The 226,408-nt window shown below is 62.8% G+C and carries 217 protein-coding genes and 2 tRNA genes (2 of these 219 running past the window's edge); 85 read left to right on the top strand and 134 right to left on the bottom strand.

The window, feature by feature from the left end:
• The 14 genes from pal to CKW37_RS03295 all read right to left on the bottom strand — a co-directional run.
• A protein-coding gene (gene pal, locus CKW37_RS03230) for a peptidoglycan-associated lipoprotein Pal (RefSeq protein ID WP_042121796.1) crosses the window boundary here: on the bottom strand, window positions 1-290 show its 5' portion. 208 nt of this gene lie to the left of the window's left edge; 290 of the gene's 498 nt are visible here — the first part of the coding sequence; it begins with the start codon at window positions 288-290; the stop codon falls past the left edge of the window.
• A 52-nt stretch (window positions 291-342) separates the two neighbouring features.
• Window positions 343-1,593 carry a Tol-Pal system beta propeller repeat protein TolB gene (gene tolB, locus CKW37_RS03235; protein WP_225422431.1) on the bottom strand — a complete coding sequence of 417 codons (1,251 nt, stop codon included), beginning with the start codon at window positions 1,591-1,593 and terminating at the stop codon, window positions 343-345.
• 47 nt (window positions 1,594-1,640) lie between these two features.
• A complete protein-coding gene (tolA, locus tag CKW37_RS03240; protein WP_095154004.1) occupies window positions 1,641-2,732 on the bottom strand; it encodes a cell envelope integrity protein TolA in 1,092 nt (363 codons plus the stop codon).
• Window positions 2,729-3,181, bottom strand: a complete 453-nt coding sequence (tolR, locus tag CKW37_RS03245) for a protein TolR (RefSeq protein WP_095154005.1) — start codon at window positions 3,179-3,181, stop codon at window positions 2,729-2,731. Before tolR ends, tolA begins: the two co-directional genes overlap by 4 nt.
• 14 nt (window positions 3,182-3,195) lie before the next feature.
• Window positions 3,196-3,891, bottom strand: coding sequence for a protein TolQ (gene tolQ / locus CKW37_RS03250; RefSeq protein WP_095154006.1), 696 nt, complete (start codon window positions 3,889-3,891; stop codon window positions 3,196-3,198).
• A 2-nt stretch (window positions 3,892-3,893) separates the two neighbouring features.
• Window positions 3,894-4,349 carry a tol-pal system-associated acyl-CoA thioesterase gene (ybgC, locus tag CKW37_RS03255; RefSeq protein ID WP_110968380.1) on the bottom strand — a complete coding sequence of 152 codons (456 nt, stop codon included), beginning with the start codon at window positions 4,347-4,349 and terminating at the stop codon, window positions 3,894-3,896.
• Window positions 4,350-4,474: 125 nt separating this feature from the next.
• A complete protein-coding gene (gene ruvB / locus CKW37_RS03260) occupies window positions 4,475-5,530 on the bottom strand; it encodes a Holliday junction branch migration DNA helicase RuvB (RefSeq protein ID WP_095154007.1) in 1,056 nt (351 codons plus the stop codon).
• Window positions 5,531-6,139 carry a Holliday junction branch migration protein RuvA gene (ruvA, locus tag CKW37_RS03265; RefSeq protein WP_095154008.1) on the bottom strand — a complete coding sequence of 203 codons (609 nt, stop codon included), beginning with the start codon at window positions 6,137-6,139 and terminating at the stop codon, window positions 5,531-5,533.
• Window positions 6,140-6,257: 118 nt separating this feature from the next.
• Window positions 6,258-6,782 (bottom strand): crossover junction endodeoxyribonuclease RuvC, encoded by a 525-nt coding sequence (ruvC, locus tag CKW37_RS03270; protein WP_095154009.1) that lies wholly within the window; start codon window positions 6,780-6,782, stop codon window positions 6,258-6,260.
• A gap of 119 nt (window positions 6,783-6,901) precedes the next feature.
• Window positions 6,902-7,648 carry a YebC/PmpR family DNA-binding transcriptional regulator gene (locus CKW37_RS03275; protein WP_095154010.1) on the bottom strand — a complete coding sequence of 249 codons (747 nt, stop codon included), beginning with the start codon at window positions 7,646-7,648 and terminating at the stop codon, window positions 6,902-6,904.
• Window positions 7,649-7,768: 120 nt separating this feature from the next.
• A complete protein-coding gene (gene aspS / locus CKW37_RS03280; protein ID WP_095154346.1) occupies window positions 7,769-9,544 on the bottom strand; it encodes an aspartate--tRNA ligase in 1,776 nt (591 codons plus the stop codon).
• 94 nt (window positions 9,545-9,638) lie between these two features.
• The gene (locus CKW37_RS03285; RefSeq protein ID WP_095154011.1) at window positions 9,639-9,854 is read right to left on the bottom strand and encodes an FmdB family zinc ribbon protein; all 216 of its coding nucleotides are present in this window, start codon (window positions 9,852-9,854) and stop codon (window positions 9,639-9,641) included.
• 144 nt (window positions 9,855-9,998) lie between these two features.
• Window positions 9,999-10,355: a ribbon-helix-helix domain-containing protein gene (locus CKW37_RS03290; protein ID WP_095154012.1), complete on the bottom strand. Its 357-nt coding sequence runs from the start codon at window positions 10,353-10,355 to the stop codon at window positions 9,999-10,001.
• Window positions 10,356-10,624: 269 nt separating this feature from the next.
• Window positions 10,625-11,098 (bottom strand): Dps family protein, encoded by a 474-nt coding sequence (locus CKW37_RS03295; RefSeq protein ID WP_095154013.1) that lies wholly within the window; start codon window positions 11,096-11,098, stop codon window positions 10,625-10,627.
• Window positions 11,099-11,398: 300 nt separating this feature from the next.
• Between CKW37_RS03295 and CKW37_RS33430 the strand changes: the two genes are divergently transcribed.
• Window positions 11,399-11,992 carry a cold-shock protein gene (locus CKW37_RS33430; protein ID WP_095154014.1) on the top strand — a complete coding sequence of 198 codons (594 nt, stop codon included), beginning with the start codon at window positions 11,399-11,401 and terminating at the stop codon, window positions 11,990-11,992.
• A gap of 64 nt (window positions 11,993-12,056) precedes the next feature.
• On the opposite strand, the gene CKW37_RS03305 is transcribed toward CKW37_RS33430, so the two are convergent.
• Both CKW37_RS03305 and CKW37_RS03310 read right to left on the bottom strand, forming a co-directional pair.
• Complete coding sequence (locus tag CKW37_RS03305; RefSeq protein ID WP_095154015.1) at window positions 12,057-12,263, bottom strand: SlyX family protein; 207 nt, start codon at window positions 12,261-12,263, stop codon at window positions 12,057-12,059.
• 3 nt (window positions 12,264-12,266) lie between these two features.
• Entirely contained in the window at window positions 12,267-12,692 is a 426-nt protein-coding gene (locus CKW37_RS03310) for an HIT domain-containing protein (protein WP_095154348.1), read from the bottom strand.
• Window positions 12,693-13,473: 781 nt separating this feature from the next.
• Here CKW37_RS03310 and CKW37_RS03315 point away from each other — a divergent pair.
• The 3 genes from CKW37_RS03315 to CKW37_RS03325 all read left to right on the top strand — a co-directional run bounded on the left by CKW37_RS03315 (window position 13,474) and on the right by CKW37_RS03325 (window position 17,638).
• Window positions 13,474-14,784 (top strand): OprD family porin, encoded by a 1,311-nt coding sequence (locus CKW37_RS03315; protein WP_095154016.1) that lies wholly within the window; start codon window positions 13,474-13,476, stop codon window positions 14,782-14,784.
• Between the two features lie 164 nt (window positions 14,785-14,948).
• Entirely contained in the window at window positions 14,949-16,664 is a 1,716-nt protein-coding gene (locus tag CKW37_RS03320) for a proline--tRNA ligase (protein ID WP_095154017.1), read from the top strand.
• 20 nt (window positions 16,665-16,684) lie between these two features.
• Window positions 16,685-17,638 carry a hypothetical protein gene (locus tag CKW37_RS03325; RefSeq protein WP_095154018.1) on the top strand — a complete coding sequence of 318 codons (954 nt, stop codon included), beginning with the start codon at window positions 16,685-16,687 and terminating at the stop codon, window positions 17,636-17,638.
• Between the two features lie 181 nt (window positions 17,639-17,819).
• Here CKW37_RS03325 and dinB read toward each other — a convergent pair whose 3' ends face one another.
• The gene (gene dinB / locus CKW37_RS03330) at window positions 17,820-18,884 is read right to left on the bottom strand and encodes a DNA polymerase IV (RefSeq protein ID WP_095154019.1); all 1,065 of its coding nucleotides are present in this window, start codon (window positions 18,882-18,884) and stop codon (window positions 17,820-17,822) included.
• A 216-nt stretch (window positions 18,885-19,100) separates the two neighbouring features.
• Here dinB and CKW37_RS03335 point away from each other — a divergent pair.
• The 4 genes from CKW37_RS03335 (at window position 19,101) to CKW37_RS03350 (ending at window position 23,541) form a co-directional block, all read left to right on the top strand.
• Window positions 19,101-19,177, top strand: a tRNA-Met gene (locus tag CKW37_RS03335).
• A 133-nt stretch (window positions 19,178-19,310) separates the two neighbouring features.
• A tRNA-Met gene (locus CKW37_RS03340) sits at window positions 19,311-19,387 on the top strand.
• Between the two features lie 219 nt (window positions 19,388-19,606).
• Window positions 19,607-22,246, top strand: coding sequence for a bifunctional lysylphosphatidylglycerol flippase/synthetase MprF (gene mprF / locus CKW37_RS03345; RefSeq protein WP_095154020.1), 2,640 nt, complete (start codon window positions 19,607-19,609; stop codon window positions 22,244-22,246).
• The gene (locus CKW37_RS03350) at window positions 22,246-23,541 is read left to right on the top strand and encodes a virulence factor family protein (RefSeq protein WP_095154021.1); all 1,296 of its coding nucleotides are present in this window, start codon (window positions 22,246-22,248) and stop codon (window positions 23,539-23,541) included. Before mprF ends, CKW37_RS03350 begins: the two co-directional genes overlap by 1 nt.
• Window positions 23,542-23,580: 39 nt before the next feature.
• On the opposite strand, the gene CKW37_RS03355 is transcribed toward CKW37_RS03350, so the two are convergent.
• Window positions 23,581-25,479 carry a potassium transporter Kup gene (locus CKW37_RS03355; RefSeq protein WP_095154022.1) on the bottom strand — a complete coding sequence of 633 codons (1,899 nt, stop codon included), beginning with the start codon at window positions 25,477-25,479 and terminating at the stop codon, window positions 23,581-23,583.
• A 267-nt stretch (window positions 25,480-25,746) separates the two neighbouring features.
• Between CKW37_RS03355 and rimO the strand changes: the two genes are divergently transcribed.
• The 4 genes from rimO (at window position 25,747) to tsaA (ending at window position 29,128) form a co-directional block, all read left to right on the top strand.
• Entirely contained in the window at window positions 25,747-27,084 is a 1,338-nt protein-coding gene (rimO, locus tag CKW37_RS03360) for a 30S ribosomal protein S12 methylthiotransferase RimO (protein WP_095154023.1), read from the top strand.
• Between the two features lie 133 nt (window positions 27,085-27,217).
• Window positions 27,218-27,928: an rRNA pseudouridine synthase gene (locus CKW37_RS03365; protein ID WP_095154024.1), complete on the top strand. Its 711-nt coding sequence runs from the start codon at window positions 27,218-27,220 to the stop codon at window positions 27,926-27,928.
• 41 nt (window positions 27,929-27,969) lie between these two features.
• Window positions 27,970-28,431, top strand: coding sequence for a DUF1456 family protein (locus tag CKW37_RS03370; protein ID WP_095154025.1), 462 nt, complete (start codon window positions 27,970-27,972; stop codon window positions 28,429-28,431).
• A 4-nt stretch (window positions 28,432-28,435) separates the two neighbouring features.
• Window positions 28,436-29,128: a tRNA (N6-threonylcarbamoyladenosine(37)-N6)-methyltransferase TrmO gene (tsaA, locus tag CKW37_RS03375; protein ID WP_095154026.1), complete on the top strand. Its 693-nt coding sequence runs from the start codon at window positions 28,436-28,438 to the stop codon at window positions 29,126-29,128.
• A 68-nt stretch (window positions 29,129-29,196) separates the two neighbouring features.
• On the opposite strand, the gene fpr is transcribed toward tsaA, so the two are convergent.
• Window positions 29,197-29,976, bottom strand: coding sequence for a ferredoxin-NADP reductase (gene fpr / locus CKW37_RS03380; RefSeq protein WP_095154027.1), 780 nt, complete (start codon window positions 29,974-29,976; stop codon window positions 29,197-29,199).
• A 120-nt stretch (window positions 29,977-30,096) separates the two neighbouring features.
• On the opposite strand from fpr, the gene CKW37_RS03385 reads away from it, so the two are divergent.
• On the top strand, window positions 30,097-31,023 hold the full coding sequence (locus CKW37_RS03385; protein ID WP_095154028.1) for a LysR family transcriptional regulator: 927 nt from the start codon (window positions 30,097-30,099) through the stop codon (window positions 31,021-31,023).
• On the opposite strand, the gene CKW37_RS03390 is transcribed toward CKW37_RS03385, so the two are convergent.
• The 3 genes from CKW37_RS03390 to CKW37_RS03400 all read right to left on the bottom strand — a co-directional run bounded on the left by CKW37_RS03390 (window position 31,020) and on the right by CKW37_RS03400 (window position 33,070).
• Window positions 31,020-31,382 (bottom strand): diacylglycerol kinase, encoded by a 363-nt coding sequence (locus tag CKW37_RS03390; RefSeq protein WP_095154029.1) that lies wholly within the window; start codon window positions 31,380-31,382, stop codon window positions 31,020-31,022. The genes CKW37_RS03385 and CKW37_RS03390 overlap by 4 nt on opposite strands.
• Window positions 31,383-31,458: 76 nt before the next feature.
• Window positions 31,459-32,109 (bottom strand): response regulator transcription factor ErdR, encoded by a 651-nt coding sequence (erdR, locus tag CKW37_RS03395; protein ID WP_095154030.1) that lies wholly within the window; start codon window positions 32,107-32,109, stop codon window positions 31,459-31,461.
• Window positions 32,110-32,359: 250 nt separating this feature from the next.
• Entirely contained in the window at window positions 32,360-33,070 is a 711-nt protein-coding gene (locus CKW37_RS03400) for a tRNA-uridine aminocarboxypropyltransferase (RefSeq protein WP_095154031.1), read from the bottom strand.
• A 216-nt stretch (window positions 33,071-33,286) separates the two neighbouring features.
• Between CKW37_RS03400 and CKW37_RS03405 the strand changes: the two genes are divergently transcribed.
• Entirely contained in the window at window positions 33,287-33,709 is a 423-nt protein-coding gene (locus CKW37_RS03405) for a quorum-sensing-regulated virulence factor family protein (protein WP_095154032.1), read from the top strand.
• An 86-nt stretch (window positions 33,710-33,795) separates the two neighbouring features.
• On the opposite strand, the gene CKW37_RS03410 is transcribed toward CKW37_RS03405, so the two are convergent.
• Window positions 33,796-34,005, bottom strand: coding sequence for a hypothetical protein (locus tag CKW37_RS03410; protein ID WP_095154033.1), 210 nt, complete (start codon window positions 34,003-34,005; stop codon window positions 33,796-33,798).
• Between the two features lie 417 nt (window positions 34,006-34,422).
• Here CKW37_RS03410 and CKW37_RS03415 point away from each other — a divergent pair, with 417 nt between their 5' ends.
• A complete protein-coding gene (locus CKW37_RS03415) occupies window positions 34,423-35,544 on the top strand; it encodes an LOG family protein (protein ID WP_095154034.1) in 1,122 nt (373 codons plus the stop codon).
• 6 nt (window positions 35,545-35,550) lie between these two features.
• On the opposite strand, the gene recX is transcribed toward CKW37_RS03415, so the two are convergent.
• From recX to CKW37_RS03520, 21 genes are all read right to left on the bottom strand, one after another.
• Window positions 35,551-36,018 carry a recombination regulator RecX gene (gene recX / locus CKW37_RS03420; protein ID WP_095154035.1) on the bottom strand — a complete coding sequence of 156 codons (468 nt, stop codon included), beginning with the start codon at window positions 36,016-36,018 and terminating at the stop codon, window positions 35,551-35,553.
• 10 nt (window positions 36,019-36,028) lie between these two features.
• Complete coding sequence (gene recA, locus CKW37_RS03425) at window positions 36,029-37,096, bottom strand: recombinase RecA (protein ID WP_095154036.1); 1,068 nt, start codon at window positions 37,094-37,096, stop codon at window positions 36,029-36,031.
• A gap of 104 nt (window positions 37,097-37,200) precedes the next feature.
• Entirely contained in the window at window positions 37,201-37,683 is a 483-nt protein-coding gene (locus CKW37_RS03430; protein ID WP_095154037.1) for a CinA family protein, read from the bottom strand.
• 40 nt (window positions 37,684-37,723) lie between these two features.
• Window positions 37,724-38,218, bottom strand: coding sequence for a lysis system i-spanin subunit Rz (locus tag CKW37_RS03435; RefSeq protein ID WP_371864262.1), 495 nt, complete (start codon window positions 38,216-38,218; stop codon window positions 37,724-37,726).
• Entirely contained in the window at window positions 38,215-38,766 is a 552-nt protein-coding gene (locus tag CKW37_RS03440) for a glycoside hydrolase family 19 protein (RefSeq protein ID WP_095154039.1), read from the bottom strand. The genes CKW37_RS03435 and CKW37_RS03440 overlap by 4 nt, the downstream gene beginning before the upstream one ends.
• The gene (locus CKW37_RS03445; protein WP_095154040.1) at window positions 38,763-39,818 is read right to left on the bottom strand and encodes a phage late control D family protein; all 1,056 of its coding nucleotides are present in this window, start codon (window positions 39,816-39,818) and stop codon (window positions 38,763-38,765) included. Before CKW37_RS03445 ends, CKW37_RS03440 begins: the two co-directional genes overlap by 4 nt.
• Window positions 39,819-39,880: 62 nt before the next feature.
• Entirely contained in the window at window positions 39,881-40,087 is a 207-nt protein-coding gene (locus CKW37_RS03450) for a tail protein X (RefSeq protein WP_095154041.1), read from the bottom strand.
• Window positions 40,062-40,907, bottom strand: coding sequence for a phage tail protein (locus CKW37_RS03455; protein ID WP_095154042.1), 846 nt, complete (start codon window positions 40,905-40,907; stop codon window positions 40,062-40,064). Before CKW37_RS03455 ends, CKW37_RS03450 begins: the two co-directional genes overlap by 26 nt.
• Window positions 40,908-40,916: 9 nt before the next feature.
• Window positions 40,917-43,415: a hypothetical protein gene (locus CKW37_RS03460; protein WP_095154043.1), complete on the bottom strand. Its 2,499-nt coding sequence runs from the start codon at window positions 43,413-43,415 to the stop codon at window positions 40,917-40,919.
• Between the two features lie 139 nt (window positions 43,416-43,554).
• Window positions 43,555-43,854: a phage tail assembly protein gene (locus CKW37_RS03465; RefSeq protein WP_095154044.1), complete on the bottom strand. Its 300-nt coding sequence runs from the start codon at window positions 43,852-43,854 to the stop codon at window positions 43,555-43,557.
• A gap of 17 nt (window positions 43,855-43,871) precedes the next feature.
• A complete protein-coding gene (locus tag CKW37_RS03470; RefSeq protein ID WP_095154045.1) occupies window positions 43,872-44,381 on the bottom strand; it encodes a phage major tail tube protein in 510 nt (169 codons plus the stop codon).
• Window positions 44,382-44,393: 12 nt separating this feature from the next.
• Complete coding sequence (locus CKW37_RS03475; protein WP_095154046.1) at window positions 44,394-45,560, bottom strand: phage tail sheath family protein; 1,167 nt, start codon at window positions 45,558-45,560, stop codon at window positions 44,394-44,396.
• 89 nt (window positions 45,561-45,649) lie between these two features.
• Window positions 45,650-46,078 carry a phage tail assembly chaperone gene (locus tag CKW37_RS32305; protein WP_143501871.1) on the bottom strand — a complete coding sequence of 143 codons (429 nt, stop codon included), beginning with the start codon at window positions 46,076-46,078 and terminating at the stop codon, window positions 45,650-45,652.
• Window positions 46,079-46,081: 3 nt separating this feature from the next.
• Window positions 46,082-47,842 (bottom strand): phage tail protein, encoded by a 1,761-nt coding sequence (locus CKW37_RS33125; RefSeq protein WP_256587677.1) that lies wholly within the window; start codon window positions 47,840-47,842, stop codon window positions 46,082-46,084.
• Window positions 47,839-48,444: a phage tail protein I gene (locus CKW37_RS03490; RefSeq protein WP_095154047.1), complete on the bottom strand. Its 606-nt coding sequence runs from the start codon at window positions 48,442-48,444 to the stop codon at window positions 47,839-47,841. The genes CKW37_RS33125 and CKW37_RS03490 overlap by 4 nt, the downstream gene beginning before the upstream one ends.
• Before the next feature lies 1 nt (window position 48,445).
• Window positions 48,446-49,327 (bottom strand): baseplate J/gp47 family protein, encoded by an 882-nt coding sequence (locus tag CKW37_RS03495; protein ID WP_095154048.1) that lies wholly within the window; start codon window positions 49,325-49,327, stop codon window positions 48,446-48,448.
• Entirely contained in the window at window positions 49,324-49,650 is a 327-nt protein-coding gene (locus CKW37_RS03500) for a GPW/gp25 family protein (RefSeq protein WP_095154049.1), read from the bottom strand. The genes CKW37_RS03495 and CKW37_RS03500 overlap by 4 nt, the downstream gene beginning before the upstream one ends.
• 132 nt (window positions 49,651-49,782) lie before the next feature.
• Window positions 49,783-50,343 (bottom strand): phage baseplate assembly protein V, encoded by a 561-nt coding sequence (locus CKW37_RS03505; RefSeq protein ID WP_095154050.1) that lies wholly within the window; start codon window positions 50,341-50,343, stop codon window positions 49,783-49,785.
• Window positions 50,340-50,852 (bottom strand): hypothetical protein, encoded by a 513-nt coding sequence (locus CKW37_RS03510; protein WP_095154051.1) that lies wholly within the window; start codon window positions 50,850-50,852, stop codon window positions 50,340-50,342. Before CKW37_RS03510 ends, CKW37_RS03505 begins: the two co-directional genes overlap by 4 nt.
• On the bottom strand, window positions 50,849-51,205 hold the full coding sequence (locus tag CKW37_RS03515; RefSeq protein WP_095154052.1) for a phage holin family protein: 357 nt from the start codon (window positions 51,203-51,205) through the stop codon (window positions 50,849-50,851). The genes CKW37_RS03510 and CKW37_RS03515 overlap by 4 nt, the downstream gene beginning before the upstream one ends.
• 470 nt (window positions 51,206-51,675) lie before the next feature.
• Window positions 51,676-52,419 (bottom strand): XRE family transcriptional regulator, encoded by a 744-nt coding sequence (locus tag CKW37_RS03520; protein ID WP_095154352.1) that lies wholly within the window; start codon window positions 52,417-52,419, stop codon window positions 51,676-51,678.
• Window positions 52,420-52,599: 180 nt separating this feature from the next.
• Here CKW37_RS03520 and mutS point away from each other — a divergent pair, with 180 nt between their 5' ends.
• Both mutS and fdxA read left to right on the top strand, forming a co-directional pair.
• A complete protein-coding gene (gene mutS, locus CKW37_RS03525) occupies window positions 52,600-55,173 on the top strand; it encodes a DNA mismatch repair protein MutS (protein WP_095154053.1) in 2,574 nt (857 codons plus the stop codon).
• A 140-nt stretch (window positions 55,174-55,313) separates the two neighbouring features.
• Window positions 55,314-55,637 (top strand): ferredoxin FdxA, encoded by a 324-nt coding sequence (fdxA, locus tag CKW37_RS03530; RefSeq protein ID WP_095154054.1) that lies wholly within the window; start codon window positions 55,314-55,316, stop codon window positions 55,635-55,637.
• Between the two features lie 489 nt (window positions 55,638-56,126).
• Here fdxA and rpoS read toward each other — a convergent pair whose 3' ends face one another.
• From rpoS to CKW37_RS03570, 8 genes are all read right to left on the bottom strand, one after another.
• Window positions 56,127-57,134, bottom strand: a complete 1,008-nt coding sequence (gene rpoS / locus CKW37_RS03535) for an RNA polymerase sigma factor RpoS (protein WP_095154055.1) — start codon at window positions 57,132-57,134, stop codon at window positions 56,127-56,129.
• Between the two features lie 107 nt (window positions 57,135-57,241).
• Window positions 57,242-58,102 carry a peptidoglycan DD-metalloendopeptidase family protein gene (locus CKW37_RS03540; protein WP_095154056.1) on the bottom strand — a complete coding sequence of 287 codons (861 nt, stop codon included), beginning with the start codon at window positions 58,100-58,102 and terminating at the stop codon, window positions 57,242-57,244.
• Window positions 58,103-58,288: 186 nt separating this feature from the next.
• A complete protein-coding gene (locus CKW37_RS03545; protein WP_175651925.1) occupies window positions 58,289-58,927 on the bottom strand; it encodes a protein-L-isoaspartate(D-aspartate) O-methyltransferase in 639 nt (212 codons plus the stop codon).
• A gap of 38 nt (window positions 58,928-58,965) precedes the next feature.
• Window positions 58,966-59,715 carry a 5'/3'-nucleotidase SurE gene (gene surE / locus CKW37_RS03550; RefSeq protein ID WP_095154058.1) on the bottom strand — a complete coding sequence of 250 codons (750 nt, stop codon included), beginning with the start codon at window positions 59,713-59,715 and terminating at the stop codon, window positions 58,966-58,968.
• Complete coding sequence (truD, locus tag CKW37_RS03555; protein ID WP_095154059.1) at window positions 59,703-60,761, bottom strand: tRNA pseudouridine(13) synthase TruD; 1,059 nt, start codon at window positions 60,759-60,761, stop codon at window positions 59,703-59,705. Before truD ends, surE begins: the two co-directional genes overlap by 13 nt.
• Window positions 60,758-61,231: a 2-C-methyl-D-erythritol 2,4-cyclodiphosphate synthase gene (gene ispF, locus CKW37_RS03560; protein ID WP_095154060.1), complete on the bottom strand. Its 474-nt coding sequence runs from the start codon at window positions 61,229-61,231 to the stop codon at window positions 60,758-60,760. The genes truD and ispF overlap by 4 nt, the downstream gene beginning before the upstream one ends.
• Before the next feature lie 72 nt (window positions 61,232-61,303).
• A complete protein-coding gene (gene fghA, locus CKW37_RS03565) occupies window positions 61,304-62,158 on the bottom strand; it encodes an S-formylglutathione hydrolase (protein ID WP_095154061.1) in 855 nt (284 codons plus the stop codon).
• Window positions 62,159-62,165: 7 nt separating this feature from the next.
• A complete protein-coding gene (locus tag CKW37_RS03570) occupies window positions 62,166-63,278 on the bottom strand; it encodes an S-(hydroxymethyl)glutathione dehydrogenase/class III alcohol dehydrogenase (protein ID WP_095154062.1) in 1,113 nt (370 codons plus the stop codon).
• A 106-nt stretch (window positions 63,279-63,384) separates the two neighbouring features.
• Between CKW37_RS03570 and CKW37_RS03575 the strand changes: the two genes are divergently transcribed.
• Entirely contained in the window at window positions 63,385-64,281 is an 897-nt protein-coding gene (locus tag CKW37_RS03575; RefSeq protein ID WP_095154063.1) for a LysR substrate-binding domain-containing protein, read from the top strand.
• A gap of 4 nt (window positions 64,282-64,285) precedes the next feature.
• Here the strand turns inward: CKW37_RS03575 and ispD are convergent, their stop codons facing one another.
• The 23 genes from ispD to rpsB all read right to left on the bottom strand — a co-directional run bounded on the left by ispD (window position 64,286) and on the right by rpsB (window position 90,253).
• Window positions 64,286-64,993: a 2-C-methyl-D-erythritol 4-phosphate cytidylyltransferase gene (ispD, locus tag CKW37_RS03580; RefSeq protein ID WP_095154064.1), complete on the bottom strand. Its 708-nt coding sequence runs from the start codon at window positions 64,991-64,993 to the stop codon at window positions 64,286-64,288.
• On the bottom strand, window positions 64,990-65,268 hold the full coding sequence (ftsB, locus tag CKW37_RS03585; RefSeq protein ID WP_095154065.1) for a cell division protein FtsB: 279 nt from the start codon (window positions 65,266-65,268) through the stop codon (window positions 64,990-64,992). The genes ispD and ftsB overlap by 4 nt, the downstream gene beginning before the upstream one ends.
• Window positions 65,269-65,425: 157 nt before the next feature.
• Window positions 65,426-66,715 carry a phosphopyruvate hydratase gene (gene eno / locus CKW37_RS03590; RefSeq protein WP_095154066.1) on the bottom strand — a complete coding sequence of 430 codons (1,290 nt, stop codon included), beginning with the start codon at window positions 66,713-66,715 and terminating at the stop codon, window positions 65,426-65,428.
• Between the two features lie 151 nt (window positions 66,716-66,866).
• Complete coding sequence (gene kdsA / locus CKW37_RS03595; protein WP_095154067.1) at window positions 66,867-67,712, bottom strand: 3-deoxy-8-phosphooctulonate synthase; 846 nt, start codon at window positions 67,710-67,712, stop codon at window positions 66,867-66,869.
• 3 nt (window positions 67,713-67,715) lie between these two features.
• Window positions 67,716-69,344: a CTP synthase gene (locus CKW37_RS03600; RefSeq protein WP_095154068.1), complete on the bottom strand. Its 1,629-nt coding sequence runs from the start codon at window positions 69,342-69,344 to the stop codon at window positions 67,716-67,718.
• 272 nt (window positions 69,345-69,616) lie between these two features.
• The gene (gene tilS / locus CKW37_RS03605; RefSeq protein WP_095154069.1) at window positions 69,617-70,924 is read right to left on the bottom strand and encodes a tRNA lysidine(34) synthetase TilS; all 1,308 of its coding nucleotides are present in this window, start codon (window positions 70,922-70,924) and stop codon (window positions 69,617-69,619) included.
• Between the two features lie 93 nt (window positions 70,925-71,017).
• Complete coding sequence (locus CKW37_RS03610; protein WP_095154070.1) at window positions 71,018-71,965, bottom strand: acetyl-CoA carboxylase carboxyltransferase subunit alpha; 948 nt, start codon at window positions 71,963-71,965, stop codon at window positions 71,018-71,020.
• Between the two features lie 98 nt (window positions 71,966-72,063).
• On the bottom strand, window positions 72,064-75,585 hold the full coding sequence (gene dnaE, locus CKW37_RS03615) for a DNA polymerase III subunit alpha (protein WP_095154071.1): 3,522 nt from the start codon (window positions 75,583-75,585) through the stop codon (window positions 72,064-72,066).
• Between the two features lie 105 nt (window positions 75,586-75,690).
• Window positions 75,691-76,320 carry a ribonuclease HII gene (gene rnhB, locus CKW37_RS03620; protein WP_095154072.1) on the bottom strand — a complete coding sequence of 210 codons (630 nt, stop codon included), beginning with the start codon at window positions 76,318-76,320 and terminating at the stop codon, window positions 75,691-75,693.
• Window positions 76,321-77,448 carry a lipid-A-disaccharide synthase gene (gene lpxB / locus CKW37_RS03625; protein ID WP_095154073.1) on the bottom strand — a complete coding sequence of 376 codons (1,128 nt, stop codon included), beginning with the start codon at window positions 77,446-77,448 and terminating at the stop codon, window positions 76,321-76,323. It lies immediately after the preceding gene.
• 1 nt (window position 77,449) lies between these two features.
• Entirely contained in the window at window positions 77,450-78,226 is a 777-nt protein-coding gene (gene lpxA, locus CKW37_RS03630) for an acyl-ACP--UDP-N-acetylglucosamine O-acyltransferase (protein ID WP_095154074.1), read from the bottom strand.
• Window positions 78,223-78,663 carry a 3-hydroxyacyl-ACP dehydratase FabZ gene (gene fabZ, locus CKW37_RS03635; protein ID WP_095154075.1) on the bottom strand — a complete coding sequence of 147 codons (441 nt, stop codon included), beginning with the start codon at window positions 78,661-78,663 and terminating at the stop codon, window positions 78,223-78,225. Before fabZ ends, lpxA begins: the two co-directional genes overlap by 4 nt.
• Before the next feature lie 110 nt (window positions 78,664-78,773).
• Window positions 78,774-79,829, bottom strand: coding sequence for a UDP-3-O-(3-hydroxymyristoyl)glucosamine N-acyltransferase (lpxD, locus tag CKW37_RS03640; RefSeq protein ID WP_095154076.1), 1,056 nt, complete (start codon window positions 79,827-79,829; stop codon window positions 78,774-78,776).
• 1 nt (window position 79,830) lies between these two features.
• Window positions 79,831-80,334: an OmpH family outer membrane protein gene (locus CKW37_RS03645; RefSeq protein ID WP_095154077.1), complete on the bottom strand. Its 504-nt coding sequence runs from the start codon at window positions 80,332-80,334 to the stop codon at window positions 79,831-79,833.
• 45 nt (window positions 80,335-80,379) lie between these two features.
• A complete protein-coding gene (gene bamA / locus CKW37_RS03650; RefSeq protein ID WP_095154078.1) occupies window positions 80,380-82,731 on the bottom strand; it encodes an outer membrane protein assembly factor BamA in 2,352 nt (783 codons plus the stop codon).
• Between the two features lie 74 nt (window positions 82,732-82,805).
• Entirely contained in the window at window positions 82,806-84,158 is a 1,353-nt protein-coding gene (gene rseP, locus CKW37_RS03655; RefSeq protein ID WP_095154079.1) for an RIP metalloprotease RseP, read from the bottom strand.
• 57 nt (window positions 84,159-84,215) lie between these two features.
• Window positions 84,216-85,406, bottom strand: a complete 1,191-nt coding sequence (ispC, locus tag CKW37_RS03660) for a 1-deoxy-D-xylulose-5-phosphate reductoisomerase (protein ID WP_095154080.1) — start codon at window positions 85,404-85,406, stop codon at window positions 84,216-84,218.
• Entirely contained in the window at window positions 85,403-86,218 is an 816-nt protein-coding gene (locus tag CKW37_RS03665) for a phosphatidate cytidylyltransferase (protein WP_095154081.1), read from the bottom strand. Before CKW37_RS03665 ends, ispC begins: the two co-directional genes overlap by 4 nt.
• Window positions 86,218-86,973, bottom strand: a complete 756-nt coding sequence (gene uppS, locus CKW37_RS03670; protein ID WP_095154082.1) for a polyprenyl diphosphate synthase — start codon at window positions 86,971-86,973, stop codon at window positions 86,218-86,220. Before uppS ends, CKW37_RS03665 begins: the two co-directional genes overlap by 1 nt.
• A gap of 17 nt (window positions 86,974-86,990) precedes the next feature.
• The gene (gene frr / locus CKW37_RS03675; protein WP_095154083.1) at window positions 86,991-87,548 is read right to left on the bottom strand and encodes a ribosome recycling factor; all 558 of its coding nucleotides are present in this window, start codon (window positions 87,546-87,548) and stop codon (window positions 86,991-86,993) included.
• Entirely contained in the window at window positions 87,545-88,288 is a 744-nt protein-coding gene (gene pyrH, locus CKW37_RS03680) for a UMP kinase (RefSeq protein WP_095154084.1), read from the bottom strand. Before pyrH ends, frr begins: the two co-directional genes overlap by 4 nt.
• A 182-nt stretch (window positions 88,289-88,470) precedes the next feature.
• Window positions 88,471-89,337 carry a translation elongation factor Ts gene (tsf, locus tag CKW37_RS03685; RefSeq protein ID WP_095154085.1) on the bottom strand — a complete coding sequence of 289 codons (867 nt, stop codon included), beginning with the start codon at window positions 89,335-89,337 and terminating at the stop codon, window positions 88,471-88,473.
• A 184-nt stretch (window positions 89,338-89,521) separates the two neighbouring features.
• Window positions 89,522-90,253, bottom strand: coding sequence for a 30S ribosomal protein S2 (gene rpsB / locus CKW37_RS03690; RefSeq protein WP_095154086.1), 732 nt, complete (start codon window positions 90,251-90,253; stop codon window positions 89,522-89,524).
• A 340-nt stretch (window positions 90,254-90,593) separates the two neighbouring features.
• On the opposite strand from rpsB, the gene map reads away from it, so the two are divergent.
• Genes map through dapC form a run of 3 tightly spaced genes read left to right on the top strand, consistent with a single transcriptional unit; the run spans window position 90,594 to window position 95,318 of the window.
• Window positions 90,594-91,376, top strand: coding sequence for a type I methionyl aminopeptidase (gene map, locus CKW37_RS03695; protein WP_095154087.1), 783 nt, complete (start codon window positions 90,594-90,596; stop codon window positions 91,374-91,376).
• A 19-nt stretch (window positions 91,377-91,395) separates the two neighbouring features.
• Window positions 91,396-94,098, top strand: coding sequence for a [protein-PII] uridylyltransferase (locus CKW37_RS03700; RefSeq protein WP_095154088.1), 2,703 nt, complete (start codon window positions 91,396-91,398; stop codon window positions 94,096-94,098).
• 23 nt (window positions 94,099-94,121) lie between these two features.
• Complete coding sequence (dapC, locus tag CKW37_RS03705; protein ID WP_095154089.1) at window positions 94,122-95,318, top strand: succinyldiaminopimelate transaminase; 1,197 nt, start codon at window positions 94,122-94,124, stop codon at window positions 95,316-95,318.
• A 91-nt stretch (window positions 95,319-95,409) separates the two neighbouring features.
• Here the strand turns inward: dapC and gspF are convergent, their stop codons facing one another.
• The 7 genes from gspF to gspG are packed head-to-tail and all read right to left on the bottom strand — an operon-like array spanning window position 95,410 to window position 103,526.
• Window positions 95,410-96,621, bottom strand: a complete 1,212-nt coding sequence (gene gspF, locus CKW37_RS03710) for a type II secretion system inner membrane protein GspF (protein WP_095154090.1) — start codon at window positions 96,619-96,621, stop codon at window positions 95,410-95,412.
• Complete coding sequence (gspE, locus tag CKW37_RS03715) at window positions 96,621-98,027, bottom strand: type II secretion system ATPase GspE (RefSeq protein WP_095154091.1); 1,407 nt, start codon at window positions 98,025-98,027, stop codon at window positions 96,621-96,623. Before gspE ends, gspF begins: the two co-directional genes overlap by 1 nt.
• A complete protein-coding gene (gspD, locus tag CKW37_RS03720) occupies window positions 98,024-100,375 on the bottom strand; it encodes a type II secretion system secretin GspD (protein ID WP_095154092.1) in 2,352 nt (783 codons plus the stop codon). Before gspD ends, gspE begins: the two co-directional genes overlap by 4 nt.
• Window positions 100,372-100,920 carry a type II secretion system protein GspM gene (gene gspM / locus CKW37_RS03725; protein ID WP_095154093.1) on the bottom strand — a complete coding sequence of 183 codons (549 nt, stop codon included), beginning with the start codon at window positions 100,918-100,920 and terminating at the stop codon, window positions 100,372-100,374. Before gspM ends, gspD begins: the two co-directional genes overlap by 4 nt.
• Window positions 100,913-102,085 carry a type II secretion system protein GspL gene (gene gspL / locus CKW37_RS03730; protein ID WP_095154094.1) on the bottom strand — a complete coding sequence of 391 codons (1,173 nt, stop codon included), beginning with the start codon at window positions 102,083-102,085 and terminating at the stop codon, window positions 100,913-100,915. Before gspL ends, gspM begins: the two co-directional genes overlap by 8 nt.
• Window positions 102,082-103,068 (bottom strand): type II secretion system minor pseudopilin GspK, encoded by a 987-nt coding sequence (gene gspK / locus CKW37_RS03735; RefSeq protein WP_095154095.1) that lies wholly within the window; start codon window positions 103,066-103,068, stop codon window positions 102,082-102,084. The genes gspL and gspK overlap by 4 nt, the downstream gene beginning before the upstream one ends.
• 8 nt (window positions 103,069-103,076) lie before the next feature.
• A complete protein-coding gene (gene gspG, locus CKW37_RS03740; protein ID WP_095154096.1) occupies window positions 103,077-103,526 on the bottom strand; it encodes a type II secretion system major pseudopilin GspG in 450 nt (149 codons plus the stop codon).
• A 146-nt stretch (window positions 103,527-103,672) separates the two neighbouring features.
• On the opposite strand from gspG, the gene gspI reads away from it, so the two are divergent.
• Window positions 103,673-104,050, top strand: a complete 378-nt coding sequence (gene gspI, locus CKW37_RS03745; RefSeq protein ID WP_095154097.1) for a type II secretion system minor pseudopilin GspI — start codon at window positions 103,673-103,675, stop codon at window positions 104,048-104,050.
• A 14-nt stretch (window positions 104,051-104,064) separates the two neighbouring features.
• Here the strand turns inward: gspI and CKW37_RS03750 are convergent, their stop codons facing one another.
• Complete coding sequence (locus CKW37_RS03750) at window positions 104,065-104,496, bottom strand: general secretion pathway protein GspC (RefSeq protein WP_095154098.1); 432 nt, start codon at window positions 104,494-104,496, stop codon at window positions 104,065-104,067.
• A 67-nt stretch (window positions 104,497-104,563) separates the two neighbouring features.
• On the opposite strand from CKW37_RS03750, the gene gspH reads away from it, so the two are divergent.
• Together gspH and CKW37_RS03760 are read left to right on the top strand one after the other, a co-directional pair.
• The gene (gene gspH, locus CKW37_RS03755) at window positions 104,564-105,025 is read left to right on the top strand and encodes a type II secretion system minor pseudopilin GspH (RefSeq protein ID WP_095154099.1); all 462 of its coding nucleotides are present in this window, start codon (window positions 104,564-104,566) and stop codon (window positions 105,023-105,025) included.
• Window positions 105,022-105,639, top strand: coding sequence for a type II secretion system protein GspJ (locus CKW37_RS03760; RefSeq protein WP_095154100.1), 618 nt, complete (start codon window positions 105,022-105,024; stop codon window positions 105,637-105,639). Before gspH ends, CKW37_RS03760 begins: the two co-directional genes overlap by 4 nt.
• A 58-nt stretch (window positions 105,640-105,697) precedes the next feature.
• On the opposite strand, the gene CKW37_RS03765 is transcribed toward CKW37_RS03760, so the two are convergent.
• On the bottom strand, window positions 105,698-107,344 hold the full coding sequence (locus CKW37_RS03765; RefSeq protein ID WP_095154101.1) for a Na+/H+ antiporter: 1,647 nt from the start codon (window positions 107,342-107,344) through the stop codon (window positions 105,698-105,700).
• A gap of 213 nt (window positions 107,345-107,557) precedes the next feature.
• On the opposite strand from CKW37_RS03765, the gene pncA reads away from it, so the two are divergent.
• The 5 genes from pncA to CKW37_RS03790 all read left to right on the top strand — a co-directional run bounded on the left by pncA (window position 107,558) and on the right by CKW37_RS03790 (window position 111,426).
• A complete protein-coding gene (gene pncA, locus CKW37_RS03770) occupies window positions 107,558-108,208 on the top strand; it encodes a bifunctional nicotinamidase/pyrazinamidase (protein ID WP_095154102.1) in 651 nt (216 codons plus the stop codon).
• Window positions 108,209-108,337: 129 nt separating this feature from the next.
• Window positions 108,338-108,685 carry an ArsC family reductase gene (locus CKW37_RS03775; protein ID WP_095154103.1) on the top strand — a complete coding sequence of 116 codons (348 nt, stop codon included), beginning with the start codon at window positions 108,338-108,340 and terminating at the stop codon, window positions 108,683-108,685.
• A 39-nt stretch (window positions 108,686-108,724) separates the two neighbouring features.
• Complete coding sequence (gene dapD, locus CKW37_RS03780; RefSeq protein WP_095154104.1) at window positions 108,725-109,759, top strand: 2,3,4,5-tetrahydropyridine-2,6-dicarboxylate N-succinyltransferase; 1,035 nt, start codon at window positions 108,725-108,727, stop codon at window positions 109,757-109,759.
• Window positions 109,760-109,813: 54 nt separating this feature from the next.
• Window positions 109,814-111,019: an aminotransferase class V-fold PLP-dependent enzyme gene (locus CKW37_RS03785; RefSeq protein ID WP_095154105.1), complete on the top strand. Its 1,206-nt coding sequence runs from the start codon at window positions 109,814-109,816 to the stop codon at window positions 111,017-111,019.
• Window positions 111,016-111,426, top strand: coding sequence for a SufE family protein (locus CKW37_RS03790; RefSeq protein ID WP_095154106.1), 411 nt, complete (start codon window positions 111,016-111,018; stop codon window positions 111,424-111,426). Before CKW37_RS03785 ends, CKW37_RS03790 begins: the two co-directional genes overlap by 4 nt.
• On the opposite strand, the gene tcdA is transcribed toward CKW37_RS03790, so the two are convergent.
• Complete coding sequence (gene tcdA / locus CKW37_RS03795; protein ID WP_095154107.1) at window positions 111,405-112,229, bottom strand: tRNA cyclic N6-threonylcarbamoyladenosine(37) synthase TcdA; 825 nt, start codon at window positions 112,227-112,229, stop codon at window positions 111,405-111,407. The two genes, CKW37_RS03790 and tcdA, sit on opposite strands and share 22 nt — an antisense overlap.
• 301 nt (window positions 112,230-112,530) lie before the next feature.
• Between tcdA and CKW37_RS03800 the strand changes: the two genes are divergently transcribed.
• The 4 genes from CKW37_RS03800 to CKW37_RS03815 all read left to right on the top strand — a co-directional run bounded on the left by CKW37_RS03800 (window position 112,531) and on the right by CKW37_RS03815 (window position 117,611).
• On the top strand, window positions 112,531-115,116 hold the full coding sequence (locus CKW37_RS03800) for a glycosyltransferase (protein ID WP_095154108.1): 2,586 nt from the start codon (window positions 112,531-112,533) through the stop codon (window positions 115,114-115,116).
• A gap of 135 nt (window positions 115,117-115,251) precedes the next feature.
• Window positions 115,252-116,403, top strand: a complete 1,152-nt coding sequence (gene dapE, locus CKW37_RS03805; RefSeq protein ID WP_095154109.1) for a succinyl-diaminopimelate desuccinylase — start codon at window positions 115,252-115,254, stop codon at window positions 116,401-116,403.
• Window positions 116,403-117,215, top strand: a complete 813-nt coding sequence (locus CKW37_RS03810) for a putative RNA methyltransferase (RefSeq protein ID WP_095154110.1) — start codon at window positions 116,403-116,405, stop codon at window positions 117,213-117,215. Before dapE ends, CKW37_RS03810 begins: the two co-directional genes overlap by 1 nt.
• Before the next feature lie 18 nt (window positions 117,216-117,233).
• Window positions 117,234-117,611, top strand: coding sequence for a hypothetical protein (locus tag CKW37_RS03815; RefSeq protein ID WP_095154111.1), 378 nt, complete (start codon window positions 117,234-117,236; stop codon window positions 117,609-117,611).
• Window positions 117,612-117,686: 75 nt separating this feature from the next.
• On the opposite strand, the gene CKW37_RS03820 is transcribed toward CKW37_RS03815, so the two are convergent.
• Window positions 117,687-117,896 (bottom strand): cold-shock protein, encoded by a 210-nt coding sequence (locus tag CKW37_RS03820; RefSeq protein WP_038996759.1) that lies wholly within the window; start codon window positions 117,894-117,896, stop codon window positions 117,687-117,689.
• A gap of 221 nt (window positions 117,897-118,117) precedes the next feature.
• Between CKW37_RS03820 and plsB the strand changes: the two genes are divergently transcribed.
• From plsB to CKW37_RS03835, 3 genes are all read left to right on the top strand, one after another.
• On the top strand, window positions 118,118-120,604 hold the full coding sequence (plsB, locus tag CKW37_RS03825; protein ID WP_095154112.1) for a glycerol-3-phosphate 1-O-acyltransferase PlsB: 2,487 nt from the start codon (window positions 118,118-118,120) through the stop codon (window positions 120,602-120,604).
• Between the two features lie 111 nt (window positions 120,605-120,715).
• Complete coding sequence (locus CKW37_RS03830; RefSeq protein WP_095154113.1) at window positions 120,716-121,114, top strand: YbaY family lipoprotein; 399 nt, start codon at window positions 120,716-120,718, stop codon at window positions 121,112-121,114.
• 38 nt (window positions 121,115-121,152) lie between these two features.
• Complete coding sequence (locus CKW37_RS03835) at window positions 121,153-121,842, top strand: DUF4197 domain-containing protein (protein WP_095154114.1); 690 nt, start codon at window positions 121,153-121,155, stop codon at window positions 121,840-121,842.
• A 64-nt stretch (window positions 121,843-121,906) separates the two neighbouring features.
• Here CKW37_RS03835 and CKW37_RS03840 read toward each other — a convergent pair whose 3' ends face one another.
• The 3 genes from CKW37_RS03840 to CKW37_RS03850 form a co-directional block, all read right to left on the bottom strand.
• Window positions 121,907-124,975, bottom strand: a complete 3,069-nt coding sequence (locus CKW37_RS03840) for an efflux RND transporter permease subunit (protein ID WP_095154115.1) — start codon at window positions 124,973-124,975, stop codon at window positions 121,907-121,909.
• Window positions 124,976-124,981: 6 nt separating this feature from the next.
• Window positions 124,982-126,082, bottom strand: coding sequence for an efflux RND transporter periplasmic adaptor subunit (locus tag CKW37_RS03845; protein WP_095154116.1), 1,101 nt, complete (start codon window positions 126,080-126,082; stop codon window positions 124,982-124,984).
• Window positions 126,083-126,195: 113 nt separating this feature from the next.
• Window positions 126,196-127,104, bottom strand: coding sequence for a LysR family transcriptional regulator (locus tag CKW37_RS03850; protein WP_095154353.1), 909 nt, complete (start codon window positions 127,102-127,104; stop codon window positions 126,196-126,198).
• A 97-nt stretch (window positions 127,105-127,201) separates the two neighbouring features.
• On the opposite strand from CKW37_RS03850, the gene CKW37_RS03855 reads away from it, so the two are divergent.
• From CKW37_RS03855 to CKW37_RS03865, 3 genes are all read left to right on the top strand, one after another.
• Window positions 127,202-127,507, top strand: a complete 306-nt coding sequence (locus CKW37_RS03855; RefSeq protein WP_095154117.1) for a putative quinol monooxygenase — start codon at window positions 127,202-127,204, stop codon at window positions 127,505-127,507.
• Window positions 127,508-127,520: 13 nt separating this feature from the next.
• The gene (locus CKW37_RS03860; RefSeq protein WP_095154118.1) at window positions 127,521-128,369 is read left to right on the top strand and encodes a type 1 glutamine amidotransferase domain-containing protein; all 849 of its coding nucleotides are present in this window, start codon (window positions 127,521-127,523) and stop codon (window positions 128,367-128,369) included.
• A 134-nt stretch (window positions 128,370-128,503) separates the two neighbouring features.
• Window positions 128,504-129,139, top strand: coding sequence for a TetR/AcrR family transcriptional regulator (locus CKW37_RS03865; protein WP_095154119.1), 636 nt, complete (start codon window positions 128,504-128,506; stop codon window positions 129,137-129,139).
• A gap of 60 nt (window positions 129,140-129,199) precedes the next feature.
• Here the strand turns inward: CKW37_RS03865 and CKW37_RS03870 are convergent, their stop codons facing one another.
• Complete coding sequence (locus CKW37_RS03870; RefSeq protein ID WP_095154120.1) at window positions 129,200-129,979, bottom strand: class I SAM-dependent methyltransferase; 780 nt, start codon at window positions 129,977-129,979, stop codon at window positions 129,200-129,202.
• Between the two features lie 90 nt (window positions 129,980-130,069).
• Between CKW37_RS03870 and CKW37_RS03875 the strand changes: the two genes are divergently transcribed.
• The gene (locus CKW37_RS03875; protein WP_095154121.1) at window positions 130,070-130,690 is read left to right on the top strand and encodes an energy transducer TonB; all 621 of its coding nucleotides are present in this window, start codon (window positions 130,070-130,072) and stop codon (window positions 130,688-130,690) included.
• Here the strand turns inward: CKW37_RS03875 and CKW37_RS03880 are convergent.
• The 7 genes from CKW37_RS03880 to ppc all read right to left on the bottom strand — a co-directional run bounded on the left by CKW37_RS03880 (window position 130,687) and on the right by ppc (window position 137,849).
• The gene (locus tag CKW37_RS03880) at window positions 130,687-131,379 is read right to left on the bottom strand and encodes an extensin family protein (RefSeq protein ID WP_256587678.1); all 693 of its coding nucleotides are present in this window, start codon (window positions 131,377-131,379) and stop codon (window positions 130,687-130,689) included. The genes CKW37_RS03875 and CKW37_RS03880 overlap by 4 nt on opposite strands.
• Window positions 131,380-131,384: 5 nt before the next feature.
• A complete protein-coding gene (locus tag CKW37_RS03885) occupies window positions 131,385-132,215 on the bottom strand; it encodes an isocitrate lyase/phosphoenolpyruvate mutase family protein (RefSeq protein WP_095154123.1) in 831 nt (276 codons plus the stop codon).
• A gap of 30 nt (window positions 132,216-132,245) precedes the next feature.
• Complete coding sequence (locus tag CKW37_RS03890; protein WP_095154124.1) at window positions 132,246-133,115, bottom strand: DUF72 domain-containing protein; 870 nt, start codon at window positions 133,113-133,115, stop codon at window positions 132,246-132,248.
• 4 nt (window positions 133,116-133,119) lie between these two features.
• Window positions 133,120-133,416: a hypothetical protein gene (locus CKW37_RS03895; RefSeq protein ID WP_095154125.1), complete on the bottom strand. Its 297-nt coding sequence runs from the start codon at window positions 133,414-133,416 to the stop codon at window positions 133,120-133,122.
• A gap of 129 nt (window positions 133,417-133,545) precedes the next feature.
• Window positions 133,546-134,220 (bottom strand): tRNA (adenosine(37)-N6)-threonylcarbamoyltransferase complex dimerization subunit type 1 TsaB, encoded by a 675-nt coding sequence (gene tsaB, locus CKW37_RS03900; RefSeq protein ID WP_095154126.1) that lies wholly within the window; start codon window positions 134,218-134,220, stop codon window positions 133,546-133,548.
• An 87-nt stretch (window positions 134,221-134,307) separates the two neighbouring features.
• Window positions 134,308-134,955, bottom strand: a complete 648-nt coding sequence (gene adk / locus CKW37_RS03905; protein WP_095154127.1) for an adenylate kinase — start codon at window positions 134,953-134,955, stop codon at window positions 134,308-134,310.
• A gap of 266 nt (window positions 134,956-135,221) precedes the next feature.
• A complete protein-coding gene (ppc, locus tag CKW37_RS03910) occupies window positions 135,222-137,849 on the bottom strand; it encodes a phosphoenolpyruvate carboxylase (protein WP_095154128.1) in 2,628 nt (875 codons plus the stop codon).
• 130 nt (window positions 137,850-137,979) lie between these two features.
• On the opposite strand from ppc, the gene CKW37_RS03915 reads away from it, so the two are divergent.
• The 5 genes from CKW37_RS03915 (at window position 137,980) to CKW37_RS03935 (ending at window position 140,672) form a co-directional block, all read left to right on the top strand.
• Window positions 137,980-138,324: a pilin assembly protein gene (locus CKW37_RS03915; protein ID WP_095154129.1), complete on the top strand. Its 345-nt coding sequence runs from the start codon at window positions 137,980-137,982 to the stop codon at window positions 138,322-138,324.
• A 304-nt stretch (window positions 138,325-138,628) separates the two neighbouring features.
• Window positions 138,629-139,054, top strand: a complete 426-nt coding sequence (locus CKW37_RS03920) for a DUF4398 domain-containing protein (protein WP_095154130.1) — start codon at window positions 138,629-138,631, stop codon at window positions 139,052-139,054.
• Window positions 139,055-139,101: 47 nt separating this feature from the next.
• On the top strand, window positions 139,102-139,890 hold the full coding sequence (locus tag CKW37_RS03925) for an OmpA family protein (protein WP_095154131.1): 789 nt from the start codon (window positions 139,102-139,104) through the stop codon (window positions 139,888-139,890).
• 220 nt (window positions 139,891-140,110) lie between these two features.
• Window positions 140,111-140,386: a type II toxin-antitoxin system Phd/YefM family antitoxin gene (locus CKW37_RS03930; protein WP_095154355.1), complete on the top strand. Its 276-nt coding sequence runs from the start codon at window positions 140,111-140,113 to the stop codon at window positions 140,384-140,386.
• A complete protein-coding gene (locus tag CKW37_RS03935; protein ID WP_095154132.1) occupies window positions 140,349-140,672 on the top strand; it encodes a type II toxin-antitoxin system RelE/ParE family toxin in 324 nt (107 codons plus the stop codon). The genes CKW37_RS03930 and CKW37_RS03935 overlap by 38 nt, the downstream gene beginning before the upstream one ends.
• Before the next feature lie 77 nt (window positions 140,673-140,749).
• On the opposite strand, the gene CKW37_RS03940 is transcribed toward CKW37_RS03935, so the two are convergent.
• The 15 genes from CKW37_RS03940 to CKW37_RS04010 all read right to left on the bottom strand — a co-directional run bounded on the left by CKW37_RS03940 (window position 140,750) and on the right by CKW37_RS04010 (window position 156,766).
• Window positions 140,750-141,076 (bottom strand): hypothetical protein, encoded by a 327-nt coding sequence (locus CKW37_RS03940; protein ID WP_095154133.1) that lies wholly within the window; start codon window positions 141,074-141,076, stop codon window positions 140,750-140,752.
• Complete coding sequence (locus tag CKW37_RS03945; RefSeq protein ID WP_095154134.1) at window positions 141,073-141,996, bottom strand: alpha/beta hydrolase; 924 nt, start codon at window positions 141,994-141,996, stop codon at window positions 141,073-141,075. The genes CKW37_RS03940 and CKW37_RS03945 overlap by 4 nt, the downstream gene beginning before the upstream one ends.
• Complete coding sequence (locus CKW37_RS03950; RefSeq protein WP_095154135.1) at window positions 141,968-143,245, bottom strand: flavohemoglobin expression-modulating QEGLA motif protein; 1,278 nt, start codon at window positions 143,243-143,245, stop codon at window positions 141,968-141,970. The genes CKW37_RS03945 and CKW37_RS03950 overlap by 29 nt, the downstream gene beginning before the upstream one ends.
• Window positions 143,246-143,264: 19 nt before the next feature.
• Window positions 143,265-143,810, bottom strand: coding sequence for a hypothetical protein (locus CKW37_RS03955; protein WP_095154136.1), 546 nt, complete (start codon window positions 143,808-143,810; stop codon window positions 143,265-143,267).
• 26 nt (window positions 143,811-143,836) lie between these two features.
• Window positions 143,837-144,541 (bottom strand): TetR/AcrR family transcriptional regulator, encoded by a 705-nt coding sequence (locus tag CKW37_RS03960; protein ID WP_095154137.1) that lies wholly within the window; start codon window positions 144,539-144,541, stop codon window positions 143,837-143,839.
• 152 nt (window positions 144,542-144,693) lie between these two features.
• Window positions 144,694-146,196: a lysine--tRNA ligase gene (gene lysS / locus CKW37_RS03965; RefSeq protein WP_095154138.1), complete on the bottom strand. Its 1,503-nt coding sequence runs from the start codon at window positions 146,194-146,196 to the stop codon at window positions 144,694-144,696.
• A 102-nt stretch (window positions 146,197-146,298) separates the two neighbouring features.
• Window positions 146,299-147,394 (bottom strand): peptide chain release factor 2 gene (gene prfB, locus CKW37_RS03970; RefSeq protein ID WP_143501873.1). Its coding sequence is split into 2 segments (ribosomal slippage): window positions 146,299-147,321 and window positions 147,323-147,394, totalling 1,095 coding nucleotides; the frame shifts between segments, so codons are not numbered across the junction.
• Window positions 147,395-147,506: 112 nt separating this feature from the next.
• Window positions 147,507-148,511 (bottom strand): PleD family two-component system response regulator, encoded by a 1,005-nt coding sequence (locus tag CKW37_RS03975; protein WP_095154139.1) that lies wholly within the window; start codon window positions 148,509-148,511, stop codon window positions 147,507-147,509.
• 51 nt (window positions 148,512-148,562) lie between these two features.
• Entirely contained in the window at window positions 148,563-149,576 is a 1,014-nt protein-coding gene (locus tag CKW37_RS03980; RefSeq protein ID WP_095154140.1) for a chemotaxis response regulator protein-glutamate methylesterase, read from the bottom strand.
• The gene (locus CKW37_RS03985; RefSeq protein WP_095154141.1) at window positions 149,573-151,861 is read right to left on the bottom strand and encodes a hybrid sensor histidine kinase/response regulator; all 2,289 of its coding nucleotides are present in this window, start codon (window positions 151,859-151,861) and stop codon (window positions 149,573-149,575) included. Before CKW37_RS03985 ends, CKW37_RS03980 begins: the two co-directional genes overlap by 4 nt.
• Window positions 151,858-152,520 carry a chemotaxis protein CheW gene (locus CKW37_RS03990; protein WP_095154142.1) on the bottom strand — a complete coding sequence of 221 codons (663 nt, stop codon included), beginning with the start codon at window positions 152,518-152,520 and terminating at the stop codon, window positions 151,858-151,860. Before CKW37_RS03990 ends, CKW37_RS03985 begins: the two co-directional genes overlap by 4 nt.
• Window positions 152,517-153,788, bottom strand: a complete 1,272-nt coding sequence (locus tag CKW37_RS03995) for a protein-glutamate O-methyltransferase CheR (protein WP_095154143.1) — start codon at window positions 153,786-153,788, stop codon at window positions 152,517-152,519. The genes CKW37_RS03990 and CKW37_RS03995 overlap by 4 nt, the downstream gene beginning before the upstream one ends.
• A complete protein-coding gene (locus CKW37_RS04000) occupies window positions 153,785-154,312 on the bottom strand; it encodes a chemotaxis protein CheW (RefSeq protein WP_095154144.1) in 528 nt (175 codons plus the stop codon). The genes CKW37_RS03995 and CKW37_RS04000 overlap by 4 nt, the downstream gene beginning before the upstream one ends.
• Before the next feature lie 7 nt (window positions 154,313-154,319).
• Window positions 154,320-155,942 (bottom strand): methyl-accepting chemotaxis protein, encoded by a 1,623-nt coding sequence (locus CKW37_RS04005; protein ID WP_095154145.1) that lies wholly within the window; start codon window positions 155,940-155,942, stop codon window positions 154,320-154,322.
• Window positions 155,943-156,079: 137 nt separating this feature from the next.
• Entirely contained in the window at window positions 156,080-156,766 is a 687-nt protein-coding gene (locus CKW37_RS04010) for a tellurite resistance TerB family protein (protein WP_095154146.1), read from the bottom strand.
• Window positions 156,767-157,119: 353 nt separating this feature from the next.
• Between CKW37_RS04010 and CKW37_RS04015 the strand changes: the two genes are divergently transcribed.
• The gene (locus CKW37_RS04015) at window positions 157,120-157,881 is read left to right on the top strand and encodes a DUF2092 domain-containing protein (protein ID WP_095154147.1); all 762 of its coding nucleotides are present in this window, start codon (window positions 157,120-157,122) and stop codon (window positions 157,879-157,881) included.
• A 585-nt stretch (window positions 157,882-158,466) separates the two neighbouring features.
• On the opposite strand, the gene CKW37_RS04025 is transcribed toward CKW37_RS04015, so the two are convergent.
• A complete protein-coding gene (locus CKW37_RS04025) occupies window positions 158,467-159,249 on the bottom strand; it encodes an AraC family transcriptional regulator (protein WP_095154149.1) in 783 nt (260 codons plus the stop codon).
• 486 nt (window positions 159,250-159,735) lie between these two features.
• Between CKW37_RS04025 and CKW37_RS04030 the strand changes: the two genes are divergently transcribed.
• The 6 genes from CKW37_RS04030 (at window position 159,736) to CKW37_RS04055 (ending at window position 167,328) form a co-directional block, all read left to right on the top strand.
• A complete protein-coding gene (locus CKW37_RS04030; protein WP_095154150.1) occupies window positions 159,736-161,364 on the top strand; it encodes an APC family permease in 1,629 nt (542 codons plus the stop codon).
• A gap of 17 nt (window positions 161,365-161,381) precedes the next feature.
• On the top strand, window positions 161,382-162,395 hold the full coding sequence (locus CKW37_RS04035) for an Ldh family oxidoreductase (RefSeq protein ID WP_095154151.1): 1,014 nt from the start codon (window positions 161,382-161,384) through the stop codon (window positions 162,393-162,395).
• Between the two features lie 33 nt (window positions 162,396-162,428).
• Window positions 162,429-163,355, top strand: coding sequence for a 4-hydroxyproline epimerase (locus tag CKW37_RS04040; RefSeq protein WP_095154152.1), 927 nt, complete (start codon window positions 162,429-162,431; stop codon window positions 163,353-163,355).
• Window positions 163,356-163,449: 94 nt separating this feature from the next.
• Window positions 163,450-164,397: a dihydrodipicolinate synthase family protein gene (locus tag CKW37_RS04045; protein WP_095154153.1), complete on the top strand. Its 948-nt coding sequence runs from the start codon at window positions 163,450-163,452 to the stop codon at window positions 164,395-164,397.
• Between the two features lie 84 nt (window positions 164,398-164,481).
• Window positions 164,482-166,059: an aldehyde dehydrogenase (NADP(+)) gene (locus tag CKW37_RS04050; RefSeq protein ID WP_095154154.1), complete on the top strand. Its 1,578-nt coding sequence runs from the start codon at window positions 164,482-164,484 to the stop codon at window positions 166,057-166,059.
• 3 nt (window positions 166,060-166,062) lie between these two features.
• Window positions 166,063-167,328, top strand: a complete 1,266-nt coding sequence (locus tag CKW37_RS04055; protein ID WP_095154155.1) for an FAD-binding oxidoreductase — start codon at window positions 166,063-166,065, stop codon at window positions 167,326-167,328.
• Here the strand turns inward: CKW37_RS04055 and aphA are convergent.
• Window positions 167,325-167,966 carry an acid phosphatase AphA gene (gene aphA, locus CKW37_RS04060; protein WP_256587680.1) on the bottom strand — a complete coding sequence of 214 codons (642 nt, stop codon included), beginning with the start codon at window positions 167,964-167,966 and terminating at the stop codon, window positions 167,325-167,327. The two genes, CKW37_RS04055 and aphA, sit on opposite strands and share 4 nt — an antisense overlap.
• Window positions 167,967-168,380: 414 nt before the next feature.
• On the opposite strand from aphA, the gene CKW37_RS04065 reads away from it, so the two are divergent.
• The 23 genes from CKW37_RS04065 to CKW37_RS04175 all read left to right on the top strand — a co-directional run bounded on the left by CKW37_RS04065 (window position 168,381) and on the right by CKW37_RS04175 (window position 193,278).
• Entirely contained in the window at window positions 168,381-168,788 is a 408-nt protein-coding gene (locus CKW37_RS04065; protein WP_095154157.1) for a biopolymer transporter ExbD, read from the top strand.
• A 3-nt stretch (window positions 168,789-168,791) separates the two neighbouring features.
• Window positions 168,792-169,550 carry an energy transducer TonB gene (locus CKW37_RS04070; protein WP_095154158.1) on the top strand — a complete coding sequence of 253 codons (759 nt, stop codon included), beginning with the start codon at window positions 168,792-168,794 and terminating at the stop codon, window positions 169,548-169,550.
• Window positions 169,551-169,665: 115 nt separating this feature from the next.
• On the top strand, window positions 169,666-171,966 hold the full coding sequence (locus CKW37_RS04075) for a TonB-dependent receptor (RefSeq protein ID WP_218241208.1): 2,301 nt from the start codon (window positions 169,666-169,668) through the stop codon (window positions 171,964-171,966).
• A gap of 79 nt (window positions 171,967-172,045) precedes the next feature.
• Window positions 172,046-172,690, top strand: a complete 645-nt coding sequence (locus tag CKW37_RS04080; RefSeq protein WP_095154159.1) for a MotA/TolQ/ExbB proton channel family protein — start codon at window positions 172,046-172,048, stop codon at window positions 172,688-172,690.
• A 16-nt stretch (window positions 172,691-172,706) separates the two neighbouring features.
• Entirely contained in the window at window positions 172,707-174,407 is a 1,701-nt protein-coding gene (locus tag CKW37_RS04085) for a bifunctional UDP-sugar hydrolase/5'-nucleotidase (protein WP_095154160.1), read from the top strand.
• Window positions 174,397-174,813: a cytidine deaminase gene (locus tag CKW37_RS04090; RefSeq protein ID WP_095154161.1), complete on the top strand. Its 417-nt coding sequence runs from the start codon at window positions 174,397-174,399 to the stop codon at window positions 174,811-174,813. Before CKW37_RS04085 ends, CKW37_RS04090 begins: the two co-directional genes overlap by 11 nt.
• Before the next feature lie 65 nt (window positions 174,814-174,878).
• On the top strand, window positions 174,879-176,138 hold the full coding sequence (locus CKW37_RS04095; RefSeq protein ID WP_095154162.1) for a NupC/NupG family nucleoside CNT transporter: 1,260 nt from the start codon (window positions 174,879-174,881) through the stop codon (window positions 176,136-176,138).
• A gap of 30 nt (window positions 176,139-176,168) precedes the next feature.
• Window positions 176,169-176,945: a deoxyribose-phosphate aldolase gene (gene deoC / locus CKW37_RS04100; protein WP_095154163.1), complete on the top strand. Its 777-nt coding sequence runs from the start codon at window positions 176,169-176,171 to the stop codon at window positions 176,943-176,945.
• Window positions 176,945-178,267, top strand: coding sequence for a thymidine phosphorylase (deoA, locus tag CKW37_RS04105; RefSeq protein WP_095154164.1), 1,323 nt, complete (start codon window positions 176,945-176,947; stop codon window positions 178,265-178,267). The genes deoC and deoA overlap by 1 nt, the downstream gene beginning before the upstream one ends.
• Window positions 178,264-179,544 (top strand): phosphopentomutase, encoded by a 1,281-nt coding sequence (locus CKW37_RS04110; RefSeq protein ID WP_095154165.1) that lies wholly within the window; start codon window positions 178,264-178,266, stop codon window positions 179,542-179,544. The genes deoA and CKW37_RS04110 overlap by 4 nt, the downstream gene beginning before the upstream one ends.
• Window positions 179,541-180,512, top strand: coding sequence for a S1/P1 nuclease (locus tag CKW37_RS04115; protein WP_095154166.1), 972 nt, complete (start codon window positions 179,541-179,543; stop codon window positions 180,510-180,512). Before CKW37_RS04110 ends, CKW37_RS04115 begins: the two co-directional genes overlap by 4 nt.
• A gap of 61 nt (window positions 180,513-180,573) precedes the next feature.
• On the top strand, window positions 180,574-181,656 hold the full coding sequence (locus CKW37_RS04120) for an endonuclease/exonuclease/phosphatase family protein (RefSeq protein ID WP_095154167.1): 1,083 nt from the start codon (window positions 180,574-180,576) through the stop codon (window positions 181,654-181,656).
• Between the two features lie 116 nt (window positions 181,657-181,772).
• Window positions 181,773-182,393 carry a TetR/AcrR family transcriptional regulator gene (locus CKW37_RS04125; protein ID WP_095154168.1) on the top strand — a complete coding sequence of 207 codons (621 nt, stop codon included), beginning with the start codon at window positions 181,773-181,775 and terminating at the stop codon, window positions 182,391-182,393.
• 126 nt (window positions 182,394-182,519) lie between these two features.
• Window positions 182,520-183,431, top strand: coding sequence for a LysR family transcriptional regulator (locus CKW37_RS04130; protein ID WP_095154169.1), 912 nt, complete (start codon window positions 182,520-182,522; stop codon window positions 183,429-183,431).
• A gap of 117 nt (window positions 183,432-183,548) precedes the next feature.
• On the top strand, window positions 183,549-185,012 hold the full coding sequence (locus tag CKW37_RS04135) for a gamma-aminobutyraldehyde dehydrogenase (RefSeq protein ID WP_095154170.1): 1,464 nt from the start codon (window positions 183,549-183,551) through the stop codon (window positions 185,010-185,012).
• 83 nt (window positions 185,013-185,095) lie between these two features.
• Complete coding sequence (gene ydcS / locus CKW37_RS04140; protein ID WP_095154171.1) at window positions 185,096-186,247, top strand: putative ABC transporter substrate-binding protein YdcS; 1,152 nt, start codon at window positions 185,096-185,098, stop codon at window positions 186,245-186,247.
• A 151-nt stretch (window positions 186,248-186,398) separates the two neighbouring features.
• Window positions 186,399-187,436, top strand: a complete 1,038-nt coding sequence (locus tag CKW37_RS04145; RefSeq protein WP_095154172.1) for an ABC transporter ATP-binding protein — start codon at window positions 186,399-186,401, stop codon at window positions 187,434-187,436.
• Window position 187,437: 1 nt separating this feature from the next.
• Window positions 187,438-188,388, top strand: a complete 951-nt coding sequence (locus tag CKW37_RS04150; RefSeq protein ID WP_095154173.1) for an ABC transporter permease — start codon at window positions 187,438-187,440, stop codon at window positions 188,386-188,388.
• Window positions 188,378-189,184: an ABC transporter permease gene (locus CKW37_RS04155; RefSeq protein WP_095154174.1), complete on the top strand. Its 807-nt coding sequence runs from the start codon at window positions 188,378-188,380 to the stop codon at window positions 189,182-189,184. Before CKW37_RS04150 ends, CKW37_RS04155 begins: the two co-directional genes overlap by 11 nt.
• A 27-nt stretch (window positions 189,185-189,211) precedes the next feature.
• Window positions 189,212-190,636, top strand: a complete 1,425-nt coding sequence (locus tag CKW37_RS04160; RefSeq protein ID WP_095154175.1) for a gamma-aminobutyraldehyde dehydrogenase — start codon at window positions 189,212-189,214, stop codon at window positions 190,634-190,636.
• Between the two features lie 16 nt (window positions 190,637-190,652).
• On the top strand, window positions 190,653-192,515 hold the full coding sequence (locus CKW37_RS04165) for an NAD(P)/FAD-dependent oxidoreductase (protein WP_095154176.1): 1,863 nt from the start codon (window positions 190,653-190,655) through the stop codon (window positions 192,513-192,515).
• A gap of 179 nt (window positions 192,516-192,694) precedes the next feature.
• Complete coding sequence (locus tag CKW37_RS04170; protein WP_095154177.1) at window positions 192,695-192,949, top strand: type II toxin-antitoxin system HicA family toxin; 255 nt, start codon at window positions 192,695-192,697, stop codon at window positions 192,947-192,949.
• Window positions 192,946-193,278 (top strand): type II toxin-antitoxin system HicB family antitoxin, encoded by a 333-nt coding sequence (locus CKW37_RS04175; protein WP_095154178.1) that lies wholly within the window; start codon window positions 192,946-192,948, stop codon window positions 193,276-193,278. Before CKW37_RS04170 ends, CKW37_RS04175 begins: the two co-directional genes overlap by 4 nt.
• A 36-nt stretch (window positions 193,279-193,314) precedes the next feature.
• Here the strand turns inward: CKW37_RS04175 and CKW37_RS04180 are convergent, their stop codons facing one another.
• From CKW37_RS04180 to CKW37_RS04190, 3 genes are all read right to left on the bottom strand, one after another.
• The gene (locus CKW37_RS04180; RefSeq protein WP_095154179.1) at window positions 193,315-194,421 is read right to left on the bottom strand and encodes an NADH:flavin oxidoreductase/NADH oxidase; all 1,107 of its coding nucleotides are present in this window, start codon (window positions 194,419-194,421) and stop codon (window positions 193,315-193,317) included.
• Window positions 194,422-194,540: 119 nt separating this feature from the next.
• The gene (gene recJ, locus CKW37_RS04185) at window positions 194,541-196,250 is read right to left on the bottom strand and encodes a single-stranded-DNA-specific exonuclease RecJ (RefSeq protein WP_095154180.1); all 1,710 of its coding nucleotides are present in this window, start codon (window positions 196,248-196,250) and stop codon (window positions 194,541-194,543) included.
• A 45-nt stretch (window positions 196,251-196,295) separates the two neighbouring features.
• Entirely contained in the window at window positions 196,296-196,838 is a 543-nt protein-coding gene (locus tag CKW37_RS04190) for a YaeQ family protein (RefSeq protein ID WP_095154181.1), read from the bottom strand.
• Between the two features lie 151 nt (window positions 196,839-196,989).
• Here CKW37_RS04190 and CKW37_RS04195 point away from each other — a divergent pair, with 151 nt between their 5' ends.
• Window positions 196,990-198,189, top strand: coding sequence for a CaiB/BaiF CoA-transferase family protein (locus CKW37_RS04195; protein WP_095154182.1), 1,200 nt, complete (start codon window positions 196,990-196,992; stop codon window positions 198,187-198,189).
• Between the two features lie 23 nt (window positions 198,190-198,212).
• The gene (locus CKW37_RS04200) at window positions 198,213-199,061 is read left to right on the top strand and encodes a TIGR02285 family protein (RefSeq protein ID WP_256587684.1); all 849 of its coding nucleotides are present in this window, start codon (window positions 198,213-198,215) and stop codon (window positions 199,059-199,061) included.
• Window positions 199,062-199,210: 149 nt separating this feature from the next.
• Here the strand turns inward: CKW37_RS04200 and CKW37_RS04205 are convergent, their stop codons facing one another.
• The 6 genes from CKW37_RS04205 to xerD all read right to left on the bottom strand — a co-directional run bounded on the left by CKW37_RS04205 (window position 199,211) and on the right by xerD (window position 205,837).
• Entirely contained in the window at window positions 199,211-199,495 is a 285-nt protein-coding gene (locus tag CKW37_RS04205) for a DUF3509 domain-containing protein (protein WP_095154359.1), read from the bottom strand.
• Window positions 199,496-199,659: 164 nt separating this feature from the next.
• Window positions 199,660-200,871, bottom strand: coding sequence for an EAL domain-containing protein (locus tag CKW37_RS04210; protein ID WP_095154184.1), 1,212 nt, complete (start codon window positions 200,869-200,871; stop codon window positions 199,660-199,662).
• A gap of 275 nt (window positions 200,872-201,146) precedes the next feature.
• The gene (gene thrC, locus CKW37_RS04215; RefSeq protein ID WP_095154185.1) at window positions 201,147-202,556 is read right to left on the bottom strand and encodes a threonine synthase; all 1,410 of its coding nucleotides are present in this window, start codon (window positions 202,554-202,556) and stop codon (window positions 201,147-201,149) included.
• 95 nt (window positions 202,557-202,651) lie between these two features.
• The gene (locus CKW37_RS04220) at window positions 202,652-203,956 is read right to left on the bottom strand and encodes a homoserine dehydrogenase (protein WP_095154186.1); all 1,305 of its coding nucleotides are present in this window, start codon (window positions 203,954-203,956) and stop codon (window positions 202,652-202,654) included.
• 82 nt (window positions 203,957-204,038) lie between these two features.
• Window positions 204,039-204,764, bottom strand: coding sequence for a bifunctional protein-disulfide isomerase/oxidoreductase DsbC (dsbC, locus tag CKW37_RS04225; protein WP_095154187.1), 726 nt, complete (start codon window positions 204,762-204,764; stop codon window positions 204,039-204,041).
• Between the two features lie 176 nt (window positions 204,765-204,940).
• Window positions 204,941-205,837: a site-specific tyrosine recombinase XerD gene (gene xerD / locus CKW37_RS04230; protein WP_095154188.1), complete on the bottom strand. Its 897-nt coding sequence runs from the start codon at window positions 205,835-205,837 to the stop codon at window positions 204,941-204,943.
• 77 nt (window positions 205,838-205,914) lie between these two features.
• Here xerD and CKW37_RS04235 point away from each other — a divergent pair, with 77 nt between their 5' ends.
• The gene (locus CKW37_RS04235) at window positions 205,915-207,720 is read left to right on the top strand and encodes a sodium:proton antiporter (protein ID WP_095154189.1); all 1,806 of its coding nucleotides are present in this window, start codon (window positions 205,915-205,917) and stop codon (window positions 207,718-207,720) included.
• A 9-nt stretch (window positions 207,721-207,729) separates the two neighbouring features.
• Here the strand turns inward: CKW37_RS04235 and CKW37_RS04240 are convergent, their stop codons facing one another.
• From CKW37_RS04240 to ffh, 6 genes are all read right to left on the bottom strand, one after another.
• The gene (locus CKW37_RS04240) at window positions 207,730-208,137 is read right to left on the bottom strand and encodes an acyl-CoA thioesterase (RefSeq protein WP_095154190.1); all 408 of its coding nucleotides are present in this window, start codon (window positions 208,135-208,137) and stop codon (window positions 207,730-207,732) included.
• Window positions 208,138-208,331: 194 nt separating this feature from the next.
• On the bottom strand, window positions 208,332-208,682 hold the full coding sequence (rplS, locus tag CKW37_RS04245) for a 50S ribosomal protein L19 (protein WP_095154191.1): 351 nt from the start codon (window positions 208,680-208,682) through the stop codon (window positions 208,332-208,334).
• Between the two features lie 42 nt (window positions 208,683-208,724).
• A complete protein-coding gene (gene trmD, locus CKW37_RS04250) occupies window positions 208,725-209,477 on the bottom strand; it encodes a tRNA (guanosine(37)-N1)-methyltransferase TrmD (protein ID WP_095154192.1) in 753 nt (250 codons plus the stop codon).
• 3 nt (window positions 209,478-209,480) lie between these two features.
• Window positions 209,481-210,017, bottom strand: coding sequence for a ribosome maturation factor RimM (gene rimM, locus CKW37_RS04255; protein ID WP_095154193.1), 537 nt, complete (start codon window positions 210,015-210,017; stop codon window positions 209,481-209,483).
• 5 nt (window positions 210,018-210,022) lie between these two features.
• The gene (gene rpsP / locus CKW37_RS04260) at window positions 210,023-210,274 is read right to left on the bottom strand and encodes a 30S ribosomal protein S16 (RefSeq protein WP_095154194.1); all 252 of its coding nucleotides are present in this window, start codon (window positions 210,272-210,274) and stop codon (window positions 210,023-210,025) included.
• Window positions 210,275-210,512: 238 nt separating this feature from the next.
• On the bottom strand, window positions 210,513-211,889 hold the full coding sequence (gene ffh, locus CKW37_RS04265) for a signal recognition particle protein (RefSeq protein WP_095154195.1): 1,377 nt from the start codon (window positions 211,887-211,889) through the stop codon (window positions 210,513-210,515).
• A gap of 197 nt (window positions 211,890-212,086) precedes the next feature.
• On the opposite strand from ffh, the gene CKW37_RS04270 reads away from it, so the two are divergent.
• The 3 genes from CKW37_RS04270 (at window position 212,087) to CKW37_RS04280 (ending at window position 215,750) form a co-directional block, all read left to right on the top strand.
• Entirely contained in the window at window positions 212,087-212,899 is an 813-nt protein-coding gene (locus CKW37_RS04270) for a cytochrome c biogenesis protein CcsA (protein ID WP_095154196.1), read from the top strand.
• Window positions 212,900-212,909: 10 nt separating this feature from the next.
• Entirely contained in the window at window positions 212,910-214,139 is a 1,230-nt protein-coding gene (locus tag CKW37_RS04275; protein ID WP_095154197.1) for a transporter associated domain-containing protein, read from the top strand.
• A 303-nt stretch (window positions 214,140-214,442) separates the two neighbouring features.
• Window positions 214,443-215,750 carry an MFS transporter gene (locus tag CKW37_RS04280; protein WP_095154198.1) on the top strand — a complete coding sequence of 436 codons (1,308 nt, stop codon included), beginning with the start codon at window positions 214,443-214,445 and terminating at the stop codon, window positions 215,748-215,750.
• A gap of 45 nt (window positions 215,751-215,795) precedes the next feature.
• On the opposite strand, the gene purT is transcribed toward CKW37_RS04280, so the two are convergent.
• The 5 genes from purT to CKW37_RS04305 form a co-directional block, all read right to left on the bottom strand.
• Window positions 215,796-216,977 carry a formate-dependent phosphoribosylglycinamide formyltransferase gene (gene purT, locus CKW37_RS04285; RefSeq protein ID WP_095154199.1) on the bottom strand — a complete coding sequence of 394 codons (1,182 nt, stop codon included), beginning with the start codon at window positions 216,975-216,977 and terminating at the stop codon, window positions 215,796-215,798.
• A 94-nt stretch (window positions 216,978-217,071) separates the two neighbouring features.
• A complete protein-coding gene (locus CKW37_RS04290) occupies window positions 217,072-217,539 on the bottom strand; it encodes a VUT family protein (protein ID WP_095154200.1) in 468 nt (155 codons plus the stop codon).
• Window positions 217,540-217,603: 64 nt separating this feature from the next.
• Complete coding sequence (locus CKW37_RS04295) at window positions 217,604-217,816, bottom strand: DUF1289 domain-containing protein (protein ID WP_095154201.1); 213 nt, start codon at window positions 217,814-217,816, stop codon at window positions 217,604-217,606.
• Window positions 217,816-218,340, bottom strand: coding sequence for a gamma carbonic anhydrase family protein (locus CKW37_RS04300; protein ID WP_095154202.1), 525 nt, complete (start codon window positions 218,338-218,340; stop codon window positions 217,816-217,818). Before CKW37_RS04300 ends, CKW37_RS04295 begins: the two co-directional genes overlap by 1 nt.
• Window positions 218,341-218,381: 41 nt before the next feature.
• Window positions 218,382-218,981: a CoA pyrophosphatase gene (locus CKW37_RS04305; RefSeq protein WP_095154203.1), complete on the bottom strand. Its 600-nt coding sequence runs from the start codon at window positions 218,979-218,981 to the stop codon at window positions 218,382-218,384.
• A gap of 130 nt (window positions 218,982-219,111) precedes the next feature.
• Here CKW37_RS04305 and CKW37_RS04310 point away from each other — a divergent pair, with 130 nt between their 5' ends.
• From CKW37_RS04310 to CKW37_RS04325, 4 genes are all read left to right on the top strand, one after another.
• A complete protein-coding gene (locus CKW37_RS04310; RefSeq protein ID WP_095154204.1) occupies window positions 219,112-219,672 on the top strand; it encodes an NUDIX hydrolase in 561 nt (186 codons plus the stop codon).
• 27 nt (window positions 219,673-219,699) lie between these two features.
• A complete protein-coding gene (locus tag CKW37_RS04315; protein ID WP_095154205.1) occupies window positions 219,700-220,266 on the top strand; it encodes a murein L,D-transpeptidase family protein in 567 nt (188 codons plus the stop codon).
• Window positions 220,267-220,464: 198 nt separating this feature from the next.
• Entirely contained in the window at window positions 220,465-222,180 is a 1,716-nt protein-coding gene (locus tag CKW37_RS04320) for a ShlB/FhaC/HecB family hemolysin secretion/activation protein (protein ID WP_095154206.1), read from the top strand.
• 24 nt (window positions 222,181-222,204) lie between these two features.
• Window positions 222,205-226,408: the 5' portion of a hemagglutinin repeat-containing protein gene (locus CKW37_RS04325; protein ID WP_095154207.1), read on the top strand. The gene runs 329 nt beyond the window's last position; only the first 4,204 of its 4,533 coding nucleotides appear in the window; it begins with the start codon at window positions 222,205-222,207; the stop codon falls past the right edge of the window.

The following is a 226,408-nucleotide window of genomic DNA, read 5'->3' on the forward strand; positions in this document are numbered from 1 at the left end:
AGAACGACGCGAGCGCCGTTGCCTTTCAGGTCCTTGGCATGAACGTCCAGAGCGCGCATGGCTTCTGGCTTCAGGTCCGAGCTGTCGTATTCGAAGTAGAAGGTGGTGATTGCGCGCAGAGCAGCTTCTTCGCTCAGGCTGCCGTCAACGGCACCAGTGTTAGCGCCGTAACCAGCGTTTGGATCAACAGCGCCTTCGCCAGCGTTGTCGCCGCCTTTCGAGGAGCAACCTACAGCTACGGCCATGGCCAGAGCCAGCGCAGCAAACTTACCAAACTTCAGCATTTCCATCGTGAAACTCCTAATGAACCCCAGTGTGTTAAGTAAAACGTGTAGCGCCGCATCAGTTCAGGTAAGGGGACCAGGACGGTTCTCTGACTTCGCCTTGAGCGGTAGGAAGCGGGAGCCTCACGCGTCCGTTGAGAGAGACGAGCATCAAGACTCCCCGGCCCTGCTGGCGGGTGGCGTAGATTAGCATGGTGCCGTTGGGCGCAACAGTGGGTGACTCATCAAGACTGGTCTCTGTGAGAATTTTTACACTGCCACGCTGCAAATCCTGCGCCGCCACTTTGAAGTTGGTGAAACCGTCCTGACGATGAATCATGACCAGGGTCTTTTCATCGGCGGAAAGTTTCGGGTTGGCGTTGTAGTTGCCCACGAACGTCACACGCTCGGCACTGCCGCTGCCAATGGTGGTTTTGTAGATCTGTGGCTTGCCGCCACGGTCCGACGTGAAGTACAGCGTCGAGCCATCCTTGCCGAAGAACGGCTCGGTATCGATGGCCGGGCTGTTGGTGACGCGGGTCATCTGACGCGAACCCATGTCCATCACGTAGATCTCGGGGTTGCCGTCGCGCGACAGCACGAAGGCCAGGCGGTTGCCATCCGGCGACCAGGCTGGCGCGCCATTGAGACCTTCGAAGTTGGTGATCTGCTCACGACGACCCGTATCGATGTGCTGGACGAAGATACGCGGGCGACGCTGCTCGAAGGACACATACGCGATGCGCTTGCCATCCGGTGCAAAACGCGGCGACAGGATCGGCTCGCGCGATTGCAGCAAGGTCACGGCGCGCGCGCCGTCATAGTCAGATCGTTGCAAAGTGTAACGAGTGCTGTTGGTGGAGAAGCGCTCGGCCGTCACATAGAGCATGCGGGTGGAGAATGCGCCCTTGATGCCGGTGAGTTTTTCGAACGACTGGTCGGCGATGTAGTGGGACATATCGCGCAGTTGGTCGACGCTGCCGGAAACGCTGCCGGTCAGCACCTGTTGCTCGGTAGCAACGTTGAACAGCGCATATTGCACCTGCAGGCGACCGCCCGATGGCACGATGCTGCCGACCATCACGTACTGGGCACCCAGCGCTTTCCAGTCACGGAAGATCACTTCGCTGGCCTGACTCGGCTGGCTGATCATGTTCTGGCGCGGGATCGGCGAGTAATAACCTGAGTTGCGCAGGTCGTTACTGATGATGTCAGCCATGTCCTCAGGCAACACGCTACCGCCCTGCAGACCGAAAGGCACCACGGCAATCGGCGTGGCTCGATCGCTGCCACTGGTTACCAGGATGTTCTTTTCTTCTGCATTGGCCATCCCTGCTGCGCAGCAGAGAACGACCAGCAGTCCTCTAAGAAGGTTAATCACAAGGCTAGGTCCTCAGGTGTGAATGTCATCTTGAATGAACGATAAGGATTGAATTCGCTCGGTTTCAAACCCTGCATCTCGGTCAAACGACCAATGTTCTTGACTGCCGCAACCGCGGAAGCGTCGAACGGCCCATCGCCGCTGGAGCGGGCAACGGTGACCGTCGTAACGGTGCCATCCGGCAACATGCCAATCTGCAGGACTACCGTCATGTTCTTGCGCGCCGACGGGGGTCGAGCCCAGCCTTCGGCTGCACGGGCGCGAATCAGGTCGTCGAAGTCGCCGGCCACCTGGTCACCCTGCTCGTCCGCCAGAGCCTGCTGACGCTCGGTAGTGTCGGACAACAGCTCGGCCAGTGCCTGTGCTTTCTTGTCTTCCGCCGCCTTGCGCGCTGCTTCTGTAGCCTTTTTCTTGGCTGCATCGGCGGCTGCTTTCTTCTTGGCGTCCTCCGCTGCTTTTTTCTTCGCTTCTTCAGCGACAGCGGCTTTCTTCTTCGCGTCCTCGGCAGCCTTCTTCTTGGCATCCTCGGCCGCTTGTTTCTTGGCTTCTTCTGCCGCCGCCTTCTTGGCCTCTTCTTCAGCCTTTTTCTTGGCTTCGTCTTCGGCTTTCTTCTTGGCGATATCAGCCAGTTGCTTCTCTTCAGCCTTCTTCGCTTCTTCGGCCTTTTTCGCAGACTCGGCTTTCTTCGCCTCGTCAGCCTTCTTGGCCTCATCGGCTTTCTTGGCTTCCGCGGCCTCGCGCGCCTCTTCGGCTTTTTGAGCAGCCTCTTCTTTCTTTTGTTCCGCAGCTTTCACAGCTTCCTGCTTCAGTTGCTCGACCTTCTTCTGCTCCATCTGCTCTTCTTCGGTCTGGCGCGAAGCCGTTTTCTTCGCTTCCCCGGCAATCTTCTGATTGGTCTGGGTGGTGGCCTGACTCTTGGATTTCAGCTGGTACAGGGTTGCCTGAACGATAGGCTTGGACGGCGGCAACTCAGGCGTGAACGCAAAACTGACGAACAGCATGCCGAACACCAGAACGTGCAGCGCGACGGCCCAGACGCTGGGCCAGAAGTAACTTTCCGAGGCGGATGGCTCTCGCTGTTGCATCAGGGCGCCTCGGTAATCAGGCCAACGTTACCGACACCGGCCTTCTGCAACCCGCCCATGGCGCCCATGACCGCGCCGTAGTCGACGGACTTGTCGCCACGGATGAAGACCTGGGTCTGTTTGCCCTGATCGCGCCCGGCAGCGATGATCTTGGTCACCGCGTCGGTCATTTGCGGCAAGGTCATGGCCTTGTCCATTTGCTTTTCGGTGTCGACTTCGCTGCCAAGGTTCCAGAAGTAGGTCTTGTCAGCCTTGATCGAAATGGTCAGAACCTGAACGTTGTTGTCCTGCGGCAAGGCTTCGCTGGAAACCTTGGGCAGGTCGACCTTCACGCCCTGGTTAAGCATCGGTGCGGTCACCATGAAGATGACCAGCAGTACCAACATCACATCGATGTAGGGCACCACGTTCATCTCGGCGACCGGCTTGCGTTTTTGACGAACTCGAGCCATGGGGTTTTACCTGATCACTCTTCGCTGGTGTGCACTTTACGGTGCAGGATGGCCTGGAACTCGTCGGCGAACGTGTAGTAGCGGCCGATCAGCACTTCACTGCGTGCAGCGAAACGGTTGTAGGCGATAACCGCAGGAATTGCCGCGAACAGGCCGATGGCGGTGGCGATCAGCGCTTCGGCGATACCCGGTGCAACCGTGGCCAGGGTGGCCTGTTGCGCGGTCGCCAGACCGCGGAAGGAGTTCATGATCCCCCAGACGGTACCGAACAGGCCGATGTAGGGGCTGGTCGAACCGACAGTGGCGAGGAATGGCAGGCTCTGCTCGAGCTTCTCTTCCTCACGGGAGATCGCTACGCGCATGGCACGACCGACACCTTCCATTACCGCGTCAGGGTCGACACCAGGCTGCTGACGCAGACGGGAAAACTCCTTGAAGCCGGCACGGAACACCTGCTCGACGCCCGAATCCGGGTCAGGGTTGCTGCCCGCTTGACGATACAGTTTGGACAGGTCGATACCCGACCAGAAGCGCTCTTCGAAGCTTTCCAGGGCACGACGACCGGCGCGCAGCATGGTGCTGCGCTGAAAAATCATGATCCATGAAGTCACCGATGCGGCAACCAGTACCAGCATGACCAGCTGCACCACAATGCTGGCATTGCTGACCAGGCTCCACATGGAGGTATGGTCGACGACGTTAGCTTCCACGCTTAATCTCCTGCATTTGAATGTATACCCGGGGCACCCGCCTCGATGAAAGCTGCGCGCAGCTCGGAGGGAATGGCTCGGGGTTTGAAAGTATCGGCGCGCACACAGGCCACCAGGAACTGCCCTTCGCAGAGCAGCGTTGCGTCACTTTCGCGCCAGACCTGCTGCACGAAGCGCAGGCTGGCACGATTCAATTCAAGCACTTGCGCGGTGACCCGCAACTCGTCGTCCAGACGGGCCGGCGCGTGATAGCGAGCCTCGGCGGAATGGACCACGAACAGCGTGTTCTGCTGCGCCAGCGACGACTGGGCAAAACCCAGATCGCGCAGCCGTTCGGTGCGGGCCCGTTCCATGAATTTCAGATAATTGACGTAATACACCACGCCACCCGCATCGGTGTCTTCGTAATAGACGCGATAACGATGTGCGAACGGCTCAACCCCATTTTGCGCGCGCATACTCTAGTGCTAACTCCTCAGCTTGCCAATCCGCCCCACCAACTGTTTTTGACGGATTATGTCGTATTGCCAGCGCGCCCGGACCCTGTCCGCGGATAGGACCACAAAAGCAGCCGATAAATCTGTCATTCATCGCTCGGATCAGAAAAATCAGTGCTACCGGATGATTCTGTCATTCGCGTAGGAATATTCAGCCCAAAGTGCAGGTATGCATGTCGAGTAACCACCCTGCCCCGAGGCGTGCGCATGATGTAGCCCTGCTGGATCAGATAAGGCTCAAGCACGTCCTCAATGGTGTGTCGCTCCTCGCTGATCGCCGCCGCCAGGCTGTCCACGCCTACCGGACCACCGTCGAATTTCTCGATCATGGTCAGCAACAGACGTCGGTCCTGATGATCGAAGCCACGTTCGTCGACATCCAGCAGGTTCAACGCCATGTCCGCGATGGATTTGGTGATATCGCCCTTCGCGCGCACCTCGGCGTAGTCACGCACACGGCGCAACAAACGGTTGGCGATACGCGGCGTGCCACGAGCCCGGCGAGCGATCTCGAAAGCACCTTCGTCTTCGATCTCCAGGCCGAGAATCCCGCCCGAGCGACTGACGATAGTTGCCAGATCCGCGTTGTTGTAGAACTCCAGACGTTGGACGATACCGAAGCGGTCACGTAGCGGGTTGGTAAGCATGCCGGCCCGGGTGGTAGCGCCAACCAGGGTGAACGGCGGCAGGTCCAGCTTGATCGACCGCGCCGCCGGTCCTTCGCCGATCATGATGTCCAGTTGAAAGTCCTCCATCGCTGGGTACAGGACTTCTTCGACGATCGGCGATAACCGGTGGATCTCGTCGATAAACAACACATCATGGGGCTCAAGGTTGGTGAGCAACGCCGCCAGATCGCCGGGGCGCTCGAGAATGGGGCCAGAGGTACTTTTGATCGAGACGCCCATTTCCTGGGCAATGATGTTGGCAAGGGTGGTCTTGCCCAGCCCCGGAGGACCGAAGATCAGGGTGTGATCCAGGGACTCGTTGCGGCCACGGGCGGCCTGGATGAACAGGGCCATCTGCTCGCGAACCACCGGCTGACCAATGTACTCGGCCAGCCGCAGCGGACGAATCGCCCGGTCCTGGACCTCTTCGCGGTCGCGGCCGGTAGCAGTTATCAAACGGTCGGCTTCGATCACTTAAATCATCCCCTTGAGACTGCGCCGGATCAGTTCTTCGCTGCTCAGGCCCTTGGCATCCACAGCCGCCACTGCGCGACTGGCCTCTTGAGGTTTATAGCCCAAGGAAATCAGGGCGCTGACCGCGTCGGCCTCGGCGGTGGACGCCACAGGAACAGGCGCAGGCCCATTCGGCACCAGCTGGAACATGCTCGGCACGGTTTCCCAGGCCTTGAAGCGGTCCTTGAGTTCGACCAGCAGACGCTCGGCGGTCTTCTTGCCAACCCCTGGCACCTTGACCAATGCCGAAGTGTCCTGGGCTTGAACGCATCGAATCAGGTCGTCCACTTCCAGACCCGACATCAAGGCCAGCGCCAGCTTGGGCCCTACACCATTGAGACGGATCAGCTCACGGAACAGCTCGCGCTCACGTTTTTCATGGAAGCCATACAGCAGGTGGGCATCCTCGCGCACTATCAGATGGGTGTGCAAGGTCACCGTTTCGCCGACCTTGGGCAGCCGGTAGAGCGTTGTCATCGGCACTTCCAGCTCATAGCCAAGGCCGTTGATGTCGATAATCAGGTGCGGCGGCTGCTTTTCAGCGAGGGTGCCGCGTAAACGTCCAATCACGTTCAGGTCCTTTCTCATGGGTGCCGGCAGGGCCGGTCCGGCCTTGCGGCGAATCCGCCAGCCAGCTCGCCATCAGGCGGCCGACGGCGGACGGATCACTTTAAAAGCGTGGATGCTATCAGAGACGCAGGCGTCCGTTGCGGCTGCGCGCGACACCCAGCCCATGAGGAATCAGGCTGGAGCGCGTATGGGCATGACACAAGGCGATCGCCAGGGCATCGGAGGCGTCGATTTGCGGCTTCTGCGTCAGTTTGAGCAGGTGCATGACCATCATCTGCACCTGCTCCTTGTTGGCCCCGCCGGTGCCGGCAACGGCCTGCTTGACCTGGCTGGCGCTGTATTCAGCGATTTCCAGCCCCTCCTCCACCGCAGCCACGATGGCCGCACCGCGCGCCTGACCCAGCTTGAGCGCCGAGTCGGCGTTGCGGGCCATGAACACCCGCTCGATACCCATGGTTACCGGGCCATGCTGGCGAATGATTTCGCGCACGCCGCGGAAAACCACCTGCAAGCGCTCAGGCAACTCGCCACTGCCGGTGCGGATGCAGCCCGACGCCACGTATTCGCAACCGCGCCCGGAATGACGAATCACTCCATAGCCGGTAATCCGCGATCCGGGGTCGATACCAAGAATCAGAGTCATAACGCCTGCGTGATCAATGGCGCATCAACGCGCCGTGTCCAAAAAACAGAAGCCGGCCCCCTCACAAGCGCTACGCGCCTGATAACGGGGCCGGCCTCCAATAAAGCCAGGCGCAAACCTCAGCCGAGCTTTTCCATGACCTCGTCAGGAATCTCAGCATTGGAGTAGACGTTCTGCACGTCGTCCAGGTCTTCCAGCATATCGATCAGTTTCAACACTTTCTGCGCACCGTCCAGATCCAGCTCGGCGCTGGTGGTCGGCTGCATGACGATTTCCGCGTCATCCGCCTTGAAGCCTGCGGCCTCCAGCGCACTGCGCACGGCGTAGAAGCTGGCGAACGAGGTGAACACGTCGAAAGAGCCATCGTCATTGCTGACCACGTCATCGGCATCCGCTTCCATCGCCGCTTCCATCAGCGCATCTTCATCGACGCCAGGAGCAAAGCTGATCTGCCCCTTGCGCTCGAACAGATAGGCCACGGAACCATCGGTACCGAGGTTGCCGCCGCATTTGCTGAACGCATGACGAACAGCGGCGGCGGTACGGTTGCGGTTGTCGGTCATGGCTTCAACCATGACTGCCACGCCACCCGGACCATAACCTTCATAGCTGAGTTCTTCGACGTTGTCGGCTTCGGCAGTCCCGGCACCGCGGGCAACTGCCCGATCGATGATGTCGCGACTCATGTTTGCACTCAGCGCCTTGTCCAGGGCCAGGCGCAGACGCGGGTTGGAGGACGGATCGCCACCGCCTTGTTTGGCGGCGACGGTCAGTTCACGAATCCACTTGGTGAAGATCTTGCCTCTCTTGGCATCCTGGCGCTCTTTGCGGTGCTTGATATTCGCCCACTTGGAATGACCCGCCATAACTGACTCCAGAAATCCTTGAAACACCATCACTTCTTTCCACGCGAAGGCAGAAAGAAACCACTAAATCATGTGCCGTAACGCAAAGGCGCATCCAATCGGATGCGCCTCGGTGTCCGCTTACTCAGCCTTCGGCTGTTCGCGCAGACGGATATGCAACTCGCGCAGGGCCTTGGCATCGACCAGGCCAGGTGCCTGGGTCATGACGCACGCAGCGCTCTGGGTTTTCGGGAAGGCGATCACTTCACGGATCGACTGAGCGCCGGTCATCAGCATCACCAGGCGATCAAGGCCGAAGGCCAGGCCGCCGTGAGGCGGAGCACCGAACTTCAGAGCGTCGAGCAGGAAGCCAAATTTCTCTTCCTGTTCTGCCGCCTCGATACCCAACAGACGGAAGACCGCCTGCTGCATTTCCTTGCGGTGGATACGGATCGAACCGCCGCCCAGCTCGGTACCGTTGAGGACCATGTCGTAAGCGCGGGACAGAGCGCCGGCCGGGTTGGCTTCCAGCTCTTCTGGAGTGCACTTCGGCGCGGTGAACGGGTGGTGCAGCGCGGTGAAGCTGCCATCGTCGTTCTCTTCGAACATCGGGAAGTCGACGACCCACATTGGCGCCCACTGGGTGGTGTACAGGTTGAAGTCGCCACCCAGCTTGATACGCAGCGCGCCCAGCGCTTCGCTGACGACCTTGGCCTTGTCGGCACCGAAGAAGACGATGTCGCCGTCGACTGCGCCTACGCGATCAAGAATCACGTTCAGGTTGGCTTCAGGGATGTTCTTGACGATCGGCGACTGCAGACCTTCAACACCCTTGGCGCGCTCGTTGACCTTGATGTACGCCAGGCCACGGGCACCGTAGATGCCGACGAACTTGGTGTACTCGTCGATCTTGCTGCGCGGCATGCTGGCGCCGCCTGGCAGACGCAGGGCGGTAACGCGGCATTTCGGATCGTTTGCAGGGCCGGCGAAGACCTTGAAATCGACATCCTTGAGCTGGTCGGCAACGTCTACCAGTTCCAGCGGGATACGCAGGTCCGGCTTGTCGGAACCGTAGCGGCGCATGGCTTCTTCGTAAGTCATGTGCGGGAACTCGCCGAACTCCAGGTCCAGGACTTCCTTGAACAGCTTGCGGATCATGCTTTCGGTCAGGCCGATGATCTCGGACTCGTCGAGGAAGCTGGTCTCGATGTCGATCTGAGTGAATTCAGGCTGACGGTCGGCACGCAGGTCTTCGTCGCGGAAGCACTTGGCGATCTGGTAGTACCGGTCGAAGCCGGCAACCATCAGCAATTGCTTGAACAACTGCGGCGACTGCGGCAGCGCGAAGAAGCTGCCGGCGTGGGTGCGGCTCGGCACCAGGTAGTCACGCGCGCCTTCAGGCGTGGCACGGGTCAGGATCGGGGTTTCGACGTCGAGGAAACCGTTCTCGTCGAGGAAACGACGGATGCTGGAGGTGATGCGCGAACGCAGACGCAGCTTGTCGGCCATTTCCGGGCGACGCAGGTCGATGAAGCGGTAGCGCAGGCGGGTTTCTTCGCCCACGTCAGAGAATTCGTTCAACGGGAACGGCGGGGTTTCGGCTTCGTTCAGGACTTCCAGCTCGTAGCCGAGCACTTCGATCTGGCCAGAGGCCATGTTCGGGTTGACCGCACCGGCCGGACGCAGGCGCACCTTGCCGGTGATTTTCACCACATATTCGCTGCGCACACGGTCGGCGGCGGCGAAGCTGTCTGCGCGATCCGGATCGAAAACAACCTGAGCCAGGCCTTCGCGGTCACGGATATCGAGGAAAATCACCCCGCCGTGGTCGCGACGACGATGGACCCAGCCGCAAAGGGTAATTTCCTGACCTTCCAGGCTCTCGTTCAGTTGGCCGCAATAGTGGCTGCGCATCATGATGGTGGTTTCGCTTCTCGTCATTCGTGAATTCGTAAAGGCCTTGACGACCCGAAAGGGTCAATAGTGCAAGACCCGGGCAGTTCAGTTCAACTCAGTCGCCACTGCCAGCGAGGTTCTTTTTCGCGCCGGTCTTGAAATCGGTTTCGTACCAGCCGTTGCCGCCCAGGCGAAAACCGGGAGCGGACAACACCTTCTTGAGTTCAGGTTTCTGGCAGGCCGGGCAGTCGGTCAGCGGCGCGGCGCTGATCTTCTGGAGAACTTCCATCTGGTGGCTGCAGGACGCACATTGATAGTCGTAAAGAGGCATGAGGCGTTTCTCGTTGATCCCTGCGCGGGCCGCGCCGCACAGTAAAAGGCGGGATTATATATGGTTAGCCGGGGCTGTGCAGCCCGACGCAAGCCCTGCTTTCACCAACGGTCAGAAGTCCGCATCGCGCCCCCGCCCATTCATCTACAACCTCGCAGGCACGCCCTCCTCTTGCGAAACGCCTTCCCCGTCGAGCAGGAACACCACGCAGATCACCCGCACAAGGCCGCTGAAATTTTTCACACCGCCGTGACGCAGGTGCACCTCCCGGTCGACATGGGACAGCACGGAATTGACGGTGCAGTGGTTGGCCCGGGCAATACGCTCAAGCACTAACCAGTAAATCGTCTCGAGACGCAAACAGGTGGCAAAGCCGTTCAACCGCACCGAACGCGATAACGGTTGAGCAAGTTTCATATTGAAGTCCGACTCGAAAGGGTCGATACCGATACGCTGGAGTTCGCCCGCCTGGCGCACTCCATGATTCAAGCGTCGAGACATTGCAATACCACGCTTCAAGGCAGGAAAATGAATACATGCACTACAGTTCTGCATGCCCCCGACATGAAGCGCCGATGAATTATTCAGCACCAGCAGACGCCCGCACTATTGCCGTAGGATTACTCGGCAATAACACGCCATTTGAATAACCAGAGACAATACTTCCCTGCCCGGAAAGTTGAAGATCAACACCATGAAAAAGCCCGGCCTCTTTCAGAAAGAGGCCGGGCTCAGTGCGCCGCCGAGCAAGGCCGGCGACGGCGTGAGGCTTACTGGTTTTCCAGCAGCGAACGCAGCATCCACGCGGTTTTCTCGTGAACCTGCATGCGCTGGGTCAGCAGGTCGGCGGTAGGTTCGTCACTGACTTTGTCGAGCAGCGGGAACAGACCACGAGCAGTACGCACCACGGCTTCCTGACCTTCGACCAATTGCTTGATCATATCGTCCGCCGAAGGAACACCTTCCGGCTCCTTGATCGAAGAAAGTCGGGCATAAGTCGAATAGGTACCCGGCGCCGGGAAGCCCAGTGCACGAATACGTTCGGCAATGGAATCCACCGCCAATGCCAGTTCGTTATATTGCTCTTCGAACATCAGGTGCAATGTACGGAAGCTCGGACCGGTGACGTTCCAGTGGAAGTTGTGCGTCTTGAGATAAAGCACATAAGTGTCCGAGAGCAGGTGCGACAGGCCGTCGACAATAGACTTGCGATCTTCTTGACTGATTCCGATATCGATTGCCATATAAAAAATTCCTTCCTCTGATTATCGATTCAACAAGCAACCGCCCCACTGTATCAAGAGTTTTCCCCACGCGCAGCCTTCCGCCCGCGACACAGTGTTGCAGCCCGCGATGGCTGGGCATCCCGCTGATTTGAGAAGCCCGGGGCTTTGCTGTTAAATAGACGGCGTGCCGCCATGGCTGACTGTGAACGCCATGGCGCATAGGCTGGTTCCCCCACGCTTTTGCGCCTATTCATGCACCACGCACCGTGGGCCCAGCTCTTCCTGTGATCCGCCTAATAAGATGCGAGCCAAACCACCATGTTCAAGATCGTCCACCTCTTGACGGGCGCAGCTGCTTTGCTGCTGTCCTTCATTCCAAGCCTCAGGGCCGATATCACGCCCTACCTGCAACAACCCGATGCCATTTACCTGGGCCTGTTCGGCCTGCTCAACCTGATCCTCGCCCCGGTCGTGCCGCAGTACTACACGGGTGCACGCCATTATCTGCAGATCGCTGCCAGTCTTCTGTTGGTACTGGCCGTGGCCCTGCAAGCCCTGGCACTCCTGGCGCTTCCGGAACTGGGCAACCTCGCCGGTCTCGCCAGCGCCCTGCTCGCGGTGGTCCTGCACCTGACCGCCGGCCTCATGAAACAGGCCAGGGCACGCAGCAGCGCCGCCCCTGCCAACTACGACATGAGCAACCGCGATACCGGCACTGTGAAGTGGTTCAACACCTCCAAGGGCTTCGGCTTCATCTCCCGCGACTCGGGTGACGATATCTTCGTGCATTTCCGGGCAATCCGCGGTGAAGGCCACCGCGTCCTGGTCGAAGGCCAGCGCGTCGAGTTCTCGGTGATGAATCGCGACAAAGGCCTGCAGGCTGAAGATGTAATCGCAGCACCTCGCCGCTGACCGCGCACAAAAAAGCCGCGACAACCCGCCAAGGGCTGTCGCGGCTTTTTTATGTCCGATGGCTTCAGTAGTGGGGCGGAGGCGCTTCCTCTTCGCTGACTTCGTACTGCCCCATGACATCTTCATAACGCTTGAGCAAAGCGGCCATCTGCAGTTGCAACCGCTCGACCACCCGCTGCTGGTCTACCAGCACATCATTCAGGGCCAACAAGGTGTCGTCCTGAAAGGCCACACGGCTTTCCAGCTCCATTACCCGCGCTTCAAGGCTCATGGCTCATGCCTCCACAAAACGGAAATCATCGCCCAATACTGCGCCGAGGCGCTGACGCACCTCACTCAGTTGATCAGACGAATATTCAATTGCAGGTTTATTCCCCCAGACCGGCGCAGGCCACGCCACATCATTACGCCGACGAACAATCACATGCATATGCAACTGGCTGACGACATTTCCTAACGCAGCAACATTCATTTTATCGGCAGCAAAACAATTCTTGAGTGTTTCACTCAGGAAATTGGTTTCTCTCCAGAGTTGCTCGCGCTCATTGCCATCCAATTGAAATATTTCGCTGATGTCGGCTCGACGCGGAACAAGGATAAACCACGGATAGTTAGCATCCTTACTAAGTAAAAGCCGGCAAAGAGGAAAGTCTCCCAGCACAAAAGTGTCTTGTTCAAGGCGGGGGTCCAAAGCAAACACAGGGGCAATCTCCTCATCGATCATCGCGATCCGCCCAGGCGGACAATGAGAGCAGGATACTCCTGATGGCGGTGACGGGCACGAACCGGCCAGCAAAGCACCGAAAAAGCACGGGGTATCTACGTTTGAGAGTGCACGGAAGCCCCTGGTTCCAAGGGCCGGTAACAGAGCGCTACTTTTCGCACCAAAATGGCGCCTACCGAACCGTATCAGAGCGCCGCTTATCCCCAAACTACCCACTCAGAGCGCCGCGACGGTAACGTCCTGACTTCGAGGTCGATTTTTCATTTATATCGAAAAACTATCTGGCCAAGAGCCAAGGGATCTTTCGGCCCCGGTTTTTCGGACGTTTCGTAGCCCTCACGAGAAAAAAGTGAAAATTTCGTCAAAGCCCGGCTAATCTGAGCACGCTTGTTGCATTCACCTTGAGCATGGTCGGCACGCCGCCTGCATAGGCAAGTGGACTGCGACAAATAACAACAGCTGCACGGGCGACCAAGGAGTTTGGGCATCAAGGACTTAGCGCTTGAAGCGCAGTCCCTGGTTAATCCGAAACAGCGCTGGAGTTGTACGACCCGTCTGACTCGGGAAGTAATTTGCGACACGGATATAACTATTTGCGACACGACCATAAAGTTCCCGCAAGGTTCGTTTCGCAAGTATCGCCAACGTCAGTCAGCGTGATATACATTCCGCCGACTCAAACAAGAAAGAGCCGCCTCAATAAAAAAACCAGGTGGGGCAGCAGTAATCTTCCAAAAAACCAAAGGAGCAAATCACGATGCGCGTGATGAAGTGGAGCATGATCGCCCTGGCCGTAGCCGCCGGGACCTCGCAAATGGCTGTAGCGTCCTCGCAGGACGAGTCCAAGGGTTTCGTTGAAGACAGCAAGCTGAATGTGCTGATCCGTACTTTCTACATGAACCGCGACGCACGTCACGGCGCGTCCATCGCCAACTCCAAGGCCGGCCTGGATAACTCTTACTTCGAAGAGACGTCTATCGGTCCACGCGTCCTGTTCTCCTCGGGCTTCACCCAGGGCACCATCGGCGTCGGTATCGACGCCCATACACTGAGCCAGGTCAAGCTGGACAGCGGCCGCGGTCGCACTCGTGGCGCCGACTCATTCGCAACCGACAGCGAAGGTCGCCCGCAAGACACCCAGTCCGAAGCAGGCGCAGCCATCAAGTTCCGCCTCTCCGACACCGTTCTGAAGTACGGTAACCAGTTTGTCTCCAGCCCGGTTTTCGCCACTGACGACAGCCGTCTGCTGCCAGAAGTTGCTACCGGTACCTTGATCACCAGCAACGAGATCAAAGGCCTTGAACTGACTGCCGGCCGCTTCACCGGACTGAACAGTCAAGTGCAGACTGGCCATGACAGCGCCAAGCAGGGATCGTCCATTTACACCCTGCGCTCTGCCAACATTGTAGGCGCCAGCTACAAGTTCACGGAAAACTTCAGCGGCGCGATTCACGCGTCGGACGTTGAAGATTTCTGGAAGAAACAGTACGTCAACCTGAACCTGGTAATACCGGTGTCGGATGACCAGTCGTTCACGACGGACTTCAACGCCTACCGCAGCAAAGACGATGGCCGGAAACTGGCAGGCGACCTCGACAACAAGGTCTGGAGCTTGTCCGGAGCCTACAGCATCGGCGCTCACACCTTCACCGTGGCCCACCAGCGCTCCAGCGGCCCCACCGGCTACAACTACGGCGTCGATGGCGGCGGTACTGTTTTCCTCGCCAACTCGGTGCAAATCTCGGACTTCGTAGGCCCGAACGAACGCTCCTGGCAGGCCCGCTACGACCTGAACATGGCTTCGTACGGTGTTCCCGGTCTGAGCTTCATGACTCGCTACATCACCGGTGACAACATCCAGCTGACTGACGGCACCAGCAACGTTGAAGGCAAGGAGCACGAGTGGAACTTCGAGACCAAGTACGTGATCCAGGAAGGCCCGGCTAAAGACCTGTCGTTCCGCCTTCGCCACTCGATCAACCGCGCCAACTCGGTTGAGAACGATGCGAACTACAACGACTTCAACGACACTCGCCTGATCATCGACTACCCGCTGTCAATCCTGTAACACCCCGAGGCTACCCACACCTCCGAAAAAGCCCGGCCTCGCCGGGCTTTTTCCTTTCCGGTGATCCACTTACAGCAGTTTCAGTTTCCTGCGTCCTATACGTCTCGGATTCCCCCCCGTACAATGCGGGGTCATTTCAGTTAAGCAACCGACAACGGCCTATCATGCGCACCAGTCAATATTTGCTCGCCACACAAAAAGAAACCCCTTCCGACGCGGTCGTCATCAGCCACCAGCTCATGCTGCGTGCCGGGATGATCCGCAAGCTCGCCTCCGGCCTGTACACCTGGCTGCCGATGGGCCTGCGAGTCATGCGCAAGGTCGAAGCGGTGGTTCGCGAGGAAATGAATGCCGCTGGCGCCCTGGAAGTGCTGATGCCCGCCATCCAGCCAGCCGAGCTGTGGCAGGAATCCGGTCGCTGGGAGCAGTACGGCCCTGAGCTGCTGCGCCTGAAAGACCGTCACAACCGTGAGTTCTGCGTAGGCCCGACCCACGAAGAAGTCATCACCGATCTGGCCCGCAACGAGCTGAGCAGCTATAAACAGTTGCCGCTGAGCATGTACCAGATCCAGACCAAATTCCGCGACGAAATCCGCCCACGCTTCGGCCTGATGCGCGGCCGCGAATTCATCATGAAGGACGCCTACTCCTTCCATGCCGACCAGGCTTCCCTGCAGGAAACCTACGACCGCATGCACCAGGCGTATTGCAACGTGTTCACCCGTCTGGGCCTGAACTTCCGCCCGGTGCAGGCCGACACCGGCTCGATCGGTGGCAGCTACTCCCACGAGTTCCACGTGCTGGCCGAGTCCGGTGAAGACGATGTGATCTTCAGCGACAGCTCCGACTACGCCGCCAACATCGAGAAAGCCGAGGCTGTCCCACGGGAAACCGTGCGCCCGGCGCCAACCGAAGCGCTGCGTCTGACCGACACCCCTGACACCAAGACCATCGCCGCACTGGTCGAAGGCTTTGGCGTTCCGATCGAGCGCACCATCAAGACCCTGATCGTCCACGCAGCGGAAGAAGGCAAGCTGATCGCGCTGGTCGTTCGTGGCGACCACGAACTCAACGAAATCAAGGCAACCAAACTGCCTCAGGTGGCCGATCCCCTGGTCATGGCCAACGAAGCCGAACTGCGCGACGCCATCGGCGCTGGCGCCGGCTCGCTCGGCCCGCTGAACCTGCCGCTGCCTTGCGTCATCGACCGGTCGGTCGCCCTGATGAGCGACTTCGCCATCGGCGCCAACATCGACGACAAGCACTACTTCGGCGTCAACTGGGAACGCGACCTGCCGGTTCCTGAAGTGGCAGACCTGCGCAATGTGGTCGAAGGCGACCCAAGCCCGGACGGCCAGGGCACCCTGCAGATCAAGCGCGGCATCGAAGTCGGCCATATCTTCCAGCTCGGCACCAAATACAGCGAAGCGCTGAAGTGCCAGGTACTGGGCGAGAACGGCAAGCCGGTCACCCTGACCATGGGTTGCTACGGCATCGGCGTTTCCCGCGTGGTCGCTGCGGCAATCGAGCAGAACTATGACGACAAAGGCATCATCTGGAGCGACGCCCTGGCGCCGTTCCAGATCGCCCTGGTGCCTTTGCGCTATGAGACCGAGGAAGTCCGTGCGGCTACCGACAAGCTCTATGCAGAACTGACCGCCGCCGGTTTCGAAGTGTTGCTGGATGACCGCGACAAGAAGACCAGCCCCGGCATCAAGTTCGCCGACATGGAGCTGATCGGCATCCCGCACCGCATCGTCGTCAGCGATCGCGGCCTGGCTGAAGGCAAACTGGAGTACAAGCATCGCACTGAAAGCGAGGCTCAATCCCTGCCTGTAGCCGAGGCCGTATCGTTCCTGCAAGCCCGCATTCGTCGCTGATAGCCAACGCAAGAGTAGCCATGTTCAGACGAAGTACCTTAACCCTCGGGGGCGCCGCCTTGTGCGGCGCCGTGCTCCTGAGCGGCTGCGCCAACCAGATGTCCCAGCGCAGCGAGCACGAGGAACGCATCGAGCGCAAGTTGCTCGAGCACAGCCTGCAGATCGATGTGGGGGAACCCGAGGTACTCGAGTTGCCGCAACGCCGTGTGCGCATCCACGAACAGAAGAACTTCGAAGTGACTGAATTCGAAGTGACCCGACGTTACGATCGCTACACGCCGTACCAACCCTGGCGCGAAATCTACGAGATTCCGCTGGGCGCGGTGGCGGTGGTCGCCGGTGTCGGTGCCAACGTGGTGAACGTCTTTGCCCTCGGCAGCCTGCCCGACAGCATCACCCATGACTGGCTCAGCTACGGTTTTGCCGGGCTTAACCCGTTCATGAACACGCAGTCCAACGGCCGCGCCCAGCAAAACCTGGCCGGTATCGACGAAGTGCAGAAGGAAAAGCGCCAGGAATACACCAGCCTGCCTTGGGGCGAACGCCCGGTGGAGGTCAAGGCCGGCAAGATGGTTCATGAGCTGACCACCGACCGTAACGGTGTCCTGCGCCTGAACCTGCTGGACAGCCCGTTCAGCGAGCAGAACCTCACCCATATCGGCACGCTGCATCTGTCGGTGTCCGATGAAGACAATCCGGTTCGCGCCGATGCCAGCTTGCTGGTCAGCAGTACGCTGCGTAGCAAACTGACGGAAGCCCATGACCTGATCTTCGATGACCTCGAAGATGACGACGTCAACCAGTGGGTACACCGCGTCAAGCGGCTCTCCGAGCTGGGGCTGGAAGAAGAAGCCAGCGAACTGGAGCAGAGCCTGATCGAGCTGACCCGCAACGATCCGGAACTGCAACAGGAGTTTCTGCAAGCGCTGACCAAGAACGCCGGCCGCCTGGTTGCGGATCCTGGGGCACATTGATCAGCTCGCCACCTGCAAAAAAGCACCGCAAGTCGGTTATCTCAGTCAGTTAAACCTGTTGAGACCCTTCGCGAGCAAGCTCGCTCCTACACTGTAGGAGCGAGCTTGCTCGCGAAGGGCTGCAAAGCAGCCCCAGTAGGGTTAACTGAATGGCCTTGCCGCAAGTCGGTGCTTTTTTCATTCAGGGCGCCGGAAACAATTCCAACTGCTCGTGCGCACCGCGCAAATCCTGAAGCCGCACACCAATGCCCAGCAACCTGACAGGCCGCCCGCCCCGGGCAAACGCCTGACTGAGCAACTGCTGGTAACTTTCCAGGTCCCGCCCTGCCCCGGCCTGTTCAAGTGTGGTCTGGCTGAAATCATGGAATTTGACCTTCACGAACGGTTTGCCAGGCCGATAGCTGCTATCGATGCGCGCCATCCGGCCGTTCAGCGACTCGAGCAACTCCGGTAATTTCTCCAGGCAACTGGCCAGATCAGGCAGATCATGGTCGTAGGTGTTTTCCACACTGACAGACTGACGCCGGCTGTCGTTCTGCACCGGCCGCTCATCGAGCCCACGCGCCAGGTTATAAAGCCGCTCGCCAAAACCGCCGAACTCCCGCACCAGCGCCAGGCGCTCCCACTGCCGAAGCTCCTCGCAGGTGACGATGCCCAGGCGGTGCAACTTGTCAGCAGTCACCTTGCCGACGCCATGCAGCTTGTTCACCGGCAGCACGGAAACGAAATCCTCCACCTCTGCCGGCGTAATGACGAATAGCCCGTTGGGCTTGCGCCAGTCGCTGGCGATCTTGGCGAGGAACTTGTTCGGCGCGACCCCCGCCGAGACGGTGATATGCAGGCGCTGCGAAATCTTGCGGCGGATATCCTGGGCGATCAGCGTGCCCGAACCGGAACAGCGCTGGCTTTCGGTGACATCGAGGTAAGCCTCGTCCAGGGACAAGGGCTCGATCAGGTCGGTGTATTCGCGAAAGACGTTATGGATTTCCCGCGATGCTTCTTTATAAGCATCCATCCGCGGCTTGACGATCAACAGGTCGGGGCAAAGGCTCAAGGCGTGTCGCGACGACATCGCCGAGCGCACCCCGAAAGCGCGCGCCTCATAGTTGCAGGTCGCAATGACGCCACGGCGGTCCGCCGATCCGCCCACCGCCAGCGGCCGCCCGGCCAGACGCGGGTCGTCACGCATCTCGATAGCCGCGTAGAAGCAATCGCAGTCGATATGGATGATCTTGCGCTGAAGCATGGACGACCGTTGGTAAGGAAAATTCGTACGCGCAGTATCTCACTCGACCTTGCCCTTCGCATCTAAACCTCCGCACAGCCCCTGAATAGCGCGGTCTGCTCGCTGCAAATGACCGTCAAGTCACTTGCCAGGAATGCTAACCATTTGAAGAAAAAAGGATTTCTTCAAATTATTGATTGACAGGGAATCGTATCCCTGTAGAATCCGCCCCACAGACGCGGGATGGAGCAGTCTGGTAGCTCGTCGGGCTCATAACCCGAAGGTCGTCGGTTCAAATCCGGCTCCCGCAACCAAGTTAAAGAAAAAGGCCACTCGCAAGAGTGGCCTTTTTCTTTGCCTGATTTTTAGGCTTTAGCAGGAATTTCTTGAAAATCAATAATTAAGCATTGACAGTAAACCGCCACACTGTAGAATGCGCCCCACAGACGCGGGATGGAGCAGTCTGGTAGCTCGTCGGGCTCATAACCCGAAGGTCGTCGGTTCAAATCCGGCTCCCGCAACCAAACATAGAAAGGCCACTTGAAAGAGTGGCCTTTTTTGTATGCGCGGAAAAAACTGCCCGCCCTTCTTCCCTGCCCGGCGGCAATGTGAAACTTCTTTAACTATCATGACCCGCACGGATTCGCCTGAACGCTAGTAATATTCAGGCACTATTTTTCCATAGGGATTGGTAACTTGACCGGATACTCCCATCCTGTCGCGCACAATCCCCGAGGTGATTGATGCGCCCAACCGCTGAAGCTGAACCCCACGTGACTGCCGCCCAACCCATCGCACCCAATCGGCTGCGCTGGCTGGAGCTGTTGAGCAAGTATCGCCAGCCCATCGGCCTAGGGGTAACGCTGCTTTTATTTGGCGTTGCGCTGATCGCCTGTCGGCATCTGCTCAGTGAGCTGGATATCTACGCACTGCACGATTCGCTGCTGAGCATTCCCGCACCCGCACTGGGCGGGGCCTTCCTGGCCACCGTCGCGGGCTTCGTGATTTTGCTCGGCTACGAGTGGTCCGCCAGCCGCTTTGCCGGCGTCAAGCTACCCCCATCAAGCCTGGCCATGGGCGGCTTCTGCGCGTTCGCCATTGGTAATGCCATCGGGCTGTCGCTGTTGTCCGGTGGCTCGGTGCGCTATCGCTTGTACGCTCGTCAGGGTATCGGTGCCGCCGAGGTGGCGCGCATGACCCTGTTCGCCAGCCTGTCGCTGGGTTGTGCATTGCCCCCACTGGCTGCACTGGCAACCCTGAGCGACCTGGCCTCCGCCTCATCGGCCCTGCGCTTGCCGCAAGCCCTGCTGGGCGGTATCGCCATTGCCGTCCTCGTCCTTAGCGCGGCCTTGGCCTACGGCCTGTATCGACGCCGCCTGCCAGAACAGCCCTACACCGACGTCCTGCTGACTCGCATCGGTCGCCGCACCCTGCGCCTGCCCGGCGCCCGCCTGACCCTGCTGCAACTGTTCATCACCGCACTCGACGTCGCCGCGGCAGCTACCGTGCTTTACCTGCTGTTGCCAGAAGCGCCGCCCTTTGGTGCATTCCTGCTGGTGTACCTGCTGGCGCTGGCCGCCGGCGTGCTGAGCCACGTCCCAGGTGGTGTCGGGGTATTCGAAGCGATTCTGCTGGCAGCCTTCGCCAATCAACTGGGTGCCGCGCCCCTTGCCGCCGCCTTGCTCCTGTACCGCCTGATCTACGTGTTGCTGCCAATGCTGGTGGCCTGCGTGGTGCTGCTTGTCAGCGAGGCCCGCCGGTTCATCTTTGCCCAGCAGGCCATCAAGGTCGCCTCGGGGCTGGCTGCTCCGGTGCTCGCGGTGCTGGTGTTCCTGTCTGGCGTCGTGCTGCTGTTTTCCGGCGCCACTCCGGAGATCGACACCCGCCTGGAACACCTCGGCTTCCTGATTCCTCATCGTTTGATCGACGCGTCCCACTTCATCGCCAGCCTGGTCGGCGTGCTCTGCCTGCTGCTCGCTCAAGGTCTGCGCCGGCGCCTGTCTGCGGCCTGGATTCTGACCACTGTTCTGTTGCTGGTGGGCGCCCTGTTGTCCCTGCTCAAAGGCTTCGACTGGGAAGAGGCCAGCCTGCTGACCCTCACCGCCTGCCTGCTGGCGGTGTTCCGTCGCTCGTTCTACCGCCCCAGCCGCTTGCTGGAACTGCCGTTCTCGCCGGTCTATCTGGTTGCCAGTGCCTGCGTGGTCGGTGCTTCGATCTGGCTGTTGCTGTTCGCCTACCAGGATGTGCCTTACAGCAATCAACTCTGGTGGCAATTCACCCTCGATGCGGACGCCCCGCGCGGCCTGCGCTCGGCGCTAGGCAGCGCGGTACTGCTCGTGGTGGTCGCCCTGACCTGGCTGCTGCGCACCGCGCGGCCGGTGATCCATCTGCCCAACGAGGAAGAACTGCAACGTGCCAACCGCATCCTGCTGGCATCGGATCAGCCCGACGGCGGCCTGGCCCTGACCGGCGACAAGGCGCTGCTGTTCCACCCTGACGATGACGCCTTCCTGATGTACGCTCGCCGCGGCCGCAGCCTGGTTGCGCTGTACGATCCGATCGGGCCGGCCCAGCGCCGTGCCGAAATGATCTGGCAGTTCCGCGACCTCTGCGATATTCACCATGCCCGTCCGGTGTTCTATCAGGTCCGCGCCGAGAACCTGCCCTTCTATATGGACATCGGCCTGAGCGCGATCAAGCTGGGTGAGGAAGCCAGGGTCAACCTGCTGCGCTTCGACCTGGACGCCAAGGGCAAGGAAATGAAGGACCTGCGCTACACCTGGAACCGCGGCGGACGGGACGGCCTGAGCCTGGAAATCCATGAGCCCGGTCAGGCACCGCTGGAAGAACTGAAGCTCATTTCCGACGCCTGGCTGACCGGCAAGAACGTGCGCGAAAAAGGTTTCTCCCTCGGTCGCTTCAGCGAAGACTATCTGCAACACTTCCGCATCGCCCTGATCCGCTTCGAAGGCAAGCCGGTGGCATTCGCCAACCTGCTGGAGACACACAGCCGCGAACTGGCCAGCCTCGACCTTATGCGCGCCCATCCCGACGCGCCGAAACTGACCATGGAATTCATGATGGTCGGTCTGATCCAGCACTATAAACAGCATGGATATGCGCGCTTCAGCCTCGGCATGGTGCCCTTGTCGGGCCTGCAGCCACGACGCGGCGCACCACTGACCCAGCGCCTGGGTTCGATGGTGTTCCATCGCGGCGAGCAGCTCTACAACTTCCAGGGCCTGCGCCGCTTCAAAGACAAATTCCAGCCCGACTGGGAACCCCGTTACATGGCCGTCCCCGCCGGACTTGATCCGCTGGTGGCACTGGCCGACACTGCCGCCCTGATCGCGGGCGGTCTTACTGGATTGGTGAAACGCTGATGATTCGACGCTACTGGTTTTACCTGCTCGGTGCCCTGATGGTGGCGCTGCTCGCAGCCGCTGTTGGCTTCTGGTTGTGGACCCGCCCGGCTCCAGAGGCTCATGTAGAACACCTGACCCTTAGCGATGGCAGCAGCCTGGTTCGCGCCACGCCCGGCGCCCAGGCCAAGGCCCGCGTGGTCATCGCTTCGCCGCAAGACCAACTGTTGAGCGACAAGCAACTGCTGGACCTGAGCCAGAGTGGCGAAGCCCAACTGGTGCAAGTCACCCTGCCGCCCGCCGACTGCAACCTTCAACAGCAGGCACTGCAACTGGCCCAGCAACAACTCAACGGCGCACCGACCCTGGTCGCCGGTATCGGCCCGGGGGCGAACCTCGCCTGGGACTGGCTGGCCGGACAGAAGGATGACAAGGCCCAGGCCATTTCCGTGGACTTCACCCTGGAACGCGCGGGCTGCAAGCTTCAATCAGCCACGTCCGCACCGCACGGCCACTGGAACGTGGCGTGGAACGACAACCCGGATGATGCCAGTGCCGCCTTCGTGCGCAACCAGGCCAACGCCGAAACCAGCATCAGCGACTACGACATCCATCTCCCGCAGGTGCTCAAGGCACAGTTGACCCAGGCGCTGGTGGGCGAAGACGGCAATGCCATGAGCATTCCCGTTGTTGAAGTCCCGGCGGGCCAAACCACCGACACCGTGACCCTGTTCCTGTCCGGTGACGGCGGCTGGCGTGACCTGGACCGCGATGTCGCCGGCGAGATGGCCAAGCTGGGCTATCCGGTGGTCGGCATCGACACCCTGCGTTACTACTGGCAGCACAAGACGCCTGAGCAAAGCGCTGTCGACCTGTCGGAACTGATGCAGCACTACCGTCAGAAATGGGGCACCAAACGCTTCGTATTGACCGGTTACTCGTTCGGCGCCGATGTCCTGCCGGCGATCTACAACCGCCTGCCGGTCGAGGACCAGAAGCGTATCGACGCCGTCATCCTGCTGGCATTCGCCCGTAGCGGCAGTTTCGAGATCGAAGTTGAAGGCTGGCTCGGCAACGCCGGCAAAGAGGCCCCGACCGGGCCGGAAATGGCGAAGATGCCTGCCGGGAAAGTGCTCTGCGTTTACGGTGTGGAAGAAACCGACGAAAGCGGCTGCACCGACACCACCGCAGTGGGCGAGAAACTCAAGCTGCCGGGCGGCCATCACTTCGATGAAAACTACCCAGCGCTGGCACGCAAGCTGATTGGTGAAATCGAGAGCCGCCAGGGGAAGACCAGCGTGGCGGAGCAGAACTGAGATAAGTATTGGCGGGGCCGGCTTACGGCCCCGCCTGGATCAAATCTCGACCTGTGTCCCCAATTCGATCACCCGGTTCAGCGGCAAGTTGAAGAATCGCAGGTTACCGTTGGCATTCTTCAGCAGGAACGCGAACAGGTTCCCGCGCCAACGCGCCATGCCTTCCAGGCGCGAGGCGATCACCGTCTCCCGGCTGAGGAAGTAGGTGGTGCGCATCGGACTGAAATCCAGCTCTTCAAGGTGGCACAACCTCAAGGCCGCCGGCACGTCCGGCTCGTCCATGAAGCCGAAGTGCAACAGCACCCGGAAGAACCCGTCACCGTAAGCCTCGACTTCAAAGCGCTCCTGCTCCGGCACCCGCGGCCGATCCTCACTGACCACCGTCAACAACACCACCTGGCTATGCAGCACCTGGTTGTGCAGCAGGTTGTGCAACAGCGCGTGAGGCACGGCATCCGCCCGTGCAGTGAGGAACACTGCGGTGCCCTCGACCCGATGCGGCGGCTGCACGCGAATACTGCTGATGAAGATCGGCAGCGGCAGCCCGCCTTCGTCGATGCGCTCGACAAGAATCTGCTTGCCGCGCTTCCAGGTGCTCATCAACAGCAGCAACACGCTTCCCGCCAATACCGGGAAGGCACCGCCTTGCAGGACCTTGGGCAGGTTGGCGGCGAAAAACAGCCCGTCCACGAACAGGAAGCCCAACAGGATCGGTACCGCCAGCAAAGGTGGCCATTTCCACAGCAGCAGCATCACCGTCGAAACCAGCAGCGTAGTCATCAGCATGGTGCCAGTCACCGCCACGCCATAGGCCGCGGCCAGCGCACCGGAGGATTCGAAACCGATCACCAGCAACACCACGGCAACCATCAGCGTCCAGTTCACCGCGCCGATGTAGATCTGGCCCTGCTCGTCGCTGGAGGTGTGCTGAATCTGCATCCGCGGGATATAGCCGAGCTGGATGGCCTGCCGAGTCAAGGAGAAGGCCCCGGAAATGACCGCCTGGGAGGCGATCACCGTGGCCAGGGTGGACAACGCAATCAACGGCAGCAACGCCCAGCCCGGCGCCAGCAGATAGAACGGGTTACGCGCCGCGTCGGGGTTCTGCAGCAGCAATCCGCCCTGACCGAAGTAATTGAGCACCAACGCCGGCAGTACCAGGGCAAACCAGGCGCGGGCAATCGGTTTACGGCCGAAGTGGCCCATGTCCGCATACAGCGCCTCGGCGCCCGTCAGCGCCAGCACCACCGCCCCAAGGATCGCTACGCCCATGCCCGGATGGACAATGAAGAAGCGCACGGCCCAGACCGGGTTGAACGCCTTGAGCACTTCCGGGCTTTGCGAAATGCCATGCAGGCCAAGGGCCGCGAGCACCAGAAACCAGGCCACCATGACCGGCCCGAAGAGGATGCCGATCTTCGCCGTACCGTGTTTCTGCACCAGAAACAACGCCACCAGTACGACCAGGGCGATTGGCACCACCCAGTGATCGATGCCGTCGAAGGCCAGCTCCATCCCCTCCACCGCCGACAGTACCGATACCGCCGGCGTGATCATGCTGTCACCGTAGAACAGCGCGGCGCCGATCAGGCCACAGACCACCATCATCGCCCGCAACTTCGGGTACGGCGCCGACGCCCTCGCGGCCAGCGCCGTAAGCGCCATGATGCCGCCCTCGCCCTGGTTGTCGGCGCGCAGGATGAACGTCACGTACTTGATCGAAACCACCCAGATCAGCGACCAGGCGATCAGCGAGAGAATCCCCAACACACCATCATGGTTGACCGGCACCCCGTAACCGCCGGTAAAGACTTCCTTGAGGGTATAGAGCGGGCTGGTACCGATATCGCCGTAGACCACCCCGACAGCAGCTACCAGCAGGCCCAGCGATTTTGTTGCGCCATGCCCCGCCCCGGCTTCACTGTTAGCCTGAACCATCAACCACTCCCGCATGCAAGAACCGCAGACCGGTAAATTTCGCGCCAGACGCTATTATTTTTGCTGCTGGCTGAACCTTGGCGCCGGTGTCTGACATTGACACCGACGCAATGCCGCGAAGCATAGCGCAGCGTTCGTCGCTTTTCTGCTGGTCAAGCGCGTTGTCGCTCGCTAGAATTGCGCACTTTTTGACCAGAGGCGCCCCAGAGCGCCCAGCAGGGTTGCCCACCCTATCCCCGCGGCAACCCCTCTACACCGAGGTTAACCATGTCCACGACCGCTACTCCTTCCGTGCCAAAGGTAGGATTTGTCTCACTCGGGTGCCCGAAGGCTCTCGTTGATTCCGAGCGCATCCTGACCCAATTGCGCATGGAAGGTTACGAAGTCGTGCCCACCTATCAGGATGCTGATGTGGTGGTGGTCAACACCTGTGGCTTCATCGACTCGGCCAAGGCCGAGTCCCTGGAAGTGATCGGCGAAGCCATCAAGGAAAACGGCAAGGTCATCGTCACCGGCTGCATGGGTGTCGAGGAAGGCAACATCCGTGACGTGCACCCGAGCGTGCTGGCCGTTACCGGCCCGCAGCAGTACGAGCAGGTGGTCAACGCCGTGCACGAAGTCGTGCCGCCCCGCCAGGACCACAACCCGCTGATCGACCTGGTGCCGCCGCAAGGCGTCAAGCTGACCCCCCGCCACTACGCCTACCTGAAGATTTCCGAAGGCTGCAACCACAGTTGCAGCTTCTGCATCATCCCGTCGATGCGCGGCAAGCTGGTCAGCCGTCCGGTCGGCGAAGTGCTGAGCGAAGCCGAGCGCCTGGTCAAGGCCGGCGTCAAGGAGATCCTGGTGATTTCCCAGGACACCAGCGCCTACGGCGTCGACGTCAAGTACAAGACCGACTTCTGGAACGGCCGCCCGGTCAAGACCCGCATGCTGGAACTGTGTGAAGCCCTCAGCAGCCTGGGCGCCTGGGTCCGTCTGCACTATGTCTACCCGTACCCGAACGTCGATGACGTGATCCCGTTGATGGCCGCCGGCAAGATCCTGCCGTACCTCGACATTCCGTTCCAGCACGCCAGCCCGAAAGTGCTGAAGTCGATGAAACGCCCCGCGTTCGAAGACAAGACCCTGGCGCGGATCAAGAAATGGCGCGAGCAGTGCCCGGAACTGATCATCCGCTCCACCTTCATCGTCGGCTTCCCCGGCGAGACCGAAGAAGACTTCCAGTACCTGCTGGACTGGCTCACCGAAGCACAGCTTGACCGCGTCGGCTGCTTCCAGTATTCGCCGGTGGAAGGCGCGCCCGCCAACGACCTGGGCCTGGACGAAGTCCCGGACGAGATCAAGCAGGCACGCTGGGACCGCTTCATGGAGCACCAGCAGGCGATCAGTACCGCTCGTCTGCAACTGCGCATCGGCCGGGAGATCGAAGTGCTGATCGACGAAGTCGAGGAGCAAGGTTCGGTCGGTCGCAGCTTCTTCGACGCACCGGAAATCGACGGTAACGTGTTCATCGATGGTGACCACGGCTTCAAGCCGGGCGACAAAGTCCGTTGCCGCGTGGTCGATGCCGACGAATACGACCTGTGGGCTGAGCCTGTCTAAGGCACCCCGCGACGGTCAGCGCCCTCACAGGAACCCAAAGCCCCTCCACGGGGCTTTGTTTTTTCCGGACCGGTCGCATCTCCTCACGGGCGGTTACAATGACCGCCATTCCCTCGCACCACGGCCTCTGCTCATGTCTGAAACCACTCGTCTTTCCAAATGCCTCATCGCCCTCATCGGCTGTTCCCGCCGCGAGGCCGAGCTTTATATCGGCGGAGGCTGGGTCACAGTGGATGGCCAGGTCATCGATGAACCCCAATTCCAGGTCGACGGACAGACCGTCGCCCTGCTCCCCGGCGCCACCACCGAACCGCTGGAAGCCGTCACCCTGCTGCTGCACCAGGAGGCCGGACAGGATTCGCAGAGTGGCTGCCTGAGCATGACCGCCGAGACCCTTTCCGAAGCCCACTCCGCAGGCCGCCGCGCACTGCGCGGACATTTCGCCCGCCTGACCTGCCTCGCCGAGCTGCAACCAGGCGCCAGCGGACTCCAGGTGTACAGCCAGGACTGGCGGACCGTACGCAAGGTCACGGTGGACCTCAATCGCCTGGAACAGGAATACGTGGTGGAAGTCAGCGGCCAGATCATCCAGCACGGCCTCGAGCGACTGAACCGCGGTTTCAACTGGAAAGGCCACGAACTGCCGAAGATCAAGGCGAGCTGGCAGAACGAGACCCGCCTGCGCATGGTGTTGAAGAACCCCGCCTCCGGCCTGATCGACCTGCTCTGCCGCAGTGTCGGCCTGCAGGTGGTCAGCATGCGCCGCATCCGTGTGGGCGGCGTGTCCATGAGCAAACTGCCAGCCGGGCAGTGGCGCTATCTGGACAGCAAAGAAAAATTCTAAGCCTCGCCACGCTGGCGAAGCTCCCGATCAGGACACTTCACATGATTCACAACGATGTACTGCGCAGCCTGCGCTACCTGCTGGACATTTCCGACACGAAAGTGGCCCAGATCACTCGCAGCAACGGCTTCAAGGTCAGCGACGCAGAGATTTCCAGCTACCTGAAAAAGGACGAGGACGAAGGCTTCGTCCACTGCCCGGACGAAGCGATGGCGCACTTCCTCGACGGCCTGGTGGTGTTCCGCCGCGGTCGCGATGAAAGCCGCCCGCCGCTGCCGATCGAGCTGCCGGTGAGCAACAACGTCATCCTGAAAAAACTGCGGGTGGCGTTCGAACTCAAGGAAGACGATATGCACGCCATCCTCAAGGCCGCTGACTTCCCGGTGTCCAAGCCGGAGCTGAGCGCCCTGTTCCGCAAGGTCGGGCACAACAACTACCGCCCTTGCGGCGACCAGTTGCTGCGCAACTTCCTCAAGGGCCTGACCCTGCGGATCCGTGGCTGAGCCCATGCACTACAGCGTCTCGCCCGTCGGCTTCGTCCGCTCCTGCTTCAAGGAGAAGTTCGCCATTCCGCGTCAGCCTCAACTGGCGCCCGCGGCGCGGGGCGTGCTGGAACTGGTGCCGCCGTTCGATACCGGTGACGCCGTGGCGGGCCTGGAGCAGAGCAGCCATGTGTGGCTGCTGTTCCTGTTCCACCAGGCGCTGGAAGACAAACCACGCCTGAAGGTGCGTCCACCGCGACTGGGCGGCAACACCTCGATGGGCGTTTTCGCCACCCGGGCCACTCACCGGCCCAATGGGATTGGCCAGTCGGTGGTCAGGCTGGAGAAAGTCGAGCCGGGTCGGCTTCTGCTTTCGGGAATCGACCTGCTGGACGGCACGCCAGTGCTGGATATCAAGCCCTACGTGCCGTACGCCGACAGCGTCGCCGAGGCCAGCAACACCATGGCCAGCGCCCCGCCTACTGCGATCGACGTGGAATGGAGCGAAAGCGCCCTGCCCCAGGCTCACAGCCATGCCCAACGTCTCGGCGAGCCGCTGGTTGAGCTGATTGAGCAGTGCCTGGCCCAGGATCCGCGCCCGGCCTATCAGGTGCCGCCCGCAGAACGGGTGTATGGCGTGAAGTTCTGGGATGTGCAGGTGCGCTGGCACTACCCGCAGCCGGAGCGTATCCGGGTGCTGGAAGTGGTGGCCGACTAGCTCCCGCTTTTCGACAGGCAAAAAAAAACGCAGGCCGCAAGGCCTGCGTTTTTCATGGTGCGTAACGCTTACTTCTCGACGAAGGCGCGCTCGATCAGGTAGTCGCCCGGCTCACGCATACGCGCGGAGATCTTCAGGCCGAAGCTGTCCAGCACTTCGCTGGTTTCGTCGAGCATGCTCGGGCTACCGCAGATCATCGCACGGTCGTCCTGCGGGTTGATCGGTGGCAGACCGATGTCGCTGAACAGCTTGCCGCTGCGCATCAGGTCGGTCAGACGGCCCTGGTTCTCGAACGGCTCGCGGGTAACGGTTGGGTAGTAGATCAGTTTTTCGCGCAGCGCCTCGCCGAAGAACTCGTTCTGTGGCAGGTGCTCGGTGATGAACTCGCGGTAGGCGACTTCGTTCACGTAACGCACGCCGTGAACCAGGATCACTTTCTCGAAGCGCTCGTAGGTTTCAGGGTCCTGGATGACGCTCATGAACGGCGCCAGGCCAGTACCGGTGCTGAGCAGGTACAGGTGCTTGCCAGGATTCAGGTCGTCGAGCACCAGCGTGCCGGTAGGCTTTTTGCTGATGATGACCTCATCGCCTTCCTTCAGGTGCTGCAACTGCGAAGTCAGCGGGCCATCCGGCACCTTGATGCTGAAGAACTCCAGATGCTCTTCCCAGTTCGGGCTGGCGATGGAGTAAGCGCGCATGAGCGGGCGGCCATTAGGCTGCTGCAGGCCGATCATCACGAACTGACCGTTCTCGAAGCGCAGGCCCGGGTCGCGGGTGCACTTGAAGCTGAACAGGGTGTCGTTCCAGTGGTGCACACTGAGGACACGTTCGTGGTTCATGTTGCTCATGTAGGGGGCTCCTGAAAAAAACGCAGCGCTAAACCGTGAGCGCGATTGCGCGATAGTTTAGTGCGGAGGACAATATCTGTTAACTGAATTATCAAGATATGTCTTATCGGTTATATAGATATGCGATTTACACTTCGTCAGCTTCAGGTCTTCGTGGCCGTTGCACAGCATCAAAGCGTGTCTCGCGCGGCCAATATCCTGGCCCTTTCGCAGTCGGCCGCCAGTACATCCATTACCGAACTCGAGCGGCAATCCAGTTGCCAATTGTTCGACCGCGCCGGCAAGCGTCTGAGCCTCAACGCCTTGGGCCATCAGTTGTTGCCCCAGGCGGTGGCGCTGCTCGACCAGGCCAAGGAAATCGAAGACCTGCTCAACGGCAAGTCCGGTTTCGGCTCGCTGGCGGTGGGCGCGACGCTGACCATCGGCAACTACCTGGCGACGCTGCTGATCGGCAGCTTCATGCAGGTCCACCCGGAAAGCCAGGTCAAGCTGCATGTGCAGAACACTGCACATATCGTGCATCAGGTCGCTCATTACGAAATTGATCTGGGTCTAATCGAGGGTGACTGCAATCACCCTGACCTGGAAGTCCAGCCGTGGGTGGCGGACGAACTGGTGGTGTTCTGCGCCCCGCAGCATCCGCTGGCCCAGCGCGGCCAGGCCAGCCTCGAGGAACTGACCCGGGAAGCCTGGATTCTCCGCGAGGAAGGCTCCGGCACGCGCCTGACCTTCGACCAGGCCATGCGTCATCACCGCTCGATTCTCAATATCCGCCTGGAGCTGGAACACACCGAAGCCATCAAGCGCGCGGTGGAGTCCGGGCTGGGCATCGGCTGCATTTCCCGCCTCGCGCTGCGTGATGCCTTCCGCCGCGGCAGCCTGGTGGCGGTCGAAACGCCGGACCTGGACTTGGCGCGGCAGTTCTACTTCATCTGGCACAAGCAGAAGTATCAGACTTCAGCCATGCGAGAGTTCCTGGAACTGTGCCGGACCTTTACCGCCGGGGTAAAACGCAGCGACGAGATCGTGCTGCCGAGTATTGCCTAGAGAAGAATGACGCCCCAGGTCACTGCGACCATGGTCAGCGCTACCAGTTGCGCGGCGCTGCCCATGTCCTTGGCGTTTTTCGACAGCGGGTGGCGATCCAGGGAAATGCGATCAATTGCAGCCTCTACCGCCGAATTGAGCAGTTCGACAATCAGCCCCAACAAGCAGACCGCGATCAGGATCGCCCGCTCGGCGCGGCTGACATCCAGCCAGAACGCCAGCGGCACGAGGATCACGTTCAGCAGCACCAGCTGACGAAACGCCGCTTCGCCGGAAAATGCCGCACGCAACCCGTCCAGGGAATAACCCGCAGCATTGAAGATACGTTTGAGGCCGGTCTGGCCCTTGAAAGGAGACATAGAGTGCCGTTCGAACTGTTGGGAAGCGGTGCAGGCTAGTACACCGCGGGTCAAAAAACCGTGAAGGCCAATGGCCTCATCCGGCGGAAACGGATTCAAGTTGTTGCAGAAGCAACGCCGCCTGGGTCCGCGTGCGGACGCCGAGCTTGCGGAAAATAGCGGTGACGTGCGCCTTGATGGTCGCCTCCGACACGCTCAGTTCATACGCGATCTGCTTGTTCAGCAGCCCTTCACAGACCATGGTCAGCACCCGGAACTGCTGTGGCGTGAGGCTGGCCAGACCTTCGCTGGCGGCCTTGGCCTCAGCGGAAACATCGACCTTCTCGAACGCCTGCGGCGGCCACCAGACCTCGCCGTCGAGCACCTTGCGCACCGCGTCCTGGATGGACTCCAGCGGGCTGGACTTGGGAATGAAGCCGCTGGCACCGAACTCGCGCGACTTGACCACGACGGAGGCTTCCTCCTGGGCCGAGACCATGACAACCGGGATCTGCGGGTACTGCCCACGCAGCAGCACAAGGCCCGAGAAGCCATAGGCACCGGGCATGTTCAGGTCGAGCAACACCAGGTCCCAGTCGGATTTTTCAGTGAGGCGGGTTTCCAGTTCGGCGATGCTGGCGGCTTCCACCAGACGGATATCGGGCCCTAGCCCCAGGGTCACGGCCTGGCGCAAGGCGCTGCGAAAAAGAGGGTGGTCATCGGCAATCAGGATTTCGTATGTGGCCATCGATCTAATGATCCTGTTCTGTGCAGGTGCCGGGAAGGGCCGGAACCTGTCGGAGCAACTCAAGGCGACAGCGGCAATGCCGTACGCCAAAAAGGCACAGCGGGGCCAGTGAATACAGCATTCAAGCCCTCGACGTGCCCGAATCGGCGCCAAGGATGACGAGGCGGGACGGGGTGGTCAAGTTCGCCCCCGGCTCATTCTGGTGCCGACTCCATCATTATGAAGCAAAGCGTAACACTTGCCCCTTGGACTATAGGAAGGGCTTGAGACGCTGATGGACGGCGTCGTCCAGATCCAGCGGCAATTGGAACTTGGCCCCCAGGTAGTGAGCGCTGAACACGTCCAGGTAGGCGTCCAGCGCTTGCGCCGCAGCCTGATCGCCTGCCAGCTCAAGGCACATCGCCGCCACTTCGGCGGTGCAGAAGTGGTCGTCACGCTTGGAGCGGCGCAGCCGATAGCGGGAAATCTGCTCCGGTTGCAGGCTCAGCACCGGGAAACGGTCCAGATACGGGCTCTTGCGAAACATCTTGCGCGCTTCCGTCCAGGTCGCATCCAGCAGGATGAACAGCGGACGCTTGCCCTCCCCCGGCTCGACACCGGTCACCACCCGTTGCGACTCGACAAACTCTCCCGGGAAGACGATGTAAGGCTGCCATTGCGGGTGGTCAAGCAGCGCCAGCAGGTCCTGTTCGACGACAGTGCGTTGCCAGCCGAACGCCGTGGTATCGGCGATCACATCGGCGATCAGCCAACCGGTATTGGTCGGTTTGAGGGGCTCGGTGTCGTGCATCAGCAGGCACACGGCCGACTCGGCGGCGGTCCGAGGACGCCAGGCGCACAGGCAGTAATCGGCGATTACCCGGCAATCCGCACAGCGCGGCGCCCGCGCCCCACGAGCAACAAAGGGTTTGATACTGCGGGACAGGCGCTCAGTACGCAGGCGCGATACGGCGTGGCTCATGACGGGATACGGCGAGAACAGATGAGGGAAAGCACAGCACAGACTCGGCGGGGCGAAAGGCGCGAAGTTTACGGCACAACGGCTTTGCCGTGCAGGGAATTGTCCTACTCCACTATAATCCCGCACCTATTGATGGCTGCCACTGCCTGCACCCGGTGAGGGAACACGGCGTGCGGATGCAGGTCAAAGCGCCAGTTACCGAATCTGGAGAAATGAATGCTGCGTTTTATCGCCCCTACCCTGGGCTTGCTGCTGGTCCTGCCTCTTGCCGCCAATGCCGCGTCCAAGCAGGAATATGAATTGACCCAAATGCTGGAGAAGGTTGCCCAAGACAGCAGCGTCGGTACCCCACGGGCCATCAACGAAGACATTCTTGACCAGGGCTACACCGTCCACGGGCCGCAACTGATCAACCACCTCAGTGTGCGGGCAAGCCACGCTCAGCAGATGCGCGCCAACCCTGACAAAGTGCGTGATCAGTTGGGTTCCAGTGTTTGCAGCAATACCGGTTATCGCCAATTGCTGGCACGCGGCGCTGTGCTGACTTATCAGTTCACCGAGTACAAGACCAATCGCCCGGTAGCGACCGAGAACTTCAATGCGCAGAGCTGTGGGCTCAATGGCAAGAAGAAAAAGTGATGGTGCCGCGCCAGGCTCTGTGTGAGATGTATTCGAGCCTGTTTTCAACGCAGCATGACCGAGTTCGGATGCATATCGCACAGAGCCTACATCAACTGACTGCTTTCGCGCCTTTGTTCCTCGTCGGCGCGCAACTCTGCTACCAGCGCCTGCAGGTAGCGAGAGCGCCGCTCTCCTCCTGAAAGCCTGCGCAGGCATTCCTCTTCAAGGCTCAGGTTGTTTGCCTGGGCCGACCCTTGCAGAAGTCGAAACAACTGGCTGTCGATTTCAAGAATGACGCGTTGGACTCTTTGCATTAGCAGCCTCCCTGCGATGCACTCGTCGCTATTGATCAGTTAACCAGACAAGTCGGAAGATTGGATCCCATCTGACGAGCGGTCCCGCACTGATTGCGAAAGCGAATAAAACGATTATCTGTCATGACCTTATGCGCACATGTTGATCCAAGCGCAAACACACCGCAGGGTCTAGATTGATTACAAATACCTTTCATCTTTCGGACAGGTAAAGGGTCGTCCGAGACGGTTGTGTTGCACTTGCCAGGATGACAAGCAAAGGGATCGAAATCATCACTGCGACGAGACCTTTCAAGGTCCACTGCAACGCCGGGGCCATCCAGCCCCGGCCTGCGCAGCCAGCGACTCAAGTAGTGTCGCGGCCAGGTCCCGATCCTGATCTGGTCTGAGGTTTTGCTGCAGAAAGGAGACGTTTGAATGCCTTACAAACCTAACGAGCTGCTCGCCAGCCACTTCAAGAATGAGGGAATCGACCTCGAACATATCGACCAGCAATTGAATCTGGTCGCTGCCAACAGCCCGAACCTGCCGCTGTACCGGGACATGATGCTCACCGTGTTGCGCATGGCCCACGACGATAGTAATCGCTGGAACGCCAAGATCACGCTTCAGGCCCTGCGCGAACTCGACCATGCCTTCCGCGTGCTGGAACAGTACAAAGGGCGACGCAAGGTAACGGTATTCGGCTCGGCACGAACGCCGGTCGAACATCCAATCTATGCGCTGGCCCGAGAACTGGGCGCGACACTGGCCCGTTCCGATCTGATGGTCATTACCGGTGCCGGTGGCGGCATCATGGCGGCAGCGCATGAGGGCGCCGGCGTAGAACACAGCCTCGGCTTCAACATCACCCTGCCCTTCGAGCAACATGCCAACGCGACGGTCGACGGCACCGACAAACTGCTGCCGTTCCACTTTTTCTTCATTCGCAAGCTGTTTTTCGTCAAGGAGGCCGATGCTCTGGTGCTCTGCCCTGGTGGCTTCGGCACGCTGGACGAAGCACTGGAAGTCCTGACGCTGATCCAGACCGGCAAGAGCCCGCTGGTTCCGGTGGTGTTGCTGGATGCACCAGGAGGCACCTTCTGGCAAGACGCGCTGAACTTCATTACCCGACAACTGGAAGAGAACCGCTACATCCTGCCAAGCGACCTGAAACTGGTGCGTCTGGTGCACAGCGCCGATCAGGCTGTCGAGGAAATCAACCAGTTCTACCGCAACTACCACTCCAGCCGCTGGCTGAAAAACCAGTTCGTCCTGCGCATGCAGCATCCGTTGAGTGAGGCCGCTGTAGAGGATATCGAGAACGGTTTTGCCGATCTGCGACTGAGCGGTAACTTCGTCCAGCACGCCTACACAGGCGAGGACCAGGACGATGTCCAGTTCAGCCATCTGCACCGACTTGTGTTTGCATTCAATGGCCGCGACCAGGGTCGGCTACGAGAGCTGGTGGACTTCATCAACCTGCCGGAAAACTGGGCCAACGCCCAACCCTCCTCACAAGTGACTCAACGCGCACGGGAACCGCTCAAGGTCACTTGAAACAGATCAATCGTCCAGGCTTCGGCCGCTCAACAAGCGGCCGACCATCTCCATCGAAAAACCGCGATAGACCAAAAAACGGGTTTGTTTCGCGCGTTCCCGCGGGTCGGCCGGCAATTGCCCGGCAAACTTGCGCCGCCAGACATCGCTCAACTGCGACTGCCAGTCGATACCCGCCTCACGTAGCGCCTGCTCCACATCAGCCCGTGGCAGACCACGCTGGGTCAGTTCTTCGCGGATACGCGCCGGGCCATAACCCGAACGACCACGGGAACTGATGAAACTTTCCAGATAGCGGGATTCGCTTAGCAGCCCCTCATCCGCCAGGCGGTTGAGTTCGTGCTCGATCATTTCAGGAGAAGCACCGCGCTGGCGCAGCTTGCGCGCCAGCTCGGCACGACCGTGCTCGCGGCGTGCGAGCAGGTCCATAGCAGTCCGCCTTACGGCGACGGGGGTATCGAGTACGACGGACATAAGCGCGAGATCAGAAGTCGGCGTCAGCGTCGGCCAGGTCTTCAGCGGAAGCTTGCGCAGCAGCAGTTTTACCTGCAGCGTCAACAGCACTGGTGTTCAGCAACTTGTCACGAATCTGCTTCTCGAGGGCCGCACCGATTTCCGGGTTGTCCTGCAGGAACTTGGCGGAGTTGGCCTTGCCCTGACCGATCTTGCTGCCTTGGTAGCTGTACCAGGCACCGGATTTCTCCAGGAAGCCATGCAGCACACCCAGGTCGATGATTTCGCCGTTAAGGTAAATACCCTTGCCGTAGAGGATCTGGAATTCAGCCTGACGGAACGGAGGGGCAACCTTGTTCTTGACGATCTTGACGCGGGTTTCGCTACCAACCACTTCGTCGCCTTCCTTCACCGCGCCGGTACGGCGGATGTCGAGACGGACCGAAGCGTAGAACTTCAAGGCGTTACCACCGGTGGTGGTTTCCGGGCTGCCGAACATTACGCCGATCTTCATGCGGATCTGGTTGATGAAGATGACCAGGCAGTTGGCGTTCTTGATGTTACCGGTGATCTTGCGCAGCGCCTGGGACATCAGGCGAGCTTGCAGGCCGACGTGCATGTCGCCCATTTCGCCTTCGATCTCGGCCTTTGGCACCAGGGCTGCCACGGAGTCGACGATGATGACGTCAACGGCATTGGAGCGCACCAGCATGTCGGTGATTTCCAGGGCCTGCTCACCGGTGTCCGGTTGCGAGACCAGCAGGTCGTCGACATTGACGCCCAGCTTGCCAGCGTATTCAGGGTCCAGCGCGTGCTCGGCGTCGACGAAGGCGCAGGTGGCGCCCATTTTTTGCGCCTGGGCAATCACCGACAGGGTCAGCGTGGTTTTACCGGACGATTCCGGACCATAGATTTCAACGATACGGCCTCGTGGCAGGCCGCCGATGCCAAGGGCAATGTCCAGGCCCAGCGAGCCAGTGGAGATGGCTGGGATCGCCTGGCGCTCGTGATCGCCCATGCGCATGACCGCGCCTTTACCGAATTGACGTTCGATCTGACCCAGGGCCGCAGCCAAGGCACGCTTCTTGTTGTCGTCCATTGAAGTCCTCACGTAATCGATAGGGCCTGACGGCCAGAAACAACTGTATAAGTAGCCAGTATTATTCCACAGGGATTTATTTCCGCCTACCCCCGACTCGCGATTTACTCGGCGCCAAGATGTAACAAGCCCTCTAGCGCGGCGATTACCGTTTGTCGGCGCACCTGTTCGCGGTCTCCGTCGAAGTGCCGGCGCTCGCTGAAAACGCGTCCCGCGTCTCCCCAGGCCAGCCAGACGGTGCCCACCGGTTTCGCCGCCGAACCGCCATCAGGCCCGGCCACGCCACTCACCGCCACGGCAAAACGCGCCCCGCTCGCCGCCTGGGCGCCACGGACCATCGCCTCGACCACTTCCTGGCTCACTGCGCCGACCTGACCGAACAGCACCTCCGGCACCTGCAACTGCCGGGTCTTCTGGGCATTGGAATAGGTCACGTAACCGGCCTCGAACCAGGCCGAACTGCCGGGGATGCGGGTGATTGCCTCGGCGATGCCGCCTCCGGTGCAGGATTCGGCGGTGGTCACTTGGGCATTGAAACGACGCAGATGTTCCCCCAGCCGGGCGGAAAGAGCTGTGATCGGGTCCATGGCGGGCTCCTTGGAAAAACTGGCGCCTACCCTACACCAGTCAGAACGCCAGCGCCCGCACGTACGCCTGACAGGCGCGTAAGGCGATCAGTCCTTCGTCACCGTCGGCGACGACGGCGACAATTCGTTGAGCATGCGCCGGGTCAAGTCGGGCTCGCGGGGGGTCATGAACCACGCCGCCGGCACCGGAGGCGGCTGGCACAGAGGGGGCGGCGTCACTGGCGATGAGGACTGACAGCCGCAGATCAGCAGTAGCCAGCCGGTCACGCAGGCGTGCCTGAGCCTGTTGGGCATCGGTAAGCTCCTTGGAATGGGTCTGCTCGAGAGAGTGCAAACGTTGCTCCAGCGCCAGACGCTGTAGGCGCTCGTCCTGCAAACGTGCGTTGGCGGCCTCCGCCCGTTGCTGGCGTTCACGGGCATAGTCGCCCTCCTGCACCGCCAGGCGTTGACCGTAGCGCCAGGCCTGGGCCTGCCAGGTCAGCGCCGCGACCGTCAGAAGCAGCAGCCACAACCCGATGGAACGCCCCGCGCTCAACACAGCACCTCACGGGCGCGGGCCCAGAGTTTCAGACGGTCCTCCAGGCCATTGAGGCCGCCGTTGATATGTCGGGTAATGCGATTAAATTCGCCACGGTCCGCCAGTTGATTGAGCCCCCGCGAGTGCCAGAACCAGGCCGCCGACTCAGCAGCCCACTGTGGTTCTTCGAGCATCTGCGGCTTCGCCAGCAGGCGCTCGTCTTCGAACAGCGCCATGCTGCATGCGCGATAGTTGTTGCGCCCGGTGATCTGGATCAGACCGCGGCCGCAGTAACGCTGGCCATCGCCGTCCGGCTCGGGGGTGTTGCCCAGACGCAGCGCCAGGTTGCCGGTGTCGTAGCGGGCCAGGTACTGGTCGCTGCCCAGTTCTTTCACGTAGCGCAGTTGGCCGGACTCATGGCCGATCTGGGCGAGAAAGGCGGCCATGCGGCGTGGGGTATCGATGCCCCAATGCGCCATCGCGGCGTTCAGGGCAGGAACGAAAACGCCCGCTGTCGGGCGGGCGTTTGGATAAATGCGGAAGAGTTCGGTTTCATTCAGATTCATTTCTGGCCCTCGCGCTGCTCGACCTTGAGCGATTTGGTTTGACTGGACTTCTGGCTCTTCGCCTTGGCCTTGCCTTGTTTGCCGCCGTTGCATTGCACGGAGGTATCCCAGCCAGTGGCGGTGAAGAGCTGGGTCACGGTGTCGATCAAGTACTCGCCATCGAGCCCATCCTTGAAACCCTCCACCCGAATCGTTCTTTCCGCGAACACATCGGTACGCCCGCTCATCTCCAGATTCACGGTCGCAGTACTACGGTTGAACTCTGCCAACCGGGCCTTGGCGGCCTGCTCGGCAGCAGATTTGTTCGGATAGACATGCCTGTCGACAAAAACCGCGTTGTTGTCCACGGACTTGTCGTCGTTCCTCTGCTCAACCACCTTCTGCTCCCCCGTCTTGCTGTCCTGGTGCCGGGTCTGCACCGTTCCGTGGGAGCCGCGATCCTTAAGATGAAACTTCCAGCGCCGAACGTCCCGCGGCATAACCGTGACAACACCCAACGCCTTGCCAGTGCCGCTCACTCCGCCCTGACGGGGCAGAACCAATAAGCCGCCATCGCCAATCTTCGCGGTGCAGTCGTATTGCCGCGCCAGACGGGTAATGAAGTTGATATCCGACTCATTGAACTGATCGACCCGCGGAACAACGGTGGTCACCGGACACTGAGGTTGCCAGCCGTTGCGCGCGGCGATATCCCTGACAATTCGCTGCAAGGGCACATTCTCCCAACTACCACTGCGGATACTCTTGCCCGTTCCGCGCATATCACAGGCTTTACCGCGAAGCTCCATAACTGCAGGCGGACCGTTCAGGTCGATTTCATCGATGATGTATCGCCCCAACCGTGTCAGTTCCTGACCGGCGTAACCCAGGTAGACTTCCAATTCCGCGCCGCGCGCAGGCAAGGCCAGGGCGCTGTCACGGTCGTCGATTTTCAGTTCGAAGTCATCGGATTCCATGCCCGCTTTGTCGGTCGTGCGCATCAGCAACAGGCGATCGTTGATCAACGCGGTGATGTCCTTGCCATCGGCAACGATACGAAACACAGGTTGCATGATTCAGCCTCCAGAAAAGACAAGCCCCGCACATGGCGGGGCCTGATGGTGCAAACGAGGGTTCAGTCCCACAGCAACACCGTCGTGGAGGTGGCCGTGAGCAACTCGGGCAGCCTGATCAGCACACCGGCACGAAGCGGCTGCTCCTCGCCGGAAAGTCCCGGATTGGCATCCAGCACCGCCTCGAGGCTGCCATTCAAATGACCGTAATAGTGATGACAGAGGGTATCGAGCTGATCCCCTTCAGACGTTCTGCATATCGTCGCCATAACTCACGAGCTCCAATGTGAAAGCCTGTTTTCCCGGAATGCCACCCGCCAACAGGTTGTTCTGAGTTTCAGCCACGCTGGTCAGGCACCATGTCCCGAGAATTTCCCCATAGCCGGTACTCAGGCTCAGCGGTTTCAACTGCTGACCGATGCTGCGTAACCGCTCTATTTGACCGATCCCCCCTTTCAAGGTCGGGAACACCACCCCGTCAATCGTGATCTTGTCATCCCCTTGGCCGACCGCCTGCTGCGCCTTACTGCGCGAAAGGCGCTCTTGTCCCGCCCAGGTGAAGACCTTGGTCCGTTTCAATTGATGAAACGCAGCGGTATCGAGGTTGAAGTAGAAGGCTTCGGACTCTGCCTGCAACGGTTGCAGAATCAGGAGATGAGGATAGGGTTTGACCGCTTCCTCGGGTGGTGTCGTCTGTGGCGCAAAACCGCCGGTAGGCAGGATTGCGCCCAGGGACGGGCTGATTTTCCCGGCTACCCGGTTAATTGCGGTGGCGGCCTTGGAGGCCTGGTCCGAAAAGGTTTCCAGGCGCCCTTGCACCTCGCTGATGACTGTCAACGCCTGGCTGTACTTGGCGGCGACCTCACCGACTGCCGAATGCGCCACCTCGATGGCGCGCATGGTGCGTTGAAGTTTCTTGCCAATGATTTCACCCACAAAGGGCAGATTTTCCAGCTCGGTGGCTGCACCGGTGATATCGCTGACGGCGCCATTCAAAGGCCCCAGCATTTCATCGGCGCTACGCCGTCCGGCCTCACCCGCGGCTACCAGCGAGCGCAGGCTGGATTGCATTGATTCCATGTAGGCCATGGGTTTTCCTCAGGCATAGCCATAGAGATCGTCAGTGCGGTCATACATCTGGCCGCCCGCGTTCGCCTGGGCTGCAAATCCATTGAACATCCGCTGGATTTCCGGCTGCAAAACGCGGACGAGTTCGGCAGGATCGGTAACGCTACCCTGGACATTGATGGCGATACTGGGCGAGACAGCGAAATGCTGTGGCGTGGTGGTTGTGACCGACAAAGGTGTGGACGAGCCAGGCTCCGGCAAGGCAAGTACCGCAGGAGCAGTGCCCGCCAAGGACCGGGCGACATCACCGCTTTCCAAGGGCGCTACTCGTTGAGCCTGAAGGGCATGCTCGCCGCCATACTGCCCCAACGATGCGAGAGAGCTATCGCTTACAGCGCTACGAATAGGGATGACCGGCGCAAGAGTCCCCTGACCTGAACGGGAAGTCGCACCACCCGTTTCGCCAGCATCTTTCAGCGACGGGGTTCCGGAAAGGGATTCCGTTTTGACCGTGAGCAACTTGCCAGCATCAGCCCCAGGTCCCGCAAGAGGTGGCAGAAGAACAGGCGTGCTTCCGTATTGACCCAACGTCGCGCGAGAACTATCGATCGCAGCGCTACGAAGAGGGATGACCGGCGCCAGATCACGAGCCCCCTGACCTGAGCGAGAGGTCGCGTCACCCGCTTCGCCGGAATGCTTCAGCAACAGGGCTCCGGGGATGGGTGCCTTGGTCACCGTGAGCAGCTTTCCTGCATCGGCTCCAGGCAGTTCCGCAAGGGGTGGCGTGACGAGCACGTCTTTCTTGCTGTCCTCTCCCCAAGTCTCATAGATCTTGCGACCGGCGCGCTTGCCAATCTCGCCGCCAATGTAACCTCCGACCATCGCGCCCACCGGCCCCAACATCGCGCCTAGCAGGCCACCCGCAAGCGCACCGGCGGCTTCGCCATATACCTCGCTTTTTTCTTTGCCAGATTGAGCGCTATCGGAGGCATTTATAGCATTAAGCGCACTGCCTACCACCGCCACAACAACACCACCCGCCTTCGCACCTTTGGAGACTTTCGACGGACGCAACGCATCCGGCACGAGCGTCCCGACCTTGGCTGCCGCTTGCTTCGTACGCGCCCCGATACTTGGCTTGCGACCCGAAGCATCGGCAGGCGGATCGAAGATCATCCTGGTAGCCTCACGGAGAACTTTGTTTTGCGGACCAAAGACCGTTTTCGCAGCGCCAAGCAAGATTTTGCCTTTGGCAATGGCTGCGAGCGCGGTCAGCAGGGCGGCGCCCCCAACAACAACCCCTGCCAGGACCGTTACAACGGCACTAAACTTCTCGACGGCGGCGCCAAGAGTATTGGCACCTTTAGTCATGAAGCTCGTCCAGTGCGAGTAAATCGGCGCGAGCGCGTCGCCTACTGCAATCGACACACCCTCATAGGATGACTCACGCTCTTTCTGCTTCCACTCCAGGGTTTGTCGACGGCCCTCCAGCTTGTCTTCAATGTAGTTAGGACCAGGACCACCAGTTTTCCCGGGCATAAATTCTTGGCCATACCGGCCAAGATCGACCGCACTGCTCCCGCCCTCGCGCTTGTACTCGAGAAAGAGCGCCTTGGATGCACTGAGCACATCATTGTAGTTGCCGGTCTTCTTCGACACCTGCTGAATAATCGCGGCTAAACGGACAGCATCTGCAGGAGCGCCTCCAACTTGAGGAAGCAACCGTGTGATTGCTTCCGCAGTATTGGTGAGACCGAACGTTCCTCCGCCAGCCTGACCAATGATCTGGTTCAGCAAACGCTCAAGCTCATCAGCCCCCTGGCCATTGGACAGGGTGCGGAAAAGGCCTGCGGTAACACCTTCGTCCACCTGTTGACTGTCGGTGAAGCGGGCTGCAAGTCGCCCTTCCGGTACCAGCTCGTCCAGATCCATGCCTGCGTTGAACATGCTCAAGAGCTGGCTGGATGCCTCGGTTTTGCTCAGGCTTGTCCCATAGGTCATCCTGGCAATTTGCGTCTCGACCTTCTCCCGCTGCGCCGCCCATCTCTTCGGGTCTTTCTCCCCTTGGAGCACCAGCTTGCTGATGATCCCTTCATAGTTCGCGAACCGATCGACCGAACTACTCGCAGACTTCAGTACAGTCCGCGAAGTATCGGAAATCTTTCCGCGAGCCGAATTCTCCGTTGGCTGACCAGAAGCAGGTAATCGAGCAGCCCCCATCGCCTTGCCAAGGTCATCATATGCCTTGGTCAACATGGGCAATATGTCTTTCTGCTCGGACAATTTCTTACCAATGTCACCCAGCGCCGTCTGCCATTTCCCGGCTGACTCCGCAGCAGTATCGTTGGCCGTCTTGAATGCCGTCGCCAAAGGCAAGGCACTCTGGGTGGTCAACCTCAACGCCTCGCCAATTCGAGCAGCAAACGATTCGAGCTGACCTATCTGCTGCTCGATCTGGCTGAAAACCTGCCCCAAGGCAGGATCAACGGCTCCTCCGATCCTTACCTCAACTATCAGTTCGCCCGCCATAAGTTCCTCCCTGCGCGCAAACCCGACTCACTCTGTGAGCCACCAGACCATGTCGCTGTACGACATGGTCATGATTTCGGCGGCAGAGAAGTTCAGCTCTTTCGCGAGCCGCTTCGCTGCCGCCTTGTGCCTTGAGGGATCAAAGCTCGTCGTCTTGCACCAAGCGAAAATAGCCGGCCTGCAAACGGCTGTAGTCCTTCAGCGTCAGCCCCTCCAGGTCCTTGGTGCCAACTTCTGCAAGGGAGGCGAACAGGTTCAGCTCCCGGGTTTCGTCGTCAGCGCCACCCGACTGCGCGGCACGCAGGTCACGCACGGTGGGAGCGCGCAGCGACAGGCTGTCGACCTGCACGCCATTGGCTTCGGTTGGACGGCTGAGTTTGACCACGACACGGTCAGCACTCACGGTCAGCCAGGCAGGAATTTTCGTTGCTTGCGTCATACGAGCTTGTCCTTATCTCAGAGGCCCAGGGCCGAACGTTGGGCGGCGAGTTGGTCGACGCCGTTGATGACGCGCTTCATGCCCAGCGGGTCGATTTCGTACATCGCCCGGCCATCGATTTCGAGCTTGTAGTACGTCAGGGATACGACGTGAGTGGTCTCGGGCTTCTCGGACGCTTTCCAGTCGCCCATTTCCACTTCCTTGAGCATGCCGCGCAGGGTAACCACCACAGGGGTGATGGCGCCCTTCAGGCCTTTGAAGGCACCGCGGAAGGTGCCGTTGAAACCGGAGCTATCGGCCAGGCCGAAGAACTTCAGCGCTTCGCGGCGAATACCGGTGGTTTTGAAGGTGGCACTCAGTGCCTCCATGCCCTGGTCGATCTCGATGGCGGTGTCCATGCCACCGAGGCGTTGGGTTTCGACCTTGATGGCGAGCTTGGGCAGGGTCAGGCTGGTGACGTCGCCCTGGAAGCTTACGCCGTCGACGAACAGGTTCAGGTTGGCGAGGGTTTGCGGAATCATTGCCATGGGTAGTGCTCCTTAAGCGGCTTGGTCGAGGACTTCGGTCAACCACTGGTTGGTGACCTCGACACGGAAGTTGGGGTTTTCTGCAGGCGGGACGTCGGTGAAGCGGATGTTCCAGTACACCTTGCCCTGCTCCAACTGGCTGGCAGTGTTGAGTTCAGGGTCGGCGTAGACCTCGAAGTTGATGATCGCGCCCTGGGCTTTCAGGTCGCGCATGAAGTTCTCCAGGCCCTCGGTCACGTCCTTGACGTAGGTCGCGGTGATCGAGCGGTCCACCGCCCATTTGTGGCCGTAGAGGATCGCGTCCATGACGATGTCCATGGTCCGCACACGGGTAACGAAGGCCCATTTCGGATCGCTGGACAGGGTGCGGTTGCCCCACAGGCGGAAGCCGTCATCACGGATGATGGTGGTGATGTTGGCGTTGTTCAGCAGGTTGGCGCGGCAGGTCTCGTCGCCGTCGAGGAATTCCACTGGGCGGGTGGTGCCGGTGATGCCGACGAATTCCTTGTTCGACGGCGAGGCCCAGAAGCCGTACTCGCTGTCGGTCCAGGCGAACAGGCCGGCAACCCAGGCCGACGCGGGTGCATCGACAGTGGCGTCAGCACCGGTGTCCCAGTACTTCACGCCCGGATCGACCAGGAAGGCACGCTTGGCGCCGAAGTTTTCGGCGTAGGCCAGGGCGGCTTCGTCGGTGCTGTTCGGACCGTCGATGATGGCCAGGCCGCGCAGTTTGTCGGCCAGGGCGACCAGAGCGGTGCCCACGGCCTGGGTGGCGCTGTGTTTCGGGGTCACCAGCAAACGTGGTTGGGCGTTGAAACGGCTCTTGCCGTCGAGCAGCGCCTGCAGGCCGGTGCGCTTGCCGTCGGCGAGCACGCCACCGATGATCGCCGAAGTCTGTTCGGCGGCGTCGGTCAGCTTGGCCACGCCGCAAGCGACGATAACCGCCTTGGCCCGGGCATAGATCGCCTGGCACGCCTTGGTGATGGCCGCATCGGCGCCAAACGCCGCGATGGCTTCGCGCTCGCTGGTGATCAGCACCAGGTCATTGGCCTTGGCAGTGGCGGTCGGACCTTCGGTGAAGGTGTCCACCAGGCCGATGATGGAAGAGGAAGGCAGCGCAATGCTGCGCGAACCGGTGTCAACGTTGGTTACGGTAACGCCGTGGAAGAATCCACTCATTGGTATTTCTCCAGATATGAGAAGGCCCCGTCAGTGCGGGGCCGTTCGGGGGTGTTGCGGGTAAGAAAAAGCCCCGGGTTAGCGGGGCTTCAGTTGGTTTGATCGGTAATCCAGGAGGGAGCGATCGGGCGCTGCTCGCTGTCGGGGAACAGTTCGGATTGGGGCCAGTCGCGCAGTTGCTGGAGGTAGGTCAGCAATTCATTGAATCGCTCATCACTCAAGGTGGTTGCTATTTGCAACTCCTGCTGGTCGCGATGGCGTTCGCGGAGCCATTTGATGCGCTCCAGTTCGCTGTTCCGCCAGGCACGCTCTACAGCAGGTAGGTCAACGATCACGGCGTGCGGGTGCTTGGCGATGTTGCCTTCATCGTCGACCCGCCAGACGCCATCGACTTCCTGGATAGTTTGATTCCACAAGTCCTCCGAAACCGCAACGGCGTCCTCGGGGATCGTGTGAAGATTTTCGATCAGGCGTGCCTTCAACACCCCTTGATCGTCGAACGTGATGAATCTTGTCATGTGTTAACTCCCAATCGCGAACCAGCGAGCAGCTACGGACTGATCCGATCTGGCGTTCTCGAACGAGACCAAAAGACCAGAGGCGTCATAAACGTTTGATGCAACACCGCTGCTGCGCGGTTCGGATGTTCCTACGTTGCTGGTGGTGACGAACAATGCGCCAGAGGGGAACTGAATGGGGTAGGCGAAATAAGCGGTCGTTGTTCCAATGGTATTGACGAGTTGCGCCGAAGTGGCGCCCCATTGCAGGATCAATCCGCCCAGCCACTTCGGTAGAACCACATAACCGTTACCGCCAACAAGCATGCGAAAACCCCAGCGCATTTTGCTCGGTGTCACAGCGACGTCATCACTAAGCCCGGCGTTCACTTGTTCCAACGTCGCAACTTTGAAAACACCAGCAGCACTTTCTGTTGCCTGCCTGACAATCTTGGCAACGGCTTGAAAGACTCGCAGAGAACTCATTGGCTTCGTCGCGTCCGTCCCAGTCTCGGCTTCCACTTGCGTCGCCATTGGCAGACTGTGAAGCCCGGAGCCATTCCCGGAAATTACGCCATTGAATCTGGTGGCACCGGTTATCTCCACACCATCATTGTCCACCCGAATGCCAAGACCGTTTGCCCAAGGTGTAGGACCAAGCCCCAAATAAGCCTTGATAAAACCTGCTGCCTGGCTCCCCCAAAACCCTATGCCAGCCTGAGTGACATCGGTATCGGACAATGCTGTAAGCCCTGATGCGAACGATTGCGTCTGGCCAGCACGCATATAAAGGTTATGCGCGGAGAGAAAAGTAAGATTGCCATTAACCTCTCCCCCTCGATTGGACAGCGCATCAGTAATACCGTAGCCCACAAGGGTCTTTGCCTTGTCAGCCTTGCTGTCGGGGTTAAAGTTCTTCTCAGTCCAAAGCCTACGATATGTTTCAGTTCCCCATTTTGTGTAATGACGAACGTAAAAGTTCTCCTCGCCCTCCAGGCTTCCAATAAAGTCGATGCCTTGCTCGCCTGCACCCCACGCCACATGCATACCAACGCCATAGGTAAGACCAGCAGGCCGATCTGTGGTCGCGTCAGTAAGAGTGACGAAACGAGTATCGGCCACCTCCCTGAGTTTGCCCTGGACTGCATCGGGCCGAGTCAGAAGGCCCCCGGCAAATTTAGGCATCGCATCGGTAATGCCATAGCCCGCCAGCGTTGTTGGATTATCACCTGCAATCAACACACCGCGATTGTTGACCTGAACTTTGGTGTACGTTCCCGCTGGTCGCGTCGGCGGCAGCACGGTCATGATCACCGTCTCGATGTAATCCCGTGTTGCCAATACCACTGAAGGATCAATCTTCAACTGCACATTGGCCGTACTGGTCACGATCAGGTTCAACCGCACCACCTGCGTCTTGCCAGTCCCCTGGCTCAGCAGCGGTTTGAAGCTCGGCGCACAGTTGGCCACCGCGACCAGGTCGCCAGCGGCATCGTAGAGACCAATTTCGCGAATCCACCAACCACCCTCATCCGGCGGAATCACCTGCTCGGCAATGATGATGCTGGCGTTTTTCGGATCGACCGTGAGCTGGTTCAGCGGCGCACGACGCCGCTCATTGATCAGCTTGGTCTGAGTGCGCGACGGCACCGGGTCGGTATTGTTGGCATCGCCCACGCCCATCTGGGCGAAGGTCCAGGGCACGCCCAAAGCATTCGCGTTGGCCTGTTTGGCCTCCCCCACCGCGGTGAGGATCGCGAAGAACTGGCTGTTCTGGTCAGTCATGAGTAAACGTCCAGGGTTTCGATTTGATGGTCACGGCCGATGAAGCCGTGGTTGCCGCGCACCTCGATGTCTCGAAGGATGGGCGGGTAAATGTCGATGTCGTCGCCTTCGCTCAGGCCCAGGGCAACGCGCAGGTAGCCCTTGGTGTCGAGAGCAATGGCCAGCCCGATGAGGTGCCGGCTGACAGGCCGGGCATCGTCGATCAGGGCGGTGAGTTCCTCGTAGGTCTCTTCGCTGATGCCACTTTCGGACACGCCGATCTTCAGCGAGAACGTCCCCGGCACGCCTTGCGGCACGGTGTTGAACCACTCGGCCACTTCAATCAGGTAACCGAAGGGCTCGACCACCCGGCGCAACGCACTGAGGGTGCCCTTGCGGGCATGCACGTCGAACGAGGAACGGATCACCGCGCGCTTGACCGGATCGGACCAACTGTCATTCCAGCGGTCCACCGACCAGGCCCAGGCCAGTTGGTGCAACAGGTGCGGCGGGCAGGTGTCGGGGTTGTACAGCACACGCAACGGGATCTCGGGAGCGTCGGTCGATGCTGCCTCGATGGCCCGCTCCAGCAACGTGCTGTTGATAGGCAGGAGGCTAGTCATGTCAGCCTCCCAGCTTTAGATCGAAGCCGGTACACCATGCCGCTTGCGCCTTGCTCGGGCGGATATCGGTCCAGCCCGTCAGCTCGACCCGGGCCACACCGCTGATGTGCAGTTGCGCATCGATAGCCGAACGCGGCACCTCAACACCCAAACGCCGCCGCGGATTGATCCAGGTCTGCAAGCGGCGCCGGCATTCGGCCAGAGTCGCCTCGTTTTCCGGACCGTTGCCGACCATATGCAACACGGCGTCGATTCGGTACGGCAGAATTTCGGCGCTGCGGACATTCAGGCGATCGGCCACCGGCCGGACATCGTCGGCATTCAAGTACGCCATCACGTCCGCCAGCAACTCCGGACTGGCTACACCATTGCCATCCAGGCTCAACACCGTGACGTCAACCACTGCAGGAGAAGAACTCTCCGCCGTGGCATCGGCCACCAGCCCCGAGGCGTTGCGGGCATGCAGGATGTAGCTGTTGCGCGGCCCGGCGGTGGTCAGTCCTTCGTAGACGAGCTGAATACGCTCACGCAGGGCGTCGTCTTCCTCGAGGATCTGTTCGGTGGGCGGAATGTTGTCCGGCTTCGCCTCCTGCACGATCAAGCGTTGCAGGCGAACGTTGGCCGCCAACTGATCCAGGTCGCTGCCTTGGGCATAAGCCAGCAGCAGCGCCTTGGCCGCGTCGTTGACCCGAGCCCGGTTGAGCAGGGTCCGATAGGCGCCGACTTCCAACAGCTTGGTCACCGGGTCGCTTTCCAACTGCGCGTTCCAGCTCTCGCCCATGTGCGCCTTGAAGGCCGCCAGGTCGCCTTGGAAGATGTCCTCGAAATCCAGATCTTCCAACACCTGCGGCGCGGGCAGCGCCGAGAGTTCGATACCACTCATGCCGTCACCTCCAGGATCTGGCTGTCGCCCAGGTATTGTCCGGTGAGTTGCAGGCTCACTTGCCCGTTCACCACTGACAGCACCCGGACCCGCTCCAGTTTCAGGCGTGGTTCCCAGCGCACCAGGGCACGGGCTACTTCGGCCTGTACCGCGCTTTTCCAGCCCTCGTTGACCGGCAGGTCGACGAAGCGCCGCAGCTTGCTGCCGTAGTCCGGACGCATGCGCCGACTACCCAGCGGCGTGCCGAGGATGTCTTCGATGGACTGCCGCAAATGTGCGATGCCGGATAACGGCTGGCCGGTCCGGCGATCCATTCCGATCATCGCGTCACTCCCGTGAGTCAGCACTCGACAGGCAGCGGACATACGAACGGCCGGTGTCGGATGCGATGTTGTGATTCAAGTTCGCCATGGCGTTCTCCTTGGCATAAAAAAGCCCGCGGCGGCGGGCAGGTTTCAGTGCTTGTGGTTCGGGGTGTTGCCGGCGGTGTCGATGATCGCGCCGCCGCCGTGGATGTCCCCTGTTACCTGCAGCGCTCCGTTGATCCGCACCGGGCCATTCAAGGTCATGTTGGCGGCGGTCAGTTCGATCGCATCAGGCGTGGCCACCAGCGTGCTGCCGCCGACCTTGAGGGTGAGGGTTCCGCGCGGCAGGTCGACGGTGTAGCTGCTCGCCTGCCAGTCATAAATCAGCGAGCCGCCGTCGTCGAAGCGCCAGACTTCGACATGCTCGCGGTTGTCCGGTTGATCGCCGGCGTTGCCATAAAGGCCGGGAACGAAGGTGCCTTGCGCCGGCTCGCCGCTGGGGCTGATAAGCACGCCCTGCTCGTTGATGCTCGGCGCACGCCAGTGACGCGCCTTGCCGGCGGCCTGGCTGTGCCAGCGAACCCAGGCGCTGGTCCAGCCGGCGCCATCGGAAACTCGTACTCGGGCCGCGGCCAGGTCCACCGCCACCACCCGGCAAGGAATCAACAATGCGGAAATCATCCGGTCATGCATGGCACTTGCGTAGCTCATGCGAAATCCTCCGGCGCCTTGTAGTCCACTTCCTTGCCCGGACCACTGTCCGGGTCGAAGGCAAATACCAAAGACCCTGGCGGTTGATTCGGCCAGAGCCATTGGGCTTCACCCAAGTGCAGCACCTGCTGCCATTGCAGCACCCAGATTGCCGTCGGCAAATCCGTCGCTTGCGGCAAGGCCTGGATGGCACTGGCCTCTTCGACGAAGTCGATGCCCCAATATTGTTTGCGCAGCAGCACCATCAGTTGCGCAGCCAGCGCGGTGCTTTCCAGCGCCGCATCCGGGCGATGTACATTGACGGCGATGCGCGCCTCGAATGTCGCGACGATGCACGAGTGGCCATCGCCCGGATCAGTGCTCGGCCTCAAGGCGGTGATGGTGTGGAACAGCGCGGGCAGTGTCGTGTCCTGCTGCACTGTGGAGTAGCTGCCGACAGTCTCGAGCTGCGGCATGGCAGCCTTGATGGTCGCGGTGATGGCCTCATGTAGCCTGCTCAGTTCGCTCACGGTCTCTCCTTACTGTCGTTGCCTGCTTGTCCGTTCGGCTGCTCCAGGCCCAGTCGCTTCGCAGCCCAGCGTTCGTATAGGCCAATGGCCACGTCCGCACCGCCGACCGCGGTCAGGCAACCGAAGGCGCTGGCCGCCCAGATCGAAAGGCCACTGGCATAAAGCAACATCACCGTCGATACACCGCAGACCATGCAGGCTCCCGACCGCAGCGCCAACCGCCTGAACAGCGCTCCGCCGCGGGCACCGGCCCTGTCTGCTCGCCACATCTCACCGGAGACTCCGCCCAGCAACGCCAGGACAATCACCAGCCAGATCGGCATTTCCAGCAACGTCTGTTGCTCGCTTGTCACGGTCCTGCCTCCTTTGTTCTTCCCGCACAGCGACGGGCCGGACGGGGATGGGACCGAGTTGTCACTCGGCATTCCAAAAAGCCCGGTGCATCCAGGCTTTTCAGTAATGCGTTGTCGAAACGCCTGCCACGACTGGTGTGCAGGGCGTCTCCGCTTCAGATTGTTCCTCCGACCGCGGCCACCTGCCCGCCGGATAACTGCTTACGGTGCTTTACGCTGCACACCCGGGTCAGTTGCCAACCCTCTGAACAGTTGAGGCCTGTTCATCGCTGCCTGTCTCACCACCGGTGTCTGGCCGGCTTGAGACAAACTTTATGCATGGATGCATATACAGTCAATGCATTTTTGGAAATATTTGCACTGATGGATTTGCACTACTGCATCAAATCCCCGCCCGCATTGGTCGCGAAGGGTTTTCGACAGGCGAAAAAAACCCGCCGAAGCGGGTTTTGGGTGATGCCGGATAGGATTCAGCGGGCGTACATGCCCCACCAGAACACATGACCGAGGATGGCGATCTGCTCTTCCTGCATCTGCTGGAAGCTGTAGTCCTCGTCAGGATGCTCGTCGCGGTTGAAGCTGCGCAGGCGAATACCGGTGGGCAAGCGGTAGAGCTGCTTCACCCGCAACTGCCCATTGTGATTGATCGCATAAAGGTCGCCGTCGACGATGTCGCCGATGGAGCTCTTACCAGTGTTGACCCCCACCGTGGCGCCATCGCGCAATACCGGCAGCATGCTGTTGCCACGCACCGTCACGCACTTGGCATGATCGAACTGCACGCCGTTGTGACGCAGGCTGCGCTTACCGAAACGCAAACGCGCGCGCTCGCTTTCTTCGATGACGAATCTTCCTGATCCTGCTGCCAACTCGACCTCACGAAGAAAAGGAACGGAAACCTCGTCGTCCTCGACGGGGGTTTCATCGTCCCACAGGCTGATATCGCGCAATTCGGCATGATCGACAGACAGGCCCGGCTCGCGGCTGTCGCCCAGGTCGACACGACCGCGTAGCTGGTCAGTGCTCACGCCGAAATACTCGGCGATTTTCGACACATGCTTGTCCGAAGGATCGACGATCTTCTCGCCGAGAATCCGCGACAGCGTGGATTGGGGCACGCCGGTTCGCCGGTGCAACTCCGTGGCGGAGATCCCGTGGCGGTCCAGCAGTGATTTAAGGACGGTGGCTACATTGCGCTTTTGCATGGAACGCATACTGCCGAGGGTCAACAGGAAAAGCAATGCGAATATGCATTGGTCGTTCAACCTGAAAGACACGCACGCCCTTGTGCCTGCGAGAATTTGACATACCCCCGTCTCAGCGTCGCAGGAGAAATCCCTGTAGTATTAGCGCCCTTCACTACCTTCCAAAAGACACCCGCTGTAAGGCCTTGAATGTCTGATCTCTCCGCACACACCCCGATGATGCAGCAATACTGGAAGCTGAAAAATCAGCATCCCGAACAGCTGATGTTCTACCGCATGGGCGACTTCTACGAGATCTTCTACGAAGACGCGAAGAAAGCCGCAAAACTCCTGGATATCACCCTGACCGCCCGCGGTCAGTCGGCCGGGCAGTCGATTCCCATGTGTGGCATCCCCTTCCACTCGCTCGAAGGCTATCTGGCCAAGCTGGTGAAGCTGGGCGAGTCGGTAGTGATCTGTGAGCAGATCGGCGACCCGGCCACCAGCAAGGGCCCGGTGGAACGCCAGGTGGTGCGGATCATCACGCCCGGAACGATCAGTGATGAAGCCCTGCTGGACGAGCGTCGCGACAACCTGATCGCCGCTGTTCTCGGCGATGAGCGACTGTTTGGCCTGGCGGTGCTGGATATCACCAGCGGTAACTTCACGGTGCAAGAGCTCAAAGGCTGGGAAAACCTGCTGGCCGAGCTGGAGCGGATCAACCCGGTGGAGCTGCTGATCCCGGACGACTGGCCGCAAGGTCTGCCCGCCGAGAAACGCCGTGGCTCACGCCGCCGCGCTCCGTGGGACTTCGACCGTGATTCAGCCCGCAAAAGCCTTTGCCAGCAGTTCTCGACCCAGGACCTCAAAGGCTTCGGTTGCGACAAGCTGACCCTGGCGATCGGCGCCGCCGGCTGTCTGCTGGGCTACGCCAAGGAAACCCAGCGCACCGCCCTGCCCCACCTGCGCAGCCTCAAGCATGAGCGCCTGGATGACACCGTTATCCTCGATGGCGCCAGCCGGCGCAACCTGGAGCTGGACGTCAACCTCGCCGGTGGACGCGACAACACCCTGCAATCGGTGATCGATCGCTGCCAGACCGCCATGGGTAGCCGTCTGCTGACCCGTTGGCTGAACCGACCGCTGCGCGACCTTAAAGTCCTGCAAGCACGCCAAGGTTCGATTCGCTGCCTGCTCGACAGCTATCGCTTCGAACGGCTGCAACCTCAGTTGAAAGACATCGGCGATATCGAGCGGATTCTCGCCCGTATCGGCCTGCGCAACGCTCGACCGCGCGACCTGGCACGCCTGCGTGATGCACTCGGCGCCCTGCCCGAGCTGCAGAACGCCATGGCTGAGCTGGAAGCACCGCATCTGGCCCGCCTGGCAGCCATCGCTGGGACTTATCCGGAACTGGCCGACCTGCTGGAAAAAGCCATCATCGACAATCCGCCGGCCGTCATCCGCGACGGCGGCGTGCTGAAGACCGGCTACGACAGCGAACTGGACGAACTGCTGTCGATCAGCGAGAACGCCGGCCAGTTCCTGATCGACCTGGAAGCCCGGGAAAAGGCCCGCACCGGCCTTGCCAACCTCAAGGTCGGCTATAACCGCGTTCACGGCTATTTCATCGAACTGCCCAGCAAACAGGCCGAGCAAGCGCCGGCGGACTATATCCGTCGCCAGACCCTCAAGGGCGCCGAGCGCTTTATCACGCCTGAGTTGAAGGTATTCGAAGACAAGGCGCTGTCGGCGAAGAGCCGCGCCCTGGCCCGCGAGAAGATGCTCTATGACGCGCTGCTGGAAACGCTGATCAGCCATCTCGCACCACTGCAGGACACCGCTGCGGCCTTGGCCGAGCTGGACGTGCTGAGCAACATGGCCGAGCGCGCCCTGACCCTGGACCTGAACTGTCCGACCTTCGTGGACGAGCCGTGCATGAAGATCGACCAGGGACGCCACCCGGTGGTCGAACAGGTGCTGACCAGCCCCTTCGTGGCCAACGACCTGTCCCTGGATGACAGCACCCGCATGCTGATCATCACCGGTCCGAACATGGGCGGTAAGTCCACCTACATGCGTCAGACCGCACTGATCGTGCTGCTGGCCCATATTGGCAGCTACGTGCCCGCGGCCGGCTGCCAGCTTTCGCTGGTGGACCGGATTTTCACCCGGATCGGTTCCAGCGATGACCTGGCCGGCGGCCGCTCCACCTTCATGGTGGAAATGAGCGAAACCGCCAACATCCTGCACAACGCCACCGAACGCAGCCTGGTGCTGATGGACGAAGTGGGTCGTGGCACCAGCACCTTCGACGGTCTGTCGCTGGCGTGGGCCGCTGCCGAGCGACTGGCTCAACTGCGCGCTTACACGTTGTTCGCCACGCACTATTTCGAGCTGACCGTGTTGCCGGAAAGCGAGCCGCTGGTGGCCAACGTGCATCTGAACGCCACCGAGCACAACGAGCGCATCGTCTTCCTGCATCACGTGCTCCCAGGCCCAGCCAGCCAGAGCTATGGCCTGGCGGTAGCGCAACTGGCGGGCGTACCGTCCGTGGTGATTCAACGGGCCCGCGAGCACCTCGGCCGACTGGAGACCTCCAGCCTGCCTCATGACGTGCCCAAGGCGGTCTCCAGCCCAAGCGCGCCACAAGTCCCGCACCAGAGCGACATGTTCGCCAGCCTGCCGCACCCGGCGATTGAAAGGATCGGCAAACTCGACATGGACAACATGACGCCGCGCCAAGCTATCGAAATGCTCTATGAACTGAAGACTCTGTTATAACGCGCGGCCTTACAAGCTGTTAGAATCCCGCGCGGTTTGGCGGAGCGGCGAGTTATTAGCCTGGCTCGCCGCCAACCTACCAAACCGAGCGGCCCTGACTGGAAGGGCACCGCTGCCGTCGCCTGAGGAGAGAATTAGAAATGACCTTCGTCGTCACCGACAACTGCATCAAGTGCAAGTACACCGACTGCGTAGAAGTCTGTCCGGTGGACTGCTTCTACGAAGGCCCGAACTTCCTGGTCATTCACCCGGATGAGTGCATCGATTGTGCGCTGTGCGAGCCTGAATGCCCCGCCCAAGCCATCTTCTCGGAAGATGAAGTTCCTGATGACATGCAGGAGTTCATCGAGCTGAACGCCGAGCTGGCGGAAATCTGGCCGAACATCACCGAAAAGAAAGACGCTCTGGCGGAAGCCGAAGAGTTCGACGGCGTCAAAGGCAAGATCAAGGATCTGGAGCGCTGAGTCCCAGACTTGCGCCACGATCAACAAAAAAGGCCCTGACGGGCCTTTTTTCATTTTTCGCAGACAAAAAAAGGGGCGGTTTGACCCGCCCACATTTTTTTCCGTAGTCCCTGTATTCCCTATCATCATCCTGATGAATCGCGTCTTGCGATGTCCTTGGTCTTCATCCGTTGAAAACCTGTGTCAGTCCGTAGACACAGGTCAAATATTAACGTTTGCCGCCGCCGCCGCAACTGGCAATGGCTCTCAAAAAAAGACACATGGGTTGTCGACGCACTCTTATAAATGCTTATTTTTCAATGATTTATAAAAAATTCAGACCATATTAAACGTAAAATTTACCCCTATTTACTGCAAATGCTTACATGCGATGTAAGTGATGACTTACACAAAAACACTCAGCTCTGACGGAACTCACTCAGGCAGCCGCATAAACAAGAACGCCCCGATCAGGTCGGGGCGTTCTGTGGGCAAGGCGGATCGTTTTAATTATTGAAACAGCGACTCGCTGGACAGGCCATTCTTCTCCAGGATCTCACGCAAGCGCTTGAGCCCTTCGACCTGAATCTGACGCACCCGCTCACGGGTCAGGCCAATCTCCAGCCCTACATCTTCCAGGGTGCTGCTCTCATGACCGCGCAGACCGAAGCGACGAATCACCACCTCACGCTGCTTGTCAGTCAGCTCGCTTAGCCACTGATCGATGCTCTGGGACAAATCATCGTCCTGCAACAGCTCGCAAGGATCCGTTGGGCGATCATCTGTCAGGGTGTCGAGCAGTGTCTTGTCCGAATCCGGACCCAGCGATACATCCACCGAGGAAACCCGCTCGTTGAGCCCAAGCATCCGCTTGACCTCGGCAACCGGCTTCTCGAGTAGATTGGCGATCTCTTCCGGGGAAGGCTCGTGGTCGAGTTTCTGGGTCAGCTCGCGCGCGGCGCGCAGATAGACGTTCAGTTCCTTGACCACATGGATGGGCAGGCGAATGGTCCGCGTCTGGTTCATGATCGCGCGTTCGATGGTCTGCCGGATCCACCAGGTGGCATAGGTGGAGAAACGGAAGCCGCGCTCAGGATCGAACTTCTCGACCGCACGGATCAGACCGAGGTTGCCCTCTTCGATCAGGTCGAGCAGGGAAAGCCCCCTGTTGACGTAGCGCCGGGCGATCTTCACCACCAGCCGCAGGTTGCTCTCGATCATCCGCTTGCGTCCCGCCGGGTCGCCGCTTTGCGACAGGCGCGCAAAATGGACTTCCTCTTCGGGCGTAAGCAGAGGGGAGAAACCGATTTCATTCAGATATAACTGAGTCGCATCAAGTGCTCGGGTGTAATCGATGTACTTGTGCTGTTTGAGCGAAGAGCCTTGTTTGGCCCTTGTCCGAACCGAAGATACAGCAGGTTCGTCTGACACCACGTCCGTTTCCAAAACGATGCCGGTCTCCATGAGGAGAACCTCATCGTCGATGTCAAACTCCGGCACTTCTTTACTGAGAGCCATTGTTATAGTCCTTTGCTGAGTTCGAACTCAGACTCGAGCGTACCTTATCCATGGCATCGCTAGAGCCTGTCCCCATTACGCTAAGGAACAGGCCGGGTACCAACCAATCAGCGGTTTGGCAGGAACTGCAAGGGGTCTACCGGTTTGCCCAATCGGCGAATCTCAAAGTGAAGTTTCACCCGATCTGTGCCAGTGGACCCCATTTCGGCAATTGTCTGCCCGACCTTGACCTGCTGTCCCTCCCGAACCAAAAGCCTGCGGTTATGACCGTAGGCACTAACGTAGGTTTCATTGTGCTTGATGATTACGAGTTCACCGTAGCCCCGCAAGCCACTACCGGCGTACACCACCGAACCATCAGACGCTGCAAAAACAGGCTGTCCCAAATCCCCGGCGATATCAATGCCTTTATTCAAACTACCGTTTGAAGCAAATTTTCCAATCAACACGCCGTTTGCCGGCCACGCCCAACCGCCACTGGAACGCTCTGCGGCGGGCACCTGCGTGGGCGCTGTGGAAGGTGTGATGATCGGGGCCGTCGTGGCCGTACCTGTCGATTTCACCGGCGGTGGGGTGCCGGCGGGACGCCGTGTCACCGTGGTTTTGCTCGACGGCGACGTTGACGAAACGACCCGTGAAGAGGTGGAACCGGGCTCGTCGAAACGGATCGTTTGGCCAGGGCGGATGGTGTAGGGCTGCGCGATGCTGTTGCGGGCGGCCAGGGCCTTGTAGTCCCAGCCGTAGCGGAAGGCAATGGAGAACAACGTGTCCCCGGGACGTACGACATATTGCCCGGAAGTGACCGCAGGACGTTTGGCGGCTGCACTGTTGCGATCAACCACGCGTGCGCTGCTGGAAGAAGAAGAGGTGCTGGAGCAACCTGTCACCAGCGTGCCAAAGGCAAGTGCAACCACCAGAAGCCTGATGCTTGAAAGACCCATACGCTGCCCAATGACTGTTTGACTCACCCGCCGCTCCCTTAAATGGTGTCGGTTTTGAAAATGCAATAACGTTGCAATTATAACCAGGCATGAGCGTCTTGCGCGCTCTGAACAGGTGCAAAACGTGAACCGTTGCAGACTCAGGTTTACAGTGCCCGCCTCATAGACCCGGCGTCGACCCGAGAATTCGCCGATTCTGAAAATAAAGACCGGTCAGGACAGGGTTCCGTTGAGCAGCGGAACGAAGCGCACGGCGCCCAGCACACGCCGGGAGAATCCATGTTCCTCGCGGACGATCAGCAGTAGCTGCTGGGCCTCGCCGACGGCGCCTACGGGGATCACCATGCGTCCGCCTGGTGCCAATTGATCCAGCAGCGCCTGAGGCACTTCCGGTGCTACCGCGGTGACGATGATCCCGTTGTACGGAGCCAATGCCGGCCAGCCTTCGCTGCCGTCGCCCCAACGAAACACCACATTACGCAGGTTCAGTTCGGTCAGACGCTCCTTGGCGCGATCCTGCAGCACCTTGATGCGCTCTACCGAGAACACCCGCTCCACCAACTGCGCCAGCACAGCGGTCTGGTAGCCGGAGCCGGTGCCGATTTCCAGCACCTTGTCCAAAGGTCCCGCCTCAAGCAGCACTTCGCTCATGTGAGCGACCATGAAAGGCTGTGAAATGGTCTGGTTATGGCCGATCGGCAAGGCGGTGTCTTCATAGGCGCGATGCGCCAGCGCTTCATCGACGAACAAATGCCGCGGCGTAAGACGCAGTACATCCAGCACCCGGGGATTGGACACCCCTTCCTCACACAGGCGCTGGATCAGCCGCTCGCGGGTCCGCTGGGAGGTCATGCCGATACCGCGGCGCATCATGTCGCCCTGATCACGCATCAAAGCACGCCCTCCAACCATCCATCCATGCGTTCGAAGGCATCATGGAAGGTGCGGTCCAGTTGCAGTGGCGTGATCGACACATAGCCCTGCATGACCGCATGGAAGTCCGTACCCGGACCACCGTCCTCGGCATCACCGGCCACCGCAATCCAGTAGCCTTCCTTGCCACGCGGATTGACCTCCTTGATCGGAGCCGCGGCCCGCGCGCGGTGCCCCAGTCGGGTCAGCTGGATGCCGCGAATGCGATCAAGCGGCAGGTTCGGGATATTGACGTTGAGCACCGTCCGCGGCGGCAGCTCCAGGCGCTGTTGCGCCTCGACCAGCTTGCGCGCGATGTAGGCGGCGGTCGGCAGGTTGTCGGGCAGGCGCGACAGCAACGAGAACGCGAACGAGGTGCCCCCCAGGAAACGCCCTTCCAGCGCTGCAGCGACAGTGCCTGAATACAGCACATCATCACCCAGGTTGGCGCCGAGGTTGATCCCCGACACGACCATATCCGGCACGCGATCAAGCAGGCCATTCAGGCCCAGGTGAACACAGTCGGTCGGTGTGCCGTTGATGCTGATAAAGCCGTTGGGCAGGGTTTGCGGGTGCAGCGGACGATCGAGGGTCAGCGAGCTGCTGGCGCCACTCTTGTCTTGATCCGGGGCGACCACCACACATTCGGCGTAATCCGCCAGCGCATCGTGGAGCGCGGCGAGTCCGGGTGCGATGACCCCGTCGTCATTGGAAATCAGAATACGCATGGGCTGTCCGTCTGCCCTACCGGGACCAGGTCAATGAGTTCGCGCACCACGACGGTGGCGAAACATCCGGCCGGCAGGATGAATTCCAGTTGCAGGGTATCAGGCTCTGGATAATGCCACGTCAGACGCCCAATGGGCAGTCGCAGAATGCGTCGTTCCTGCTTCAGCGCAGCATTGCCAAGCCATTCGCAAAGGGCTGCTTCCTGGGTGGCGATATGCTGCTCGATGGCGCCGCCCAACCCCTGCGTCGCGGGTAACCCTTCGCCCCACAACGGCCCGGTAGGATGCAGGTCGAGAATTGCCAATCGTGGATCGCTGCATTCCGGCTCGCCTGCCGGAAAGAAGCTACGGCTATCAGTGAATGCCAGAAGATCGCCAACCTGGGCACGCTGCCAGCTACCGTCGCTCACACGCTCGGCCAGCACCCGGTTGAACAGATAGCTGCGAGCACTGGAAAGTACCCGGGAACGCAGGTTGCGCTGCTCCGGCAGGGCCTTGCGCTCGGCCCAGTGGCGCGCCTCTTCGACGTTGCCTCCCTGATGCCCAAAACGCTGGGTGCCAAAGTAGTTGGGAACACCCTCGGCTTTCAGTTGTTCGAGACGAGCATCCAGCGCCGCGTGATCCGCCTGGAGCCGGGTCAGTCGCAGGGTGAAGCCGTTGGCCGAATGGGCGCCACGCTGCAACTTGCGCGAATGGCGAGTGCGCTTGAGGATGCGCAGGGTTTCGTTTTCGGCAGCGCTCAGGTCCGGATCGGCCTTGCCTGGCAAATGCAGGCTGAACCACTGACGGGTCAGGGCCTGGCGGTCCTTCAGCCCGGCGTAGCTGATGGTCTTCAGCGGCACACCAGCGGCACGGGCCAGACGGCGGGCGGCCTCTTCGGTGTTGAGATCACGCTTCTCGACCCACAGCCAAAGGTGCTCACCCTCTCCCGACAGCGGGATGTCGAGCACTTCATCGACCTGGAAGTCTTCCGCAACGGCCTTGAGCACTGCGCTACCCAGTGCCGGCCCGCTGGCGCGCGGACCGAGAAGATCAGGTTCGTTCATGCGGGCAGCAACAACGCGACGGCATGCACGGCAATGCCTTCTTCACGCCCGGTAAAGCCGAGTTTTTCGGTGGTGGTGGCCTTGACGTTGACCTGGTCGAGCTCGACCTGCAGGTCTTCGGCGATCAGCTCGCGCATGGTTTCGATATGCGGAGCCATCTTCGGTGCCTGGGCAACGATGGTTGCGTCGACGTTGCCGACCTTCCAGCCCTTGGCCTGGACGATACCAACCACATGACGCAGCAGAATGCGACTATCAGCGCCCTTGAACTGCGGGTCGGTATCAGGGAAGTGGCGGCCGATATCACCCAGCGCGGCGGCGCCGAGCAAGGCATCGCTCAGGGCATGCAACAGCACGTCGCCATCGGAATGGGCGAGCAGCCCGAACTTGTGCGGGATCCGCACGCCTCCCAAGGTGATGAAGTCGCCGTCCGCGAAGCGGTGCACATCGTAGCCGTGGCCAATACGCATAAAAAAACGCCCTGATTGAGTCAGGGCGTGATTCTACCTACTTTGCCGGGCCTTGGGCTTGAATTGTAGGACTCAGTCCTGGCCAATCCCCAAGGCTGTGGCGTGATGTCGCAGGTGGTCATCGATGAAGCTGGCGATGAAGTAATAGCTGTGGTCATAGCCCGGCTGCAAGCGCAGTTGCAGCGGGTAGCCCGCGGCTTGCGCGGCCTGTTGCAGCACCTGCGGCTTGAGCTGGTTTTCCAGGAAGTCGTCGCGATCGCCCTGGTCTACGAGCAACGGCAAGCGCTCGCTGGCCTGGGCGATCAGAACGCTGGCATCCCACTCGCGCCAGCGCGAACGGTCTTCGCCCAGATAGCGGCTGAACGCTTTCTGACCCCACGGGCAATCCATCGGATTGCTGATGGGCGCGAAGGCCGACACCGACACATAGCGCCCCGGATTGCGCAACGCGCACACCAGCGCACCGTGCCCGCCCATGGAGTGACCGCTGATGGCACGCTGGGTCGAGGCCGGGAAATGCCCCTCGATCAGTGCCGGCAATTCACTCACCACGTAATCGTACATGCGGTAGTTGGCCGCCCACGGCTGTTGCGTGGCGTTCACGTAGAAACCCGCGCCGAGGCCGAAATCCCAGGCACCGTCAGGATCGCCCGGCACCTGCGCGCCACGCGGACTGGTGTCCGGCGCGACGATGATCATCCCCAGCTCGGCGGCGAGCTTGTGCGCGCCAGCTTTCTGCATGAAGTTCTCGTCGGTGCAGGTCAGGCCGCTCAGCCAGTACAGCACCGGCAGCTTGCCGCCCTGCTCGGCCTGCGGTGGCAGGTAGACGGCGAAAACCATGTCACAACCGAGCACCTCGGAGCGGTGGCGGTAACGCTTGTGCCAGCCACCGGAACTCTTCTGACAGGAAATGTTTTCCAGGCTCATGAGCACCTCAGAAATGGATGACGCTGCGGATGCTCTTGCCTTCGTGCATCAGGTCGAAGGCCTTGTTGATGTCCTCCAGCCCCATGGTGTGGGTGATGAAGGTATCCAGCGGGATCTCGCCTTTTTCCGCCATGTCGACGTAGCTCGGCAGTTCGCTGCGGCCACGCACGCCACCAAAGGCCGAACCACGCCAGACGCGGCCGGTGACCAGCTGGAACGGACGGGTAGCGATTTCCTGCCCGGCACCGGCAACGCCGATGATGACCGACTCACCCCAGCCCTTGTGGCAGCATTCCAGTGCCGCACGCATCAGTTGCACGTTGCCTACGCACTCGAAGGAGAAGTCCACACCGCCGTCGGTGAGGTCGACGATCACTTCCTGGATCGGGCGGTCGTAGTCCTTCGGATTGACGCAGTCGGTCGCACCCAATTGGCGGGCGATTTCGAATTTGCTTGGGTTGATGTCGACCGCGATGATTCGCGACGCCTTGGCTTTCACCGCACCGATGATCGCCGACAGACCGATGCCGCCAAGACCGAAGACTGCCACGGTGTCACCCGGCTTGACCTTGGCGGTGTTGAGCACAGCGCCGATACCGGTGGTCACGCCGCAGCCGAGCAGGCAGACCTTTTCCAGCGGCGCCTCTTTTTGAATCTTGGCGACGGAAATTTCCGGCAGCACGGTGTACTCGGAGAAGGTCGAGGTGCCCATGTAGTGGAACAGTTGCTGACCTTTGTAGGAGAAACGGGTAGTCCCGTCTGGCATCAGGCCCTTGCCCTGGGTCGCGCGGATGGCCTGGCAGAGGTTGGTCTTGCCCGAACGACAGAATTTGCACTGGCCGCATTCCGGGGTGTACAGCGGGATCACGTGATCACCCACCGCTACCGAGGTCACGCCCTCGCCAATGGCCTCGACGATCGCGCCGCCTTCATGACCAAGGATCGACGGGAAGATACCTTCCGGGTCGGCGCCGGACAGGGTGTAGGCGTCGGTGTGGCAGACACCGCTGGCGACCACGCGCAACAGCACTTCGCCGGCCTTCGGCATGGCGACGTCGACTTCGACGATTTCCAGCGGTTTCTTGGCCTCGAAGGCAACGGCGGCACGGGACTTGATCATCAATCTTCTCCAACTGAGGGACAGTTCAAGCACGCAGTGTAATTCAAGCGCTTTTGATGAATAATCCAGCCAAAGACAAAACATTATTGCCATGCAGGGATAATCAATGAGCAACCGCTGGGAAGGCATCGACGAGTTCGTGGCGGTGGCCGAATCCGGACAGTTCACCGCCGCCGCCGAGCGCCTTGGCGTTTCTTCTTCGCATATCAGCCGCCAGGTGGCACGCCTTGAAGAACGCCTGCAAACGCGGTTGCTCTACCGCAGTACGCGACGCGTCACCCTGAGTGAAGCCGGACAAACCTTCCTGCAACACTGCCAGCGGCTGCAGGACGGTCGCGAAGAAGCCTTGCGCGCCATGGGCGATCTCAACAGCGAACCCAAGGGGCTGCTGCGCATGACCTGCGCGGTGGCGTATGGCGAACGCTTTATCGTGCCGCTGGTCACGCGCTTCATGACCCAGTACCCGCAACTGCGGGTGGATATCGAACTCACCAACAACACCCTCGACCTGCTCCACGAAGGCATGGACCTGGCGATTCGTCTTGGACGCCTGCAGGAATCAAGGCTGGTGGCCGCGCGAATCGCGCCGAGGCGCATGTTCCTATGCGCCTCGCCGGATTACCTCAGTCGCTATGGCCGACCGCACAGCCTGTCGGAGCTGGCGCGGCACAATTGCCTGATCGGCAGTTCGGATATCTGGGCCGTGCAGCAGGAGGGTCGGGAAATCGCGCAACGGGTTCAGGGCAACTGGCGTTGCAACAGCGGCCAGGCGGTGCTGGATGCCGCGTTACAGGGCATGGGACTGTGTCAATTGCCGGACTATTACGTGCTGGAACACTTGGGCAGTGGCGCCCTGGTTTCACTGCTGGAGGCCCATCAGCCACCGAATACGGCGGTATGGGCGCTCTACCCGCAGCAACGGCACCTGTCGCCGAAAGTGCGCAAGCTGGTGGATCACTTGCGTGAAGGGCTGGCACTGAGGCCGGAATATCAGCGGGCCTGAGCCGTCAGCCGCGCATCGCCCAACGCTGACGCAGCCACTCCAGGTCTTCAGGACGGGTGACCTTGATGTTGTCGTTGCGCCCTTCGATCAAACGTGGCGCCTGCCCGGACCATTCGATGGCCGAAGCCTCGTCGGTAATCGCAACATCCGCCACCAGGCTGTCGGCCAGCGCCCGATGCAGGGCGCCGAGGCGGAACATTTGTGGCGTGTAGGCCTGCCAGATGGTGCTGCGGTCGACCGTCGCACTGACGCGGCCATCGGCGTCGGCGCGCTTGAGGGTGTCACGGGCCGGCACCGCGAGCAGGCCGCCCACCGGGTCATCCGCCAGTTCCAGCAGCAGCCGGTCCAGGTCGGAGCGAGCCAGGTTCGGCCGCGCGGCGTCATGCACAAGCACCCAATCGCTGTCGGACGCGCCCTGGGCATGCAGTAACAACAAGGCATTGAGCACCGAGTCGGCGCGCTCGCGCCCACCCGCGGCCCGCTGGATACGCGGGTCGCCGGCACACGACAGGTCGGGCCAGAAAGGATCGTCAGCGGCAAGGCTGACCACCACCCCTTTCACACAGGGATGGTCGAGAAAACAGTTGAGGCTGTGTTCGAGAATCGTAAGTCCGCCCAGTTGCAGGTACTGCTTCGGCCGATCGGCGGCCATTCGCGCACCCACGCCGGCGGCGGGGATCACTGCCCAGAAGACAGGCAGGGAAGAGTTCATTGGGCCAACTGGTAGAGGGTTTCGCCCTCCTTGACCATGCCCAGCTCGTGGCGAGCCCGCTCTTCGACGGTTTCCATACCTTTTTTCAACTCCAGAACTTCCGCGTCGAGCACGCGGTTGCGCTCCAGCAAACGTTCGTTTTCGGCGTGCTGGTCGGCGATCTGCTGTTGCAGCTCAGCCACCTGGGCCAGGCTGCCATTGCCCACCCACAAGCGATACTGCAAGCCACCGAGCAGTGCGAGAAGGACGAGGAACAACCAATAAGGACTACGCATCAGGACATCCAGTGGCTAAAGACCGCATCTGCGAAGGGCTGATGGCACGAAGCCTGGCCGAAGCCAGGCTTTGTGATTCAAACGCTCGCAGCGCCTGCGCAGCACCGGTCAGGACGACCATGGCGCAACGCAGTGCTGTCTTTTTACCATCTATCGCTTAGCCGCGAAACTCGGCGCGACCACGGTACACCGCCTTGGCGCCCAATTGCTCTTCGATACGCAGCAGTTGGTTGTACTTGGAAACGCGGTCGGAACGGCACAGCGAACCGGTCTTGATCTGACCAGCAGCAGTACCCACGGCCAGGTCGGCGATGGTGGAATCTTCGGTTTCGCCCGAACGGTGCGAGATCACCGCGGTGTAACCGGCAGCCTTGGCCATCTGGATGGCTTCCAGGGTTTCGGTCAGCGAGCCGATCTGGTTGAACTTGATCAGGATGGAGTTACCGATGTTCTTGTCGATACCTTCCTTCAGGATCTTGGTGTTGGTAACGAACAGGTCGTCGCCCACCAGCTGTACTTTCTCGCCGATCTTGTCGGTGAGGATCTTCCAGCCAGCCCAGTCGGACTCGTCCAGACCGTCTTCGATGGAGATGATCGGGAAGCGTTCGGTCAGGCCTTTCAGGTAGTCGGCGAAACCTTCGGCGTCGAAGGACTTGCCTTCGCCGGACAGGTTGTACTTGCCGTCTTCGTAGAATTCGCTGGCAGCGCAGTCCAGCGCCAGGGTCACATCGGTGCCCAGCTTGTAGCCAGCGTTGGCTACGGCTTCAGCGATGGCGCCCAGGGCGTCTTCGTTGGAGGCCAGGTTAGGCGCGAAACCACCTTCGTCACCCACGGCAGTGTTCAGGCCACGGGCCTTCAGCACGGCTTTGAGGTGATGGAAGATTTCGGTGCCCATGCGCAGGCCGTCAGAGAAGGTCTTGGCGCCAACTGGCTGGACCATGAACTCCTGGATGTCGACGTTGTTATCGGCGTGCTCGCCACCGTTGATGATGTTCATCATCGGAACCGGCATGGAGTACTGGCCTGGGGTGCCGTTCAGGTTGGCGATGTGCGCGTACAGCGGCAGATCCTGATCCTGGGCGGCGGCTTTGGCGGCAGCCAGGGAGACGGCCAGGATGGCGTTGGCGCCCAGCTTGGCTTTGTTCTCGGTACCGTCCAGATCGATCATGGCGCGGTCCAGAGCTTTCTGGTCAACAGGATCCTTGCCCAGCAGCAGGTCGCGGATCGGGCCGTTGATGTTGGCGACGGCTTTCAGCACGCCCTTGCCCAGGTAACGGCTCTTGTCGCCATCACGCAGTTCCAGTGCCTCACGGGAACCGGTGGAAGCACCGGACGGCGCGCAAGCGCTGCCAATGATGCCGTTGTCGAGCAGGACGTCTGCTTCCACGGTAGGGTTGCCCCGAGAATCGAGAACTTCACGACCTTTGATGTCGACGATCTTTGCCATTGTTGTAAGCACTCCAGAATTGACGAAAACAACGCAGCTTGAAAAATCCGCTCTTTCGCAGGCACGGGGCACGGGCAGGCCTGTCGCGGAGAAAACCCCTGACCCAAGGGCCAGGGGTTGAACGGGCGGTACTTTACCGGAGAAACGAGCGTTATGCGGTTTCTACTGTCGGAAAACTCTTGACCAAGTCATCCAGTTGCTTGAGCTGGGCCAGGAAAGGCTCCAGTTTGTCGAGGCGCAGGGCGCAAGGACCATCGCACTTGGCGTTGTCCGGGTCCGGGTGAGCCTCCAGGAACAGGCCGGCCAGGCCCTGACTCAGGCCGGCACGGGCCAGCTCGGTCACCTGGGCGCGACGACCGCCAGCAGAATCGGCGCGACCGCCCGGCATCTGCAGGGCATGGGTCACATCGAAGAACACCGGGTATTCGAACTGCTTCATGATGCCGAAGCCGAGCATGTCCACTACCAGGTTGTTGTAGCCGAAGCTGGAACCGCGTTCGCAGAGGATCAACTGATCATTACCGGCCTCTTCGCACTTGGTCAGGATGTGTTTCATCTCCTGGGGCGCGAGGAACTGGGCTTTCTTGATGTTGATCACCGCGCCGGTCTTGGCCATCGCGACAACCAGGTCGGTCTGGCGCGACAGGAAGGCCGGCAACTGGATGATGTCGCAGACATCGGCGACAGCCTGTGCCTGATGAGGCTCGTGCACGTCGGTGATGACCGGCACGCCGAAGGTCTTCTTCACTTCCTCGAAGATCCGCATGCCTTCTTCAAGGCCCGGACCACGGTAGGAATTGATCGACGAACGGTTGGCCTTGTCGAAGCTGGCCTTGAACACGTAGGGGATACCGAGTTTCTCGGTAACCCGCACGTACTCTTCGCAGACCTTCAGGGCCAGATCACGGGATTCCAGTACGTTCATGCCGCCGAACAGGACGAACGGCTTGTCGTTGGCGATCTCGATGTTACCGACGCGAATGATCTTCTGGGTCATGGATCAGGCCTTGTTCTTCTGAGCCAGAGCCGCCTTGACGAAGCCGCTGAACAGCGGATGGCCGTCACGCGGGGTCGAGGTGAACTCAGGGTGGAACTGGCAAGCGACGAACCATGGGTGATCTTGGGACTCGACCACTTCAACCAGCGCGCCGTCGCCGGAACGACCGGAAACCTTCAGGCCGGCTTCAACCAGCTTCGGCAGCAGGTTGTTGTTCACTTCGTAACGGTGGCGGTGACGCTCGACGATCACGTCCTTGGCGTAGCAATCGTGAACCTTGGAACCGCTCTCCAGCTGGCATTCCTGAGCACCCAGACGCATGGTGCCGCCCAGGTCGGAAGCCTCGGTGCGGGTTTCCACGGCGCCGGTGGAATCTTCCCACTCGGTGATCAGGCCGACGACCGGGTGGCCGCTGTTGCGGTCGAATTCGGTGGAGTTGGCGTCTTTCCAGCCCATGACGTTACGAGCGAACTCGATGACCGCCACTTGCATGCCGAGGCAGATACCCAGGTACGGGATCTTGTTCTCGCGAGCGTACTGAACGGCAGTGATCTTGCCTTCGACACCGCGCAGACCGAAGCCGCCCGGGACCAGGATGGCATCGACGCCCTCCAGCAGGCCGGTACCCTGGTTCTCGATGTCTTCGGAGTCGATATAGCGCAGGTTGACCTTGGTGCGGTTCTGGATACCGGCGTGGCTCATCGCTTCGATCAGCGACTTGTACGCATCAAGCAGCTCCATGTACTTGCCGACCATCGCGATGGTGACTTCGTGCTCTGGATTGAGCTTGGCATCGACGACCTTTTCCCACTCGGACAGGTCGGCGCCATTGCATTGCAGGCCGAAGCGCTCGACGACGAAGTCGTCCAGGCCCTGGGCGTGCAGCACGGCAGGAATCTTGTAGATGGTGTCGACGTCTTCCAGGGAGATCACCGCACGCTCTTCAACGTTGGTGAACAGCGCGATCTTGCGACGGGAAGAGACATCGACCGGATGGTCGGAACGGCAGATCAGCACGTCAGGCTGCAGGCCGATGGAACGCAGTTCCTTGACCGAGTGCTGGGTTGGCTTGGTCTTGGTCTCGCCAGCGGTGGCGATGTACGGAACCAGCGTCAGGTGCATCAGCATCGCGCGCTTGGAGCCGACTTCGACCCGCAGTTGGCGAATGGCTTCGAGGAACGGTTGCGACTCGATATCACCCACGGTGCCGCCGATCTCGACCAGGGCCACGTCGGCATCGCCGGCGCCCTTGATGATGCGACGCTTGATTTCGTCGGTGATATGCGGAATGACCTGGATGGTGGCGCCCAGGTAATCACCACGACGCTCCTTGCGCAGCACGTGCTCGTAGATACGGCCGGTGGTGAAGTTGTTGTTCTGGGTCATGGTCGTGCGGATGAACCGCTCGTAGTGGCCCAGGTCCAGGTCGGTTTCGGCGCCGTCGTGGGTGACGAACACTTCACCGTGCTGGAACGGGCTCATGGTGCCCGGGTCGACGTTGATGTACGGGTCCAGCTTGAGCATGGTGACCTTGAGCCCCCGCGCCTCCAGGATGGCCGCCAATGAAGCCGAGGCAATGCCTTTCCCCAATGAAGAAACAACACCGCCCGTGACGAATATGTAGCGCGTCATGAAAAACCCTAGAAGTCTGCGTTAAAGCGGTCTGCGCCGCCGGGGAAAGCGAAGGAAGGCCGAAGCCCCCGATCACCTGCGTCAATTACAGTGCATCCGAAAATACTGCCGCGCCTGTACAGACCGGGGTTGAAAAGCCCGGTACTAAGCTCGCTACACATTTTGAGAATCGCCCAGCAAAAAACTGCTTGGTAATCGGCAACTCCAGTGACTCGAAACGATGTCACAGAAGCTGTATCAAGAAGGGAGCGTAGTCTACCGGAATGTCCCTTTCATCTCAAACCTTGCTCGCTCGTCGGCGCACGCCACGTCAGTTGCAAATCGCCATCAGCCAGCCCTGGCAGATTAGCCACGGCCACCAGACGCTCCCCCGCGAACAGCAATGGCAGGCGCCCGCGGACAAAGGACGGGACATGCCGCTCGTTGAGCAAGCGCTTCAGATCGCGACGGCCGCGCCCCGCCAATTCAAGGGTTTCGCCGCCACGGCGATAACCAATACGCAGGGTTTGTGACAGAGAACTACCGCTCAGGCTGACGCTGCCGTTATCGGGCAACGGCAATGGCTCCAGAAGCTCCGTCCAGGGTGCGGGCTCACTCAAAGGCACAAGCCAGTTACCACTCAGCCAGTAAATCCGCTCGCCCGCTCGATGCAATTCGCCATCGGTCAGTCGCCACACCGGCGAGGCATCGACGCGGGCGTCGCGCAAATCATCCCAGCCGGCCCAATGGTCGCTGTCCGGCAAACGCGTGTACGGCGCCAGCCAGTATTGCAGGGCATTACGCTGACGAGCCGCAGACAACCGCGCCAGACTGCGCAGATCCAGCGAAGGCAGTTCAAGCCAGGGAAATTCATCACCCTCCCGAGCGCAGGCAAGATCCTGCTGCGCCAATTCATCGAGCAGTTCCCGCGCCTCAGTCAGATGCGCGGCCGTGCGCGCCAGGCTGCGATGCGCTTGCGGCCAGCGCGCGGTCAACGCGGGGAGGACTTGGTGACGCAGATAGTTGCGAGAAAACCGTGCATCGCGATTCGACGGGTCCTCGATCCATTGCAGGCCCTGCTCCGTCGCGTACGCCAGCAACTGATCATGGGAAATGTCCAGTAGAGGCCGGACCAGTTCCCCCGCCCCCAGCCGTCTTTGCACCGGCATCGCCGACAAGCCGCGCACCCCTGCACCGCGAAGCAAGCGCAGCAGCAGGGTTTCCGCCTGATCATCACGATGCTGGCCGGTCAACAAGACGTCGCCAGCACCCAAGACCTCGATGAAGGCCGAATAGCGGGCATTACGCGCCGACTGCTCAAGGCTCGCACCCTCCTCCACCTGCACATGACAGACCTGCAACTCGATACCCAGCGAATCACAAAGCCGCTGGCAGTGCGCCGGCCAAGCGTCGGCCGCCACCTGCAAACCGTGGTGAACATGAAGGGCGCGGAGAACGGGAAGATCATGACGGCGCTTGAGCTCCGCCAACAGGTGCAGCAGGACGCTGGAATCCAGGCCACCGGAAAGGCCCACGCACCACGACCGCGCACTGCGCCACGGCGCAAGACGTGAAAGCAGCCGGGAGGCGAGATCAGTCATGGCGGCCAGCCCTCAAATGAAAACGCGGGACGGGCCCGCTCCACCTAGTGGAAGCGTACCCGCCCCGCGTTCAGATGCCACGATGGCGTCAGATCAGAGCCCGTAGCTCATCAGGCGATCATAGCGACGCTTGAGCAGCGCTTCGTTGTCGAATTTCTTCAGCATGTCCAGTTGCTGGGTCAATTCGCCGCGAATCGATGCGGCCATGGTGGCCGGATCACGGTGCGCACCACCCAGTGGCTCGCCAATGACCTTGTCGACGATACCCAGGCCTTTCAGACGCTCGGCAGTGATGCCCATGGCTTCAGCGGCATCGGAGGCTTTCTCGGCGGTTTTCCAGAGAATCGAGGCGCAACCTTCCGGCGAGATCACCGCGTAGGTCGAGTACTGCAGCATGTTCAGTTGGTCGCAGACGCCGATCGCCAGCGCACCACCCGAACCACCTTCGCCGATAACGGTCGCGATGATCGGGGTTTTCAGGCGTGCCATGACGCGCAGGTTCCAGGCGATTGCCTCGCTCTGGTTGCGCTCTTCGGCGTCGATGCCCGGATAGGCGCCCGGGGTGTCGATGAAGGTCAGGATCGGCATCTTGAAGCGTTCGGCCATTTCCATCAGACGGCAGGCCTTGCGGTAGCCTTCCGGACGCGGCATGCCGAAGTTACGGCGAACCTTCTCGCGGACTTCGCGGCCCTTCTGGTGACCGATGACCATTACCGGACGGTCTTCCAGGCGGGCAATACCGCCGACGATCGCGGCGTCGTCGGAGAAGTGACGGTCGCCGTGCAGTTCGTCGAACTCGGTGAAGATGTGCTCGATGTAATCGAGGGTGTACGGCCGGCGCGGGTGACGCGCCAGGCGGGCGATCTGCCAGCTGGTCAGGTTGCCGAAGATGCTCTCGGTCAGCGCGCTGCTTTTGTCTTGCAGGCGGCCAATCTCGTCGCCGATGTTCAGCGAGTTGTCATTGCCGACCAGGCGCAGCTCTTCGATCTTGGCTTGCAGGTCAGCAATCGGCTGTTCGAAATCCAGAAAATTCGGGTTCATAGGCATCCGTCTAGGGTCGACGGCCAGGCGGCCGGCCGGTTGATCCGTTTGGCGCCCTACCTTAAGGGATCAGGCGCATTCAGGTCGAGATTAAAAATTCATCGATAGTGCAAAAAGACGTTCTCACGCCCGAACTGGTCACGCAGGGCTTGAATCAAGCCATCAGCCGGGTCTATACGCCAGTTCTCGCCGAACTGCAGCAAGGCTTTCGCGTCGCTGCCGGTGTACTCCATGCTGATCGGGCAGGCCCCGCGATGACGCTTGAACAAGTCGCCGAGCCAGGCCAGACGGTCGCCCTTGAGCGCCTCGGCGTGGATCTTGAGACGCAGGCTGTCGGCCAGGTTGGTGCGCGCATCTTCCATGCTCATCACCCGCTTGACCCGCAGACGCAGACCGCCCGAGAAATCATCGTTGCTGACTTCGCCCTCGATCACCACCATGGCGTCGGTCTGCAACAGCGACTGCGCGGCCATGAAGGCATCGGCGAACAGCGACGCCTCGATACGCCCCGAGCGGTCGTCGAGGGTGACGAAGCCCATCTTGTCGCCCTTCTTGTTCTTCATGACCCGCAGGGCAATGATCATCCCCGCGACGGTCTGGGTATCGCGCGCCGGCTTCAGGTCGATGATGCGCTGACGGGCGAAGCGGCGGATTTCGCCTTCGTATTCGTCGATCGGGTGGCCGGTCAGGTACAGGCCGAGGGTGTCTTTTTCGCCGCGCAGGCGCTCCTTGAGTGTTAGCTCACGAGCCGCACGGTGCTTGGCATACACGTCGACATCCGCCTCGTCGAACAGCCCGCCAAACAAGTCGGCATGCCCGCTGTCATGCGTGCGTGCGGTCTGCTCGGCAGACTTGATCGCTTCTTCCATGGACGCGAGCAACACAGCGCGGTTGAGGTCGACGTTGGCCTGATAGGCTTTGATCTCGTCGTGGAAGTAAGGACCGAGACGGTCCAGCGCACCGCTGCGCACCAGCGCGTCGAGGGTCCGCTTGTTGATCCGCTTGAGGTCGACGCGGTGGCAGAAATCGAACAGGTCCTTGAACGGCGCCTCGGCGCGCGCCTCGACGATCGCCTCCACTGGCCCCTCGCCGACGCCCTTGATCGCGCCAAGGCCATACACGATACGGCCGTCGTCGTTGACGGTGAACTTGAAATCCGAGGAGTTCACGTCCGGCGCGTCCAGGCGCAGCTTCATGCTGCGCACTTCCTCGATCAGCGTCACGACCTTGTCGGTGTTGTGCATATCCGCCGACAGTACCGCAGCCATGAAGGCCGCCGGGTGGTGCGTCTTGAGCCAGGCGGTCTGGTAGGAAACCAGGCCATAGGCGGCGGAGTGGGATTTGTTGAAGCCGTAGCCCGCGAACTTCTCCACGAGGTCGAAGATGTTACCCGCCAGGTTGCCGTCGATGCCGTTATCCGCGCAGCCCTCGATGAAACCGCCGCGCTGCTTGGCCATTTCCTCGGGCTTCTTTTTACCCATGGCGCGACGCAGCATGTCCGCACCGCCGAGGGTGTAGCCGGCCATGACCTGGGCAATCTGCATCACCTGTTCCTGATACAGGATGATGCCGTAGGTCGGTGCCAGAACCGGCTTCAGACCTTCGTACTGGTAATCGGGGTGCGGGTAGGCCAGTTCCGCGCGACCGTGCTTGCGGTTGATGAAGTCGTCAACCATGCCCGATTGCAGCGGGCCGGGACGGAACAGTGCCACCAGTGCGATAAGGTCTTCGAGGCAGTCGGGCTTGAGCTTCTTGATCAGCTCCTTCATGCCCCGCGATTCAAGCTGGAACACCGCAGTGGTTTCAGCTTTCTGCAGCAGGTCGTAGGTGCGCTTGTCGTCGAGCGGGATGAAATCGATGTTGAGGTCTGGCAGACCTTCCTTGGCTTGCTCGCGGTTGATGGTCTCCATCGCCCACTTGATGATCGTCAGCGTACGCAGGCCGAGGAAGTCGAACTTCACCAGACCCGCGGCTTCGACGTCATCCTTGTCGAACTGGGTAATCAGGCCGCCGCCTTCTTCGTCGCAGGCGATCGGCGAAAAATCGGTCAGTTTGGTCGGTGCGATAACCACACCACCGGCGTGCTTGCCGGTACCCCGGGTGACCCCCTCCAGCTTGAGGGCCATGTCCCAGATTTCCTTGGCGTCTTCATCGACCTTGAGGAAATCGCGGAGAATTTCTTCCTGTTCGTAGGCCTTTTCCAAGGTCATGCCGACTTCGAACGGAATCATCTTCGACAGCCGGTCGGCCAGGCCGTAGGACTTGCCTTGGACCCGCGCCACGTCACGCACCACCGCCTTGGCCGCCATGGTGCCGAACGTGATGATCTGGCTTACCGCGTTGCGGCCGTAGGCTTCGGCAACGTACTCGATCACACGGTCGCGACCGTCCATGCAGAAGTCGACGTCGAAGTCGGGCATGGAAACCCGTTCCGGGTTGAGGAAACGTTCGAACAGCAGGTCATACGCCAGCGGGTCGAGGTCGGTGATCTTCAGCACGTAGGCCACCAGCGAGCCGGCACCCGAACCCCGGCCCGGGCCAACCGGCACGCCGTTGTTCTTGGCCCACTTGATGAAGTCCATAACGATCAGGAAGTAACCGGGGAATCCCATCTGGATGATGATGTCCAGCTCGAACTTGAGCCGGTCCAGGTAGGTCTGGCGTTTCTCTTCGTAATTCGGCGTGGTTTCTTTCGGCCAGAGCACCGCCAGGCGCTCTTCCAGACCCTCGTGGGAGACGTGTCGCAGGTAATCGTCGATGCCCATGCCGTTGGGCGTCGGGAAGTCCGGCAGGAAGTATTTGCCCAACTGCACTTCGATATTGCAGCGCTTGGCAATCTCGACGGTGTTTTCCAGCGCCTCGGGCAAGTCACTGAACAGCTCGGCCATTTCCTCGGCGCTTTTCAGGTATTGCTGATCGCTGTAGTTACGCGAGCGACGCGGATCGTCCAGCGCCCGGCCCTCGCCGATGCACACGCGGGTTTCGTGGGCGTCGTAGTCGGTCTGCTTGATGAAGCGGACATCGTTGGTGGCCACCAGCGGTGCACCCAGGCGATCAGCCAGTTCGACGGCAGCATGCAGGTATTCTTCGTCGCCGGCGCGGTTGGTACGTTGCACCTCGACGTAGAAGCGATCGGGGAACATCGCCATCCAGTCCCGCAGCAGCGCTTCGGCGTCCACCGCGTTACCAGCCAGCAAGGCCATGCCGATGTCACCTTCCTTGGCCGCGGACAGAGCAATCAGCCCCTCGGAGGCGGCAGCAATCCACTTGCGCTGGATAATCACCAGGCCATTGCGCTGGCCCTCGACCCAACCACGGGAAATCAATTCGGTGAGATTGCGATAGCCCTGGGCATTCATCGCCAGGAAGCAGATGCGCGACAGCGGCGCATCGGGGTCGTCGTTGGCCAGCCACAGGTCGGCACCGCAGATCGGCTTGATCCCGGCCCCCATCGCGGTTTTGTAGAACTTGACCAGCGAGCACATGTTGCTCTGGTCAGTCACCGCCACCGCCGGCATGTTCATCGCGGTCAGGGCCTTGGCCAGCGGCTTGATCCGTACCAGGCCGTCGACCAGCGAGAATTCGGTGTGCAGGCGAAGATGAACGAATGAAACCGACATGATGGTCCTATAGCAGCGCAAAACGACAAGGCCCGGATTGTACCGGGCCTCGATCAAAACAACAGCCGGGGGATTCTGATCCTGACTGAAGGTGGGGCCGATGGCTCAGCCCGGGATTAGTTGGTCAGCCATCAGGGTCCGGGCCTCGAAGGCCGCCCGCACAGGCGCGAAGGAGCGCCGGTGAATCGGCGTCGGACCAAGGCGGGCAAGCGCCTCAAGGTGCACCGGGGTCGGATACCCCTTGTGGCCACCCATTCCGTACCCAGGATAGATCAGCTCGAACGCCGCCATTTCCCGATCACGGGTGACCTTGGCCAGGATAGACGCAGCCGCGATGGCCGGTACCTGACTATCGCCTTTCACCACGGGAGCGGACGGCACGTTCAACTTGGGGCAGCGATTGCCGTCGATCAGCGCCAAGCGGGGGGTGATGTGCAAGCCCTCCACCGCCCGCTGCATCGCGAGCATGGTGGCGTGGAGAATGTTCAGTTCGTCGATTTCATCGACTTCGGCCCGGGCGATGTGGAAGCTCAGGGCCTTTTCGCAGATCTCGTCGAACAGCTTTTCGCGGCGAGCCTCGGTCAGTTTCTTCGAATCATTGAGGCCAAGAATCGGGCGATTCGGGTCAAGGATCACCGCGGCGGTCACTACCGCGCCACACAGCGGCCCACGACCGACCTCATCGACACCGGCGACAAGGTCTTCGACCAGGTTGAAGTCCAGTCCCATTTGCATTTATCGGGTTTCCAGCAAGGCCAGCACTGCTTCAGCGGCCTGGTTCGAGGCATCGCGACGCAGTGTGCGGTGAATCTGATCGAAACCTTCGGTCTGCTGCACGCCATCGGTCACCAGCGGCGCCAGGGTCTGGGCCAGGGACTCAGTGGTCGCGGCCTCCTGCAACAGTTCCGGAACCAGCAAGCGCTGGGCCAGGAGGTTGGGCAGCGAGACGTAGGGACTTTTGACCAGGCGTTTGAGAATCCAGTAGCTCAGCGGCGCAAGGCGGTAGGCCACCACCATGGGGCGCTTGAACAGCAGCGCTTCAAGGGTGGCAGTACCGGAAGCGATCAGTACCGCATCGCAAGCCGCCAGGGCCTGGTGGGACTGACCGTCGAGCAGCGTCAGCGGCAGGTCACGGCCTTCGAGCATCTGTTCAAGCTGCGCACGCCGCGCGGCATTCGCGCACGGCGTAACAAAACGCACACCCGGCACCAGCTCGCGCAGACGCTGAGCGGTATCGAGGAAAAGAGCACCCAGCCGGCCGACTTCGCCTCCCCGGCTGCCCGGCATCAAGGCGACCAGCGGGCCATCGGGCAAGCCCAGAGCACCGCGTGCGGCCTGTCGATCAGCATCCAGGGGAATGGTGTCAGCCAGCGGATGGCCAACGAAACGCACGGGAACGCCCTGCTCTTCGTAGAACTTCGCCTCGAAGGGGAACAGGGTGAGCATCAGGTCGCAGCCTTCGCGGATCTTCAGCACGCGCTTCTGACGCCAGGCCCAGACCGACGGGCTGACATAGTGCACGGTCTTGATGCCGGCGCGGCGCAGCTTCAATTCGATATTCAGCGTGAAGTCAGGTGCGTCGATGCCGATGAACACGTCGGGCTTTTCATCGATAAGCGTCTGAACAAGCTGCTTGCGGCGCTTGAGTAGCTCAGGCAGCCGCCCCAGTACTTCGACCAGGCCCATGACCGCCAGGCGTTCCATGGGGAAGTAGGAGACGAGCCCCTCGGCTTCCATAAGGGGACCGCCAACGCCGATGAAGCGGACATCCGGATGACGCGCCTTGAGCGCCCGCATCAGACCGGAACCAAGAATGTCGCCGCTGGCCTCACCGGCCACCAGCGCTACGCAGAGTTCGGACATATCAGCGGGTGATGCCGCGGGCGGAATTCTGGATCGACTGGCGGAACATCTCGACCTCGGGGAACTGGCTGGCCGGTTCGGCCAATTCGACGATAGCCTGCTCGACGGTCAGGCCTTGACGGTAGACAACCTTGTAGGCGCGACGCAGCGCATGGATCGCATCTTCGCTGAAACCACGGCGACGCATGCCTTCGAAGTTCATGCTGCGCGCTTCGGCCGGGTTGCCGAATACGGTGACGAACGCCGGAACGTCCTTGCCAATGGCAGTGCCCATGCCGGAAAAACTATGGGCGCCGATATGGCAGAACTGGTGAACCAGGGTGAAACCGGAAAGGATTGCCCAGTCGGCAACATGCACATGACCAGCCAGCGCAGTGTTGTTGACCAGGATGCAGTGGTTGCCGATGACGCTGTCATGACCGATATGGGCATACGCCATGATCAGGTTGTGATCGCCCAGGGTGGTTTCCGAGCGGTCCTGCACCGTGCCGCGGTGAATGGTCACACCTTCGCGGATGACGTTGTGGTCACCAATTACCAGGCGAGTGGCCTCGCCCTTGTACTTGAGGTCAGGGGTGTCTTCGCCAACTGACGAAAACTGATAGATGCGGTTGTGCCGCCCTATCCGGGTCGGCCCTTTGAGCACAACGTGTGGACCGATGACGGTCCCTTCCCCGATCTCGACATCCGGGCCGATGATCGACCAAGGGCCGACCTCGACACCATCGGCCAGCTTGGCCGAAGGATCGATGATTGCCCGAGGGTCAATCAAACTCATAGTTTGCGTTCCGCGCAGATGATCTCGGCCTTGCACACTGGCTTGCCGTCGACCGATGCCTGGCAATCGAACTTCCAGATCTGGCGTTTGCAACTGATGAATTTCGCTTCAAGGATCAGTTGATCCCCTGGCAGAACCGGCTGGCGGAAGCGCAGCTTGTCGGAACCGACGAAGTAATAGAGGGTGCCGTCCGTCGGCTTGGCATCGAGCATTTTGAAACCGAGGATGCCGGCTGCCTGGGCCATGGCCTCGATGATCAGCACGCCCGGCATGATTGGATGCGCCGGGAAGTGACCATTGAAGAAGGGCTCGTTGATGCTGACATTCTTGTAGGCACGAATGCGCTGGGCCTCGACGTCCAGTTCCACCACGCGGTCCACGAGCAGGAACGGGTAACGGTGAGGCAGGTATTCGCGAATCTCGTTGATGTCCATCATTTCTGGGGGAAGCCTGTAGTAAAGATAGGGAGCATGCGCTGGGCGCCATGCACCTTTTGCGAATCAAGAAAGCCGTACAGCTATCGAGCGGCCTTGATCAGGAAAGGGTATCAGCCATCAGATGAAGGCTGGCTGCCTGAGGTCACGGCATCGACACGCTTTTCTACCTGTTGAAGGCGCTTGGCCATTTCGTCCAGTTGACGAATTCGCGCCGCACTCTTGCGCCAGTCTCCCAACGGCTGCATCGCCGTCCCGGACGAATAGCCGCCCGGCTCGGTAATGGATCGGGTCACCATGGTCATGCCGGAGACGAATACGTTGTCGCAGACTTCGATGTGTCCAACCATTCCGACACCACCGGCAATCGTGCAATGCTTGCCGATCCGGGTGCTACCGGAGATGCCCACGCACGCCGCCATGGCGGTGTGGTCGCCGATCTGTACGTTATGGGCGATCTGAATCTGGTTGTCGAGTTTGACGCCATTGCCGATGCAGGTATCGGCAAGAGCACCGCGGTCGATGGCAGTGTTGACACCGATTTCGACGTCGTCGCCGACAGTGACACCGCCGATCTGGGCGATCTTCTGCCAGACGCCTTTCTCATTGGCGAAACCGAAACCTTCACCACCCAGCACGGCGCCGGACTGGATCACCACCCGCTTGCCGATGCGAACATCGTGGTACAGGGTCACACGCGGGGCCAGCCAGCCGCCCTCGCCGATCACGCAACGAGCACCGACGAAACAGTGCGCACCAACGGTGACACCGGCCGCAATGACCGCGCCGCTCTCGATGACAGCGAAGGGACCGATACTGGCGCCGGCATCGACCTGAGCGTCCTCCGCAACCACGGCGCTGGGATGGATTCCCGCCACAGCCTTGGGTTTGGGGTCGAACAGGTGAGAGATGCGGGCGTAGGCCAGGTAAGGGTCCGGCACGATCAGGGCGTTGCCGACAAAACCTTCGGCATCTGCAGCACGCAGAAGCACCGCAGCAGCCTGGGTATCAACCAGGTATTTGCGGTACTGGGGATTAGCCAGGAAGCTCAGTTGGCCGGGGCCAGCTTCCTGCAAGGTCGCGAGACCAACGATCTCAAGTTCCTCGGGACCCTGAAGGGTCGCTCCAAGGAACTCGGCCAGTTGGCCGAGTTTCATGGTCGCCGTCATATCAACGGGACTGGTTCATGCGCTCGATGACCTGGCGGGTGATGTCGTACTGAGGTTTGACATCAATGACCGCGCCACGCTCGAGAACCAGATCGAAGCCGCCTTTCTTGATGACTTCTTCTACAGCGCCATCCAATTTCGGCTTGAGCTGCTTGAGCATGTCACGGTCAGCAACGGCCTTGGCTTCGTTAAGTTCCTTGGACTGGAACTGGAAGTCACGGGCTTTTTGCTTGAACTCGAGCTCAAGACGCTCACGCTCGCCCTGGGCCATTTTGTCGCCGCCCTTGACCAGACGATCCTGGATGCCCTTGGCGCTGCTTTCCAGGTTCTTCAGCTTGGTCAGTTGTGGGCCGAATTTCTTCTCGGCATCAACCGCGTACTGCTTGGCCGGGTCCGACTCGAGCAGCGCCATTTGATAGTTCAGGACAGCAATCTTCATTTCGGCAAACGCCGGGGTCGCGACCAGAGCCGCTGCCAGTACCGCCAGTTGAGTCAACTTACGCACGATGCACTCCTACAGAATCCGTTGTCATTTACGTGGACCAGACCCTTAGAAGGTCTGACCCAGAGAGAATTGGAACACCTGGGTATCAGCATCGTCCGGTTTCTTCACCGGCATCGCCAGGCTGAAACTCAACGGACCCAGTGCGGTAATCCAGGTCACACCCAGGCCGACGGAGCTGGCCAGGCCGGAAAGGCCGAGCTTCTCGCAATCAGGCTTGGAGCCGCAATTGGTGTCATACACGTTACCCACGTCCCAGAACACGGAGGTACGCAGCGAACGCTGGTCCTTGATGAACGGAAGCGGGAACAGCAGTTCTACACCACCCTGAACAAGAACGTTGCCGCCGAACGGCAGTGGATCCTGATCCGGGTCTGCTGCAGTTCCTGGTCGGGTGCCGTTGCTTGGCGTACTGCGTGGACCGAGGCTGCTGTCTTTGAAACCACGTACCGAGTTGAAACCACCCGCGTAGTAGTTTTCATAGAACGGCAGACCGGAAGTCGAACCGTAACCGTCGCCATAACCCAGCTCGGTATGCAGACGCAGGGTGTAGTCGTTGGTGATTGGCTTGAACAGCTGGCCGCGGTAGTCGAGCTTGAAGAACGACAGGTCGCTGCCAGGCGTGGTTGCTTCCAGCACCAGGCTTTGCGAGTGACCGCGGGTTGCCAGGGTACCTTTGTTCAACGTCGACTCGGACCAGCCGGCCGAGGCCTTGAAGTTCAGGAAGCTGTCGCCGCCTTCCTTGTCCAGGAAGTCGAAGATCTCATCGACGGTGTAAGTACCGGTTTTGATCTTGTCCTGCTGAACTGTCAGGCCGAAGGTCAGGCGCGACGTTTCGCTGATCGGGTAACCGACGTTGACACCGGCACCCATGCTGTCCACGGCATAGCTTGCCACGTCGACGTCGAGGTCATCGTAGTTGGTCGTGCGGTAGAAGGCGTTGTAGCCCAGGCTGACACCATCGGCAGTCCAGTAGGGGTCCACGAAGCCGAAGTTGTATCGGCTCTGGTACTCGGAACGGGTCAGACCGATGGAGACCTTGTTACCGGTACCCAGGAAGTTGTTCTGGCTGATCGAACCACCGAGGATCAGACCGGCGCTCTGGGCGAAACCGACACTGGCGGTGATCGAACCGGAAGCCTGCTCTTCAACGGTGTAGTTGACGTCGACCTGGTCATCGGTACCCGGAACAGCCGGGGTTTCGACGTTGGCTTCCTTGAAGAAGCCCAGGCGCTCCAGACGGGTCTTGGACTGGTCGATCAGGTAGGTCGAAGCCCAGCCCCCTTCCATCTGGCGCATTTCACGACGCAGCACTTCGTCTTCGGACTTGGTGTTGCCACGGAAGTTGATGCGGTTGACGTAGGCGCGCTTGCCCGGATCCACGACGAACATGATGTCGACGGTATGGTCGTCATCGTGCGGCTGCGGCACACCGTTGACGTTGGCGAAGGTATAGCCTTCGTTACCCAGACGGCGGGTGATCAGCTCGGAAGTGGTGGTCATCACCTTGCGCGAGAAGACCTGGCCCGACTGTACCAGCAGCAGCGCCTTGACCTGGTCTTCAGGCACTTTCAGGTCACCGGACAACTTGACGTCGCGTACGGTGTACTTCTCGCCTTCGTTGACGTTGACGGTGATGTAGACGTGCTTCTTGTCCGGGGTGATGGACACCTGGGTGGAGGCGATGTCCATGTTGATGTAGCCGCGGTCCAGGTAGTAGGAACGCAGGCGCTCAAGGTCACCGGAGAGTTTTTCACGGGCGTACTTGTCGTCGTTCTTGAAGAACGACAGCCAGTTGGTGGTCTTGAGTTCGAACAGACCGGCCAGATCCTCGTCGGAGAACACAGTGTTGCCCACGACGTTGATGTGCTGGATGGCAGCGACCGTGCCTTCGTTGATCTTGATCTTCAAGGCAACGCGGTTGCGCGGCTGAGGAACCACTTCAGCATCGACCTCGGCGGAGTAGCGACCCTGAGCGACATACTGACGCTGCAGTTCGTTACGCACGCCCTCGAGGGTCGCCCGCTGGAAGATTTCGCCTTCCGCCAGACCGGATTGCTTCAGGCCTTTCATCAGGTCTTCGGTGCTGATCGCCTTGTTACCGTCGATTTCGATGCTCGACACCGACGGGCGCTCAACGACGTTGATGATCAGGACATTGCCATCACGGCCCAGTTGGATGTCCTGGAAGAAACCGGTCTTGAACAGCGAACGGGTAGATTCCACCAGGCGGCCGTCGTCGGCATGATCGCCAACGTTCAGCGGCAATGCACCAAATACGCTGCCCGCGGAAACCCGCTGCAGACCATTGACACGAATATCGGAGATGGTGAAGGACTCGGCGTGAACTTCAGCGATCATCAGTGCGGCGAGAGCCGCAGTTAGCAGCAGACGTTTCATGAAGTCCTTTCTTATTCCAACTGGCAATAAACGACCCGCCGCGAAAGGCGGCAGGTTCGCAATTGAGCGAAGCGTTACAGTCGACCCAAATCGTTGATCAGGGCTAGCAACATCACCCCGACTACCAAACTGATACCGATCTGGATACCCCAACCTTGCACCCGGTCCGACAGTGGGCGGCCACGCGCCCACTCGATCAGGTAAAACAGCAAATGCCCCCCATCCAGAACTGGAATGGGCAGCAAGTTAAGAACTCCTAGGCTAATGCTCAGATAGGCAAGGAAATTCAGGAAATCCCCAAGGCCGGACTGGGCCGAAGCGCCCGCCACTTTAGCAATGGTTATCGGTCCGCTCAAGCTTTTTACCGAGAGCTCGCCGAAGAGCATTTTCTTCAGTGAATCGAGGGTCAGAACACTCATGTTCCAGGTACGGGAAAGACCCTCACCGACTGCTTCGAGCGGCCCGTAACTGACCTCGCGCAGCATCTGCGCCGGCCATTCGACCGCCTGGACACCAGCGCCGAGGTAACCGGCGGCAGACTTGCCCTCGCCGCGACTGGCCAGGGTGACCGGCAACTCGATGCGAGCACCATCGCGCTCGACGGTGAGCACGATGCGGCTGTCAGCACGCCCCCGCACGGTGTCGACCACCTGCTGCCAGTCATTCAGCGCCTGACCATCCAGCGCCAGCAGGCGATCACCGGTTCTCAGCCCGGCGGCCTGGGCCGGCCCCTTCGGATCCAGCTCGGCCAGCACCGGCGCAAGCGCCGGGCGCCATGGGCGGATACCCAGGGAGCGAATCGGATCAGGCTCGTCAGCGCCCTTGAGCCAATGATCGAGGGTAATCGTGTGAGCGCTGTCAACGGTGGCGCCTTCAGTGCGCACACCGACCTGTAGCGCTCCGCTTTCGCCCAGACGGCGAACCAGTTGAAGATTGACCGCGGCCCAACCATTGGTCGGCTCGCCGTCGATCGAAACGATTTCCTGCCCGGAACTCAACCCGGCGACGGCTGCCAGGCTACCCGCCTCGACCCCGCCGATGACCGGACGTACCTGCTGGCTGCCAAGCATCGCCAGCGCCCAGAAGAACACGATAGCGAGCAGGAAGTTGGCGATCGGCCCCGCCGCAGTGATCGCGATGCGCTGGCCAACGGTTTTTCGATTGAAACTCTGCTCGGCCTGCGCGAGCGGAACATCGCCCTCGCGCTCGTCGAGCATCTTGACGTAGCCGCCCAGTGGAATCGCGGCGATCACGAACTCCGTACCCTGACGGTCGTGCCAGCGAAGCAGCGGCGTGCCGAAGCCGACGGAGAAACGCAACACCTTGACGCCGCAGCGCCGAGCCACCCAGAAGTGCCCGAATTCGTGAAAGGTAACCAGAACACCCAGTGCAACCAGGGTGCCGATAATCATGTAGAGCGCACTCATGTCTTTCTCCGAATAACGTTCAACAGGGCCCGGCACGACGCCTTGCGGTGTCGCACCTCAGCGCCCGTGATGCGCCAACCACTGCCCGGCAAGCACCCGGGCCCGCTGGTCGGCGGCAAACACCGCATCCAGCGTATCCACGGCCACCACTGGCTCCTGGTCAAGCACCTGCTCGATCATACTCGCGATTTCCGGGAAGCGGATGCGTCGCTGAAGAAACGCCTCCACCGCGATTTCATTGGCTGCGTTAAGCACCGCCGGCGCGCTGTTGCCGGCCTCCGCAGCTTCCCGCGCCAGGCGCAGGCAAGGAAAACGCTGCTCATCGGGCGACTGGAAATCCAGACGAGCGATGGCAAACAAGTCCAGCGGCGCCACACCGGAATCGATTCGCTCCGGCCAGGCCAGCGCGCTGGCGATGGGGGTACGCATGTCCGGATTGCCCAACTGGGCAAGCACCGAACCGTCGACGTAATCCACCAGCGAGTGAATCACACTCTGCGGATGCACCACGACCTCGATCTGCGAAGGGCGAGCATCGAACAGCCAGCAGGCCTCGATCAGTTCCAGCCCCTTATTCATCATGCTGGCCGAATCGACGGAAATCTTCCGCCCCATGGACCAGTTGGGATGCGCGCAGGCCTGCTCCGGGGTGACAGCAGCGAGTTCGCTGGCCGGGGTCTGACGGAAAGGCCCACCCGAAGCGGTCAGCAGAATCCGGCGAACACCCACCTGAGCCAGCCCGCGACCATAGTCACCTGGCAGGCACTGGAAGATGGCGTTGTGCTCGCTGTCGATCGGCAGCAGCACCGCATTACTGCGGCGCACCGCCTGCATGAACAAGGCGCCGGACATCACCAGCGCTTCTTTATTGGCTAGCAGCACCTTCTTGCCCGCCTCCACTGCCGCCAGCGTCGGACGCAAGCCTGCAGCACCGACGATCGCCGCCATTACCGCATCGACCTGCGGGTCAGCCGCAACCGCGCACAAGCCTTGCTCGCCCACCAACACTTCAGTGCGCGAGCCCGCCGCCTTTAGCCCTTCGCGCAGGGTGCAAGCCCCCGCCTCGTCCGGCACCACGGCAAACACGGGCGCATGGCGCAGGCACAACTGCAACAGCTCGTTCAAACGCGAGTAGCCAGTTACGGCGAAGACTTCGTAGCGATCCGGGTGCCGAGCAATGACATCCAGGGTGCTCAGACCGATAGAGCCAGTGGCCCCAAGCACGGTAATGCGCTGTACGCGACTCACAGGACGCCCCAGTCAGCCGCCCACAACAGCACGGCGAACAGCGGGATGGCCGCGGTCAGACTGTCGATACGATCCAGTACGCCGCCATGACCCGGCAACAGGTTGCTGCTGTCCTTGATCCCGGAACGGCGCTTGAACATGCTTTCAGTCAAGTCGCCGACCACCGAACCCATTACCAGGAGCGCGGCACCGAACAATCCGAGTACCAGTTCGCCCACACTCCAATGCCGGGTCAGACCGACAGCCAGCGTGATGACCAGGCTCAGCGCCAGGCCACCATAGACGCCCTCCCAGCTCTTGCCGGGACTGACGTGCGGCGCCAGTTTGCGCTTGCCGAACGCCCGGCCGGAGAAGTACGCACCAATGTCGGCACCCCAGACCAGCACCATGACCGCGAGAATCAGCCAGTTGCCCATTGTCCAGTGCTTGAGCAGCACCAGCCCTTGCCAGGCAGGCAGCAGGATCAGCGTACCGATCAGCAACCGACAGGCCGCGCTGGCCCACAGCTCACTGGTGCGCGGATAAGTCATGACAAGCCAGGTTGCCACGCCCCACCACAGCACCGAAGCACCGAGCACCCAGGGCGCCAGATCCGGCATCAGGTAGAGCAGCATCAGCAAACCGGCGATGACTGCGGCATAGGCAACCCGCAAAACCTGCGCCATCAGGCCGGCCAAGCGAGCCCATTCCCAGGCGCCAAGGGTGACCACCAGCCCGATGAACAGGGCAAAGCCAGCCCCTTCGAGCAGGAAGAACCCGCCCAGGGCGATCGGCAACAGAATCAGCGCGGTAATGATGCGTTGTTTGAGCATTAAGCACGGGCTCCAGCTTCGACCTGCTCGCTGGTTTTACCGAAGCGGCGCTGGCGCGAAGCGAAATCGGCCAGCGCGGTACGCATAGCCTCGTGTTTGAAGTCCGGCCAAAACAGGTCGGAGAAATACAGCTCGGCGTAGGCCAGTTGCCACAGCAGGAAGTTGCTGATGCGGTGCTCGCCCCCGGTGCGGATACACAGGTCCGGCAACGGCAGGTCGCCAGTAGCCAGGCAGGTTTGCAGGAGTTCGGGAGTGATGTCTTCCGGACGCAGATGCCCGGCCTGGACTTCGCGCGCGAGGCGCTGAGCGGCCTGCGCGATATCCCACTGACCACCATAGTTGGCGGCGATCTGCAGGATGAAACGGTTACTGCCAGCGGTCAGCGCCTCGGCCTCGCGCATGGCCGCCTGCAGTTCAGGGTGAAAGCGGGAGCGATCACCGATGATCCGCAGACTGATGTTGTTCTCATTGAGCCGCTTGGCTTCCCGGCGCAAGGCCGAGAAGAACAGCTCCATCAACGCCCCGACCTCTTCGGCCGGGCGTTGCCAGTTTTCGCTGGAGAAGGCGAACAGGGTCAGCACCTCGACCTTGGCCTCGGCGCAGACCTCGATAACGGCCCGCACCGCGTCCACGCCAGCCTTGTGCCCGGCAACGCCGGGCAACAGGCGCTTCTTCGCCCAGCGATTATTTCCATCCATGATGATCGCGACATGACGCGGCACCGATGGAGGCACACCCTGCTTGCTCTTTTCCATTAAAAAAAGCCCCGACCTTAAACGGCCATCAGGTCCTTTTCTTTTGCTTTCACGGCAACTTCGATATCAGCAACGAACTTGTCAGTCAGCTTCTGAACATCATCAGCGGCACGACGCTCTTCGTCTTCGCTGATTTCCTTCTCCTTGACCAGATCCTTGAGCTGGCTCAGGGCATCACGGCGGATATTGCGCACGGCAACACGAGCGTCTTCAGCGGCATCACGCGCCTGCTTGGTGAAGCCCTTGCGGGTTTCCTCGGTCAGGGCCGGCATGGAGATCAGCAGCAGCTCACCCAGGTTGGTCGGGTTGAAGCCCAGGCCTGAGTTGAGGATGGCTTTATCCACGGCACCCAGCATGCTGCGCTCGAAAGGCACGACTTGCAGGGTACGCGAATCCTTGACCGTGACACTGGCGACTTGGTTGATCGGCGTATCGGTGCCGTAATAAGGCACCATCACGCCAGCCAGAATCTGCGGGTTCGCGGCGCCGGTACGGATACGACCGAAAGCGTGGTGCAGCGACTCGAGCGATTTGCCCATGCGTTCCTGGGCGTCTTTCTTGATTTCGTTGATCATTGTTCGCCTTCCTCGATCAGAGTTCCTTCAGCGCCGCCCACTACGATGTTCAGCAAGGCGCCAGGCTTGTTCATGTTGAAAACCCGCAACGGCATCTTGTGGTCACGGCACAGGCAGATTGCGGTCAGGTCCATTACGCCGAGCTTGCGGTCGAGTACTTCATCGTACGTCAGACGGTCGAATTTCTCGGCATGCGGATCCTTGAATGGATCGGCAGTGTACACGCCGTCGACCTTCGTCGCCTTCAACACGACGTCAGCATCGATTTCGATGGCACGCAGGCATGCGGCCGAGTCGGTGGTGAAGAACGGGTTACCGGTACCGGCAGCGAAGATCACCACGTCGCCAGAGTTCAGATGACGAACACCTTTGCGGCGGTCGTAGTGGTCAGTGACACCGACCATGGAAATGGCCGACATGACGATGGCGGGGATATTCGAGCGCTCCAGCGCGTCGCGCATGGCCAGGGCGTTCATCACGGTCGCCAGCATACCCATATGGTCGCCGGTGACGCGATCCATGCCGGCCGCGCTAAGAGCCGCACCACGGAAGAGGTTGCCACCACCGATAACCAGGCCGACCTGGACACCGATACCAACGAGCTGACCCACTTCCAGCGCCATGCGATCCAGCACCTTCGGGTCGATCCCGAAGTCTTCCGAGCCCATCAGGGCCTCGCCGCTAAGTTTGAGCAAAATGCGTTTATAGCGAGGTTGACGACCACTCACCTGCTGAGCCATTGCGAATCTCTCCTGCGGCGTTTGTAAAATTCCGGGCGGGCTGTTTTCAGCCTGCGCCAACTGTAGCGTGGCGCTTGAATAGCGCCAGAGCGAAAGCAGATCTTGTAAACCGCTCGCGCTTTGACAAAGAGGCTGCGCGCGTGAGCGGGCAGCCTCTTTGGGGCGACAGATGTGAATCCGTCTTATTGCTTCTGGGCAGCAGCCAGTTGAGCAGCAACTTCTTCAGCGAAGTTGTCTTCTTTCTTCTCGATGCCTTCGCCTACTTTGAAGTAAGTGAAGGAAACGATTTCAGCACCAGCTTTCTTGACCAGAGCACCAACGGTGACTTCCGGGTTCTTGACGAAAGCTTGCTCGACCAGCGAGGCCTCGGCCAGGAACTTGGTGATACGACCAGCAATCATCTTCTCGACGATTTCAGCTGGCTTGCCTTTCATCTTGTCTTCGTTGAGCGTCAGGAATACGCCTTTCTCGCGCTCGATCGCTTCAGCGGAAACTTCCGATGGCAGCAGGAACTCAGGGTTGCTGGCAGCAACATGCATTGCAACATCTTTGGCCAGCTCGACGTCACCGCCTTTCAGGACAACAGCAACACCGATCTTGTTACCGTGCAGGTAGGTACCGACAACGTCACCCTCAACGCGCACCAGGCGACGGATGTTGACGTTTTCACCAACTTTGGAAACCAGAGCAAGGCGAGCCTCTTCCTGAGCTTCGATCAGTGGAGCAACGTCGGTCAGCTTGTCATTGAAAGCTTTCTCGACGCTGGCAGTAACGAATGCCTTGAAGTCGTCTTGCAGAGCCAGGAAGTCGGTCTGCGAGTTGACTTCCAGCAGAACGGCCGCTTTGCCGTCGTCCTTGATGGCGATGGCGCCTTCGGCGGCAACGTTGCCAGCCTTTTTGGCAGCCTTGATGGCACCCGAGGCGCGCATGTCGTCAATGGCTTTTTCGATATCGCCGCCGGCTTTGGTGAGGGCTTTCTTGCAGTCCATCATGCCTTCGCCAGTACGCTCACGCAGTTCCTTGACCAACGCTGCAGTAATTTCTGCCATTTCAAAATCCTCTTGGATAGGTTTTCAACCATTCCACCCGATACTCACGGGCGCTAAATTCTGGAAATCCACTACCTGTATGCGGCGCGTCGATAATGCGGACACTTGGCGACAGGAGGATTTCAAGGTGGCAAAAAGGGGGCCTAGCCCCCTTTTTGCGTGCCAAGTCGACGCTAAGCGTCACTTACTCGGCAGCTGGCGCTTCTTCAGCGTAGACTTCGGTGCCGCCGGCAACGTTGTTGCGACCACGGATGACGGCGTCAGCCATCGAACCCATGTACAGCTGGATGGCGCGAATGGCGTCATCGTTGCCTGGGATGATGTAGTCAACACCTTCAGGGCTGCTGTTGGTATCGACAACGCCGATGACCGGGATGCCCAGCTTGTTGGCTTCGGTGATAGCGATGCGCTCGTGGTCAACGTCGATCACGAACAGTGCATCAGGCAGGCCGCCCATGTCCTTGATACCGCCCAGGCTGCGATCCAGTTTTTCCAGATCACGGGAGCGCATCAGCGCTTCTTTCTTGGTCAGTTTGGCGAAGGTACCGTCTTCAGCCTGGACTTCCAGCTCGCGCAGACGTTTGATCGAAGCGCGGATGGTTTTGTAGTTGGTCAGCATGCCGCCCAACCAGCGATGGTCGACGTACGGCGAACCGCAACGTGCTGCTTCTTCAGCAACGATCTTGCCAGCGGAACGCTTGGTGCCGACGAACAGGATCTTGTTTTTGCCCTGGGCCAGGCGCTCTACGAAGCTCAGAGCGTCGTTGAACATTGGCAGGGTTTTTTCCAGGTTGATGATGTGAATCTTGTTGCGCGCGCCGAAAATGAACTTGCCCATTTTCGGGTTCCAGTAACGGGTCTGGTGGCCGAAGTGCACACCGGCCTTCAGCATATCGCGCATGTTGACTTGGGACATGATAGTTCCTTGATAAGTCGGGTTGGGCCTCCACGCATCCCAATGACCAACCCGCGATCTGTCGATCGGAGCACCCAGGTCATCGTGTCGATACGTGTGTGGGTTTGAGCTTGACGGGGCTATCCCCGGAAAGCGGCGCATTTTATACCACACTCGATCGATGAACGAAACCCGCAATACCATCGCCTTAGCGGCCTTTTGCACCCCGGGCGCAATCGCGCCAGAATGCCAGCATCCATGAGGCACCAGCCGTGGCGCGGGGCCCTGAAACCGCCAACGCTCTGCTAGAATCGCGCCTTTCCTGTTTGCCAGCGCCGCTGCGCGCCGTAGAGAGCCTGCAATGACCGTTACCATCAAAACCGCCGAAGACATCGAAAAGATGCGCATCGCCGGCCGCCTTGCCGCCGAAGTCCTGGAAATGATCGAAGAACACGTCAAGCCCGGCGTGACCACCGAAGAACTGGACCGCCTCTGCCACGACTACATCGTCAACGTGCAGCAGGCCATTCCGGCGCCGCTCAACTATAAAGGCTTCCCCAAGTCGATCTGCACCTCGATCAACCATGTGGTCTGCCACGGCATCCCCAACGAGAAGCCGCTCAAGGCCGGCGACACGCTGAACATCGACGTGACCGTCATCAAGGACGGCTACCACGGTGACACCAGCCGCATGTTCCATGTCGGCGAAGTGCCGGTCTGGGCCGAGCGCCTGTCGAGAGTCACCCAGGAATGCCTGTACAAGGCCATCGAACTGGTCAAGCCGGGCTGCCGCCTGGGCGATATCGGCGAAGTGATCCAGAAGCACGCAGAAAAGAACGGCTTCTCGGTCGTCCGCGAGTTCTGCGGCCACGGCATCGGCAAGGTGTTCCACGAAGAGCCGCAGATCGTGCACTACGGCCGTGCCGGCACCGGCATGGAACTGAAGGAAGGCATGACCTTCACCATCGAGCCGATGATCAACCAGGGCAAGGCCGACACCAAGGTGCTGGGCGACGGCTGGACCGCCATCACCAAGGACCGCAAGCTTTCCGCCCAGTGGGAGCACACCATGGTGGTCACCGCGACCGGCTACGAAATCTTCACCCTGCGCAAAGACGACACCATTCCCCGTACTTCAGCCTGACCAGACAGGACGCGACTCGATGCCACAGGTGGATCCCGAGCTGTTCGACCGCGGCCAGTTCCAGGCGGAACTGGCCCTCAAGTCAAGCCCGATCGCGGCCTTCAAGAAAGCCATTCGTCGTGCCGGCGAAGTGCTCGATGAACGGTTTCGCCAGGGCCGTGATATCCGCCGGTTGATCGAGGACCGCGCCTGGTTCGTCGACAACATCCTGCAACAGGCCTGGAACCAGTTCGACTGGAGCGAAGATGCCGATATCGCGCTGGTCGCGGTCGGTGGCTACGGTCGCGGCGAGCTGCACCCGCACTCGGACATCGACCTGCTGATCCTGCTGGACAGCGCCGATCATGAGATTTTCCGCGACTCGATCGAGCGTTTTCTGACGCTGCTCTGGGATATCGGCCTGGAAGTCGGCCAGAGCGTGCGCTCCGTCGATGAATGCGCCGAACAGGCCCGCGCCGACCTGACGGTGGTCACCAACCTGATGGAAAGCCGCACCATCAGCGGCCCAGAGCACCTTCGCCTGCGCATGCTGGAGGTCACCAGCCCCGAGCACATGTGGCCGAGCAAGGAGTTCTTCCTGGCCAAGCGTGCCGAGCAGAAAGCCCGTCACCACAAGTACAACGACACCGAATACAACCTCGAACCCAACGTGAAGGGCTCGCCCGGCGGCCTGCGCGACATCCAGACGGTACTCTGGGTCGCCCGTCGCCAATACGGCACCCTGAACCTGCACGCCCTCGCGGGCGAAGGTTTCCTGCTGGAAAGTGAGAACAAGCTGCTGGCCTCGTCCCAGGAATTCCTCTGGAAAGTGCGCTACGCCCTGCACATGCTCGCCGGGCGCTCCGAAGACCGCCTGCTGTTCGACCACCAGCGCAGCATTGCCGCCTTGCTCGGCTTCAAGGATGAAAACCCGAAACGCGCCATCGAGCAGTTCATGCAGCAGTATTACCGGGTGGTCATGAGCATTGCCGAGCTCAGCGACCTGATCATCCAGCACTTCGAGGAAGTCATCCTCGCCGACGACTCCAGCAGCACCACCCAGCCGCTGAACGCGCGCTTCCAGTTGCACGATGGCTATATCGAGGCCGTGCGCCCGAACGTGTTCAAGCGCACGCCGTTCGCCATGCTGGAAATCTTCGTACTGATGGCGCAGCACCCGGAAATAAAGGGCGTTCGCGCCGACACCATCCGTCTGCTGCGGGAAAACCGTCACCTGATCGACGACAGTTTCCGCAACGATATCCGCAACACCAGCCTGTTCATCGAGCTGTTCAAGTGCGAGATCGGCATCCACCGTAACCTGCGCCGAATGAATCGCTACGGCATCCTCGGGCGCTACCTGCCGGAGTTCGGCCTGATCGTCGGGCAGATGCAGCACGACCTTTTCCACATCTATACAGTCGATGCCCACACCCTCAACCTGATCAAGCACCTGCGCAAACTCCAGTACACCCCGGTGTCGGAGAAGTTTCCGCTGGCCAGCAAGCTCATGGGCCGGCTGCCCAAGCCGGAACTGGCGTACCTCGCCGGCCTCTACCACGACATCGGCAAGGGCCGCCAGGGCGACCACTCGGAACTGGGCGCGGTGGACGCGCAAGCCTTCTGCGAGCGCCATCAACTGCCGGCCTGGGACAGCCGCCTGATCGTCTGGCTGGTGCAGAACCACCTGGTGATGTCCACCACCGCGCAGCGCAAGGACCTGTCCGACCCGCAGGTGATCCACGATTTCGCCCAGATGGTCGGCGACCAGGTGCATCTGGACTACCTCTACGTGCTGACCGTGGCCGATATCAACGCCACCAACCCCAGCCTGTGGAACTCGTGGCGCGCCAGCCTGCTGCGCCAGCTCTACACCGAGACCAAGCGCGCCTTGCGCCGCGGCCTGGAAAACCCGCTGGACCGTGAAGAGCAGATCCGCCAGACGCAAAGCGCCGCCCTCGACATTCTGGTGCGCGAAGGCACCGATCAGGACGATGTCGAGCAGCTTTGGTCGCAACTGGGCGACGACTATTTCCTGCGCCATACCGCCGCCGATGTCGCCTGGCACTCCGACGCGATCCTCCAGCAGCCCGCCGATGGCGGCCCGCTGGTGCTGATCAAGGAAACCACCCAGCGCGAATTCGAAGGCGGCACGCAGATCTTCATCTACGCACCCGACCAGCATGATTTCTTCGCCGTGACCGTGGCGGCGATGGACCAGCTCAACCTGAACATCCATGACGCGCGGATCATCACCTCCAGCAGCCAGTTCACCCTCGACACCTACATCGTGCTCGACAACGACGGCGGCTCGATCGGCGACAACCCGCAGCGCATCAAGCAGATCCGCGACGGCCTGACCGAAGCCCTGCGCAACCCGGACGACTACCCGAACATCATCCATCGCCGGGTGCCTCGCCAGCTCAAGCACTTCTCCTTCGCGCCGCAGGTGACCATCCTCAACGACGCGCAGCGCCCGGTGACCATCCTCGAAATCATCGCGCCCGACCGCCCGGGCCTGCTGGCGCGGATCGGCAAGATCTTCCTGGACTTCGACCTGTCGCTGCAGAACGCCAAGATCGCCACCCTCGGCGAGCGCGTGGAAGACGTGTTCTTCATTACCGACGCCGACAACCAACCGCTTTCCGACCCACAACTGTGCAGCCGCCTGCAGGACGCGATCGTCGAACAGTTGCGCGTCGACCAGGCCAGTGGCAATGAACCCTTTCGCCTGACCATTTAATGCTTTGACGAGAACCCGCGCCGATGAACACCGCTTTGAACCAGCTTCAGCCCTACCCGTTCGAGAAACTGCGCGCCCTGCTGGGCAGCGTCACCCCTGCGGTGGACAAGCGCGCCATCGCCCTGTCGATCGGTGAGCCGAAGCACACCTCGCCGGCTTTCGTGGCCAAGGCCCTGGCCGACAACCTCGACCAGATGGCGGTGTACCCGACCACCCTCGGCCTGCCGGCCCTGCGCGAATCCATCGCCCACTGGTGCGAGCGCCGCTTCGGCGTGCCGACCGGCTGGCTCGACGCCGCCCGCCATGTGCTGCCGGTCAACGGCACCCGTGAAGCGCTATTTTCCTTCACCCAGGCCGTAGTCAATCGCAGCGATGACGGCCTGATCATCAGCCCGAATCCGTTCTATCAGATCTACGAAGGCGCGGCGCTGCTGGCCGGCGTCAAGCCGCACTACCTGCCATGCCTGGACCAGAACGGCTTCAACCCGGACTTCGACGCGGTGCCGGCGGACGTCTGGCAGCGCTGCCAGATTCTCTTCCTCTGCTCGCCCGGCAACCCAACCGGCGCCCTGGTGCCGCTGGAAACCCTGAAGAAACTCATCGCCCTGGCCGACCAGTACGACTTCGTCATCGCCGCCGACGAGTGCTACAGCGAACTGTACTTCGACGAACAAACCCCGCCGCCGGGCCTGCTAAGTGCCTGCGCCGAGCTTGGCCGCAGCGACTTCAAGCGTTGCGTGGTGTTCCACAGCCTGTCCAAGCGCTCCAACCTGCCGGGCCTGCGTTCCGGTTTCGTTGCCGGTGACGCCGACATCCTCAAGGGCTTCCTGCTGTACCGCACCTACCATGGCTGCGCGATGCCGGTGCAGACCCAACTGGCGAGCATCGCTGCCTGGAACGACGAAGCCCACGTGCGCGACAACCGCGACCTGTACCGCGAGAAGTTCGACGCCGTACTGGACATCCTCGGCCCGGTGCTGGACGTGCAAAAACCGGATGGCGGCTTCTACCTCTGGGCGAAAGTCCCGGGCAACGACGATGCCGCGTTCTGCCGTGACCTGTTCGAGCAACAGCACGTGACCGTGGTGCCGGGCTCGTACCTGTCCCGTGACGTTGACGGCGTCAACCCGGGAGCCGGCCGCGTGCGCATGGCGCTGGTGGCACCGCTGGCGGAGTGTGTGGAAGCGGCGAAGCGTATTCGGGCGTTTATCGAAGGTTGAACATTCTGCGCTAGCATCCCGCCCGGTGCACAACTGATGTTTCTGTCAGTTGTGCACCCAAAATAGCGCTCGGCGACGAGGGCTGTTCATCCTATTGCACCAGTTGGTTGATCTCGATGATCGGCAACAGCACCGCCATGACGATCACCAGCACCACCCCGCCCATCACCACGATCATCAGCGGCTCAAGCAACGCGGTCATGCCCATGGCCCGGCGCTCGATGTCGCGGGACAAGGTTTGTGCAGCGCGCTCGAGCATCGGCGGCAGCGACCCGGTTTTCTCACCGCTGGCAATCAAATGAATCAACAGCGGCGGAAACACATTCTCCACCTTGAGCGCCGCCGCCAGGTTCGCGCCTTCTCGTACCCTGGCCGTGGCCTCGCTGACGCTCAGGCTCAGGCGTTCGTTGGACAGGGTCTGACGTGCCGCCTCCAGCGCCCGCAACAGCGGCACCCCGGCGCCGCCAAGAATCGCCAGCGTGGAGGCGAACCTTGCCGTGTTCAATCCCAGGACAAAACGACCGATCAGGGGAAGCTTCAGCACCCGATGGTGCCAGCTCAAACGCGCCGTCGGGTTGCGCAAATAAAGTCGCCAGCTCCAAAACGTACCGGTCATGACGGCAGCGCATAACCAGCCCCAGGTGCGGATGAAGTCACTGGCATTGAGCATCGCAAGCGTCAGCCACGGCAAATCCTGACGGGCCTGGGAAAACGCACTCACCACCTGCGGCACCACGTAGCTGAGCAGGAAAATCACGATCCCGATCGACACCAGCCCGACCACGCCGGGATAAATGAACGCCGTGAGTATCTTGCTGCGCAGGTTGTTGCGCTCCTCGATGTAATCCGCCAGCCGCTCCATCACCTGCGCCAGGTCCCCGGACTCCTCCCCCGCCGCGATCAACGCCCGGTAGATTTCGGGAAAATCCCGAGGCCGCGCCGCCAGCGCCTCGGCCAGGCGCATGCCGCTGCGTACGTCGGCACGCACGCCACTGAGGGTGTGGGCGATATGCTTTTTCTCGGACTGCTCCACCGTAGCGCTCAGCGCAGCTTCCAGCGGCAGGCTGGCACTGAGCAGGCTCGCCAGTTGCCGGGTGGCCCAGGCCAGGTCGTTGTCCGAAAGCCGCGGGCTGAACAGACTGCCGGAACCGGAATGGGCCGCAGGATTCTCCTGTTGCACCGACAGCGCCGTCAGACCCCGACTGCGCAGCACGCCTAGCGCCGCACTCTGGCTATCGGCCTCGAGGTGTCCGGACTCGATCTTGCCGCTGGCATCAGCAGCTTCAAAACGGTAGCGGTTCATCAGGTGTCCCGTGTCACACGCAAGATTTCTTCAGGGGCCGTGACACCGCTGCGGATCCAGCGCTCGCCGTCCTCGCGCAAGCTGAGCATCCCGGCTTGCTGCGCGGCTGCCCGCAAGGCCTGCTCTCCGGCGCCTTGATGGATCAGGGTGCGGATATCGTCGTCGATGCAGAACAACTCATGAATCCCGGTACGGCCGCTGTAACCCGTGTGGTTGCAGGCCTCACAGCCCACTGGACGCCAGGTGCCGGGGGTTGCCGGGTCTTGCTGCCTGCACTGCGAACACAGGCGCCGCACCAGTCGTTGCGCCAGCACGCCGAGCATCGACGACGCCAACAGAAACGGTTCGACGCCCATGTCGACCAACCGGTTGACCGCCGACACGGCATCGTTGGTGTGCAGGGTCGCCAGCACCAGGTGACCGGTCAACGAAGCCTGCACGGCGATCTGCGCGGTTTCGAGGTCACGAATCTCGCCGATCATGATGATGTCCGGGTCTTGCCGGAGAATCGCCCGCAGGGCCAGGGCGAAGGTCATGTCGATCTTGGCGTTGACCTGGATCTGGCTGATGCCCGGCAAGTCATATTCCACCGGGTCCTCCACGGTGAGGATATTGCTGGTGCTGGCGTCGAGCCGTGCCAGTGCCGCATAGAGACTGGTGGTCTTGCCGCTGCCGGTCGGGCCGGTGACCAGCACGATGCCGTGGGGCTGTCGGATCAGTTGGTCGAGCCTGGCCAGCACCTGCGCGTCCATGCCGAGCGTTTCCAGATGCAATCGCCCAGCCTGTTTGTCGAGCAGGCGCATCACCACCCGTTCGCCATGACCGGTGGGAACGGTCGAGACGCGGATGTCGATCGGCCGCCCGGCCACGCGCAAGGTGATACGACCGTCCTGGGGCAAGCGCTTTTCAGCGATGTCGAGCAGGGCCATGATCTTGATCCGTGACACCAGCGCGCCATGCAGTGCCTTGCGCGGCGAGACCACGTCGCGCAGGGTGCCGTCGACCCGGTAGCGCACCACCGAATGGGTTTCGAAGGGTTCGATATGGATGTCGCTGGCCTCGTCACGCGCCGCCTGGGTGAGCAAGGCGTTGATCATGCGAATCACCGGCGCGCCGTCCTGGGTGTCGAGCAGGTCGGTGATTTCCGGCATGTCCTGCATCAGGCGGTCGAGGTCGACTTCGTTCTCCGCCGCACCGACCACTGCCGCCGCGCTGCCGGTATCGGCGTAGGCCGTGGCCAGCAGACCGTCGAGTTCGTCATCGCGCACCCGCTCCAGCCTGGCCGGGCCGAACTGGCGACGCACCTCGCTGATCGACCAACCCGGTGTCGACGGGCACACCGTCAGCACCCCTTCACGCAACAGAATGCGCTGGGCCTTGGCCCAGGCGTAGGGCAGTGCGCTCACAGGTTCGGGCCTCCATCCAGCGGCACCGCCCTGATGGTCGCCCTCGGCGCTGAAACTGCCCCCGGAGCCGGGACGCCCTGCGCTGCGGTCGGCAGCTGCGGAGCCTGCATGTCTGGCATCGCCCAGTTGCGCTCCGGTTGCAATCCGCCCTGGGCGCGACGCATGAAGTCGTAACGGTTGAGGGTGATGCTGCGCCCCGCCGCGCTGTCGCGAATGATGTACGGGCGCAGGAATACCATCAGATTTGTCTTGTTGATCGAGCGGCGTTCGTTACGAAACAGCGCGCCGATCCCCGGCAGGCTGCCGAGCCATGGCACCGCTTCGTTGCTCTGGCTGTAGCCGTCCTGCAACAGACCGCCGAGCACCATGATCTGACCGTCGTCGAGCAGGATGCTGGTGTCGATCGCACGCTTGCTGGTGACGACCCCCGCCGACGTAGCGGAGGCCGATGCCCGCTCGTCGATGCTGCTGACTTCCTGATAGATATCGAGCTTGACCGTGCCGCCCTCGGAAATCTGCGGTCGCACGTTGAGCTTCAACCCGACCTCTTCACGGGTCACGGTCTGAAACGGGTTGTTGCTGGTTCCGCCGCCACCGGTAACGTAACTGCCGCTGACGAACGGAATGGTCTGGCCGACGAAAATGCTCGCGGCTTCGTTATCCAGGGTCAGCAGGTTCGGTGTCGACAGCACGTTGGTGCCGCCTTTGCTCTTCAAGGCCCGGGCCAGGACTTTCAAATCGAGGATTTTGCCGATGCCGGGGATGTCGACACTGCCATTCACGTAGCCGAGATTCAGCCCTTGGGGCAGCACATCTAGACTGGTCTTGCCGTTGAGGTTGATTCCGGAGCCGCCCAGATTGGCGCCGCCGATCACACCCTTGCCACCGAGATTGCCGGTCTGCCATTGCACGCCGAATTCACTGGCATCGTCTTCGCCGACCTCGACGATCAGGCTTTCGATCATCACTTGCGCACGGCGCTGGTCGAGCAGATCGATGACTTCCCGCAGGTTGCGGTACAGCGGTTCCGCTGCCGAAATCAACAATGTGTTGGTGGTGGCGTCGGCCTGGATGGTCACGCCACCCGCGCTGAACGCGACGTTCTGTTCACTGTCCTGCGCATTGCTGCCGCCGCTGCTGCCCTGGGCATAGTTGCCGCCCGAGCTGCCGTTATGGGCCGTTGAAGCGGTGCCGTTGGTTTGCATACCACTCTGGCTGCCCTGCCCGCTCGAATTGCCGCCCATGGCACTGAGTGCCGAGCGCGCGCTATCGCTGGTGTTGCTGTCGCTTTCGCCGGTCAGTAAACCCCGCAAGGTCTGAGCCAGTTTGCCGGCCTGGGCATTGCGCAGGTAAACCACATGCAGGTTGCTCGGGTTGCTTTGGGCGTTGTCGAGCTTGTAGATCAGGTTGCGGGCCAGCTCGGTGCGCTCGGGGCTGCCGGCGCGGATGATGATGGTATTGGAGCGCGGATCGCCGATCACCACGATTTTCTGGGTCGGATCGTTGCCCGATGTCTCCAGCAGATCGGCCACCATCGGCGCGATGTCGGCGGCGATGCCGTTGTGGATCGGTACCACGTCGGTGTCGATGGCACTCGGGATATCAATGGTGGCGATCAGCTCTGCGACCCGCTCAAGGTTGGCAGCGTAGTCGGTGACCACCAGGGTATTGTTGCCGGGATAGGAGTTGATCGGATTGTTCGGCGAGACGATCGGCCGCAGCACCGGGATCAGGTTGACTGCATTTTCGTACTGCAGGCGGAAAGTGCGGGTGAGCATGCCATTGCCGGCCGGCTTGTCGGCGCTGTAGACCGGTCCGCCAAGAAATTTGGCGTCGACTTCCGGCACCACATGGGCCACGCCACCGACATCCACCACGCTGAAGCCCTGCATGCGCAGCACCGCCAACAGCATTTCGTAAGCCTGGCGCGCCGGCACCTGGCCCTCGGACACAAGCGTCAGGTTGCCTTTGACCCGCGGATCGACCAGAAACTGCTGGCCGGTGGAGCGGGACAGTGCCCGCACCACTGCCTGAATATCGGCCTCCACGAAGTTCAGGGTCACCAACTGGTCGCCCAGCGGATTGACCGCCGCGTGTGGCGTAGAAGCAGTGCGGGGCCGTTCGGTGATGTTGTGCCGTTGCTTGGGGACGGGCCTGGCCTGGGCCTGCATCCGCTCGCGATCCAGCACCGCGTCGCCACTGCGCTGGGTATTGGCCAAGGGCCGGCCGAGCTCGCTGTCCACCAGCAACGGCGGCTGGTTTTGCGGTGTGGTGCTGCTGCACGCACTCAACGCCATCAACAGCATTGGCAATGCCTTGCGCACCGGGTTGAAACCTGACCCCTTCATGAAGCTTCCTTAGCGCCCAGCGCCTGATCCATGCGTACAGTGCCTGACAGAGTGCCGGCGGTATCATCGGTCGCAGCGCCGCCTGCACGTTGCAGACGGGCCTCGACCACTTGCAGCGAAAATTGCCGTGGGCGGCTCAGCAGCCAGTCGAGCACCGCATCGGCGGGTGCGGCATCGAAGGTCAACTGCCAGCCCCCGGACGGTGCAGCCTGCAACTGGTAGTGGCCGCCCAGCCCGCCGGCCTGCAAGGTCTGTTGCAGCGCGTGTTCGAGGTTTTGTCCGTCGGGCCGGGGGCTGACGTCCCGCAGCAGCACGTCCAGTGCTTCGGTCTGGGCGCGCAGTTTCGGTGCCTCGGCTTGCCAATAGGCGATCTTCGCAAGCGGCGGCTGGATCAATGCCACCCAGAAAAACAGCCCCACCAGCAGCACCGCCATACCGCCGACCATGCGCTTTTCCCGCAGGGTCAATGCCTGCCAACCGGTCTGCAATCGAACGTTCAGGCGCTGCCACCCGGCCCGATGCCTGGCAAGGATTGGGTTATTCATCCTCTGCTCCGCTGCTGTCGTCGGTGGAGATCACCTCGGCTGCCGGGCGCAAAACCCAGCCGTCATCAGTGGCACTGACGCTGATGCCCGCCTGAGCCAGTGCACCTTGCCAGCCCTTGTCGTTGTCCGATCGGCTGGCCTCGGCCAGCAGGCTCAGTTGCAACGCACCGTCGGCGAACACCAGCCGCTGTACGCTGCCCATCATGAACGGCATGCTGCTGCCAGCCTGCAACACCAGACGATTGAAGCCTTGGGCGGGATCGTCCGCCGTGCCTTGCTGGCGGGCAGTGAGTTGCTGCCGGGCCTGTTGCAGCGGATTGAGGATCACCGGCAATTCGGGGAACGCCTGCTTCACCCGCTGTGTCATTTGCGCCTTGAGCTGCTGGCCCTGGAGGGCTTCACGGGCGGCGTACAGATTCAACCCGATCACCCAGACAGCCAATGCCACTGCGCAGCAAGCGAGCGCCCGCCCCCAGCTTCGCCGCCCGGTATCCGCTTGCCGAACACCTCCGTGAAGCCCCCAATTCGGCGCAATACCTGACCAATAAAGCGCTGCAGGCTTTTCGTCGAGGCTCTCGCCGCGAGCGCCTTGGCCAATCCAATTCACCCTGTCGCCATCCGCCAGCAAGTCATCCAGGCGGTCTTCCATCAATGGCTCCACGGCCCCTTGCTCAGCGCTCTGGCGTAACAGCAAGTGGTCGTCCAGCAAGCAGGCGCTTATTTGTCCGGCAGGCGGTAAGGCAAGCCTGTAAGGCGCGGGATAAAGGCCACGCAAGGTCAATCGATGCTGGGCCAACAGCCGGGCGAGGCGATCCAGCTCAGCCTTGGCCAACCAGCTCACATGAACCTGCCCGTTGCCATCCCGGGCGCTATGGGCGACATGCAGGCGGTCCTTGTCCCCAAGGATCAGCGTCTGTACAGCGCACCCCACCGCAGCCCGCACTCTCGCGGCAGAAAGCGGCGGCAGTTCGATGCTGGTCATTACGCTGTCCGCAGGATGAAGAAAGCACTCGACGGCTCGCGACCCGGTTTGCTGCCCTATCTGCATGAGCGTGCTGACGCCGGTCTGCCCGACACGGCCGCGGTGTTCCAGACAAGCGAATTCAAGCTCGGTGTTTGCCGTCAGGTGCTCCAGTGGCGGCAATGCGATTCTCAGCAGCGTCATACTCCCGGCCTCGACCAGATCACCCTGGGCACGCCCTGTTCCGGACTATGCAGAAGCGCGTCCATGCCGACGCGACGCTTCTCGCAGCGGGTCTGGCCATGAAGCAGGAACCACTCGCTGCTAATGCCGACTTTGAGCCCGTCGATACTCAACTGCGGCAAGCGCAGACGATTGCCGATATCGCCTCGGTCTATGAACCAGAGACCGCTGTCACGTTCCGCCACGGCTGCTCTGGCCTGCGTCAGAGACAACCCCGGCACCATCGCGGCCAGGACTTCCGCACTGGCGGTATTGGCGTTGACCCAGGCATTGACCGGAATGATGCTGACGAATTGATCCAGCCGGGCAAGTAGCGCCTCGTTCATGCCATCGAGGCCACGCAAACCTTCCAGGCTGCGCAACATCGGCAGGGCAGCAGGCAGCGGTTTGTGAATGTAGCCAGGAGAGGTGGAGCGACCACTGGCGAAGCTGTTCTGGGTAGCCGATTGCTCCGACACTTGTGGCCCGGGAACTCGCGGATAGGAGGCAATGACCCGTTGACTGATACGCTGCGCGAGACCGGCATCGATGCCAATCATTTCGCATAACCGCTCGAAACTGCGCACCTGATCGGCATCAACGCGCTCATTAGCCAGCAAGTTGCGCAGGTTGAACTTGCCTTGCTGATCGACCAATCGACCTTCGAACGGTCCCATCCGGGGGGTCGGAACGACGGTCTGAATGAGTTGTGCCCATGGCTGGTCAGGTCGGGTCAGCCGATCTCGCTTGCGAGAATCCAGAAGGACGTACCGGCTGACTTCCAGCCCCCCCAGGAGTGCCGCATGGCTCTGCACGCGACACTGTTCTGCCTCAAGTGACCGCGTGAGTACACTCTGGCGGGTCAGCATGCCGGCGGCAATCACCGCCACTACCGCCGCGATCAACAAGGCGCTGATGATCGCCATGCCCCTCTGCCTGGGCAATGTCCGCGAATACGATTTCATGGCGGCGCTTAGAGCTGCCAGGAGCCGATATCGGCATTCGCGCCTTCGCCATCCGGCTGGCCGTCGGCCCCCAGAGAAAAGATGTCGACTTCGCCATTGGCGCCGGGATTCAAGTAGTGATACGGATGACCCCAAGGGTCATTGGGCAGGCGCTCCAGATAGGAACGCCAGTGGGTATTTTTCGCGTCGGCCGGACGCTCCACCAGCACCTTGAGCCCCTGATTCATGCTGGGGTAGCTACCGTGGTCGAGACGATAAAGCTTCAGCGCCTGCATCAGCCCCGCGACGTCTTGCTTCGCCGCCGTGGCCCTGGCCTGGTCAGGACGATCGAGCACCTTGGGTACGACCATGGCCGCGAGGATACCGAGGATAACCACGACTACCATGATTTCTATCAGCGTGAACCCACGTTGACCGCGACGGTTTGCGGACTGATATTTGGCGCGCGCGAAATCCATTTCCACCTTCCTTGGCTTGGTTGCGATTCGGCGCGCAGTGTAACAAAACAGGTCCGATGAAAAATACAAATACCACCTGGGGCGCCTCGCCATTTCCTCGGGCCCGGGTGCTATTCTGCGCCCCTGTTTTCAGCCAAGAGTCATTCATGGAGACGTTGCGCAAGGAGCGTGGATTCACCTTGATCGAGGTCCTTGTGGCCTTGACGATCATTGCCATTGCGATGTCGGCGGCCGTTCGCATCGCGGGCCTGATGACTCAAATCAACGAACGGCTGCGTGATCGCTCGATGGCGCTGCTGGCGGCGCAAAGCCAGATCGCCGAGCTACGACTTGAAGGACGCTTTTCCGCGGGCCTGAAGCGTTTTGAATGTGATCAGGGAAGGTTGCAACTTCGTTGTGAGCAGACCATCGCTCCAAGCGCCGATGGGCGGCTGATGCACGTCACGGTCCTGGTTTCAGATGGCCTGCGCGAGGCACCGCCGCTGGCTCGGCTCGACACGCTCCTCAGCCAGGCAATGGAATAACGCCAGGAGCGTGTTCATGGACGAGTCAATCGAGGTAATACAGGGGAGTCCGGCAGCGTGCTGACTTTGAATCGGCTCTGCTCCGAACCTCGCTCGACGATGACCGCATCCCCTTCTATCGCCAGCAGGCGCAAACCGTTGGCCAGGCGGTCACCGGTGAGAAAGCTGCGGGGCGGGCCGTTGTTGAGGCTGATGATGGCCACCGCGCCTTGCGCACCGGCCATCACCCCGGACACCTTGATGTCCATCATCACAGGCTGGCTGGAAAACCATCGCAATGCGGGTGTGTCGGCGCGGGCCACTGGATCAGGGCGCGTTGCCGCCGGTGCATTGGATTCGGCCGACGTCAGCAACAGCGCTGACCAGACCAACACGCCCGCCAGCGCCGCGATCAGGGCCGCGCCTTGCAGAATGTGCGGCGCCGCTACACGAAAAGTGAATGCCAAGACAAAACCTCCCTGTTGTCTGGTGTTGCAGTCTACAGGACCGATAAACAACGACGGAACGTTGGCCATGCCCCAATACGGACAAAAGGGTTTTACCCTGATCGAACTGATGGTGGTGCTCATCATTGTTGGAGTCGCCAGCGCGACCGTCAGCATCAGCATCAAGCCAGATCCGCAACAACGCTTGCGCAAGGATGCCAATCGGCTGGTCCAGTTGCTGCAAATTGCCCAGGCCGAGGCGCAAGTCGATGGGCGCCTGATCACCTTGGAATCCGATGGCAAGGGTTTTCATTTCAGCCGTCGCAGTGACCAGGGGTTCGGCTTCGATCATTTCACCCAGGATTCACACCTGCATCCGCGCACCTGGGAAACGCCGGACCTCAAGATAAGCGTCACACCGAAACAGCGAGTGATCTTGAATGGGGAGTGGTTCAACCCGCCCATGCAACTGGCACTCTCCGACGGTCGCAACACCCTTGCCGTGCAGCGGACGGCCGACGGGCAAATCAGGGTAGTGAACGAGCCATGAGGCGCAGACAGGGCGGCCTTACCCTGATCGAGGTCATGGTGGCGATTCTGCTGATGGCAATCGTCAGTCTGATTGCGTGGCGTGGTCTGGACAGCGTGACGCGCACCGACAGTCATTTGCAGAGGGACGCAGAACAAAACCGGGAGGTCCTGCACACCCTGCACCAACTGGAGCGAGATGTGGCTTTGCGGGCGAACATCGAGTTGCAGGCGCCGGACCTGAACAACAACGACCCCCAACACGCCGCGAAGTCGAAGGTCATCAGCGTCCGCAGTACCGACAACAACAGCTTCCGTCTCGACGTGATCCGCAGCGCGGCAACTTCGGACAGTGGCTTGCAGCGTGTTCGCTGGTGGCTGGAGGGGGACACGCTGTACCGTGCCAGCGCTGCTGCCCGGGATCGCTTCCCCTTGCCGACGCCCACGTCTCGCGACGGCGTGGCGGTACTGGGTAATATCACCAGCCTGCAGGTGCGTATCTGGGAGCCCGGCGCAGGCTGGCGCCAGTTGAACGGCAATCGTAAAAACGGCCCGCGAGGCCTGGAAATCCGATTGACCCGGGAAACGCCCCAGGGTGAGGAGCGTTTTCGACAGGTGCTGGGCCCACTGAATTGACTCGCTGACCCTCTACATACCGATGGAACTCAAGGGCAGCGTAAGCCCCAAGGCGGGTTCACTTCACCTGCCCCAGATTAGCCTCACTCAAGTCCAACTCCCCCAGCACCCTGCGCACCACATCGTCGCCGATCTCGTGATGACGGTGCAGCCGATACAGCTCCAGACGCTGCGCCCGCAGCGCACGCAAACGCAAGCGGCGCTCCAGTTGATCCATCTGTTCGGCCAGCGCGCGGACCTCGGCGCTGTCGTTATAGGCATCGAGTTGCTGGCGATACTCGGCCATCAGGCGCGCTTTCAGTTCAGCCGCCAGTGCCGCCTGCGAAGCATCCTGCTGTGCGCCAGGTTCGGCGGTTTCTTCTGCTTCCAGCGCGTGAATCGCCGCCTCGGCAGTGCGGCGCCAGGCTTCATCAGCTTCCTGTTGCAGGGCGTCGTCCGCGCTTTTCTCGACGCCGCGCAGCAACAGCGGCAAGGCAATGCAGGCCGACACCAGCGACAGCAGGATCACCCCGGCGGCGATGAAAATCAGCAGGTCGCGTTCCGGGAAATCCTTGCCGGCACTGATCAGCAGCGGCACCGACATCACACCCGCCAAGGTCACCGCCCCGCGCACGCCACCCACGGTCAGCAGCCAGCAGGAGCGCGCATTCGGGCCGAGTACCAACTCGCCCTTGCCCCGCCAGCGACGCACCATGCCGATCAGTCGCCAGATGCTCTGCACCCAGACATAGCGCAGCAGCAGCAACACGCCGAAGATCGCCACCACCTCCAGGCAGCGCCAGGCCAGGGTCGGCCAGAGCGAGGCTTCGTGGCTGGTCACCGCCTTGATGATGTCCGGCAATTGCAGGCCCAGCAGGAGGAAGATCAGGCCATTGAAAGCGAACTCCAGCAGCGACCAGACACTGCGGTTGAGCAGTCGGGTACTGGTCTGCCGCGGCAGCAGGTCGAGCCAGCTCTGCATCATTCCCGCCGCCACGGCCGAGAGAATGCCCGAAGCGCCCAGGCGCTCGGCCAGTACATAAGCGGCGAACGGCAGGAGCAACATGAACACCACGTGGGTAGCCGGGTCGTCCCAGCCGCGAGCGATCATCCAGGTGCGCAGGCGGCCCACCAGCCAGCTCAAGGCAACGCCGATGGCCAGGCCGCCGAGCGCCACCAGGACGAAGGTCAGGCTGGCCTCGGCCAGGGAAAACACCCCGGTGATGGCTGCCGCCAGGGCGAACTTGAAAGTCACCAGGCCCGACGCGTCGTTCATCAGCGCTTCGCCTTGCAGCATGTGCATCAACGGCGTCGGCAGGCGGTCCTGGGTGATGGCCGACACCGCCACGGCATCGGTCGGCGACAGCACCGCGGCAAGCGCGAAGGCCACGGGCAGCGGAATGGACGGAATGATCCAGTGGATGAAGTAACCGGCGCCAACCACGGTAAACAGCACCAACCCCACCGCGAGCGTGAGGATCGGCCCGCGCAAGCGCCACAGTTCGCGCTTGGGCATGCGCCAGCCATCGGAGAACAGCAGCGGCGGCAGGAACAGGAAGAGAAACAGTTCAGGGTCCAGCGCCACATGCAAACCCAGGGTCGGCCACGCCAGCAAGGCACCGGCGGCGATCTGCACCAGCGGCAACGGCAGCGGGATCATTCGCCCCACCAGCTTGGAGACACTGACCAGCATCAGCAGGATGAGGACGGTATAGGCTGACTGCATACGGCGTGTTTCCTGTTCGATTCGAAAGCATTCCCTGGCACGCTGGACAGCCGAGTGCCATTGGACACATATAGTAACGACCTCGACCACCGAGCGACCGCTGAACATAAGTCGCAGGTCGGCGGAGAATGTGTAACACCATGCTACACAAGACTTTTATCCTGCTGCATCGGTTTTACCCTCCCATACCGTGATTACAAGGAAGAGCGTCCGATGGCCCCAGACCTGAACAACGATAGCCCCGATCGCGCCCTGCTCGTCATCGACGTGCAGAACGACTTCATTCCCGGCGGTGCCCTGCCGGTGACCGGCGGCGACCAGATCGTGCCGCTGATCAACCGCATCGCCGGCGGTTTTCGCAATGTGGTCCAGGCCCAGGACTGGCACCCCGCCGGTCACGCCTCGTTTGCCTCAAGCCATCCCGGCCGCAAGCCGTTCGAGGTCATCGAATTGCCGTACGGGCCGCAGGTGCTGTGGCCCGATCACTGCCTCCAGGGCAGCGAGGGCGCGCTGTTCCACCCGTTGCTGAACATCCCCCATACCCAGTTGATCGTGCGCAAGGGCGGCAATCCGGCGGTGGATAGCTACTCGGCATTCACCGAGGCCGACCAGAAGACCACCACGGGCCTCGCCGGCTACTTGCAGGAAAAGGGTATTTCCACCGTCTACGTGGTCGGCCTGGCGCTGGATTTCTGCGTCGCCTGGACGGCACTGCATGCCCGGGGCAAGGGTTTCGTCACTTATGTGGTGCTGGACGCCTGCCGGGCCATCGACAGCGACGGCTCGCTGGAGCGGGCAATGGCGGAGATGCAGGAAGCCGGGGTGATTTTCATCGAGTCCCGGCAGTTACTCGTCGCACCCTGATACACGCATGTCCGATGCCGGCGCCACAGCCGTGGCGCCGTGCCCGTTGTTGCCGCATAATCCAGCCCACCCAAAATTCCGAGGAGTCGCGGGGTTGCTGCGGGAACGCCCGACAACCCTTAATGTTCAATGGCTTACACTCTTTACGGCATCAAAGCCTGTGACACGATGAAAAAGGCACGTAGCTGGCTCGAAGAACAAGCCATCGACTACGCCTTCCACGATTACAAAACCCAGGGCATCGACCGGGACAGCCTCAACCGCTGGTGCGACGAGCACGGCTGGAACGTGATCCTGAACCGCGCCGGCACCACCTTCCGCAAGCTCGATGACGCCCAGAAGGCCGACATCGACCAGGCCAAGGCCGTCGAACTGATGCTCGCCCAACCGTCGATGATCAAGCGCCCGGTACTCGACCTGGGCGACAAGACCCTGGTGGGCTTCAAACCGGACCTGTACGCGGCCGCGCTGAAGTGAGCCGCACGCTTTTCATCAATTTCAGTACGAGGTAACTGCATGTCCACTTCCCTGTTCAGCCTGGCCTTCGGTGTCGGCACCCAGAACCGCCAAGGCGCTTGGCTGGAAGTCTTCTACGCCCAGCCACTGCTCAACCCGGCCGCCGAACTGGTCGCCGCCGTCGCCCCATTGCTGGGTTATGAAGGCGGCAACCAGGCCATCACCTTCACCACGTCCCAGGCCGCGCAACTGGCCGAAGCGATCAAGGCCGTCGACCCGGTGCAATCCGCACTGCTGACCCGCCTTGCTGAAAGCAGCAAGCCGCTGGTCGCCACGCTGCTGGCAGAAGACGCCACCCTGAGCTCGACGCCCGAGGCGTACCTCAAGCTGCACCTGCTCTCCCACCGCCTGGTCAAGCCGCACGGCCTGAGCCTGGCCGGCATCTTCCCGCTGCTGCCGAACGTCGCCTGGACCAGCCAGGGCGCCATCGACCTGGCCGAACTGGCCGAGCAGCAACTGGAAGCGCGCCTGAAAGGCGAGCTGCTGGAAGTATTCTCGGTAGACAAATTCCCGAAGATGACCGACTACGTCGTGCCGACCGGCGTGCGTATCGCCGACAGCGCCCGTGTCCGCCTGGGCGCCTACATCGGCGAAGGCACCACGATCATGCACGAAGGCTTCGTCAACTTTAACGCCGGCACCGAAGGCCCGGGCATGATTGAAGGCCGCGTTTCCGCGGGCGTCTTCGTCGGCAAGGGCTCGGACCTGGGCGGCGGTTGCTCGACCATGGGCACCCTGTCCGGTGGCGGCAACATCATCATCAAAGTGGGCGAAGGCTGCCTGATCGGCGCCAACGCCGGTATCGGCATCCCGCTGGGCGACCGCAACACCGTTGAAGCCGGCCTGTACATCACCGCTGGCACCAAGGTGCAACTGCTCGACGAGCAGAACCAACTGGTCAAAGTGGTCAAGGCCCGCGACCTGGCCGGCCAGACCGACCTGCTGTTCCGCCGCAACTCGGTTTCCGGCGCTGTCGAGTGCAAGACGCACAAGTCGGCCATCGAGCTGAACGAAGCGCTGCACGCCCACAACTAAGTGGTACGATCGGGTCTGGCCTTTCGCCAGACCCGATATTCAGGCCCTACGATCATGTTCCAACCCTCTCCCTGGCGCGCGGATTTTCCCGCCATCGCCGCCCTGCAACGCCAGCACCAGACCTATCTGGACAGCGCGGCAACCACCCAGAAACCCCAAGCCCTGCTTGATGCGCTGAGCCATTACTACGCCCATGGCGCAGCCAATGTGCACCGTGCCCAGCACCTGCCGGGCGCCCTGGCGACCCAGGCCTTCGAGGCCAGCCGGGAAAAAGTCGCGCTCTGGCTCAATGCCAGTGCCAGCGGGCAAATCGTCTTCACCCACGGCGCCACCTCGGCGCTGAATCTGCTGGCCTACGCCCTCGAACACCGTTTCGAGGCCGGTGAGGAAATCGCGGTCAGCGCCCTCGAACACCACGCCAACCTGTTGCCGTGGCAGCAACTGGCCAAGCGCCGCGGCCTGAAGCTGGTGGTCCTGCCGCTGGACGGGCGCGGCCAGATCGACCTCGACGCCGCCCTGCAACTCATCGGCCCGCGCACTCGCTTGCTGGCGGTCAGCCAGCTCTCCAATGTCCTTGGCACCTGGCAGCCGTTGCAGCCGTTGCTCGACCATGCCCGCGCCCAAGGCGCGCTGACTGTGGTCGACGGTGCACAAGGCGTGGTCCACGGCCGGCACGACGTTGCCCGGCTGGGTTGTGATTTCTACGTCTTTTCCAGCCACAAGCTCTACGGCCCGGATGGCCTCGGCGTGCTCTACGGGCGCCACGAGGCATTGGCGCTGCTGCGCCACTGGCAGTTCGGCGGCGAAATGGTGCAACTGGCCGGATACGAAGAGTCGAGCTTCCGCCCCGCCCCACTTGGCTTCGAAGCCGGTACGCCGCCGATCGCCAGCGTGATCGGCCTCGGCGCGACCCTGGACTACCTGGCCAGCCTCGACCAGAACGCCGTCACCGAACATGAAGCCGCGCTGCACCGCCATCTGCTGCGCGGCCTGCAGGACCGCGAAGGCGTTCGCCTGCTCGGCGCTCCGCAGGCGGCCCTGGCCAGCTTCGTGGTGGATGGCGTGCACAACGCCGATGTATCGCACCTGCTGACCGAGCAGGGTGTCGCCGTGCGCGCCGGCCATCACTGCGCCATGCCGTTGGTCAACCGCCTCGGGCTCGACGGCGCGATCCGCGTGTCGCTGGCGCTGTACAACGATTCGGACGACCTGCTGCACTTCTTCAACGCGCTGGACCAGGCCCTGGAGTTGCTGCGATGAGCCTCGCCCCCGGTGCACAAGAGGCACTCGACAGCTTCAACGCCGCGGCGGGCTGGGAACAGCGCGCCCGCCTGCTGATGCAGTGGGGCGAACGGCTGACGCCGCTGAGTGATGAGGAAAAGTCCGACGCCAATCGCGTCCATGGCTGTGAAAGCCAGGTGTGGCTGGTGGCCCATGAAGCAGACGGCCGCTGGCGTTTCGCCGCGGGCAGCGATGCGCGCTTGATTCGCGGCTTGCTGGCGTTGTTGCTGGTGCGGGTCGAGGGTTTGTCCAGCGCCGAACTGCGCGCGCTGGACCTGCCCGACTGGTTCAATCAGCTCGGCCTCGGCCGGCAGCTCTCGCCTTCGCGCAGCAACGGTCTGAACGCCGTGCTGCAACGCATGGCTCAGCTCGCTTCGGGCGGCTGAGCCTTTTTGCGCTCGGCCGGGCGGCGCGCGCCGCCCACCAGTTTCTCCACCGCCTTGCTCGCGGCCACCATGCCGAAGGTGGCCGTGACCATCATCACCGCGCCTAAACCGCCGGCGCAGTCCAGCTTGACGCTCTCACCGGCAAAACTCTTCTGCAGGCAGATGCCGCCTTCCACGTCCGGGTAACGCAACTGCTCGGTGGAAAACACGCAGGGCACGCCGTAGTTGCGGCTGACATTGCGCGAGAAGTTCCAGTCGCGGCGCAGCGTCGAGCGCACCCGCGACGCCAGCGGGTCGTTGACCGTGCGGTTGAGGTCGGCGACCTGGATCTTGGTCGGATCGAGCTGCCCGCCGGCGCCGCCGGTGCTGATAACGGTGATCTTGCGGCGTTTGCACCAGGCGATCAGCGCCGCCTTGGCCATCACACTGTCGATGCAGTCGATCACGCAATCGATCTCCTCGGTGATGTACTCGGCCATGGTGTCGCGGGTGACGAAATCCGCCACCGCATGCACCGTGCAATCCGGGTTGATGGCGCGCAGGCGCTCGGCGGTGACCTCGACCTTGGGCTTGCCGACATTGCCGTCCAGCGCGTGCAACTGGCGGTTGGTGTTGCTCACGCAGACGTCATCGAGGTCGAACAGCGAGATCTCGCCCACGCCGCTGCGGGCCATGGCTTCCGCCGCCCAGGAGCCGACGCCGCCAATACCGACCACCGCGACATGCGCGGCGCGCAGGCGTTGCAGGCCCTTCTGGCCGTAAAGCCGGGCAACACCGGCGAACCGTGGATCATCTGTAGTCATGGGCCCAACCCTGAAAAACCGGCGCGCATTATAGGCCCCTCGGGGAACAATGACAGCCCGCCCGGCACATCATCGGACGGTCCGCACATTGGTAATGATGGCACCAATGCTGCTAAGGTCCCGGCAAAATGTCCTACGCTACAAAAAGTCTTGGACGACAAACCACGGGATTCAGAACTTCATCCTCTGAAGGAAATCCAACGGCTGCCTGGTCATCGTTGCTGCAGTAAATGACTGAGCGTCGCCCTGGATCCGCGCACCTCGCGCTGGCCCGTTCCACCCTCCGGAACCCGAACTATCTATGTCATCGCGTAAATTTGGTCTCAACCTGGTGATTGTCATGGCGATCGCCGCGCTTTTCACCGGGTTCTGGGCGTTGATCAACCGCCCGGTTTCCGCTCCCGACTGGCCGGAGCAGATCTCCGGTTTCTCCTATTCACCGTTCCGGCTCGGACAAAGCCCACAGAAAGGTCAGTACCCGACCGAAGCCGAGCTGCGCGAAGACCTCGAGCAACTCAGCAAGCTGACCGACAGCATCCGTATCTACACCGTAGAGGGCACCCAGGCGGAAATCCCGCGTCTGGCCGAGGAGTTCGGCCTGCGGGTGACCCTCGGCGTGTGGATCAGCCCGGATCAGGAGCGCAACGAGCGGGAAATCCAGAAAGCCATCGAACTGGCCAACACCTCGCGCAGCGTCGTGAGGGTCATGGTGGGCAACGAGGCGTTGTTCCGCGAAGAGATCACCCCCGAGGCGCTGATCCAGTACCTCGACCGGGTGCGCGCGGCAGTCAAAGTGCCGGTGACCACCAGTGAGCAGTGGCACATCTGGAAGGAACACCCGGAGCTGGCCAAGCACGTCGACCTGGTGGCCGCTCACATCCTGCCGTACTGGGAATTCATCCCGATGAAAGACGCCGGCCAGTTCGTGCTCGACCGCGCCCGCGACCTCAAGCACCTGTTCCCGCGCAAACCGCTGCTGCTGTCGGAAGTCGGCTGGCCGAGCAACGGCCGCATGCGCGGTGGCGCCGACGCCACCCAGGCGGACCAGGCCATCTACCTGCGCACCCTGGTCAACAAGCTGAACCGCCAGGGCTACAACTACTTCGTCATCGAAGCCTACGACCAGCCGTGGAAAGTCAGCGACGAAGGCTCGGTCGGCGCTTACTGGGGCGTGTTCAACGCCGCCCGCCAACAGAAATTCAACTTCACCGGCCCGGTCGTGGCGATCCCGCAATGGCGGGTGCTGGCGGTGGGCTCGGTGGTGCTGGCCTTGCTGTCGCTGACCCTGCTGCTGATCGACGGTTCGGCCCTGCGCCAGCGCGGGCGCACCTTCCTGACCTTCACCGCGTTCCTCTGCGGTTCGGTGCTGGTATGGATCGGCTATGACTACAGCCAGCAATACAGCACCTGGTTCAGCCTGACCGTTGGCATCCTGCTCGCCCTCGGTGCGCTCGGGGTGTTCATCGTGCTGCTGACCGAGGCCCACGAACTGGCCGAAACCGTCTGGAACAAACGGCGCCGGGAATTCCTGCCGGTGCACTCGGACGAAGCCTACCGGCCCAAAGTCTCGGTGCATGTGCCGTGCTACAACGAGCCGCCGGAGATGGTCAAACAGACCCTCGATGCCCTGGCAGCGCTGGATTATCCGGACTACGAAGTCCTGATCATCGACAACAACACCAAGGACCCGGCGGTCTGGGAGCCGATCAAGGCCCACTGCGAACTGCTGGGCGAGCGCTTCAAGTTCTTCCACGTCTCGCCCCTGGCCGGTTTCAAGGGCGGCGCGCTGAACTACCTGATCCCGCATACCGCCAAGGATGCCGAAGTGATCGCGGTCATCGACTCGGACTACTGCGTCGACCGCAACTGGCTCAAGCACATGGTGCCGCACTTCGCCGACCCGAAAATCGCCGTGGTGCAGTCGCCGCAGGACTACCGCGACCAGAACGAAAGCACCTTCAAGAAGCTCTGCTACTCCGAATACAAAGGCTTCTTCCATATCGGCATGGTCACCCGCAACGACCGCGACGCGATCATCCAGCACGGCACCATGACCATGACCCGGCGCTCGGTCCTGGAAGAACTGGGCTGGGCCGACTGGTGTATCTGCGAAGACGCCGAGCTGGGCCTGCGGGTGTTCGAAAAAGGCTATTCCGCCGCCTATTCCCACAACAGCTACGGCAAGGGGCTGATGCCGGACACCTTCATCGACTTCAAGAAGCAGCGATTCCGCTGGGCCTATGGCGCGATCCAGATCATCAAGCGCCACACCGCCAGCCTGCTGCGCGGCAAGGACACCGAGCTGACCCGTGGCCAGCGCTACCACTTCCTCGCGGGCTGGCTGCCGTGGGTCGCTGATGGCATGAACATCTTCTTCACTGTCGGTGCACTGCTCTGGTCGGCGGCGATGATCATCGTGCCGCAGCGGGTCGATCCGCCGCTGCTGATCTTCGCGATCCCGCCGCTGGCGCTGTTCTTCTTCAAGGTGGGCAAGATCGTGTTCCTGTATCGCCGCGCGGTCGGGGTCAACATGAAAGACGCCTTCGCCGCCGCGCTCGCGGGTCTGGCGCTGTCTCACACCATCGCCAAAGCGGTGCTGTACGGCTTCTTCACCACCAGCATTCCGTTCTTCCGCACACCGAAAAACGCCGACAGCCACGGCGTGCTGGTGGCGCTGTCGGAAGCGCGGGAAGAACTGTTCATCATGCTGCTGTTGTGGGGCGCGGCAGCCGGGATCTATCTGGTCCAGGGCCTGCCGAGCAATGACATGCGCTTCTGGGTGGCCATGCTGCTGGTGCAGTCGCTGCCGTATGTGGCGGCGCTGATCATGGCGCTGCTGTCGTCGCTGCCCAAACCGGTCGAAGCGGTAGAGCCGGCACAGGCATAACAAAAGCGGTGGGAGCGAGCCTGCTCGCGCCCACAATGACGACGTCCTGCCTCATCAAAAGGGCCCTTTTGGGCTCTTTTGCTATAAGATAACGCCCCAAAATCGTACCCCCCTGCCTTGCTCCCGGAGTCCCCCATGACGGCCCGCGCCGAACTCTCGCCCACCCTCGAACTGGCCTGCGACCTGATTCGCCGTCCCTCGGTGACCCCGCTCGACTTCGACTGCCAGAAACAGATGATGCAGCGCCTGGGCGACGCGGGTTTCATGCTGGAACCGATGCCCTTCGAGGACGTGGACAATTTCTGGGCCACCCATGGCACCCAGGACGGTCCCGTGCTGTGCTTCGCCGGTCACACCGACGTGGTGCCCACCGGCCCGGTGCAGGCCTGGCAGAACGACCCGTTCGACGCGCTGATCGACGCCGACGGCATGCTCTGCGGCCGCGGCGCCGCTGACATGAAAGGCAGCCTGGCGTCCATGATCGTCGCCACCGAGCGCTTCGTCGCCGACTACCCGAACCACCGCGGCAAAATCGCCTACCTGATCACCAGTGACGAAGAAGGCCCGGCCCACCACGGCACCAAGGCGGTGGTAGAGCGTCTGCGCGAACGCGGCGAGCGTCTGGACTGGTGCATCGTCGGCGAACCGTCGAGCACTACACTGGTGGGCGATGTGGTCAAGAACGGTCGCCGTGGCTCCCTCGGTGCCAAGCTCACCGTTCGCGGCAAGCAAGGCCACGTGGCCTATCCGCACCTGGCGAAGAACCCGATCCACCTGGCCGCTCCGGCCCTGGCCGAACTGGCCGCCGAGCACTGGGACGAAGGCAACGCGTTCTTCCCGCCGACCAGCTTCCAGATTTCCAACCTGAACTCCGGCACCGGCGCCACCAACGTGGTTCCGGGCGACCTGACCGCGCTGTTCAACTTCCGCTTCTCCACCGAGTCCACCGTCGAAGGCCTGCAACAGCGCGTCGCGGCGATCCTCGACAAGCATCAACTGGAGTGGGACATCGATTGGGCGCTGTCCGGCCTGCCATTCCTGACCGAGCCGGGTGACCTGCTCGACGCCGTGTCGGCCAGCATCAAGGCGGTCACCGGCCGCGAGACCCACGCCTCCACCAGCGGCGGCACCTCCGATGGCCGTTTCATCGCCACCCTCGGCACCCAGGTGGTCGAGCTGGGCCCGGTCAACGCCACCATCCACCAGGTCAACGAGCGCGTTCTCGCCAGCGACCTCGATGTGCTGACCGAAATCTACTACCAGACCCTGATCCGGTTGCTCGCCTGATGCTCACCTGCCCCCTCTGCACCGCGCCCCTGAGCGCCCTCGACAACGGTGTCGGCTGCCCGGCCGGCCACCGTTTCGACCGGGCCCGCCAGGGCTACCTGAACCTGTTGCCGGTGCAGCACAAGAACAGCCGTGATCCCGGCGACAACCAGGCCATGGTCGAAGCCCGCCGCGACTTCCTCAACGCCGGCCACTACGCGCCGGTCGCCCGGCGCCTGGCCGAACTGGCCGCCGAACGCGCCCCCGGGCGCTGGCTGGACATCGGCTGTGGCGAGGGCTACTACACGGCGCAGATCGCCGAGGCGTTGCCCGAGGCGGACGGTTATGCCCTGGACATCTCCCGCGAGGCGGTCAAGCGCGCCTGCAAACGCAGCCCCGCGCTGACCTGGCTGGTGGCGAGCATGGCCCGCGTGCCGCTGGCCGACGCCAGTTGCCAGTTCATCGCCAGCGTCTTCAGCCCGCTGGACTGGCAGGAGGCCCGCCGCCTGCTCAGCCCTGGCGGCGGCCTGATGCGGGTCGGACCGACCCGCGGCCACCTGATGGAACTGCGCCAGAAGCTCTACGATGAAGTGCGCGACTACGCCGACGACAAGCACCTGGCCCTGGTGCCGGCGGACATGGTCCACGCCCACGGTGAAACCCTGGAGTTTCGCCTGAGCCTGAGCCTCCCCGCCGACCGCGCCAACCTGCTGGCCATGACCCCGCACGGCTGGCGCGCCAGCGCCGAACGCCGCACTGCGGTGATCGAGCAGGCCGAGCCGCTGGAAGTCACCGTTTCAATGCGCTACGACTATTTTGTGCTGCAAGACTGAGCCCTCCCGGAGATCCCCATGCGCCAACCCGATATCGAGATTTACCTGAAGGACGCCGACGTCGATCACAAGCAGATCGCCGCCTGGCTGGAGGCCGCGCTGGGTCCGTGCAGCGAATGGAAGCAGAAAGGCCAGACCTTCAAGTGCACCGCCGGTGACATTCCTGTTACCTGGCTGCCCAAGGCCGTAGGAAAATGGAACAGTCTTTACCTGGAAAGTGACAAGACCCCGTGGGAAGACGACATCGCCTGCGCCCGCGCCGCCTTTGCTGCGCTGAACGTCGAAGTACGTTGCGCACCGGGCACCTGGGTCGAGGAAGAAGGTGAAGACGACGCCGATCGCTGGATCCGGATCAGTGCCGATGGTGAAGAAGAGATTACCTGGAGAACCCACTGAGGGATCACTCGCAAGCTACAAGCTGCAAGAGGCACGGTCCACTTGCAGCTTATGGCTTGACGCCATTGCCGGCCTTCAGAGGCCTACGACGTCTTCCGCCTGAAGCCCTTTCTGGCCTTGGGTCAGGTTGTACTCAACCTGTTGCCCTTCGAGCAGGGTGCGGTGACCCTCGCCACGAATCGCGCGGTAGTGAACGAAGACGTCCGCCCCGCCCTCACGCTGAATAAAGCCATAGCCTTTGGCGTCGTTGAACCATTTCACACTTCCAGTCTCACGAGACGACATCTGTAACACTCCGGATTTTTATTTTGGACTCGCCTTGTCGGCCAGGATTTTTACGGCCTGGACTACGCCGCTTGCTGATTAATCTTGCAAGCGGCGGACCGAGTATAAGACAGACATGAAATATTTTTTATGACCTGACCGCTTTTTGCTGAACTTGCGCGGATACGGCACACTTGCCCGTCAAGCTGCACTTGCGTCCCATTTTTCAGAGCAGACACCGTATGACCCGTTCTCCCCTGCGCCGCCTGATTTTCGGTGCCTTGCGCCGACTGTTGTACCTATGGGTTCGCTCCGAGACCATCAATCAGTCCTCCTTCACGCTCAACCTGGACCGCAGCCGTCCGGTGTTCTACGCCCTGCAGTCGCCCTCGCTGACCGACCTCGCGGTCATTGACCGTGAATGCACCAAAGCAGGGCTACCACGCCCGGTCCTGCCCGTTGCCGTTGGCGACCTGATGGAGCCGGCCGCCTTCTTCTACCTGACCCCGGAACCGGACTGGCTCGGCCGCCAATACAAGCGTGGCGCGCCGCCAACCCTCGGCCGTCTGGTCAGCGCGGTGAACCAGCAGCCGGAACAGGATGCGCAGATCATTCCGGTCAGCGTGTTCTGGGGCCAGTCACCGGCCAGCGAGTCGAGCCCGTGGAAACTGCTGTTCGCCGATAGCTGGGCGGTCACCGGGCGCCTGCGCCGGTTACTGACCATCCTGATCCTCGGTCGCAAGACCCGCGTGCAGTTTTCCGCGCCGATCCACCTGCGCGAGCTGGTCGATCACAACAAGGGCCACGAACGCACCGTACGCATGGCCCAGCGCCTGCTGCGGGTGCACTTCCGCAATCTGAAGAGTGCGGTCATCGGCCCCGACATCTCGCACCGGCGCAATCTGGTCAAGGGCCTGATCCACGACCCGCTGGTGCGCCAGGCCATCGCCGATGAGGCCGAGCGGGAGAAAATCCCGGTGGCCAAGGCCGAAGCCATCGCCCTGCGCTACGGCAACGAAATCGCCTCGGACTACACCTACACCGCCATCCGCTTCCTCGAAGTGGTGCTGAGCTGGTTCTGGAACAAGATCTACGACGGCATCAAGGTCAATCATATCGAGCAGGTCCAGGGCATCGCCCCGGGTCACGAAGTGATCTATGTGCCGTGCCACCGCAGCCATATCGACTACCTGCTGCTGTCCTACCTGCTGTTCCGCAATGGCCTGACCCCGCCGCACATCGCCGCCGGGATCAACCTCAACATGCCGGTGATCGGCGGCCTGCTGCGGCGCGGCGGCGCCTTCTTCATGCGCCGTACCTTCAAGGGCAACCCGCTGTACACCGCAGTGTTCAACGAATACCTGCACACCCTGTTCACCAAGGGTTTCCCGGTGGAGTACTTCGTCGAGGGCGGACGCTCCCGCACCGGGCGCATGCTGCAACCGAAGACCGGCATGCTGGCGATCACCCTGCGCAGCTTCCTGCGCTCCTCGCGCACGCCGATCGTCTTCGTCCCGGTGTACATCGGCTACGAACGGGTGCTGGAAGGCCGCACTTACCTGGGCGAGCTGCGCGGGGCGAGCAAGAAGAAGGAATCGATCTTCGACATCTTCAAGGTGCTCGGCGCGCTGAAGCAGCGCTTCGGCCAGGTCTCGGTGAACTTCGGCGAACCGATCCGCCTCGGCAACTTCCTCGACCAGCAGCAACCCGGCTGGCGCGAACAGCAACTCGGGCCGCAGTTCCGTCCGGCATGGCTGAACGAAACCACCTCACGCCTGGGTGAGAAAGTCGCCCAGCACCTGAACGAAGCGGCGGCGGTCAACCCGGTCAACCTGGTGGCGGTGGCGCTGCTGTCCACCAGCCGCCTGGCCCTGGACGAACGCGCCCTGACCCGTATTCTCGACCTGTACCTGGCGCTGCTGCGCCAGGTGCCCTACTCGCCGCACACCACCCTGCCGGAAGGCGACGGCCTGGCGCTGATCAGCCACGTGCGGGGCATGGACCTGCTGGCAGAACAGCGTGATGCCCTGGGCCGGATCCTGTATCTGGACGAGCAGAACGCGGTGCTGATGACCTATTACCGCAACAACGTCCTGCACATCTTCGCCCTGCCGGCGCTGCTGGCGAGCTTCTTCCAGAGCAGCTCGCGGATGAGCCGCGAGCTGATCCTGCAATACGCCCGCGCGCTGTACCCGTACCTGCAATCGGAGCTGTTCCTGCGCTGGGAGCTGGAGGAGCTGGACGGGGTGATCGACCAGTGGCTGCAAGCCTTCGTCGAACAGGGCCTGCTGCGCTACGAGAACGGCGTCTACCTGCGCCCGGCGCCGAGTTCGCGGCAGTTCGTGCTGCTGACCCTGCTGGCGCGGGCGATTACCCAGACCCTGCAGCGCTTCTACATGGCCACCTCGTTGCTGCTCAACAGCGGCCAGCACAGCCTCAGTGCCGAAGAGCTGGAAGACCTCTGCGTGGTCATGGCCCAGCGCCTGTCGATCCTGCACGGGCTCAATGCCCCGGAGTTCTTCGACAAGAGCCTGTTCCGCCACTTCATCCAGACCCTCGTGGAACAAGGCGTACTGCGCCCGGACGACGCCGGCAAGCTGGGCTTCCACGACAAGCTCGGCGAACTGGCCGAAGGCGCGGCCAAGCGCGTGCTGTCGGCGGAAGTGCGCCTGTCGATCCGCCAGGTCGCCCTGCACCGCGAAGAACACGCCGGTCCCGAGCAGCCTTGAACCACGGGTAATCGACGAAAACTCCGACAGCACCGCGGGAAGTCGATTACCAAAAAATCCGCTAAAGTCCTCGATGCCGGTCACAAGCCGGCATCAAGGACAGGAGACTCCATGAAAAAACTCTTCACGCTGTGCTGCGCCTCGCTGCTGGCAGCCTGCTCAAGCCACACCCCCGACTCGAAAGCCACGCTGGACGGCGAGGTTTTCTACCTGCAACGCATCGCCCTGCCGCCCGCCGCCACACTCGATGTCAGCCTGATTGACGTCTCGCTGGCCGACGCACCCGCGGTGACCCTGGCCCGCCAGAGCGGCAAGGTTTCCGGCCAGGTGCCGCTGCCTTTCCACCTGCAATACAACACCGCCCAGGTCAAACGCGGCCACCGCTACGCGGTGAGTGCGCGGATCGAGCTGGACGGCAAGTTGCTGTTCATCAGCACCGAACAGCACAGCGTCAAGCTCGACGGCAACGACCCACAACCGCTGCGGATCAAGGTTGATCAGGTCCGCTGATGTCCCCGCTCAATCGCTCCCCGATGAAGGATGCTGCCATGTTCCGCCCCGCTCTCACCTTTACCGGCCTGTGCGCAGGCCTGCTGCTGTCGGCCAGTGCCATGGCCCTGTCGCTTGGCGACCTGAGCCAGAAAGACGCCGCCGGCGGCCTGAAAGACGCCCTGACTCAAGGCGCGCAGATTGCCGTGAAACAACTGGGTGCGCCCGGTGGTTTCAGCAACAACCAGGACGTACGCATCGAACTGCCGGGTAAACTCGGCAAAGTCGCGAGCAAAATGAAAATGCTCGGCATGGGTGAACAGGTCGAGCAACTCGAAACCAGCATGAACAAGGCCGCCGAAGCGGCTGTTCCGCAAGCGCAGGCGCTGTTGGTGGACGCGGTGAAGAAAATGACCGTGGATGACGCCAAGAACATTCTCAGCGGCGGCAACGACTCGGCGACCCAGTACCTGAGCAAGACCAGCCGGGAACAGATCCGCGCCAAGTTCCTGCCGATCGTCAAGCAGGCGACCGATCAGGTTGGCCTCGCCAAGCAATACAACAGCTTCGCCGGACAGGCCGCGAGCCTTGGCGTGGTGGATGCCAAGAGCGCGAACATCGAAAGCTATGTGACCGAACAGGCGCTCAACGGGCTGTTCGAGATGATCGGCAAGCAGGAAGAGACCATCCGCCAGAACCCGGCGGCAGCGGCGACCAGCCTGGCCAAGAAGGTGTTTGGCGCCCTCTGATCCTGCGCTGCACCGCCCCACAGGGTTTTGGGCCTGCCTGGAGATATCCAGACAGGCCCGACACTCACTCCTCCCGCTTGACCCTGAACCACGCCGCATACAACGCCGGCAGGAACAGCAAGGTCAACGCCGTCGCCACGATCAGCCCGCCCATGATCGCCACCGCCATCGGTCCGAAGAACACGCTCCGTGACAGCGGAATCATCGCCAGCACCGCCGCCAGGGCGGTCAGCACGATCGGCCGGAAGCGGCGCACCGTCGCCTCGATGATCGCCTGCCAGCGGCCCAGCCCCGCCGCGATGTCCTGCTCGATCTGATCCACCAGGATCACCGAGTTACGCATGATCATCCCCGACAAGGCGATGGTCCCGAGCATGGCGACGAAGCCGAACGGCTGGCGGAACACCATCAGGAACAGCACCACACCAATCAGCCCCAGCGGCGCGGTGAGGAACACCATCGCCATGCGCGAGAAGCTGCGCAGTTGCAGCATCAGCAGGGTCAGCACCACCACCACGAACAGCGGCACGCCGGCGTTCACCGAGTTCTGCCCGCGCGCCGAGTCTTCGACCGTGCCGCCGACATCAAGCAAGTAGCCATCCGGCAGTTCGGCCCGCACCGCCTCCAGGGTCGGCAGGATTTGCTTGACCAGGGTCGCCGGCTGATCCTTGCCGTAGATATCGGCGCGGACGGTCACGCTCGGCAGGCGGTTGCGGTGCCAGATGATGCCTTCCTCGAAGCCGTATTCCAGGGTCGCCACTTGCGCGAGGGCCACGCTGCGGCCATTGTCGGTGGGCACCGACAGGCTCGACAGATGAGCCAGCTGGGTACGTTCTTCCTGGGTGCCGCGCAGCAGGATTTCGATCAGTTCATTGTCTTCGCGGTACTGGCTGACGCTGCTACCGGTCAGCGAGCTTTGCAGGAACCTCGACAGGTTCGCCGTGCTGACGCCAAGGGCGCGGGCGCGGTCCTGATCGATATTCAGGTAGACCACTTTGCTCGGCTCTTCCCAGTCCAGGTGGACGTTGGCCACGTGCGGGTTCTCGCGCACCTTGGCCGCCACCTTGCGCGCCAGCGCGCGGACCTGCTCGATATGCTCGCCGGTCACCCGGAACTGCACCGGATAGCCCACGGGCGGACCGTTCTCCAGACGGGTCACCCGCGAACGCAGGTCAGGGAATTGCTCGTTGAGGGTTTCGATCAGCCAGGTGCGCAGCGCTTCGCGGTCTTCGATGGTTTTAGCCAGCACGACGAACTGAGCAAAGCTGGCCGCCGGCAACTGCTGGTCCAGCGGCAGGTAGAAGCGCGGCGAACCGGTGCCGACGTACGCCACATAGTTGTCGATGCCCGGACGCGCCTTGAGCAACGCCTCCACGCGCTTGACCTGCTCGGCGGTGTTGGCCAGCGACGCACCTTCCGCCAGCTTCAGGTCCACCATCAGTTCCAGGCGACCGGAGGCCGGGAAGAACTGCTGCTCGACGAAGCGGAAGCTCATCACACTGCCGACGAACAAGGCGATGGTCAGCACGATCACCGTCTTGCGCCGAGCCACGCACCAGCTCACCACGCGGCGCACGCGCTGGTAGAACGGCGTGCCATAAGGGTCCGTCTCGCCCTCGCCGGTGCCGTGTTTCTCCCGGTGCAATTTCGCCAGGTCCGGCAGCAGACGCTCGCCCAGGTACGGCACGAACACCACCGCCGCCACCCATGACGCCAACAGGGCGATGGTCACCACCTGGAAGATCGAGCGGGTGTATTCGCCGGTGCCGGATTGCGCGGTGGCGATGGGCAGGAAGCCCGCCGCGGTGATCAGGGTGCCGGTGAGCATCGGGAAGGCGGTGCTGGTCCAGGCATAGCTCGCCGCCTTGAAGCGGTCGAAGCCCTGTTCCATCTTGATCGCCATCATTTCCACGGCAATGATCGCGTCGTCCACCAGCAGGCCCAGCGCCAGCACCAGCGCGCCGAGGGAAATCTTGTGCAGGCCGATGCCGAAGTAATACATCGCGGCGAAGGTCATCGCCAGCACCAGCGGAATCGCCAGCGCCACCACCAGGCCGGTGCGCATGCCGAGGGAGAAGAAGCTCACCAGCAACACGATCGCCAGCGCTTCCACCAGCACGCGGACGAACTCGCCGACGCCGGTCTTCACCGCCGCGGGCTGGTCGGAAACCTTGCGCAGTTCCATGCCCGCCGGCAAGTTGTTGGCGATACGGGCGAATTCGACTTCCAGCGCCTTGCCCAGCACCAGAATGTCGCCGCCCGCCTTCATCGAAACGGCCAGGCCGATGGCGTCCTCGCCCATGAAACGCATGCGCGGCGCGGGTGGATCGTTGAAGCCGCGGTGCACCTGGGCAACATCACCGATACGGAACGTGCGCTCGCCCACGCGGATCGGGAACTGCTCGATCTGCTCGACACTGTCGAAACGTCCGGTCACGCGCAATTGCAGGCGCTCGGTCGGGGTTTCGAAGAAGCCCGCAGTGCTCACCGCGTTCTGCTCTTCCAGCGCTTTTTGCACCGCCTCCAGCGGCAGACCGAGGGTGGACAGCTTGGTGTTGGACAGCTCGATCCAGATTTTCTCGTCCTGCAGGCCGAGCAGTTCGACCTTGCCGACGTCCTTCACCCGCTGCAGTTGAATCTGCACCCGGTCGGCGTAGTCCTTGAGCACGCCGTAGTCGAAACCGTTGCCGGTCAGGGCGTAGATATTGCCGAAGGTGGTGCCGAACTCGTCGTTGAAGAACGGCCCCTGGATACCTGGCGGCAGGGTGTGGCGGATGTCCGCGACTTTCTTGCGGATCTGATACCAGAGCTCGGGAATCTGCGCCGAATGCATCGAGTCGCGGGCCATGAAGGTGACCTGCGATTCACCGGGCCGCGAGAACGACACGATCTTTTCGTACTCGCCGGTCTCCATCAGCTTCTTTTCGATGCGCTCGGTGACCTGCCGCGAGACTTCCTCGGCGCTGGCGCCCGGCCACAAGGTGCGGATGACCATGGCCTTGAAGGTGAACGGCGGGTCTTCACTCTGACCCAATTTGGTGTAGGACAACGCCCCGACGATAGCCAGCAGGAGCATCAGGAACAGCACGATCTGCCGGTTGCGCAAGGCCCAGGCGGAGAGGTTGAAACCCATCGGGACTTACTCCTTGGCCGCCAGATTCACCACGCGATTGGACCGGTCCACCGGCCGTACTTCCTGCCCCTCGTGCAGCACATGACCGCCCGCGGCGACCACCCAGTCGGACGCGCTCAGGCCTTCGAGCACCGGCACGCTGTCCTGGCCATAGGCGCCGACCCGTACCGGGGTGCGTTTCAGGGTGTTGTTGGCATCGACACGCCAGACGTAGGTCTGACCGTTCTCCGCGCTCAGCGCCGAGAGCGGCACCGCCAGCGGGATCTGCTCGGCGTGCTGGATGAAGACCCGGGCGCTCTGGCCCAGCTCGGCCGGCACCTTGCCGGTGTTGAAGGCAATGCGCGCGGCGAAGGTGCGCGACCGCGGATCGGCGGCGGGCGACAGCTCACGGATGCGGCCCTCGAAACGCTGGCCGGGTTGCGACCACAGCTCCACCGCCACCGGCTGGCCCACCGCGAAGCGACCGAAGTTCTGCTCCGGCAGGCTGATCAGCACCTCGCGCTCGCCATCGGCGGCCAGGGTGAACACGGTCTGGCCGGCGGCAACCACCTGGCCGACTTCCACCTGACGTTTGGCGACCACGCCATCTTGGGACGCGCGCAGCACCGAATAACCGGCCTGGTTGCCGGCCACGTCGAACTCGGCACGCATCTGCTTGAGACGGGCCAGACCCGAGCGATAGAGGTTTTCCGCGTTGTCGTATTGCGAGTGACTGACCATCTGCCGGTCCAGCAGCGTCTTGTAGCGATCGCGCTCGGCCTGCACCAGGTTCAGATTGGCCTCGGCGGCGGCCATCTGCGCGCGGGTCGCTTCCAGTTGCAGGCGCACGTCCTGCGGGTCCAGCTCGGCCAGCGGCTGGTCAGCCTTGACCCGTTGCCCCTCCTCCACCAGCCGCTTGCTCACCTTGCCGCCGATACGGAACGCCAGCTCCGGCTCGAAGCGCGCGCGCACCTCGCCGGGGTAGCTGTCCACCGCCGCCGATGCCGGCTGCGGCTGCACCACCATGGCGGGACGGATGACGGTGGGCGGGGTGCTTTCCTGCCCGCAAGCGGACAACAACGCGATGAGCAGAGCGGGCAAAGCGACGGGCAAGGCATGGCGCAACATGGGAAATGACCTTTCGCGAGGGGTGCTTCGAATATTTATACTGGCGGGTATATTAAATCAGCGTGTTGAACCGGGGAAGCTGGCTTTTAGCCCTCATTGCAGAGCCGGTGCCGCTAGTCCCGCAACACACCCGCCACCTGTTGCCTGAACCACCGCCGCAGCGGGTCCGCGTGCGTGCGCTCGTGCCAGATCTGCATCACTTCCACCCGCGGAAGGTCCAGCGGCAGCGGGTGGATGCGCAGGTCCGGATCGCGCTCTACGGCTTCCTCGGCCAGTGAACGCAGGCAGGTCAGCAATAAGTCGGTGCCGCGAACCAGCCGTGTGGGCGCGATGAAGCTGGACAGGCCGGCCACCACCCGCCGCTGCAGCCCCCTGGCCTGAAGCGCCCGGTCAACCAGGCCGTCGAGGTCGCCGGTGAGGGTGGTGAGCAGGTGTTCGCAGGCGAGAAAGGCCGGCAGGTCAAGGCCGTCGTTCAGCCGCGGATTGCTCCGCGAAGCCAGCACCACGAAGTCCTCGCCGAGCAGGCGCTGCTGGTGGAAGGTGTCGGGCAAGTCCTTGTAGAAGCCGGCGATCGCCAGGTCGCAGGTGCCCTTTTCCAGTTCCTCGCGGGGCAGCTCACCCCGGGTGTTGTGGGTGATCAGCACGAGGTTCGGCGCCTGCTCGCGCAGCACCGGCAACAGCCGTGGCAACAGCGTCTGCTCCATGTAGTCGGTGCTGTAGAGGTGCAGCCGCTCGGCGCGGGCAAGGAAGTCCTGGCCGTCGCAAAGGTCGTAGAACGCCTCCAGTTCACCGACCAGACGCTGGACGTGCGGCGCCAGCTCGTGAGCGCGCGGTGTGGGGGTCAGCCCGCGCGGTGCGCGAACGAACAGCGGATCGCCGAACTGATGGCGCAGCTTGTTCAGCTTGTGGCTCAGGGCCGGCTGGCTCAGCGCCATGCGCACGGCCGCCACGGAGGCGTTGCGCTCCTGATAGAGCACGTGGAACACCAGCAGCAGGTTCAGGTCTTTTTTGGCGATATTCATTTTTTGGAAGACAGACATAAAAGCTTTCGAATTATCGAATCATAGGGGCGTCTCTAAGATGACGTCCATTGACCGCGATTAACTTCGGGAGCACTTCATGACCATCAGCATCTTCGCCACCATCAGCCCCAAGCCTGAATACCTCGACGCAGTCGAGCAGGCCATGCGCCTGATGGTGCGCCATTCCCGCAGCGAGCCGGGCAACCTGCGCTACGACCTGTTCCTGCGCGATGGCGACTCGCCGACCTTCGAGCTGTTCGAACTGTACCGCGATGACGCCGCTGTCGAAGCCCATCGCCAGAGCCCGCATTACCAGGCTTACCGCAGCGCCACCGCCGACTGGCTGGCCGCGCCTACCCAGGTGCGCCTGGCCCGCCCACTGGACCTCGCCCCCTTCAACTGATCAGGAGCCTGCAATGACCAAGACCACCAAAATAGCGCTGGCGGTAACCGGCGCGCTGCTCGCCGGCACCGCCGCCGCCGCGCCCAAAGGCGAAGTGCTGGTGCTGTTGTCCAGCGAGAACGTGCTGCCGCTCAAAGACGGCAAGCACTACGCGACCGGTTACTACCTCAACGAATTCGGTGTGCCGGCCGACCAACTGATCAAGGCCGGCTACAAACTGGTGCTGGTCACGCCGAAGGGCAATGCGCCGAGCGTCGACAAGCTTTCCGTCGATCCGCAGTACTTCGCCGGTGATGCGGCGGAAATGCAGCGCATCGAGAAGGTGGTGCAAGGCTTGCCGGACATCAACGACACCCTGTCGATCAAGGAAGTGCTGGCGGGCGACCTGGACCGCTATGCCGGCCTGTTCATCCCGGGCGGTCACGCGCCATTGATCGACCTGGCCAACAACCCGGAAGTGGGCGCCCTGCTGCGGCATTTCCATCAGGCCGGCAAGCCGACCGCGGCGATCTGCCATGGCCCGATTGCGCTGCTGTCCGCCCAGGCCGACCCGGCGGGTTATCAGGCGGCGCTGGCACGCGGCGAGAAGCCGGCGGCCAAGGACTGGATCTACCAGGGCTACCGCATGACCATCTTTGCCGACCCGGAAGAGCAGGTCTTCGAAAGCTCGCTCGACGGCGAGCGCATCCTGTTCTACCCGGCCAAGGCAATGGCAGGCGCGGGCGGCAACATGAGTTACGCCACGGCCTGGAGCCCGAACGTGGTGGTGGACCGGGAACTGATCACCGGGCAAAACCCGTTTTCCGATCATGAGGTGGCGAAGGCGTTGGTGAACAAGCTCAACGAAGCCGGCAAACAATGATCTGACGTGGTCGGTCGTCTCACGGCCAGCGCCCCGCCTCAGGGTCAGGGCCTGGCCGGTCGTCACGCGAGGATTGCGCTCGATGGGCCACGCGCATGTACCATGTGCCCCTTCGCAGCCTGTAAACACGAGCCATGCCCAACGATTCCGCAGTGTCCAACGGCCCCGGCCGGCCCAAGGACCTGGCCAAGCGCCAGGCCATCCTCGACGCCGCCAAGGCGCTGTTCCTCACCAATGGCTACGCCAGCACCAGCATGGATGCCGTCGCGACAGCGGCGGGGGTGTCGAAACTCACGGTCTACAGCCACTTCAACGACAAGGAAACGCTGTTCACCGCGGCAATCGTCGCCACCTGCCAGGCGCAATTGCCCGGGTTGATTTTCGAACTGCCCGAAGGCGTGCCGCTGGAACAGGTGCTGGTGAAGATCGGGCGCGGCTTCCAGGTGCTGATCAACAGCGATCACTCGGTCAAGCTGCACCGCCTGATCATTGCGCAGGGGCACCAGGACCCGAAGCTCGGGCAGATTTTCTTCGAGGCGGGGCCGTTGCGCGTGCTGCGCGAGACCGAGGTGCTGCTGCGCCTGGCGGATGAACGCGGGATGCTGCGGATTGCAAATCCGGCTACGGCGGCGGAGCATTTTTTCTGCCTGCTCAAGGGCGGCGCCAATTTCCGTCTGCTGCTGGGCTATGGGCCGCCGCTGGAGCCCGAGGCCGCCGAGGCGCATGTGCAGGAAGTGGTGAAACTGTTTTTGCGGGCTTATCGGGTGTGAAAATCTGAGGGCCTCATCGCCGGCAAGACCGACTCCCACAAGGTAAGGCCCTCGAAAACGCTAAGGCTTCAGCGCCTTCTTCGGGTAGATGTCATAGCGGCTGGATTTACCCTCCAGGCTATGGCTCGGCTTCGGCCCGTCGATGATCGGCGCCTTGCGCGGGCGCTTGACCACCACCCGGTGAGTCGCCAGCGCCAGCGCCGCTTCGAGCAGCGCGGGGGCGTCGAGGTCATCGCCCACCAGCGGGCGGAATACGCGCATTTCCTTTTTCACCAGGGCGCTTTTGTCGCGATGCGGGAACATCGGGTCGAGGTAGATCACCTGCGGCGCCTCGCCCTGCCAGTCACGCATGCGCTCGATGGCGTTGCCGTGCAGCAGGTTCATCCGGGCGACGATCGCGCCCACTTCGGCATCCCCCGCGGCGCGGGCCAGGCCATCTTCCAGCAACGCTGCCACCAGCGGTTGACGCTCGATCAACTGCATCTGGCAGCCGAGGCTAGCGAGCACGAAGGCGTCCTTGCCCAGCCCCGCCGTGGCATCCAGCACCTGCGGCCGCACACCTTGGGCGATACCCACCGCCTTGGCGATCATCTGTCCACTGCCGCCACCATAAACCCGTCGATGCGCCGCCGCGCCCTCGACGAAATCTACCCGCACCGGCCCCGGCGCCTGCGGGCCGAGTTGCTGGATCTGCAACCCGTCAGGCCCGACCTGCACGGCGAACGCGGCGTCGTCATCCTGCAGCGGCAGGCCCAGCCGCGCCGCCCATTGCTCGGCCCGCGCCTGATAGTCGGCGGCCAGTGCCTCGACCCGGATCCCGCCTTCCAACCGCTGCTCCACGCTCACCTTCCTGCTGAAAAAAAGTTAAAGATCGGCGACGACTGCCGATAAAAAAAGTACGCGCTATTTTGCCAGAGCTCTTCGACGACCATGTCAGAGATTGTTCAACTTCCTTCCGGCTACATTTCACCCGTTGGTGACTATGCCCGGCACAACACCCAGACCCTCGGCGGCGTCAGCCACCTGTGGTCGGACTTCTTCGCCCGCGCCCTGGCCGCGCAGCAGGAAGAAGGTGTAGTGCAGGCGCCGCTGCCGGTCGAGGAAGTGAATGTCGAGACCGGCGAACCCATCACCGGCAGCCAGACCCTGGCGCAGATCCACAGCCAGCGCCTGTGCAACGTGCAAGACACCGAAATCACCCCGCCGGAGCCGCTGTTCCTGCCGATCGCCGAGTTCGAGCTGGACCTGCTGGACAAGCCCGCACCACCGTTCAGCGCCGCCGAACTGATCGAACAACAGCGCCAACTGGACACCACCAGCAGTTGGGTGCGCCCGATCGTCATGCACCAAGGCCATCCGCACCCCGAGCCGGGCCCGGCACCGTCGTCGTACCCGCTGCACCTGCCGATCGCCGAACTCGAACGCAACCTGCTGGACCCGGCCCCGGAACCGTTCGACGAAATCACCCTGGCCAAGCAGCAGCACGATCTGGAGTTCGACCTGCAATGGGCGCGTCCGGTGGTGCTGAACAACGTGCGCATCGCCGCCTAACGGCAGATCTGCCAACTGCCCATATCCAGGTGAAAGTGGTTGTGATGGGCCGCGTTGTAGTCCGGCCCCAACACCGTGTTGAAACTCTCGCAGGCACCCTCGTGGACCTGACGCAGAAACTGCGCCTTCGGCCCCTCCCCGTTCCAGTCCTTTTGCAGCTCGATGCGCTGGCCGTCTTTCAGGCGAAAGCCGGCGATATCCAAAGCGTTGGCGCTGGCGTGTTGGCTACGCCGGCCTTCGGCGCGGTTGTAGATATTGCGGCAGGCGTAGCTGCCCAGGTGATCCACCTGCACCACCGGCTGGCCGAAGACCCTTTGCGCCGCTGGTTGCAGGCCGTGGCGCTCGAACAGGGCGAAGGCCACCGCCACCGGGCAGGTAGCGAGAAAGCTGCTGCTCAATCGCACCGACGCGTCCTGGACCCGCACCACATTGCTCAGCGGACTGTTCGCAGTCGCGGGGCTGTCAGCCTGCACGGTGTAGCGCAGGTCGGAGGTGGCCAGCGCCTCGGCGCAGCGCTGGGGATCATCACGCAGTTGCCCGAGTTTCCACGAGGTCAGCAGGTTCGGCGGCGAACGCACGTTCAGCGGCGCCCACGGGTTCCACTCATCCGGCAGGCGCCAGCCCTTTTGCCAGCCGTACAGCGCCGCGGCGGCCAGCACCGCGAGCAGCACCAGCCCGCCGTAGCGCACGGCGGTCAGCGCCGAAACATCTGGTTCAACTGATCGAACGGCAGCGCCTGCTCGGCATAGTCGAAACATCCGTAGCCGCGAATGCGCTTCGCCGCGTCGAAGAACGCACCGTAGGCGGCGCGGGCCAGCGACGAGCCGACACTGATGCGCTTCACGCCCAGCGCCTGCACATCATCGAAGGTCAGGGTCATCCCGCTCAGGCCCATCAGCAGGTTCACCGGCTTCGGCGCTACCGCCTGCACCACCCGGCGAATGTCCTCGGCGCTGCGCAGGCCGGGCGCGTAGAGCACGTCGGCGCCGGCTTCGGCAAAGGCTTGCAGGCGGGCGATGGTGTCGTCCAGATCGTGGCGGCCGTTCAGGAGGTTTTCCGCACGGGCGCAGAGCATGAACGGGAAGTCCAGACTGCGGGCAGCGGCCACGGCGGCCTCGACCCGCTCCACCGCGCGGTGGAAGCTGTAGATCGGCTCGTCTTCGCGGCCGGTCGCGTCTTCGATGGAGCCGCCGACCAGGCCGATACGCGCCGCTTGCAGGATGGTCTCGGCGCAGCCGGAAGGTTCGTCACTGAAACCGTTTTCCAGGTCCGCCGCGACCGGCAAGGCGGTAGCATCGACGATGGACAGGGCGTTGTCGAGGGTCTGTTCGCGGCTGAGGGCACCTTCAGCATCCGGCCGGCCCAGGGAAAACGCCAGTCCCGCGCTGGTGGTGGCCAGGGCCTCGAAGCCCAGGCTGGCGAGCATTTTTGCCGAGCCCGCATCCCAGGGATTGGGAATCACGAAAGCGCCGGGGCGCTCATGCAGGGCTTTGAACGCTTCAGCACGCAGGGTTTGCACATCCATGGTCGGAACTCCCAGGCAGACGACAGGAAATCACAGCAGGCCAAGTTGTTCGACCTGCGGCCCCCGGTCGGGTTCAGGCAAAGCCGGCAGACCGGGCAGTCGCTCCATCAGGCCGCGATGGAAACGTTGCGCCAGCGCTGCGGCCAGGCGGTTGTCAGCGGTATGCAGAAACACGTAGGGGCTGCGCCCTTCTTCGATCCAGGCGGCGACCTTGTCCAGCCATTGCAGGAGGAAGCTTTCGTTGGCCTCCAGTTCAGGATGGCCAATGAAACGCACCTGCGGGTGCTGGCTGAAGGCGGTCGGACGTGGCGGCACCCGCGGCTTCTTCGATTGCGCGTGGAGCACGCTGGGCTCGCGGGAAGTGCAACGGAACAGCGCGCGGGGGTCCAGGCAGATGCGCTCGATCCCGCGGTCCAGCAGCAGGCGATTGAGCAGGCGCTCGTCCTCACCCTTGGCGAAGAAGGCCTTGTTGCGCACTTCCACGGCGATCGGCACGTCGATCTCGTCGATGAAGTGCACCAACTCGCCGAGCCGAGCAGGGCTGAAGGTCGCCGGCAGTTGCAGCCAGTACGGCGCTACCCGCGCGCCCAGCGGCCTGAGCAGTTCGACAAAGGCCCGCGCAGCGTCGAGTTGCCCGTGCAGATCGCCGCTGTGGCTGATGTCGCCGGGAAACTTGGCGGTGAAACGGAAGTGTTCGGGCATGACCTGGGCCCAGCGCTGGATAGTCGCGGGCGCGGGTCGGGCATAAAAGGTGGTGTTGCCTTCGACAGCATTGAAGACCTGGCAGTACAGCGCGAGGAAATCAGTGCTCTTGGCATCGGCGGGATACAGGTAGTCGCGCCAGGCGTTTTCGCTCCAGGACGGACAACCGAGAAAATAAGGCAGGGATGACAGGCTCATCCGCTCAAATGTACAGATCCAGCCCCAGTACTTCCATCTCCCAATCGACGAAACCAGCGGTGGTCATGTAACTGGTCAAAGCATGCTTGGTGCGGCGGTTGCGGGCGCGGGGGAAGATCATGTCCTGCGGGCGGGCCGGCAGGCCGGCACTGCGGTTGGCATTGCCGGTGCTGGCGGGCTGCGCCTGGACTTCGAATTCGCCGGGAAGATCCTCTTCCTCCGACTCTTCCACACGCACCGGCCCTTTGCGCTGGGGGCGCTTGAGCGGATAAGACTGTGAGGAAAAGCCGTCGATACGCATGACGATATACTCAGGGACAATGATGGCAATTTAGCGGCACCAGAGCTCCTGCGCAAATGCCCGACTGATAACTGGACCACATATCACTAAAAAGGTTTACGGCGTTTGGCGATAACCGACCGGAGGCGATCAGGCGCCTTTTGGCGTCGCCACCTTGTCCCGCAGGTACACCGGCTGCGCTTGGTCAGCGGACACGCTTTCGCCACGCTGCCAGGCGAATTGCGCCAGGGTCAGCAGGTCCAGCGCGTGGGGCAGCATGCTCGCATCCTGACCCTCGACCTTGACCGCCAGACGCTCACTGTAACCCCAGCCCGTACCGGCGCCAAACCACTGGCCGCCCGCCCCTTGGGGCAACGCGACCTGCTCGGGCGGCAACACCGCTTCGAGCCCTTGCAAACGCATTTCCCCTGCCTGTTCCTCATAGCAGCCCCAATAGACTTCGTCCATTCGGGCATCGATGGCCGAGGCAACGCGGGTCGCGCCATGCTCGCGCAGCGCGCGCTGGGCCAGCACCGCCAGATTCGACACAGGCAACACCGGACGCTCCAGGGCGAACGCCAGGCCCTGCACCACGCCGATGGCGATGCGCACGCCGGTGAAGGCGCCCGGGCCACGGCCAAAGGCGATGGCATCCACCGCCGACAAGGCGACGCCGGCTTCGGCCAGCAGGGTCTGGATCATCGGCAGCAGCTTTTGCGCATGCAGGCGTGGAATCACCTCGTAGTGGCTCGTGATCTTGCCGTCGTGCAGCAAGGCGACAGAGCAGGCTTCAGTGGCGGTATCCAGGGCCAGCAAGGTGGTCATCGGGGGTTCCAGGCGAGAGAAAAAAGAGCGGCATTATAAACGAACAACGGCCCGCAAGCGGGCCGTTGGCGAAACATCGGGACGGGATCAGCTCAGGGCTGCCAGTACCTTGGCGGTGATGGCTTCTACCGAGCCAACGCCTTCGATGTGGCTGTACTTCGGCTTGCCGTTGCTGGCAGCCAGCTTCTGGTAGAAGTCCACCAGCGGCTTGGTCTGGTCGTGGTACACGGACAGACGGTGACGTACGGTTTCTTCGGTGTCGTCTTTACGCTGAACCAGCGGCTCGCCGGTTTCGTCGTCCTTGCCTTCAACCTTCGGCGGGTTGTAGACGATGTGGTAGACGCGACCGGAACCTTCGTGAACACGGCGGCCGGCGATGCGCTGAACGATCTCTTCGTCTTCGACGGCGATCTCGATCACGGCATCCAGCTCGACGCCAGCAGTCACCAGGGCTTCAGCCTGAGGAATGGTGCGCGGGAAGCCGTCGAACAGGAAACCGTTCACGCAGTCAGGCTGGGCGATACGGTCCTTGACCAGGTTGATGATCAGTTCGTCGGATACCAGCTTGCCAGCGTCCATGATCGCCTTGGCTTCCAGACCCAGCGGGGTGCCGGCCTTGACCGCGGCACGCAGCATGTCGCCGGTGGAAATCTGCGGAATACCGAACTTTTCGGTGATGAACTTTGCCTGAGTACCTTTACCGGCTCCGGGAGCTCCCAGCAGAATTACGCGCATCTCGTGCTCCTCATTTTTTATAAGCAAATCAATGGATTCGCGTGATTGGCGAATCGCAGGAAATCGGGCGATGACCGCAAATCGGTCAAAAGGCTGTCCAAGATACACAGCGCACCCGGACCATACAAGCGGTCGAAAGTCGGAAAAACCTGCGACAAGAAGCCTCGGTCTACACGGGTTGCGCCCGTCGCAACCGACGCTTCTTACACCTTATTCCTACCTACTGAAGGGCGCCATCCGACACCCTTCAATAGCTCGCCTGACACTCAACCGGTGTTGCGCAAACCGGCCGCGATGCCCGCCACTGTCACCAGCAGGGCCTGCTCCAACGGGCTGTCCAGAGCGGCTTCGCGCTCCCGCGAGCGCGCCAGCAGTTCGGCCTGGAGCAGGTGCAGCGGATCGAGGTAGGTATTGCGCAGACGGATGAACTCCAGGGTCGCCGGGCTGTGCGCCAGTAGCACCGGCTGGCCGGTCAGCCCCAGTACTACCTGGCACGCCTGCGACAATAGGTCGCGCAAATGTGCACCTAAAGGTCGCAGTTCCGGTTGCACCAGACGTTCGTCGTAGGAGCGGGCGATATCGGCGTCGGCCTTGGCCAGGACCATCTCCAGCATATCGATGCGCGTGCGGAAGAATGGCCACTCCTCGCGCATCTGCTGCAACAACGGCCCTTGGCCACGCGCCAGGGCATTGTTCAGCGCCGCTTCCCAGCCAAGCCAGGCGGGGAGCATCAGGCGGGTCTGGGTCCAGCCGAAGATCCACGGAATCGCCCGCAGGCTTTCGATTCCCCCGGCACGGCGCTTGGCCGGGCGACTGCCCAGCGGCAGGCGACCGAGTTCCTGCTCCGGGGTGGACTGGCGGAAGTACTCGACGAAATCGGGGTTTTCTCGCACGACGCCGCGGTAAGTCTTGACCCCATCGGCGGCCAGTTGGTCCATCACCTCGCGCCACGCCGGCAGCGGCGGCGGCGGTGGCAGCAAGGTGGCTTCAAGCACTGCGGCCAGATAGAGGTTGAGGTTCTGTTCAGCGATGTCCGGCAGGCCGAACTTGAAGCGGATCATCTCGCCTTGCTCGGTGGTGCGGAAACGCCCGGCCACCGACCCCGGCGGCTGCGACAGGATCGCCGCATGCGCCGGACCGCCGCCACGGCCAACGGTGCCACCACGGCCGTGGAACAACAGCAATTCCACTTCCTGCTCGCGGCAGATTCGCACCAGGGTTTCCTGGGCCCGGTACTGCGCCCAGGCCGCCGCCGTGGTGCCGGCATCCTTGGCCGAATCGGAGTAGCCGATCATCACTTCCTGCGGACCATGCAATCCGGCGCGGTAGCCAGGCAGACCGAGCAGGCACTCCATCACCGGACCGGCGTTGTCCAGGTCGGCGAGGGTTTCAAACAGCGGCACCACGCGCATCGGCCGTAGCAGGCCGGCCTCCTTGAGCAACAACTGCACCGCCAACACATCGGAGGCGGCGCCGGCCATGGAGATGACGTAGGAACCCAGCGAAGCCGCCGGCGCGTTGGCAATCTCGCGGCAGGTGGCGAGCACCTCGGCGGTGTCCGCCTGCGGCTTGAAGTGCGCCGGCAGCAACGGCCGGCGACTGCTCAGTTCGCGCTGGAGGAAGTCAATGCGCGCCTCTTCGTTCCAGTCGGCGTAGCGACCGAGGCCCAAGTAGTCGGTGATCTCGCTCAGCGCGGCGGCGTGGCGGCTGGAGTCCTGGCGCACATCGAGGCGCACCAGGAACAGGCCGAAGGTGACCGCACGGCGCAGGCAATCCAGCAGCGGACCATCGGCGATCACGCCCATGCCGCATTCGTGCAGCGACTCGAAACACAGGTGCAGCGGCTCGAACAGCTCGCGGTTGTCCTGCAACACCAAGGGCCCCGGAATCTGCGGCGCGCTCAGTGCCGACTGGGCCCACGCCCGGGTTTCCCGCAGGCGCTCGCGCAGTGGCTTGAGCACCGCGCGGTACGGCTCGGCGCATTCGCCGACCTTGGCCCGCAGCGCCGGGCTGGCCTGTTGCATCGACAGTTCGGCGGCCAGCGAGTGGATGTCGCGCAGGAACAGGTCCGCCGCCATCCAGCGCGCCAGCAGCAAGACTTCGCGGGTCACGGCGGCAGTGACATTGGGGTTGCCATCACGGTCGCCGCCCATCCACGAAGCGAAGCGGATCGGCGCCGCTTCCAGTGGCAAGCGCAGCCCGGTGGCGTCGTGCAGGGCCTTGTCGGCCTTGCGCATATGACTGGGGATGGCGTGCCAGAGGGAGTGTTCGATCACCGCGAAGCCCCACTTGGCCTCGTCCACCGGGGTTGGCCGGGTGCGGCGAATTTCCTCGGTGTGCCAGGCTTCGGCGATCAGTCGTTGCAGGCGCTCACGCACCTGCTCACGCTCGGCGGCGGTCAGGTCGCGGTGGTCCTGGGCTGCCAGTTGCGCGGCGATGGCGTCGTATTTCTGAATCAGGGTACGACGGGCCACTTCGGTGGGGTGGGCGGTCAATACCAGCTCGATATTGAGCTTGCCGAGCTGACGGGCCAGGGCATCGTCGCTGTGACCCGCAGCCTTGAGCCGGGCCAGCAGTTCGGGCAGCACCGTCGCCTCGAAGGGCTCGGGCTGGTCTTCGTCGCGCCGGCGAATCAGTTGGTACTGCTCGGCGATGTTGGCGAGGTTGAGGAACTGATTGAAGGCCCGGGCAACGGGCAACAACTCGTCATCCGCCAGATCCGCGAGGGTCGAGCTCAATTGCTCCTCACCGCCACTGCGATCGGCCTTGGCACTGTGGCGGATCGCCTCGATCTTCTGCAGGAAGGCCTCGCCGTGCTGTTCGCGCACGGTGTCCCCCAGCAATTCGCCCAACAGATGAACATCTTCACGCAAGCGCACATCGATATCGGTCATCAACCTTCTCCACACCTGGAAAAACCGCGTTGCCAGCAGAGTGCCCCAGTACCGGTCGTGCTTTCAAGGCGCAGCCTTCGGCCAAGTGGCTACGCTTTAACCAGGCCCATTGGCTTACACAGACGACATCATGAAAATTCGCGAACTCGCCCAGTACTGGGAACAGAACGCAAAAGGACGCCTGAGCCCCACTGGTCACACGCTGTATCTGGACGTCGAGGCCGCGGCGCGGCTGGCGGCGCTGGCCGAGATGTACCCCAAGCGCCGCCCCGAGGAACTGCTCGGCGAACTGCTCGGTGCCGCCCTGGAAGAGCTGGAAGCGAGCTTCCCCTACATTCAGGGAAAGCAGGTGATCGCCACCGATGAGGAAGGTGATCCGCTGTATGAAGACGTCGGTGCCACGCCGCGCTTTCTTGCACTGTCGCGTCGGCATCTGCGGACGCTGAGCAGTGGCGAGGACACCTCGAAGCACTGATTGCCAGCCTTCTTTCCTGCACCTTTGTGCCGCCTCGCGCCTGCACGCGAGGCGACGCACATGGCTTCCAAATCCCCGGAATACCCCGCCACACCGGCAAAGTTCCCGCGAAACCCCACTGACCGATTAGTCAGAAAAAATCGGCTAACAAGCGGTACTTTTTCTGAACTTTTGAAAAAACGGCCCAGTCACAGCCCATAGCCACTACGGCAAAAAACCCTTCACTGCGAGCTCCGTCAGCTCTGGGTGAAGGAGCCAAGTCGATGGACTGTTACGGAACTCGTCGTTCATCAGGAGTGATCCAATGGAGTTGACCACCATGAAGACCCGCATCGAGAAAACCCCGTTCCAACTGCGCGGGATCAAGCTGGCCGCGCTGGCCCTGGGCAGTAGCCTGGTATTGGCCGGTTGTGCTGGCAAGCCACCCACCGAGCAGTACGCCGTGACCCAGTCGGCGGTCAATTCCGCCGTCAGCGCCGGTGGTACCGAGTACGCCGCCGTGGAAATGAAGGCCGCCCAGGACAAGTTCAAGCAAGCCGAAATCGCCATGCACGACAAGAAGTATGACGAAGCGAAGCTGCTGGCCGAACAGGCGGAATGGGATGCCCGCGTCGCAGAGCGCAAGGCCCAGGCCATGAAAGCCCAGAAAGCCCTGCAGGACTCCCGTCAGGGCGTTCAGGAACTGCGCGAAGAAGGTATGCGCGCCGCCGAGCCCACCCAGCCGCAGTAAGCGCGCCATTGCCCCGTGCACTTCGAATTGATTAAAGGATGAACACTATGCGTAACCACGTGATGATCCCCGCCCTCCTGGCCCTGAGCATCGGCCTGGTCGCCTGCGCCCACCAGCCGAACCCGAATCTGGAGTCAGCCCGCACCAACTTCTCCGCGCTGCAGAGCGATCCGCAGTCGAGCAAGGTCGCAGCCCTTGAAACCAAGGACGCCCAGGACTGGCTGAACAAGGCCGACAAGGCCTACATGGACAAGGAAGACAACAAGAAGGTCGACCAGCTCGCCTACCTGACCAACCAGCGCGTCGAAGTGGCCAAGCAGACCATCGCCCTGCGCACTGCCGAGGCCAACCTGAAAAACGCCGCCGCCCAGCGCGCCCAGGCCCGCCTGGATGCCCGTGACGCGCAAATCAAGAAGTTGCAGGAAAGTCTCAACGCCAAGCAGACCGAACGCGGCACCCTGGTGACCTTCGGCGACGTGCTGTTCGACTACAACAAGGCCGAGCTGAAAAGCAGCGCCTTCCCGAACATCACCAAGCTGGCGCAGTTCCTCCAGGAAAACCCTGACCGCAAGGTGATCGTCGAGGGCTACACCGACAGCACCGGTAGCGCCAACTACAACCAGGGCCTGTCCGAGCGTCGCGCCAACTCCGTGCGCATGGCGCTGGTCCGTGCCGGTGTCGACCCGGCCCGTATCGTTGCCCAGGGCTATGGCAAGGAATACCCGGTTGCCGACAACAGCAGCAACTCGGGCCGTGCGCAAAACCGTCGCGTGGAAGTGACCATCTCCAACGACAACCAGCCAGTGGCACCGCGTAGCGTGAGCAGCGCGCAATAAGCGTCAGGCTGAAATGAAAAATCCCGCCAGATTGGCGGGATTTTTTTGCTCTGCCACATTAAAAACACCACTTAAAGCACCTTTAAAAGCACCACAAAAAGAACTACCATCGCGTTACTTCGCTTCCGGCAAAGCCGCTGGTGTTCGATATCAGCCATGGCCTACCTGAAACGAGGCACCTCCCGACAGCGCACCCCCATCAGGAAATGTTGCCATGGCAATGACATTCGCGGTCCTGGCTGATGTAGCCGCATCGGTCACCGACCTTAAAAAAGACCCCATGGGTACCCTGCGCGAAGCCAACGGCGAAACCGTTGTCATCCTCAACAGAAATGAGCCCGCGTTCTATGCGGTGCCGCCAGATCGCTACGAAGCGATGATGGAACTGATTGATGATGCGCAACTGGCGGAGCTCGTCAGGCAACGGCGTGGGGAGCCTGCCGTCAGGGTAGATATCGATGAGCTCATCGCGGACGCCGAAGGATCCGGCAACTGACTATTGGCTGGAGTTCAACCTGAAGGCCAGAAAGGAATTCGACCAACTGGACGCTTCGATCCGGCTGCAATTGGCGAAAAAACTGAAATCCCGCCTGGCCTGGCCTCGGGTCGAAGCCGACAAGCTCGCGGGAATGCCGGATTGCTACAAGATCAAGCTGCAAAGCATCGGCTATCGGCTGGTTTATCAGGTCATCGAAGACCGGCTGGTCGTGTTGGTGATTGCCGTTGGCAAGCGAGAGAGAAACCAGGTCTACGGGGCTGCGGCAGCTCGCATCACCCATTGACGGTATGAAAGCCATCGCCGGCAAGCCGGATTCCACAGCGCTTGTGGAGCCGGCAGCCCGCAATGGCTTTTTTGCAATCACTCCGTCTGCTGCGGCGTCTCCTGCCCCATGCAGCGCACCGCCTGCTTCTTGTTGTCCACCAGCACGCCGGTCAGGCCTTTCTGCTGCATGTCGAACAGCACCAGCACGCCATCGATGCACTGCGCCATTTGCGGCGCGGGGGTCAGGGCGATTTTGTAGTCCTCGCCCGGCACCGTCTTGAGCATGGTGAATTCCGACAACAGCAGGGCATCCTCCGGCTTGGCGAAATGCAGGTAGCCGTAGTACCACAGGGCGCACACGGTACCGACGATGCTGCAGACTCCGGTAATGATCAGGGGGACGGCGTTGCGTTCTTCACTCATTGCGACTTCTCGTCAGGATAATTGGGGACTTCGGCCAGGCGACGCAGGCCGTTGAAATGTTCGGGATCGTCCAGGAAACGCAGCATCACCTGGCGCCAGGTCGGGTCGGCGAAGGTCTGCACATGGGCACCGCGTACCAACTGCAATACCCGCGGCGGCGGCGCGGCCTGGTACAGGCGGATGCCGTTGTCCATGGGCACCAGGTTGTCATCGATGCTGTGGAAGAACAGTTTCGGCGGGGTTTTCAGCAGGCCGATGGAACGGATGGCGCTGTCGCCATCAGGCACCATCCATGACAGCGGCACCTGCAGCGGCCAGGTCATCCACGATGTACTCAAGGCAAAACGCCCAACCGCGCGATAGCTGGCGGGGACGCCATCGAATACCAGGGCCTTGAAGCGCTGCGCCTGTTCGGGATGCTGTGCCAGGTAGTGGATCGCCATGGCACCGCCGAGGCTTTGCCCCAGCAGCACCAGCGGTTTGTCCTGGACTTCCGGGGCCTTTTGCAGCCAGTCGAGAGCGGCGCCGATGTCCTGGTAGACCTCAGGCAGACCGGGTTTGCCTTCGGACAGGCCGTAGCCGCGGTAATCAATCATCAGTACCTGATAGCCCTGCTCCGGCAGCCAATAGCTACCGCCCAGGTGCCAGGCGAGGTTGCCGCCGTTGCCGTGCAGGTGCAGCACGGTGCCTTTGACCGCCACGCCTTCCTTGGCCGGCAGCCACCAGCCGTGCAAGCGGGTGCCGTCGGCGGCGGTCAGGCTGACGTCGCGCCAGGCCAGCTTGGCCTTTTCAGGGGTGAACGGCTGGCCGGGCTCTGGATAGAACAGCAGCGAGCTGCACCCGGACAGGCCGAGCAGCATCAGGCACAGGGCGAACAGCCCGCGCCAGCGCTCAGAGAATGTTCGAGTAGTCGGCTTCAATCCGGTCCAGGCTCAGGTGGTTGAGGAAGTTGGAGAAACACATCCAGGCCGACAGCGCGTTGAGGTCGCGGAACTGCTCCGGCAGGTACTTGGGCGGTTCCACCAGGCCTTCGTCCACCAGTTGGCGCAGGGTCCGCATGTCTTCCAGGGTGGTCTTGCCGCAGAACAGCAGTGGTATCTGTTCAAGCTTGCCCTTGCGCACGGCCAACTGAATGTAGTTGTAAACCATGATGAAGCCCTTGAGGTAGGACAAGTCTTTGGTGAACGGCAGGCCATTGGGCACCGAGCCGCGGAACACCCGGCTGGCATTGCCGTAGCTTTCCGCCATCTCGAAACCCTGGGCACGGAAGAATTCGTAGACCTGCAGGAAATCGGCGCCCTCCTCGACCATGTGAATGGCGCGGGTGCGGTTGGTCAGCTTGCGCAGGCGGCTCGGGTAGGACGCGAAGGCGATGACTTCCATGAGGATCGCCAGGCCTTCCTGGGTCACCGTCGACGAGGGCGGGCCCTTGGCCAGGAAGGTGCAGATTGGCTGGTTCAGGCCGTTGAGGGTGGTGCCGACGTGCACCAGGCCCTCATGGACCTCCAGCGCGCGGACGTCGCGGCTGTTGAACATGGCGTCGGCGCGGATCTTGATGTAGTCGGCCCCCGCCGCCGCGTCGGCGACGATGCCGTCCGACTCGAAGACGCGGATGGTGCCCTCGGCCTCGCCGAACACCTTGTTCAGGCGTTGCTGGAGGATTTGCACCGCTTCCTTGGCGCAGAGGTTCTTCGGTTCGTCCTTGAGGTCGCCCCGGCCGTCGATGTTGTTCAGGTAGTCCGAGAGCATCAGGCCGAGGTCGGCGAGAGTCGGGTCGCCGGCGTGGAAGGCGTCGGAGGCGGCGCCGTAGAGTTCCTGGGAGATCAGCCCGAAGTCTTCGGTGCCGCGTGCTTCGAGCATGCGCACCACCATGCGGTACTCCTTGCACATGCGCCGCATGATCTGCCCGACCGGGTTGAACTGACCCAGGCGGCGGGTGATGTCGCGCTCGATGTTCTGGAATTCCAGCTTCAGCGCGCCGGAGTCGAACGACAAGGGCCGGTTCTGGTAATAGGCGCGGTCCACCGCCGGTGGCTCCTTGCCCTTGGCCTTGAGAAAGCCCTGGCGGATACTGTCGTCCCACTTCACCGCATCGAGCACGCGAATCGGCGTCTGCGCCTGAACAATGCGATCAGACAGGGTCCGTATCGTCTGCTGGTACTCGTCCACGCCCCACTCCTCGTTTCAGTTATTTGCCGGCACGCTGGAAACGGGCCACTTCGACGAACAGGTCGGAGTTGGCCGGGTCATCCAGGTAGGCCAGGACGCGTGCCACCGGGCTGTCGATCAACACGCCGTCGCCGTTGTCTTCCGGCACTTCGATGGTGCGGCCGCTGAGTTCTTTCTTCTCCAGGGCCTGGTTGACCTGCTCGACATCGAGGTTGTAGACCACCAGTTCCTTGTTATCGATCACTTCGAAGCCGCCGATCAGGAAATTCCCGCCCATGGCCTTGGGCACGCCCGCCGAGAGATACCAGCGGTTGCCATGGCGCGACACGGTGAACGCATATTCCTGACGCGGCTTGCTCTTGGCCGTGGCCACCGCCTTGTAGGCGTTGCCACCGGAGCGGCTGATCAGCAGGGTCAGGGGTTCGCCCCAGGCATCCTTGCTGGTCCACTTGCCCAACAGGGCCTTGGGTGCCGGCTCGTTGGCCGGGATCGGCTCGTTGAATGTCACCAGACAGCCGTTCAACAGCAGGAAAGACAGGGCCAGCAGCACACGCCAGGCTTTCATCGGGTTCTCCTTGAGGGGCTCGCGGCTCAGTCCGCCGCCAGCACCAGATGCAGGTAACGGACAAGAATAGCGAGCATCTGCCCTTCAGCCTGCGGTTTTGCGGCATCGAGCAGGCCCTGATATTCCATCTGCTCGATTATTGCCGTCAACACAATGGCGTCCTGCTGCGGCTGGCGCGAGCCCACGACCTGCAAAAGCTGGCAGGCGCCACGCAGCAGAATCTGCTCGTGCAGCTTCACCAACTCGGCCAGACGCGGGCACAGCAGGGCTTCCTGGCGGAACGCCTGCTCGGCCATGAGGAAGTCGCGGCGGTTGTGCAATTGGCGCTGGACGTACTCGGCGGTCATCTTCGCCACCTCGTCGGCCAGGCGCGCCCGCGAGGCCGGGCTGCCATCGCCCTGGGCGAGCAACTGGCGCAGGATCACCTCGGTGTTCTCCCACAGCTTGGCCATGTAGGCGGCGCTGCGTTCGACGTACTGGGCGAAGGTATCGCTGAGCAGGTCCTGGATATCGTTGAAGTAGTAAGTGGTGGCCGACAGCGGCACGCCCGCCTCCGCCGCCACCGCGCGATGGCGCACGCCACGCACGCCGTCGCGCACGACAATGCGCATGGCTGCGTCGAGAATCTGCTGGCGGCGCTGTTCGCTGCCCTGCCGGCTGGCCTTGCGGCCTTGGTACTGCACGCTTTCTGCCACTGCGGTGGCGACGCCAGCAGCGCCTTGTTGTGTCATGGGGAGAGTCACTGGCGGGTTACCTCGAAATCTGGGATTTACAGGCATGAAAAAGCCGCCAAGGGCGGCTGATTCATGTTGCTCTCGCGGGCCTCATCGAAGCGGCTCGGCGCCCCGACAAGACAGCGATGAGGCCATCAAACCTGACGAAATCAGGCCTGCGGACGCATGTGCGGGAACAGGATCACATCGCGGATCGACGGCGAGTTGGTCAGCAGCATCACCAGACGGTCGATACCGATACCTTCACCCGCCGTTGGCGGCATGCCGTACTCCAGGGCGCGGACGAAGTCGGCGTCGTAGTGCATGGCTTCGTCGTCACCGGCGTCCTTCTCGGCCACCTGGGCCATGAAGCGCTCGGCCTGGTCTTCAGCGTCGTTGAGCTCGGAGTAGGCGTTGGCGATCTCGCGACCACCAATGAACAGCTCGAAGCGGTCAGTGACGTTCGGGTTCTTGTCGTTGCGACGGGCCAGCGGCGAGACTTCAAACGGGTATTCGGTGATGAAGTGCGGCTGTTCCAGCTTGCTCTCCACCAACTCTTCGAAAATCATCACCTGCAGCTTGCCCAGGCCTTCGTGGCCGAGCACCTTGGCGCCGGCTTTCTTGGCGATGGCTCGCGCCTTGTCGACGTCCAGCAGGTCAGCCTCGGTGAGTTCCGGGTTGTACTTGAGGATCGAGTCGAACACGCTCAGGCGCACGAACGGCTCGCCGAAGTGGAAGACTTTCTCGCCGTAAGGCACATCGGTGCTGCCCAGAACAAGCTGTGCCAGCTCGCGGAACAGTTCCTCGGTGAGGTCCATGTTGTCGTTGTAGTCGGCGTAGGCCTGGTAGAACTCGAGCATGGTGAATTCAGGGTTGTGCCGGGTCGAAACGCCTTCGTTACGGAAGTTGCGGTTGATCTCGAACACTTTCTCGAAACCACCGACCACCAGGCGCTTGAGGTACAGCTCCGGGGCGATACGCAGGAACATCGGCATGTCCAGCGCGTTGTGGTGGGTTTCGAACGGCTTGGCTGCAGCGCCGCCAGGAATGGTCTGCAGCATCGGCGTCTCGACTTCGAGGAAGTCGCGCTTGGCCAGGAAGCTGCGGATGTGGGAGATGACCAGGGAACGCACGCGGAAGGTCTCGCGGGTTTCCTCGTTGACGATCAGGTCGACGTAGCGCTGGCGATAGCGCTGCTCGGTATCGGTCAGGCCGTGGTGCTTGTCCGGCAGCGGACGCAGCGACTTGGTCAGCAGACGCACATTGGTCATTTCAACGTACAGGTCGCCCTTGCCGGAACGGGCCAGGGTGCCTTCGGCGGCGATGATGTCGCCCAGGTCCCAGGTCTTGACCGCGGCCAGGGTTTCTTCCGGCAGGGTCTTGCGGTTGACGTAGACCTGGATACGCCCGGTCATGTCCTGGATCACCATGAACGAACCACGGTTGAGCATGATGCGACCGGCAACCTTGACCGGGATCGCTGCAGCTTCCAGCTCTTCCTTGGTCTTGTCGACATACTGTTTCTGCAGGTCGTTGCAGTAGCTGTCGCGGCGGAAGTCGTTGGGGAAGGCCTGGCCCTTGGCGCGTTCTGCGGCAAGCTTTTCCTTGCGCAGGGCGATCAGGGCGTTTTCTTCCTGTTGCTGGGCTTGCGGGTCGAGTTGTAGATCGCTCATGTCGTCACTTTTTCCATCAGGGTTCGTTGTCCCAGGTCGCGGACCGGGGATCGCGGGCAAGCCCGCTGGCTACGGGCATTGCCTCGCGCATGGGTGTCGCGGTTACAGCCCCTGTTTGAGGCTCGCTTCCAGGTATTCGTCGATATCGCCGTCGAGCACCTTGTCGCAGTCGCTGCGCTCGATGTTGGTGCGCAGGTCTTTGATCCGCGAAGCATCCAGAACGTAGGAGCGAATCTGGTGACCCCAGCCGATGTCCGACTTGGTGTCTTCCAGTGCCTGGGAGGCGGCGTTGCGGCGCTGGATTTCCTGCTCGTACAACCGGGCCCGCAGCATTTTCATGGCGGTGTCCTTGTTGGCGTGCTGGGAGCGTTCGTTCTGGCAGCTCACCACGGTGTTGGTCGGTACGTGGGTGATACGTACGGCCGAGTCGGTGGTGTTTACGTGCTGACCACCGGCACCGGAGGAGCGGTAGGTGTCGATGCGCAGGTCGGACGGGTTGATCTCGATTTCGACCTTGTCGTCGATCTCGGGCGAAACGAACACCGCCGAGAACGAGGTGTGGCGACGGGCGCCGGAGTCGAACGGGCTCTTGCGCACCAGGCGGTGCACGCCGATCTCGGTCCGCAGCCAGCCAAAGGCGTATTCGCCCTTGATGTGCACGGTAGCGCCCTTGATGCCGGCGACTTCACCCTCGGACAATTCCATGATGGTGGCGTCGAAGCCACGCTTGGACGCCCAGCGCAGGTACATGCGCAGCAGGATGTTGGCCCAGTCCTGGGCCTCGGTGCCGCCGGAGCCGGCCTGGATGTCCAGGTAGGCGTTGTTCATGTCCATCTCGCCGCTGAACATCCGGCGGAATTCGAGCTTCTCGAGCGACTCGCGCAGGCGGTCAAGCTCGCTGACGACGTCGTTGACCGCGCCTTCATCGTCTTCTTCGACGGCCATGTCCAGCAGGTCGCGGCAATCGGCCAGACCACCGGACAAGCCGTCCAGGGTCTCGACGATCTGTGCCAGGGTGGCGCGCTCGCGGCCCAGTTCCTGGGCGTACTCGGGTTTGTTCCAGACGTTCGGGTCTTCGAGCTCGCGGTTGACTTCGATCAGGCGGTCATGCTTGTGATCGTAGTCAAAGATACCCCCGAATAGACTCGGAACGCTCGGTGAGGTCCTTGATGGTATTCAGGATCGGATTGATTTCCATGGGCGGGCGGCTCTCGTGCGGATTCTGTGAAAAGCCGGAGAGTATAGCGCAGGAGAGGCCGCGCACGGCAAGCCGCGCGCGTCGATGCGACAGGTTGCAGTTCAGGTCGCCATCAGCCGATGCCGACCTGATTGCGGCCGTTGTTCTTGGCCTGGTAGAGGGCGTTGTCCGCCGCCGAGATCAATTGCCGGCAGTGGCTGCCGACGGCCGGGGTCTGGGTCGCCAGGCCGATGCTGACGGTCAGCCAGGAATCCGGCTTGGGCATGATGTGGGCGATGCGCGCGGCTTCAACGGTCTGGCGCAGTTTTTCCGCCACCAGCCGGGCACCGCCCGGCGAGGTGTTGGGCAGCACCAGGGCGAATTCCTCGCCGCCGTAGCGCGCCGGCAGGTCGCTGGGCCGGGCGCAGCAGGAACGGATGGCTTCGGCGACCTGGCGCAGGGCCTCGTCGCCGGCCAGATGGCCGAAGGTGTCGTTGAACGACTTGAAGTAGTCGACATCGACCATCAGCAGCGACAGTTGCGACTGCTCGCGCATTGCCCGGCGCCATTCCAGTTCGAGGTATTCGTCGAAATGGCGGCGGTTGGACAGCCCGGTGAGGCCGTCGGAGTTCATCAGCCGCTGCAGCACCAGGTTGGTGTCGAGCAGTTGCTGCTGGCTGACCCGCAGCGCGCGGTAGGCTTCGTCGCGCTGCAGCAAGGTCAGGTAGGAGCGCGAGTGATAGCGGATGCGCGCCACCAGCTCGATGTTGTCCGGCAGTTTGACCAGATAGTCGTTGGCCCCGGCGGCAAAGGCCGCGCTCTTGACCAGCGGGTCTTCCTTGGTCGACAGGACGATGATCGGGATGTCCTGGGTCGCCGGGTTACTGCGGTATTCACGCACCAGGGTCAGGCCGTCCAGGCCCGGCATGATCAGGTCCTGGAGAATCACCGTCGGCTTGATGCGGATGGCCTGGGCCACCGCCTCGTGCGGGTCGGCACAGAAATGGAAGTCGATGTTTTCTTGCTGGGCAAGGCCACGGCGCACGGCTTCGCCGATCATCGCCTGGTCATCGACCAGCAGGACCATCGCCGAGTTCTCGTCAGAGGCTGCAAAGCCGTCGATCGGTAGATCATTCATGCGCTGTCACCTGGGCACTGCCGGCGGGCCGGCGTGGCTGAATACATATCGTCATTTCGGGAAAATTTCCATTAGTCGTGGGGCTATCCGCTCCAGCGGACGCACTTCCACGGCCGCGTCGATGGCGACGGCCGCCTTGGGCATGCCGTACACCGCACTGCTCTGCTGGTCCTGGGCGATGGTCAGGTAACCCTGCTGACGCATGAGCTTGAGCCCTTGCGCACCATCGCGGCCCATGCCGGTGAGCAGCACGCCCACCGCATCGCCGCGCCAGAACCGCGCCACGCTCTCGAAAAACACATTGATCGAGGGGCGGTAGATTTCATTCACCGGCTCGGCGGTGTAGGCCAGGGTGCAATCGGCGAGCAGGCGAATATGGTGGTTGGTGCCGGCCAGCAACACCTGGCCCGGCTGCGGCGGCTCGCCTTCGCGGGCCAGGCGAACGGTCTGGCCGGAAGCGCTGCTGAGCCATTCGGCCATGCCCGCGGCGAACACCTGATCGACATGCTGGACCAGCACGATGGATGCCGGAAATGCCCTGGGCAGGCCTTTGAGCAACACCTCCAGCGCCGCCGGCCCGCCCGCGGACGAGCCGATGGCCACCAGCCCCTGGCGTTGCGCGGCCTGGCGCAACGGTGCCGACACGGGGCGCACGCTGCTGGCGCGCTGCTGGCCGATCAGCCAGGAAATATTGAAGATCTTGCGCAGCAGCGGCGCCGCCGCTTCCTTGGGGTCGCCGCCGCCGAGGGCCGGCGTGTCCACGACGTCCAGCGCGCCGTAGCCCATGGCCTCGAACACCCGGTGCACGTTCTGCCGGCGATCGACGGTGACGATGACGATCGCGCAAGGCGTTTCGGCCATGATCCGCCGGGTCGCCTCGACGCCGTCCATCTGCGGCATGATCAGGTCCATCAGCAGCAGGTCCGGGGTCTGTTCGGCGCAGCGGCGCACCGCCTCGGCGCCATCGCTGGCGACCCAGATCACCTCGTGGGCCGGCTCGTATGCCAGGGCGCGGCGCAGGGCCTCCACGGCCAGGGGCATATCGTTGACGATGGCAATTTTCATCCCTGCGCACCCCCGATCAGTTCAACCACGGCATCGAGCAAGGCGTCATCGTGGAAACTCGCCTTGGCCAGATAATAGTCGGCGCCAGCATCGAGGCCGCGTCGCCGGTCTTCTTCACGGTCTTTGTAGGACACCACCATCACCGGCAGCGATTGCAGGCGACTGTCGCGGCGCAACAGCGTGACCAGCTCGATGCCGTCCATGCGCGGCATGTCGATGTCGGTGATCAGCAGGTCGAAGTCCTCGCTGCGCAGCGCGTTCCAGCCATCCATCCCGTCCACCGCCACCGCCACTTCGTAGCCGCGGTTGCTCAGCAGCTTGCGTTGCAGCTCGCGCACGGTCAGCGAGTCGTCCACCACCAGCACGCGCTTGCGCGCCACTTCGCGCGTCCCGCCGCCGCCGCGCTCGATGCGCTCCAGGCGGCCCGTACTGAGGAGTTTTTCCACCGAGCGCAGCAAGTCTTCGACGTCGACGATCAGCACCACCGAACCGTTGTCCAGCAGCGCTCCGGCCGAGATGTCCTGGATCTTGCCCAGGCGCGCGTCGAGGGGCATCACCACCAACACCCGCTCGCCGATCAGCCGCTCCACCGCCACGCCATAAAGCGTTTCGCGCTCGCGGATCACCACGACCTTGATGCTCTGCCCGTCACCCGGCGTCGCCGGGCGATTGAGCAACTGGCTGGCCGAGACCAGGCCGATATGCCGGCCTTCGTGCCAGAACTGCTGGCGGCCTTCGAGCTGCACGATGGCTTCGGCCGGCAGTTCCAGGGTGCGTTCGATATGGGCCAGCGGGAAAGCGTAGGCTTCGCCGCTGACCTCCACCACCAGGCTGCGCACCACCGACAGGGTCAGCGGCACTTCCAGGTGGAAGCGGCTACCGTGGCCGCTGCTCTGGGTCATCTCGATCTGCCCGCGCAACTGTCGGACCATGTGTTGCACCGCATCCAGGCCAACGCCGCGACCGGACACCTCGGTGACCTTGTCGCGCAGGCTGAAGCCCGGCAGGAACAGGAAGGTCAGCAGTTCCGCCTCGCTCATCTGCGCCACGGTTTCGGCCGGCGAGAGCTGGCGCTCGACGATGCTGCGGCTCAGGCCGCGCAGGTCCACGCCGCCTCCGTCATCGCTCAGTTCCAGAATCAGCAAACCCGCCTGGTGCGACGCGCGCAAGCGGATGGTGCCTTCCATCGGCTTGCCGGCGAGCAGGCGCTGCTCGGGCATTTCGATGCCATGATCGACAGCGTTGCGCAGCAGGTGGGTCAGCGGCGCTTCGAGTTTTTCCAGGACGTCACGGTCGACCTGGGTCTTCTCGCCCTCGATCTCCAGGCGCACCTGCTTGCCCAGCGAGCGGCCAAGGTCGCGAACCATCCGACTCTGCCCGGTGAGGACATCGGCGAACGGCCGCATGCGGCACGCCAGCGCGGTGTCGTAGAGCAACTGCGCGCGCTGACCGGCCTGCCAGCCCAACTCATCGAAGTCGGCGGCCTGCTGCAACAGCATCTGTTGGGTTTCGCCCATGAGTTGCTGGGTCAGGGCGAGGCTTTCGAGAATCTCGGCGCCCTGCTCTCCGGCATCGATCTGCGCCTTGAGCCCGTCGAGGGCGCGCAGGCTTTGCCCGTGGACGCGCTTGAGGCGCTGCAGGGTGGCAAGAAACGGTTTGAAGCGCTGGGTTTCCACCAGCGCCTTGCTCGACAGGTCGAGCAGGCTGTTCAAGCGCTCGGCGGTAACCCGCAGGACACGTTCGCCGCCCTCGGTGGGCTTGCCCCGGCTGACCGGGCGCGGCTCCGGCTCGGCTTCGGCTTCCGCCTCGACCTCAGGCTCGGCAAGCACGGGCGCGGGTTCGAGCGCCACTGGCGCGGGCGCGGCCACGGGCAGCGGCGGCACGGACGGCGCCGCGCCGGGCTGCAGCAAGCCGGCCATCTGCACCAGAAAAGCCTGCACCGCGGCACTGACGGTGGCGTCCGCCGGGTTGGCAACGCGCATCAGCAGGTCGGTGCCCTGCAACAGCGCGTCGATGTGCTCCGGGCGCAGGCGCAAGCGGCCTTCCTGCGCCTCCACCAGGCAATCTTCCATGACGTGGGCGACGCTGACCCCGGCATCGACGCCGACGATCCGCGCGGCGCCCTTGAGCGAGTGCGCCGCGCGCATGCAGGCTTCGAGCTGGTCGGCCTGGGTCGGGTCGCGTTCCAGCGCCAGCAGTCCCGTACTGAGCACCTGGGTCTGGGCCTCGGCCTCCAGGCTGAACAGTTCGAGCAACGAGGCATCGCGCATTTGCTCTGGGGTCATGAAAGGCTCCGGTCTACGGCGGACAACAGGTGATCCTCATCGAGAATCCGCACGCTGCGACCACGCCATTGCAGGACCTGGCGGGTGAAGCGGTTTTCATTGGCGACCTCGCCATGCAGCCCCTGCTGATCGAGCGCATGGATGCCGTCCACTTCATCCACCGGCAGCACCACCGCGCCGCCGCTGGCGGAGACGATCAACATGCGCGGCATGACCCGCGCCGAACTGGCCGCCGCCGGTGCGACTTCCAGGCCCAACAGATCGGCCAGGGACAGGCACGGCACCAGCGCGCCGCGCACATTGGCCACGCCTTGCAGCACCCGCGAACGCTGGTGCGGCAGCGAGTGCACCGGTTGCATCGGCGACACCTCGGCCAGGCAGCGGGTGGCCAGGGCCAGCCATTCTTCGCCGAGGCGGAACAACAGCAGCGACGGCCCGGCGTGGACCTGCTCTTCGCTGTCCTCGCGCACGTGGGCGTCCTGGGCCAGGGCGTAGCGGTCCAGCAGGCGCGTCGCGGCGGCGGCATACACCGCGCAGTTGCGGCAGTGCACATGTTCGGCCAGCAACGGGCAGCTCTTGTCGCCGTGCACGCCGATGCGGTTCCAGCAATCGTCGATATGCTCGACGTCGCCGCTCAGTACGCTGATTGCGTTGCTCATTGCTCACCTCCCCGCTCGCGCCGCGCCGCACGTTCCTGCAGGCGTCGGGCACCGACGGTATCGCCGCGCGATTGCAACAGCGCCGCCAGGTGCGCCAGGGCCTCGGGGTGTTGCGGCTCCAGATAAAGCGCCTTGCGGTACTGACCGATGGCTTCGCTGGCATCGCCGGCGGTGTCGCTGAGCAGGCCCAGCCAATAGAACACCTGGGCCGACGGTTCGAACTGCTTGAGGTAACGCTGACACGCCGCGCGGGCCTGTTCGCTGTTGCCGCCGTTGGCCAGCACGGCGATCTGCGCCAGCAACTCGCCGGCTTGCTGGTCACGCGCCGCGTTCGGGGCACGCGAAGCGGGTGCTGGCGCGCTCGGCACCAGCGGACGGCGCGGGGTGGACGCCGGCGGCGCGGGCCACGGCGCGCGGGCCGGGGCTGGCGGCGGAAGACTGGCCGGCTTGCTCGGCGCCACGTCAACCTCGGCCACGTGCCGCACATAGGCGAACGACTGGGCGATACCCAGCGGACGCATGCCCAACCGCGCCAGCAGGCTGCCTTCGGCCGGGCCGATAAACAGCACGCCACCGGCATGAGTGAGGTTCTTCAACACCTCGAACACCCGCTGCTGGGTGGGGATATCGAAATAGATCAGCAGGTTGCGGCAGAACACAAAGTCGTAGGTGCCTTGACGGGCCAACAGCGCAGGGTCGAGGACATTCCCCGCTTCGAACTGCACCTGCTTGCGCACGCGGTCGTCGAGGCGATGGCCGTCATCGGTTTCGCTGAAATGACGCTCGCGAAAGTCCTGGTGGCTGCCGCGAAACGAGTTGCGCCCGTACAGCCCGCGCTCGGCACGGGCGATGGAATTGGGGCTGATGTCCATGGCATCGACGCGAAACGCGTGGGACGCGACGCCGCCGTCGAGCAGCGCCATGGCAATCGAATACGGCTCCTCGCCGGTGGAACAGGGCAGGCTGAGAATCCGCAACGGCCGCGCACCGCCGAGTTCGGCCAGGCGTTTGTGGGCCAGGCCGACCAGTGCGGTGAAGGATTCCGGATAGCGGAAAAACCACGTCTCGGGAACGATCACGGCCTCGATCAGCGCTTGTTGTTCCTGGGAAGACTGCTGCAAACGCAGCCAGTAATCGTCCAGGTCGTGGGCCTCCAGCGCCGCGCAGCGCTGGCGCAAGGCGCGTTCGACCATCTGCTCGCCAACCGAGGCGACGTCGAGGCCGATGCGATCCTGCAAAAAGCGGAAGAACCGCCGCTCGATGCTCATGGCTGCACCTCGAGCGCGGCCCCGGCGGGCGGAAAGAGCAAGCCGCGGACGTCGTCGCTGAGTAGGTCCTGAACGCCGATCCACTGCAACAGGCCCTGAGCGTCTTCGCGCACCGGGCCGAGGTACGGCGCCTCGCGGTTGTCGACGCCGTAGGGACGAAATTCCGCCGGATCGCAGCGCAGCGTATCGCTGGCCTGTTCGAGAATCAGCCCGAGCAACAGGTCGGGGCGCGTGGTGTCCGCGCGGTAATGCACCAGCACCAGGCGCGTGCTGGTGCGGTGCGAGGCCGGCTGGCCGAAGCTGAGGGCGCTGATGTCGATCACCGGCACCAGCGCGCCGCGATGGGCCAACACCCCGGCCACCCAGTCGGGCGTCCGCGCGATGGGCTTGAGCGGCAAGCGCGGCAACACCTCGGCGATTTCGCGGGTGTCGAGGGCAAACCGCTGTCCGCCAATGCGGAACACCAGGAACAACCGTCCCTGGCAGGCCGCGTCCTCGCTGCGGCGGGGCTTCAGCTCGTTCATCGCCACGTCAGACTTTGAACCGTGAAACGCCACCACGCAGGCCGACCGCCACCTGACTCAATTCGTCGATGGCGAAACTGGCCTGGCGCAGCGACTCGACGGTCTGGCTGCTGGCGTCGCTGAGCTGGGCCAGGGCGTGGTTGATCTGCTCGGCGCCGGTGGCCTGGGCCTGCATGCCTTCGTTGACCATCAGCACCCGCGGTGCCAGCGCCTGGACCTGATGGATGATCTGGCTCAACTGCTCGCCGACCTGCTGCACCTCGAACATGCCGCGGCGCACTTCCTCGGAGAACTTGTCCATGCCCATCACCCCGGCGGACACCGCCGACTGGATTTCCCGGACCATCTGTTCGATGTCGTAGGTGGCCACGGCAGTCTGGTCGGCCAGACGGCGCACTTCGGTGGCGACCACGGCGAAACCGCGACCGTATTCACCGGCCTTTTCCGCTTCGATGGCGGCGTTGAGCGAGAGCAGGTTGGTCTGGTCGGCGACCTTGACGATGGTCACCACCACCTGATTGATGTTGCCGGCCTTCTCGTTGAGGGTCGCCAGCTTGTTGTTGACCAGATCGGCAGCGCCCATCACCTGGTGCATGGTTTCTTCCATCCGCGCCAGGCCCTGCTGGCCGGAACCGGCGAGCACCGAGGCCTGGTCGGCGGCGGACGTCACTTCGGTCATGGTCCGCACCAGATCCCGCGAGGTCGCGGCGATTTCCCGCGAGGTCGCGCCGATCTCGGTGGTGGTGGCGGCGGTTTCGGTGGCGGTCGCCTGCTGCTGCTTGGAGGTGGCGGCGATCTCGGTCACCGAGGTGGTGACCTGCACCGACGAGCGCTGGGCCTGGGACACCAGGCCGGTGAGTTCGCTGACCATCTCGTTGAAACCGTTTTCCACCGCGCCGAATTCGTCGTTGCGGTCCAGGTTCATGCGCACGCTGAGGTCACCGCCGCGCAGCACTTCCAGGGCGCGGACGATACGCTGCATCGGCTCGGTGATGACGCGCATCAGCAGCAGGCCGCAGATGCCGGCGGCAACGACCGCCAGCAGCAGCGAGACGATCATGCTGATCTTGGCGGTGGACACGGCGTCGACGATGTTGTCGGTGGCGTGATCGGCGGAGCGGCGATTCCAGTCGATCAGCCCGTTGAGGTTCTTGCGACCGTCGGCCCAGGCCGGGGTCAGGTTCTCGATGAGCAAGCGTTGCGCTTCGGCGTAGTCCTGCTTGCCATAGGCCGCCAGCACCGCACTCAGCGCCTGATGATAAGTCTCGACCAGCACCTTGAAGGTTTCGAAGTTGGCCGTGTCTTCGGCATCGTTCATGGTCTGCTGGTAGTTGGCCATCTGCTGGCGCAGGCGCTCTTCGAAGTTCTTGTACAACGCCAGGTCGGCGTCGCTGAGCTCACGGTGATTGGACAGGCCCACCAGTTGCTGGGTCAGCACATAGCTGTCGACCCACGCGCTGCGGATCATCGAGCTGTAGTAGACCCCGGGGATGCTGTCGGAGCGGACGGTTTCTTCGCTGCTTTCGATGGCCATCAACCGCGAATACGCGGCAATGACCATCAGCGACATGATGGCGATGATCACGGCGAAACTTGCCAGGATCCGTTGGCGCAATGTCCAGTTCTTCACAATCAGCCCTCGAGCGTTCTACGCGTCAGGAAAAATGGGCTGATTATAGCCCACGCCTTACGCCAGCATGGGACTGATCCTACAGGAGTGAACGGGCAAAACGGCCTCATTTGTGGCCATTTGCCCATTTCATTGACTCAGATCGTCCGAACCTGCTTCTCAAGCTCGACCTTAAGCGCCGGGTCGAGCCGCAACTGGCGGGCCAGTTCATCCAGGTAGGCGCGCTCCATGAAATGTTCTTCGTCCACCAGCATGACGCTGGCCAGGTACATTTCCGCGGCCATTTCCGGCGTGCCGGCGGCACGCGCGACGTCGGCCGGGTCGAGCGGTTTGTTCAGCTCGGCGTGCAGCCAGTGCTGCAGGTCGCGGTCGTTGCCGGAAAGTTTGACGAACTCGCCTTCGATCAACTCGCGCTCGCGTTCATCGACATGCCCGTCAGCCTTGGCTGCGGCCACCAGCGCCTTGAGGATCGCCTGGCTGTGCTGCTCGACTTGCGCGGGGGGCAGGCGGTCGAGGGTCTGCGGCTCGCCTTTCGGCGCGGCGGCCTGTTGCGCCTGCCAGTTGCCGTAGGCCTTGTAGGCCAGCACGCCGAGCGCGGCCAGGCCGCCGTAGGTCAGCGCCTTGCCACCGTATTTACGGGCCTTCTTGTTGCCGAGCAACAACCCCATCGCCCCCGCCGCCAGCGCACCACCGCCGGCACCGGAGAGGAGACTGCCGAGGCCGCCGCTGCCGCCCTTGTTCGCGCTGGAGGATGTGCCGGTCTGTTTTTGCAGCAAGTCCTGACCGGACTTGAGCAGTTGATCGAGCAAACCACGGGTGTTCATTGCGAGCCTCCTGAGGCGCGGTTGTCCGAAAGCACCCGATGAAATGTCAGCGTGGTAATCGGAAAACCTGAATTGCCAATGTGGGAAAAACACTGACGGATAAGAGCCGAATCCTAACCGCGGGTTTCCGGGCCTCTGGGTGAAAATGTATTTCCTCTGATGACAACGCCGGTGTCCTCGAATCGATGGCAATCGTTGCTTGGTTCGGCTGCATCGTCGCGCATATAGCGAATTCGGTTAACCGCGCTTTTGTATTAACCCCTTCGCCCAACTACTTTCAGAGGTGCCCCGCACAGGCCTGCCCGATCACCCGCGCTTGTCGCGACAGCCCATCTGCCAAACGGAGTTCGTCGATGCGCTTACCGCTGTTGTTCACCGCCACCACATTGGCACTGTCGCTGTCCTTGCTGCCGCCGAACGCACACGGCGCGGATGATCCGCAGCGCGACCCGGCGGCCATCGCCGCGCTCGTTGCCCTCGGCAACTACCTGCAAAGCATCGAACGCTTCAGCCTGAGCGCCCGCAGCGAAACCGACCAGCAACTCGACAGCGGCCAGACCATCGCCTTCCAGCACCACACCCAGGTGCTCGCGGAGCGTCCCGACAAGCTCTACGTCAACGTCGACCAGAACAGCGCCAGCCGGCAGTTCTTCTACGACGGCAAGCGCTTCACCCTGTACGACCAGCGCCTGAACTACTTCACCCGCGGCGACGCCCCCGACAGCATCGACACACTGCTGGACCGGCTGGCCGATCGCTACGGCATCGAACTGCCGCTGGCCGACCTGTTTCGCTGGAACGCCGGGACCGCCGATGACGTCGGCATTAGCCAGGCCTACGTGATCGACAAGGAAAACATCGAAGGACAGACCTGCACGCACTACGCCTACCGCCAGCCGGACATCGACTGGCAACTGTGGCTGCGCGAAGGCGCGGCGCCATTGCCGTGCCGGCTGGTGATTACCCGCCGCGACGACCCAGAGCGACCAAGGCACAGCGTCAGCTTCGCCTGGGACCTCACCTCGCCGATCAAGGCCGACGCCTTCACCTTCACCCCGCCGGCCAAGGCGCTGGCGGTGCCGCTGGTCGAACTGCGCAAGGGAGAACAGCCATGAATTACGGGCGCGGTGCGCTGGTGCTCGGGGTCGTGGTGGTTCTGCTGATTCCCGCCGTGAGCGAGGCCTGGCAGTTGCGCGGGGGCGGTGGTGGGCGCACGTTCGTGGTGCCGCATCATGCGGGGGGTGGATTCCAGCGGCCGGGGTTCGAGCCGGGTTATCGGCCGCAGCCCATGCCTCGGCCGCAGCCGGGGCCGGGGCCGGGGCCGGGGCCGCATCCTGGGCCAGAACCGCATCCGGGGCCACATCCTGAGCCGGGGCCCGGGCCGCATCCACTGCCGCCGGGGCCGGGACCGCATCCCATGCCTCCCGGACCCGGGCCAGGACCCATGCCGCCTCCGCCACCTCCACCGCCGCCCCCACCGGATGGCTGGTATCACCCTTGGGCGACCGCCGCAGTGATCGGGGCAACCACCGCGACCGCAATTGCGATTGGCAGCGAAGTGGCGTCGGTGCCGCCGGATTGTGTGTCGGTGGTGGCCAGCGGGGTCGCGTACCAGCATTGCGGGAGCACGTGGTATCAGCCGCAGTATGTGGGTAACAGCGTCCGGTTCGTGGTGGTCAGGGCGCCTTGGTAACGGGGCGCTATACCAGAACGCCCCCCGTCGCCTGCCGGTACTGCCTCGGCGTAAACCCGGTCAGCACCTTGAACTGCCGGGTAAACGCACTGTGATCGGTATACCCGCAGCGCAACGCCACCTCGGTAATCGGCAACTCGGTATGTAAAAGCTGGTGAGCATGTTCCAGCCGCACTTTGTGGATCATCTGCCGCGGCGTCAGGTGGAACACCCGCTTGCAGTAGCGTTCCAGTTGCGCCACGGAAATTCCGGCGACGCGGGTCAATTCGCGCATGGTCACCGGCTGGTGAAAATTCGCCCGGATGTACTCGTCCACCGCCGCCAGCCGCTGATACGCAGGGTGCGAATCGCTGGCCGATTGCAGGTCCACCGACACCCCCGCCAGGCCGATGATTTCCCCGCGGCGGTTATATAACGGGCGCTTGTGGGTCAAACACCAACCGGGTTCGCGCGACCCGTACAAGTGCAATTCCAGTTGGTCCTCCAATACCCGGCCTTCTTCCAGTACCCGCCGATCCTGTTCGGTATATCCGGGGCCCAATTGCGCCGGAAAGACTTCGGCGCTGGTCTTGCCCAACAAAGGCCTCAGTTGTTTGAAACCACAGCGTTGTATCAACGCCAGATTGGCCAACAGATAACGCGCCTGAACATCCTTGATGAATATCGCCACATTGGGAATGGCATCGAACAACGGCAATAAGAACGCCATGCCGGATAACAGCTCTTCGATGGTTTCAGGGCGGCACTGAGCATTGCCCTGACAGAGGATGGCAAACGCGCTGGGGGTCATGGGGCGGGCTCTCGTTCTTGACCGATTGGTAAAAATCCACAAGCGGGTTCTCACCAGGTGGACACTTTGCCGCACCCTCCCCGGACTGTCGAGCCTCGACGGACGCCACAGAGGGCGTGGCTTGTAAGGCTTCAGAAATTTTCCGAAGAGTCATAGGGAAATTTCCTAACTATGCCGATTTCGTCATTCCTCTTGAAGAAAACCATCAAGCGCCGAGGCGCCGATGGGTCCACTGTATTGGCATTGCCTGAGTCGTCGAAAACGTTGTGGCGAAGTCCAGGCAAGACCACCAGCCCGCGCCCTGGAATGCGTTGGCGAGCGTGCGCCGGGGTAACGAGGAAGTGTGTCTTCGCTAGCGCAACGCAATGGGTTTTATAAGAACGCGGTTAAACAAAACCGTAAACACCGTATCGGGTGATCCCCGAAACAGTGCTTTCAAAGTGACATCACTTCTGCCTATCCAATAACCCACAAGAAGGCGACGCCATGTCAGGCAAAGGCAAGTTCAAAAAACAACTTTCATTGATAGACCTCACCTTTATCGGACTGGGAGCCATCTTTGGTTCTGGCTGGCTGTTCGCCGCCAGCCACGTGTCCGCCATCGCCGGTCCCGCGGGGATCTTTTCCTGGTTGCTGGGCGGTTTCGCCGTTCTGTTGCTGGGCATCGTCTACTGCGAACTGGGCGCCGCCCTGCCCCGCGCCGGTGGCGTGGTGCGTTACCCGGTCTATTCCCACGGCCCGCTGCTGGGCTACCTGATGGGCTTCATCACGCTGATCGCGTTTTCCAGCCTGGTGGCCATCGAAGTGGTCGCCGCGCGCCAATACGCCGCGGCCTGGTTCCCGGAGCTGACCAAGGTCGGTTCCAGTGACCCGACCGTCCTCGGCTGGCTGGTGCAGTTCGGCCTGCTCTGCCTGTTCTTCGCCCTCAACTACTACAGCGTGAAGACCTTCGCCAAGTCCAACAACCTGATCAGCGTGTTCAAGTTCATCGTGCCGCTGCTGGTGATCGGCGTGCTGTTCACCTTCTTCAAACCGGAAAATTTCACCTCCCAGGGCTTCATGCCGTTCGGGCTTTCCGGGGTGGAAATGGCGGTATCCGCCGGCGGCATCATCTTCGCCTACCTGGGCCTGACTCCGATCATCTCGGTGGCCTCGGAAGTGAAGAACCCGCAACGCACCATCCCGATCGCGCTGATCCTCTCGGTGCTGCTGTCCACCGCCATCTATGCCTTGCTGCAGATCGCCTTCCTCGGCGGCATTCCGACCGAAATGCTGGCCAACGGCTGGTCCGGCATCGCCAAGGAACTCGCCCTGCCGTACCGCGACATCGCCCTGGCGCTGGGCGTGGGCTGGCTGGCGTATCTGGTGGTGGCCGACGCGGTGATCTCGCCCAGCGGCTGCGGCAACATCTACATGAACGCCACCCCGCGCGTGGTCTACGGCTGGGCCAAGACCGGCACCTTCTTCAAGGTCTTCACCCGCATCGACGAACAATCCGGCATCCCGCGCCCGGCGCTGTGGCTGACCTTCGGCCTGTCGGTGTTCTGGACCCTGCCGTTCCCGTCCTGGGAAGCGCTGATCAATGTGGTTTCCGCCGCGCTGATCCTCAGCTACGCCGTCGCCCCGGTGTCGGTCGCCGCGCTGCGCCGCAATGCCCCTGACATGCCGCGTCCGTTCCGCGTCCGCCGCATGGGCCTGCTCGGTCCGCTGTCGTTCATCATCGCCGCGCTGATCGTCTACTGGTCCGGCTGGAAGACCGTGTCCTGGCTGCTCAGCCTGCAGATCCTGATGTTCGTCATCTACCTGATGTGCGGCCGCTTCGTCCCGACCCAGCACCTGAGCCTGGCCCAGCAAGTGCGCTCGTCGGCCTGGCTGATCGGTTTCTACGCGGTGACCATCCTGCTCTCCTGGCTCGGCAGTTTCGGCGGCATGGGTGTCATTGCCCATCCGTTCGACACCCTGGTCGTGGCCGCCTGCGCCCTCGGCATTTACTACTGGGGCGCGGCAACCGGCGTACCGGCGCACCTGGTGCAACTGGAGTCCGACGACGCGGAAAGCGACGCCGAACACAGCGCCCAGAGCGCTCCGGCCGGCGCCCGCGCCCAACTGTCCTGAGCCTGCGGAGTCCCGTGATGAACCAGCGCATCAACCTCAGCCTCGACCAGGTGTTCGACCTGGCGCACCGCGCCCTGACCCACAACGGCATGGCCGACGACCATGCCCGGGCGATCGCCGAGGTGATCACCCAGGGCCAGCGCGACGAATGTCACTCCCACGGTCTGTACCGGGTGCTGGTATGCGTGCGTTCGCTGCGCTCGGGCAAGGTCGATCCGGCGGCGCAACCGACCGTGAGTCAGCCGTCGCCGGCCATCGTCAAGGTGGACGCGCACTTCGCCTACTCGCTGCTGGCCTTCCAGCACGGTTTGCCACGGTTGGTTGAAGCGGCGCGCAAACAGGGCGTGGCGGCGCTGGTGATCCGCAACTGCTTCCACTTCTCGGCGCTGTGGCCGGAAGTGGAAGCCATCGCCGCCCACGGACTGGTGGGCATGGCGATGACCCCGAGCCATGCCTGGGTGGCGCCGGAAGGCGGCAAGCGCGGCGTGTTCGGCACCAACCCGCTGGCCTTCGCCTGGCCACGGGCGGGCCAGGAGCCGTTCGTCTTCGACTTCGCCACCAGCGCCATCGCCCGCGGCGACATCGAGCTGCACGCCCGCCAGGAAAAAGCTATTCCACTGGGCTGGGGCTTGAACACCGAAGGCCAGCCGACCACCGACGCCCGCGCCGCGCTGGACGGTGCCATGCAGACCTTCGGCGGACACAAGGGCTCGGCCCTGGCGGCAATGATCGAATTGCTGGCCGGCGCGCTGATCGGCGACCTCACCAGCGCCGACTCCCTGGCCTTCGACGCCGGGGCCGGGGCTACGCCATGCCATGGCGAACTGCTGCTGGCGTTCGATCCGCAGCGCTTCGGCGGTGACGATTTCGAGCGCGGCCAGCAACGAGCCGAACAGTTGTTCAGCGCCATCACCGGCCAGGGCGCGAGGCTGCCCTCGCAACGCCGCTTCGCCGCGCGCCAGCGCTCACAGGCCGAGGGCGTGTGGGTCGAGCGCAGCCTGCTGCGGGATATCGAAGGCCTGTTGGCCTGACCTGACAACAACGCATTCTTGAGGGACAGACTGATGAAACAGATCCGCGTGATTGACTCCCACACCGAAGGCGAACCCACCCGCCTGGTGCTGGACGGTTTCCCGCAACCGGCCGGCGAGACCATGGCGCAAAAGCGCGATGCACTGCGCCAGCAGCACGACCAGTGGCGCCGCGCCTGCCTGCTCGAACCCCGTGGCAACGACGTCCTGGTGGGCGCGCTGTACACGCCACCGGTGTCGGAGGACGCCACTTGCGGCGTGATCTTCTTCAACAACGCCGGTTACCTGGGCATGTGCGGCCACGGCACCATCGGCCTGGTCGCCTCGCTGCATCACCTGGGCAAAATCGCCCCCGGCGAGCACAAGATCGACACCCCGGTCGGCCAGGTCAGCGCCACCCTGCACGACGACGGCGCGATCACCGTGGCCAACGTGCCGTCCTACCGCTACCGCAAGCAAGTGCCGGTGGACGTGCCGGGTTACGGCCGCGTCTTCGGCGATATCGCCTGGGGCGGCAACTGGTTCTTCCTGGTGTCCGAGCACGGCCAGGAACTGCACCTGAGCAACGTCGAGCTGCTCACCGACTTCACCTGGAAGATGCTTCGCGCCCTGGAAGACCAGGGCATCCACGGCGAGGACGGTGCGCTGATCGACCATATCGAACTGTTCGCCGACGACGCCGAGGCCGACAGCCGCAACTTCGTCATGTGCCCCGGCAAAGCCTACGACCGCTCGCCCTGCGGCACCGGCACCAGCGCCAAGCTCGCGTGCCTGGCCGCCGACGGCAAGCTGGCCGCCGGCGAGCCCTGGGTACAGGCGAGCATCACCGCCAGCCGCTTCGAAGGTCGCTACGAATGGGACGGCGAGCGCATCCGTCCGTTCATCACCGGCCGCGCCTACATGACCGCCGACGCCACCCTGCTTATCGACGAAAACGACCCCTTCGCCTGGGGCATCTGAGCCCCCTGCTGTAGGAGCGAGCTCGCTCGCGAAGGACCGCCAAGCGGTCCCGTCCCCTCTCCCGACTCAAACTGAACACAAAGGACCAAGACTCATGACCACCAACATCTTCACCGGCACCATCCCCGCCCTGATGACCCCTTGCACCCCGGACCGCAAACCGGACTTCGACGCGCTGGTGAAAAAAGGCCGCGAACTGATCGAAGCCGGCATGAGCGCCGTGGTCTATTGCGGCTCCATGGGTGACTGGCCGCTGCTGACCGAAGCCGAGCGCCAGGAAGGTGTGGCGCGCCTGGTGGCCGCCGGCATTCCGACCATCGTCGGCACCGGCGCGGTCAACTCCCGCGAAGCCGTGTCCCACGCCGCCCACGCAGCCAAAGTCGGCGCCCACGGCCTGATGGTGATTCCACGCGTGCTGTCTCGCGGCGCCTCGCCGGCCGCTCAGGAAGCGCACTTCGCGGCAATCCTGGAAGCCGCGCCGAAACTGCCGGCGGTGATCTACAACAGCCCTTACTACGGCTTCGCCACTCGCGCCGACCTGTTCTTCAAGCTGCGCCGCCAGTACCCGAACCTGATCGGCTTCAAGGAGTTCGGCGGTGCCGCCGACATGCGCTACGCCGCCGAGCACATCACCTCGCAGGACCAGGACGTGATCCTGATGGCCGGCGTCGACACCCAGGTCGTGCACGGCTTCGTCAACTGCGGCGCGACCGGTGCCATCACCGGTATCGGCAACGCCCTGCCGCGCGAAGTGCTGTTGCTGGTCGACCTGAGCAAGAAAGCCGCCAAGGGTGACGCCGTCGCCCGCCGCCAGGCACTGGAGCTGTCGGACGCCCTGCAAGTGCTGTCGTCCTTCGATGAAGGCTGCGACCTGGTGCTCTACTACAAGCACCTGATGGTGCTCAACGGCGACACCGAATACAGCCTGCACTTCAACGAAACCGACGTGCTCAGCGACGCCCAGCGCAACTACGCCGAGACCCAGTACACGCTGTTCCGCCAGTGGTTCGCCACCTGGTCGGCGAGCAACAACGTCGCCTGATCCCTCGCGGCGCCTTGTGCGCCGCTTCCGTTTCTTGCCGGCTGTGCGCAGCCGGCCACCCTCGAATTCATTTCAGGAGCCGTTATGACCCTGACAGGCAACATGCTGATCGGTCAGCACGCCGTAACCGGCAGCCGCGAAGCCATCCGCGCGATCGACCCGGCCACCAACCGGGTGCTCGAACCGGCTTATCCGGGCGGCACCACCGAGCAGGTAGAACAAGCCTGCGCCCTGGCCTGGTCGGCGTTCGACCGCTACCGGGAGACTTCGCTGGAAGTCCGCGCGCAGTTTCTCGAACGTATCGCCAGCGAGATCGAAGCGCTGGGTGACGAACTGATCGACCGCGCCGTGGCCGAAAGCGGCCTGCCGCGCGCCCGGATCCAGGGCGAACGCGGTCGCACCTGCGGGCAACTGCGCACCTTCGCCCGTACTGTTCGCGCCGGTGAATGGCTGGACGTGCGCGTCGACAACGCGCAGCCGCAACGCCAACCGCTGCCCCGCGCCGACCTGCGTCAGCGGCAGGTGGCGCTGGGCCCGGTGGCCGTGTTCGGCGCCAGCAACTTCCCGCTGGCCTTCTCCGTCGCCGGCGGCGACACCGCTTCGGCCCTGGCCGCCGGCTGCCCGGTGATCGTCAAGGCCCACGGCGCCCATCCCGGCACCAGTGAACTGGTCGGCCAGGCACTGGCCCGCGCGGTGAAACACTGCGAGCTGCCAGCCGGAGTGTTCTCGCTGCTGTACGGCTCCGGTCGTGAAGTGGGCATCGCGCTGGTCTGCGATCCGCGCATCAAGGCCGTGGGTTTCACCGGTTCGCGCAGCGGCGGCATCGCTCTGTGCCAGGCGGCCGCAGCACGGGCCGAGCCAATTCCGGTGTACGCGGAAATGAGTTCGATCAACCCGGTGTTCCTCTTCCCGTCCGCCCTGCAGGCCCGCGCCGAAGCGCTGGCGCAAGGCTTCGTCGCCTCGCTGAACCAGGGCGCCGGGCAGTTCTGCACCAACCCCGGCCTGGTCATCGCCCGCCAGGGCGCCGACCTCGACCGCTTTATCGCCACCGCCGCCCAGCACATCTGGCAGAGCCCGGCGCAGACCATGCTCACCCCGGGCATCTTCAGCGCCTACCGCAACGGCATCGAAGCGCTGGCCGGCAACCCCAACGCCGACACCGCCGCCGCCGGCCTCGCCGCTGAAGGCCCGAACCAGTGCCAGACGCACCTGTTCGTCACCCAGGCAGCGGATTTCCTCGCCGATCCGAGCCTGCAAGCGGAGGTGTTCGGCTCCGCCTCGCTGGTGGTGACCTGCGCCGATGACGCACAAGTCCGCGAGGTGGCCGAGCACCTCGAAGGCCAATTGACCGCGACCCTGCACCTGGACGAAGCCGACCTCGACGACGTCCGCGCCCTGCTGCCGACGCTTGAACGCAAGGCCGGGCGCCTGCTGGTCAACGGCTGGCCGACTGGCGTGGAAGTCTGTGATGCGATGGTCCATGGCGGCCCGTTCCCGGCCACCTCGGATACCCGGAGCACCTCGGTGGGGACCGCGGCGATCCTGCGTTTCCTGCGGCCGGTGTGCTACCAGGACTTCCCCGACAACCTGCTGCCCGCCGCGCTGCAACACGGCAACCCGCTGCACTTGCGGCGCCTGCTCGACGGCCAGAGAGAGGCCTGATCGATGGCCACGACCTTCACCCCCAACGTGGATATCGCCGTGATCGGCGCCGGCATCGTCGGCGTCGCCTGCGCGCTGCAACTGGCCCGCCAGGGCCAGCGGGTGTTGCTGGTGGACCGTCAGGCGCCGGGCATGGGCGCCTCGTTCGGCAACGCCGGGCACCTGGCGACCGAGCAGGTGTTTCCCATCGCCGACCTGTCGATCCTCAAGCGCCTGCCGGCGATGCTCATGGACCCCATGGGCCCGCTGCGCCTGGACTGGAAATACCTGCCGCGGGCCTTGCCGTGGTTCACTCGCCTGCTGCTGAACCTGCGCCCGGCACCGTTTCGCCGCAGCGTGGCCGGCATCCGCGCCCTCAACGAAAGCAGCCTGGCGGCTTGGCGGCGCCTGCTGGATTCCATTGGCCACACGGAAATGCTCAAGCAGGACGGTTCGCTGCTGGTCTTCGAGCGTCCCGAATCACGCCCGGCCATCGACGCCCTGCACGCGCGCATGCGCCAGCAGAATGTCGAGGTGACGTTGTGGCAGGCGGACGCCGTGCGCGCCGCCGCGCCGCAACTGAGCGAGCATCTGTTGGGCGGTCTGTTCTTCCCCGCGACCGGGCACTTCCTCGATCCGCACCAGGCGGTGGAAGCACTGTTCGACGCCGCCACGGCTGCGGGCGTGCAGTTCGTTCAGCGAGACGTACAGGGCGGGCAACTCAAGGCCGACGGCGTCGCGTTGCGCACCGAACAGGGCGAACTGGTGGTGCCTCGGGTGCTGATCGCCTGCGGCGCTCATTCGGCTCACCTGACCGAAGCGCTGACCGGCACGCGGGTGCCGCTGGATACCGAACGCGGCTATCACCTGATGCTGCCCCACGAGCACGACCGGCTGCCGTTCGCCGTCACCTCGCTGGAGCGCAAGTTCATCATGACGCCCATGTCCGGCGGCCTGCGCCTGGCCGGCACGGTCGAATTCGCCGGCCTGGAGCGCCCGGCCAACATGGCCCGGGCCTGGCAGTTGCAGCGGCTGAGCCAGGGTTTGTTCAAGCGCGAACTGAATGCCGAAGCGGCGACGCCGTGGATGGGCTTTCGGCCTTCGCTGCCGGATTCGTTGCCGGTGATTGATCGGGTGTGTGAAGGCCGTGTGCTGCTGGCTTTCGGTCATCAACATCTGGGGCTGACCCAGGCGGCGGTGACGGCGGAGATGGTCGCAGCATTGGCGGGCTCGGCGACGCCCGCCACTGCGTTGCCGAACGTCGCAGCCTATCGGCTCGCGCGTTTCTAGTGAGTCGAGTCCACCAGCACTTCTTCCCCCAACGCCCCATTGGCGGGTAGCGGCTGATTGGTCGAGTTGGCGGCGCGCATCACCCTGATCGCACGCGCGCCGACGGCCTGTGCGGAACGGATGTCGCTGTCGGAGTCACCGTAGTAGAGGTGCACCCCACGGTCCTGGAGAAAGCGCGCCTTCTCCGGGCCCGAGGTGAACACCACCGGTTGCATGTCCCTGATGGCGAAAGCCTGCTTGAGGATCGCGGTGACCTGCTCACCCTCGGTCTGCGGTCGGGCGGTGACGAAAAACAGCGTGTCGCCGCGGCGCTGATGCAGGTCGATCAGGGCACGGGCTACGTCCTTGGGAATCGAATAGCGGTCACAGCCCGCGTTGGTTTCCGTCCAGAACGCCCTGTTCTTCAGGTAGTCGTTGCTGCCCGGCGAATACTTCTGCTGGCCCTCGTAGAAACAGGGGCTGGAGAACAACACGGTGTCGTCGATATCGAACCCTACCGCCATCGGCGCCGTGTCGCCGAGGCTGCTGGTGAGTTGCTGCAGGGTAATCCAGTGCACACCGGCAGGGCGCGACGGGTCGGAACATCCCGCCAGGGTCAGCGCCAGCAATGCGGCCAGCATCCGTTGGAAAGTACGCACACAAACCTCTCGTTTCGAAAGTGGAGACCTTGTCACTCGCTGGCGCCACACCCGTGGTGCCCGACAAGGGGTCTACCTGAATAACTGACAGTCATGTCAATTTCGTTTCGATACGCCAGGTTTCGTCAGCAACTGATACCGGCATCCCATTACCGGTTCCAGACTGTTCAACAAACAGTCTATTTAGACCCTTACAGCCTGCCACCGCCCTTTCAATCGCATCGTTTTCCCGGGATTGATATCTTTTTGCCACTCGACAGCAAGCACTTAATCAAACTGTAACGTCCTCCTCCTAGGGTGTTCCTGACATCAGTGACAGCTTTGAAAGGTTTCGCACCGAGGGCTCTCACAACACAGTCGAAGTAGCCGCGCCGCTATCAGCCGGCCGACGAACAAAAGTGGAGAGCCAAGGCAATGCGCAGTTGGGAAGAACCGAAAAAGAAACGCGTGCATATCGAAATCATCCCGATGATCGACGTGATGATGTTCCTGCTGGTGTTTTTCGTGCTGATCAGCCTGAACGTGATTCCGGCCCTGGGCATCAAGACCCAGTTGCCCGGCGCCGCCCACGCCCAGCAGTTGAAACCGCAGAACAAGGCGGTGATCACCCTCGGCCTGAATGAGCGTTTGCAACTCGACGGCCAGGACCTCGGCGAAGACGCACTGGTCGCGCAATTGAAGACCCTGGAAAACACCAGCGAGAAACTGGTGATCATCCTCAACAGCGACCGAGACGTTGAAGTCGGTCGGCTCGTGGCCGTGATGGACCTGCTCAAGAGCAACGGTTTTTCCTCCGTCTCCATCGCCACGCGAAAGCTGTAAGCCATGTCGGTCCTGTTCAAATCGCGAAAAGTCATCGCGTGCCTGCCGGCCATCTGCCTGCTGGTGATCGCTGTTCAGAGCGCCCTCAAGGCGGAGTTGAAGATCACCCCGAAGTACGACGAAACCACGGTCGAGGTGGCACTGATCGATCCGGCGGACCTGCAGCCGGAACCGGTTCCGCCGCCACCGCCGCCAGAGCCGGAACCTGTGCCCGAGCCGCCGCCCGAGCCAGACCCGGAGCCGGTGGTCGAACTGCCGGAGCCGCCGCCCAAGCCCAAGCCAAAACCGCCTGAGCCCAAGCCGCAGCCGCCCAAGCCGAAACCCCAGGTGGCCAAGCCGGCATCACCCCAGCCCGCCGCGCAACCGGCAGTGGCTCCGGCAGTGGCAAGCAAACCGCCAGCGGCCGCGACACCGGCGCCACCACCACCGCCGGCGCCGCCCAAGGTCAACATCGCGGCATTGGAAAACAGCTACATCGCCGCGCTGCACGCGGAGTTGGAGAAGTACAAGCAATACCCGCGAGGCCGCGAGGCATCGCTGCAACGCCCGGAGGGCAGTGTCGTGATCTGGCTGCTGATCGACCGGGGAGGAAAGGTGCTCGATTCGGGCATCGAGAAGAAAGCCGTGAGCATGCTGCTGAACAAGGCAGCGCAAACCAGCTTGCGCCGTATCGAGCAAGTAAGGCCCTTTCCCGAGGCCGTATTCGAGGGCAGGGATAAGTACCGTTTTATCGCGACGCTTGTTTACAACATAGAAAACTAGGTTCCCCGGAAAGTGCCCAGCCGACGATCGCTCAGATCGCCGGGCGGGCCTCTGCACGCGCGAAACCTGGCATCTGTCTTCACACGATCAATCACAAACAAGGGAGGGAAGCTTGGTGAAACTCAATCGGCTGTTCGTCATGATGTTGACCGTTGGTTGCGGCGGTTGGACCGCCTCGACACTGGCGGAAGACTCCGTCGATATCGGTAGCGTCAACGTTACCGGTCAAACCGTGGGCAACGGTTTGATGGTGCAGGAGGAAGCGGCCAAGGCGCGCTCCACGGTCACCAAGGAAGCCCTGGACAAGATGAGTCCGACAAGCAACGGTATCGACAAGCTGAAATACACGCCCGGCATCAACGTCTCCAGCGACGACAGCACCGGCCTGAGCGGTTTCAACTTCACCATGCGTGGCATGAAATCCGACCAGATCGGCATGACCATGGACGGCGTGCCGATCAACGACTCGGGCAGCTTCGAGGTGTACCCGAACCTGCTGGGCGACCCGGAAAACCTCCAGGAAGTCTTCGTGACCCAGGGCTCCTCCGAACTGGATGCGCCGCATATCGGTTCCAGCGGCGGCAACATCGGCCTGGTCTCGATGGCCCCGAGCAAGGACGCCGGGGTGTTCTTCAAACAGACCGTTGGCAGCAACAACCTGAGCAAGACCTTCGTTCGCCTGAACACCGGCGAATACAACGGCCTGAGCAACTACATTTCCGCGTCGAAGACCAACAGCGACAAATGGAAAGGCAAAGGCGACCTGGACGCCGAGAAGTTCGAACTCAACAGCCTGTTCAAGTTCGGTGAAGGCAACTCGATCCAGGGCATCATCAAGTACCACAAGCAGGAAAACTACAACTACGTTTCGCCGAGCCTGGCGCAGTACAAGTCGGACCACGACTACGATTTCCCCAACGTACCGACCTATAACCCGACCACCGGCAAGCTCACCACCGCCAGCTACGAGACCAGCCGCAACCCGTACGAAAACGTAACGGCATCGGTCACCAGCCGCTGGCAGTTGCGCGATGACCTGCAACTGACCGTCGCGCCTTACTACTACTGGGCCAACGGCGGCAGCTACCGCGCCTTCGGTTCGCCAGCCACCCTCACCCGAACCACCAACAGCTCCGGCAACTATGACCTGAGCAACCTGAAGACCACTGCCCAGTACAACGCCGACGGCGACCCGGTCAGCGGCCGTTACTACCGTCCGTCCTGGACCGAAACCTGGCGCCCGGGGGTCAACACCAAGCTGAGCTGGGCGTTCAACGACGAACACAACATCGACTTCGGCTACTGGTACGAACGCGCCCGCCAGCGCCAGACCCAACCGTTCATCTACCTTGAAGCCGATGGCAGCCCGACCGACATCTGGGGCAACTACGAGAGTTCCAACCAGGTCAGGGACGCCAACGGCAAGGTTGTACAGGGCCGCAACTACTTCACCATCACCCCGGTGCACAAACTGTTCGTCCAGGACACCTGGACCGCTACCCCCGACCTGACCCTGACCATGGGCCTGGCCTACGAGCACTCCACCCGTGACGGCGACCTGAAGGCCAGCCTCTACGACACGCCTGAAAAGCGCGACAAGACCTACCACGAGTTCCTCCCGAGCTTCAGCGCGCGCTACCAGATCAACGAGGACAACCAGGCGTTCTACAACGTCACCCGCAACATGCGTACACCGCCCAACTACGTGCTCTACAACGCCGGGGACTCGATCAGCCTCAAACCCGAGCTGAGCTGGAACCAGGAGCTGGGCTGGCGCTACGCCACCGATGACATGGCGTTGTCGGCCACGCTGTTCTACCTCAAGTTCAAGGATCGCCAGGTGTCGAGCCGCGACGAGGTCACCGGTGACTACCTGATGCTCAACGTCGGCAAGGTCGAGAACAGAGGTGTCGAACTGGAGTTCAGCGGCCTGCTGCCGCACAACTTCAACTACTACGCCTCCTACACCTACACCGAGGCCGAGCAACAGAACGACACCCTCTACTACGGTGTGTACGTGCCGACCAAGGGCAAGCAGATCGCCGGCGTGCCGAAGAACATGTTCAACCTGAGCCTGGGCTACGACGACGGTCGCTTCTACGGCAACGTCATCGGCAAGTTCGTCGACAACCAGTTCGGCGACCTGACCAACGACCAGAGCATCCCGCACTACACCACCGTCGACATGAACGTCGGCTACCGCTTGCCGGTGAACAAGAAGTTCGTCAAGGACGCCACCGTGCGCCTGTCGCTGAACAACGTGTTCAACCGCGAGTACCTCTCCGGCGTGCAGACCACCACCTTCAACTCGGTGCGCTACAACGGCAGCGGCTCGGCCTTCGCCGGCGCCCAGACGCCTTACTACACCATCGGCGAAGAGCAGACGGTCGCGCTCTCCGTGGAAGCCAACTTCTAACCCTGCCTTCTAACCCAGAGCCAGGACCGGCCTGCGAGCCGGTCCTGCCCCGTGCCTGAACCGCCAGAGGTAACCCGCCATGAACATGGACCTGCTCCACGACATCACCTTCTACATCATGTACGGCGCTGCCGCCCTCGCCGCCTTCGTGGTCGTGGAACGCGGCATTTTCTTCGCCCACAACCTGCGCCGCGCCCGCGCCCTGGAAGCGGCCCTGCACCAGAAGGTGCGCCACTTCGACGAACTGCCCGCCGAACTGCGCCAGCGCGACAGCCTGCCGTTGCAGTTGCTGCGTCAGCTCTTCGACGGCCGCGTCGGCCTGCATTCGCACAATGAGCTGGAAGACCTCGGCCAGGCGATCTACATCGCCATGCGCGGCAAGCTCAACCATGGCCTGTGGATCCTCGAAGCGGTGGTCGCCGGCGCACCGTTGCTGGGCCTGCTCGGCACCATTCTCGGCATCATCGACACCTTCAAGGCCCTGGCCGAAGCCGGTGTTTCCGACCCGGGCGAAGTCTCTCGCGGCATCGGTACCGCGCTGTACGCCACCGCCTTGGGGATCGCCATCGCCCTGGTTGGCCTGGTGTTCAACAGCCACCTTCAAGACCGCCTCGAACTGATCAACGACAACCTGAAGATGCTCCTGTTGCGCGCCGGCATGGGCACCGCCTTCAGCACCCGGCCCGTTACCGCGCCGGCTGCCTCCAGCCTGCAACCTGCCTGACCGGCCGAGGATCGTCATGCCGCATCCACGTCTTGCCTTACGTCCCCTGCCGCTGATGCTGGCGGCCCTGCTGCTGGCCAGCGGCTGCCAACCGGCGAAGCCGCCGGTCAACGTCACTATTGCCGCCCTCAACGATTTCCACGGCAACCTGCAACCGAGCCCGTTCCAGAACGGCGAGGTCAAGCTCAAGGCCGGCGGAATCGGTCCGCTCAGCGGTGCGTTGGGCGAGTTGCGCAAGCAGGATCCGCAACTGCTGCTGGTGGGCGTTGGCGACATGGTCGGCGGCAGCCCGCCGATCTCCTCGATGTGGGCCGACGAGCCCAGCCTGAAAGCGCTGAACCTGCTGGGCCTGAAATTCTCCGTGGTCGGCAACCATGAGCTGGACCACGGCAAGGCCGAGTTGCTGCGGCAAATCAACGGCGGCTGCCAGTCCGACCGCGCCGCCCAGGCGTGCCAGTTCGACAAGGACTTCAAGGGCGCGGGCTTCCCCTACCTCTCCGCCAACCTGATGGACCGCCAGACCGGCAAGGCGCTGTTCCCGGCCTACCGCATCGAACAGGCCCACGGCGCGAAGATCGCCTTCGTCGGCGCCACCCTCAGGAACGTCGATGCCTACGTCAGCGCCAACAGCATGAAAGGCCTGTACACGATCGATGAAGCCGAGGCGATCAACGCCCTGCTGCCGGAACTGACCGCGCAAAAGGTCGACGCCGTGGTCGCGGTGATCCACCAGGGCGGCGCCACCCCGGAGCGCTTCGACCAGCAGGCGTGCAGCCAGTTGAGCGGCGACGTGGTGGACGTAGCCAAGCGGCTCGACCCGACGATCAAAGTGGTGCTCACCGCCCACACCCACGAAGGCTACCTGTGCCGTGTCGGCGACAAGCTGGTGACCCAGGGCGCCTCGTTCGGCCGCCTGCTGACCCACCTGACCCTGACCGTGGATACCGACAAGCACCAGTTGCTCGACGTCAAAGCCAACAACCTGGTGGTGGACGCCCAGCGCTACCACGCCAGCCCCGAAATCGCTCCGTTGCTGGCGGAAATCGAAACCCGCAGCCAGGCGCAACTGAGCAGACCGGTGGCCCGCCTGGGCGCCCGCGAAGTGCTTCGCGCCACCAACGAGGCCGGCGAATCGGCCATGGGCGACCTGATCGCCGACGCGCACCTGGCCGCCACCCGCGCCCTCGGTGCCCAGGTCGCGTTGATGAACCAGGGCGGCATGCGCATGGATATCAGCCTGGAGGACGGCCAGGAGCAGGTGAATTACGGCCAGGTCGCCACCGTGCAGCCGTTCAACAACAGCCTGATTCTGCTCACCCTGACCGGCGCGCAACTGCGGCAACTGCTGGAGCAGCAATGGCAGGACGGCAGCATGGGTTTCTATCCGCTGCAACCTTCGGCCTCGCTGACCTACCGCTGGGACGACCGCCAGCCGAAGGGCCAGCGCGTGCTCGCCGACAGCCTGCTGGTCGACGGCCAGCCGGTGCAGCCGGAGCAGCCCTACCGCATCGTCATGAACAGCTTCCTCGCCGAGGGCGGCGACAACTTCAGCGTGCTCAAACAGGCCAGTGACCGCCTCGACACCGGGATCAACGACCTCGACGCGATGATCAGCTACCTGCAGGAACGTGATCGCGCGGGCCAGCCCGGCGGCCTCGCCGAGGCGCAGCAGCGCATCCAGAAAGCCACAGCGCAGGTGGCCAGCAATGCGCAGTGAAGACTGGCAAACGCTGCAGGATCGCCTGTTGCCGGAGGCTATCGCCGCCGCCGACAGCGCCTGGTGCCCGCACTCGGAATTCCCCGTGGGCGCCGCGTTGCTGACCGCCGACGGCAAGGTGATTCGCGGCTGCAACGTGGAGAACGTGTCCTATGGACTGACCAACTGCGCCGAGCGCAGCGCGCTGTTCAGCGCCATCAGCCAGGGCCTGGCGCCCGGCAGTTTCAAGGCGCTGCTGGTGTACGCGCCCAAGGTGCCGGTGATTTCGCCTTGCGGTGCCTGTCGCCAGGTGATGGTGGAACTGCTGGCGCAGGACTGCCCGGTGATCTGCGTCGGCCACGACAGCGCGGCAACCCGCCACTGGACCGCCGGGCAATTGCTGCCCGGCGCCTTCATCGAGTTTTGACCAGACCCGCCAGACCGACCGCAGACGTCGGCGGCGCTTACTTGAATCCTCCGGGGAAATGATCGATGGGCTTCATCGGTATCGTGGTGTTGTTGCTGTTGGCGGTGGCGCTGTCCAGTAACCGCAAGGCCATCCGTTTGCGCACCGTCGGCGCGGCGTTCGCCGTGCAGGCCGGGCTGGGCGCATTCGCCCTGTACGTGCCCTGGGGCCAGAGCACCCTGGGCGGTATCTCCGAGTCGGTGAGCTCGCTGCAGGGCTACGCCGATCAGGGCATCAGCTTCATCTTCGGCGGCTTGAGCAGCAGCAAAATGTTCGACGTCTTCGGCACTGGCGGCTTCGTCTTCGCCATCCGCGTGCTGCCGCTGATCGTGTTCTTCAGCAGCTTCATCGCCGTGCTGTATTACCTGGGCGTGATGGACCTGGTGATCCGGGTGATCGGCGGCGGCCTGCACCGCGTGCTGGGCACCAGCCGCACCGAGTCGATGGCCGCCACGGCGAACATCTTCGTCGGCCAGACCGAGGCGCCCATGGTGATCCGCCCCTTCATCCGGCGCCTGACCCGCTCCGAGCTGTTCGCGGTCATGGCCGGCGGCATGGCCTCGGTGGCCGGTTCGATGCTGATCGGCTATGCCAGCCTGGGCGTCGAACTGAAATACCTGATTGCCGCAAGCTTCATGGCCGCTCCGGGTGGATTGCTGATGGCCAAGCTGATGGAACCGGAAACCGAAACCCCGCAGCAGCACCCGGACGACGTGCCCCAGGACCACGGCGACAAACCGGCCAACGTTATCGACGCCGCCGCCCTCGGCGCCTCGTCCGGCCTGCAGCTCGCGCTGAACGTCGGCGCCATGCTGCTCGCCTTCATCGCCCTGATCGCCCTGTTCAACGGCATCCTCAGTTGGAGCGGCAACTGGTTCGGGGTCCCGGAACTGAGCATGCAACTGATCCTCGGCTACCTGCTGGCGCCCCTGGCCTTCGTCCTGGGCGTGCCCTGGAGCGAAGCCGTCACGGCCGGCGGCCTGATCGGCGAAAAGCTGGTGCTCAACGAGTTCGTGGCCTACGTCGACTTCGCCGCCCACCTCGACCCGGCGCAAGCCGCCGCCAAGGGCGTGGCGGTGCTGTCCACGCAGACCCAGGTGATCATCACCTTTGCCCTGTGCGGCTTCGCCAACCTCGCCTCCATCGGCATCCAACTGGGCAGCCTGGGTGTGATGGCCCCCGAGCGACGCCCGGACATCGCCCGCCTGGGCCTCAAGGCGGTGGTGGCCGGCACCCTGTCCAACCTGATGAGCGCGGCACTCGCCGGGCTCTTCCTGGCCATCTGAACCGAATCCAATGAATGCGTGTGAACTGACATGACCGAACTCGATGCAAAGCACTCGCGCACGCTGATTGCGCTGATGGACCTCACCTCCTTGAACGACGATGACAGCGACGCGCACATCGTCGAGTTGTGCCACAAAGCTACAACCCCGGCCGGCCACGTGGCCGCGGTCTGCGTGTACCCGCGCTTCGTTGCCCTGGCACGCAAGACCCTCGATGAACTCGGCGCGCAGACCGTGGCGGTGGCCACCGTGGTCAACTTCCCCGCCGGCAGCGCACCCGTTGACGAAGTGCTCGAACAGACCCGCCAGGCCCTGGCCGACGGCGCCGATGAAATCGATATGGTCTACCCCTGGCGCGCGCTGCTGGCCGGCGATGCCGACAGCGGCTTCGCCCTGGTCCGCGCCTGCAAGGCGCTGTGCGCGGACCGCGCAGTGCTCAAGGTGATTCTGGAGACCGGCGAGCTGGCGTCCCCGGCGCTGATCCGCCAGGCCAGCCTGGATGCCATCGACGCCGGCGCCGACTTCATCAAGACCAGCACCGGCAAAGTGAAGGTCAATGCCACCGTCGAGGCGGCGCGGATCATGCTCGAATGCATCGCCACGAGCGGCACCCACGTTGGCCTGAAACCGGCGGGCGGCATCAGGACGCTGGCCGATGCGCGGGTCTATCTGCAACTGGCCGAACAGATCAATGGCCCGCACTGGATCTCGCCGCGGCACCTGCGCCTGGGCGCTTCCAGCCTGCTCGACGACCTGCTGCGCCACCTCGGCACGGACACGGCCAGCCCGACGCGAGGAGCGTACTGATGGCCTGGCTCCCACAGGAAGTGATCCGCCGCAAACGCGACGGCAAGGTGCTCGACGATGCGGATATCCGCCGCTTCGTCAGCGGCATCACCGACTTCAGCATCAGCGAAGGCCAGGCTGCCGCCTTTGCCATGGCCGTGTTGCTCAAGGGACTCAACGTCGAGGAACGCATTGCCCTGGCCTCGGCGATGCGTGACTCCGGCCGGGTGCTGAGCTGGAACCTGCCCGGGCCGGTGGTGGACAAGCACTCCACCGGCGGCATCGGCGACCTGGTCAGCCTGCCGCTCGCGCCACTGCTGGCGGCTTGCGGCTGCTACGTGCCGATGATTTCCGGGCGCGGCCTCGGTCACACCGGCGGCACCCTCGACAAGCTCGACAGCATCCCCGGCTACGACAGCCAGCCGGATATGGCGAAGCTGCGCGAGGTGGTGGCCGGGGTCGGCTGCGCCATCATCGGCCAGACCAACGACCTGGCGCCGGCGGACAAGCGCCTGTACGCCATCCGCGATGTCACCGGCACGGTGGAGTCGATCGACCTGATCATCACCTCGATCCTGAGCAAGAAGCTCGCGGCGGGCCTTGATGTGCTGCTGATCGACGTGAAGATGGGCAATGGTGCATTCATGGCCCTGCCCGGCGATGCCACCGCACTGGCTGAAAGCATCGTCGCGGTGGCCAATGGCGCCGGGGTCCGCACCCGTGCGCTGATCACCGACATGAGCCAGCCCCTGGCCCGCTCGGCAGGCAATGCCCTGGAAGTCGAGGAAGCCATCGCCCTGCTGCGCGGTGAAGTGCGTAGCCCGCGCCTGTGGGAGGTGACCCTGGCCCTGGCGGAACAGACCCTGCTCTGCGCCGGGCTTGCCAGCAGCCTCGAACTGGCCCGCGAGCAACTGCTTGCCGCCTGGCACAGCGGTGCGGCACTGCAGCGTTTCCAGCGCATGGTCGAGGCCCTTGGCGGCCCCGCCGACCTGACCGAGCGCCCCGACGCGCACCTGCCGGCCGCACCGGTGGTGATCCCGGTGCCGGCACCGCAAGCGGGCATCGTGCACAGCATCGACACCCGCGCCATCGGTCTGGCGGTGGTCAACCTCGGCGGCGGTCGACGCAACCCGCAAGATCCGATCGACCCCGCCGTGGGGCTCACCCGCCTGTGTTTCCCCGGCGAAGCGGTCGGCCCCAACCAGCCTCTGGCACGGGTGCACGCCCGCGACCTGGCCCAGGCCGAGCAGGCCGCCGCTGCGGTGCAGGCGGCCTACCGCATTGCCGGCGTGCCCTTCGAGGCGCCCGCGCTGATTTCCCGCCTGTGCCTGGAGCCGCAATGAAGCGCGCCCTGCTGCTGGTCCTCGACTCCCTGGGTATCGGCGCCAGCGCCGACGCCGAGCGCTTCGGCGATGCCGGCGCCAACACCCTGCTGCATATCGCCGAGGCCTGTGCCCGCGGCGAGGCCGATAACCGCGGACGCCAGGGGCCGCTGCACCTGCCGAACCTGGCGCGACTCGGCCTGGGTCACGCCACGGCCCTCAGTGGCGGCGTCTTCCCGCCGGGCCTGCGCGCCGACGGTCCGGTCGAGGGCGCGTGGGGTTACGCCAGGGAATTGTCCAGCGGCAAGGACACACCGTCCGGCCACTGGGAAATTGCCGGCGTGCCGGTGCTGTTCGACTGGGGTTATTTCCCCGCGCCGGAACACAGCTTTCCGCCAGAACTGCTGAACGCGCTGATTACCCGCGGCGAGCTGCCCGGCACCCTCGGCAACTGCCACGCCTCGGGCACCGCGATCATCGAACGGCTCGGCGACGCGCACGTTCGCAGCGGCCAGCCGATTATCTACACCTCGGCCGACAGCGTGCTGCAGATCGCCGCCCACGAAACCCGTTTCGGCCTGGAGCGGCTATACGCCCTGTGCGAACTGGCCCGCGAACTGTGCAACCCCTACGGCATCGGCCGGGTCATCGCCCGGCCGTTCCTCGGCGACAGCGCCGCGCATTACCGGCGCACCGGCAACCGCCGCGACTATGCGGTGCCACCGCCGGCGCCGACCCTGCTCGAGCGCCTGTGCGCCAGCGGCGGCCAGGTGTTCGCCGTTGGCAAGATCGGCGACATCTTCGCCCACCAGGGCATCAGCCGGCAGTACAAGGGCGACGGCAACGCCGCGCTGTTCGATGCCACGTTGCAGGCCCTGGCCGATGCACCGGACAACACCCTGGTGTTCAGCAACTTCGTCGACTTCGACATGCTCTACGGCCACCGCCGCGATACTGCCGGCTACGCCGCGGCCCTCGAAGCCTTCGACCAGCGCCTGCCTGAACTGCTGGCGCAGATGCGCCCGCAGGACCTGCTGATCCTTGCCGCCGACCACGGCTGCGACCCCAGCGCGCCGGGCAGCGACCACACCCGCGAACACATCCCGGTGCTCGCCTGGGGCAACGGCGTCAGCGCCGGCAGCCTTGGCGAGCGGGAAACCTTCGCCGATATCGGCCAGACCCTGGCCGCCTTTTTCGGCATGCCGCCCTGCACCCATGGCCGCTCGTTCCTCTCGACGCATTTCACCTCACCCTCACCCCGCGGCCAGTGCGCCGCGCCACGGAGTACCTGCAAATGAATGCACGCCAATCCCTGCGTAACGGCCTGATGCTCGTCGCCGGTCTGTGGGCCGGCCAGGTCCTGGCCTGGGGCCAACAGGGCACGGCCCTGGTCGGCGAACTGACCCAGCGCCAGCTCACCCCCGAGGCGAAGGCCGAGGCCGGGCGCCTGCTGGGCCTGATCAAGCAGACCGACTTCGCCGTGGTGGCCAACTGGGCCGGCAACCTGGACCAGAACCCACAGACCAAAGAGCTGTGGCAGCAAACCAGGAACCAGCGGCTGGTGATCTACAAGGCTGACGATTGCACCTTCCAGCTCCCGCGCGACTGCCCGGACGGCATCTGCAGCGTCGCCGCCATCGAACGGAATCGCGCCGCCCTGGCCGATCCCAAGGCACCCAACCAGACGCGCCTGATGGCCCTGCTGTTCCTGATCCACCACACCAGCGATGCCAGCTCGCCGCTGAACAACAGCTTCAAGGACGACAAGGGCGGCTACGACTTCCCGGTCAAGGCCGGCGGCAAGACCTACAACCTGCGCCAGGTGTGGGATGACTTCCTGCTCGGCTCGGCCAAGCTGGACGTGAAAGCCTACGCCGACAAGCTGCAGAAAGACCTTCCCGCAGCCGATTCGGACAACCCCGCGCAGTGGTCGCAACAGGCCTGCCAGATCGTTCGCGACGGCGGCATCTACCCGCAAAAGGCCGAGAAGAAGCGCAAGTTGCCCACCCATCGCGCCCAGGGCGATGACGACAGCGGCGATATCGACTACGCCGCCAAGAACATCGAATACAACCGCTCCGGCAAGGACTACAGCCGTGGCGACAAGCTGATGAACGAAAAACCGCGTGACGGCGCGGGCGACGGCATCGACGGCAACTACATGAGCACCTTCGTGCCGGTTGCCGAGAAACAGGTGCAGCTAGCCTCCGCCCGCCTTGCCCGACTGCTCAACGCCGCGTTGGTCGCCGGTCGTCCCGCGTCCTGAATCCCCTTTTGGCCGGGGTGGTCTTGCCGGCCATTTTTTTCTTCGCTTAACGTGAGTAGCCATGAACTCTCCAAGCCTGCGTTTCCTGCCGTTACTGCTTGCCCTCGGCCTCGCCGGTTGCGCCGCTACGCCCCCCTCCGGCACGGGCGAACAGCGTGTGTCACTGATGACCTGGAACGTCGAAAACCTGTTCGACACCGTCCACGACGAGGGCAAAGAAGATTTCGCCTACCTGCCGCGCAGCGTGAAGCAGGCACATCCCGAGTACCTGGCGACCTGCGCCAGAATCACCGTGGCGGCCTGGCGCGACGAGTGCGAGAACAACGACTGGACCGATGCCCGGCTGGACGAAAAACTCACCCGCCTGGCGGACGTCATTGGCCAGATCGGCAACGGGCGCGGTCCCGATATCCTGCTGCTGGAAGAAGTGGAAAACCTGAACGTGGTGGACATGCTCAACGCCCGCCTCGGCACGTCCGACTACCAGACCCGCGTGTTGCTGGAAGGCTGGGACGAGCGTGGTATCGACACCGCCGTGCTGAGCCGCCTGCCGCAGTGGGATCGACCGATCCTGCACAAGGTCCCCTACCGCAACGAGAACGGCGACAGCTCCGACAAAACCGGCAAGACCCGCGGCATTCTCGAAGTACGCCTGCTCCTGCCGGACGGCCAGAAAGCCTCGGTGTTCGCCGTGCACCTGCCCTCCGGCGGCGGCCCCGGCTATCTTCGGCGCCAGGCGGTGGACTACCTGGCCGAGCTCAAGCGTCAGTTGCCTGCGGATGTGCTGCCGATCGTCGGTGGCGACTTCAACATCAACGCCGGCGAAGAGCGCCAGCACCGCTACATCGCCGACCGCCTCGCCAGCACCTGGAGCGTGTCGCACCTGATCGGCTGCAACGACTGCAAGGGCAGCTATTACTACCACCGCAACCGCGAGTGGTCGTTCTTCGACATGCTGCTGTTCCCGCAGCAAATGACCACCACCGGTTTCAACGGCTGGAAGGTCGATCCCGCCAGCATTCGCCTGCCTCATCAGAGCCGCTATCAAGTGAACAAATGGGGCTCGCCGGCGCGCTTCGAGGGCGGCAAATACCCCGAGGGCGTCTCCGATCACTGGCCGATGTACGCGGAGATCCATCGCTGACAGAATTGTCCGACAAGACTGTGGCTCCAGCGACCCTGGCACGCGTCCCACGTCAACGAAATCACCCGGTGTTTGTAGTAGCGTTGCCGCCACAAGTGGCAACGCCAAGGAACGGAATGACAAACCACAAGATCAACATCCGGCGCAAAAACGTCGAGAAAATCCTCTTGGCTGCCGAACAGGTCTTCGCCGAACAGGGCCACGCGGGCACCTCCATGTCCGACATCGCCAAGCGCGCCGACCTGCCCCGCTCGAACCTGCATTACTACTTCACCACCAAGGACGACCTGTACCGCGAAGTGCTGGTCAACCTGCTCAAGGTATGGGAGCGCGAAGGCGCCTGCTTCGTGCACTTCGACGACCCGCGCGTGGTGCTGACCAGCTACGTGCGCGAAAAGATGACCCACTCGCGCATCCGCCCCCATGGCTCGAAACTCTGGGCCAACGAGATCATGCACGGCGCCCCGCTGTTCCGTGACATCCTCGACGAACACCTGTTCGCCGGCGCCAAGTTCAAGGAGAACAAGATTCGTCAGTGGGTAGAGGAAAAACGTATCCGCGACGTTGAACCGTTCGCGTTGCTCTACATGATCTGGGCCTCGACCCAGCACTACGCCGACTTCGACTACCAGGTCAGGGCGCTCAACGATCACCAGCCGCTGAGCGACGAACAGTTCGAGCGGGCCGTGCAGACCGTGACGGCGGTGGTGTTGCGGGGGATCGGACTGGAGCCCTGAGACCGCTGTCGGCCTTTCGGGCGTTATCGCTTCGCTGTGGCGTCCCGAGAAGCCAGCGCCCCAAGCCATCTAAAAAAAAGATATACACTGCCAGGCACCAACAAAACTCATAAAAGCCTCCCCGCCATGATGACCCTGCGCCAGATCCGTCATTTCATCGCCGTCGCCGAAACCGGGTCGATTTCCGCCGCCGCCCAGGCGGTGTTCATTTCCCAGTCCACCCTGACCCTGGCGATCCAGCAACTGGAGGAGGAAATCGGCGTCAGTCTGTTCAGCCGTCACGCCAAGGGCATGACCCTGACCCATCAGGGCCATCAGTTCCTGCGCCAGGCGCACCTGATCCTCGCCACGGTGGATAACGCCAAGCGCAGCCTGCAACAGAGCACCGACCAGGTGGCCGGGCAATTGACCATCGGCGTGACCAGCTTGGTCGCCGGTTATTACCTCGCCGACCTGCTGACCCGCTTCCAGCGCGCCTACCCCAACGTCGAAATCCGCGTGACCGAAGACGAACGGCCGTATATCGAGCACCTGCTGGTGGCCGGCGAAATCGACGTCGGCGTGCTGATCCTGTCCAACCTCGAAGACCGCCTGGCTCTGCAGACCGAGGTCCTCACCCACTCGCCGCACCGTCTCTGGCTGCCGGCCCAGCACCCGCTGCTGGAGCGAGACAGCATCAGCCTCGCCGATGTCGCGGACGAGCCGCTGATCCAGCTCAATGTCGATGAAATGGAGCAGAACGCCCGCCGCATGTGGGCCGGCGCTGGCTTGCAAGCGCAGATCAGCCTGCGCACGGCGTCCACCGAGGCGGTGCGCAGCCTGGTGGCGGCGGGCCTCGGCGTGTCGATCCAGCCGGACATGACCTACCGCCCCTGGTCGCTGGAAGGCGACATCATCGAGGCGCGGCCGCTGGCCGACCTCAACCAGACCCTCGATATCGGCCTGGCCTGGCGCCGGGGTACGGCGCGGCCGGCGCTGGTGGACCCGTTCCTGACCGTAGCCCGCGAACCGGGCAGCGCCCGCAAGCCATCTATTTAATCGAACGCCCCCTTCAATATTTAGAATTTGTCGACCTGCGCACACCGCTCTAGGCTCTGTAAGAAATATCGCCCACCCATGTCGGGCGAATAATTAAAACAACAGAGAACCTGAAGAATGTCCGGTGCGCACTCGACCCCGCTGTCCACAGCCTTGTTGATCGATGGCGAACTGGTTGCCGGCGCGGGCCTGGCCGAGCCAATCTTCAACCCGGCCAATGGCGAAGTGCTGACGCAGATCGCCGAGGCCAGTACCGAACAGGTCGAGGCGGCGATCCAGGCCGCCCACCGCGCCTTTGCCACCTGGTCGCGGACCACGCCGCAACAGCGCTCGAACATTCTCCTGGCCATCGCCGATGCCATGCAGCGGCAGGCCGATCACCTGGCCCGCCTCGAAGCCCTCAACTGTGGCAAGCCGCTGCACCTGGCGCGCCAGGACGACCTGCCGGCCGCCATCGACGTGTTCCGCTTTTTCGCCGGCGCCGTGCGCTGCCAGACCGGGCAACTGGCCGGTGAGTACCTGCCCGGCTACACCAGCATGGTCCGCCGCGATCCGCTGGGCGTGGTGGCGTCCATCGCGCCGTGGAACTACCCGATCATGATGGCGGCGTGGAAGATCGCCCCGGCCCTGGCCGCCGGCAACACCCTGGTGTTCAAACCGTCCGAGCACACCCCGCTGTCGATCCTGGCCCTCGCGCCGACCCTCGCCGAGCTGCTGCCGCCCGGTGTGCTGAATATCGTCTGCGGTGGCGGCGAAGGGGTTGGCAGCCATCTGGTCAGCCACGCCAAAGTGCGCATGGTCTCGCTCACCGGCGATATCGTCACCGGGCAGAAAATCCTCCAGGCCGCGGCCAAGACCCTCAAACGCACCCACCTGGAACTGGGCGGCAAGGCCCCGGTGATCGTCTGCAACGACGCCGACCTCAAGGCCGTGGTCGAGGGCGTGCGCAGCTACGGCTATTACAACGCCGGCCAGGATTGCACCGCCGCCTGCCGCATCTACGCTCAGGCCGGCATCCACGACCAACTGGTCGCCGAGCTGGGCGCGGCGGTCAGCAGCCTGCGCTTCGCCGGCAAGCGTGACGCCGACAACGAGATCGGCCCGCTGATCAGCATCCGCCAACGCGACCGCGTGGCCAGCTTCGTCGAGCGCGCCCTGAGCCAGCCGCATATCGAACGGGTCACCGGCGCCGCCGTGCATTCGGGCCCTGGCTACTATTACCAACCGACCCTGCTGGCCGGCTGCAAGCAGAGCGACGAAATCGTCCAGCGCGAAGTGTTCGGCCCGGTGGTCACCGTGACCCGCTTCGACGAGCTGTCACAGGCGGTGGACTGGGCCAACGACTCCGAATACGGCCTGGCCTCCTCGGTCTGGACCCGCGACCTGGACAAGGCGATGCAGGTCGCCGCGCGCTTGCAGTACGGCTGCACCTGGATCAACAGCCATTTCATGCTGGTCAGCGAAATGCCCCACGGCGGCCTGAAACGCTCCGGCTATGGAAAAGACCTGTCCAGTGATTCGCTGCAGGACTACAGCGTGGTCAGACACATCATGGCCCGCCACGGCGAACACCTGAGCTGAATACCGATACGCACTACGCTAACAAGACCGTTGTACCGCTTTCACTTACTGCCCCGACCATAATTTGAAAAAGAGGGAACACCATGTTCGTGCACAAGACCGCATTGCTCAGCGCCCTGAGCACCGCCCTGCTGGCCAGCGCCAGCCTGCAGGCCGCCGAACCGCTGAAGGCTGTGGGTGCCGGCGAAGGCCAACTGGATATCGTCGCCTGGCCCGGCTATATCGAGCGCGGTGAAAGCGACAAGAACTACGACTGGGTCACCGGGTTCGAGAAGGAAACCGGCTGCAAGGTCAGCGTTAAAACCGCCGCGACTTCCGACGAAATGGTCAGCCTGATGGCCAAGGGTGGCTACGACCTGGTCACCGCGTCGGGCGACGCCTCGCTGCGGCTGATCGTCGGCAAGCGCGTGCAGCCGATCAATACCGCACTGATCCCGAACTGGAAAAACATTGACCCGCGTCTGCAAGACGGCGCGTGGTACGTGGTCAACAAGCAGGTTTACGGCACGCCTTACCAGTGGGGCCCGAACGTGCTGATGTACAACACCCAGGTCTTCCCGCAGGCGCCGACCAGTTGGAGCGTGGTGTTCGAACCGCAGAATCTGCCGGACGGCAAGCCGAACAAAGGCCGCGTGCAGGCCTATGACGGCCCGATCTACATCGCCGACGCGGCGCTGTACCTGAAATCGACCAAGCCGGAACTGGGCATCCAGAACCCCTACGAACTGAACGAAACCCAGTACAAAGCCGTGCTCGACCTGCTGCGCCAGCAGCAGCCGCTGATCCACCGCTACTGGCATGACGCGACCGTGCAAATGAGCGACGTGAAAAACGAAGGCGTGGCCGCGTCCAGCTCCTGGGGTTACATGGTCAATGGCCTGAAGGCCGACAACCAGCCCGTGGCCTCAACCATTCCGAAAGAAGGCGCCACCGGCTGGGCCGACACCACCATGCTGCACGCCGAGGCCAAGCACCCGAACTGCGCCTACAAGTGGATGGACTGGTCGCTGCAACCGAAGGTGCAGGGTGACGTTGCCGCCTGGTTCGGTTCGTCGCCGGCGGTGCCAGCGGCCTGCACCGGTAGCGAACTGCTGGGCGCCGAAGGCTGCAAGACCAACGGCTTCGACCAGTTCGACAAGATCGCCTTCTGGAAAACCCCGCAGGCTGAAGGCGGCAAGTTCGTGCCGTATAGCCGCTGGACCCAGGATTACATTGCGATCATGGGCGGGCGGTAAGCGACCGACCTCATCGCGAGCAAGCTCGCTCCTACATCCCACAGGTAGGAGCGAGCTCGCTCGCGATGCCCCCCCAAAAAATCTCCACATCAGTTCAGTCGTCCAGGCCTGGGCCGCTGCACACCCCCATGCCTATCCGGAGCACCGCACCATGACCCTTGCAGTCCAGTTCACCCAGGTTTCCCGTTTGTTCGGCGAGGTGAAAGCCGTCGACCGGGTGTCCATCGATATCCAGGACGGCGAGTTCTTTTCCATGCTCGGCCCCTCAGGCTCGGGCAAGACTACCTGCCTGCGCCTGATCGCCGGCTTCGAACAACCCAGCCACGGCTCGATCCGCATCCACGGCGCCGAAGCCGCGGGCCTGCCGCCCTACCAGCGTGACGTCAACACGGTGTTCCAGGACTACGCGCTGTTCCCGCACATGAGCGTGCTGGACAACGTCGCCTACGGCCTCAAGGTCAAGGGCATCGGCAAACAGGAACGGCACGCCCGTGCCGAAGAAGCCCTGGGCATGGTCGCCCTCGGCGGCTACGGCGGGCGCAAGCCGGTGCAATTGTCCGGTGGCCAGCGCCAGCGCGTGGCCCTGGCTCGCGCCCTGGTCAACCGCCCGCGCGTGCTGCTGCTCGACGAGCCACTGGGCGCCCTCGACCTCAAGCTGCGCGAACAGATGCAATCCGAGCTGAAAAAGCTCCAGCGCCAGCTCGGCATCACCTTCATCTTCGTCACCCATGACCAGACCGAAGCGCTGTCGATGTCCGACCGCGTCGCCGTGTTCAACCGTGGCCGCATCGAGCAGGTGGACACCCCGCGCAACCTCTACATGAAGCCGGCCACCACCTTCGTCGCCGAGTTCGTCGGCACCTCCAACGTGGTCCGTGGCGAGTTGGCCAGCCAGTTGAGCGGCAGCGTCCAACCGTTCTCGATCCGCCCCGAGCACATCCGCCTCGGCGATGCCGCGGCCAGCGATCAAGTACAGATCAGCGGCGTGCTGCACGACATCCAGTACCAGGGCAGCGCCACCCGCTACGAGCTGAAGCTGGACAACGGTCAGTTGCTCAACGTCAGCCAGGCCAACAACCAGTGGCAGGCCGAGGCCGCCCAGTTGCAGCCGGGCCAGCGCCTGGCCGCGCACTGGGCGCGGGAAGCCATGACGCCACTGGCCGAAACCGTGCTGAGCGAGGGTCGCTGAAATGAGCCTGGCCCTGGAAAAACCGGCGCTGACTGCGGCGGGATCGCCGATGCGGCGTTTCTCGACCCTGCTGTACCGCAAACCCAACCTGTACCTGGCGCTGCTGCTGATCCCGCCACTGATCTGGTTCGGCGCGATCTACCTCGGCTCACTGCTGAGCCTGTTGTGGCAGGGGTTCTACACCTTCGACGACTTCACCATGGCGGTGACGCCGGACCTGACCCTGGCCAACTTCGCCGCGCTGTTCAACCCGGCGAACTTCGACATCATCCTGCGCACCCTGGGCATGGCCGTCGCGGTGTCCATCGGCAGCGCGGCACTGGCCTTCCCGATCGCCTACTACATGGCGCGCTACACCACGGGCAAGACCAAGGCGTTCTTCTACATCGCGGTGATGATGCCGATGTGGGCCAGCTACATCGTCAAGGCCTACGCCTGGACCCTGCTGCTGGCCAAGGGCGGCGTGGCGCAGTGGTTCGTGCAGGCGCTCAATCTGGAGCCGGTGCTGCAATTCATCCTCGGCATCCCGGGCGTGGGCGGCAGCACGCTGTCGACCTCGCACCTCGGGCGCTTCATGGTGTTCGTCTATATCTGGCTGCCGTTCATGATCCTGCCGATCCAGGCCTCGCTGGAACGCCTGCCGCCGTCGCTGCTGCAAGCCTCGGCGGACCTCGGCGCCACCCCACGGCAAACCCTGATGCAGGTGATCCTGCCGCTGTCGGTGCCAGGCATCGCCGCCGGCTCGATCTTCACCTTCTCGCTGACCCTCGGCGACTTCATCGTCCCGCAACTGGTGGGTCCGCCCGGCTACTTCATCGGCAGCATGGTCTACGCCCAGCAGGGCGCGATCGGCAACATGCCGATGGCCGCGGCGTTCACCCTGGTGCCGATCGTGCTGATCGCCATCTACCTGTCCATCGTCAAACGCCTGGGGGCCTTCGATGCACTCTGAAAAAGCTTCGCTGGGCCTGCGCCTGGCGGCCTGGGGCGGGTTGGTGTTCCTGCACTTCCCGATCCTGATCATCTTCCTCTACGCCTTCAACACCGAGGACGCGGCGTTCAGCTTCCCGCCCCAGGGCCTGACCCTGAAGTGGTTCAGCGTGGCCTTCTCGCGGCCTGACGTGCTGGAGTCGATCAAGCTGTCGCTGCAAGTCGCCTGCCTCGCCACGCTGATCGCCCTGGTGCTCGGCACCCTGGCTTCGGCGGCGCTGTACCGGCGCAGCTTTTTCGGCAAGGAAGGCATCTCGCTGATGCTGATCCTGCCGATCGCCCTGCCCGGCATCATCACCGGTATCGCCCTGCTGTCGGCGTTCAAGAGCCTGGGCATCGAGCCTGGGATCTTCACCATCGTGGTCGGCCACGCGACCTTCTGCGTGGTGATCGTCTACAACAACGTCATCGCCCGCCTGCGCCGCACCTCGCAAAGCCTGATCGAGGCCTCGATGGACCTCGGCGCCGACGGCTGGCAGACCTTCCGCTACATCATCCTGCCGAACCTCGGCTCGGCGCTGCTGGCGGGGGGCATGCTGGCGTTCGCCCTGTCGTTCGACGAAATCATCGTGACTACCTTCACCGCCGGGCACGAACGCACCCTGCCGATCTGGCTGCTCAACCAGCTCAGCCGGCCGCGTGACGTCCCCGTGACCAACGTGGTCGCCATGCTGGTGATGATGGTGACCATGCTGCCGATCCTTGGCGCCTACTACCTGACCCGCGGCGGCGAAAGCGTCGCCGGCAGTGGCAAATAACCCTGACTGCCTGACGAGGACTGAATCATGCAAACCAAGCTGCTGATCAACGGCCAACTGGTGGCCGGCGAAGGACCGGGCCACGACGTGCTCAACCCGTCGCGGGGCACCACCCTGGTGACCATCAACGAGGCCACGCCGGCCCAGGTCGATGCCGCCGTGCGCGCCGCCGATCACGCCTTCGACGCCTGGTCGCAGACCGTGCCCAAGGACCGTTCGCTGCTGCTGCTGAAACTGGCCGACGCCATCGAAGCCAACGGCGAGGAACTGGCGAAACTGGAATCGGACAACTGCGGCAAGCCCTACAGCGCCGCGCTGAACGACGAGATCCCGGCCATCGCCGACGTGTTCCGCTTCTTCGCCGGCGCCAGCCGCTGCCTCAACGGCTCGGCGGCGGGCGAGTACCTGCCGGGCCACACCTCGATGATCCGCCGCGACCCGGTCGGCGTGATCGCCTCCATCGCGCCGTGGAACTACCCGCTGATGATGGTCGCCTGGAAGATCGCCCCGGCCCTGGCCGCCGGCAACACCGTGGTGCTCAAACCGTCCGAGCAGACCCCGCTGACCGCCCTGCGCCTGGCGCAGATCGCCGCCGAGATCTTCCCGGCGGGTGTGCTCAATATCGTCTTCGGCAAGGGGCCGAGCGTCGGCGCGCCGCTGGTCAGCCACCCGAAAGTGCGCATGGTCTCGCTGACCGGCTCCATCGCCACCGGCGCCAACATCATTTCCAGCACCGCCGACAGCGTGAAACGCATGCACATGGAACTGGGCGGCAAGGCCCCGGTGATCATCTTCGACGACGCCGATATCGACGCCGCCGTCGAAGGCATCCGCACCTTCGGCTTCTACAACGCCGGGCAGGATTGCACCGCGGCGTGCCGCATCTACGCGCAGAGCGGCATCTACGAGCAGTTCGTGGAAAAACTCGGCAAGGCGGTTTCCAGCATCAAGTACGGCCTGCAGGACGACCCGGACACCGAGCTTGGCCCGCTGATCACCGCGCAGCACCGCGACCGCGTGGCCGGCTTCGTCGAACGTGCCGTCGCCCAGCCGCATATCCGCCTGGTCACGGGCGGCAAGGCGGTGCCTGGCGACGGTTTCTTCTTCGAGCCGACAGTGCTCGCCGATGCCCAGCAGGACGACGAGATCGTCCGCCGCGAAGTGTTCGGCCCGGTGGTCTCGGTGACCCGCTTCGACGACGAAGCGCAGGTGCTGGCGTGGGCCAACGATTCCGACTACGGCCTGGCCTCGTCGCTGTGGACCAACGACACCGGCCGCGCCCACCGCGTCTCGGCGCGCCTGCAGTACGGCTGCACTTGGGTCAACACGCACTTCATGCTGGTCAGCGAAATGCCCCACGGCGGGCAGAAGCTTTCCGGCTACGGCAAGGACATGTCCATGTACGGCCTGGAGGATTACACCTGCATCCGTCACGTCATGTTCAAGCACTGATCGACAAGGACCTTGCATGCAAATCACACGACGCGACTTTCTCAACGGCGTCGCCATCGGCATCGCGGCGGGGATGACCCCGCTGCAGATCCTCCAGGCCGCACCGGACGGACGCTACTATCCGCCGACGCTGACCGGCCTGCGCGGCAGCCACGCGGGCGCCTTTGAAGTGGCGCACCAGATGGGTTGGGAAAAAAAGACGTTCGACACCGACACCCTGCCCATCGCCGAACAGTACGACCTGGTGGTGGTCGGCGGTGGCCTCAGCGGCCTGTCGGCGGCCTGGTTCTATCGCCAGCGCCACCCGCAAGCGCGGATTCTGGTGCTGGAGAACCACGACGACTTCGGCGGCCACGCCAAGCGCAACGAATTCAACGCCGGCGGCCAGATGATCATCGGCTATGGCGGCAGCGAAGCCTTCCAGTCGCCGAACCACCTCTACAGCAAGGAAGTGAACGGCCTGCTCAAGGCGCTGGGCGTGGACATCAAGCGCTTCGAAACCGCCTTCGACCGCAACTTCTACCCGGACCTGAAGCTGTCTCGCGGGGTGTTCTTCGACAAGGAGACCTTCGGGGAAGACAAACTGGTGACCGGCGACCCGACGCCGATGGTCGCCGACGACATCGCCCCCGAGCGCCTCAATGCCCGCTCGATCCGCGATTTCATCAACGACTTCCCGATGCCGGAGGCCGACCGCAAGGCGCTGATCGACCTGCACGAAGCGCCGCGGGACTACCTGGCCGGCAAGAGCAAGGACGAGAAAACCGCGCACCTGGAACGCACCAGCTACCGCGACTTCCTGCTCAAGGACGTGGGCCTGTCGCCGACGGCGGTGGCCTATTTCCAGGGCCGCACCAATGACTTCATGGCCCTGAGCATCGATGCCGTGGCCGCCGCCGACGCCTACAACGTCGGCTTCCCGGGCTTCGCCGCCATGCAACTCGACCCCATCAGCGAAGAAGCCCGGGCGGAAATGGAAGAGCCGTACATCTATCACTTCCCCGACGGCAACGCCTCGGTCGCCCGGCTGCTGGTGCGCAGCCTGATTCCACAGGTAGCGCCGGGCAAGGACATGGAAGACATCGTCCTGGCGAAGTTCGACTACGGCCAACTGGACCAGGCCGCGCACCCGGTGCGCATCCGCCTGAACAGCACGGCGGTGAGCGTGCGCAACGTCGATGGCGGGGTGAACATCGGCTACAGCCGTGGCGGACAACTGACACAGGTGCGCGGCAAACACTGCGTGCTGGCCTGCTACAACATGATGATCCCGTACCTGCTGCGCGACCTGCCGGCCGAACAGGCCAATGCGCTGAGCCAGAACGTCAAGTTCCCGCTGGTGTACACCAAGGTCGTGGTGCGCAACTGGCAGGCGTTCCAGAAACTTGGCGTGCACGAAATCTACGCCGCGACCCAGCCTTACAGCCGGATCAAGCTGGACTACCCGGTGAGCATGGGCGGCTACGAGCACCCGCGGGATCCGAACAAACCGATCGGCTTGCACCTGGTCTACGTCCCGACCACGCCTAACGCCGGCATGAACGCCCGCGACCAGGCGCGGACCGGGCGGGCAAAACTTTACGCACAAAGTTTCGATCAGCTTGAGGCACAGTTGCGGGAGCAGCTACAGCGGATGCTCGGCCCCGGTGGCTTTGATCACCAGAAAGATATTCTGGCGATCACCGTCAACCGCTGGTCCCACGGCTATGCGTGCTTCACCAACAGCCTGTACGACGACGCCGGACAGACTGAAAAGTGGATGGAACAAGCGAAGAAACCGCTGGGCAACGTCACCATCGCCAACTCGGATGCGGCGTGGAGCGCTTACGCGCATGCGGCGATTGATGAGGCGTGGCGGGCAGTTGGGGAGTTGGGTTGAACCGTGGTTTGACGCAGAACCTGTAGGAGCGGCTGTTAGCCGCGAAGGGCCGCCCAGCGGCCCCAAACCCATCCAGCACAGGGTGGCTGTCTTATTCAAAGAAGCCGGCTACAACACCCTCCACCCTCTCCTACGCCCGGAAGATTGAGCAAAATCGACTGGTATCATAGTTTGATACCATGAATAATCATCAACGCAGCACCTTGAAGTTGATCTTCAGCAAACCGCTACCCAAGAGCCTTGAAGGGTCCCGTATCGAGTCACTGCTCAACAGTGTCGGAGCTGCGGTGATCGAAGGCAGTGGCTCCAGGGTTCGTTTTGATCTCAATGGAGTGATCGCGACCTTTCATCGCCCTCACCCCGACAAACATGCCAAGCCCTACCAGGTTCGCGATGCGCGCCTGTTTCTGGAGCAGGCAGGAGTGACCCCATGAACGTAATGACCTACAAGGGATATTCCGCTCGAATCGAGTACAGCGATGAAGACCAACTGCTGGTCGGTCATGTAGCAGGTATTCGCGATGTGATTGGCTTCCATGGCGAATCCGTCTCGGAGTTGCGCACTGCTTTCGAGGAGGCGGTGGATGATTATCTGCAAACCTGCGCCCGGTTGGGGCGCGAGCCGCAGAAAACCTATTCCGGAAAACTGAGCCTGCGCCTTGAACCGGAACTACATGCCAGCGTGGCCGCTAAAGCCGAGCTGGAACAAAAAAGCATCAATCAATGGGTCAATGATGTGCTGAATCAAGCAGCCCACGCCTGAAAGCGGGCAGATCGTGCGATCTGCCCCCCAACATGTTCAATCCCTCAAATCCGACTCATGAATCGGCTGGTCCCGACTGGTCGCCCGCTGGTACTGCGCCGGCCAGGTCGCTTTGTTGCCACCCAAATCGTCGTCCGCATGCAGCGGCCAGTACGGATCACGCAGCAGCTCGCGGGCGAGGAAGATCAGGTCGGCCTGGCCGGTGCGCAGGATATGCTCGGCCTGGGCCGGCTCGGTGATCATGCCGACGGTGCCGGTGGCGATCTCCGACTCTTTGCGCACCCGCTCGGCAAAGCGGGTCTGGTAGCCAGGGCCGGTGGGAATCTCGGCGTTCATCGAGGTGCCGCCGGAGGACACGTCGATCAGGTCCACGCCCAACGCCCTGAGGCGTCTGGCCAGTTCGACGGTTTCGTCCGGGTTCCAGCCATCCTCCACCCAGTCGGTCGCCGACACCCGCACGAACAGCGGCAGGGAGTCCGGCCAGACCTCGCGCACCGCCTCGGTGACTTGCAGGGTCAGGCGGATGCGGTTGTCGAAGCAACTGCCATAGCTGTCACGCCGCTGGTTGCTCAACGGCGACAGAAACTGGTGCAGCAGATAACCGTGGGCCGCGTGGATTTCCACCACCTTGAACCCCGCCACCAACGCCCTTTTTGCCGCAGCGACGAAGGCATCGATAACGTCACGGATCTGCGATTCGCTGAGTTCGGTGGGCGGCGTGTGTTGCGGGTCGAAGGCGATTTTTGACGGTCCCACCGGGATCCAGCCGCCGTCTTCCGGCTTGACGCTGCCATGCTTGCCCAGCCACGGCCGATGGGTGCTGGCCTTGCGCCCGGCATGGGCCAACTGGATACCCGGCACGGCGCCTTGAGCGGTGATGAAACGAGTGATTCGCTGTAGCGCCGGGATCTGCGCGTCGTCCCACAGGCCCAGGTCCTGGGCGGTGATGCGACCGTCGGCGGTAACCGCCACGGCTTCGGTGATCACCAGGCCGGCGCCACCGACCGCCCGACTGCCGAGGTGCACCAGGTGCCAGTCGTTGGCGAGGCCATCGACGCTGGAATACTGGCACATGGGGGAAACGGCGATGCGGTTAGGCAGGGTCAACTGACGCAGGGTGTATGGCTCAAGCAACAGGCTCATGAGGGCACCTCTCCATGACTCCGAATGGTAGGCCGAACCGAGCGCTCATTCTTCCCTGCGGCTCAGTGCCGGTCCTACTGAGCCTAGACCAGTTTCCTACCCTCGGGTCAGCGGACCGATCAGCGCGGCTCCATGTGCGCGATCATCAACTGCACGCTTTCCTGGCCGCGGAACTCGTTGACGTCGAGCTTGTAGGCCAGTTCCACCCAGCGCACGGTGGGGTTCGGCCAGACTTCGCGGTCGACACTGAAGGCAATACCGTCCAGCCTGACCGCACCGCATTCGCTCTTGAGCACCACCTTCAGGTGCCGCTCGCCCACCACCCGCTGCTCCACCAACTGGAACACGCCGTGGAACAACGGCTCGGGGAAATGCTGACCCCACGGCCCGGCATGACGCAGGGCACGGGCCAGTTCGAGGTGGAATTCCTCGACCGCCAGGGTGCCGTCGGACAGCAACCGGCCGGTCAGGTCTTCTTCGCGCAACTGGCGGCGGACTTCCTCATCGAAGGCTTCGGCGAACGCCGGGAAGTTATCCGCCGGCAACGACAGGCCCGCCGCCATGGCGTGGCCGCCGAATTTGCTGATGAGCTGCGGATGACGCGCCGCCACGGCGTCCAGCGCGTCGCGAATATGAAAGCCCGGCACCGACCGCGCCGAGCCCTTGAGCATGCCTTCGCCAGCATCGGCAAAGGCGATGGTCGGACGGTGATAGCGCTCTTTCATCCGCGAAGCGAGGATACCGATCACGCCCTGGTGCCAATCGGCTTCGAACAGGCACAGGCCGAACGGCATGGATTCCACCGGCAGGTCCTTGAGCTGGGCCAGGGCTTCGCGCTGCATGCCCTGCTCGATGGACTTGCGGTCCTGGTTCAGTTCGTCCAGTTGCGCAGCCATGTCCCGCGCCAGTTGCGGGTCTTCGCTGAGCAGGCATTCGATGCCCAGGCTCATGTCATCCAGGCGTCCGGCGGCGTTGAGGCGCGGGCCGATGATAAAGCCGAGGTCGGTGGAGGTGATGCGCTGGTGATCGCGGCGCGCCACCTCCAGAATCGCCTTGAGTCCGGGGCGAGCGCGACCGGCGCGAATCCGCTCCAGGCCCTGGTGCACCAGGATGCGGTTGTTGGCGTCCAGCGGCACCACGTCGGCCACACTGCCCAGGGCCACCAGATCCAGCAGTTCGCCGAGGTTGGGTTGCGGTTTGTCCTGGAAGTGGCCAAGGCTGCGCAGTTGCGCGCGCAATGCCAGCAGCACATAGAAGATCACCCCGACGCCGGCCAACGACTTGCTCGGGAACTCGCACCCCGGCTGGTTCGGGTTGACGATCGCATCGGCCTGGGGCAATTCGCTGCCGGGCAGGTGGTGGTCGGTGACCAGCACTTTCAGCCCCGCCGCCCGCGCCGCCGCCACGCCTTCGACGCTGGAAATGCCGTTATCCACGGTGACCAGCAGGTCGGGCGAGCGCTGCAGAGCCACCGCGACGATTTCCGGCGTCAGGCCGTAGCCGTATTCGAAGCGGTTGGGCACCAGATAGTCGACATGGGCCGCGCCCAGCAGACGCAGGCCGAGCACGCCAACCGTGCTGGCGGTGGCGCCATCGGCATCGAAGTCGCCGACAATGAGGATGCGCTGGCGCTTGGCCAGGGCTTCCAGCAGCAGGTCCACCGCGGCATCGATGCCCTTGAGCATCTGGTACGGCAGCAGCCGGCCCAGGCTCTTGTCCAGCTCTTCCGCGCTCTGCACGCCACGGGCGGCGTACAGGCGGGTCAGCAGGGGTGGCAGGTCGCCAAGAAACGGCAGGGTGGACGGCAGTGAACGCGGCTCGATACGCATGGGACGGCTTTGGCTTCCATGAAAAACAAAAAAACGGACGGCGGCTTAGCCGCGATCACCCAGCAACCACTCCAACTGGACTTCATGCTGACCACGGTCGTCGGTGACGAAGATCGTCCCTTCGCTGATCATCACGTCCCACTTGATAGCGCGCGGCATGTTGGTAGACAGGGTTTCCAGCACCTCTTGCGGCACCGCGGCGATATTGACGTTCTTCAGGCCCTTGACCGCATCGACTACCTTGCCGGTCCACACACGCAGGCTGCCGTAAGCCAGCAGGCTGGTGCGCTCGGTGCGGCGCGAGCACCAGGTCAGGCGATCGGCGTCCGGCTGGCCGACTTCGATCCAGTGCAGAACGCGGTCATCCAGGCTCTTTTCCCACAGCGCAGGCTCATCGACGTCCGACAGACCACGCCCGAACGACAACTGCTCGTTGTACCAGAAGGCGTAGGCCAGCAGCCGCACGGCCATGCGCTCTTCGGTTTCCGAAGGGTGGCGGGCGATGGTCTGCTTGACGCTTTCGTACACGCCGCGGTCGAGGTCAGTGAGGTTCAGTTCGAATTTGTAGGTGGTGGACGGCTGGGCCATGGGGCGGGCTTCTGATAACGGGGAAAGTCGCCCAGTCTACCCGATGCGACGGCTATCAACTAAGCGAACCCACAATCATGAGCTACAACAGTATCTGAGCCTTTCGCCCTGTGATAAAAACGAGCGCCTTGCCCACCGCCACGGATGTCTTATGTCGCTGCCCAGCAAACCTCTTGCCGGCCTCAAGGTCGTCGAACTCGGAACCCTGATTGCCGGACCGTTCGCCTCGCGGATCTGTGCCGAATTCGGCGCCCAGGTGGTCAAGGTCGAGTCACCCGACGGCGGCGACCCGCTGCGCAAGTGGCGCAAGCTCTACGAGGGCACCTCGCTGTGGTGGTTCGTCCAGGCGCGCAACAAGCAGTCGCTGACCCTCAACCTCAAGCATCCCGACGGCCTGGCGATCCTCAAGCGCCTGCTGGCCGATGCCGACATCCTCATCGAGAACTTCCGCCCCGGCGTGCTGGAAAAGCTCGGCCTGGGCTGGGACGTGCTCAAGGCGCTGAACCCGAAACTGGTGATGGTGCGCCTGTCCGGCTTCGGCCAGACCGGGCCGATGAAAGACCAGCCGGGCTTCGGCGCGGTAGGCGAATCCATGGGCGGGCTGCGCTACATCACCGGCTTCGAAGACCGCCCGCCCGTGCGCACCGGGATTTCCATCGGTGATTCCATTGCCGCCCTGTGGGGTGTGATCGGCGCGCTCATGGCGCTGCGCCACCGCGAGGTGAACGGTGGCGAAGGCCAAGTGGTGGACGTGGCGCTGTACGAAGCGATCTTCGCCATGATGGAAAGCATGGTCCCGGAATTCGACGTGTTCGGTTTCATCCGCGAGCGCACCGGCAACATCATGCCCGGCATCACGCCCTCTTCCATCCACACCAGCGCCGACGGCAAGCACGTGCAGATCGGCGCCAACGGCGACGCCATCTTCAAGCGCTTCATGCTGGCGATCGGTCGCCCCGACCTCGCCGACGACCCGACCCTGGCCAGCAACGACGGCCGCGACCTTCGCCGCGACGAGCTGTATGGCGTGATCGACCGCTGGGCCAACAGCGTGCCGCTGGACACCCTGATGCAGACACTCACCACCGCCGAAGTGCCGGCCAGCCGCATCTATTCCGCCGAAGACATGTTCAGCGACCCGCAATACCTCGCCCGCGAGATGTTCCTCCAGGCCAAGCTCCCGGACGGCAAGCCGTTCAAGATGCCCGGCATCGTGCCCAAGCTCTCCGACACGCCGGGCTCCACCGAATGGGTCGGACCCAAACTCGGCGAACACACCGAACAGGTGCTGGGTGACCTGGGCTACACCGCAGCGGCCATCGCCAATCTTCGTGAACAGGGTGCCATCTGACCGGGGCGCTGCGTCGACTCGGCCTGGGCGTCCTGCTCGGCGCGCTGCTGGCCGCGCCGGGCGCAGCGTGGGCGAAGGAACGGCTGATCTGGCTGCTGCGTGATTTGCCGCCGCTGACGATTTTCGAGGGTTCGCGCAAAAGCCAGGGCGCGGTGGATCAGATGCTGGCGATGCTGATCGAGCGCATGCCCGAGTACGACCACAGCATCCAGCGGGTCAACCGTGCCCGAGCCTTGCAGATGCTCCAGGAGGGCGGTTTCAATTGCGACCCGACGCTGCTCTGGACGCCCGAACGTGCGCGCTTCATCCATTTTTCGGTGCCGAGCATGGGCACCCTGAGCAACGGCCTGGTGGTGCGCAAGCAGGATCAGGCGCTGGTAGATTCTTTCCTGGTCAATCATGCCGTCGACCTCAAGGCCCTGCTGGCCAACCCGCCGGCCCGGCTCGGCATGGTCGCCGAACGCAGCTACAGCACACCGATCGACAGCGTGCTGAAGACCACGCCCGCGGAAAACCTGACGCCACATTACGGCACCGACGCGGTCAGAAGCCTTCTGCAGATGCAGCATCTGGGGCGGCTGAAATGGCTGCTGGCCTACTGGCCAGAGGTGCGTTATCTGAGCCTTGAACTGGGCCAGTCATTGGACGATCTGGTGTTCTACCCGATCCAGGGCGTGACGCAGTACCAGTTCATCCACGTCGGCTGTTCCGATACGCCGCTGGGTCACGAAGCCGTTACCCACATCAACCAGTTGCTGCTGGAGCTGCGCAAGGAAACCCTGCCGCCGCTCTATGGCCAGTGGCTCGACCCGCAAATGCGCGAAAGCTACATGAAGGATGCCGAACGCTTTTTCGACGATGACGCGCCATAAACAGGCAAAAAGAAACCCCGGACGGTGGGGAGGCCGCTCGGGGTTAAACGAAGGCCCTTGGGCCTCGTGTATGACAGTCAGAAAGCATCGGAGCAAAATGCCATCTGGCTGCCTGTATAAGGTCTGATTACGTTGCTAAGGAAAGGTTCCTACAAGGTAGCCGATAAATTCCTATCCTGTCGGGCGTGTTGCCAGGCCGCGATCACACAGGGCTGCAAACGTCCTTCGGCAATGCGCAGATCGCGTTGCAGACCGTCCACCAAGTCCACCAGCAGACGCTGATCCTGCAACTGGCTGGCCCTGACCGTGCGCTGCAACACTTCCAGGCCGGACTCGTCGCTCAGCGACAAGGCAAAATCGGTAGTCCCCTGGGGCGCCAGCGTGACCAGATAAGGTGCGAATGCTTCGTTGAGCAACAAGCTGACAGATTCCATCTTGTTCACTATTCACCTCGTTAGGACAAAGGGTCTTTAACTGACCCTGTGAGCGGCGGGAAAGTTCGGCCAGGTCACTTCGCTACACGTTCAGCGAGAATGCCCACGGAACATGACAGATTCAATCTGCACCCCTGATTAATATCAGAAAGCCAGTAGCCAGCTCAAGCCGCACCGTTTCGTGCCAGCGCCGCCGGCTCATGGGCACTCATCCACTTCAACAACTCTTCTTCGCCCATCGGCCTCGCGACAAAACCACCTTGCACCCGCGGCTTTCCTACATGGTTCAGGGCCCGCCAATCGTTGAAGGTCTCCACGCCCTGCACCACCACGTCCAACGCCAGGCGCCGCGCCAGGATCAACGCCGTCGCCACCGCGCCCGACTTCTTGCCGTCAGCGGCCAGGCCGCGCAGCAGCTCGGCAGGCAACTTCAATTCACTCAGGGGCAGCGCAAACAGTTGCGGCAGATGGCCGGCGGCGCTGCCTGAACATTCCAGTGCAAGACGACAACCGAGCTGACGCAAGACCGCCCATTGCTCGCCGTCGAGCAGGCCACAGTGGCCCTCCTTCAACGTCAGCGTGAGCACGCTGGCAGGCAGTTCCAGCGTCACCAGCAGTTGCGCCAACCGTGCGACGAAGCCGGCATCCGGCAACAACGTGGGTGGCAGTTCCACCGTCACCGGCAGAGGCTGACCACCGCCAAGGCAGGTCACCGAACTGAAAGCCAGTGCATGTTCGAGCACATGCCAGGTCAGCACGTCGAGCAGCCCGACCCCATTGGGCACGGTAAAGAACTGGCCCGGTGCCAACAGACCAAGGGTCGGGTGCTGCCAGCGCACGCTCGCTTCGACGCCAACCAGCGCACCCGCGGCGCAGATCATCGGCTGGTAACGAACCCGCCACTGCGCGCGGGACAAGGCCAGCTGCTCGGGAGACAGGCGAGTCAGTTCGAGGATATGCGGCGGTACGCCCGCCTGTTGTGGCACGTGTGCGTCTTCGCAGTACTGCGACAGCAGGCGGTGCAGCGTGGCGCAACTGGCCGGCTTGCGCACGCAGCCCAGCAGTTGCAGACCAAGCTGCCGGGACAGCTCGCCAATGCTGTCGAGCAGCGCGGGCTCGGCATCACTGAGGACGATCAACGCGTCAGCCAGCGCGTTTTCCGCCAGGTGCCGGATCAACGCCAAACCGTCGGCACCTTCCATGTACAGGTCGCAGATGGCGATATCCACCGGCCCACGGCGGGCCAGCATCTGCTTCGCGCACTCCACCGACTCGGCGGCCAGGACGTCGAACACGCCGTTGGCGTTGAGCATCTGGTGCAATGCCATGAGTTGAAAGGGATGGTCTTCGAGGATCAGGACCTTGAGCGAGTGCATCAACGTTTCTCCGCAGGTTGCAGGCTCGTGCGGCGGCACAAAGTCGCAACTCTAGGGAAAACAGAACGGCGGCCCTATAGGAAAAATCCCAAATTTAGCGCTCCATTTCCAACCGCCGCCGACGAACCGGCCTGAAACGCAGTTGCAAGCTTCAAGTGTCACGCTGCAAGAACAAACCGACCTGCGCGATACCTGCTCTTTCTTGTAGCTCGCAGCTTGCAGCCGGAAAAGAAAAAGCCCGTCACTCGACGGGCTTTTTCTTTTCCGGTGTCCGATCAGAGCGGTTTGCCGCGGTTGCCGTGCTTGCTGACGAAAGCCTGAACCTGGCTCAGGTCGTTGGCCAGGACCGTGCACCGCTCTTCACGGGAGAACAGGTCGGTCAGGTGGGCTGGCAGTTCCAGTTCCTTGCCGATGCCGGCCTTCTCCACCGCTTCCGGGAATTTGACCGGGTGCGCGGTGCCCAGCACCACCATCGGCGTATCCAGGCTGCGACGGCACTCGCGGCCGGCCTTGACGCCGATCGCGGTGTGCGGATCGAGGATCTCGCCCGTCTGGGCGAAGACTTCGGCGATGGTTTCGCAGGTCTGCGCGTCATCGACGGCCAGGGAATCGAACAGCTTGCGGGCTTCGACCCAACGGTCTTCTTCGACGCTGAAGCCGCCACCCTGCTTGAAGTTGGCCATCAGCTCGGCGATAGCCGCGCCGTTACGACCGTGCAGGTCGAACAGCAGGCGCTCGAAGTTCGACGACACCATGATGTCCATCGACGGCGACAGGGTCGCGTGCAGGGTTTCCTTGACGTACTGGTTGCCGCTCATGAAGCGGTGCAGGATGTCGTTGCGGTTGGTCGCGACGATCAGTTGGCTGATCGGCAGGCCCATGTTGCGCGCCAGGTAGCCGGCGAAGATGTCGCCGAAGTTGCCGGTCGGCACCGAGAACGCCACGGAACGCGCCGGGCCGCCCAACTGCAGGGCCGCGTGGAAGTAGTAGACGATCTGGGCCATGATCCGCGCCCAGTTGATCGAGTTGACCGCTACCAGGCGAGTGCCCTTGAGGAAGTCCTGATCGGCGAAGCTGGCCTTGACCATTTCCTGGCAGTCATCGAAGTTGCCTTCGATGGCGATGTTGTGGATGTTCTCGCCGAAGATGGTGGTCATCTGGCGACGCTGCACTTCCGACACGCGCTGGTGCGGATGCAGGATGAAGATATCGACGTTGTCGCAACGGCGGCAGCCTTCGATGGCCGCGGAACCGGTATCACCACTGGTAGCACCGATGATCACGACGCGCTCGCCGCGCTTGACCAGCACGTGGTCCAGCAGACGACCGAGCAGTTGCAGGGCGAAGTCCTTGAACGCCAGGGTTGGGCCGTGGAACAGCTCCAGCACCCATTCGTTGCTGTTCAGTTGACGCAGCGGTGCGACCGCGGCGTGAGCGAACTCACCGTAGGTTTCTTCGAGAATCTTCTTGAAATCGGCGTCGGCGATGCTGCCGGTGACGAACGGGCGCATCACCCGGAACGCCAGCTCGTGGTATGGCAGGCCGGCCCAGGAAGCGATCTCTTCCTGGGTGAAACGCGGCAGGTTTTCCGGCACATAAAGACCGCCATCGCTGGCAAGACCGGCCAGCAGCACGTCTTCGAAATTCAGGGCAGGAGCCTGGCCACGGGTACTGATATAGCGCATGAGGGCAAACCTTTCTTTGAGCTGCAAGCTTCAAGCGTGAAGCTGCAAGAGAGCGGCGGTGCACCTTCTTGCAGCTTGTAACTTGCAGCTAGACGTTAGTTGAGCTGTTCGACGCGGATCCGCACGACCTTGCCGATCACGTCCTGGAGGGCTTCCAGCGCCGCGATGGCGTCGTTCATGCGTTTCTCCTGGACCTTGTGGACCAGCAGGATCATCGGCACCAGGCCGTCCTGTTCCTCGACTTCCTTCTGCATGATCGACTCGATGTTGATCCCGCGCTCGGAGAGGATGCTTGCCACCTGGGCCAGTACGCCCGGATGGTCCTTGGCCTGGATGCGCAGGTAGTAGGCGCTTTCGCAGGCGTCGATCGGCAGGATCGGGTGGGCCGACAGCGAATCCGGCTGGAAGGCCAGGTGCGGAACGCGGTTTTCCGGGTCGGCGGTCATGGCACGGACCACGTCCACCAGGTCGGCGACGACCGAGGAAGCAGTGGGTTCCATGCCGGCGCCAGCGCCGTAGAACAGGGTCGAACCCGCGGCGTCGCCGTTGACCATCACAGCGTTCATCACGCCATTGACGTTGGCGATCAGGCGGTCAGCCGGGATCAGCGTCGGGTGCACACGCAGTTCGATACCGGCGGCAGTGCTGCGCGCCACGCCCAGGTGCTTGATGCGGTAGCCCAGGGCCTCGGCGTAGTTCACGTCAGCAGTGGTGAGCTGAGTGATGCCTTCGGTGTAGGCCTTGTCGAACTGCAGCGGGATGCCGAAAGCGATGGAAGCGAGGATGGTCAGCTTGTGCGCAGCATCGATGCCTTCGACGTCGAAGGTCGGGTCCGCTTCGGCATAACCCAGCGCCTGGGCTTCGGCCAGCACGTCCGGGAAGGTGCGACCCTTCTCGCGCATTTCGGTGAGGATGAAGTTGCCGGTGCCGTTGATGATGCCGGCGACCCAGTTGATACGGTTGGCCGAGAGGCCTTCACGGATCGCCTTGATCACCGGGATGCCGCCGGCCACGGCGGCTTCGAAGGCGACAATCACGCCTTTTTCGCGGGCGCGGGCGAAGATCTCGTTGCCGTGCACGGCGATCAGCGCCTTGTTCGCGGTGACCACGTGCTTGCCGTTGTCGATGGCCTTGAGCACCAGCTCGCGGGCCACGGTATAGCCACCGATAAGTTCAATGACGATATCGATCTCGGGGTTGCTCGCGACTTCGAACACATCAGCGGTAATGGGGGTACCGGTAATCTGGCAGTTCGGGTTGGGCGAACGCATGGCAATCTGTGCCACTTCAATTCCACGCCCGGCGCGGCGGGCAATCTCCTCGGCGTTTCGCTGAAGTACGTTGAAGGTTCCGCCACCGACGGTCCCTAACCCACAGATGCCTACTTTGACCGGTTTCACTGTGAAACTCCCCATTGAACGACCGGTGTGGAACCGATCGTGAAAAAAGCCGCCTCCCCATGGTGGCGGCTCACTGATTGAATTACTTGGCGACGGCCAAGGCCAGCTTGGCCACTTGCGGGGCCGGCTGGTAGCCCGGGATCACCTGGCCATCTTCCAGCACGATGGCTGGCGTGCCGTTGACACCGATGGACTGGCCCATGGTGAACTGCTTGCTGACCGGGTTCTCGCACTTGGCGGCCTTGATTTCCTTGCCGTCGATCATCTTGTCCAGCGCACCCTTGCGGTCCTTGGAGCACCAGACCGCCTGCAACTGCTCGTCACCCGGCGAGCCGAGGCCCTGGCGCGGGAAGGCGACATAGCGCACTTCGATACCGAGCTTGTTCAGCTCAGGCACTTCGGCGTGCAGTTTGTGGCAGTACGGGCAGGTGGTGTCGGTGAACACCGTGATGTGCGACTTGGCCGGGCCAATGGCAGGATAAACCACCATTTCCGCGCCTGGAATGGCATTGATCGTCTTGGCGATGGCCTGACGCTCGGTCTTTTCAGTCAGGTTGACCGGCTTGCCGTCCTGCACCTGAAACAGATAGCCCTGGACCAGGAACTGGCCGTCGGCGCTGGCGTACAGCACACGCCCGCCCTTGAGTTTGACTTCGTACAGGCCATTGAGCGGACTGGCGGCGATGCTGTCGACCGGGACTTCCGACTCCAGCGACTGCAGGGTTTTGCGGATCGCCTGCTCGTCAGCCAGGACGAACGAACTGGCCAGCGCCAGCGCGGCGGCGGCAACAATCTTGATCATGCGCATTTGGAGCTCCTGAAAGCGTACAAGGGGCCGGGAGGGGGACGCCCGGATGGAAAACACGGGGGATTGGCCGGCCCAAGACGTAAACCCCGGAAGACTACCATATTCATCGCCCTGCGACGGGCACCTTGACCGCTCGAATGCGCAGACAAACGAAGCGGCCGCGGCCGATTCGTTCGCTAACCCCTGGGATGGTGCCGAGCATGCAGTTCCTGCAGCCTCGCTCTGGCTACGTGAGTATAGATCTGGGTGGTCGACAGGTCGCTGTGGCCCAGCAGCATCTGCACCACGCGCAGGTCGGCGCCGTGGTTGAGCAGATGAGTGGCGAAGGCGTGGCGAAGGGTGTGGGGCGACAGTGCCTTGCCGATCCCGGCGACCTGGGCGTGGTGCTTGATACGGTGCCAGAAGGTCTGGCGGGTCATCTGCTCACCACGCTGGCTGGGAAACACCACGTCGCTGGGGCGACCGTTGAGCAGGCCGTTGCGACCGTCACGCAGGTAGCGCTCCAGCCAGACCACCGCCTCCTCGCCCATCGGCACCAACCGCTCTTTGCTGCCCTTGCCCATGACCCGCAACACGCCCTGGCGCAGGTTGATCTGGTCGAGGGTCAGGCTGACCAGTTCGGTAACCCGCAAACCACAGGCATACAGCACTTCGAGCATGGCGCGGTCACGCTGGCCGATGTCTTCGCTCAGGTCCGGCGCCCGTAGCAGGGCTTCGACGTCAGCCTCGGAGAGCGATTTGGGCAATGGCCGGCCGAGCTGCGGCATATCGATCTGCAGGGTCGGGTCGACGGCAATCAGTTTTTCCCGCAGCAGGTAGCGGTAGAAACCGCGCAGGCCGGAAAGAAAACGCGCCGTGGAGCGCGGCTTGTAGGCGTGATCCAGGCGCCAGCCGAGGTGATCGAGGATCAGTTCGCGGCCGGCATCGGGCAATGCAATGCCCTTTTCCTGCAACCAGCCGTTGAACAGCGCCAGGTCGCTGCGATAGGACGTTCGGGTGTTGTCCGACAGGCCTTTTTCCAGCCACAGGGCATCAAGAAACTGGTCAATCAGGGGGTGGTCGATAGCAGGCATGAAAACTCGGAGACGGGGCGATGAAAACGCCGAAGTGCCGCTAGTCTTCCATAACCATGCCGGGATAGGGAGTCCGAATGAACGAACAACAGATTCTGCTCGCGTTTGGCGGCATTGGTGCGGCGGCACTGGGCTGCCAGTGGCTGGCCTGGCGCCTGAAGCTCCCGGCCATCCTGTTTCTGCTGCTCAGCGGCATTCTCGCCGGCCCCGTGCTGGGCTGGCTTGATCCGCAGGAAATGTTCGGCCCGCTGCTGATGCCACTGGTGTCGCTGGCGGTGGCGCTGATCCTGTTCGAAGGCAGCCTGACCCTGCACCTGTCGCAATGGCGCGACATCGGCAGCGTTGTGCAGCGCATGGTGACCGTCGGCGCGCTGGTCACCTGGGTGGTGATTGCCGTCGCAACGCACTGGCTGCTGGGTTTCGACTGGCCGTTGGCGGTGCTGTTCGGCACCCTGACGCTGGTTACCGGCCCCACGGTGATCGTGCCGATGCTGCGGGTGGTGCGACCCAAGGCGACGATCGCCAACATCCTGCGCTGGGAAGGCATCGTCATCGACCCGATCGGCGCGCTGCTGGCCGTGGTGGTCTACAGCTTCATCATCGCCAGTGCCGCGGATGACGGCCTGAGCCAGAGCCTGCGAACCTTCGCCGGAGTCATTCTCTGCGGCAGCGCGTTCGGTGCCGCCGGCGGCTGGTTGCTGGGCCAGGTGATGCGTGAGCAATGGTTGCCGGAATACCTGCACAACCTGGCGTCGCTGGCGGCGGTGCTGGGGATCTTCATCGCCGCCAACCAGGTGATGCACGAATCGGGACTGCTGGCGGTGACCCTGATGGGCATGTGGCTGGCCAACATGAAAGGCGTCGACGTCCGGCAGATCCTGCACTTCAAGGAAAACCTCAGCGTGCTGCTGATCTCCGGGCTGTTCATTCTGCTCGCCGCGCGCCTGGACCTGACCGCCCTCCTCGGCCTCGGCCCGTCGGTGCTGGCGCTGCTGCTGGTGATCCAGTTGATCGCCCGCCCCCTGAACGTCGCGCTCTCAACCTGGCGCTCGCCGCTGAACTGGCGCGAACGGGCGCTGCTGGCCTGGATCGCACCGCGGGGGATCGTCGCGGCGGCGGTCTCGGCGATCTTTGCGATTCGCCTGAACGAGGCCGGTCACGAGGGCGCCTTGCTGCTGGTGCCGCTGACCTTCGCCGTAATCATCGGCACGGTGGTGCTGCAGAGCGCAACAGCGCGGCCGCTGGCCCGCCTGCTGAAAGTCGCGGAGCCCGCGCCCAGCGGCTTTCTTATCGTCGGCGCCAACCCGCCCGCACGGGCGATTGGCAAAGCCTTGCAACAGATGGATTGCCGGGTGCTGCTGACCGACTCCAGTTGGGAGAACATCCGCGCGGCGCGCATGGAAGGGCTGGCGACTTACTTTGGCAATCCGGCCTCGCAGCATGCGGATGCGCACCTGGATCTGGTCGGCCTGGGCCATCTGCTCGGGCTTTCTCCCGCAGGCGAGTTGAATGCGCTGGCCTGCATGCGCTTTCGTCACGACTTCGGCCATACCCGGCTGTTTTCGTTGGCCAGCGGCCTGGAGGTCAGTCGCAGCGACAAGCACCGGGCCAGCGATGAACACCGCGGGCATGTGCTAGGAAATCCGCCACTGACCTATGTACAACTGGCCAATCAACTGCACCACGGCGCCGAGCTGTACAGCACACACCTGACCGAAGCCTTCGACTGGGACGCCTATCGGGCGCTGCATGGTGAGCGGGCGACCTTGCTGTTTGCCCGGGACGCCAATGGCTGGGTGCATGTGCTCGGCCCGGACAGCCCGCTCAAGCCCGGGCCGGGGTGGACGGTGCTGGCGCTGATTAGACAGGATGAAAGCCGTTGAGCACTGCGATCAGAACCCGGGCAATACCGGAACCGGACGCTTGTCCTCGTCGATGGCGACAAAACTGAACAGGCCGTGAATGGCTTTCTCGCGGCTGTCGCAGCTCATGCTTTCAACAAACACTTCGACTTCCACCTTGAGGCTGGTGTTGCCGACTTTAACGACCCGACCCACCAGCTCGACGATGGAACCCGCGGCGATCGGGTGCTTGAAGTCGATGCGGTCAGTGGACACGGTTACCAGTGGCAGACGGCAGAAGCGCGTCGCGGCAATGAACGACACTTCGTCCATCCAGGCCAGCGCGGTGCCGCCGAACAGGGTGTTGTGGTGGTTGGTCGTGGAGGGGAATACCGCCTTGGTCACGCGGGTGACCGACAGCTCGGTGCGGCGTTCGATTTCCTGGTCTCTGGGGGTCATGGGATCACTTGAACAAAGAATGCAGTTGCACGCTGCAAGCCATAAGGTTGGGGTGCACTGTAGGAGCGAGCTTGCTCGCGAAGGGCCCCACCATATTTAACCGACAAACATCTTGCGGCTTGAAGCTCACAGCGCTGAAAAACAAAAAGGGCAGCCCGGAGGCTGCCCTTTCTTTCGCAAAGGTCGGACTGGACTTAAGCCAGTTTTTCCTTGATGCGAGCTGCTTTACCGGACAGGTCACGCAGGTAGTACAGCTTGGCTTTACGCACGTCACCACGACGTTTCACGGCCAGGCTGTCGATTTGCGGGCTGTAGGTCTGGAAAGTACGCTCAACGCCAACACCGTTGGAGATTTTGCGAACGGTGAAAGCGCTGTTCAGACCACGGTTGCGCTTGGCGATTACAACGCCTTCGAAAGCCTGCAGACGGGAGCGGTCACCTTCCTTCACTTTCACCTGAACGACGATGGTGTCGCCCGGGGCGAAGGCCGGGATTTCTTTGCTCATCTGTTCAGCTTCGATCTGCTGAATGATTTTGTTGGTCATCTTGTGCTCCTAAGGTAAATCGTCGGATCTACCATCGATACGTTAACTATCGTCCCGCTCGCGGAGGTACTCCTCGAGCAGCTTCTTCTCTTCTCCAGAAAGTGAGCGACTTTCCAGAAGATCGACGCGTCGTTCATAGGTCCGCCCAAGGGACTGCTGTAAACGCCAACGCCGGATGTGTGCATGGTTGCCACTGAGCAACACGTCGGGAACACGCTGATCCGCATACACCTCCGGACGGGTGTAGTGCGGGCAATCAAGCAGACCGTCGGTGAAGGAATCCTCCTCCGCCGAGTCCGCATGCCCTAAAGCTCCGGGCAGCAGCCGTGTAACCGCATCAACCAGGACCATTGCCGGCAGCTCACCGCCAGACAATACGTAGTCACCAATCGACCACTCTTCATCGACATGAGCCTCAATAAAGCGCTCGTCAATGCCTTCATAACGACCGGCTATCAGAATCAACGATTCATGCTTCGCCAGGTCCTTGACCGCCGACTGAGTCAGCTTGCGGCCTTGTGGCGACAGGTAGATCACCTTCGCCGCTCCTCCGGTTGCCTGCCTGGCCTCGACCAGGGCGTCTTCCAGAGGCTTGATCTTCATCACCATGCCCGGACCACCACCAAAAGGCCGATCATCTACCGTGTGGTGACGATCCGTGGTGTAGTCCCGCGGGTTCCAGCAGGTCAGTTGCAACAACCCCTGTTTCACCGCTCGGCTGGTAATGCCGTACTCACTGATGGCCGAGAACATCTCGGGAAACAGCGTGATGACGTCTACGCGCAGGCTAGCCATTGCTTAGAAGTCCGCGTCCCATTCCACCCTCATTTCGCCTGCCGCCAGGTCGATTGCCAACACGCATTGCTCTGTATAGGGCAATAGCCGTTCACGATCATCCAGGCTGCCAGCGCAGGGCTTGACCACCATTACATCGTTCGCACCGGTCTCCAACAGGTGATCAACCTTGCCGAACAGATGTCCGTCCTGGTTGATGACACTCAGACCCACGAGCTGATACCAGTAGTAATCGCCGTCGGTCAGGTTGGGCAAAAGGCTGCGAGAGATACAAATCTCATAACCGCTCAGAAGACGAGCTTCATCACGATCGTCGAGCCCTTTGAGCTTGGCGACCAGATCCTTTTGAGTGGATCGGCCCGAGACCAGCTCTACCTGCTTGACCACACCTTCGCGCCGAAGCGTCCAGTTGGGGAAATCCAGCAGGTTTTCGATCGGATCGGTAAAGGAATAGACCTTCACCTCGCCGCGAACGCCGTGAACCGAAAAAATCTTGCCGACAACGATCAAGTCATCAGCGTTTTTTGGCGTCGCGTTCATATTGCTCAGGCGGCAGCCTTGGCAGCGTCCTTCAACAGCTTGGCAACGCGCTCAGAAGGCTGTGCGCCAACGCTCAGCCAATGAGCAACGCGGTCTTCCTTAACGGACAGACGAACTTCCTGGCCACGAGCGATAGGGTTGAAGAAACCAACCTGCTCAATGTGCGAACCGGTAACAGCGTTACGCGAGTCGGTCACGGTCAGGGTGTAAAATGGGCGCTTTTTGGAGCCGCCACGGGCAAGACGGATGGTTAGCATTGAACATCGTTCCTGTAGTCGGTGCTGCAAATCATAATGCACAGCGGGCACACGGGTGCCCGAAAGGCCGCATATTCTCAAGGAATACACGGGTATTTGCAAATGCCTTTTTACACGAGGTAAAAGGCCTGCCTGCTGATCTGCGGTTTGCACTGCCTTATATAAAAGGCAGCAATGGTCCCGCCGAGGCGGGATTTCAGTCGCTGGCACATCTACACGCCAACGACTTGAATCGGGTTTACATCTTGGGCATGCCGCCGCCAGGCATCATGCCGCCCAGGCCGCGCATCATTTTGGCCATGCCGCCCTTGGCAGAAAACTTCTTCATCATCTTCTGCATTTGCTTGTGCTGCTTGATCAGGCGGCCAATGTCCTGCACCTGGGTGCCGGAACCCATGGCGATACGGCGTTTGCGCGAACCGCTGATCAGGTCAGGGTCACGGCGCTCGGCCGGGGTCATGGAGTTGATGATCGCTTCCATCTGCTTGAACTGCTTCTCGGCTGCGCCCTGGGCGTTGCCCATCTGCGCCAGGTTGACCCCACCGATGCTCGGCAGCTTGTCCATCAGGCCGCCGAGGCCGCCCATGTTCTTCATTTGCAGGAGCTGGTCGCGGAAGTCTTCGAGGTCGAAGCCCTTGCCCTTTTTCAGCTTCTTGGCGAGTTTGTCGGCCTTTTCCTTGTCGAGCGTCTGCTCGGCCTGCTCGATCAGGCTGAGCACGTCGCCCATGCCGAGGATCCGCGAGGCGATACGGTCAGGGTGGAACGGCTCGAGCGCTTCAGTCTTCTCACCCATACCGATGAACTTGATCGGCTTGCCGGTGATCGCGCGCACCGACAGCGCGGCACCGCCACGGGCATCACCGTCGACCTTGGTCAGCACCACACCGGTCAGCGGCAGGGCATCGCCGAACGCCTTGGCGGTGTTGGCGGCGTCCTGGCCGGTCATGGCGTCGACCACGAACAGCGTTTCGATCGGTTTGACCGCGGCGTGCAGGTCCTTGATCTCGGCCATCATCTCGGCGTCGATGTGCAGACGACCGGCGGTATCGACGATAACCACGTCGATGAATTTCAGCTTGGCTTCGCGGATCGCCGCTTCGGCGATGGCCACCGGCTTCTGGCTGATGTCCGACGGGAAGAAGGTCACGCCGATATCGTTGGCCAGGGTTTCCAGTTGCTTGATCGCCGCCGGACGGTAGACGTCGGCCGAAACGACCATGACGGTCTTCTTCTTGCGCTCTTTAAGGAAGCGCGCGAGCTTGCCGGCGGTGGTGGTCTTGCCCGCGCCCTGCAGGCCGGCCATCAGTACCACGGCGGGCGGTGCGGCATTCAGACTCAGGTCTTCGTTGGCCGCGCCCATCAATTCTTCGAGTTCGGCCTGGACGATCTTCACGAACGCCTGGCCCGGCGTCAGGCTGCGCGAAACCTCGGTCCCGACCGCACGTTCCTTGACCTTGTTGACGAAGTCCTTCACCACCGGCAAGGCGACGTCGGCTTCGAGCAACGCCATGCGCACTTCGCGCAGGGTGTCTTTGATGTTGTCTTCGTTCAGCTTGGCCTTGCCGGTGACATGGCGCAGCGTCTGTGACAGACGATCGGTCAGGTTTTCAAACATGGGGATCCTTTCGGGCTCTTGTAGAACCGAGGTTTATCAGCCGCCCCAGGCGCATTCGGCCGGCCTTGGGCAGGGGCAGGGCGGCGATTATAACGAAGACTCGCGCCAGCGCACACCATACCGTCGGCGCACAGTCTTCCTAGGGGGCCGGGTTCTATGCCAAACTCATCGGCTTTCGGGCTTGCCTAACAGGACTTATGCTCCCCTTGTCACCCAGCTTGCTACCCAACCTGATCGCCGCCTGCCTCTACGCCGCCGCGATCATCCTCCAAGGCACCGGCCTGGCCCGGGGCGTCAAGGCCGACAAACGGCTGCTCGGCCTGCTGGGAGGCCTGGCGGTCGTCGCCCAAGGCGCCGCGCTGTACTGGCAACTGCTCACGCCCTTGGGACTGAGCCTGGACTTCTTCAGCGCCGCCAGCCTGATCGCCACCGCAGTCATTGCCATCACCCTGCTCGCCTGCCTGCGCAGTCCGGTGGAGAACCTGCTTCTGTTGCTGTTCCCACTGGGCCTGCTGACGGCCCTGATCGCGCAATTCGCGCCGTCGGGCACGGTTCCGCTGATCAACGAAGAGCCCGGCATCCTCGCGCATATCCTGCTGTCGATCCTCGCCTACGGCCTGTTCACCATCGCGGTGTTCCAGTCGCTGTTGCTGCTGATGCAGGACCACCAGCTCAAGCACAAGCATCCGTCCGGGCTGATCCGCAATTTCCCGCCGCTGCAAACCATGGAAAGCCTGCTGTTCGGCTTCCTCTGGGCCGGCTGGGGCCTGCTCTCGCTGTCGCTGATCTCCGGCTGGTTGTTCCTCGACAACCTGTTCGCCCAGCATCTGGTCCACAAGACCTTGCTGGCCTGCGTCGCCTGGATCGTGTTCAGCGTGCTGCTGTGGGGCCGCACCCGCCTCGGCTGGCGCGGACACAAGGCGATCCGCTGGACCCTCGCCGGGTTCTGCCTGCTGATGCTGGCGTATTTCGGCAGCAAGCTGGTACGCGAATTCATTCTGCATATCTGACGGGCGAACTATGGACACCTTGCCGTTGGCTCCGCTGCTCGGGCTTCTGGCCCTGGCCTTGCTGTGGTCGGCACTGTTCACCGCGGTCGACGCCGCCCGCGTGCAACTGGCGGGCAACCGGCGCAACGGCAATGGCGGCGCCCGCGACACCTCTGACCTCCCGCCCCAGGCGCTGATCTTCGGCGCCACCCTCGGCAAGCTGCTGGTGCTGGCCCTCGCCGGCCTGACCGGCCTGCGCTGCCAGGGCGAGACCGGTTTCTGGCTGGGCTGCCTGGCAGCGGCCATCCTGCTGCTGGTCTGCGCAGAGTACCTGCCGCGGCAACTGGCCCGACGCAACCCGGAAGCCTTTATCGGCCTGGGCATCGTCCTGCGCCTTCCGCTGCGCCTGCTGCAGCCGCTGGCCTGGTTGCTGGACTGCATCGCGCGCCTGATCCTGCGGCCTTTTTCAGTGCGGCCGAGCATGGTCAACCAGCATGAACAGAATGCCGACAGCGAGCCGGACGATAGCGACGCCTCGGAGGAAAACCCCTCCCACAGCAGTCTCCCCACCAGCCTGAAGGCGCTGGAGAGGGTCACTGTCAACCACATCCTGGTGCCGCGCAGCGAAGTCGACGGGATCAACCTGGACGATTCGATCGAGCAGATCATCGCGCAATTGAACACCTGCAAACACACGCGACTGCCGGTATTCCACAACGACATCAACCAGGTCCAGGCGGTGCTCAACACGCGGCATATCGCCCACCTGCTGCCCAAGGCCGAACTGACCCACGAAACCCTGCTGGCCGCCTGCTACGAGCCCTACTTCGTCCCGGAAAGCACCCCGCTGCAACTGCAGTTGCTCAATTTCCACAAGCAACAGCGGCGGATGGGCATCGTTGTCGACGAGTACGGCGAGGTGGAGGGCATCGTCACCCTGGAAGACATCCTCGAAGAAATCGTCGGCGAGTTCGAAGAACAGGACGACCTCGACAACCCGCATATCCACCCGCAAGGGGATGGCCGTTACGTGATCGAAGGCAACGTGGCGATCCGCGAGCTCAACCGCAGCCTTGGCTGGCACCTGCCCAGCGACGGGCCGAAGACCCTCAACGGGTTGGTCACCGAGGCGCTGGAAAGCATCCCGGCCAGCGCGGTGTGCCTGAAGATCGGCCGCTACCGCCTGGAAATCCTCGAAACCGAAGACAACTGCGCCAGCCGGATCCTGGTCTGGACCGTCGCCCGCCAGCCCGCCGCCTGATTCGTTACGCCCGCAACGCCTGACATAGACACATTTCGTATCGAATCTGGCTATACTCGACCCACGCTTACCCAGCCCTGCCGTCGCGCCCGCTACCCGCTCCCGGCGCTTTCCGGCCAGTCCGCACCGCCTGCATCGCGCGCTTTACCGGCACCGCTTCACACCCCGAACAGTGCCCGCGCCCGCCCCCATCCCCCCAGGGCTATGCTCGGCCGCGCGACCCATACCAAAAAAATGCTCCGACGCAGCGCCGTCGCCCGTGCGCGGCCGCCCAGGAAGCCTTCGACTGTCAGGGGACCTTGCATGACCACCAGCAGCACCTACAACAATGAGGCCGACACCGCGCCGTCCGGCAATTCGCCGGCCCGCGTCGCCACGGCCAGCTTCATCGGCACGGCCATCGAGTTCTACGATTTCTATGTCTACGCCACCGCCGCCGCGCTGGTGATCGGACCGGTGTTCTTCCCGCAGACCTCCGGCACCGCGCAGATGCTGTCGGCGTTTCTCACCTTCGGTATCGCCTTCCTCGCGCGGCCACTGGGCTCGGCGCTGTTCGGCCACTTCGGCGACCGCATCGGACGCAAGTCCACCCTGGTTGCCTCGCTGCTGCTGATGGGGGTGTGCACCACGCTGATCGGCGTCCTGCCGGGACATGACAGCATCGGCAACTGGGCGCCGGTCCTGCTCTGCGTCCTGCGTTTCGGCCAGGGCCTGGGCCTGGGCGGCGAATGGGGCGGCGCGGCGCTGTTGGCCACCGAGAACGCGCCCAAGGGCAAGCGCGCCTGGTTCGGCATGTTCCCGCAACTCGGCCCGTCCATTGGTTTCCTCGCCGCCAACGGCCTGTTCCTGGCGCTGGCGATGCTGCTGAGCGACGAAGACTTCCGCGCCTGGGGCTGGCGCATCCCGTTCCTGCTCAGCGCGGCGCTGGTGATCGTCGGCCTGTACGTTCGGTTGAAGCTGGAGGAAACCCCGGTGTTCGCCAAAGCGATGGCCAGCCACCAGCGCGTGAAGCTGCCGGTGGTCGAGCTGTTCGCCCAATACTGGCTGCCGGTGCTGCTGGGGGCCGGGGCGATGGTGGTGTGCTATGCGCTGTTCTACATCTCGACGGTGTTTTCGCTGAGCTACGGCGTGTCGACGCTGGGCTACACCCGGGAAACCTTCCTCGGCCTGCTGTGCTTCGCGGTGCTGTTCATGGCCCTGGCCACGCCGCTGTCGGCCTGGCTCAGCGACCGTTACGGGCGCAAGCCGGTGCTGGTGATCGGCGCGCTGATGGCGATCGCCTCGGGCTTTGCCATGGAGCCGTTGCTGACGTCCGGGTCCACCGCCGGCGTGGCGTTGTTCCTGGCGATCGAGCTGTTCCTGATGGGGGTTACATTCGCACCAATGGGCGCGCTGTTGCCCGAGCTGTTCCCGACCCACGTGCGCTACACCGGCGCGTCGGCGGCTTACAACCTGGGCGGAATCGTCGGCGCCTCGGCAGCACCGTTCTTCGCACAGAAGCTGGTGGCCATGGGGGGATTGAGCTGGGTGGGCGGGTATGTGTCGGCCGCGGCCCTGCTGAGCCTGATCGCCGTGCTGTGCCTGAAGGAAACACAGCACACGGAGTTGTAACGACAACGCGGGGCGAGCCAGGCGGCCCGCCCCGCGTCTACAGCCTTACAGCTCGACGTTGACTGCTTGCGAAGCGCGGGTCGCCTTGGCCCGGGCGGCCTCGATCGACTCGTCGCGCGCCAGGCACACGCCCATGCGGCGCTGGCCGTTGACTTCCGGCTTGCCGAACAGACGCAGCGCGGTATCAGGCTCGGCCAGGGCGGCGCCGAGGTTGTCGAAAGCGGTCTGCTGCGACTGACCTTCCACCAGGATGACCGCGGACGCCGACGGACCGAACTGACGGACCGACGGGATCGGCAGGCCGAGAATTGCCCGGGCGTGCAGGGCGAACTGCGACAGGTCCTGGGAAATCAGGGTCACCAGGCCGGTGTCATGCGGGCGCGGCGAGACTTCGCTGAACCACACCTGATCGCCCTTGACGAACAGTTCGACGCCGAACAGGCCGCGACCGCCCAGCGCCTCGGTGACCGCCTTGGCCACCCGCTCGGACTCGGCCAGCGCCACCGGGCTCATGGCCTGTGGCTGCCAGGATTCCTGGTAGTCGCCTTTCTCCTGACGGTGACCGACAGGTGCCAGGAAGGTGGTGCCGCCAACATGACGAACAGTCAGCAGGGTGATTTCGTAGTCGAAATCGATGAAGCCTTCGATGATCACCCGGCCCTTGCCGGCACGGCCGCCTTCCTGGGCGTAGTCCCAGGCTTTCTGCAGGTCGTCGGCGCTTTTCAGCAGGCTCTGGCCCTTGCCCGACGAACTCATCACCGGCTTGACCACACACGGGAAGCCCAGGTCCAGGGCGGCCTTGCTGTAGTCCTCGAAGGTGTCGGCGAAGTGGTAAGGCGAGGTGGGCAGGTCCAGCTCTTCAGCCGCCAGGCGACGGATGCCTTCGCGGTTCATGGTCAGTTGCGCGGCGCGGGCGGTCGGCACTACGGTGAAGCCTTCGGCTTCCAGCTCGACCAGGGTCGCGGTGGCGATGGCTTCGATTTCCGGGACGATGTAGTGCGGTTTCTCGGCCTCGATGACCGCACGCAGGGCGGCGCCGTCGAGCATGTTGATCACGTGGCTGCGATGCGCCACCTGCATGGCCGGGGCATTGGCGTAACGGTCCACGGCGATCACTTCGACGCCCAGGCGTTGCAGCTCGATCACCACTTCCTTGCCCAGCTCGCCACAGCCACAGAGCAGTACACGGGTCGCGGTGGGCGACAATGGGGTTCCGATACGGGTCATCTCAGGTCCTCAAAGGGAAGGAATCCATGGCCGCCCCAGCACGGTGCGGGCCAGCGAAAGGGGCACATTTTACATGGTTGAACGCCGTCGCGGCTCAGCCGGCGATGGCGTTTTTCCGCACCCGCCAGGCCATGGCCAGCCACACCGCGGTGACGCCGGCGAATTTCGACGCCAGGGCAGTACCGACCACGGCCGGCGTCAGGGCGCCGATCATGCCGAAGAAGATGAAGGTGTCGAGCGGAATGCTCAGCGCGGAACTGATCCACAGGCGGTCATGCAGCGGGCGCTTGGTGATGCTGAACACTACCCAGTCGATCAGCTCGGACACCGCGAACGCGGTGGCGCTGGCCAGGGCGATGGTCGGGTCGGAGGTGACATAGGACAGCACCAGCGCCGCCAGCATGGCGACCAGCGCGCCGTGGCCGAAGCGGGTCTGCACCATGTCGCGCAGGACGAACACCAATCCGCCCCAGGCGGACCAGATCACGTCCAGGTGCGGCGCACTGGAGAAGGCGTAGTTGATGAGCACCACGCTGCTGATATAGGCGATGAGAAAGAACATTGGGGGCACCGGTAGCAAGCCGCACAGGGTACTTCACAGCCCGCGTGCGGCCAAGCCCCGGGAATCAGTTCGCCGCGCGGGGTTGGGCGAAGACCAGGCCGGCGGCCACGGCGCGCTCGTGACAGAGGCGCAGCACCTGCCGGCGCTCGGTGTTGTCCATGCGGCCCCAGCGGGTGATTTCAGCGGCGGTGCGCTGGCAGCCGGTGCAGATGTCTTGTTCGTCCAGCGCGCAAATGCTGACGCAAGGTGAGGCCACGGGCCTTTCAGCGGTGCTCATCAATCCTCCTGCGGCGCCAGGTCGCGGGCATAACGCTGGGCGTTGTGCACGTAATGGGCGGCGCTGGCTTCCAGCATCTTCTTCTGTGCCTCGGTCAGTTCGCGCACCACCTTGCCCGGCGAGCCCATCACCAGCGAACCGTCGGGGATTTCCTTGCCTTCGGGGATCAGCGCATTGGCGCCGATGATGCAGTGCTTGCCGATCCGCGCACCGTTGAGGATCACCGCGTTGATACCGATCAGACTGTAGTCGTCCACCGAACAGCCGTGGAGCATGGCGTTGTGGCCGATGGTCACGCCCTTGCCGATGGTCAGCGGCGAGCCCATGTCGGTGTGCATCACCGTGCCGTCCTGGACGTTGCTGTTCTCGCCGATGTCGATCAGTTCGTTGTCGCCACGCAGGACCGCGTTGAACCAGACATTAGCGCCCGCCTGCAGGCGTACCTTGCCGATCAGCGTGGCATTGGGCGCCACCCAGCTTTGTGGATGGGTTTCGACCCGAAAGTCGCCCAGACGGTATTTCATGCGTGGTTCCTCACGGTGGGGTTCGCGGCGGGTGATCCCGCTCAGAGTGGGGTGAAGCGTTCAGGCGGATGGTGCAGGCTGATGCGCGCATCGTAGAGCAGGTTGACCAGTTCGACGATCATGATCGCCGACAGGCCCCAGATCTTGTACTCGCCGAAGCGGTAGCTGGGGACGTACCAACTGCGGCCCTGATAATCGATGCGGTGGGTGTGATCGCGCGGGTCCTGGCGGAAGAACTCCAGCGGCACGCTGAACACTGCGGCGATCTCGGCATCGTTGGGGCGGTACTCGACGTAATCGGGAATCAGCCCGACGAAAGGCGTGACTTTCAGTCCGTGCAACGAGACCAGCGGGGTCAATGGACCAATCACCTCCACCAGGCCGGGTGGCAGGCCGATTTCTTCCTCGGCTTCGCGCAGGGCGGTGAAGATCAGGTCGGGGTCTTCCGGGTCGCGGCGTCCACCTGGGAAAGCCACTTCACCGCCGTGGGTCGAGAGGCCCTTGGCGCGCAAGGTCAGTACCAGCTCGGGCTCTTCACTACGGGTGATCGGTAGCAGCACCGCGGCCTCAGGAAAACGTCGATCGGTTTCCAGGGTGCCCGGGGTGTGACTGCTCACACGGCGAAGTAGCTCGTCCAGCATGGTCTCTCTCATTCCAGTAACGTTCTGCATCATGCACCAAAGCCGCGCCACGCCCAACCCCCGGCGACGATCGCACTTGCGGGGCGCGGGACCGCGGCGCGAAGATAGCGCACCTCCCAGGAAGATAAGCATGAAATACTGCAGCGCGTGCGGCAAAGCGGTCACCCAGCGCATACCCGAAGGCGACTCCCGCTTGCGTTATGTCTGCGACCACTGCCAGACCATCCACTACCAGAATCCCAATATCGTCGCCGGCGTGCTGCCGAACCATGGCAGCAAGGTGCTGCTGTGCCGTCGCGCCATCGAGCCGCGCCGCGGCTACTGGACCCTGCCCGCCGGCTTCATGGAAAACGGCGAGACCATGGAACAGGCCGCCCGCCGCGAAACCGTCGAAGAAGCCTGCGCGCGCCTGGGCGAGATGACCCTGTATCACCTGTACGACCTGCCGCACATCAACCAGGTACACGTGTTTTTCCGCGCCGAACTGGCTGACCTGGACTTCGACATCGGCGAGGAAAGCCTGGAAGTGCGCCTGTTCGAAGAAAACGAGATTCCGTGGGACGAGCTGGCTTTCAGGACGATCCGCGTCACACTAGAATGCTACTATCGGGACCGCGAAAGGCAGCACTACCCGGTTCACACCGAGAGCCTGTCAGCGTCGTTCGCCCCGCCACCCAAGTCCGATTCGTAAAACCGCGATTATCAGGGATACCGTTTCATGCGCTGGTTGCTTGCCCTTTTCTGCCTCAGTGTGGCTTCGGTGTCCCAGGCGGCTTACACCGAAACCATCGTCACCAAGCCGATCCTCAAGGACGCGCCGCTTGCGCCGCAGTCCTCTCCCGCCGAGGTCAAGCCATCGAACCGGATCGACAAGGTGCTGGTGCTCAAGTCGCAGCGCCGCCTTGAACTGATCAGCAATGGCGCACCGCTCAAGACCTACCGCATCTCCCTCGGCAAGAAGCCCGTCGGCGCCAAGGAGCGCGAGGGCGACAAGCGCACCCCGGAAGGCTTCTATTGGCTGGACTGGCGCAAGGTCTCGGACCGCTACAACCTGGCGATCCATGTGTCCTACCCCAACGTCACCGATGCCGCCCGGGCACGTCGCGAAGGCGTTCAGCCCGGCGGGATGATCATGATTCACGGAACGCCGGACACGGAGGACAACCCGGAACAGCTTTTCCATACGCTGGACTGGACCGAAGGCTGCATCGCCATGCGCAACACCGACATGCGCGAAGTCTGGAGCCTGGTAAAGGACGGCACCATGATCGAGATCCGCCCCTGATCGACCCGCTCCGGCGCCTTCGCGCCGGACATTTCCTACCCTCCTGAGTAACCTTCGGAAATTTCCGAGGGCACTCGCGCTCGTCCCCTACCTCTCCTCACGCTCATCCCCAGCATTCAAACGGATGCTCCTCCCTTAGATTCATCTCACCTGAAATGCTTCCTTCGTCCTAGAACAAGAACATAAGGACGCCAGCCTATGTCCCGTTCATCGCGAACCGGAGGCCCGCGCTCCCCGGCGCTGGCATCCACGGTCTTCATCACCCTGATTTTGCTGTTCGTGGCACCCGCGCTGGCCGACGAGGCCTTTTCGGTCCTGCCGCTATTACGCGAGCAACGCCGCGACGCAGACGCGATGGAGCGACAACAGCGCTTGCGCCAGCTCACGCCGCCGACGGTCATCGAGACGCCGAACGAGACGCCCGCTGCGGCGCTCGAAGCCGAACAGTGCTGGCCTGTCTCCGGCCTTCGCCTGGCGGGCAACACGCTGATTTCCCGCGACGCCCTGAACGAGGTGGTCGATCCGTTGCTGCAACCGTGCATGGACGAGGCACGGGTCAACGCGGTGCTCAAAGCCATCACTCGGCTTTACCTGCAACTGGGTTACCTCGCCAGCCGGCCTTATCTGGCCCAGCCGCCGCACGCGGGGGCGAGCCTGGACATCCTGATCGTCGAAGGTTTTGTCGAATCGGTGGAGTTCGATGACCCGGAACTGCCGTTGTCGCTGTCCCGCGCCTTTCCCGATCTGCTTGGCCAGCCACTGCGCCTGAGCACGCTGGAGCAGGGGCTGAACCAGATGAATCGCCTGCAGGCGTTCGACCTCAGCGCGGACCTTGAGCCGGGCGAACTGCGAGGCGGCACGCGGGTGATCATTCGCTCGCAACGGCAACCGGCATCACGCCTGAAGCTGGCCACCAGCCTCGACAACCGCGGCAGCGAGGCGACGGGCCGCGAGCGACTGGGTGTCAGCCTGAGCCTCGACAGTCCGCTGGAACACAACGATTTCCTGCGTCTGCACAGCCTTCGCCGCCTGTTGCCCGGGCGTGGCGACAGCCGTGGCTACGGGCTCTACTACAACAGCCCTTATGGCCCCTGGCGTTTCGCCCTGAGCCTGGACCGCCTGGAATACCGCGCCGCCCTGCCCGGCTCGAACGCCAGCAACAGCGGCCAGAGCGATTTCTACAGCCTCGGCGTGGACCGCGCGCTATGGCACGACCAGTCCACCACCCTCGGCGCCAACCTGCGGCTCAACTACAAGCGCCTGGACACGCGGTTCTCCAGCGAACGACTGCGCCTTCGCCTGCAAAGCCCGACGCTCACCAGCCTCGATGCCAGTCTCAACCTGAGCTGGCGCGACGATGCGCTGTGGAACGCCACCCTCGGCTACAACCAGGGGCTCGGCTGGTTCGGATCCGATGACCGCGCAGCAAACCCGCGCGCGCCGCAGCCGCTGTTCCGCAAGTACCTGGCAAGCCTCTGGCAACTGCGCGAAGGCGTCGATCCCGCGTTTCGCTGGCGCTGGGAAAGCGAACTGAACCTGCAATACAGCCCTGAACCGCTACCCGCGATCGAGCAGATGGCGGTCGCGGGCGACACGGCGGTGCGGGGCTTTCGTCGCGCCACGGTGTCCGGCGCCAGCGGCGCGGTCTGGCGCAACACCCTCAGCCTGCCGCTGAACAACCCGCTGCCGGTGCCGCTGGAAATCCGTCCGAGCCTCGGCCTCGACGCCGGCTGGAGCCGCTACGACCACGGCAGCCCCACACAACGACTGCTCGGCGCCCACGCCGGCCTGCAACTGAGCCTGCCTCGCGGCCAGCTGAGCCTCGATTACCAGCGCGCCCTGCAGGCCAGCGGCACGCGGCGCCGCGATCTGGAGCCGGGCTACTGGCGCGCGCAACTGACCCTGACGTTCTGATCCCCACCCAAGAGAGAGACCACCATGACCCCTCTACCTCCACGGTTCACCCCCGACCTGCTGCGCTGGGCGATCAGCGTCAGCCTGCTGGTTCCCACCGGAGCCATCGCCAACAACGGCCTGCAACCGGCCACCGGCCCGGGCGGAACGCCATCCATCAACGAGCACAACGGTGTGCCGGTGATTAACATCGTCGCGCCGTCCGCCAGCGGCCTGTCGCACAACCAGTTCCTCGACTACAACGTCGGCCAGCCTGGCGTGGTGCTCAACAACGCCCTGCACGCCGGGCAATCGCAATTGGCCGGCGCGCTGGGCGCCAACCCGCAATTCCAAGGCCAGGCGGCGTCCACCATCCTCAACGAGGTGATCAGCCGCAACGCCTCCAGCATCGACGGCACCCAGGAAATCTTCGGCCAGCCCGCCGACTACATCCTCGCCAACCCCAACGGCATCACCATCAACGGCGGCAGCTTCATCAACACCACCCGCGCGGGCTTTCTGGTGGGGCGCCCGGAAATCGAAGACCAGCGCCTAACCTACCTCAACAGCCTCACCGCCAGCGGCGAGTTGCGGGTCGACGGCCTTGGTCTGAGCAATGCAGAAGGCGCCCTGGAACTGATCGCCCCGCGCATCGAGAGCCATGGCCCACTTCGCGCGGCGACCGACCTGGACCTGACCGTCGGCCGCAACCGCATCGACCGCGCCAGCGGCGAGATCGTCGAGCATCTGGCCGGCACGCCGGGCTCTATCGACGCCAGGCTGTTCGGCGCCATGCAGGCCGGGCGCATCCGGATCATCAGCACCGCCGAGGGCGCGGGCGTGCGAATCGAGGCGCCGTCGATGGACGCTCGCCAAGGCATCAGCATTCGCTCGGCTGGGGACTTGAAGATCAGCGGCAGCGCGCAGCAACGCAGTCGTCTCGACGCGGGCAAAGGCAACCTCGAGCTTGATGCCGCGGACAACATGACGCTGAGCGCCATCGAAGGCCGGGCCGAACAGATCAAGGTCCGCACCGGCAAAAACCTCACCCTCGACGCCAAGACCCGCGAAAGCATCCGCCGCGACAACGAGAAGTGGGACAAGAAGTGGTGGTTCGTCACCACCGAAACCTTCGAGCGCACGGGCAGCGAAGTCGAACGCCTGACCACCGGCAGCGATTTTCAGGCGGTCAGCGATATTACCCTCGACGCCGGTGGCGACGCCCGCCTGCTGGCCGCCGGGGTACAAGCAGGCGGCGACCTGAAGCTGCGCAGCGGCAACACGCTGGAGGTCAGCGCCGGCATCGACAGCGTGACCCGCGACGAACGCATCCGCCACCGCAAGCACCTGTGGCGCGGCGACCAGGACACCCACGACTACCGCGAAAGCGCCCGCCCCAGCCAACTCTCGGGCCGCAACCTGACCGTGGAGGCGGCGGGGCCCACCCGCATCATCGGCAGCGAGCTGCGAAGCAGCGCGGACATGAGCATCAAAACCCCTGAACTCGATATCGCCGGGACCTCGCTCAAGGGCAGTGACTCCCGCAAGGAATACCGGGGCGACCTGGCCTCCGGGGCGTTTTTCGGCAACCGCGAGCGGGCACAAGGCGAACAGCAGACCGTTCGTGGCAGCCAGCTTGAGGCGAGCGGTGCCTTGACCGTGATCGCCGATCAAGTGCGGGTCAGCGGCAGCCGGATCAGCAGCACCGGCGACGCCCTGTTGGCCAGCGAAAAGGCCCTGCTCAGCGTCGAAGCGGCGCGGGAAAGCTCGACCCGCAGCACCAGCAGTAAAGACAGCAAGCTGTTCGGCCTGCTCGGCAGCAGCACCGACACCCACCAGCAACGCGACACCGCGCTGGTCAGCGACCTGGCCTCGGAAAGCAACCTGCGCCTGGCCAGCGCCGACGAATTGCAGGTCATCGGTGCCCGGCTCAAGGCCGGTGGGCAGTTGCAACTGGACGCTGCGAAAGACCTGCGCGTCAGCGCCGCCACCCAGAGCGAAAACAGCACCACCCAACAAACCGACAAAAGCCTCTACGCCAGCGCCCGGCAGACGGCCGAAGCGCTCGACGGCAAGCCGGCGTCGAAGCAATACGTGGCCTCAGCGGGCTATGAAGTGAAAAAAAGCGAGCGCAGCGCCAGCCAGGACACATTGGTTGCCAGCCAGCTCAGCGGCGCGGCGATCAACATTGGCAGCCAGGCCAACGTGTCGCTGAACAGCAGCAACCTCGACAGCAGCGGCGCCATCGATATCAGCGGCAAGACCGTCACCCTGGGCGCGCAAACCACCCGCGAGCGGCAACTCACCACCAGCACCCGCTCGGCGGGCGGCCTCGCGGTGACCGCAGGGATGGATCGCCAGGGCGGCGGCTACGAGGGCGCCTACCAGCGACGGGAACAGGAGGAAAGCCTGGTCGACAGCCTCCCGAGCGAGCTGACGGCAGCGGGACCGTTACGCATCAAGGCCGACACGCTGATCAATGAAGCGGCGCAGGTGAGCGCCGGCGAGCACCTGCTGGTCGACGCAACCCGGGTGGAAAACCGCGCCACCGCCAGCGTCCGCGAAACCCGCGACAGCGAGCGCAACTGGCAGGGCAGCCTGGGCCTGAGTCTGGAAACCCGCGATATCACCCGTCCGATCGAAAACCTGATCAACGGCAACGAGGCCGCGCGCTTCCAGCAAGCCTCGGTGGAAGACGCCCTGGCGCCGCCGACCCTGGGCGTGGACCTGGCGCTGGAGCACCTCAACCGCGAACAGACCAGCCGCAGCGAAACCGCGCGGGTCAGCGAGCTGTCCGGCACCACGGTGAAGGTCCAGGCCGATGAGGTGAGCGATACCGGCACTCGCTACCGCGCCGAAAAAGGCGGACTGCAGATCGATGCGCGGAATCACCAGTTCGTCGCCGCGCAAGACACCACCGCCGAAACCGTCGAGCGCCTGGAAGTCGGCGGCACTGCCCGGGTGGAAACCAGCACGGGCAAGGACATTGCCGGGAAAATCTCCGGCAAGGGCGGATCGCTGAGCAGCAGCAACACCACGACCACCGCCCGCCCGGGGAGCCTCTACGGTCAGCAGGGCATCCAGATTCAACTGGGCAGCGACGGGCTTTACGAGGGCACCGCCTTCGACGCCGGCAAGGGCGGTCTGACCCTCGAGACGGCCGGCAATCTCAGCCTGCCCCAGGCCAACGACCGCCAGGAGCAGAGCCTGCGCCAGCTCGACGGCAATGCCTGGCTCAAGGCGGGTAACAGCCCGGCGGGCAGTGCACTGGAGGCCCGTGGCTATCTGGATCAAAAACGCAGCGACAGCCAGGACAGCCAGGCGCGGGTCGCCAGCATCGACAGCACGGGCGATGTCCGCCTCAAGGCCGGCGGTGAGCTGACGCTCGCCGGCACCCGCATCGGCAGCAGCGGCGCCAAGCCAACCAATATCGACGTGCAGGCCGACGGCCCGTTGCGGGTGTTGGCGGCCAGCGACAGTCATGAGGCCAGCGGCGATAACATTGGCGGCGGCGGTGAGGTGGTCTTGAAGATGAACGATGCCGGCAAGGGCGGCGGGCTGGGCGGGCATTTCAGCAACGGGCGGATTTCCGAGTCCGACCGCCGTACCCAGGGCGCGGTCTTCACCGCGCAACAGGAGGTGAACCTGTCGAGCCAGGCGAGGCAGGACGACGCGATCCACCTTGAGGGCCTGCAAGCATCAGCCGAACGGATCAAGGTCGCGGCGGAAAACGGCGGCGTGCTGATCGAATCAGCCACCAGCAGCGAGCGCCGCGACAACCTCGACCTCACCGTGGGTGCCGGCATCGCCATGACCCCGGCAGCCACGCGCGACGACACGAAAAAAGGTCTGTATGGCCGGGCGCAGTTCAACCTCGACCAACGCGACAACCTTGTGCACCAGAACAGCCAGCTCGACGCCGGGCAAGTCGGCCTGTACAGCATGAACGACATGCTGCTCAACGGCGTGCGGGTCAATGCCGGGCGTATCGAAGGCGTTATCGGCGGTGACCTGCAACTGGCCAGCCGCCAGGACCGGGTCAACGCGTTGAAGGTGAATGTCGATGCGCAACTGAGCCGGGAGAAGAACCCGCAGGGCTACCTCAACGCCGTGCGCTCCTTCGGTGGTCCGCTGGGTGCCAGCGCCGAGAAGAAAGTCGGCGGCGCGGTGCAGAGCGCCGACCCGGGCATTTCACCGACGCTGGACCTGAAAGTGGATTACGCACGGCGTGACAGCGTCGCCAGCCAGA

Source organism: Pseudomonas sp. Irchel 3E13, from assembly GCF_900187455.1.
GTDB lineage: Bacteria > Pseudomonadota > Gammaproteobacteria > Pseudomonadales > Pseudomonadaceae > Aquipseudomonas.

Excerpts from the sequence above, each read along its gene's own strand:
- tolB (WP_225422431.1), bottom strand. The coding sequence starts at position 1,593 with ATGGCCAATGCAGAAGAAAAGAACATCCTGGTAACCAGTGGCAGCGAT.
- tolR (WP_095154005.1), bottom strand. The coding sequence starts at position 3,181 with ATGGCTCGAGTTCGTCAAAAACGCAAGCCGGTCGCCGAGATGAACGTG.
- ybgC (WP_110968380.1), bottom strand. The coding sequence starts at position 4,349 with ATGCGCGCGCAAAATGGGGTTGAGCCGTTCGCACATCGTTATCGCGTC.
- ruvC (WP_095154009.1), bottom strand. The coding sequence starts at position 6,782 with ATGACTCTGATTCTTGGTATCGACCCCGGATCGCGGATTACCGGCTAT.
- CKW37_RS03275 (WP_095154010.1), bottom strand. The coding sequence starts at position 7,648 with ATGGCGGGTCATTCCAAGTGGGCGAATATCAAGCACCGCAAAGAGCGC.
- aspS (WP_095154346.1), bottom strand. The coding sequence starts at position 9,544 with ATGATGCGCAGCCACTATTGCGGCCAACTGAACGAGAGCCTGGAAGGT.
- CKW37_RS03285 (WP_095154011.1), bottom strand. The coding sequence starts at position 9,854 with ATGCCTCTTTACGACTATCAATGTGCGTCCTGCAGCCACCAGATGGAA.
- CKW37_RS03290 (WP_095154012.1), bottom strand. The coding sequence starts at position 10,355 with ATGTCTCGACGCTTGAATCATGGAGTGCGCCAGGCGGGCGAACTCCAG.
- CKW37_RS03295 (WP_095154013.1), bottom strand. The coding sequence starts at position 11,098 with ATGGCAATCGATATCGGAATCAGTCAAGAAGATCGCAAGTCTATTGTC.
- CKW37_RS33430 (WP_095154014.1), top strand. The coding sequence starts at position 11,399 with ATGTTCAAGATCGTCCACCTCTTGACGGGCGCAGCTGCTTTGCTGCTG.
- CKW37_RS03305 (WP_095154015.1), bottom strand. The coding sequence starts at position 12,263 with ATGAGCCTTGAAGCGCGGGTAATGGAGCTGGAAAGCCGTGTGGCCTTT.
- CKW37_RS03315 (WP_095154016.1), top strand. The coding sequence starts at position 13,474 with ATGCGCGTGATGAAGTGGAGCATGATCGCCCTGGCCGTAGCCGCCGGG.
- CKW37_RS03320 (WP_095154017.1), top strand. The coding sequence starts at position 14,949 with ATGCGCACCAGTCAATATTTGCTCGCCACACAAAAAGAAACCCCTTCC.
- CKW37_RS03325 (WP_095154018.1), top strand. The coding sequence starts at position 16,685 with ATGTTCAGACGAAGTACCTTAACCCTCGGGGGCGCCGCCTTGTGCGGC.
- dinB (WP_095154019.1), bottom strand. The coding sequence starts at position 18,884 with ATGCTTCAGCGCAAGATCATCCATATCGACTGCGATTGCTTCTACGCG.
- mprF (WP_095154020.1), top strand. The coding sequence starts at position 19,607 with ATGCGCCCAACCGCTGAAGCTGAACCCCACGTGACTGCCGCCCAACCC.
- CKW37_RS03350 (WP_095154021.1), top strand. The coding sequence starts at position 22,246 with ATGATTCGACGCTACTGGTTTTACCTGCTCGGTGCCCTGATGGTGGCG.
- CKW37_RS03355 (WP_095154022.1), bottom strand. The coding sequence starts at position 25,479 with ATGGTTCAGGCTAACAGTGAAGCCGGGGCGGGGCATGGCGCAACAAAA.
- rimO (WP_095154023.1), top strand. The coding sequence starts at position 25,747 with ATGTCCACGACCGCTACTCCTTCCGTGCCAAAGGTAGGATTTGTCTCA.
- CKW37_RS03365 (WP_095154024.1), top strand. The coding sequence starts at position 27,218 with ATGTCTGAAACCACTCGTCTTTCCAAATGCCTCATCGCCCTCATCGGC.
- CKW37_RS03370 (WP_095154025.1), top strand. The coding sequence starts at position 27,970 with ATGATTCACAACGATGTACTGCGCAGCCTGCGCTACCTGCTGGACATT.
- tsaA (WP_095154026.1), top strand. The coding sequence starts at position 28,436 with ATGCACTACAGCGTCTCGCCCGTCGGCTTCGTCCGCTCCTGCTTCAAG.
- fpr (WP_095154027.1), bottom strand. The coding sequence starts at position 29,976 with ATGAGCAACATGAACCACGAACGTGTCCTCAGTGTGCACCACTGGAAC.
- CKW37_RS03385 (WP_095154028.1), top strand. The coding sequence starts at position 30,097 with ATGCGATTTACACTTCGTCAGCTTCAGGTCTTCGTGGCCGTTGCACAG.
- CKW37_RS03390 (WP_095154029.1), bottom strand. The coding sequence starts at position 31,382 with ATGTCTCCTTTCAAGGGCCAGACCGGCCTCAAACGTATCTTCAATGCT.
- erdR (WP_095154030.1), bottom strand. The coding sequence starts at position 32,109 with ATGGCCACATACGAAATCCTGATTGCCGATGACCACCCTCTTTTTCGC.
- CKW37_RS03400 (WP_095154031.1), bottom strand. The coding sequence starts at position 33,070 with ATGAGCCACGCCGTATCGCGCCTGCGTACTGAGCGCCTGTCCCGCAGT.
- CKW37_RS03405 (WP_095154032.1), top strand. The coding sequence starts at position 33,287 with ATGCTGCGTTTTATCGCCCCTACCCTGGGCTTGCTGCTGGTCCTGCCT.
- CKW37_RS03410 (WP_095154033.1), bottom strand. The coding sequence starts at position 34,005 with ATGCAAAGAGTCCAACGCGTCATTCTTGAAATCGACAGCCAGTTGTTT.
- CKW37_RS03415 (WP_095154034.1), top strand. The coding sequence starts at position 34,423 with ATGCCTTACAAACCTAACGAGCTGCTCGCCAGCCACTTCAAGAATGAG.
- recX (WP_095154035.1), bottom strand. The coding sequence starts at position 36,018 with ATGTCCGTCGTACTCGATACCCCCGTCGCCGTAAGGCGGACTGCTATG.
- recA (WP_095154036.1), bottom strand. The coding sequence starts at position 37,096 with ATGGACGACAACAAGAAGCGTGCCTTGGCTGCGGCCCTGGGTCAGATC.
- CKW37_RS03430 (WP_095154037.1), bottom strand. The coding sequence starts at position 37,683 with ATGGACCCGATCACAGCTCTTTCCGCCCGGCTGGGGGAACATCTGCGT.
- CKW37_RS03440 (WP_095154039.1), bottom strand. The coding sequence starts at position 38,766 with ATGAATCTGAATGAAACCGAACTCTTCCGCATTTATCCAAACGCCCGC.
- CKW37_RS03445 (WP_095154040.1), bottom strand. The coding sequence starts at position 39,818 with ATGCAACCTGTGTTTCGTATCGTTGCCGATGGCAAGGACATCACCGCG.
- CKW37_RS03450 (WP_095154041.1), bottom strand. The coding sequence starts at position 40,087 with ATGGCGACGATATGCAGAACGTCTGAAGGGGATCAGCTCGATACCCTC.
- CKW37_RS03455 (WP_095154042.1), bottom strand. The coding sequence starts at position 40,907 with ATGGCCTACATGGAATCAATGCAATCCAGCCTGCGCTCGCTGGTAGCC.
- CKW37_RS03460 (WP_095154043.1), bottom strand. The coding sequence starts at position 43,415 with ATGGCGGGCGAACTGATAGTTGAGGTAAGGATCGGAGGAGCCGTTGAT.
- CKW37_RS03465 (WP_095154044.1), bottom strand. The coding sequence starts at position 43,854 with ATGACGCAAGCAACGAAAATTCCTGCCTGGCTGACCGTGAGTGCTGAC.
- CKW37_RS03470 (WP_095154045.1), bottom strand. The coding sequence starts at position 44,381 with ATGGCAATGATTCCGCAAACCCTCGCCAACCTGAACCTGTTCGTCGAC.
- CKW37_RS03475 (WP_095154046.1), bottom strand. The coding sequence starts at position 45,560 with ATGAGTGGATTCTTCCACGGCGTTACCGTAACCAACGTTGACACCGGT.
- CKW37_RS32305 (WP_143501871.1), bottom strand. The coding sequence starts at position 46,078 with ATGACAAGATTCATCACGTTCGACGATCAAGGGGTGTTGAAGGCACGC.
- CKW37_RS33125 (WP_256587677.1), bottom strand. The coding sequence starts at position 47,842 with ATGACTGACCAGAACAGCCAGTTCTTCGCGATCCTCACCGCGGTGGGG.
- CKW37_RS03490 (WP_095154047.1), bottom strand. The coding sequence starts at position 48,444 with ATGACTAGCCTCCTGCCTATCAACAGCACGTTGCTGGAGCGGGCCATC.
- CKW37_RS03495 (WP_095154048.1), bottom strand. The coding sequence starts at position 49,327 with ATGAGTGGTATCGAACTCTCGGCGCTGCCCGCGCCGCAGGTGTTGGAA.
- CKW37_RS03500 (WP_095154049.1), bottom strand. The coding sequence starts at position 49,650 with ATGATCGGAATGGATCGCCGGACCGGCCAGCCGTTATCCGGCATCGCA.
- CKW37_RS03505 (WP_095154050.1), bottom strand. The coding sequence starts at position 50,343 with ATGAGCTACGCAAGTGCCATGCATGACCGGATGATTTCCGCATTGTTG.
- CKW37_RS03520 (WP_095154352.1), bottom strand. The coding sequence starts at position 52,419 with ATGCGTTCCATGCAAAAGCGCAATGTAGCCACCGTCCTTAAATCACTG.
- mutS (WP_095154053.1), top strand. The coding sequence starts at position 52,600 with ATGTCTGATCTCTCCGCACACACCCCGATGATGCAGCAATACTGGAAG.
- fdxA (WP_095154054.1), top strand. The coding sequence starts at position 55,314 with ATGACCTTCGTCGTCACCGACAACTGCATCAAGTGCAAGTACACCGAC.
- rpoS (WP_095154055.1), bottom strand. The coding sequence starts at position 57,134 with ATGGCTCTCAGTAAAGAAGTGCCGGAGTTTGACATCGACGATGAGGTT.
- CKW37_RS03545 (WP_175651925.1), bottom strand. The coding sequence starts at position 58,927 with ATGACCTCCCAGCGGACCCGCGAGCGGCTGATCCAGCGCCTGTGTGAG.
- surE (WP_095154058.1), bottom strand. The coding sequence starts at position 59,715 with ATGCGTATTCTGATTTCCAATGACGACGGGGTCATCGCACCCGGACTC.
- truD (WP_095154059.1), bottom strand. The coding sequence starts at position 60,761 with ATGAACGAACCTGATCTTCTCGGTCCGCGCGCCAGCGGGCCGGCACTG.
- ispF (WP_095154060.1), bottom strand. The coding sequence starts at position 61,231 with ATGCGTATTGGCCACGGCTACGATGTGCACCGCTTCGCGGACGGCGAC.
- fghA (WP_095154061.1), bottom strand. The coding sequence starts at position 62,158 with ATGAGCCTGGAAAACATTTCCTGTCAGAAGAGTTCCGGTGGCTGGCAC.
- CKW37_RS03570 (WP_095154062.1), bottom strand. The coding sequence starts at position 63,278 with ATGATCAAGTCCCGTGCCGCCGTTGCCTTCGAGGCCAAGAAACCGCTG.
- CKW37_RS03575 (WP_095154063.1), top strand. The coding sequence starts at position 63,385 with ATGAGCAACCGCTGGGAAGGCATCGACGAGTTCGTGGCGGTGGCCGAA.
- ispD (WP_095154064.1), bottom strand. The coding sequence starts at position 64,993 with ATGAACTCTTCCCTGCCTGTCTTCTGGGCAGTGATCCCCGCCGCCGGC.
- ftsB (WP_095154065.1), bottom strand. The coding sequence starts at position 65,268 with ATGCGTAGTCCTTATTGGTTGTTCCTCGTCCTTCTCGCACTGCTCGGT.
- eno (WP_095154066.1), bottom strand. The coding sequence starts at position 66,715 with ATGGCAAAGATCGTCGACATCAAAGGTCGTGAAGTTCTCGATTCTCGG.
- kdsA (WP_095154067.1), bottom strand. The coding sequence starts at position 67,712 with ATGACCCAGAAGATCATTCGCGTCGGTAACATCGAGATCGCCAACGAC.
- CKW37_RS03600 (WP_095154068.1), bottom strand. The coding sequence starts at position 69,344 with ATGACGCGCTACATATTCGTCACGGGCGGTGTTGTTTCTTCATTGGGG.
- tilS (WP_095154069.1), bottom strand. The coding sequence starts at position 70,924 with ATGACTGATCTCGCCTCCCGGCTGCTTTCACGTCTTGCGCCGTGGCGC.
- CKW37_RS03610 (WP_095154070.1), bottom strand. The coding sequence starts at position 71,965 with ATGAACCCGAATTTTCTGGATTTCGAACAGCCGATTGCTGACCTGCAA.
- dnaE (WP_095154071.1), bottom strand. The coding sequence starts at position 75,585 with ATGTCGGTTTCATTCGTTCATCTTCGCCTGCACACCGAATTCTCGCTG.
- rnhB (WP_095154072.1), bottom strand. The coding sequence starts at position 76,320 with ATGCAAATGGGACTGGACTTCAACCTGGTCGAAGACCTTGTCGCCGGT.
- lpxB (WP_095154073.1), bottom strand. The coding sequence starts at position 77,448 with ATGTCCGAACTCTGCGTAGCGCTGGTGGCCGGTGAGGCCAGCGGCGAC.
- lpxA (WP_095154074.1), bottom strand. The coding sequence starts at position 78,226 with ATGAGTTTGATTGACCCTCGGGCAATCATCGATCCTTCGGCCAAGCTG.
- fabZ (WP_095154075.1), bottom strand. The coding sequence starts at position 78,663 with ATGATGGACATCAACGAGATTCGCGAATACCTGCCTCACCGTTACCCG.
- lpxD (WP_095154076.1), bottom strand. The coding sequence starts at position 79,829 with ATGACGGCGACCATGAAACTCGGCCAACTGGCCGAGTTCCTTGGAGCG.
- bamA (WP_095154078.1), bottom strand. The coding sequence starts at position 82,731 with ATGAAACGTCTGCTGCTAACTGCGGCTCTCGCCGCACTGATGATCGCT.
- rseP (WP_095154079.1), bottom strand. The coding sequence starts at position 84,158 with ATGAGTGCGCTCTACATGATTATCGGCACCCTGGTTGCACTGGGTGTT.
- CKW37_RS03665 (WP_095154081.1), bottom strand. The coding sequence starts at position 86,218 with ATGCTCAAACAACGCATCATTACCGCGCTGATTCTGTTGCCGATCGCC.
- uppS (WP_095154082.1), bottom strand. The coding sequence starts at position 86,973 with ATGGAAAAGAGCAAGCAGGGTGTGCCTCCATCGGTGCCGCGTCATGTC.
- frr (WP_095154083.1), bottom strand. The coding sequence starts at position 87,548 with ATGATCAACGAAATCAAGAAAGACGCCCAGGAACGCATGGGCAAATCG.
- pyrH (WP_095154084.1), bottom strand. The coding sequence starts at position 88,288 with ATGGCTCAGCAGGTGAGTGGTCGTCAACCTCGCTATAAACGCATTTTG.
- tsf (WP_095154085.1), bottom strand. The coding sequence starts at position 89,337 with ATGGCAGAAATTACTGCAGCGTTGGTCAAGGAACTGCGTGAGCGTACT.
- rpsB (WP_095154086.1), bottom strand. The coding sequence starts at position 90,253 with ATGTCCCAAGTCAACATGCGCGATATGCTGAAGGCCGGTGTGCACTTC.
- map (WP_095154087.1), top strand. The coding sequence starts at position 90,594 with ATGACCGTTACCATCAAAACCGCCGAAGACATCGAAAAGATGCGCATC.
- CKW37_RS03700 (WP_095154088.1), top strand. The coding sequence starts at position 91,396 with ATGCCACAGGTGGATCCCGAGCTGTTCGACCGCGGCCAGTTCCAGGCG.
- dapC (WP_095154089.1), top strand. The coding sequence starts at position 94,122 with ATGAACACCGCTTTGAACCAGCTTCAGCCCTACCCGTTCGAGAAACTG.
- gspF (WP_095154090.1), bottom strand. The coding sequence starts at position 96,621 with ATGAACCGCTACCGTTTTGAAGCTGCTGATGCCAGCGGCAAGATCGAG.
- gspD (WP_095154092.1), bottom strand. The coding sequence starts at position 100,375 with ATGAAGGGGTCAGGTTTCAACCCGGTGCGCAAGGCATTGCCAATGCTG.
- gspM (WP_095154093.1), bottom strand. The coding sequence starts at position 100,920 with ATGAATAACCCAATCCTTGCCAGGCATCGGGCCGGGTGGCAGCGCCTG.
- gspL (WP_095154094.1), bottom strand. The coding sequence starts at position 102,085 with ATGACGCTGCTGAGAATCGCATTGCCGCCACTGGAGCACCTGACGGCA.
- gspK (WP_095154095.1), bottom strand. The coding sequence starts at position 103,068 with ATGAAATCGTATTCGCGGACATTGCCCAGGCAGAGGGGCATGGCGATC.
- gspG (WP_095154096.1), bottom strand. The coding sequence starts at position 103,526 with ATGGATTTCGCGCGCGCCAAATATCAGTCCGCAAACCGTCGCGGTCAA.
- gspI (WP_095154097.1), top strand. The coding sequence starts at position 103,673 with ATGGAGACGTTGCGCAAGGAGCGTGGATTCACCTTGATCGAGGTCCTT.
- gspH (WP_095154099.1), top strand. The coding sequence starts at position 104,564 with ATGCCCCAATACGGACAAAAGGGTTTTACCCTGATCGAACTGATGGTG.
- CKW37_RS03760 (WP_095154100.1), top strand. The coding sequence starts at position 105,022 with ATGAGGCGCAGACAGGGCGGCCTTACCCTGATCGAGGTCATGGTGGCG.
- CKW37_RS03765 (WP_095154101.1), bottom strand. The coding sequence starts at position 107,344 with ATGCAGTCAGCCTATACCGTCCTCATCCTGCTGATGCTGGTCAGTGTC.
- pncA (WP_095154102.1), top strand. The coding sequence starts at position 107,558 with ATGGCCCCAGACCTGAACAACGATAGCCCCGATCGCGCCCTGCTCGTC.
- CKW37_RS03775 (WP_095154103.1), top strand. The coding sequence starts at position 108,338 with ATGGCTTACACTCTTTACGGCATCAAAGCCTGTGACACGATGAAAAAG.
- dapD (WP_095154104.1), top strand. The coding sequence starts at position 108,725 with ATGTCCACTTCCCTGTTCAGCCTGGCCTTCGGTGTCGGCACCCAGAAC.
- CKW37_RS03785 (WP_095154105.1), top strand. The coding sequence starts at position 109,814 with ATGTTCCAACCCTCTCCCTGGCGCGCGGATTTTCCCGCCATCGCCGCC.
- CKW37_RS03790 (WP_095154106.1), top strand. The coding sequence starts at position 111,016 with ATGAGCCTCGCCCCCGGTGCACAAGAGGCACTCGACAGCTTCAACGCC.
- tcdA (WP_095154107.1), bottom strand. The coding sequence starts at position 112,229 with ATGACTACAGATGATCCACGGTTCGCCGGTGTTGCCCGGCTTTACGGC.
- CKW37_RS03800 (WP_095154108.1), top strand. The coding sequence starts at position 112,531 with ATGTCATCGCGTAAATTTGGTCTCAACCTGGTGATTGTCATGGCGATC.
- dapE (WP_095154109.1), top strand. The coding sequence starts at position 115,252 with ATGACGGCCCGCGCCGAACTCTCGCCCACCCTCGAACTGGCCTGCGAC.
- CKW37_RS03810 (WP_095154110.1), top strand. The coding sequence starts at position 116,403 with ATGCTCACCTGCCCCCTCTGCACCGCGCCCCTGAGCGCCCTCGACAAC.
- CKW37_RS03815 (WP_095154111.1), top strand. The coding sequence starts at position 117,234 with ATGCGCCAACCCGATATCGAGATTTACCTGAAGGACGCCGACGTCGAT.
- CKW37_RS03820 (WP_038996759.1), bottom strand. The coding sequence starts at position 117,896 with ATGTCGTCTCGTGAGACTGGAAGTGTGAAATGGTTCAACGACGCCAAA.
- plsB (WP_095154112.1), top strand. The coding sequence starts at position 118,118 with ATGACCCGTTCTCCCCTGCGCCGCCTGATTTTCGGTGCCTTGCGCCGA.
- CKW37_RS03830 (WP_095154113.1), top strand. The coding sequence starts at position 120,716 with ATGAAAAAACTCTTCACGCTGTGCTGCGCCTCGCTGCTGGCAGCCTGC.
- CKW37_RS03835 (WP_095154114.1), top strand. The coding sequence starts at position 121,153 with ATGTTCCGCCCCGCTCTCACCTTTACCGGCCTGTGCGCAGGCCTGCTG.
- CKW37_RS03840 (WP_095154115.1), bottom strand. The coding sequence starts at position 124,975 with ATGGGTTTCAACCTCTCCGCCTGGGCCTTGCGCAACCGGCAGATCGTG.
- CKW37_RS03845 (WP_095154116.1), bottom strand. The coding sequence starts at position 126,082 with ATGTTGCGCCATGCCTTGCCCGTCGCTTTGCCCGCTCTGCTCATCGCG.
- CKW37_RS03850 (WP_095154353.1), bottom strand. The coding sequence starts at position 127,104 with ATGAATATCGCCAAAAAAGACCTGAACCTGCTGCTGGTGTTCCACGTG.
- CKW37_RS03855 (WP_095154117.1), top strand. The coding sequence starts at position 127,202 with ATGACCATCAGCATCTTCGCCACCATCAGCCCCAAGCCTGAATACCTC.
- CKW37_RS03860 (WP_095154118.1), top strand. The coding sequence starts at position 127,521 with ATGACCAAGACCACCAAAATAGCGCTGGCGGTAACCGGCGCGCTGCTC.
- CKW37_RS03865 (WP_095154119.1), top strand. The coding sequence starts at position 128,504 with ATGCCCAACGATTCCGCAGTGTCCAACGGCCCCGGCCGGCCCAAGGAC.
- CKW37_RS03875 (WP_095154121.1), top strand. The coding sequence starts at position 130,070 with ATGTCAGAGATTGTTCAACTTCCTTCCGGCTACATTTCACCCGTTGGT.
- CKW37_RS03885 (WP_095154123.1), bottom strand. The coding sequence starts at position 132,215 with ATGGATGTGCAAACCCTGCGTGCTGAAGCGTTCAAAGCCCTGCATGAG.
- CKW37_RS03890 (WP_095154124.1), bottom strand. The coding sequence starts at position 133,115 with ATGAGCCTGTCATCCCTGCCTTATTTTCTCGGTTGTCCGTCCTGGAGC.
- CKW37_RS03895 (WP_095154125.1), bottom strand. The coding sequence starts at position 133,416 with ATGCGTATCGACGGCTTTTCCTCACAGTCTTATCCGCTCAAGCGCCCC.
- tsaB (WP_095154126.1), bottom strand. The coding sequence starts at position 134,220 with ATGACCACCTTGCTGGCCCTGGATACCGCCACTGAAGCCTGCTCTGTC.
- adk (WP_095154127.1), bottom strand. The coding sequence starts at position 134,955 with ATGCGCGTAATTCTGCTGGGAGCTCCCGGAGCCGGTAAAGGTACTCAG.
- ppc (WP_095154128.1), bottom strand. The coding sequence starts at position 137,849 with ATGACCGATATCGATGTGCGCTTGCGTGAAGATGTTCATCTGTTGGGC.
- CKW37_RS03915 (WP_095154129.1), top strand. The coding sequence starts at position 137,980 with ATGAAAATTCGCGAACTCGCCCAGTACTGGGAACAGAACGCAAAAGGA.
- CKW37_RS03920 (WP_095154130.1), top strand. The coding sequence starts at position 138,629 with ATGGAGTTGACCACCATGAAGACCCGCATCGAGAAAACCCCGTTCCAA.
- CKW37_RS03925 (WP_095154131.1), top strand. The coding sequence starts at position 139,102 with ATGCGTAACCACGTGATGATCCCCGCCCTCCTGGCCCTGAGCATCGGC.
- CKW37_RS03930 (WP_095154355.1), top strand. The coding sequence starts at position 140,111 with ATGACATTCGCGGTCCTGGCTGATGTAGCCGCATCGGTCACCGACCTT.
- CKW37_RS03935 (WP_095154132.1), top strand. The coding sequence starts at position 140,349 with ATGAGCTCATCGCGGACGCCGAAGGATCCGGCAACTGACTATTGGCTG.
- CKW37_RS03940 (WP_095154133.1), bottom strand. The coding sequence starts at position 141,076 with ATGAGTGAAGAACGCAACGCCGTCCCCCTGATCATTACCGGAGTCTGC.
- CKW37_RS03955 (WP_095154136.1), bottom strand. The coding sequence starts at position 143,810 with ATGAAAGCCTGGCGTGTGCTGCTGGCCCTGTCTTTCCTGCTGTTGAAC.
- CKW37_RS03960 (WP_095154137.1), bottom strand. The coding sequence starts at position 144,541 with ATGACACAACAAGGCGCTGCTGGCGTCGCCACCGCAGTGGCAGAAAGC.
- lysS (WP_095154138.1), bottom strand. The coding sequence starts at position 146,196 with ATGAGCGATCTACAACTCGACCCGCAAGCCCAGCAACAGGAAGAAAAC.
- CKW37_RS03975 (WP_095154139.1), bottom strand. The coding sequence starts at position 148,511 with ATGAATGATCTACCGATCGACGGCTTTGCAGCCTCTGACGAGAACTCG.
- CKW37_RS03980 (WP_095154140.1), bottom strand. The coding sequence starts at position 149,576 with ATGAAAATTGCCATCGTCAACGATATGCCCCTGGCCGTGGAGGCCCTG.
- CKW37_RS03985 (WP_095154141.1), bottom strand. The coding sequence starts at position 151,861 with ATGACCCCAGAGCAAATGCGCGATGCCTCGTTGCTCGAACTGTTCAGC.
- CKW37_RS03990 (WP_095154142.1), bottom strand. The coding sequence starts at position 152,520 with ATGAGCAACGCAATCAGCGTACTGAGCGGCGACGTCGAGCATATCGAC.
- CKW37_RS03995 (WP_095154143.1), bottom strand. The coding sequence starts at position 153,788 with ATGAGCATCGAGCGGCGGTTCTTCCGCTTTTTGCAGGATCGCATCGGC.
- CKW37_RS04000 (WP_095154144.1), bottom strand. The coding sequence starts at position 154,312 with ATGAACGAGCTGAAGCCCCGCCGCAGCGAGGACGCGGCCTGCCAGGGA.
- CKW37_RS04010 (WP_095154146.1), bottom strand. The coding sequence starts at position 156,766 with ATGAACACCCGTGGTTTGCTCGATCAACTGCTCAAGTCCGGTCAGGAC.
- CKW37_RS04015 (WP_095154147.1), top strand. The coding sequence starts at position 157,120 with ATGCGCTTACCGCTGTTGTTCACCGCCACCACATTGGCACTGTCGCTG.
- CKW37_RS04025 (WP_095154149.1), bottom strand. The coding sequence starts at position 159,249 with ATGACCCCCAGCGCGTTTGCCATCCTCTGTCAGGGCAATGCTCAGTGC.
- CKW37_RS04030 (WP_095154150.1), top strand. The coding sequence starts at position 159,736 with ATGTCAGGCAAAGGCAAGTTCAAAAAACAACTTTCATTGATAGACCTC.
- CKW37_RS04035 (WP_095154151.1), top strand. The coding sequence starts at position 161,382 with ATGAACCAGCGCATCAACCTCAGCCTCGACCAGGTGTTCGACCTGGCG.
- CKW37_RS04040 (WP_095154152.1), top strand. The coding sequence starts at position 162,429 with ATGAAACAGATCCGCGTGATTGACTCCCACACCGAAGGCGAACCCACC.
- CKW37_RS04045 (WP_095154153.1), top strand. The coding sequence starts at position 163,450 with ATGACCACCAACATCTTCACCGGCACCATCCCCGCCCTGATGACCCCT.
- CKW37_RS04050 (WP_095154154.1), top strand. The coding sequence starts at position 164,482 with ATGACCCTGACAGGCAACATGCTGATCGGTCAGCACGCCGTAACCGGC.
- CKW37_RS04055 (WP_095154155.1), top strand. The coding sequence starts at position 166,063 with ATGGCCACGACCTTCACCCCCAACGTGGATATCGCCGTGATCGGCGCC.
- CKW37_RS04065 (WP_095154157.1), top strand. The coding sequence starts at position 168,381 with ATGCGCAGTTGGGAAGAACCGAAAAAGAAACGCGTGCATATCGAAATC.
- CKW37_RS04070 (WP_095154158.1), top strand. The coding sequence starts at position 168,792 with ATGTCGGTCCTGTTCAAATCGCGAAAAGTCATCGCGTGCCTGCCGGCC.
- CKW37_RS04080 (WP_095154159.1), top strand. The coding sequence starts at position 172,046 with ATGAACATGGACCTGCTCCACGACATCACCTTCTACATCATGTACGGC.
- CKW37_RS04085 (WP_095154160.1), top strand. The coding sequence starts at position 172,707 with ATGCCGCATCCACGTCTTGCCTTACGTCCCCTGCCGCTGATGCTGGCG.
- CKW37_RS04090 (WP_095154161.1), top strand. The coding sequence starts at position 174,397 with ATGCGCAGTGAAGACTGGCAAACGCTGCAGGATCGCCTGTTGCCGGAG.
- CKW37_RS04095 (WP_095154162.1), top strand. The coding sequence starts at position 174,879 with ATGGGCTTCATCGGTATCGTGGTGTTGTTGCTGTTGGCGGTGGCGCTG.
- deoC (WP_095154163.1), top strand. The coding sequence starts at position 176,169 with ATGACCGAACTCGATGCAAAGCACTCGCGCACGCTGATTGCGCTGATG.
- deoA (WP_095154164.1), top strand. The coding sequence starts at position 176,945 with ATGGCCTGGCTCCCACAGGAAGTGATCCGCCGCAAACGCGACGGCAAG.
- CKW37_RS04110 (WP_095154165.1), top strand. The coding sequence starts at position 178,264 with ATGAAGCGCGCCCTGCTGCTGGTCCTCGACTCCCTGGGTATCGGCGCC.
- CKW37_RS04115 (WP_095154166.1), top strand. The coding sequence starts at position 179,541 with ATGAATGCACGCCAATCCCTGCGTAACGGCCTGATGCTCGTCGCCGGT.
- CKW37_RS04120 (WP_095154167.1), top strand. The coding sequence starts at position 180,574 with ATGAACTCTCCAAGCCTGCGTTTCCTGCCGTTACTGCTTGCCCTCGGC.
- CKW37_RS04125 (WP_095154168.1), top strand. The coding sequence starts at position 181,773 with ATGACAAACCACAAGATCAACATCCGGCGCAAAAACGTCGAGAAAATC.
- CKW37_RS04130 (WP_095154169.1), top strand. The coding sequence starts at position 182,520 with ATGATGACCCTGCGCCAGATCCGTCATTTCATCGCCGTCGCCGAAACC.
- CKW37_RS04135 (WP_095154170.1), top strand. The coding sequence starts at position 183,549 with ATGTCCGGTGCGCACTCGACCCCGCTGTCCACAGCCTTGTTGATCGAT.
- ydcS (WP_095154171.1), top strand. The coding sequence starts at position 185,096 with ATGTTCGTGCACAAGACCGCATTGCTCAGCGCCCTGAGCACCGCCCTG.
- CKW37_RS04145 (WP_095154172.1), top strand. The coding sequence starts at position 186,399 with ATGACCCTTGCAGTCCAGTTCACCCAGGTTTCCCGTTTGTTCGGCGAG.
- CKW37_RS04150 (WP_095154173.1), top strand. The coding sequence starts at position 187,438 with ATGAGCCTGGCCCTGGAAAAACCGGCGCTGACTGCGGCGGGATCGCCG.
- CKW37_RS04155 (WP_095154174.1), top strand. The coding sequence starts at position 188,378 with ATGCACTCTGAAAAAGCTTCGCTGGGCCTGCGCCTGGCGGCCTGGGGC.
- CKW37_RS04160 (WP_095154175.1), top strand. The coding sequence starts at position 189,212 with ATGCAAACCAAGCTGCTGATCAACGGCCAACTGGTGGCCGGCGAAGGA.
- CKW37_RS04165 (WP_095154176.1), top strand. The coding sequence starts at position 190,653 with ATGCAAATCACACGACGCGACTTTCTCAACGGCGTCGCCATCGGCATC.
- CKW37_RS04170 (WP_095154177.1), top strand. The coding sequence starts at position 192,695 with ATGAATAATCATCAACGCAGCACCTTGAAGTTGATCTTCAGCAAACCG.
- CKW37_RS04175 (WP_095154178.1), top strand. The coding sequence starts at position 192,946 with ATGAACGTAATGACCTACAAGGGATATTCCGCTCGAATCGAGTACAGC.
- CKW37_RS04180 (WP_095154179.1), bottom strand. The coding sequence starts at position 194,421 with ATGAGCCTGTTGCTTGAGCCATACACCCTGCGTCAGTTGACCCTGCCT.
- recJ (WP_095154180.1), bottom strand. The coding sequence starts at position 196,250 with ATGCGTATCGAGCCGCGTTCACTGCCGTCCACCCTGCCGTTTCTTGGC.
- CKW37_RS04190 (WP_095154181.1), bottom strand. The coding sequence starts at position 196,838 with ATGGCCCAGCCGTCCACCACCTACAAATTCGAACTGAACCTCACTGAC.
- CKW37_RS04195 (WP_095154182.1), top strand. The coding sequence starts at position 196,990 with ATGTCGCTGCCCAGCAAACCTCTTGCCGGCCTCAAGGTCGTCGAACTC.
- CKW37_RS04205 (WP_095154359.1), bottom strand. The coding sequence starts at position 199,495 with ATGGAATCTGTCAGCTTGTTGCTCAACGAAGCATTCGCACCTTATCTG.
- CKW37_RS04210 (WP_095154184.1), bottom strand. The coding sequence starts at position 200,871 with ATGCACTCGCTCAAGGTCCTGATCCTCGAAGACCATCCCTTTCAACTC.
- thrC (WP_095154185.1), bottom strand. The coding sequence starts at position 202,556 with ATGCGCTATATCAGTACCCGTGGCCAGGCTCCTGCCCTGAATTTCGAA.
- dsbC (WP_095154187.1), bottom strand. The coding sequence starts at position 204,764 with ATGCGCATGATCAAGATTGTTGCCGCCGCCGCGCTGGCGCTGGCCAGT.
- xerD (WP_095154188.1), bottom strand. The coding sequence starts at position 205,837 with ATGCCTGCTATCGACCACCCCCTGATTGACCAGTTTCTTGATGCCCTG.
- CKW37_RS04235 (WP_095154189.1), top strand. The coding sequence starts at position 205,915 with ATGAACGAACAACAGATTCTGCTCGCGTTTGGCGGCATTGGTGCGGCG.
- CKW37_RS04240 (WP_095154190.1), bottom strand. The coding sequence starts at position 208,137 with ATGACCCCCAGAGACCAGGAAATCGAACGCCGCACCGAGCTGTCGGTC.
- rplS (WP_095154191.1), bottom strand. The coding sequence starts at position 208,682 with ATGACCAACAAAATCATTCAGCAGATCGAAGCTGAACAGATGAGCAAA.
- trmD (WP_095154192.1), bottom strand. The coding sequence starts at position 209,477 with ATGGCTAGCCTGCGCGTAGACGTCATCACGCTGTTTCCCGAGATGTTC.
- rimM (WP_095154193.1), bottom strand. The coding sequence starts at position 210,017 with ATGAACGCGACGCCAAAAAACGCTGATGACTTGATCGTTGTCGGCAAG.
- rpsP (WP_095154194.1), bottom strand. The coding sequence starts at position 210,274 with ATGCTAACCATCCGTCTTGCCCGTGGCGGCTCCAAAAAGCGCCCATTT.
- ffh (WP_095154195.1), bottom strand. The coding sequence starts at position 211,889 with ATGTTTGAAAACCTGACCGATCGTCTGTCACAGACGCTGCGCCATGTC.
- CKW37_RS04270 (WP_095154196.1), top strand. The coding sequence starts at position 212,087 with ATGCTCCCCTTGTCACCCAGCTTGCTACCCAACCTGATCGCCGCCTGC.
- CKW37_RS04275 (WP_095154197.1), top strand. The coding sequence starts at position 212,910 with ATGGACACCTTGCCGTTGGCTCCGCTGCTCGGGCTTCTGGCCCTGGCC.
- CKW37_RS04280 (WP_095154198.1), top strand. The coding sequence starts at position 214,443 with ATGACCACCAGCAGCACCTACAACAATGAGGCCGACACCGCGCCGTCC.
- purT (WP_095154199.1), bottom strand. The coding sequence starts at position 216,977 with ATGACCCGTATCGGAACCCCATTGTCGCCCACCGCGACCCGTGTACTG.
- CKW37_RS04290 (WP_095154200.1), bottom strand. The coding sequence starts at position 217,539 with ATGTTCTTTCTCATCGCCTATATCAGCAGCGTGGTGCTCATCAACTAC.
- CKW37_RS04295 (WP_095154201.1), bottom strand. The coding sequence starts at position 217,816 with ATGAGCACCGCTGAAAGGCCCGTGGCCTCACCTTGCGTCAGCATTTGC.
- CKW37_RS04300 (WP_095154202.1), bottom strand. The coding sequence starts at position 218,340 with ATGAAATACCGTCTGGGCGACTTTCGGGTCGAAACCCATCCACAAAGC.
- CKW37_RS04305 (WP_095154203.1), bottom strand. The coding sequence starts at position 218,981 with ATGCTGGACGAGCTACTTCGCCGTGTGAGCAGTCACACCCCGGGCACC.
- CKW37_RS04310 (WP_095154204.1), top strand. The coding sequence starts at position 219,112 with ATGAAATACTGCAGCGCGTGCGGCAAAGCGGTCACCCAGCGCATACCC.
- CKW37_RS04315 (WP_095154205.1), top strand. The coding sequence starts at position 219,700 with ATGCGCTGGTTGCTTGCCCTTTTCTGCCTCAGTGTGGCTTCGGTGTCC.
- CKW37_RS04320 (WP_095154206.1), top strand. The coding sequence starts at position 220,465 with ATGTCCCGTTCATCGCGAACCGGAGGCCCGCGCTCCCCGGCGCTGGCA.